Source organism: Flagellimonas marinaquae (assembly GCF_023716465.1).
Classification (GTDB): Bacteria; Bacteroidota; Bacteroidia; order Flavobacteriales; family Flavobacteriaceae; genus Flagellimonas; species Flagellimonas alginolytica.
The window spans coordinates 505,193-735,878 of sequence record NZ_CP092415.1 but is presented as its reverse complement, the minus strand read 5'-3'; the positions used below and the strand labels follow the sequence as shown (position 1 = coordinate 735,878).

211 protein-coding genes, 1 tRNA gene, 1 other RNA gene and 1 pseudogene (2 of these 214 cut by a window edge) are annotated in these 230,686 nt (G+C 40.9%); 135 read left to right on the top strand and 79 right to left on the bottom strand.

Annotated elements, in window-relative coordinates; translation table 11 throughout:
• From MJO53_RS03385 to MJO53_RS03375, 3 genes are all read left to right on the top strand, one after another.
• On the top strand, nt 1-1,080 hold the 3' portion of the coding sequence (locus MJO53_RS03385; RefSeq protein WP_252080494.1) for a DUF885 family protein. Its footprint begins 639 nt before the window's first position; only the last 1,080 of its 1,719 coding nucleotides appear in the window; its start codon lies off the left edge, out of view; it ends in the stop codon at nt 1,078-1,080.
• Between the two features lie 160 nt (nt 1,081-1,240).
• Nucleotides 1,241-2,086, top strand: coding sequence for a universal stress protein (locus MJO53_RS03380; protein WP_252080493.1), 846 nt, complete (start codon nt 1,241-1,243; stop codon nt 2,084-2,086).
• Between the two features lie 5 nt (nt 2,087-2,091).
• Complete coding sequence (locus MJO53_RS03375; RefSeq protein ID WP_252080492.1) at nt 2,092-2,952, top strand: universal stress protein; 861 nt, start codon at nt 2,092-2,094, stop codon at nt 2,950-2,952.
• Between the two features lie 14 nt (nt 2,953-2,966).
• On the opposite strand, the gene trxA is transcribed toward MJO53_RS03375, so the two are convergent.
• Nucleotides 2,967-3,266, bottom strand: coding sequence for a thioredoxin (trxA, locus tag MJO53_RS03370; RefSeq protein ID WP_252080491.1), 300 nt, complete (start codon nt 3,264-3,266; stop codon nt 2,967-2,969).
• Between the two features lie 158 nt (nt 3,267-3,424).
• On the opposite strand from trxA, the gene MJO53_RS03365 reads away from it, so the two are divergent.
• Complete coding sequence (locus MJO53_RS03365) at nt 3,425-4,186, top strand: 3-keto-disaccharide hydrolase (protein WP_252080490.1); 762 nt, start codon at nt 3,425-3,427, stop codon at nt 4,184-4,186.
• A gap of 133 nt (nt 4,187-4,319) precedes the next feature.
• Here MJO53_RS03365 and MJO53_RS03360 read toward each other — a convergent pair whose 3' ends face one another.
• From MJO53_RS03360 to MJO53_RS03345, 4 genes are read right to left on the bottom strand one after another with little or no spacing between them, the layout of a single operon-like run.
• The gene (locus MJO53_RS03360; RefSeq protein ID WP_252080489.1) at nt 4,320-6,716 is read right to left on the bottom strand and encodes a DUF2309 domain-containing protein; all 2,397 of its coding nucleotides are present in this window, start codon (nt 6,714-6,716) and stop codon (nt 4,320-4,322) included.
• Complete coding sequence (locus tag MJO53_RS03355; protein WP_252080488.1) at nt 6,713-8,173, bottom strand: proton-conducting transporter membrane subunit; 1,461 nt, start codon at nt 8,171-8,173, stop codon at nt 6,713-6,715. Before MJO53_RS03355 ends, MJO53_RS03360 begins: the two co-directional genes overlap by 4 nt.
• 22 nt (nt 8,174-8,195) lie before the next feature.
• On the bottom strand, nt 8,196-8,396 hold the full coding sequence (locus tag MJO53_RS03350; protein WP_252080487.1) for a hypothetical protein: 201 nt from the start codon (nt 8,394-8,396) through the stop codon (nt 8,196-8,198).
• Between the two features lie 46 nt (nt 8,397-8,442).
• Nucleotides 8,443-8,751 carry a hypothetical protein gene (locus tag MJO53_RS03345; protein ID WP_252080486.1) on the bottom strand — a complete coding sequence of 103 codons (309 nt, stop codon included), beginning with the start codon at nt 8,749-8,751 and terminating at the stop codon, nt 8,443-8,445.
• A gap of 96 nt (nt 8,752-8,847) precedes the next feature.
• Here MJO53_RS03345 and MJO53_RS03340 point away from each other — a divergent pair, with 96 nt between their 5' ends.
• The gene (locus tag MJO53_RS03340) at nt 8,848-9,771 is read left to right on the top strand and encodes a LysR family transcriptional regulator (protein WP_252080485.1); all 924 of its coding nucleotides are present in this window, start codon (nt 8,848-8,850) and stop codon (nt 9,769-9,771) included.
• Between the two features lie 187 nt (nt 9,772-9,958).
• On the opposite strand, the gene MJO53_RS03335 is transcribed toward MJO53_RS03340, so the two are convergent.
• The 7 genes from MJO53_RS03335 to MJO53_RS03305 all read right to left on the bottom strand — a co-directional run bounded on the left by MJO53_RS03335 (nt 9,959) and on the right by MJO53_RS03305 (nt 17,592).
• A complete protein-coding gene (locus tag MJO53_RS03335; RefSeq protein ID WP_252080484.1) occupies nt 9,959-10,897 on the bottom strand; it encodes a HipA domain-containing protein in 939 nt (312 codons plus the stop codon).
• Complete coding sequence (locus MJO53_RS03330) at nt 10,894-11,208, bottom strand: HipA N-terminal domain-containing protein (protein ID WP_252080483.1); 315 nt, start codon at nt 11,206-11,208, stop codon at nt 10,894-10,896. The genes MJO53_RS03335 and MJO53_RS03330 overlap by 4 nt, the downstream gene beginning before the upstream one ends.
• Nucleotides 11,177-11,422 carry a helix-turn-helix transcriptional regulator gene (locus MJO53_RS03325; RefSeq protein WP_252080482.1) on the bottom strand — a complete coding sequence of 82 codons (246 nt, stop codon included), beginning with the start codon at nt 11,420-11,422 and terminating at the stop codon, nt 11,177-11,179. Before MJO53_RS03325 ends, MJO53_RS03330 begins: the two co-directional genes overlap by 32 nt.
• Before the next feature lie 570 nt (nt 11,423-11,992).
• Nucleotides 11,993-13,468 carry an amidohydrolase family protein gene (locus MJO53_RS03320; protein WP_252080481.1) on the bottom strand — a complete coding sequence of 492 codons (1,476 nt, stop codon included), beginning with the start codon at nt 13,466-13,468 and terminating at the stop codon, nt 11,993-11,995.
• 3 nt (nt 13,469-13,471) lie between these two features.
• Entirely contained in the window at nt 13,472-14,308 is an 837-nt protein-coding gene (locus MJO53_RS03315; protein ID WP_252080480.1) for a PIG-L deacetylase family protein, read from the bottom strand.
• Nucleotides 14,309-14,414: 106 nt separating this feature from the next.
• Nucleotides 14,415-15,770 (bottom strand): hypothetical protein, encoded by a 1,356-nt coding sequence (locus MJO53_RS03310; protein ID WP_252080479.1) that lies wholly within the window; start codon nt 15,768-15,770, stop codon nt 14,415-14,417.
• A gap of 31 nt (nt 15,771-15,801) precedes the next feature.
• Complete coding sequence (locus tag MJO53_RS03305) at nt 15,802-17,592, bottom strand: sodium:solute symporter family protein (protein WP_252080478.1); 1,791 nt, start codon at nt 17,590-17,592, stop codon at nt 15,802-15,804.
• 261 nt (nt 17,593-17,853) lie between these two features.
• Here MJO53_RS03305 and MJO53_RS03300 point away from each other — a divergent pair, with 261 nt between their 5' ends.
• The 5 genes from MJO53_RS03300 (at nt 17,854) to MJO53_RS03280 (ending at nt 27,653) form a co-directional block, all read left to right on the top strand.
• Nucleotides 17,854-18,882, top strand: a complete 1,029-nt coding sequence (locus MJO53_RS03300) for a LacI family DNA-binding transcriptional regulator (protein WP_252080477.1) — start codon at nt 17,854-17,856, stop codon at nt 18,880-18,882.
• Between the two features lie 283 nt (nt 18,883-19,165).
• Nucleotides 19,166-22,084, top strand: a complete 2,919-nt coding sequence (locus MJO53_RS03295; protein WP_252080476.1) for a SusC/RagA family TonB-linked outer membrane protein — start codon at nt 19,166-19,168, stop codon at nt 22,082-22,084.
• A gap of 10 nt (nt 22,085-22,094) precedes the next feature.
• On the top strand, nt 22,095-23,600 hold the full coding sequence (locus tag MJO53_RS03290) for a RagB/SusD family nutrient uptake outer membrane protein (protein ID WP_252080475.1): 1,506 nt from the start codon (nt 22,095-22,097) through the stop codon (nt 23,598-23,600).
• Between the two features lie 95 nt (nt 23,601-23,695).
• Nucleotides 23,696-24,283 carry a hypothetical protein gene (locus MJO53_RS03285; protein WP_252080474.1) on the top strand — a complete coding sequence of 196 codons (588 nt, stop codon included), beginning with the start codon at nt 23,696-23,698 and terminating at the stop codon, nt 24,281-24,283.
• Nucleotides 24,284-24,446: 163 nt separating this feature from the next.
• Complete coding sequence (locus tag MJO53_RS03280) at nt 24,447-27,653, top strand: VCBS repeat-containing protein (protein WP_252080473.1); 3,207 nt, start codon at nt 24,447-24,449, stop codon at nt 27,651-27,653.
• On the opposite strand, the gene MJO53_RS03275 is transcribed toward MJO53_RS03280, so the two are convergent.
• Nucleotides 27,650-28,483 (bottom strand): PIG-L deacetylase family protein, encoded by an 834-nt coding sequence (locus tag MJO53_RS03275; RefSeq protein ID WP_252080472.1) that lies wholly within the window; start codon nt 28,481-28,483, stop codon nt 27,650-27,652. The genes MJO53_RS03280 and MJO53_RS03275 overlap by 4 nt on opposite strands.
• 327 nt (nt 28,484-28,810) lie before the next feature.
• On the opposite strand from MJO53_RS03275, the gene MJO53_RS03270 reads away from it, so the two are divergent.
• From MJO53_RS03270 to MJO53_RS03120, 31 genes are all read left to right on the top strand, one after another.
• Entirely contained in the window at nt 28,811-32,071 is a 3,261-nt protein-coding gene (locus MJO53_RS03270) for a VCBS repeat-containing protein (protein ID WP_252080471.1), read from the top strand.
• A complete protein-coding gene (locus MJO53_RS03265; RefSeq protein WP_252080470.1) occupies nt 32,068-35,403 on the top strand; it encodes a VCBS repeat-containing protein in 3,336 nt (1,111 codons plus the stop codon). The genes MJO53_RS03270 and MJO53_RS03265 overlap by 4 nt, the downstream gene beginning before the upstream one ends.
• Before the next feature lie 161 nt (nt 35,404-35,564).
• Nucleotides 35,565-36,503: a class II fructose-bisphosphate aldolase gene (locus tag MJO53_RS03260; RefSeq protein WP_252080469.1), complete on the top strand. Its 939-nt coding sequence runs from the start codon at nt 35,565-35,567 to the stop codon at nt 36,501-36,503.
• 6 nt (nt 36,504-36,509) lie between these two features.
• A complete protein-coding gene (iolB, locus tag MJO53_RS03255; RefSeq protein WP_252080468.1) occupies nt 36,510-37,400 on the top strand; it encodes a 5-deoxy-glucuronate isomerase in 891 nt (296 codons plus the stop codon).
• Nucleotides 37,400-38,413 (top strand): 5-dehydro-2-deoxygluconokinase, encoded by a 1,014-nt coding sequence (gene iolC, locus MJO53_RS03250; protein WP_252080467.1) that lies wholly within the window; start codon nt 37,400-37,402, stop codon nt 38,411-38,413. Before iolB ends, iolC begins: the two co-directional genes overlap by 1 nt.
• 11 nt (nt 38,414-38,424) lie before the next feature.
• Nucleotides 38,425-40,284, top strand: coding sequence for a 3D-(3,5/4)-trihydroxycyclohexane-1,2-dione acylhydrolase (decyclizing) (gene iolD / locus MJO53_RS03245; RefSeq protein ID WP_252080466.1), 1,860 nt, complete (start codon nt 38,425-38,427; stop codon nt 40,282-40,284).
• Nucleotides 40,285-40,300: 16 nt separating this feature from the next.
• Nucleotides 40,301-41,899 (top strand): solute:sodium symporter family transporter, encoded by a 1,599-nt coding sequence (locus MJO53_RS03240; protein WP_252080465.1) that lies wholly within the window; start codon nt 40,301-40,303, stop codon nt 41,897-41,899.
• 28 nt (nt 41,900-41,927) lie between these two features.
• Nucleotides 41,928-43,403, top strand: coding sequence for a CoA-acylating methylmalonate-semialdehyde dehydrogenase (locus tag MJO53_RS03235; RefSeq protein ID WP_252080464.1), 1,476 nt, complete (start codon nt 41,928-41,930; stop codon nt 43,401-43,403).
• Nucleotides 43,404-43,413: 10 nt separating this feature from the next.
• Complete coding sequence (locus MJO53_RS03230; RefSeq protein ID WP_252080463.1) at nt 43,414-44,319, top strand: sugar phosphate isomerase/epimerase family protein; 906 nt, start codon at nt 43,414-43,416, stop codon at nt 44,317-44,319.
• A gap of 15 nt (nt 44,320-44,334) precedes the next feature.
• Nucleotides 44,335-45,342 carry an inositol 2-dehydrogenase gene (gene iolG / locus MJO53_RS03225; protein ID WP_252080462.1) on the top strand — a complete coding sequence of 336 codons (1,008 nt, stop codon included), beginning with the start codon at nt 44,335-44,337 and terminating at the stop codon, nt 45,340-45,342.
• Between the two features lie 577 nt (nt 45,343-45,919).
• Nucleotides 45,920-46,135, top strand: a complete 216-nt coding sequence (locus MJO53_RS03220) for a helix-turn-helix domain-containing protein (protein WP_252080461.1) — start codon at nt 45,920-45,922, stop codon at nt 46,133-46,135.
• Entirely contained in the window at nt 46,132-46,446 is a 315-nt protein-coding gene (locus MJO53_RS03215; protein WP_247043446.1) for a HipA N-terminal domain-containing protein, read from the top strand. Before MJO53_RS03220 ends, MJO53_RS03215 begins: the two co-directional genes overlap by 4 nt.
• Nucleotides 46,439-47,362, top strand: coding sequence for a HipA domain-containing protein (locus MJO53_RS03210; RefSeq protein ID WP_252080460.1), 924 nt, complete (start codon nt 46,439-46,441; stop codon nt 47,360-47,362). The genes MJO53_RS03215 and MJO53_RS03210 overlap by 8 nt, the downstream gene beginning before the upstream one ends.
• A 721-nt stretch (nt 47,363-48,083) precedes the next feature.
• A complete protein-coding gene (locus MJO53_RS03205) occupies nt 48,084-49,169 on the top strand; it encodes a helix-turn-helix domain-containing protein (protein WP_252080459.1) in 1,086 nt (361 codons plus the stop codon).
• Nucleotides 49,170-49,654: 485 nt separating this feature from the next.
• Nucleotides 49,655-50,194: an RNA polymerase sigma factor gene (locus MJO53_RS03200; protein ID WP_252080458.1), complete on the top strand. Its 540-nt coding sequence runs from the start codon at nt 49,655-49,657 to the stop codon at nt 50,192-50,194.
• Nucleotides 50,191-50,742 (top strand): hypothetical protein, encoded by a 552-nt coding sequence (locus tag MJO53_RS03195; RefSeq protein WP_252080457.1) that lies wholly within the window; start codon nt 50,191-50,193, stop codon nt 50,740-50,742. Before MJO53_RS03200 ends, MJO53_RS03195 begins: the two co-directional genes overlap by 4 nt.
• Nucleotides 50,723-51,808: a hypothetical protein gene (locus MJO53_RS03190; protein WP_252080456.1), complete on the top strand. Its 1,086-nt coding sequence runs from the start codon at nt 50,723-50,725 to the stop codon at nt 51,806-51,808. The genes MJO53_RS03195 and MJO53_RS03190 overlap by 20 nt, the downstream gene beginning before the upstream one ends.
• Before the next feature lie 95 nt (nt 51,809-51,903).
• Nucleotides 51,904-52,560 (top strand): hypothetical protein, encoded by a 657-nt coding sequence (locus MJO53_RS03185; protein ID WP_252080455.1) that lies wholly within the window; start codon nt 51,904-51,906, stop codon nt 52,558-52,560.
• A gap of 10 nt (nt 52,561-52,570) precedes the next feature.
• Nucleotides 52,571-52,783, top strand: a complete 213-nt coding sequence (locus tag MJO53_RS03180) for a hypothetical protein (protein WP_252080454.1) — start codon at nt 52,571-52,573, stop codon at nt 52,781-52,783.
• A gap of 5 nt (nt 52,784-52,788) precedes the next feature.
• Entirely contained in the window at nt 52,789-53,517 is a 729-nt protein-coding gene (locus MJO53_RS03175; RefSeq protein ID WP_252080453.1) for a head GIN domain-containing protein, read from the top strand.
• 180 nt (nt 53,518-53,697) lie between these two features.
• Nucleotides 53,698-55,236, top strand: a complete 1,539-nt coding sequence (locus MJO53_RS03170) for a hypothetical protein (RefSeq protein ID WP_252080452.1) — start codon at nt 53,698-53,700, stop codon at nt 55,234-55,236.
• 311 nt (nt 55,237-55,547) lie between these two features.
• On the top strand, nt 55,548-56,630 hold the full coding sequence (locus tag MJO53_RS03165; protein ID WP_252080451.1) for a helix-turn-helix domain-containing protein: 1,083 nt from the start codon (nt 55,548-55,550) through the stop codon (nt 56,628-56,630).
• Between the two features lie 503 nt (nt 56,631-57,133).
• Nucleotides 57,134-60,256: a SusC/RagA family TonB-linked outer membrane protein gene (locus MJO53_RS03160; protein WP_252080450.1), complete on the top strand. Its 3,123-nt coding sequence runs from the start codon at nt 57,134-57,136 to the stop codon at nt 60,254-60,256.
• 12 nt (nt 60,257-60,268) lie between these two features.
• Nucleotides 60,269-61,933 (top strand): RagB/SusD family nutrient uptake outer membrane protein, encoded by a 1,665-nt coding sequence (locus MJO53_RS03155; protein WP_252081216.1) that lies wholly within the window; start codon nt 60,269-60,271, stop codon nt 61,931-61,933.
• 363 nt (nt 61,934-62,296) lie between these two features.
• Complete coding sequence (locus MJO53_RS03150; RefSeq protein WP_252080449.1) at nt 62,297-62,989, top strand: S1 family peptidase; 693 nt, start codon at nt 62,297-62,299, stop codon at nt 62,987-62,989.
• 150 nt (nt 62,990-63,139) lie between these two features.
• Nucleotides 63,140-63,781, top strand: coding sequence for a DUF2306 domain-containing protein (locus tag MJO53_RS03145; RefSeq protein WP_252080448.1), 642 nt, complete (start codon nt 63,140-63,142; stop codon nt 63,779-63,781).
• Between the two features lie 58 nt (nt 63,782-63,839).
• A complete protein-coding gene (locus tag MJO53_RS03140; protein WP_252080447.1) occupies nt 63,840-64,274 on the top strand; it encodes a hypothetical protein in 435 nt (144 codons plus the stop codon).
• A 45-nt stretch (nt 64,275-64,319) separates the two neighbouring features.
• Nucleotides 64,320-65,450 carry a helix-turn-helix domain-containing protein gene (locus MJO53_RS03135; protein ID WP_252080446.1) on the top strand — a complete coding sequence of 377 codons (1,131 nt, stop codon included), beginning with the start codon at nt 64,320-64,322 and terminating at the stop codon, nt 65,448-65,450.
• A gap of 85 nt (nt 65,451-65,535) precedes the next feature.
• A complete protein-coding gene (locus MJO53_RS03130) occupies nt 65,536-66,789 on the top strand; it encodes a hypothetical protein (RefSeq protein ID WP_252080445.1) in 1,254 nt (417 codons plus the stop codon).
• A 4-nt stretch (nt 66,790-66,793) separates the two neighbouring features.
• Entirely contained in the window at nt 66,794-67,879 is a 1,086-nt protein-coding gene (locus MJO53_RS03125) for a serine hydrolase domain-containing protein (RefSeq protein WP_252080444.1), read from the top strand.
• Nucleotides 67,880-68,741: 862 nt separating this feature from the next.
• Nucleotides 68,742-69,053 carry a hypothetical protein gene (locus MJO53_RS03120; protein ID WP_252080443.1) on the top strand — a complete coding sequence of 104 codons (312 nt, stop codon included), beginning with the start codon at nt 68,742-68,744 and terminating at the stop codon, nt 69,051-69,053.
• Between the two features lie 223 nt (nt 69,054-69,276).
• On the opposite strand, the gene MJO53_RS03115 is transcribed toward MJO53_RS03120, so the two are convergent.
• The 5 genes from MJO53_RS03115 to MJO53_RS03095 form a co-directional block, all read right to left on the bottom strand.
• Nucleotides 69,277-70,974 (bottom strand): hypothetical protein, encoded by a 1,698-nt coding sequence (locus MJO53_RS03115; RefSeq protein WP_252080442.1) that lies wholly within the window; start codon nt 70,972-70,974, stop codon nt 69,277-69,279.
• 226 nt (nt 70,975-71,200) lie between these two features.
• Complete coding sequence (locus MJO53_RS03110; protein ID WP_252080441.1) at nt 71,201-72,703, bottom strand: hypothetical protein; 1,503 nt, start codon at nt 72,701-72,703, stop codon at nt 71,201-71,203.
• A 430-nt stretch (nt 72,704-73,133) separates the two neighbouring features.
• Nucleotides 73,134-74,474 carry a DUF885 domain-containing protein gene (locus MJO53_RS03105; protein ID WP_252080440.1) on the bottom strand — a complete coding sequence of 447 codons (1,341 nt, stop codon included), beginning with the start codon at nt 74,472-74,474 and terminating at the stop codon, nt 73,134-73,136.
• Nucleotides 74,475-74,609: 135 nt separating this feature from the next.
• Nucleotides 74,610-75,707 (bottom strand): DUF2911 domain-containing protein, encoded by a 1,098-nt coding sequence (locus tag MJO53_RS03100; RefSeq protein ID WP_252080439.1) that lies wholly within the window; start codon nt 75,705-75,707, stop codon nt 74,610-74,612.
• A 314-nt stretch (nt 75,708-76,021) separates the two neighbouring features.
• A complete protein-coding gene (locus MJO53_RS03095; protein WP_252080438.1) occupies nt 76,022-77,395 on the bottom strand; it encodes a CocE/NonD family hydrolase in 1,374 nt (457 codons plus the stop codon).
• Between the two features lie 1,133 nt (nt 77,396-78,528).
• On the opposite strand from MJO53_RS03095, the gene MJO53_RS03090 reads away from it, so the two are divergent.
• Nucleotides 78,529-80,754: a DUF5916 domain-containing protein gene (locus MJO53_RS03090; protein ID WP_252080437.1), complete on the top strand. Its 2,226-nt coding sequence runs from the start codon at nt 78,529-78,531 to the stop codon at nt 80,752-80,754.
• Here MJO53_RS03090 and MJO53_RS03085 read toward each other — a convergent pair.
• Nucleotides 80,751-81,770, bottom strand: coding sequence for a helix-turn-helix domain-containing protein (locus tag MJO53_RS03085; RefSeq protein WP_252080436.1), 1,020 nt, complete (start codon nt 81,768-81,770; stop codon nt 80,751-80,753). The genes MJO53_RS03090 and MJO53_RS03085 overlap by 4 nt on opposite strands.
• Before the next feature lie 137 nt (nt 81,771-81,907).
• Here MJO53_RS03085 and MJO53_RS03080 point away from each other — a divergent pair, with 137 nt between their 5' ends.
• The 4 genes from MJO53_RS03080 to MJO53_RS03065 all read left to right on the top strand — a co-directional run bounded on the left by MJO53_RS03080 (nt 81,908) and on the right by MJO53_RS03065 (nt 83,761).
• Nucleotides 81,908-82,432 carry a hypothetical protein gene (locus MJO53_RS03080; RefSeq protein WP_252080435.1) on the top strand — a complete coding sequence of 175 codons (525 nt, stop codon included), beginning with the start codon at nt 81,908-81,910 and terminating at the stop codon, nt 82,430-82,432.
• 24 nt (nt 82,433-82,456) lie between these two features.
• Complete coding sequence (locus tag MJO53_RS03075) at nt 82,457-83,095, top strand: GyrI-like domain-containing protein (RefSeq protein ID WP_252080434.1); 639 nt, start codon at nt 82,457-82,459, stop codon at nt 83,093-83,095.
• A gap of 62 nt (nt 83,096-83,157) precedes the next feature.
• The gene (locus MJO53_RS03070) at nt 83,158-83,616 is read left to right on the top strand and encodes a YybH family protein (RefSeq protein WP_252080433.1); all 459 of its coding nucleotides are present in this window, start codon (nt 83,158-83,160) and stop codon (nt 83,614-83,616) included.
• A complete protein-coding gene (locus tag MJO53_RS03065) occupies nt 83,588-83,761 on the top strand; it encodes a hypothetical protein (protein ID WP_252080432.1) in 174 nt (57 codons plus the stop codon). Before MJO53_RS03070 ends, MJO53_RS03065 begins: the two co-directional genes overlap by 29 nt.
• Here the strand turns inward: MJO53_RS03065 and MJO53_RS03060 are convergent.
• The 14 genes from MJO53_RS03060 to MJO53_RS03000 all read right to left on the bottom strand — a co-directional run bounded on the left by MJO53_RS03060 (nt 83,758) and on the right by MJO53_RS03000 (nt 98,153).
• On the bottom strand, nt 83,758-84,756 hold the full coding sequence (locus MJO53_RS03060; RefSeq protein WP_252080431.1) for a hypothetical protein: 999 nt from the start codon (nt 84,754-84,756) through the stop codon (nt 83,758-83,760). The genes MJO53_RS03065 and MJO53_RS03060 overlap by 4 nt on opposite strands.
• A gap of 14 nt (nt 84,757-84,770) precedes the next feature.
• The gene (locus MJO53_RS03055) at nt 84,771-85,253 is read right to left on the bottom strand and encodes a hypothetical protein (protein WP_252080430.1); all 483 of its coding nucleotides are present in this window, start codon (nt 85,251-85,253) and stop codon (nt 84,771-84,773) included.
• Between the two features lie 645 nt (nt 85,254-85,898).
• The gene (locus MJO53_RS03050; RefSeq protein ID WP_252080429.1) at nt 85,899-87,308 is read right to left on the bottom strand and encodes a DUF3526 domain-containing protein; all 1,410 of its coding nucleotides are present in this window, start codon (nt 87,306-87,308) and stop codon (nt 85,899-85,901) included.
• A 6-nt stretch (nt 87,309-87,314) separates the two neighbouring features.
• A complete protein-coding gene (locus tag MJO53_RS03045; RefSeq protein WP_252080428.1) occupies nt 87,315-88,721 on the bottom strand; it encodes an ABC transporter permease in 1,407 nt (468 codons plus the stop codon).
• Between the two features lie 13 nt (nt 88,722-88,734).
• Nucleotides 88,735-89,433 (bottom strand): ABC transporter ATP-binding protein, encoded by a 699-nt coding sequence (locus tag MJO53_RS03040; RefSeq protein ID WP_252081215.1) that lies wholly within the window; start codon nt 89,431-89,433, stop codon nt 88,735-88,737.
• Nucleotides 89,434-89,480: 47 nt separating this feature from the next.
• On the bottom strand, nt 89,481-90,341 hold the full coding sequence (locus tag MJO53_RS03035; RefSeq protein ID WP_252080427.1) for an alpha/beta fold hydrolase: 861 nt from the start codon (nt 90,339-90,341) through the stop codon (nt 89,481-89,483).
• Nucleotides 90,331-91,560: an alanine racemase gene (gene alr / locus MJO53_RS03030; protein WP_252080426.1), complete on the bottom strand. Its 1,230-nt coding sequence runs from the start codon at nt 91,558-91,560 to the stop codon at nt 90,331-90,333. The genes MJO53_RS03035 and alr overlap by 11 nt, the downstream gene beginning before the upstream one ends.
• 13 nt (nt 91,561-91,573) lie before the next feature.
• Entirely contained in the window at nt 91,574-94,057 is a 2,484-nt protein-coding gene (locus MJO53_RS03025) for a TonB-dependent receptor (RefSeq protein ID WP_252080425.1), read from the bottom strand.
• 278 nt (nt 94,058-94,335) lie between these two features.
• Nucleotides 94,336-94,635, bottom strand: coding sequence for a hypothetical protein (locus MJO53_RS03020; protein ID WP_252080424.1), 300 nt, complete (start codon nt 94,633-94,635; stop codon nt 94,336-94,338).
• A 178-nt stretch (nt 94,636-94,813) separates the two neighbouring features.
• A complete protein-coding gene (locus MJO53_RS03015; RefSeq protein WP_252080423.1) occupies nt 94,814-95,098 on the bottom strand; it encodes a DUF5712 family protein in 285 nt (94 codons plus the stop codon).
• A gap of 86 nt (nt 95,099-95,184) precedes the next feature.
• Nucleotides 95,185-95,439 (bottom strand): hypothetical protein, encoded by a 255-nt coding sequence (locus tag MJO53_RS03010; RefSeq protein WP_252080422.1) that lies wholly within the window; start codon nt 95,437-95,439, stop codon nt 95,185-95,187.
• Between the two features lie 14 nt (nt 95,440-95,453).
• On the bottom strand, nt 95,454-95,582 hold the full coding sequence (locus MJO53_RS16925; RefSeq protein WP_286037771.1) for a hypothetical protein: 129 nt from the start codon (nt 95,580-95,582) through the stop codon (nt 95,454-95,456).
• A gap of 233 nt (nt 95,583-95,815) precedes the next feature.
• The gene (locus MJO53_RS03005; RefSeq protein WP_252080421.1) at nt 95,816-96,385 is read right to left on the bottom strand and encodes a hypothetical protein; all 570 of its coding nucleotides are present in this window, start codon (nt 96,383-96,385) and stop codon (nt 95,816-95,818) included.
• 304 nt (nt 96,386-96,689) lie between these two features.
• Complete coding sequence (locus MJO53_RS03000) at nt 96,690-98,153, bottom strand: S41 family peptidase (protein ID WP_252080420.1); 1,464 nt, start codon at nt 98,151-98,153, stop codon at nt 96,690-96,692.
• Nucleotides 98,154-98,948: 795 nt separating this feature from the next.
• Between MJO53_RS03000 and MJO53_RS02995 the strand changes: the two genes are divergently transcribed.
• The 12 genes from MJO53_RS02995 to MJO53_RS02940 all read left to right on the top strand — a co-directional run bounded on the left by MJO53_RS02995 (nt 98,949) and on the right by MJO53_RS02940 (nt 115,685).
• Nucleotides 98,949-102,218, top strand: coding sequence for a SusC/RagA family TonB-linked outer membrane protein (locus tag MJO53_RS02995; protein ID WP_252080419.1), 3,270 nt, complete (start codon nt 98,949-98,951; stop codon nt 102,216-102,218).
• A gap of 10 nt (nt 102,219-102,228) precedes the next feature.
• Entirely contained in the window at nt 102,229-103,680 is a 1,452-nt protein-coding gene (locus MJO53_RS02990) for a SusD/RagB family nutrient-binding outer membrane lipoprotein (protein WP_252080418.1), read from the top strand.
• 265 nt (nt 103,681-103,945) lie between these two features.
• Nucleotides 103,946-104,959 carry a sensor histidine kinase gene (locus tag MJO53_RS02985; RefSeq protein WP_252080417.1) on the top strand — a complete coding sequence of 338 codons (1,014 nt, stop codon included), beginning with the start codon at nt 103,946-103,948 and terminating at the stop codon, nt 104,957-104,959.
• Nucleotides 104,956-105,702 (top strand): LytR/AlgR family response regulator transcription factor, encoded by a 747-nt coding sequence (locus MJO53_RS02980; protein ID WP_252080416.1) that lies wholly within the window; start codon nt 104,956-104,958, stop codon nt 105,700-105,702. Before MJO53_RS02985 ends, MJO53_RS02980 begins: the two co-directional genes overlap by 4 nt.
• Nucleotides 105,703-105,925: 223 nt before the next feature.
• A complete protein-coding gene (locus MJO53_RS02975) occupies nt 105,926-106,465 on the top strand; it encodes an RNA polymerase sigma factor (RefSeq protein WP_252080415.1) in 540 nt (179 codons plus the stop codon).
• Nucleotides 106,465-107,013, top strand: a complete 549-nt coding sequence (locus MJO53_RS02970; RefSeq protein WP_252080414.1) for a hypothetical protein — start codon at nt 106,465-106,467, stop codon at nt 107,011-107,013. Before MJO53_RS02975 ends, MJO53_RS02970 begins: the two co-directional genes overlap by 1 nt.
• A complete protein-coding gene (locus MJO53_RS02965) occupies nt 106,994-108,088 on the top strand; it encodes a hypothetical protein (RefSeq protein WP_252080413.1) in 1,095 nt (364 codons plus the stop codon). The genes MJO53_RS02970 and MJO53_RS02965 overlap by 20 nt, the downstream gene beginning before the upstream one ends.
• Before the next feature lie 76 nt (nt 108,089-108,164).
• The gene (locus MJO53_RS02960) at nt 108,165-108,830 is read left to right on the top strand and encodes a hypothetical protein (RefSeq protein ID WP_252080412.1); all 666 of its coding nucleotides are present in this window, start codon (nt 108,165-108,167) and stop codon (nt 108,828-108,830) included.
• Between the two features lie 408 nt (nt 108,831-109,238).
• A complete protein-coding gene (locus tag MJO53_RS02955) occupies nt 109,239-109,559 on the top strand; it encodes a hypothetical protein (protein WP_252080411.1) in 321 nt (106 codons plus the stop codon).
• Nucleotides 109,560-109,568: 9 nt separating this feature from the next.
• Nucleotides 109,569-110,630 carry an alpha/beta fold hydrolase gene (locus tag MJO53_RS02950; protein WP_252080410.1) on the top strand — a complete coding sequence of 354 codons (1,062 nt, stop codon included), beginning with the start codon at nt 109,569-109,571 and terminating at the stop codon, nt 110,628-110,630.
• Nucleotides 110,631-110,913: 283 nt separating this feature from the next.
• Complete coding sequence (locus MJO53_RS02945) at nt 110,914-114,030, top strand: SusC/RagA family TonB-linked outer membrane protein (protein WP_252080409.1); 3,117 nt, start codon at nt 110,914-110,916, stop codon at nt 114,028-114,030.
• An 11-nt stretch (nt 114,031-114,041) separates the two neighbouring features.
• The gene (locus MJO53_RS02940) at nt 114,042-115,685 is read left to right on the top strand and encodes a RagB/SusD family nutrient uptake outer membrane protein (protein WP_252080408.1); all 1,644 of its coding nucleotides are present in this window, start codon (nt 114,042-114,044) and stop codon (nt 115,683-115,685) included.
• 126 nt (nt 115,686-115,811) lie between these two features.
• Here the strand turns inward: MJO53_RS02940 and MJO53_RS02935 are convergent, their stop codons facing one another.
• Complete coding sequence (locus MJO53_RS02935; protein WP_252080407.1) at nt 115,812-116,585, bottom strand: LytR/AlgR family response regulator transcription factor; 774 nt, start codon at nt 116,583-116,585, stop codon at nt 115,812-115,814.
• 536 nt (nt 116,586-117,121) lie between these two features.
• On the opposite strand from MJO53_RS02935, the pseudogene MJO53_RS02930 reads away from it, so the two are divergent.
• Nucleotides 117,122-118,462 (top strand): annotated as a pseudogene (locus MJO53_RS02930) (IS3 family transposase).
• 661 nt (nt 118,463-119,123) lie between these two features.
• Here the strand turns inward: MJO53_RS02930 and MJO53_RS02925 are convergent.
• Together MJO53_RS02925 and ssrA are read right to left on the bottom strand one after the other, a co-directional pair.
• Nucleotides 119,124-120,374, bottom strand: coding sequence for a site-specific integrase (locus MJO53_RS02925; RefSeq protein WP_252080406.1), 1,251 nt, complete (start codon nt 120,372-120,374; stop codon nt 119,124-119,126).
• A gap of 235 nt (nt 120,375-120,609) precedes the next feature.
• Nucleotides 120,610-121,009: a transfer-messenger RNA gene (ssrA, locus tag MJO53_RS02920) on the bottom strand.
• A gap of 360 nt (nt 121,010-121,369) precedes the next feature.
• Between ssrA and MJO53_RS02915 the strand changes: the two genes are divergently transcribed.
• From MJO53_RS02915 to MJO53_RS02895, 5 genes are all read left to right on the top strand, one after another.
• On the top strand, nt 121,370-122,575 hold the full coding sequence (locus MJO53_RS02915) for an NAD(P)-dependent oxidoreductase (protein WP_252080405.1): 1,206 nt from the start codon (nt 121,370-121,372) through the stop codon (nt 122,573-122,575).
• 122 nt (nt 122,576-122,697) lie between these two features.
• Entirely contained in the window at nt 122,698-122,925 is a 228-nt protein-coding gene (locus MJO53_RS02910) for a hypothetical protein (protein ID WP_252080404.1), read from the top strand.
• 140 nt (nt 122,926-123,065) lie between these two features.
• Nucleotides 123,066-123,521 carry a COG2426 family protein gene (locus MJO53_RS02905; protein WP_224837513.1) on the top strand — a complete coding sequence of 152 codons (456 nt, stop codon included), beginning with the start codon at nt 123,066-123,068 and terminating at the stop codon, nt 123,519-123,521.
• A gap of 102 nt (nt 123,522-123,623) precedes the next feature.
• Complete coding sequence (locus MJO53_RS02900) at nt 123,624-124,496, top strand: DUF808 domain-containing protein (protein ID WP_252080403.1); 873 nt, start codon at nt 123,624-123,626, stop codon at nt 124,494-124,496.
• A gap of 13 nt (nt 124,497-124,509) precedes the next feature.
• Nucleotides 124,510-124,878 carry a DUF1801 domain-containing protein gene (locus MJO53_RS02895; protein ID WP_224837515.1) on the top strand — a complete coding sequence of 123 codons (369 nt, stop codon included), beginning with the start codon at nt 124,510-124,512 and terminating at the stop codon, nt 124,876-124,878.
• Between the two features lie 2 nt (nt 124,879-124,880).
• Here MJO53_RS02895 and MJO53_RS02890 read toward each other — a convergent pair whose 3' ends face one another.
• Complete coding sequence (locus MJO53_RS02890) at nt 124,881-126,446, bottom strand: PepSY-associated TM helix domain-containing protein (RefSeq protein WP_252080402.1); 1,566 nt, start codon at nt 126,444-126,446, stop codon at nt 124,881-124,883.
• Nucleotides 126,447-126,570: 124 nt separating this feature from the next.
• Between MJO53_RS02890 and MJO53_RS16980 the strand changes: the two genes are divergently transcribed.
• On the top strand, nt 126,571-126,756 hold the full coding sequence (locus tag MJO53_RS16980; protein WP_420485538.1) for a hypothetical protein: 186 nt from the start codon (nt 126,571-126,573) through the stop codon (nt 126,754-126,756).
• Here MJO53_RS16980 and MJO53_RS02880 read toward each other — a convergent pair.
• From MJO53_RS02880 to kdsA, 4 genes are all read right to left on the bottom strand, one after another.
• Nucleotides 126,753-127,085: a hypothetical protein gene (locus MJO53_RS02880; RefSeq protein ID WP_252080400.1), complete on the bottom strand. Its 333-nt coding sequence runs from the start codon at nt 127,083-127,085 to the stop codon at nt 126,753-126,755. The two genes, MJO53_RS16980 and MJO53_RS02880, sit on opposite strands and share 4 nt — an antisense overlap.
• A 2-nt stretch (nt 127,086-127,087) precedes the next feature.
• Nucleotides 127,088-127,804, bottom strand: a complete 717-nt coding sequence (locus MJO53_RS02875) for a DUF4198 domain-containing protein (RefSeq protein WP_252080399.1) — start codon at nt 127,802-127,804, stop codon at nt 127,088-127,090.
• Nucleotides 127,805-127,813: 9 nt separating this feature from the next.
• Nucleotides 127,814-130,276, bottom strand: a complete 2,463-nt coding sequence (locus tag MJO53_RS02870; RefSeq protein ID WP_252080398.1) for a TonB-dependent receptor — start codon at nt 130,274-130,276, stop codon at nt 127,814-127,816.
• Between the two features lie 165 nt (nt 130,277-130,441).
• The gene (gene kdsA / locus MJO53_RS02865) at nt 130,442-131,260 is read right to left on the bottom strand and encodes a 3-deoxy-8-phosphooctulonate synthase (RefSeq protein ID WP_252080397.1); all 819 of its coding nucleotides are present in this window, start codon (nt 131,258-131,260) and stop codon (nt 130,442-130,444) included.
• 73 nt (nt 131,261-131,333) lie between these two features.
• Between kdsA and MJO53_RS02860 the strand changes: the two genes are divergently transcribed.
• The 3 genes from MJO53_RS02860 (at nt 131,334) to typA (ending at nt 134,432) form a co-directional block, all read left to right on the top strand.
• Nucleotides 131,334-131,915, top strand: a complete 582-nt coding sequence (locus MJO53_RS02860) for a hypothetical protein (RefSeq protein WP_224837522.1) — start codon at nt 131,334-131,336, stop codon at nt 131,913-131,915.
• A gap of 65 nt (nt 131,916-131,980) precedes the next feature.
• Nucleotides 131,981-132,538 (top strand): hypothetical protein, encoded by a 558-nt coding sequence (locus MJO53_RS02855; RefSeq protein ID WP_252080396.1) that lies wholly within the window; start codon nt 131,981-131,983, stop codon nt 132,536-132,538.
• 97 nt (nt 132,539-132,635) lie between these two features.
• Nucleotides 132,636-134,432, top strand: a complete 1,797-nt coding sequence (gene typA, locus MJO53_RS02850; protein WP_224837524.1) for a translational GTPase TypA — start codon at nt 132,636-132,638, stop codon at nt 134,430-134,432.
• 54 nt (nt 134,433-134,486) lie between these two features.
• On the opposite strand, the gene MJO53_RS02845 is transcribed toward typA, so the two are convergent.
• Entirely contained in the window at nt 134,487-134,927 is a 441-nt protein-coding gene (locus MJO53_RS02845; RefSeq protein ID WP_224837525.1) for a hypothetical protein, read from the bottom strand.
• 93 nt (nt 134,928-135,020) lie between these two features.
• Here MJO53_RS02845 and rsgA point away from each other — a divergent pair, with 93 nt between their 5' ends.
• The 10 genes from rsgA to MJO53_RS02795 all read left to right on the top strand — a co-directional run bounded on the left by rsgA (nt 135,021) and on the right by MJO53_RS02795 (nt 143,981).
• Nucleotides 135,021-135,959: a ribosome small subunit-dependent GTPase A gene (gene rsgA, locus MJO53_RS02840; protein WP_252080395.1), complete on the top strand. Its 939-nt coding sequence runs from the start codon at nt 135,021-135,023 to the stop codon at nt 135,957-135,959.
• Complete coding sequence (gene dtd / locus MJO53_RS02835; protein WP_252080394.1) at nt 135,960-136,412, top strand: D-aminoacyl-tRNA deacylase; 453 nt, start codon at nt 135,960-135,962, stop codon at nt 136,410-136,412. It abuts the gene before it with no gap.
• On the top strand, nt 136,412-136,738 hold the full coding sequence (locus MJO53_RS02830; RefSeq protein ID WP_090293531.1) for a nucleotide pyrophosphohydrolase: 327 nt from the start codon (nt 136,412-136,414) through the stop codon (nt 136,736-136,738). The genes dtd and MJO53_RS02830 overlap by 1 nt, the downstream gene beginning before the upstream one ends.
• Before the next feature lie 69 nt (nt 136,739-136,807).
• Nucleotides 136,808-138,037: a 3-phosphoshikimate 1-carboxyvinyltransferase gene (locus MJO53_RS02825; protein WP_252080393.1), complete on the top strand. Its 1,230-nt coding sequence runs from the start codon at nt 136,808-136,810 to the stop codon at nt 138,035-138,037.
• An 87-nt stretch (nt 138,038-138,124) separates the two neighbouring features.
• On the top strand, nt 138,125-139,174 hold the full coding sequence (gene queA, locus MJO53_RS02820) for a tRNA preQ1(34) S-adenosylmethionine ribosyltransferase-isomerase QueA (protein ID WP_252080392.1): 1,050 nt from the start codon (nt 138,125-138,127) through the stop codon (nt 139,172-139,174).
• Nucleotides 139,175-139,249: 75 nt separating this feature from the next.
• The gene (rlmN, locus tag MJO53_RS02815) at nt 139,250-140,290 is read left to right on the top strand and encodes a 23S rRNA (adenine(2503)-C(2))-methyltransferase RlmN (RefSeq protein WP_252080391.1); all 1,041 of its coding nucleotides are present in this window, start codon (nt 139,250-139,252) and stop codon (nt 140,288-140,290) included.
• A 144-nt stretch (nt 140,291-140,434) separates the two neighbouring features.
• A complete protein-coding gene (locus MJO53_RS02810) occupies nt 140,435-141,409 on the top strand; it encodes a polyprenyl synthetase family protein (protein ID WP_224837531.1) in 975 nt (324 codons plus the stop codon).
• A 112-nt stretch (nt 141,410-141,521) separates the two neighbouring features.
• Nucleotides 141,522-142,100: an RNA polymerase sigma factor gene (locus MJO53_RS02805; RefSeq protein ID WP_224837532.1), complete on the top strand. Its 579-nt coding sequence runs from the start codon at nt 141,522-141,524 to the stop codon at nt 142,098-142,100.
• A gap of 5 nt (nt 142,101-142,105) precedes the next feature.
• Nucleotides 142,106-142,822 carry a hypothetical protein gene (locus MJO53_RS02800; protein WP_252080390.1) on the top strand — a complete coding sequence of 239 codons (717 nt, stop codon included), beginning with the start codon at nt 142,106-142,108 and terminating at the stop codon, nt 142,820-142,822.
• Between the two features lie 88 nt (nt 142,823-142,910).
• A complete protein-coding gene (locus tag MJO53_RS02795) occupies nt 142,911-143,981 on the top strand; it encodes a coiled-coil domain-containing protein (protein WP_252080389.1) in 1,071 nt (356 codons plus the stop codon).
• Between the two features lie 44 nt (nt 143,982-144,025).
• Here the strand turns inward: MJO53_RS02795 and MJO53_RS02790 are convergent, their stop codons facing one another.
• Nucleotides 144,026-144,268 (bottom strand): zinc-ribbon domain-containing protein, encoded by a 243-nt coding sequence (locus MJO53_RS02790; RefSeq protein WP_224837535.1) that lies wholly within the window; start codon nt 144,266-144,268, stop codon nt 144,026-144,028.
• Between the two features lie 107 nt (nt 144,269-144,375).
• On the opposite strand from MJO53_RS02790, the gene MJO53_RS02785 reads away from it, so the two are divergent.
• Complete coding sequence (locus tag MJO53_RS02785) at nt 144,376-145,005, top strand: 2OG-Fe(II) oxygenase (protein ID WP_252080388.1); 630 nt, start codon at nt 144,376-144,378, stop codon at nt 145,003-145,005.
• Here MJO53_RS02785 and MJO53_RS02780 read toward each other — a convergent pair whose 3' ends face one another.
• The 3 genes from MJO53_RS02780 to MJO53_RS02770 all read right to left on the bottom strand — a co-directional run bounded on the left by MJO53_RS02780 (nt 145,006) and on the right by MJO53_RS02770 (nt 147,765).
• Nucleotides 145,006-145,314 carry a phosphoribosylpyrophosphate synthetase gene (locus MJO53_RS02780; protein ID WP_252080387.1) on the bottom strand — a complete coding sequence of 103 codons (309 nt, stop codon included), beginning with the start codon at nt 145,312-145,314 and terminating at the stop codon, nt 145,006-145,008. It abuts the gene before it with no gap.
• Between the two features lie 8 nt (nt 145,315-145,322).
• Nucleotides 145,323-145,853, bottom strand: a complete 531-nt coding sequence (locus tag MJO53_RS02775; protein WP_252080386.1) for a flavodoxin domain-containing protein — start codon at nt 145,851-145,853, stop codon at nt 145,323-145,325.
• An 88-nt stretch (nt 145,854-145,941) separates the two neighbouring features.
• Entirely contained in the window at nt 145,942-147,765 is a 1,824-nt protein-coding gene (locus MJO53_RS02770) for a Xaa-Pro dipeptidyl-peptidase (protein ID WP_286037770.1), read from the bottom strand.
• Nucleotides 147,766-147,923: 158 nt separating this feature from the next.
• On the opposite strand from MJO53_RS02770, the gene dnaG reads away from it, so the two are divergent.
• Complete coding sequence (gene dnaG / locus MJO53_RS02765) at nt 147,924-149,897, top strand: DNA primase (protein WP_252080385.1); 1,974 nt, start codon at nt 147,924-147,926, stop codon at nt 149,895-149,897.
• Between the two features lie 68 nt (nt 149,898-149,965).
• Here dnaG and MJO53_RS02760 read toward each other — a convergent pair whose 3' ends face one another.
• Both MJO53_RS02760 and nadE read right to left on the bottom strand, forming a co-directional pair.
• Entirely contained in the window at nt 149,966-150,595 is a 630-nt protein-coding gene (locus MJO53_RS02760) for a response regulator transcription factor (protein ID WP_224837541.1), read from the bottom strand.
• Nucleotides 150,596-150,754: 159 nt separating this feature from the next.
• A complete protein-coding gene (nadE, locus tag MJO53_RS02755) occupies nt 150,755-151,543 on the bottom strand; it encodes an NAD(+) synthase (protein WP_252080384.1) in 789 nt (262 codons plus the stop codon).
• A 66-nt stretch (nt 151,544-151,609) separates the two neighbouring features.
• On the opposite strand from nadE, the gene gldB reads away from it, so the two are divergent.
• Complete coding sequence (gene gldB / locus MJO53_RS02750) at nt 151,610-152,599, top strand: gliding motility lipoprotein GldB (protein WP_252080383.1); 990 nt, start codon at nt 151,610-151,612, stop codon at nt 152,597-152,599.
• Nucleotides 152,600-152,941, top strand: coding sequence for a gliding motility protein GldC (gene gldC / locus MJO53_RS02745; protein WP_224837544.1), 342 nt, complete (start codon nt 152,600-152,602; stop codon nt 152,939-152,941).
• Here gldC and MJO53_RS02740 read toward each other — a convergent pair.
• The 3 genes from MJO53_RS02740 to MJO53_RS02730 form a co-directional block, all read right to left on the bottom strand.
• On the bottom strand, nt 152,938-153,435 hold the full coding sequence (locus MJO53_RS02740) for a hypothetical protein (RefSeq protein WP_252080382.1): 498 nt from the start codon (nt 153,433-153,435) through the stop codon (nt 152,938-152,940). The genes gldC and MJO53_RS02740 overlap by 4 nt on opposite strands.
• 187 nt (nt 153,436-153,622) lie before the next feature.
• Complete coding sequence (yihA, locus tag MJO53_RS02735; protein ID WP_252080381.1) at nt 153,623-154,237, bottom strand: ribosome biogenesis GTP-binding protein YihA/YsxC; 615 nt, start codon at nt 154,235-154,237, stop codon at nt 153,623-153,625.
• A 2-nt stretch (nt 154,238-154,239) separates the two neighbouring features.
• On the bottom strand, nt 154,240-155,004 hold the full coding sequence (locus MJO53_RS02730) for an alpha/beta fold hydrolase (protein ID WP_224837547.1): 765 nt from the start codon (nt 155,002-155,004) through the stop codon (nt 154,240-154,242).
• A 266-nt stretch (nt 155,005-155,270) separates the two neighbouring features.
• Between MJO53_RS02730 and MJO53_RS02725 the strand changes: the two genes are divergently transcribed.
• The 15 genes from MJO53_RS02725 to MJO53_RS02655 all read left to right on the top strand — a co-directional run bounded on the left by MJO53_RS02725 (nt 155,271) and on the right by MJO53_RS02655 (nt 171,345).
• Nucleotides 155,271-155,726, top strand: a complete 456-nt coding sequence (locus tag MJO53_RS02725; protein WP_252080380.1) for a division/cell wall cluster transcriptional repressor MraZ — start codon at nt 155,271-155,273, stop codon at nt 155,724-155,726.
• On the top strand, nt 155,719-156,621 hold the full coding sequence (gene rsmH / locus MJO53_RS02720; RefSeq protein WP_252081213.1) for a 16S rRNA (cytosine(1402)-N(4))-methyltransferase RsmH: 903 nt from the start codon (nt 155,719-155,721) through the stop codon (nt 156,619-156,621). Before MJO53_RS02725 ends, rsmH begins: the two co-directional genes overlap by 8 nt.
• A gap of 40 nt (nt 156,622-156,661) precedes the next feature.
• Complete coding sequence (locus tag MJO53_RS02715; RefSeq protein ID WP_224837550.1) at nt 156,662-156,979, top strand: FtsL-like putative cell division protein; 318 nt, start codon at nt 156,662-156,664, stop codon at nt 156,977-156,979.
• Nucleotides 156,979-158,988: a penicillin-binding protein gene (locus tag MJO53_RS02710; protein ID WP_252080379.1), complete on the top strand. Its 2,010-nt coding sequence runs from the start codon at nt 156,979-156,981 to the stop codon at nt 158,986-158,988. The genes MJO53_RS02715 and MJO53_RS02710 overlap by 1 nt, the downstream gene beginning before the upstream one ends.
• Nucleotides 158,985-160,448 carry a UDP-N-acetylmuramoyl-L-alanyl-D-glutamate--2,6-diaminopimelate ligase gene (locus tag MJO53_RS02705; protein ID WP_252080378.1) on the top strand — a complete coding sequence of 488 codons (1,464 nt, stop codon included), beginning with the start codon at nt 158,985-158,987 and terminating at the stop codon, nt 160,446-160,448. Before MJO53_RS02710 ends, MJO53_RS02705 begins: the two co-directional genes overlap by 4 nt.
• A gap of 8 nt (nt 160,449-160,456) precedes the next feature.
• Entirely contained in the window at nt 160,457-161,677 is a 1,221-nt protein-coding gene (mraY, locus tag MJO53_RS02700) for a phospho-N-acetylmuramoyl-pentapeptide-transferase (RefSeq protein WP_224837553.1), read from the top strand.
• The gene (murD, locus tag MJO53_RS02695) at nt 161,677-163,011 is read left to right on the top strand and encodes a UDP-N-acetylmuramoyl-L-alanine--D-glutamate ligase (protein WP_252080377.1); all 1,335 of its coding nucleotides are present in this window, start codon (nt 161,677-161,679) and stop codon (nt 163,009-163,011) included. The genes mraY and murD overlap by 1 nt, the downstream gene beginning before the upstream one ends.
• A 3-nt stretch (nt 163,012-163,014) precedes the next feature.
• On the top strand, nt 163,015-164,220 hold the full coding sequence (locus tag MJO53_RS02690; RefSeq protein WP_252080376.1) for an FtsW/RodA/SpoVE family cell cycle protein: 1,206 nt from the start codon (nt 163,015-163,017) through the stop codon (nt 164,218-164,220).
• Complete coding sequence (gene murG, locus MJO53_RS02685; protein ID WP_252080375.1) at nt 164,207-165,295, top strand: undecaprenyldiphospho-muramoylpentapeptide beta-N-acetylglucosaminyltransferase; 1,089 nt, start codon at nt 164,207-164,209, stop codon at nt 165,293-165,295. Before MJO53_RS02690 ends, murG begins: the two co-directional genes overlap by 14 nt.
• Nucleotides 165,292-166,641 carry a UDP-N-acetylmuramate--L-alanine ligase gene (murC, locus tag MJO53_RS02680; RefSeq protein ID WP_252080374.1) on the top strand — a complete coding sequence of 450 codons (1,350 nt, stop codon included), beginning with the start codon at nt 165,292-165,294 and terminating at the stop codon, nt 166,639-166,641. Before murG ends, murC begins: the two co-directional genes overlap by 4 nt.
• On the top strand, nt 166,631-167,350 hold the full coding sequence (locus tag MJO53_RS02675) for a cell division protein FtsQ/DivIB (protein WP_252080373.1): 720 nt from the start codon (nt 166,631-166,633) through the stop codon (nt 167,348-167,350). The genes murC and MJO53_RS02675 overlap by 11 nt, the downstream gene beginning before the upstream one ends.
• A gap of 3 nt (nt 167,351-167,353) precedes the next feature.
• Complete coding sequence (gene ftsA, locus MJO53_RS02670; protein WP_224837559.1) at nt 167,354-168,691, top strand: cell division protein FtsA; 1,338 nt, start codon at nt 167,354-167,356, stop codon at nt 168,689-168,691.
• Between the two features lie 27 nt (nt 168,692-168,718).
• A complete protein-coding gene (ftsZ, locus tag MJO53_RS02665) occupies nt 168,719-170,710 on the top strand; it encodes a cell division protein FtsZ (protein ID WP_252080372.1) in 1,992 nt (663 codons plus the stop codon).
• A gap of 99 nt (nt 170,711-170,809) precedes the next feature.
• Entirely contained in the window at nt 170,810-171,262 is a 453-nt protein-coding gene (locus tag MJO53_RS02660; RefSeq protein WP_224837561.1) for a GatB/YqeY domain-containing protein, read from the top strand.
• Between the two features lie 9 nt (nt 171,263-171,271).
• Nucleotides 171,272-171,345: transfer RNA gene (locus MJO53_RS02655), tRNA-Arg, on the top strand.
• Between the two features lie 38 nt (nt 171,346-171,383).
• On the opposite strand, the gene MJO53_RS02650 is transcribed toward MJO53_RS02655, so the two are convergent.
• Nucleotides 171,384-171,602 carry a hypothetical protein gene (locus tag MJO53_RS02650; protein WP_252080371.1) on the bottom strand — a complete coding sequence of 73 codons (219 nt, stop codon included), beginning with the start codon at nt 171,600-171,602 and terminating at the stop codon, nt 171,384-171,386.
• An 85-nt stretch (nt 171,603-171,687) separates the two neighbouring features.
• Between MJO53_RS02650 and MJO53_RS02645 the strand changes: the two genes are divergently transcribed.
• The 18 genes from MJO53_RS02645 to MJO53_RS02560 all read left to right on the top strand — a co-directional run bounded on the left by MJO53_RS02645 (nt 171,688) and on the right by MJO53_RS02560 (nt 182,524).
• Nucleotides 171,688-172,395: a site-specific integrase gene (locus MJO53_RS02645; protein ID WP_252080370.1), complete on the top strand. Its 708-nt coding sequence runs from the start codon at nt 171,688-171,690 to the stop codon at nt 172,393-172,395.
• Nucleotides 172,395-172,847 carry a site-specific integrase gene (locus MJO53_RS02640; RefSeq protein WP_313791035.1) on the top strand — a complete coding sequence of 151 codons (453 nt, stop codon included), beginning with the start codon at nt 172,395-172,397 and terminating at the stop codon, nt 172,845-172,847. Before MJO53_RS02645 ends, MJO53_RS02640 begins: the two co-directional genes overlap by 1 nt.
• Nucleotides 172,848-173,620: 773 nt before the next feature.
• Nucleotides 173,621-173,974, top strand: a complete 354-nt coding sequence (locus tag MJO53_RS02635) for a recombinase family protein (protein ID WP_252080369.1) — start codon at nt 173,621-173,623, stop codon at nt 173,972-173,974.
• Nucleotides 173,959-174,285 carry a hypothetical protein gene (locus MJO53_RS02630; protein ID WP_252080368.1) on the top strand — a complete coding sequence of 109 codons (327 nt, stop codon included), beginning with the start codon at nt 173,959-173,961 and terminating at the stop codon, nt 174,283-174,285. Before MJO53_RS02635 ends, MJO53_RS02630 begins: the two co-directional genes overlap by 16 nt.
• A 94-nt stretch (nt 174,286-174,379) precedes the next feature.
• The gene (locus MJO53_RS02625; protein WP_252080367.1) at nt 174,380-175,024 is read left to right on the top strand and encodes a hypothetical protein; all 645 of its coding nucleotides are present in this window, start codon (nt 174,380-174,382) and stop codon (nt 175,022-175,024) included.
• A gap of 76 nt (nt 175,025-175,100) precedes the next feature.
• Nucleotides 175,101-175,412, top strand: a complete 312-nt coding sequence (locus tag MJO53_RS02620) for a hypothetical protein (RefSeq protein ID WP_252080366.1) — start codon at nt 175,101-175,103, stop codon at nt 175,410-175,412.
• 94 nt (nt 175,413-175,506) lie between these two features.
• Nucleotides 175,507-175,725 carry a hypothetical protein gene (locus tag MJO53_RS02615; RefSeq protein WP_252080365.1) on the top strand — a complete coding sequence of 73 codons (219 nt, stop codon included), beginning with the start codon at nt 175,507-175,509 and terminating at the stop codon, nt 175,723-175,725.
• A gap of 69 nt (nt 175,726-175,794) precedes the next feature.
• Entirely contained in the window at nt 175,795-176,211 is a 417-nt protein-coding gene (locus MJO53_RS02610) for a hypothetical protein (protein WP_252080364.1), read from the top strand.
• Nucleotides 176,212-176,366: 155 nt separating this feature from the next.
• Complete coding sequence (locus tag MJO53_RS02605) at nt 176,367-176,660, top strand: hypothetical protein (RefSeq protein WP_252080363.1); 294 nt, start codon at nt 176,367-176,369, stop codon at nt 176,658-176,660.
• 15 nt (nt 176,661-176,675) lie between these two features.
• Nucleotides 176,676-177,071 carry a hypothetical protein gene (locus tag MJO53_RS02600; RefSeq protein WP_252080362.1) on the top strand — a complete coding sequence of 132 codons (396 nt, stop codon included), beginning with the start codon at nt 176,676-176,678 and terminating at the stop codon, nt 177,069-177,071.
• Nucleotides 177,072-177,084: 13 nt separating this feature from the next.
• Complete coding sequence (locus MJO53_RS02595) at nt 177,085-177,375, top strand: hypothetical protein (protein ID WP_252080361.1); 291 nt, start codon at nt 177,085-177,087, stop codon at nt 177,373-177,375.
• Between the two features lie 51 nt (nt 177,376-177,426).
• Complete coding sequence (locus MJO53_RS02590) at nt 177,427-177,645, top strand: hypothetical protein (RefSeq protein WP_252080360.1); 219 nt, start codon at nt 177,427-177,429, stop codon at nt 177,643-177,645.
• Between the two features lie 134 nt (nt 177,646-177,779).
• Nucleotides 177,780-178,370, top strand: coding sequence for an SUKH-4 family immunity protein (locus MJO53_RS02585; RefSeq protein WP_252080359.1), 591 nt, complete (start codon nt 177,780-177,782; stop codon nt 178,368-178,370).
• 120 nt (nt 178,371-178,490) lie between these two features.
• Complete coding sequence (locus MJO53_RS02580) at nt 178,491-179,357, top strand: hypothetical protein (RefSeq protein ID WP_252080358.1); 867 nt, start codon at nt 178,491-178,493, stop codon at nt 179,355-179,357.
• A 373-nt stretch (nt 179,358-179,730) separates the two neighbouring features.
• Nucleotides 179,731-180,174: a YHS domain-containing (seleno)protein gene (locus MJO53_RS02575; protein ID WP_252080357.1), complete on the top strand. Its 444-nt coding sequence runs from the start codon at nt 179,731-179,733 to the stop codon at nt 180,172-180,174.
• A 107-nt stretch (nt 180,175-180,281) separates the two neighbouring features.
• Nucleotides 180,282-180,767, top strand: a complete 486-nt coding sequence (locus MJO53_RS02570; protein WP_252080356.1) for a DinB family protein — start codon at nt 180,282-180,284, stop codon at nt 180,765-180,767.
• Complete coding sequence (locus MJO53_RS02565) at nt 180,755-181,474, top strand: NRDE family protein (protein WP_252080355.1); 720 nt, start codon at nt 180,755-180,757, stop codon at nt 181,472-181,474. The genes MJO53_RS02570 and MJO53_RS02565 overlap by 13 nt, the downstream gene beginning before the upstream one ends.
• Before the next feature lie 6 nt (nt 181,475-181,480).
• Entirely contained in the window at nt 181,481-182,524 is a 1,044-nt protein-coding gene (locus MJO53_RS02560) for an ATP-grasp domain-containing protein (RefSeq protein WP_252080354.1), read from the top strand.
• Between the two features lie 6 nt (nt 182,525-182,530).
• Here MJO53_RS02560 and MJO53_RS02555 read toward each other — a convergent pair whose 3' ends face one another.
• From MJO53_RS02555 to rpsO, 7 genes are all read right to left on the bottom strand, one after another.
• Nucleotides 182,531-183,004, bottom strand: coding sequence for a glutathione peroxidase (locus tag MJO53_RS02555; RefSeq protein ID WP_252080353.1), 474 nt, complete (start codon nt 183,002-183,004; stop codon nt 182,531-182,533).
• Between the two features lie 2 nt (nt 183,005-183,006).
• Nucleotides 183,007-183,426: a hypothetical protein gene (locus MJO53_RS02550; protein ID WP_252080352.1), complete on the bottom strand. Its 420-nt coding sequence runs from the start codon at nt 183,424-183,426 to the stop codon at nt 183,007-183,009.
• Between the two features lie 92 nt (nt 183,427-183,518).
• Complete coding sequence (locus tag MJO53_RS02545) at nt 183,519-184,499, bottom strand: YpdA family putative bacillithiol disulfide reductase (RefSeq protein WP_252080351.1); 981 nt, start codon at nt 184,497-184,499, stop codon at nt 183,519-183,521.
• Nucleotides 184,499-185,158 (bottom strand): ribulose-phosphate 3-epimerase, encoded by a 660-nt coding sequence (gene rpe, locus MJO53_RS02540; RefSeq protein WP_252080350.1) that lies wholly within the window; start codon nt 185,156-185,158, stop codon nt 184,499-184,501. The genes MJO53_RS02545 and rpe overlap by 1 nt, the downstream gene beginning before the upstream one ends.
• Nucleotides 185,159-185,346: 188 nt before the next feature.
• Nucleotides 185,347-186,210, bottom strand: coding sequence for a sigma-70 family RNA polymerase sigma factor (locus tag MJO53_RS02535; protein ID WP_100817395.1), 864 nt, complete (start codon nt 186,208-186,210; stop codon nt 185,347-185,349).
• Between the two features lie 237 nt (nt 186,211-186,447).
• Nucleotides 186,448-188,679: a polyribonucleotide nucleotidyltransferase gene (locus MJO53_RS02530; RefSeq protein ID WP_252080349.1), complete on the bottom strand. Its 2,232-nt coding sequence runs from the start codon at nt 188,677-188,679 to the stop codon at nt 186,448-186,450.
• 218 nt (nt 188,680-188,897) lie between these two features.
• Nucleotides 188,898-189,167, bottom strand: a complete 270-nt coding sequence (gene rpsO / locus MJO53_RS02525; protein WP_224837571.1) for a 30S ribosomal protein S15 — start codon at nt 189,165-189,167, stop codon at nt 188,898-188,900.
• A 152-nt stretch (nt 189,168-189,319) separates the two neighbouring features.
• Here rpsO and MJO53_RS02520 point away from each other — a divergent pair, with 152 nt between their 5' ends.
• The gene (locus MJO53_RS02520; RefSeq protein ID WP_252080348.1) at nt 189,320-190,195 is read left to right on the top strand and encodes a hypothetical protein; all 876 of its coding nucleotides are present in this window, start codon (nt 189,320-189,322) and stop codon (nt 190,193-190,195) included.
• Nucleotides 190,196-190,242: 47 nt separating this feature from the next.
• On the opposite strand, the gene accD is transcribed toward MJO53_RS02520, so the two are convergent.
• The 3 genes from accD to MJO53_RS02505 are packed head-to-tail and all read right to left on the bottom strand — an operon-like array spanning nt 190,243 to nt 194,836.
• Entirely contained in the window at nt 190,243-191,103 is an 861-nt protein-coding gene (gene accD / locus MJO53_RS02515) for an acetyl-CoA carboxylase, carboxyltransferase subunit beta (RefSeq protein WP_224837573.1), read from the bottom strand.
• A gap of 27 nt (nt 191,104-191,130) precedes the next feature.
• Nucleotides 191,131-192,198: a class II fructose-bisphosphate aldolase gene (fbaA, locus tag MJO53_RS02510; RefSeq protein ID WP_252080347.1), complete on the bottom strand. Its 1,068-nt coding sequence runs from the start codon at nt 192,196-192,198 to the stop codon at nt 191,131-191,133.
• Nucleotides 192,199-192,250: 52 nt separating this feature from the next.
• Complete coding sequence (locus MJO53_RS02505) at nt 192,251-194,836, bottom strand: BamA/TamA family outer membrane protein (protein WP_252081211.1); 2,586 nt, start codon at nt 194,834-194,836, stop codon at nt 192,251-192,253.
• A gap of 24 nt (nt 194,837-194,860) precedes the next feature.
• On the opposite strand from MJO53_RS02505, the gene MJO53_RS02500 reads away from it, so the two are divergent.
• Complete coding sequence (locus tag MJO53_RS02500; RefSeq protein WP_224837575.1) at nt 194,861-195,580, top strand: TrmH family RNA methyltransferase; 720 nt, start codon at nt 194,861-194,863, stop codon at nt 195,578-195,580.
• 5 nt (nt 195,581-195,585) lie between these two features.
• Here the strand turns inward: MJO53_RS02500 and MJO53_RS02495 are convergent, their stop codons facing one another.
• Nucleotides 195,586-196,284: a porin family protein gene (locus MJO53_RS02495; protein WP_224837576.1), complete on the bottom strand. Its 699-nt coding sequence runs from the start codon at nt 196,282-196,284 to the stop codon at nt 195,586-195,588.
• Between the two features lie 4 nt (nt 196,285-196,288).
• Entirely contained in the window at nt 196,289-197,017 is a 729-nt protein-coding gene (gene ubiE / locus MJO53_RS02490; RefSeq protein ID WP_252080346.1) for a bifunctional demethylmenaquinone methyltransferase/2-methoxy-6-polyprenyl-1,4-benzoquinol methylase UbiE, read from the bottom strand.
• Between the two features lie 194 nt (nt 197,018-197,211).
• Here ubiE and trkA point away from each other — a divergent pair, with 194 nt between their 5' ends.
• The gene (gene trkA, locus MJO53_RS02485; RefSeq protein WP_224837578.1) at nt 197,212-198,561 is read left to right on the top strand and encodes a Trk system potassium transporter TrkA; all 1,350 of its coding nucleotides are present in this window, start codon (nt 197,212-197,214) and stop codon (nt 198,559-198,561) included.
• On the top strand, nt 198,561-200,051 hold the full coding sequence (locus MJO53_RS02480) for a TrkH family potassium uptake protein (protein ID WP_252080345.1): 1,491 nt from the start codon (nt 198,561-198,563) through the stop codon (nt 200,049-200,051). Before trkA ends, MJO53_RS02480 begins: the two co-directional genes overlap by 1 nt.
• Nucleotides 200,052-200,141: 90 nt before the next feature.
• On the opposite strand, the gene MJO53_RS02475 is transcribed toward MJO53_RS02480, so the two are convergent.
• Entirely contained in the window at nt 200,142-201,326 is a 1,185-nt protein-coding gene (locus tag MJO53_RS02475; RefSeq protein WP_224837580.1) for a pyridoxal phosphate-dependent aminotransferase, read from the bottom strand.
• A 13-nt stretch (nt 201,327-201,339) separates the two neighbouring features.
• Nucleotides 201,340-202,443, bottom strand: a complete 1,104-nt coding sequence (locus MJO53_RS02470; RefSeq protein WP_224837581.1) for a fatty acid desaturase family protein — start codon at nt 202,441-202,443, stop codon at nt 201,340-201,342.
• A gap of 114 nt (nt 202,444-202,557) precedes the next feature.
• On the opposite strand from MJO53_RS02470, the gene rsmG reads away from it, so the two are divergent.
• Nucleotides 202,558-203,193 (top strand): 16S rRNA (guanine(527)-N(7))-methyltransferase RsmG, encoded by a 636-nt coding sequence (gene rsmG, locus MJO53_RS02465; RefSeq protein WP_252080344.1) that lies wholly within the window; start codon nt 202,558-202,560, stop codon nt 203,191-203,193.
• Nucleotide 203,194: 1 nt separating this feature from the next.
• Here the strand turns inward: rsmG and MJO53_RS16920 are convergent, their stop codons facing one another.
• The 5 genes from MJO53_RS16920 to MJO53_RS02445 form a co-directional block, all read right to left on the bottom strand.
• Nucleotides 203,195-203,317 carry a hypothetical protein gene (locus MJO53_RS16920; RefSeq protein ID WP_262902867.1) on the bottom strand — a complete coding sequence of 41 codons (123 nt, stop codon included), beginning with the start codon at nt 203,315-203,317 and terminating at the stop codon, nt 203,195-203,197.
• Nucleotides 203,318-203,614: 297 nt separating this feature from the next.
• On the bottom strand, nt 203,615-205,243 hold the full coding sequence (gene pruA / locus MJO53_RS02460; RefSeq protein WP_252080343.1) for an L-glutamate gamma-semialdehyde dehydrogenase: 1,629 nt from the start codon (nt 205,241-205,243) through the stop codon (nt 203,615-203,617).
• A gap of 70 nt (nt 205,244-205,313) precedes the next feature.
• Nucleotides 205,314-205,700, bottom strand: a complete 387-nt coding sequence (gene apaG, locus MJO53_RS02455; protein WP_252080342.1) for a Co2+/Mg2+ efflux protein ApaG — start codon at nt 205,698-205,700, stop codon at nt 205,314-205,316.
• A gap of 1 nt (nt 205,701) precedes the next feature.
• Complete coding sequence (locus MJO53_RS02450) at nt 205,702-206,955, bottom strand: DUF3667 domain-containing protein (protein WP_252080341.1); 1,254 nt, start codon at nt 206,953-206,955, stop codon at nt 205,702-205,704.
• A 29-nt stretch (nt 206,956-206,984) separates the two neighbouring features.
• Nucleotides 206,985-208,229 (bottom strand): type IX secretion system plug protein domain-containing protein, encoded by a 1,245-nt coding sequence (locus MJO53_RS02445; RefSeq protein ID WP_252080340.1) that lies wholly within the window; start codon nt 208,227-208,229, stop codon nt 206,985-206,987.
• A gap of 151 nt (nt 208,230-208,380) precedes the next feature.
• On the opposite strand from MJO53_RS02445, the gene MJO53_RS02440 reads away from it, so the two are divergent.
• The 8 genes from MJO53_RS02440 (at nt 208,381) to MJO53_RS02405 (ending at nt 215,907) form a co-directional block, all read left to right on the top strand.
• On the top strand, nt 208,381-209,733 hold the full coding sequence (locus MJO53_RS02440) for a Na(+)-translocating NADH-quinone reductase subunit A (protein WP_252080339.1): 1,353 nt from the start codon (nt 208,381-208,383) through the stop codon (nt 209,731-209,733).
• Between the two features lies 1 nt (nt 209,734).
• Nucleotides 209,735-210,985 carry an NADH:ubiquinone reductase (Na(+)-transporting) subunit B gene (locus MJO53_RS02435; RefSeq protein ID WP_252080338.1) on the top strand — a complete coding sequence of 417 codons (1,251 nt, stop codon included), beginning with the start codon at nt 209,735-209,737 and terminating at the stop codon, nt 210,983-210,985.
• A gap of 5 nt (nt 210,986-210,990) precedes the next feature.
• The gene (locus MJO53_RS02430) at nt 210,991-211,740 is read left to right on the top strand and encodes a Na(+)-translocating NADH-quinone reductase subunit C (protein ID WP_252080337.1); all 750 of its coding nucleotides are present in this window, start codon (nt 210,991-210,993) and stop codon (nt 211,738-211,740) included.
• Nucleotide 211,741: 1 nt separating this feature from the next.
• Nucleotides 211,742-212,389, top strand: a complete 648-nt coding sequence (locus tag MJO53_RS02425; RefSeq protein WP_224837593.1) for an NADH:ubiquinone reductase (Na(+)-transporting) subunit D — start codon at nt 211,742-211,744, stop codon at nt 212,387-212,389.
• Between the two features lie 11 nt (nt 212,390-212,400).
• Nucleotides 212,401-213,144, top strand: coding sequence for an NADH:ubiquinone reductase (Na(+)-transporting) subunit E (gene nqrE, locus MJO53_RS02420; RefSeq protein WP_224837594.1), 744 nt, complete (start codon nt 212,401-212,403; stop codon nt 213,142-213,144).
• A 2-nt stretch (nt 213,145-213,146) separates the two neighbouring features.
• Nucleotides 213,147-214,457, top strand: a complete 1,311-nt coding sequence (gene nqrF, locus MJO53_RS02415; RefSeq protein WP_224837595.1) for an NADH:ubiquinone reductase (Na(+)-transporting) subunit F — start codon at nt 213,147-213,149, stop codon at nt 214,455-214,457.
• An 84-nt stretch (nt 214,458-214,541) separates the two neighbouring features.
• Nucleotides 214,542-214,901, top strand: coding sequence for a Na(+)-translocating NADH-quinone reductase subunit F (locus MJO53_RS02410; RefSeq protein ID WP_252080336.1), 360 nt, complete (start codon nt 214,542-214,544; stop codon nt 214,899-214,901).
• Between the two features lies 1 nt (nt 214,902).
• Nucleotides 214,903-215,907 carry an FAD:protein FMN transferase gene (locus tag MJO53_RS02405; RefSeq protein WP_252080335.1) on the top strand — a complete coding sequence of 335 codons (1,005 nt, stop codon included), beginning with the start codon at nt 214,903-214,905 and terminating at the stop codon, nt 215,905-215,907.
• Between the two features lie 43 nt (nt 215,908-215,950).
• Here MJO53_RS02405 and MJO53_RS02400 read toward each other — a convergent pair whose 3' ends face one another.
• The 3 genes from MJO53_RS02400 to gpmI all read right to left on the bottom strand — a co-directional run bounded on the left by MJO53_RS02400 (nt 215,951) and on the right by gpmI (nt 219,275).
• A complete protein-coding gene (locus tag MJO53_RS02400; RefSeq protein ID WP_252080334.1) occupies nt 215,951-216,715 on the bottom strand; it encodes a class I SAM-dependent methyltransferase in 765 nt (254 codons plus the stop codon).
• Between the two features lie 179 nt (nt 216,716-216,894).
• On the bottom strand, nt 216,895-217,713 hold the full coding sequence (gene map, locus MJO53_RS02395; RefSeq protein WP_252080333.1) for a type I methionyl aminopeptidase: 819 nt from the start codon (nt 217,711-217,713) through the stop codon (nt 216,895-216,897).
• Nucleotides 217,714-217,757: 44 nt separating this feature from the next.
• On the bottom strand, nt 217,758-219,275 hold the full coding sequence (gpmI, locus tag MJO53_RS02390; RefSeq protein WP_252080332.1) for a 2,3-bisphosphoglycerate-independent phosphoglycerate mutase: 1,518 nt from the start codon (nt 219,273-219,275) through the stop codon (nt 217,758-217,760).
• 208 nt (nt 219,276-219,483) lie between these two features.
• Between gpmI and MJO53_RS02385 the strand changes: the two genes are divergently transcribed.
• Nucleotides 219,484-219,879: an ankyrin repeat domain-containing protein gene (locus MJO53_RS02385; protein WP_224837601.1), complete on the top strand. Its 396-nt coding sequence runs from the start codon at nt 219,484-219,486 to the stop codon at nt 219,877-219,879.
• 102 nt (nt 219,880-219,981) lie between these two features.
• Here the strand turns inward: MJO53_RS02385 and MJO53_RS02380 are convergent, their stop codons facing one another.
• The 5 genes from MJO53_RS02380 to MJO53_RS02360 form a co-directional block, all read right to left on the bottom strand.
• A complete protein-coding gene (locus MJO53_RS02380; protein ID WP_224837602.1) occupies nt 219,982-220,149 on the bottom strand; it encodes a DUF6747 family protein in 168 nt (55 codons plus the stop codon).
• Between the two features lie 116 nt (nt 220,150-220,265).
• Complete coding sequence (locus MJO53_RS02375) at nt 220,266-221,030, bottom strand: M48 family metalloprotease (RefSeq protein ID WP_252080331.1); 765 nt, start codon at nt 221,028-221,030, stop codon at nt 220,266-220,268.
• Nucleotides 221,031-221,069: 39 nt separating this feature from the next.
• A complete protein-coding gene (locus tag MJO53_RS02370; protein WP_252080330.1) occupies nt 221,070-221,804 on the bottom strand; it encodes a M15 family metallopeptidase in 735 nt (244 codons plus the stop codon).
• Between the two features lie 77 nt (nt 221,805-221,881).
• Nucleotides 221,882-223,048, bottom strand: coding sequence for a gliding motility-associated C-terminal domain-containing protein (locus tag MJO53_RS02365; RefSeq protein WP_252080329.1), 1,167 nt, complete (start codon nt 223,046-223,048; stop codon nt 221,882-221,884).
• 1 nt (nt 223,049) lies between these two features.
• Nucleotides 223,050-225,152, bottom strand: a complete 2,103-nt coding sequence (locus MJO53_RS02360; protein WP_252080328.1) for a beta strand repeat-containing protein — start codon at nt 225,150-225,152, stop codon at nt 223,050-223,052.
• Between the two features lie 211 nt (nt 225,153-225,363).
• Here MJO53_RS02360 and MJO53_RS02355 point away from each other — a divergent pair, with 211 nt between their 5' ends.
• From MJO53_RS02355 to MJO53_RS02330, 6 genes are all read left to right on the top strand, one after another.
• A complete protein-coding gene (locus tag MJO53_RS02355) occupies nt 225,364-226,104 on the top strand; it encodes a carboxypeptidase-like regulatory domain-containing protein (RefSeq protein WP_252080327.1) in 741 nt (246 codons plus the stop codon).
• Nucleotides 226,101-226,913 carry a carboxypeptidase-like regulatory domain-containing protein gene (locus MJO53_RS02350; RefSeq protein ID WP_252080326.1) on the top strand — a complete coding sequence of 271 codons (813 nt, stop codon included), beginning with the start codon at nt 226,101-226,103 and terminating at the stop codon, nt 226,911-226,913. The genes MJO53_RS02355 and MJO53_RS02350 overlap by 4 nt, the downstream gene beginning before the upstream one ends.
• A 131-nt stretch (nt 226,914-227,044) precedes the next feature.
• Nucleotides 227,045-227,563 carry a DUF6702 family protein gene (locus MJO53_RS02345; RefSeq protein ID WP_252080325.1) on the top strand — a complete coding sequence of 173 codons (519 nt, stop codon included), beginning with the start codon at nt 227,045-227,047 and terminating at the stop codon, nt 227,561-227,563.
• A gap of 61 nt (nt 227,564-227,624) precedes the next feature.
• Nucleotides 227,625-229,943, top strand: coding sequence for a M1 family metallopeptidase (locus MJO53_RS02340; protein WP_252080324.1), 2,319 nt, complete (start codon nt 227,625-227,627; stop codon nt 229,941-229,943).
• Nucleotides 229,944-230,023: 80 nt separating this feature from the next.
• Entirely contained in the window at nt 230,024-230,296 is a 273-nt protein-coding gene (locus MJO53_RS02335; RefSeq protein WP_224837610.1) for a Sec-independent protein translocase subunit TatA/TatB, read from the top strand.
• A gap of 5 nt (nt 230,297-230,301) precedes the next feature.
• Nucleotides 230,302-230,686 carry the 5' portion of a phosphatase PAP2 family protein gene (locus MJO53_RS02330; RefSeq protein ID WP_252080323.1) on the top strand. The gene runs 188 nt beyond the window's last position, so the window shows 385 of its 573 coding nt (coding positions 1-385); it begins with the start codon at nt 230,302-230,304; its stop codon lies beyond the right edge, outside the window.

Sequence of the window (230,686 nt, the reverse complement as noted above, 5' to 3'; positions counted from 1 at the left end):
ACGGTCTATGCGGAATTCCTAAAAGAAAATTATTCTCAGAACAGTGTTAAGGACGATGGTAGTGGAATTGTTGGTAAACCTATTGGTAAGGAAGCATTGCAAGAAAGCTTGGAGATGGAGTTTATTCCTTACACGCCGGAGGAACTCATTAAAGTGGCCCAAACCCAATATGAATGGTGCAAGCAAGAAATGATCAAAGCCTCTCGAGAGTTGGGTTATGGAGATGATTGGAAGGCGGCGCTAGAGCATGTAAAAAACACCTATGTTCCAGAAGGAGAGCAGCCAGAGGCCATTATGGAACTTTATAAGGAATCGGTCGATTTTATTGAGGAGCGCGATTTAATTACATTGCCCGAACTGGCCAAAGAAACATGGGGAATGGAAATGATGAGCCCGGAAAGGCAAAAGGTAAGCCCTTTCTTTTTGGGGGGAAGGGATATCATCATATCATACCCAACGCAGGAAATGGACCATGATTACAAAATGATGAGCATGCGTGGCAATAATCCAAATTTCTCGAGAGCCGTTGTCCATCACGAGTTGTTACCAGGGCATAACCTCCAGTATTTTATGACCAGTCGCCATAAACCATATCGAAATGCATTTTACACTCCATTTTGGACCGAAGGATGGGCCTTGTATTGGGAAATAATTCTTTGGAACAAAGGGTTTCCTCAGACACCTGAACAAAAAATGGGGATGTTGCTCTGGAGGATTCACCGCTGTGCACGGATCATATTTTCGCTCAAGTTCCATATGGGAGAAATGACACCACAGGAATGTATCGATATGTTGGTGGATGAGGTTGGTCACGAATACGCCAATGCCGAAGGCGAAGTCCGACGTTCCTTTACCACCAGTTATCCACCCTTGTATCAATTGGCCTATATGATGGGAGGCCTGCAATTTTATGCCCTTCGAAATGAACTTTTGGCAGAAGGTTGGTCAGAGAAGGAATTCCACGACCGGGTGATGCACGAAGGCAGAATGCCCATCGAAATGTTAAGAAGCCTGTTATTGGATTTGCCATTAAATAAAAACCACAAAACCAGTTGGAAGTTTTCTACGGCATTCAATTAATGTGGAAATTGGTTTTCGGGTTGTATTTTTCAATTTGCACTTTTTATAGGTAAATGACTTTAGGATAAAACGCTGCGGGTTGTTGCATAGGCTTCGGGATTGACCAATATCATTTTATTGCACTTTATTGGGGGCTATCTTTGGGAAAAGCGAGGAACCCATGAAAACCATACTGATCCCTACCGATTTTTCCAAAAATGCACTGCATGTACTACAGTATGCCCAAGAGCTGTACAAATGTGAGCGCAGTTGTTTTTTTGTGCTGCATGCCTTTGCCGAAGAGGTATATGGAGAGTACAATACGGCAAACAAAGACGGAATTGATAAAATTAAAGAAGAGAAAAAGCAGGTGGTTGAGCGAAAATTGGATGAATTGATCGATTCTGTTATAGGGGAACCGCCCAACCCACTACATAATTTTGAAACCGTAGCCTGTTTTGATAACCTGGTCGATGGTGTCAATGATTTTGTGGATGAAATGAATATCGATTTGGTGATCATGGGAACCAAAGGGGAAACCAGTGATCATAAAACAACGTTCGGTAGTTATACCATAGAAATATTCAAGTATGTAAAATGTCCTGTTTTGGCCGTGCCAGAGGGTTTTGAATACAAACAACCAAAAGCGATTCTTTTCCCGACCGATTATTTACTGCCTTATAAACGTAGGGAACTTAAATTATTGGGAGACCTGGCCGGCAAGTTTAAATCCAAAGTGCATTGTTTGTACATCACCGATTTTGATGAGCTCAGTCCCCGACAAGCGGACAACAAGCTGTTCGTGGAAGAGACCCTTACTAAGCCCTATCTGTATTTTGAAACAGCCCCCATTAAAAACAAGGCAGAAGTTATACTCGAAAAAATAGCGGAAAAAGAGGCGGGCATGTTGGTTATGATGAATTCAAGACATTCTTTTTTTGAAGACATGCTGTATAGGTCAACGGTGGACCTACTCGGCTTAAAGATCAAGATACCGTTTATGGTAATGCAGAATTTAAAAAGATGAACAAGATGAAAAAGAAGCGGATTGTACTGCCAACGGATTTTTCCAAAAACTCTTGGAACGCCATAGCTTATGCTTTAAAAACCTTTAAGGGCGTTCCTTGCGATTTCTTTCTCCTTAACTCCTACCAAGTAGGTGCATCAGGACTGTCCACTAAAATGGCAGGGGCCAACGATACCCGACTTTATAACTTGATGAAAGAACAATCCGAACGTGAGCTCAACCAAGAGTTAAAAAAAATTCAGGAAATCGATACCGATCCAGAACATCGGTTTATTCTACGGTCAGTTGCTGGTGCCTTGGTAAATGCCGTGGGAAAAATAGTTTACAAGGAAGAAATAGATTATGTGGTGATGGGAACCAAGGGGTCTTCAGGATTAAAGGAAGTATTTATGGGAAGTAACACCTACAAAGTAATCAAGGATATCGATTTTTGTCCCATAATTGCGGTTCCGGACGATTATCGACCTGATGGTAAAATGGATGCCATTCTCTTGGCCACCGGGTACGAGCACTTGTTCGAAAGCTATGAACTGAAACCAGTTTTGAGCTTGGCAGAGCATTTCAATGCCAAATTATGGATTGCCCACGTAGGACGTATGGATAACCTAACGCCAGAACAAAAAGCCTCCAAATTGGCACTGGAAAAACGGTTGACAAATGTTGAATATGAATTTTTTGAGGTTGAAAAAGAGGACTCCGTAAACCGAACCATACAAAAGGTCGTTGACATGGATAGGGCTCTGGACATGGTAGTAATGATCAATCAGGACCATACTTTTTTTGAGCGACTGACCCGTGAGCCTGTGATTAAAAAAGTAACCTTTAATACCACAGTGCCATTTTTGGTGATTCATTTATTTGAATAATGGATACGGTTTATTTATAAGAAGGACTTGGCAAGCTGAACCAGTTCTGCTTTTTGGAGTACTCCGGATTTCCTCCAGAGTTGTTTACCGTTTTTAAAGAAAATCAGGGTTGGAACCCCTCTTACCTGATACGTATTGGCCAGACTTTGATTTTTGTCCACATCGATCTTTACAATTTTTAGATCATCGCCCATTTCATCTTTTACCTGTTTTAAAATAGGAGCCAACATTTTACAGGGACCGCACCATTCGGCAGAAAAATCGATCAGTGTTAACTGCTCACTGTTGATCAATGTTGCAAAATTTCCTTTCATTGTTTTTAGAATTGATATCGCAAGTTATAAAAACCCCATTTTTTTCTAAGTGACCTAGGTCACCTTTGCTTTACCCATTATAGTGAAGGTCGGCAAAAGTGAGTAGATTACTTTTTCTATCTTTAAGCACAGCACATTTGAAAATTCTTTGAACCTTTATGAACAAGAAAATATTTGGAAGTATTCTGGTAGTGGTGATTCTATCCTGTAAGACAGAGAAAAAAGAGAAAGAAACCAACATATGGCGCACTAAAAAGGAAGCAATGGAAAATGCGGTGCACAATCAATTACTGGAAGTCGAAAAGGAGCAAGGGTGGGAATTGCTGTTCGATGGAGAGACCTTGGATGGATGGCATTTGTACAATGATCCAACGGCTGATTCGGTTTGGGAAGTAGAAGATGGGACATTGCATAGCAACACAAAGAACGAATCTTTATCCGCAGGCGATCTGGTTACCGATACATCATATTCGAACTATGAGCTTTTGTTGGAATGGAAGGTCGTCGGAAATGGAAACAGCGGTATTTTTATAAACGTACAGGAACTGCCAGATGTCCCCACGGCATGGCAGAGTGGTCCAGAATATCAAATTTTGGGTGCCGATCACATGGATTACGATGTTCCAGTTAAACGCCCCGGATGTCTGTATGCATTTTTACCACAACAAAATAATGTAGAAGTAAAACAAGGAGACTGGAACAGGACAAGAATAAAACAAGTCGATGGCAAAATTGAGTTTTATTTGAACGGTATTCTTACAGCAGAGGAAGACTTGGGTTCGGACGAGTGGAGAGAAAAGATAAAAGGCACCCATTTATCCAAATATCCGGAATTCGGAAAAACTACCGAAGGCAAGATTTCTCTGCAATATTGGTATTTTGAGACTTGGTTCAGGAATATTAAAATTAGGGAGCTGTAGTTCGAAAGATTCCCCATTAAATTTATTTAACCTGGTTTTTCCAGCTAAGATAGGGCAAGAAAAAACCTGTAAACTTTCATTTACAGGTTTCACGTTCAAATCAAACTTGCTCCTACTTATTAAGAACAATCGGTTATGCCAGAACTTTTTCGGGCATGTTTTTTTCAAGCTCGGTTTTGCTTTTAGATGGTATAACTTTCTTTTTTGAGTTTGAGGACCACCCCAAGTTTTTTTGATAACTGTAGAAGGCTCCATTTTTTAAAGGGTCCATAACAATGATATAGATCCACTCGTTATCGATCAATGATTTTAGGTTGTTGTTTTGGTTAATAATCGCTCTTACCGTATCCAAAGGTGCCTGTATTACAACGGATAGTCGAAGGGGAGCGTGGAATGGGGTTTCCTTGGAAGTGTATAGCGATTCCCACGGAAGACCTGTTTTAAGATCGCCCCCATTCCCCTGGACCACTCCAAATTTACCTGTAATGTTGTGCGTTACCTTGGTTCCGCCACCAAATGTGTTGTTGTCCACTGTAGAAAAGTAGTAGTGGTTATTGATCCATTGGGTAACTACCATAGGACCTTGCATTATGGTTTCCAGTATTTTACCTTCTTTGTCCGTTTTCCAATCATAGGAATGCAAAAAAGAACGCCCATCCAAGGACAAGTTTTGCGTAGTGGTCCTTGGTGCTATTATAAAGCTTGCATTTTTTGCCAATCCCCATTCTGGTCTGGTTTCGCCCCAGTTGCTCGCATTGATCTGGGCGCGATAAATACTTCCGGTGTTAATGCCCAGTCTTTCTTGGGTTGCTGTTTCTTGAATCTTGCGCAAGTCTTTCCGTAGTATACTTATTTGTTGTTTATGAGAATTCGGTATTGTGGAATCAAAAAGTACGATTTGATCCGTAGTGGTATTGTGTTCGCCCCCTACAAAGTAGGTTCTTTCAGGTATTTTAATCAGAAACTTGTCTTTCAAGACTTGCCGAACTTCGGGTTCATTGGCCAGTTTGGCAAGCAAACGGGCATTATGCCTTCCCGGACTAGCGGCACATGCACCACAATCCAGACTGGAACCATATGGGTTATTTGCTGAATGACTCCCATGTCCTATAAAAAGGATAAGCGGCGCAAATTGTTTCCATCCCATTAGTTCAAAGGCCGATTTAACCAGCATTGCCTTTTCCTCCGCTGAGATATTCAACTCTGATGATGAATTACAATCTTTGTTTTCCAAATGTGGCTCACAAGCGGATTCGTAGGATGTCTCGTTGGTTTTGGACATGTTGTACATTGCTCCGGGCACCATAGTTTTTAAAAACATCTGCAGTCCATAGAAAAACCCGGAGCCTTCGACAAAGCCAAAGCTCGAGGGCAACATGTTTTTCATTCTTTTTAGAAAATAGTTCCAAAACCTTTGCTTTTCAATTTGTAGATCCAGGGTTCTTTTCTGCTCATTCTTATTTTTTTGTGCCGATTCGGACACGGCATAGCTGGAATCTAAAATCGGTGGGCATGATTTATGGGATAGACCGTCTTTCGGATTCTCATAATCCATGGCAATGCCAAAGAACCCTGCGTATCCATAGGTTTCGTAGTTTCCTGTGGACTCTACATGTCTTCGGATCATTTCCGAGCGAGTATCGATACAGAAAACAAATTGGGCGTCAGGGACACTTTTTCGGTTTGCTTCTTTTGCTGTCCAAGTGGAGGCTTTTTCTAGCTTCTGCATTAATCGTTTTTGCCAACTTTTTTCCCATGCTTTCAGCCAAATATATTTAAGTTGTTGTACCTCGGAATTGTCTTTGTCCTTTGTTGTTTTTGGGAGGATATCTACCTGTAGTAATTTTGCCGTCCATAGTCGCACGGCCAAGTAATCTTGAAGATGTATAGGGAAGGCATCTTGCCAGGCATGCGGCTGGAGGTTTCTGTGTTTAATGTAACCTGCCCAACCTGGTAATGCCGCTAAATGATGTGTAAAGATAGATTGTATTTCTTCATCTGTGCATCCCTCGGTAAGTTGTGATAGTGCCTGCTCGCTTAAAGATGGAATGCTGGATAAAGATGGTTTGCCCGATTCGGCATCAAAAGGAACCAACTGTCTCCATGCCATATAAAATCCACGATCCTTACCTGGCATTTCCCATTCGGCCAAACCTTCATCCAAAAAAGTTGATAGCCACTTAACCATAATTCTATCCAGCTGGTGGTTCTGATTTTTGATTTCCAATATTGATTCGCAACCCATTATTTCCAGGCAACCTGCCGGTGTAGTATTGAAACCATGTTCTTTTAAAAGTGGAACCAATTCGTTTTTTTTAATTTCTCCATTATCCCATGCTTTGCGAAACATTGTTGCACTCGGATACACTTTGGCATCTAAAAGTGATTTTATTTTGTACACCGCCTCGGAAAAGTGTAGATCTTGTAGGTCGTTCAAAGGATTCGATGTTACGAAAGAATAGAGGGGCCAGGTATTACCAATAACCTTGGAAGCTTCCTCTATTTGATATATAAGGTTTGTGGATTTCATTGGATTTTGGATTTGTACATTAAAATGGTTCGGTTTTTCGGTTGTGAAAGGTTGAGCAATTTGACATATAACCACGGAATCTTGCGATAGAACCCCAACTTCATTAAGAAAAACCCAATGAGGAAAACTATGCCAAAAACAACTTGTGCGGGGGATAGGGGAGTGGGGGCGGCCACCAATGGCAAGTCCGACATTAGAGTGGTAGCACCATTGTAAAATAGGGAGTACGCCCCAATGCCCGAGATGAAAAGTAGGGGAGGCAATAAAATTCTCTGAATTCCGGATAGTGGACTCTGTTTTACGATATTGTAGGTCACCTGGCCTACCGTTATGGAAACTATCAGTATGAGGAAAATACTACTATCCAGTTGTACTACATCTTTCCCCGTAAACAGAACAAAGGTATATGCTCCAAGTACACTGGACAGCAGAACAACAGGAGCTTGGAACCATTTTATTCTGATTTTCGGACGGGTACTTGGTCTTGTTTTCTCAATCTCCTCTCCCGAAGCAAGAAAAAGGTATGCCTTATAAAACCCGTGCAGAATAAGGTGGGCTATTGCCGCATTAAAAAACCCGAGCCCGCATTGCATGATCATAAAACCCATTTGGGCAATGGTAGAACATGCCAAACGTTGTTTAACATTAACCTGGATCAGCTTTGTAAATTGGGCTAGGATTGCCGTGAGGCCGCCTATGACCAGTAGAATCTCCAGTGTGTTGGAAGCATATAATAATGGTGCGAACAAGGTTAACAATATTCCGGAGCCGTTAACAAATCCTGCGTGCATCAATGCAGATGCAGGCGTAGGGGCCGTCATAGCGGATAATAACCATTTATGGAATGGAAATAATGCGGATTGGATCAGTGCAGCAGTTATTATGCACAATGCTGAGATGATTTTTATAAAACCTGGTGTGGTACTAACTTGGGCAACCCATTCAGTTATCGTGATGGTATTGTTGTACGATGCAGGTAGAAGAAGGCCTATACTTAAAAAACCGGTCCCAATAACAAAATTACGTCGACTAAACCTTTTAGCTTCCCTTGCATCACCCCATTGGGATTGCATTCCGATTAACCTGGACATTATTGTTCCCATAAGTAGCCAAAACACAATAAATAGAATGAGATGGTCGGAGATTACGAAGAGCATCACCGTTATGGTAAAAGCAAGACCTAACCCCATGAATGTGTTTTTTTGGTCTTCATCCTTAAAGTAGGATAGCGCATACTTGCCAATAATGGCACTAAAAAATGTGAACGTAGTCCACAGTAGGGCTGTAAACCCGTTTATTCTAAAAATGCCGTACCATTTCCACTCTGGAATATCCGGATATAAAATTAAAATAGGGATGAGGTTGGCCAAAAAGGCCAACCAAAATAATATATGTATAGCTCCAGAAAAGTGCTTTTTTATGGAAGATGTTTTAGATGTACTGGTCAATGTAGTCATAGTCTCTGTGGCTCTTGATATATTATCCGTTATCTTGTTTTTTACCGGTAATGTTGCGGCGCACCCCACTTTGCAGATTGGCAAACAACACTACGGCAAGAATAAAGCTGCATAGGAGTATTTTATCCAGGAATAGAGATCCTTCCAAATAAGAAAGCGCTATAAACCCTAATAGTAGAAGGAGGCCCAATAGTGTTGTTGTGTTTTTTTTTGATAGTTCCATTGAAAATGAATTTTTATTGAACTTTTTGAATGTTGAAAAGAATGAGTCAATCTTTGAGCGATATTTGTAATATGCCATTTATGCTCAGGTTTTTACCTTGGCTCCTGGCTTCGGCTACAATTTTTTTAGCTATTTTCTTTTCTTCTACCAGCTCGTCTATCCGACTGTCCAACAAATTGGTTTTGCGATGATGGTCACCTTCCCAAATTTTTAATCTTTGGATTTTGTGAAAATTGATTTTTTCATTGATCAAAGAAGTAATCAAGTCCGATGCTTCGGTCGGGGTGAATTTTCCATCCACCAGTTGGATGTTTTTTGTTTCGGTCAAGATCTTGGCGACTTGCTTTGTTTCCATGTGTATGTTGTTTTACTGTGATTTTGATTGCAAAGATTATTCATATTAATCATTAATTTTTATTTATCTTTATAATAACAAGCATTAAAAATATTTATGAACTATACATTGCATCAACTTCAGATATTTCTTAAAATAACTGAATTACAGAGTATTACAAAGGCTTCTGAAGAGTTGCACTTAACCCAGCCAGCAGTGTCAATTCAGCTAAAAAATTTTCAGGATCAGTTTCCAATTCCATTGACTGAAGTGGTCGGACGACGACTTTTTATCACGGATTTTGGAAAGGAAATTGCCGTTGCTGCAGAAAAGATCGTTAATCAGGTCCAGGAGATTAATTACCGTACCATGGCCTATCAAGGTAAGTTATCGGGGCGGTTAAAAATATCCGTCGTATCCACTGGAAAGTACGTAATGCCATATTTTATGTCAGAGTTTATGAGCGAACATAACGGTATCGATCTAATTATGGATGTAACCAACAAGACCAAAGTAATCCGAAGTTTGGAACTGAACGAAGTGGATTTTGCGTTGGTGTCCGTTTTGCCCGAAAAACTGAATGTTGAGCGCGTTGAATTAATGCCGAACAAGTTATTTTATGTGAGCCATTATAAAAGGGAATTGCCCAAAAACCCTAGTAAAACAAAATTGTTCGAGAAAATCCCATTAATTTATCGAGAACCAGGTTCGGCTACCCGAAATGCCATGGAAAGCTTTGTGGCGAAAAACAGCTTTCGAGTAAACAAGAAATTAGAATTAACCTCTAACGAAGCTGTTAAACAGGTAGTTATATCTGGGTTGGGTTGTTCCATTATGCCATTGATCGGTATAAAAAATGAATTGTTGAACAAAGATTTAAAAATTGTTCATTTAAAAGGGCTTCCGATTACGACCACGTGGAATTTGATATGGTTAAAGTCCAAAAACCTTTCTCCGGCAGCCGTTGCCTTTTTGGATTATTTAGAAGTAAAAAAGAAAGAAATAATTAAGGAAAAGTTTAATTGGATCGATAATTTTTGAATGGTTCAAAACAAAAAAAGCCGCCTAAACGGCAGCTTTTATCAGTGGAGCCGGAGGGACTAGAACCTATCTCTGGAAACCCTTATAAATAAAGGGTTTTAGGCCTTTCTGAAATACATGCTCACCGAATAGGTGACTTTTTGCAAATGAAGGGACTGTTTACCTAGAGATGTACTTAATTTTAAACCTATTTGATTCGATTTACCCTTTCTTCAATTAAAGTATTGAATTTCTTTTTTTGTTCTTCTAATAAAAAGCTTTCATCAATTAAAGAAGGCCATTTTTTTGCTCCAGCTAATATTCTGCCCCAAAGATTTTCGATGGCCTTTTGGGGAATGTGAGCTTTGGCCATTGCCATATCCAAATCTTCTTTTGAGATTTTTCTTTTTTTACCGTTCAAGGTCAAGGCCAACTCCTCAGGATCATCAGGTATCAACAATTGGGCTGAAATCATATCATATGCAGGGGCAAGGGAGTAAGATTTTCCATTCTTTGCAATAAGGGAGAAGTTTTTAAGATGCATATCATTATTTCCAATCAAGAATGATACAATGACCTGCTCATAAAATCGGACCACATCTAATAATGGGTTTTGGGAGTAGGCCATCATGGCTTTAGCAATCTGTTCGTAAGAGCCTCTGTATTTGTGTTCAGTGAGGTGTTCCGTAAACTGACATGCATCTTCCATGGCAAATTTGGTACCCTTTGCATCCCGATCTATTCTTCTGGTCAGATAGGACAAATGCCCATCTTTAAGTGGAATCAACAAAAAAGGTACCGTGTCAATGCCGCATGCCTGTGCCAACAACATCGATAATGCCTCTGTCTCCGGCATTTGAGGATATTCGTAAAAGGGTGGTTTTAAGATGTACCTTCCGTTCAAGGCACCGACAATGGTCAGTCTGGAATTGTTTTCTTGAGTGAAGCCCAAAGAAAGTTTAGGTTGAACTCCGGTTACAATGACGCGTTGGGCCACATTTTCTTTGGCCAGTTCCTCAATTTGTGAAAGTTCATAACCCAATTTAAATACGGGTATGTCTTCTTGCCAAAAAGCCTTTAGGCAATCTGGATGATATAGTTCCTCTACGGAGGAAAGCGGTTTTTGACAGGCTAGACAGTTGCTCATTTTTCCAATACACTTATGTTGCCGATACAATCTTTGCAGGTGGCCAATAAAAGCCCCATCCGATCACGGGGGTTTAGTTTCCAATTCTTATGTGCAATGTCCAATAGCCAACCTTCGGGTATCAATCCATCAAAAAAAGGGAACAAAAAATCTGAATGGAATGGTTTCTCCTGTAGGGGCAATGTCAGGGATACAGCAACAGGATTTTCTGATTTCAGATAGTTTTTGGAATAGGTAAAGTGATACCCTTCCTCATCTTCCATCAGGATTCCGGCCAAATTATTGTTCACCCAAATTTCTCCTTGTCGCATCACTTATAGGTGTAGGGGTTAATTCATGTCCAAAGAATAAAAGTACCTGATTGATCTTATCCGTCATCAAGTTGGGTTTTCCTTGCTCCAATTCACGGACAAATCGAAGGCCAACTCCAGTGGTGTCAGAAAGTTCCACTTGGGTCAAGTTAAGTTCTTTACGTCTTTTCCGGATAAATTGAGCTATGGGGTTATTTCTGTTCCAACCTTTCATTATTATACCTTATAGGGTGCAAAATAGGTAAAATAATTCAAATTATACCTTAAAGGGTATAAAAAATGTTTTTCTATAATAATTATACCCTAAAGGGTGTAAAAAAATACTTTTCAAGTGATTTCTACTTTGCCCATTCAGAGAAGTAGCTGATATGGGGGGATTTAATGAATAAATTTGGAATGTTTCTGGTGCAACTTGTTCAACTTGGATAAGCGGGATGGTCGGGGCCACCAAGAACGGATAATTTAAGCCATCCAACATTAGGGTGCAGTGATTTGAATGTCAATTTTTCCATGCTATATCGGAAGATACCTAACTTTGTTCGGCGAGGGTGGTATACCACCTCTGGTGTTTCCGGTGAGACCTCAGTAAAGTCAAACCCCGTTGGTTCCAACGTTCACACTTATTGGGACAGTGTCCCCGTTTTTTCCAATCCAGAGGTGGTTGTTGAGCGTAGATCTCCCATTATCAAAACAATCGCTGGGCCAATGTGAATATTTTTTTTGAGCTCGGTTTGCTTTTTTCAATAGTTCACCAAGTGGACTGTTGTGCTTTTTATTTCCGGGGTTAATTCCCATTAAGTAAACCGTCAAGTGCCTTTCGATCATAATATGTGCCATTGCGCACCACTGCCCTGATCAAACGCGTATTGGTAATATCGCTCAAGGGGTTGGCATCAAGTAAAACAAGATCTGCGATCATATTTTTCTCGATGGTTCCAATACTGTCCTGCAGTTTAAAATACTGGGATGGCAAAAGTGTTGCGGATGCTATGGCCTCCAGGGGCTCCATCCCGCCCTTTACCAACATTTCCAGCTCTTTATGCAGGCTGAAGCCCGGGGTGAGAAAGCCGATCGGGGTGTCGGTCCCGGCCATGACCTTGACATCGGCCTTTTTCAGTCTTTTGACCATCTTCAACACCCATTCCCCATGTGCGACACTTAGTTCATTGCTCATTTTTTCCGTAGCCTTATTGGCGGCTTCCTTCCAATTGGATTTGATCGTTTCCGGCAAATACTCAAAAGTTTTTCGCCAATCCCCATTTTCATACAATCTGTTTATCCCCCCAGTGGAAAGAGTTACGGTGGGTATCTGCCAGGTGCCGTTTTTTTTCAGTGCGGCCAAAACCTGGGCCGCCCTTTGTTGATCAAAGGTGTTGAACGCGTGCAAACGCTGGGACGTATGGATCGCCGACCTCAAAACTCCGCCTAATTCACCTTTTCCTTTGGCCAGCATTTGTTTTCTTGCCCGTAATAGTGAATCATGATCGGACGAGCAGGACATTTCCAGGTTGCGCATATGCTCCATGCTTCGCAGACCGTGTTCGCTCGCTTCAATGGCATCAACGCTCAAAGGTACGTGGCCGGTCACGGGCAGGTTGTGTTTTTTGGCCGCTGCAACGATGGTCTTGAACATTTCAGGATTCAACATTTCGTAGGCCTTTATCAAATCCACGCCAGCGGCGGCAAGTGAATCCACCATGGCGATAGCCTCCTCTTCGGAACCCAGGCCGACAGAGATTTCAGGCCTGCCCGGGTTCCCGTCATAGACGTTGGGAAGACCATCCAATAAAGGACCGGCGATGAACAATCGGGGAGAGCTGTCAGGTTCCTGTATTGATTTTTCTTTCCAAGGTAATACCTTGTGCATCAGACCACCTGTATCGCGTATGCTGGTAATGCCATTGCCCAAAAAGAGTGGAAACATGGCTTGTTCCAAACCAGGTGTAAAGGTCAGGTGCACGTGGGCATCCCATAGACCGGGGATCAAATACTTTCCTTTCCCGTCGATCACCGTACTGTTTGAAGGGGGGGCAATAGGTTTTTTGGAAACTTCCATAATCTTATTTCCAGTGAGCAGTACATTGAGATTTGCCCTTTCACCGGACTTGGCGTCGATGACCGTGACCGATTCGATCAAGATGGAAGCTTCGTCGTTTTTATTTTCGGAAACACCCCCATTGCAACCACCCAGAATCAAAATTAAGGAGCAGAGGGCGTAACGGGTTGTTTTCCAAACTGTTGATTTCGTGTTTCCCATCATATATTATTGGTTGAAAACGGTGTCGGAACTTTCCGTTGGTCCCACAAATTTCCGAAGATAGACCACTTTTTCCTCATCCTTGCTTCTTCTTTCCATCATTCTTTCCAAGGCATCCTCCCCGAATTGGCTTTTGTGGCACGCGAGCGCATGGATAAAGGTATCCCTGTTCTTTTCGGAATAGGGGACTTTGGTGGTCAGATAACCGATGTCCTGTCCCGCGAGAATCTTTCGCTCCGGATCTTCCATACCATTTGAGGGCCTGCCAACAAAGAAAAGGTTTATGGGTTTCCCCCATTTTTTGCTTAAAAATGCCTGGGTGACACTGGCCCCGACCAATCGGTGGTCCATGTGGTTTGACCAGCCGTCGGGACCAAAGGTTATGATGGCATCGGGTTGGGTTCTTTCTATGATGTCGTAAATGTCCTTCATCAACGCCCGTATATGGGGGATATGGCCGTCGTAGCCCCCAGCTGATCTGAGCTGATCTTCGTATTCCAGATGGATCAATTCGATCCCCAACTTATCTGCCGAACATTGCATTTCTTCCCTTCGCAAGGCAGCCAGCCCATCTCCCGCAACATGTGCGGTGCGGTCGTTTGTGCCGAAGCGCCCATCGGTGGCCACGACCAGATAGACCTTGACCCCTTCTTCCGCATATTTGTTGAGAATGGCACCTGCCGTAATTTCGTCGTCAGGATGGGCAAATACCGCCATCAGGGTTTTTTCGGTGTTCGAAGCCTGTGCAATTATTGGATTATGGCAAAAAAGCACGATAATGTACATTAGGGGTAGGAGCACCGCGAAAGGTGGGGTGTATTTTAGATCTGTTTGATGTTTCATAGTTTCTGGGTTTCGATTAAATTTAGGTGTATCGTGGAATCTTTTCCCAGCTTCCCAAAATCCGAAGACTTGGAATGCCCCAACAATACTTAATAGGAGTGTGCCATTATTTCAATTCTGGCAAATACTCTTTTTGTAACGCTATCATTTCGTTCATACAACTAACCGCATTATTATAAGAATCAACGGTGGGTTCCAAAAGGATCGCTTGAAGGAGTTTGTTTTTTGAATTTTCTTCAAAGGCCTCTATCAGTAGTTTATTGATGCTGACCTGGGTTCGCAATATGCCAAGGACCCCTTCAGGTAACGGTTCGGCCTGCTGGGGTTGTAGACCGTTTTCGTTTACGATGGCAGGGACTTCAATGATTGCCCCTTGTTCAATTCCTGGCACAAAATTGTCATTGGCCACATTTACGGCATCGATGGAATTATTTGCCCCGCATGAAAGGCCCTCAATAATGGGAATTGCATATTCCCTTGAAAAACGGATTTCCCTGTTATCGGCCTTACCAAGTTCAAAGACCAGATTAATGTCCTTTTCGGGATATAATGGAACCTGTGTTGGATTGCCTTGTAGACTGTATATCCAGGTTGGGATTTTTCCGGTTTCCCAGGGATGTCCCTCATTCGGGTCGTAGAAAAATTGAACTTTGTCGCTTGCCAAAAAGTCTCCGGCCCACCTTATATATTCCACAATGTGGTTTGCCCCTGGTGATGGGTACAGGCCGTATGTCCGCATTAACATCCTGCTCAGGGCGATTTCATCCCATTCTGCCAACCAATGTGCCTCCCGTTCACGTTTTTTTAGTTTAGGATATAAATCCTCGCCGGTCTCCTTATGTTTGATCGACTGGAACCAGGTAATGTGATTCAGACCAGATGCCTTTACCTCGAGGTCTTCCTCCTTCATTTCCAGGAATTGGGAAAGTTGGTGTTTCCCGGCCAAAATTCCATGACAGAGACCAACGAACTTTATGGAGGTCAACCGGTTTACGGCCTCACAAACTTTGGTAAGGGGGTTGGTATAATTGAGTAACCAAGCGTCAGGACATAACTTCTCCATCCTTTTGGCTATCTCCAGGGTGGCCTTTATGTTCCTGAGTGCATGAAATAGACCGCCTACTCCGCCATTTTCACCATAAACCTGGTTAAAACCATATTTTCTGGGGATATGGAAATCTTGGGCCCAGTAGTGATATCGCTTTATTTCTATTGCAGTAATCACATAGTTTGCTCCATCCAAGGCTTCATCCAGGTTGGCCGTACTTGATATTTTTTGGTCCCGTCCCAGTTTTTTTGCCACGTCTTCCGCATATTTATGTATGCCGGGTAAACTCTGTTTGTTTATATCCATTAAACAAACCTCTAGATTGTGCTTGTTCAAAAGGTCACTTAAAAAAATATCATGTACCGAGGCAGGTCCGAACTCTTCACTGCCCGCGCCTATAACTGCAATTTTCATAGTATTTATATAAATAGGGTTAATTATAACTTTATACTTCTTTAAAACTCTTTTTTGCTAATATAATGGTCAAAATGGCACCGATGACCGCCACTATCAGTAGGCCTAGGCCCAATATGTTTTGATCGATGATCAAATACCCAAACCCTAAAAGGCTGGAGTAAATGAACAATACACCGATGAACCATCCAATCCATTTGCTGGTGGCAGTATTTTCGATTACGACATCGGGACAACTTTTGGCAATATCCCCCCACCAACCACCGGGCCTTACCTTTCTATAGAAATTTTGTAAATGCTTTTTGTCATCGGGTCTGGTCAGCAAGGTTACTGTTATCCAAATAACCGTGCTTGCCACTAAAATGAATGTGGCCCTCAACATATCGTATTCGCTTGAAAAGACTACATTGATTTCATCTTGGACCTCTTGGGAGAACACCCCGATTTTTTCCAATATAGCCGCCCAAAACGGCCCGTTGGCCAAAATGAACGAGGCGATCATCGCACTTATTTCGGCCCAAGGATTGACTCTCCACCAGTACCAACGCAACAGCATGACCAATGCAATTCCAGCGGTCAATTGTATGATGAACAGCCAACCTCTTTCGATAGAGTCCATCTGCCATGCCGCGATCGCTGCAAATACGGCCAAAATCAATATTGCCCATCTCGATGCCTTTACGTAATGTTTTTCGGAAGCGGTCTTGTTGATGAAGCGCTTGTAGATGTCGTTCACCATGTAGGATGCCCCCCAGCATAAATGCGTGTCCATGGTGCTCATAAAAGCGGATAAAAAGGAGGCAATGATCAGACCTTTGACCCCTATGGGCACTACTTCCGTTATCATCATTGGGTAGGCCAGTTCCGGATCGGCCAATAGCTCTGGAGAAGCTGTGGCCAAAGGAAATATGATCAACGACCCTAATCCAACAATAATCCATGGCCAAGTCATTAAAACATTTGTGGCAAAATTGAACCAAAGTGCGGCAAGGACAGAATGCTTCTCATTTTTAGCGGCAAATAACCTCTGAACCAGGTAACCATCACCTTGGGCGCTTCTGGTCCATAAGATAAAAATAAGAACCACATAGGATATGAATTGTAGTGAACTCATGTGTTCCGATTGTGGAATTATATCCAGGGTTCCTGGCCCTACATCTTCCAAGGATTTGATTTGCTCTACCATCGCAGCTGGACCGCCCACTTCATATAGAACAAGCCCCGCAAAAATTATAGTGCCTACCGTACCGGTAATGAATTGGAATAAATCGGTGTAAACCACGCCGAACAAACCGGAGGTCATGGTGTACAGTAGAGCAACGGTAACGCATATGCCCAATGTATAAAGTGGGTCAAACCCCAATATTACCTGTGAGAATTTCATCATCGCCAATAGTACGAACCCCATGACGATCAAGTTTTTTAACAAACCATGATAGGTAGCGGTAAAAGCTCTTAAGATAGATGCCGCTTTACCCGAGTATCGAAGTTCTATGAACTCTGCATCCGTTATTATATTTGCCCTACGCCATAATTTGGCATAGAAGAAAACGATCATCATTACCCCGGAGGCCTCATACCACCACAACCAATTACCAAATATCCCATATTGTCTTACGAGGGATGCCGCTGCAAGAGGGGCGTCTGTTGCAAAATAGGTGGCCGCTATGGATGTTCCTGCGATCCACCATGGTAGACTTCTTCCAGCAACAAAATATTCCTCCAGCCCTTCACCTGCTTTCTTGCTGTACCAAAGTCCGATACCGATAATAATTACTCCATAAATGCCAATGACAATCCAGTCTATATAGTGTAAGTCCATGAATCAAATATAGAGTAATCGAAAGGAAAATAACTTGATTATAAGGTTTTGGCTATGCAAACGTTTGCAACTAAACCATGGTCCAAACCACTCATTTCTCCAAAAAAAATTGAACTTTTAAAGTTTATACTTATCTTCACTATAATGGCAGTTATGTTATAGTAGAATGTTACATACTTTGTATAGGTTTCATCCAAATAATAGTATGTATAATACATATTCAGTACTTAGCCACCTTCTTTAGTCTTCCAAAATAAGACAATGAAAAACAAAAGAATAACGATAAAAGATATTGCTAAAGAGCTAAAAATTTCTGCCTCGACCGTTTCTCGTGCTTTAAACAATCATCCATCATTAAAGCAAGAAACCATAACATCGGTTAAAAAATTAGCTCGAAAACTCAATTACCAGCCAAATTTATTAGCTCTTAATTTATTGCAGAAAAGGTCAAATACCATTGCAATAATTGTTCCTGAAATTACAAGTCATTTTTTTTCAACAGCAATTACAGCCATTCAGGATGTGCTGGTTTCTACCGATTACAATAGCGTTATATGTCTGTCCAATGAATCATTTAAAGAGGAAAAGGAAATAGTGAATAAATTGTCCAGGATACATATTGATGGTGTGTTGGTATCCCCGTCATCTAAAACTAAAAACTATAGTCATTTCGAGAATCTTCAGAACTTAGGAATTCCAGTAGTTATATTCGATAGGGATTGTAAAGGACTGGAAGCCGACAAAGTACTTGTTGATGATTATTACGGAGCATACAAAGCAGTGGAATATTTAATAAAATCTGGGTGTAAGAACGTTGCGCACATCGGTGGTCCAAAGAACTTATCAACCACCTTGCATCGACTGAATGGTTATCTGGATGCCTTGAAGGACAATGGAATTCCTGTCTGTGATGACTACATTGTTCACGCTTCTGGATATAATATTTTGGATGGAATAAAACCTTCAAACAAGTTATTGCAATTGAAGAACAGACCAGATGCTATTTTTGCGATTAATGATAGTATTGCCATAGCAGCTATGAGAACTGCGGAAAAATTAAATTATAGTATACCTGATGATATCTCAATAATCGGGTTCGATGATGAGCCCCATGCCGCCCATTTCGCGCCATCACTTTCGACAATTTTTCAACCCGTTTATAGTATGGGAATGCTTTCGGCAAGAATCTTACTAAGCCATTTGACAGATGATGATAAAGCATCCTCAGGATTTCGCTATGAGGTTTTTCAGCCCGAGTTGGTTTTAAGAGATTCTTCCAGAAAAATTTAATGTATTGCACTTCATTTTCTATGCAAACCTTTGCATGTGGTTTTTTATAAAAAATTTAATAAAACCATAACTTTTTTGTTGTTTTGATGGTGTGTCAACTATGATTGCTATTAAAAAATAATCTTATTGTAATTTTTTTAAAAATACTGCATAGGTGTGGTATTTGTCTTTTACAGTTATGAATAGCTGTCCCTATCAAGAAACTAGACCTGCGAGTTTCTTAACAAACAGGCATGTTGATTTATAGAAAATTATAATGTAACCATCAAAACCAAAGCATAATATGAAAAAACTAAGCTTAATTTTTATGATAATGGTTCTATCGGGCTATCTTGTTTCGGCCCAAGAAAGGACTATTACAGGAACTGTTACAGCCGCAGATGGTTCGGAACCACTACCTGGAGTTAGTATTCTTGTAAAGGGTACGCAAAATGGTACCCAAACAGATTTTGACGGTAATTATTCTATTTCTGTGAATGATTCCGATATCTTGTTGTTCAGCTATATCGGTTTTAAGACAATCGAGATGTCAGTTGGAGGACAAACCACCATAAATATTAGTATGGAGGAAGATTTGGCTCGTTTGGACGAAGTGGTTCTTGTAGGATACGGGAGTCTGGCCAAAAAAGCGGTTACCAGCTCTGTGGCCAGCGTTGCCGTCGAGGATTTTAATAAAGGGAACATAAACTCACCACAACAATTGCTGCAAGGTAAGGTCTCAGGATTGAATATAGCAAGGCCTGGCGGTGATCCAAATGGTGAATTTTCCATACGATTAAGGGGTATATCAACTCTTGGGGCCAACACCTCGCCTTTGGTGGTAATAGATGGTTTGGTAGGTGGTTCACTACAGAGTGTCGACCCAAATGATATTGCAAGTATAGACGTACTGAAAGATGGGGGTGCGGCAGCTATTTATGGAACAAGGGGATCTTCGGGTGTTATCTTAATTACTACAAAAAAGGGTAGTGCCAATAGATCTGAATTAAGTTATAGCACCTATGCAAGTATTGAAACTAGGGCCAGGAGCCTTGAGGTGGCCGATGCGGCGATGTTTTCCGCATTACCAAACGTAACATCGAGCAATATTTATGGTTCCGATACGGACTGGTTGAAAGAAATAAGCAGGGTCGCTTTTGGAAATGTCCATAATCTTTCTGCAAGTGGAGGCAATGCAACTTCCAGTTACCGGGCATCCTTGAATTATAGAAATATCCAAGGGATTCAAAAAAGCACAGGTTTTGAACAATTGAATGGGCGTATCTCTTTACAGCAACGTGCCTTAAATGATAAACTTAGTTTGAACGCAGTGGTAGCAGCTACTTCGAGAGAGGAAGACCGGGGCTTCAATGATGCTTTTAGGTATGCGACCATTTATAATCCTACCGCCCCGATCCGTAATGAAGATGGTACTTATTTCCAAACGGGAGGTTTTGACACGTTTAACCCTGTTGCCATAATAGAACAAAATAGTAATGATCGGACCAGGGAGAATATCGTTGGCGGTTTAAAACTGGATTATGATCTATTTAAAGGATTGAAGCTAGGGGCGTATTATGGATTACAAATTGAAAACTCCTTAACTACGGAAAAGTACGGGAAAACCTCACTCTGGAGAGGTCTGGCTAGAAACGGATTGGTGCGTAAGACCAACACAAAGGATAAGACACAGCAAACAGATTTCACGATTAATTATCAAACCGATATTAAGGATTTGGGAATAAATGTCCTTTTAGGTAGTTCTTACCAACAGTTCGATTCAGAGGGTAGTTTTATATCGGCGGGAAACTTTGTGTCAGATAATATACTTGATAATTTTGAACTATCTGGAGACGTGACCAACGGGCTTGCCAGTATTACATCCTATAAAAGAAAATCCAAACTTTTATCCTTTTTTACACGGATAGATTTGGATTATGACGATACTTACTTTTTGTCAGCCGCTTTGCGACCGGAGGGACATGATAGATTTGGTGAGAATAATAAGTGGGGAACCTTTGGATCGGTAAGTGCCGGTCTTAACCTAACAAACATATTTGATAATTTAGGCCCTTTCGATTACTTAAAATTCAGAGCTAGTTGGGGGCTTACAGGAAATATACCGGATTTAAGTTTAATTGCACCTTCACAGGCAACAGTGGGAGCTAGTGGAAACGCATTCAACGATGGTAGTTTTGTCACTGCTTTTGCTCCTGCGAGTAATCCCAACCCTGACCTCAAATGGGAGGAGAAAACAGAATGGAACTTTGGATTTGATTTTACTTTGTTTGAGGGAAAGCTTTCGGGTAATGTGGACTATTATACACGGACAACGAGTGATTTATTAAGATATCAGTCGGTGCCGGTGCCTCCAAACCTTTTTCCAACGACTCTTAAAAATGTTGGGGAGATTTCTAACTCGGGTCTTGAATTGGCATTGGAGTATAGGGCTAAATTTAACGAAGAGTTTACCTGGACACCAGGGATTAACCTTGCCACATTTAAAAATGAGCTAAAAGCATTGGATAGAGAGGACAGACAGAGAATAGGCTCATTAGGTTCACCAGGGCTAGGTGCAGCTACTCCTATTCTTGTTGAACCTGGTAGGTCACTTGGCGATATCTATGTTCCTTTGTTCAACGGGATAAATCCTGATGGTACCTGGAACGTTAGTACCGATGAAGATGAATTTGTTGTTGTTGGTAATGGTTTGCCAGATTTTACACTGAACTTTGTAAATACCTTTAACTACAAAAACTGGGATCTGAATTTTCTATTGCGGGGCGTATTCGGACATAGTTTAGTGAACGCCAATAGAGCTTTTTATGAGCAACCGAATGTTGCACCGACGTATAATGTTCTGGCTTCCAGTAATAGGGCAGAATTACAAGGTCTTACTGTAAACGAATCTAGATTGAGTAGTCTGCAGGTTGAAAAGGCCGATTTTGTTAATCTGGACAATATTACCCTGGGGTACAATTTTCCCGGTCTATCGGAAGAAACCACAATTAAGTCATTGAGACTCTATTTAACAGGACAAAATTTATTCATCATCACAGGGTATGAAGGTGTGGATCCAGAAGTCCGTTATACGGATACGGGCCAAGTAGATAACGGTGGATTTTTGACTCAAACGCCCGACCCCCTTGCACCAGGTATTGATCGCAGAGCTACATGGTTTACTACCCGTACATTCACCTTTGGTTTAAATATTGATTTCTAAAACAAAAGATATGTTATTAAAAGAAAAATATTATACACATTTGTTGGTCTTTATAGCATTTACGCTATTTGTCAGTTGTGATTTGGATGAAGAAGTTTATACAGAGGTTTTAAGCTCTGAATTTGGTCAAACAGAAGAAGAGGTGACTGCTTTGGTAGGTGCTGCTTATTCGAGTTATGGTGGTTGGATCGGAGGTCCATGGGTAACAAGTCTAGTATCATCCGATGAAGGAGTGGTTCCAACGCGAGGTACGGACTGGGCAGAAAATGGACAATGGGCTAGAATGCATGAACATGATTTTCAACCGGATGATTTTTATGCGAACTTTAGCTGGGGTCCGTTGTATACAGGAATCAATAATGTCAATCGAATTATTTATCAGTTGGAGCAGACAGGAACAGATGCTGCCTTGCAAACCGTCAAGGAATTAAAAGTTTTGCGAGCTTTCAATTACTATCATCTTATGGATATTTATGGGAACGTGCCATTGGTCATATCATTTGTTGATGCCGAGGAAAACCCAGCGAACAATACCAGAGCAGAGATCTTTAGTTTTATTACTACCGAAGTAGAGTCTGTAATTGACGATTTACCTACCGATGTAACTTCAACGTATGGAAAGATCAACAAATGGGTAGCTCATGCATTGTTGGCAAAAGTTTATCTGAATGCTGAAGTATATGTGGGCAGCCCTGAATGGGAAAAGGTGATAGAACATACGGATGCTATCATTGAATCTGGAAACTATAATCTTGCATCCAGCTATTTTGATAACTTTAGCATAGACAATGAAAGTTCTTCAGAAAATATTTTTGTTTTTGTTTATGACAGGGTGTTTTCCGGAGGTATGAGCATTGCTGTAAGGACATTGCACTATGAAAGTCAAAAAACATATAACTTTACCCAACAACCATGGAATGGATACTCTTCGTTAGAAGATTTTTACAATAAATTTGATGATGACGATGTCCGAAAACAAAGTTTTGTAGTTGGTCCACAATTTGATTCAAGTGGCAATCCATTGGAAGATGCAAGTGCGGAACCTACCGATCCCAATGGACCTCCAATAGAGTTTACTCCCGAAATTACTGGTTTACGTACAGCATTGCGACAGGAAGGTACGCGTATAGGGAAATTTGAATTTGAGTCGGGAGGCGATCCCGCCGCTATGAACAACGATTTTCCGGTATTTCGATATGGGGATATATTATTGACTAAAGCAGAGGCGGAATTTAGATTAGGAAATGAAGCGGATGCATTGGTTTTGGTAAATATGATTAGGGAAAGGGCAGGAGTTCCGACTTTTGCTTCATTGACCCTTGATGTGCTATTGGACGAAAGGGGTAGGGAAACCGCCTTTGAAGGATACAGAAGACAAGATCAGATTAGATTTGGCACCTTCAATGACGCATGGGAATTTAAGCCCGCAGACCCAAGTGATCATGTGAATCTTTTCCCAATATCCAGAAGTCAATTGGAAGCCAATCCTAATCTGCAGCAAAATCCAGGATATTAAGTTTTAAGTTAGTTTGTTTAATTTAGTTAAATTAAGACCAGGTTAATATAACAATTAGCTTGGTTTTTTTGTCTTCTTAAATTTTAGTAACAGCAATGAATTGGAGATTTTATTCTTTTTTATCGGTAGTTGTATATATAATGGTTTGCTGTTTTGGCTGTGATAGGGTTGGTGAATATAAAGCCTTGGTTAATAAGGAGTTGGACACTGGGGTAAAAAACGATACATTGATCCACGGGATTAGGTTTGGTATGAACAAACGGGAGTTTTTTGCGCATTGTTGGGAGTTGAACAAACAAGGGGTTTTTAAGGAAGGTGCATTTAATACCTCGGTATTTTATGAGATCGTAAAGAACGAGAAACGGTACAACATAAATTTTTATCCAAAGTTTGAACAGGGAATAATAACCGAACTGCCATTGGAATATACCTATGCAGCTTTTGCACCGTGGAATTCAGAATATACAATGGACAAGCTTCAATCTGAGGTCGTTGATATGTACGTGGAAAAACACGGAGAATATGATTTGCAGATTTCATCGGAGAAAAGTGAAAATAAAATCGCTTATGTCTGGGTTCAAGGTAATCAAAGAATATCCATTTACAAGGATGATTTTCGTAATAAGGTAATCGTTCTTTATTTTGATTTATCATCGCAATCACGTGATGAGAATCAATTGTGATGAAATTAGCCTATCACATATATAATCACTTCAATTGGCTGTAATTTAGAATGGTACTTCTGAAGAATATTAAAAGTAATCTATTGTTATGTATAAAGTTCTACTAGGATTTCTATTCCCGTTGATATGTTTGGCTGTTGGCTGCACAAAAACGGAAGAAACGATGTTTACTCCAGTTGATGCGAGCAAGAGTGGTATTGACTTTTTAAACGAAGTCATATTTACGGATAATCTAAACATTGTCGAATACCTTTATGCTTATAATGGAGGGGGTGTTGCCATTGGGGATATCAACAACGATGGGCTACCGGATATATATTTTACCGCAAATCAACTTCAAAACCATCTTTACCTTAACAAAGGGGATATGGTTTTTGAAGATATTACCTTATCCTCAAATGCGGAAGGTCTTCATGGTGAAGATACATGGACAACAGGTGTTACCATGGTCGATGTGAATGCAGATGGTTATTTGGATATCTATATCAGTATGGTCAGTAATTACAAGCATTTAAAAGGACATAACTTACTTTATATAAACAACAAGGACCTTACATTTACTGAATCTTCCAAAAATTATGGTTTGGATATCAAGGGATTTGGCCAACAAGCCTATTTTTTTGATTATGACATGGACGGCGATTTGGATGTGTATCTGCTCCGCCATGCGGTACATAAACCTGAGGTTTATCAAGGACCATCGACACGTAGATTACGAGATGAACTTTCAGGGGATTTATTATTGGAAAATATGGGCAGTACTTTTGTTGATGTAAGTGAACAAGCGGGGGTCTATAGCGGTGCTTCCGGTTATGGTCTTTCCGCTGCCATATCTGATCTGGATGGAAACGGTTGTCCTGATATCTATGTGTCCAATGATTTTCATGAAAATGATTTTGTGTACTACAATCAATGCAATGGCACATTTCTGGAGAAAGGTAATGTGTCGACTGGTCATACCAGTAGGTTTTCAATGGGGATGGATATTGCCGATATCAACAATGATGGGCTTTTCGATATTTTTACTGTTGACATGAAACCTTTTGATGAGACGGTCAGAAAGAGGTCCGCCAACGATTTGTCACCTGAAATATATGAATATAGTCTTGGTTTTGGTTATCAGCACCAGTATTCTCGAAACATGATGCAATTGAACAGAGGCAATATCTTGGGATCTATTCCTCAATTTAGTGAGATTGCCCAATTTCAAGGTTTGGATGCAACAGATTGGAGCTGGGGACCACTTCTTGCTGATTTTGATAATGATGGTATGAAGGATCTATTGATTACCAATGGTATTTTAAGAAGACCTAATGATCTGGATTATATAAATTTTGCATACAATGAGTATTCAAAGAGTTTATCTGACTTAGAGCTATCCAAAAAAATGCCCGACGGTGCCGTCACTAATTTTGCATTCCGGAACACAACAGGTCTGGATTTTGAAGATGTCTCAACTGAATGGGGGTTGGATTACACAGGTTATTCTATGGGTGCTTCGTATGCCGACCTCGACAATGATGGAGATCTTGATATCATTGTCAACAATCTTAACGCCCCGGCAAGCCTGTACGAGAACCGTGCACGGGAACTCAATGCCAACAACCATTTAAAAATCAATCTTATTGGTCCTAAAGACAATAAGGACGCTATTGGGGCCAAGGTTACTTTGACTATGAAAGATGGCAGCGTACAAACAATCGAACAATATACCAGTAGGGGATGGTTGTCCTCCGTAAGCACGGACATACATTTTGGGTGGGAGCAGAGAAATTCGGTAGATGATCTTGAGGTCTTATGGCCCGATGGAAAAGTTCAAACGTTCTATGATCTGGGAGTCGATGCCATTATGGACATCGATTATAAGGATGCACACCATACTGAAATAAAGTCAGAGGTAATCCAGAAAACTTTTGAAGTTAAAGAGTTTGGTGATATGGCATACAGTCATAAAAGCACATATCAAAGTGATTTTACCACCGAACGTCTGTTGTTGCAGAAACTATCCTCGGAAGGCCCCAAAGTGGCTGTGGGTGATGTTGATGGCGATGGTTTGACCGACTTATACATTTGTGGCCCCGCAATGCAGGAAGGCCATCTTTATATACAAGAGCCCAATTCTGAAAGTCATTTTTTCAAGAAGGATTCTCCATCCTTTACTAAGGATAAGGATTATGAGGATGCGGATGCCGTTTTTTTTGATTTCGATGCCGATGGTGATCTTGACCTGTTTGTATTGAGTGGTTTTGGCACTGACCAGGATTCAAAATCGTTGAACCGTATCTACCTTAACGACGGCAAAGGAAATTTTGAATTTTTTAGCGGCGATTACCATGCTGATATAAATGGAGCAATGGTGTTGGCCGATGATTTTGATTTTGATGGAAATGTAGACCTCTTTGTAGGGGTCAGATTTCTACCGGGCAAATACGGTATTACATCAAAGAGTAGTATACTTTGGAATGATGGCAATGGTAAGTTGGTTGCGGATGTAGATGTAAACAATGCATTGAATCTGGGGATGGTCACCGATGCCGTATTCTTAAGGGATAAAAAACAACTGGCAGTTGTGGGGGAGTGGATGCCGATAACGTTTGTTTCCTTTGAAGATAGAGAATTTTCAGTACACAATTTGGACAATACCTCTGGATGGTGGAATACCGTTCATGTGGAAGATATGGATAAGGACAATGATCTGGATTTGATTGTGGGTAACCAAGGAACCAATTCAGGTTTCCAACCAACATTGGACCACCCTTTGGGGCTATATGTCAATGATTTTGACGGTAATGGAAGTACCGATTTGATTTTTACTTATTGGAAAGAAGGCAAGGAGTGGCCGTACGAGGGGTTGGATGAATTAAAAGGGCAAATGGTCTCACTGCGCAAACAATTTAATACTTATAGTGATTTTGCTTCAAAAACCTTATCAGAACTCCTTACAGTCTCCATGAGGGAGGGTATGGAATACAAATCGGCCCAAATGCTCGAATCGGTATGGCTCGAGAACATAAGGAACAAAGAGTTTGTGGTTAAATTCCTTCCGGAACAGGTACAATGGGCACCAGTTTATGGATTTGAAACTGGGGATTTTGATGGAGATAACAATATTGATATTGTGACCATTGGTAACAATTACAGTTTTAGGTCCAGTATCGGAAGGGCAGATGCGTCTTATGGAAATTTCCTAAAAGGTGATGGTAAAGGCAGTTTTTTACCTGTGTCACCAAAACTATCCGGTTGGGTGGTTCCAGGGGAATCACGTGATGTAAAATTGTTGAATCAAAAAAAGGAGCACCCGATTCTTCTGGTGACCAGAAAGAACGATGCCCCTTTACTTGTGGAAGTTAAAAATCCTAGGTTTGATTAATCGAAGATAGAATTTGAATCCTTTGTCGGACCTTCAAATTTTCGTAAATATACATACATACCATTTGATGCCCTTCTTTTTTCATAATCTTCTTTTTTCATATTTGGAGGCATCTGACTATAATGACATTTGATTGAATTAAATGATTTGTCCAGATCTTCTTGGGTGTAAGATATTTTTGTGCGCAAGAATTTTTTAGCTTGACCCCTTAATATTCTACTTGCGGGGTCCGTGATTAATCCAGAGGGAGTGCCATAATAGTAGAGAGATCCTGGTTTTTCGCCCCAGTCCTTGGCTAAGAATACTTGCGTTACGGTAGCTCCCACTAACCTGTGGTCCATATGGGTTGATGCTCCATCAGGTCCCCAAGTGATCAAAACATCCGGTTTGACACTTTCGACTAGGTTATAGAGTTGCAGGATCATTTTTCTTGCATGGGGTACATGTCCGTCATACCCTTCCCCAGCTCTTAGTTGGTCATGATAATCCCAATGATGCAAAATCACCCCCAATTTTTCTGCGGCGCATTTCATCTCTTCTTTTCTAGTCGCGACTAGGGTTTCCCCAGCTACGTGGTCATGATGGTCATTGGTCCCGTACCTTCCATCAGTTACGATTACCAAATGGGCTGTGGCTCCTTCTCTTATATATTTTGCTAAAATAGGAGCCACTGATCCTTCATCATCGGGATGGGCAAATACGGCCATAATAACCTTTCCTTCGTAAAGTTGTTGACCATGGATGTTCGATTGAAATAGGATAATTGCCAATAAAGTCAAAGCACCCTTGGTGAGATGCTTCATAGTCAAATTGAGTTTTAGTTTTTTCATAATGGATTCCTTTTGTGAAATTAAGTATTTGTACACTCATTCAAGATACTAAAAGTGCATGTTTAAACTTAAAATGATAGTGCAAACCTTTGCATTGAAAATCCTGACATTCACAAACATATATTTATCTTTATACTAATGCGGTTTGTCAATTTTTTATTGGTAACATAAAAATTATCACTGTTGGTTCTGAAATTTCTTATTCAATTACTTCATAGAAAAGATGGGGGTTATGTTCATATGGTAATAGCATACTTTTTTTTCTTGTTTTTATTTCAATCATGTAGTAGAGTTGATTCCACTAGTGGGGAACCTCTCTTTCAACTATTGGATAACAAGGCACTTGGTGTAGATTTCGAAAACAACCTTATACATGACAATGAATCCAACGTTTACCTGTATAAAGGGTTTTATAACGGAGCTGGTGTTGGGTTAGGTGACCTAAATGGAGATGGTTTGTTGGATATTTTTTTTAGTGGGAATCAGGTCAACAATAAGTTTTACCTCAATAGAGGAGATTTTAAGTTTGAGGAAGTGACTCATATTTCTGGTTTAATCAGCGCTGATGTATGGTCTACCGGAGTTAGCATAATTGATGTAAACGGAGATGGGAAATTGGATATATATGTTTGTAAAGCTGGAAAACCAGAAGGTGAAAATAGGCATAATGAACTTTTTATCAATAAAGGAAATAATAGGGAAGGAATACCATTGTTTGTAGAAAGTGCTGCCGAGTATGGTATTGATGATATAGGACTATCTGTCCATGCCGCATTTTTTGATATGGACAAGGATGGAGACTTGGATATGTATTTATTGAACAATTCCATTTACCCCAGTGAAATCATACTTGATTCGGGTAATGAGCTGCGAAGGAAGAGGGACAGAAGCGGCAGTAACAAACTATACAGAAACGACGGGACTGGATTTACGGATGTAAGTGAGCAAGCGGGAATTTATGGAAGTGTGATAGGGTACGGGCTAGGTGTGTCCATTGGTGATGTAAATAGGGATGCATGGCCCGATATATATATCGCCAATGATTTTTTTGAACGTGACTACTTATATATAAATAACGGAGACGGAACTTTTGATGAGCAGTTGGTCCAAGCCATTCCCGAAATTAGCCAGGGAGCAATGGGTGTTGATATTTCCGATATGAACCATGATGGTTTCCCTGATATCTATGTTACGGAAATGCTCCCTAAAGATGAAGGAAGATTAAAGACCAAAGTGGTTTTTGATAGCTGGGACACGTATAGATTGAAAGTGGGGAACGGGTATCACAGACAGTTTCCTAGAAATACCTTTCAAATAAACAACCTTTCCACCTCCGCGGCCATGGACCAGATTACATTTAGTGAAGTTTCAAGGGCGGCAGGTGTGGATGCCACCGATTGGAGTTGGGGCGTTTTACTGGCGGATTTTGATAATAGCGGGAACAAGGAAATATTTGTGACCAATGGCATCTACAAAGATTTGACGGACGGGGATTATGTTAATTTCTACTCCAATAGTGAACATATAAAAAAAACCTTTCGCGAAAAAGGGGACGTAATTACCGAACTTGTTGATTTAATGCCTTCGGTGCCCATTCCAAATGGTATGTATAGAAAACAGGATGGATATGGTTATCAGGACGTGGCCCAAGGTTGGGGGGTCGGTCAATCAGGGTTCTCCAACGGTTCTGCCTATGGAGACTTGGACAACGACGGAGATCTTGACCTAGTGGTAAGCAACATCAATATGCCCCCTTTTATCTATAGAAATAATAGTAATGATAAGCAAAATCATTTTTTGCAAATCGATTTAAGAATGGACGCTAGAAATCCCTTTGCTGTTGGGTCTCAGGTTACTTTATGGTCAGGGGGGAGGCAATTTTTCCAAGAGCTGTACCCTCAGAGGGGTTCGATGTCCACTGTAGATAACAGGTTACATTTTGGGCTTGGCAAAAATGTTAAAGTAGATTCATTGGAATTGTTATGGCCCGATGGGGAAAAACAAATGATGAGCAATATTAAGGTTGACACCACAATCTCCTTTTTGAAAACAGATGCGTATAAAGTAAATTCAATACAGCCGGTGCCCCGAGAAACATTCGACACCAATTTGATTGATGTTACACCCCAAATGAAGCTCGCCCATACCCACAGGGAAAATAATTATTCTGACTTCAACAATGACAACTTGATCTACCAAATGATATCCAACGAAGGCCCCAAACTTGCAATTGGAGATGTCAATAAAGATGGAAATCAGGATTTTTATGTCGGTGGGGCCAAAGGATTTGAAGGAAAATTATTCTTAGGTACCACTGAAGGTGATTTTAAAGAGCTTCAAACTGATGTGTTCATTGCCGACAAACAATCCGAAGACACGGATGCAACTTTTCTGGATTTTGACAATGATGGTGACCTAGATCTTATTGTAGCAAGTGGAGGTTATGAATTTTCAAGTGCATCTTTTGCCTTGGCGGACAGGGCTTATCTCAATGATGGTAAGGGGAACTTTAAAAAATCATCGGCACTGCCAAAAATATTGGGTAGTACTTCTTGTTTAGCGGTAGGTGATTACGATAATGATGGGGATGCGGATATTTTTGTCGGTGGAAGGGTGGTGCCCTCTACCTACGGTCTACCTGCTGATAGTTATATACTGGAAAATGATGGCAAGGGTAATTTTGAACAGGTAGCTACCGACCGGACAACCGGACTGCACCAACTGGGGATGGTCACCGATGCCCTTTGGTCGGATTATGACAGGGATGGTGACTTGGATCTGTTCCTCTGTGGCGAGTGGATGCCCGTTACATGTTTTGAGAACGACGGGGGAAGCCTAAAGAACGTGACCCAAGAGCTGGGTTTGGAAACCGCGCATGGGTTTTGGAACACCCTTGAGACGGAAGACTTGGACCAGGATGGGTATCCGGACCTAGTGGTGGGAAACCTGGGCCTGAACTCGCAGTTCAGGGCATCACCCAAAGAACCGGTCTCCCTGCGGATAAATGATTTTGATGCCAATGGGAAAATAGATCATATTGTATCAGTCTTTAAAAACAATGAAGAGTATCCTATAGCAACCAAACCGGAACTCACAGCACAGATGCCATATTTGCTAAAAAGATATTTGAAATACAATAGCTACAAGGAGAAAACGGTTGCAGATATTTTTACCGAAGAACAACTTACTAAGGCTTTAAGATTAAAAGTCAATACTACAGCTTCAAAAGTGTTGTTTAACCAAAAAGGGAATGGTTTTGATATGATTGACCTTCCTGTGGAAGCCCAATTATCTCCTATATACAGTATCTTTTTTCACGATATAGACAATGATGGAAAGAAGGAAATAATTACGGGAGGAAATCAATTTAGGGTCAAACCCCAGTTTGGCATTTACGCTAGCTCGTATGGAAATGTAATTGAAGTTAATAATGATAGGTCCATGTCAATAAGTCCAACATCACAAACGGGTTTCTTTGTTAAGGGGGAAATAAGGGATATGGAGGCCATTGATATATCGGGCAAAAAGTATTTGATCATTGCACGTAACAACAATACGTTGAAATTTTTCAAACAAACAGAAAAATGAAGACAACAGAACTTTTTCTTTTTATAATGTTGACATTACTGGTGAATAGCTGTAAAAACACCGATGGTAATGTCAATCAAACGCTGTTTGAATTAATGGAAAGCAATCATACCAAGATTGATTTTCAAAATACAATAACATACACCAAAGAGTTCAATATATATAAATATAGGAATTACTATAACGGTGGCGGGGTTGGTCTGGGTGATATAAATAATGACGGCCTCCTCGATATTTATTTTACGGGAAACCTAGTTTCCAATAAACTTTATTTGAACAAAGGGAATTTCGAGTTTGAGGATATAACCGAGGCGGCCCAAGTTGGTGGTGAAAAAGCATGGTCCACAGGGGTTTCCATGGTGGATATAAATGCCGATGGTTGGTTGGACATATATGTGTGCAATTCGGGAGATGTACAAGGGGACAACAAACAAAACGAGTTCTTCATAAACAACCAAGACGGAACATTTTCGGAACGGGCGGAAGAACTGGGGTTGGCGGACAAAGGATACTCCACCCATGCCGCATTTTTTGATTATGACCAAGACGGGGACTTGGACCTTTATCTACTGAACAATTCGTACCGGTCAATAGCCAGCTTTAACCTCCAAGTAAATGAAAGGCCGATCAGGGACGTCCTGGGCGGGGACAAACTCTATAGGAACAATGATGGTCTTTTTGAGGACGTGAGTGAGTCGGCAGGAATTTATGGGAGTGAGATCGGGTTTGGTCTAGGGGTTTCGGTGAGTGACCTGAACAGGGATGGCTGGCCCGATCTGTATATATCCAATGATTTTTTTGAACGGGACTACATCTATATGAACAATGGGGACGGGACGTTCAGGGAGGAACTGGAAAAACAAATGCGTAGTATAAGTGCCGCCTCCATGGGGTTGGACATATCGGACATGACCGGCGACGGCTACCCCGAGGTCTTTGTCTCGGAAATGCTCCCGGAAGGTGATGCCCGATTTAAAACCACCATGACCTTTGAGGATTGGGACAAGTACCAGCACAACTTAAAAAACGGTTATTATCATCAGTTTACGCGCAATATGCTGCATCGCAACAATGGTGTTGATTCCAACCAAAGGACCACATTTAGCGAGGTCGGCAGGTACTCTGGTGTTGAAGCTACCGATTGGAGCTGGAGTTCCTTGATTCAGGACTATGATAATGATGGCAATAAGGATCTTTATATAACCAATGGTCTTGCCCAGGATATACTAAACCAAGATTACATCAACTATGTTGCGAACGAAGAAGTTGCCAGGATGATAGTCAAGGAGGATGGTGTTGACTATAAGCAGTTGATCGATATGATCCCGATCAACCGTATTCCCAATTACGCCTATGCTGGGAGTAAGGGTCTGGATTTTATAAACAAGACCGGGGAATGGGGCCTTGATAAACCCAGCCATTCCAATGGTGCGGCATACGGTGATCTTGATAATGATGGTGATTTGGACTTGGTCGTCAACAATGTTAGCATGTCACCGTTTATCTACAAAAACCGTACGGATAGGTTGGAAAGCGGCAATAGCTATTTAAAACTGGTCTTAAGGAGTGATTCAAAGAATAGGCTCGCCGTTGGGGCAAAGGCGACATTGAAGGCCAAGAACCAAATGTTTTACCTTGAACAGTTCCTCAACAGAGGTTTTCAGTCCTCTGTGGACCCCAACCTTAATTTCGGACTTGGAAGTTTGTCCGTGATAGATACTGTCTCAATCGAGTGGCCAAATGGTGGGATAACAAAATTGACCAATGTAAAAACCAATCAAACCTTGATTGTTGAAGAACCCATGGCCACATCCAAGAAAATAGATTCACGGAAATTGAATGGGAGCAAGCCAATATTCAGTAATGTCACTGGTCGGATGGACATTGATTTTTCCCATAAAGAGAATAACTACTCGGATTTCGATAGAGATCGATTGGTATACCATATGCGATCTACGGAAGGGCCAAAAATGGCGGTTGCGGATGTGGATGGCAATGGTTTAATGGATTTTTATATCTGTGGAGCGAAGGACTCACCTGGTCAACTCTTCCTACAAGATGTTACTGGAGAGTTCAGTCCCACAAGTCGGTCGGTCTTTGAAATGGACGCCGAGAGTGAGGATACAGACTGTGTTTTTTTCGATGCTGATGGGGATGGGGACAAAGACCTATATGTTACCAGTGGAGGAAGCGAGTTTTCGGCAAATTCATTGGCTTTGTTGGATCGGTTTTATGTAAACAACGGCAAGGGTGTTTTTAGCAAGTCCAGCCAATACCTACCAAATGGAAAGCCGGAAAGTACGTCCGTGGTCACGGTGAATGACTATGATAATGATGGCGATCAAGATCTGTTTGTTGGCGTTAGATTGCGTCCGGGAGAATTGGGAGTGCCCCAGAACGGGTATATCCTTGAAAACGATGGCGACGGCAATTTCTCGAATGTGACCATGGACAAATGTCCCGAATTATCCGGCCTTGGAATGATCACCGACGCATGTTGGGCCGATTATGACAGGGATGGCGACGCTGACCTGATGGTGGTCGGTGAATGGATGCCGGTAAAATTGTTCGAGAATGACAAAGGGACTTTCAAGGATGTCTCTGAAAGCATTGGACTTGAAAACACCTCTGGTTGGTGGAACACCGTACATGCTGAAGACATGGACGGGGATGGTTTTACCGACTTCGTCCTTGGCAACCATGGTCTGAATTCAAGGTTCAAAGCATCAGTTGAGGAACCTATTACATGTTATGTCAATGATTTTGACAACAATGGGGCCATAGAGCAGATTATTTGTACCTATAACGATGGGGTCTCGTACCCTACGGTATTGCGCCATGATTTGGTGATGCAGTTGCCCAACCTTAAGAAAAAGTATCTTAAGTATGAGTCCTATAAGGAACAGCGGATAGAGGATATTTTTACCGCAGAGGAACTTGGGAGGTCCATTGTACATAGTGCAGTGATCTTGGAAAGTGTTATACTGTGGAACAACAAAAATGACGGGTTTGTATTGGAACCATTGCCCATAGAGGCCCAACTCTCCCCGGTATATGCAGTAACTGTTGATGATTTCGACCATGATGGAAAAAAGGACTTGATACTGGGAGGCAATTTACATGGTGTCAAACCGGAGGTAGGGAGATATGATGCAAGTTATGGAGTAGTCCTAAAAGGGTCAGGTAATCGTAATTTTGAGAAAATACCCTATCAAGCGAGCGGCCTATTTCTGGAAGGTCAAATCCGGGATTTCAATACGTTTCGGGTGCGGGGCGAACCCATTATTGCGGTTGCCCGGAACAACGATTCGATCCAATTTTTTACTTATTGAATTATTTGTGGGTTTCCATAATCGACAATCGACTTGTCGAAGAATTTTAACCACTTTCTTCTGCAAACCTTTGCATTGACTTTGGCCGAATTCGACCTTTTATTAGCGCTATTGTCCTTATCTTGACCTGAGTAAAAAGTAACGACAAACCCTAAAAAAAAATGTTGGTTTCACCCAAGCTCATGTTTGAAAATTGTTACGGCAAGTATGGAATTGCCGCGGTAAATGTATTTACCATGGAACAGGTGCTTGCTTTGTTTCGTGCTGGTGAAAAGGCTTCGGCACCCTTTATAGTACAACTGACCCCCAAAGCTAGAAATTATGCATCTCCCGGGATGGTCTTGGCCATGGTGAACGCTGCTGCTGATTTATATAAAGATGCGGTTTTTGCCATACACCTAGATCACGGTGATGAGTCGCATATAAAGGACGCCCTGGACTCCGGTGGCTATCAGTCTGTTATGATTGATGCGTCTCATGATGATTTTGCAAACAACGTTAAAAGAACTAAAAGGATTGTCCAGAATGCACACGAGTTGAATGTTTGTGTAGAGGCAGAGCTTGGCGTGCTCGGAGGGGTAGAGGACGATATTTCAATCGAAGAAAAATATGCTAAGTATACGAACCCGGACGAGGTGGAAAGGTTCGTCAGTGAGACACAATGCGATAGTTTGGCCGTAGCGGTCGGAACCAGTCACGGGGCATATAAGTTTTCCGGAAATCAGGGCCTGCAATTTGACATTTTAAGCGAAATCCAAGACCGTTTGCCTGGATTTCCAATCGTACTACATGGTGGGTCAGCGGTAAACCTGCAAGAAATAAAACGTATTAACAACAGTGGAGGAATCCTAGGAGAGGACGCTTCCGGTGTTGATCCGGATGAGGTGGTCAAATCCATCGGTTATGGGGTTGTTAAAATAAATATAGCAACAGACACTAGACTTCTATGGACACGGGTGCATCGGGAGTTTTTTAGGGATTCCCCGGATTTATTCGACCCCGTCATACCGGGCAGTGAATATATGGATGCCTATGAGGAATTCATGGTTAATAAGTTTAAGATGTTTAAGGCAAATGGAAAGGCAAAAAACTTTAATTGAAATAGGATGACAGGAGAATCTCAACTATTGGTAAAACCTAAAACCGACGCTGAAATATATCATCGGATTACCCCTGAATCGGCTAATTGGAAATATTTGGGTTTTGAAGCCAGGCTAATGAAAAAGGATGATGAATGGGTTCACGATACCCTTGATACCGAAATGGTAATTGTATTGCTCGGTGGAAATTTTGAAGTTGAGAGCAATAAGGGGCATTGGAAGACTTTGAACGGGCGTAAAAATGTATTTAAAGGTGTGGCACATACCCTATATTTGCCCAGGCACACTAAATTCAGTTTGAAAGCGGTTAGTGAAACTTTGGATATTGCCTATGGCTGGTGCAACGCAGAGCAGGATTACCCGCCAAAATTTGTTACCCCGGAAAACACACCGATTGTGATTTTTGGAGGGGACAATGCCACTCGACAGTTCAATGATCTAGTTCCACCGGGATTTGGTTGTGACAGAATAGTTGTCCGCGAGGTGTACACCCCATCTGGAAATTGGAGCTCTTTCCCCGCGCACAAACACGATGAACGGATTGTTGGTGATGACGGGACGGTTTTGGAACCCATACAAGAGGAAACATATTTTTATAAATTTCAAAAACCCGAGGCCTATGCCATACAACAGGTATATACAAAGGATAGGTCTTTGGATGAAATTGTTCGACCAAGGCATAATGAAGTTGTATTGATTCCAAAAGGGTTCCATCCGGTTGTGGCGGAACACGGATTCCATTGTTACTATCTCAACTTTTTGGCAGGGACCGATCAGTGTCTGGCAAATACAACGGACCCTGATCACGAATGGATATATGGCTCATGGTCGAATAAAGACCAACGATTGCCCTTGGTAACTGCAGAAATGAATTTTAATCAAGAAAATACCGATTGATGAAAACCGAAAAAAGAGATGTGATTACATTCGGACGATCTTCTATAGACCTATATTCACAAAATGTTGGTTCGTCATTTGTCGATATCAAAGGTTTCGATGCTTTTGTTGGGGGATCTCCTTTGAACATAGCAGTGGGCTGTTCTCGTTTGGGTACAAGTACCAGTTTGCTAACTGCGGTGGGCAATGACAAGGTCGGTGAGTTTATTGTCAATTTTTTGCAAAAAGAAGGAGTTGGCACAAAGTGCATCCCAATAAAGGAAGGTTCAAGGAGCAGTGCTGTGGTACTGGGTATTGAACCACCAGATAGGTTCCCCTTGGTTTTTTACAGGGAGAATGCCGCGGACAGCCAAATCGATATAGACGATGTTGATAATGCTAACATTCAAAATTATCGCATATTAATGTTAAGCGGAACGGCTTTGAATGTTGAACCCACGCGAAGCGCAGGATTCCATGCTTCGGAAATTGCTGTCAAAAATAATGTGGATGTAATCCTTGACCTTGACTTTAGGGCCGACCAATGGCATGATTATCGGGCATATGGACTTACGATTCGCGCCATCCTGCCAAGGGTAAAAATTGCAATTGGTACCGAAGAAGAAATAATTGCGGCAACTATCCATAATGTTGATCAAGTATCTATAAAGGACCAACAAATTTCATCACCGGAGATAACAGGTGATATAGACAAATCCATAGAACAAATCTTAGCATTAGGAATAGAGACCTTGATTGTAAAAAGAGGAAAAGATGGAGCTACCATTTGTGAGAGGAACAAGTCCAGACAGGATGTGCCGGGGTTTCCCGTTGAAGTACTCAATGTTCTTGGGGCCGGGGACGCTTTTGCCAGTGGTTTTGTTTATGGTCTACTACAAAATTGGAATTTGTACAAGGCCTGCCGTATGGGAAATGCGAGCGGAGCGCAGGTCGTAACTCAAAAAGGATGCGCAAATTTTATGCCGACCTTGGAAGAGTCCATGGCATTTATAGATAAAAATGGCGGTTTTTAATCTTTATTTAAATGAAAACAAAGAGACTAACAGTAGCGCAGGCCACTATAGAATACCTTAAAAACCAACACGTTGAACGTGATGGGGAGACCAATGAATTCTTTGCAGGATGTTTTGGTATCCTTGGGCATGGTAATGTTGCCGGAATAGGACAGGCATTGCATCAAACACCCGATTTTCCTTTTTACGTTGCCCGGAACGAACAGGCAATGGTACATGCGGCCGCGGCCTATGCGAAGGTTAAAAATCGCCTGCAGACCATGGTGTGCACCTCTTCCATCGGTCCCGGTGCAACAAATATGGTCACGGGGGCCGCTGGAGCTACCATCAACAGAATTCCTGTATTACTGATTCCCGGCGATATATTTTCTACCAGACATGTTGCCCCTGTGCTACAACAGCTGGAATCTTCAACAACACAAGATATTTCAGTGAACGATTGTTTTAAGCCCGTTTCCGCATATTGGGATCGGATCAATCGTCCAGAGCAATTGATAACCGCTTTGCCAGAGGTTATGAGGGTATTGACATCACAGTCTCAAACGGGAGCTGTAACCTTGAGTATTCCTCAGGATGTCCAAGCCGAAGCTTTTGATTTCCCTTGTCAGATGTTCCAAAAAAAAGTTTGGCATATTGGTCGGCCCAGGGCCGATATATTGCTGTTGGAGAGGGCGATACAATTGATTAAAGCATGCAAAAGACCCCTTATTGTTGCAGGGGGAGGTACCATTTACAGTGGGGCGACGGAAATACTTAAAAAAATAGTCAACAGAACAGGGATGCCTGTGGTTGAGACCTATGCGGGTAAGGGGGCTTTAAATTACAACGAGCCCCAAAACCTTGGTGCTGCCGGAGTTACTGGTACCCCGGGTGCAATAGCGATAGCGAAGGATTCCGATTTGGTAATTGGAATCGGAACACGATACAGTGATTTTACAACTATTTCCAAATCTGCGTTCCAGAACCGCAATGTCAAGTTTATAAATATCAACATTGCCGAGTTCGATTCGTTCAAACATGGTGCTCTGCCCTTAATCGGCGACGCTAAAGCAATCTTGGAAGAGTTGGATAGCTTATTACTGGACTATAAGGTAAATGAAGATTACCAACAACTGATCGAGGAATTCAATTCAAGTTGGGATACCTATGTTTCTGATATCTATACGGAGCAAAATAAGACACCTGCCTTTCAAGGAGAAGTAATCGGTGCGGTCAATTCATTTTCAGACGCAGAGGATATTATGATTTGTGCGGCCGGAAGTCTACCTGGAGATCTTCATAAATTGTGGCGTACCAGAAATAGTAAAGGATTTCATTTGGAATATGGATATTCTTGCATGGGTTATGAAATTGCGGGGGGGCTAGGGGCAAAAATGGCAAAGCCCGAAAGTGAAGTATACGTATTAGTAGGAGATGGCAGTTATCTCATGATGTCCCAAGAGATTGTAACCTCCATACAAGAAAAGCAAAAGTTAACGATTGTATTGCTCAATAATGATGGTTATTCCAGTATTGGGAGTTTATCAGAATCACTGGGAGATGAGGGTTTTGGTACATATTATCGGTACAGAAACGAAGAAACGGGTCAACTCGATGGTGGGATGCTACCTATTGACTATGTGAAAAATGCAGAAAGCATGGGAGCTCATGTCATAAGAACCGAAAATATCCAAGAGTTCAAGGCAGCTTTGAAAGTAGCAAAGCTCGTTGATCGTACAACTTTGATTTATATAGAAGTAGATCGAAAAAAGAGTGTTCCAGGTTTTGCATGGTGGGATGTGGCAGTAGCTCAAGTGTCAGAAAAGAAAGCTGTTGAGGAATCCTTTAGGTTGTATAAAGAAAATAAAAAGAAACAAAATTACTATATGTAATCCCAGACCCACTACAATGAATACCGATTTGATTTTTACTTTGGTCTCTTTTATCCTTTTTACAGGAGCAGTTGCCCTGTTTACATGGTATAGCCTTAGGAAGACCAATCTAAAATCTTCAGACGGTTATTTTTTGGGAGGTAGGAGTTTAACAGGTTCGGTTGTTGCCGGTTCAATGTTGTTGACAAATATTTCTACAGAGCATTTGATCGGCATGAACGGGAATTCGTATGTAAACGGATTTATTGTCATTGCTTGGGAAGTTACTTCCTCGATTGCTTTGGTAATTGCAGCTATATACTTTATCCCCAAATACCTAAAAATGGGCTTGACAACTATTCCGCAATTTTTGGAAAATCGTTTTGATGCACTAACACGCACAATGGTGGCCATTATCTTGATTTTTTCATTCGTTGTTACCCTTTTACCCATAGTGTTGTATTCTGGGGCCGTAGGTATTGAAAGTTTATTCGGTATTTCCAACGTATTGGGAGTGGAAAGAGCTCAAGGACTTTGGATCACAATCGTATGTATTGGAACCATTGGTGCAGTTTATGCTGTTTTTGGAGGACTTAAAGCAGTCGTTTATTCGGATACCATAAATGGTATCGGACTATTGATAGGCGGCTTACTCATACCGATTCTAGCCCTTATGGAAATTGGGGACAACAATATATTGGATGGCTTGTCCAAGGTATATGACAACGCCCCTGAAAAATTTAATGTAATAGGAGCTCCCGACTCCGTATTGCCATTTGAAGTGCTTTTTACAGGTCTAATTATTAACCAGCTTTATTTCTGGGGTATGAATCAAACTATTATCCAAAGAGCATTGGGGGCAAAGAACCTAAAAGAAGCTCAAAAAGGTCTACTGTTGACAGGACTTTTCAAGATATTGGTACCATTGATTATAGTTTTACCGGGGGTTATATGTTACTACTATTTCCAAGATGATTTTTATGATGTGCAAGATGCGGTTTACCCACAATTGGTAAAAAAAGTACTTCCGTTCTGGATGCTGGGTTTTTTCGCTGCAGTGATTATGGGAGCAGTGTTAAGCACTTTTAATTCCGTATTGAACTCAGTAGCAACACTAATTAGTGTTGATATAGTTAAAAAACATTTAAACCAAGAAATTACGGATTCAAAATTGGTTAGAATTGGTAAGTGGACTTCGGCGGTATTGGCTTTAGTGGCCATTTATACAGCTCCCATGGTGGCAAATGCATCGGAGGGATTGTATCAGTTGTTACAGGAGTTGAACGGAATCTTCTTTATTCCTATTGCTTCAATTTTGTTGGCAGGACTTTTTACAAAAAAAATCTCAGCAATTGCGGCAAAAGCAACCCTGATCTTTGGACTTGTTTTTTACGTTTTTATGACTTGGGGATATACGGAGCATGGTATTCACTTTGTACACCTATGGGGTATAGAGTTTGTACTAAACATTTCCTTGATGTATATAGTCTCCTTTTATTATCCAAGAAAGAACACATACGCGATAGAAAATATTGGAGTCGTGAATTTGGCAACATGGAAATATACCAAGCCTATGTCCATAGCTTTATGCACAGCCACAGTTATGATTTATGTATTGTTGGGGTACATAGTATAGAATAAATAAAACTTAAATAGTAAGGAATATGGACATTTTAAAAAATTATATAAATGGTAATTGGCAGGATAGTTTGTGTAAACAAACAATTGATGTCGTGAATCCTGCAAATCAGGTCGTTTTGGCAAAGGTACCCTTTGGAGCAGATACTAAAACCGATGTTGAAGAATGCGTTTTGTATGCAAATAAAGCCTTCCACGAATGGAGTCAGGTTCCTGTAATCAAAAGAGTTCAAGTACTATATAAGCTTAAAACACTTCTCGAGGAAAATAAAGATGTTTTAGCAGAGATCATTACTAATGAGTCGGGTAAGACCAAAGCAGAGTCCTTAGGGGAAATCCAAAGGGCCATTGAAAATGTTGAGGTTGCTTGTGGCACCCCAATGCTCATGACCGGAGATGTTATAGAGGATATTGCGACAGGGATTGATGAAATGATGATTAGACAGCCATTGGGGGTTACCGCTTGTATTACTCCCTTCAACTTTCCTAGTATGATCGTATTTTGGTTTTTGCCCTATGCAATTGCAACCGGAAATGCCTTCATAGTAAAACCATCGGAGAAAGTACCGTTGACCATGGTCAAGATATTTGAATTTATCGATAAGCTTGATCTCCCAAAAGGGTTGGTCAGTCTAGTCCATGGAGGGAAGGAGTCGGTTGATGCAATATTGGAACATCCCAACATAAAGGCAATTAGTTTTGTCGGCAGTACCCCCGTGGCAAGATATATTTACTCCAAGGGAACAGCGAACGGCAAAAGAGTTCAAGCCCAAGGTGGGGCGAAAAACCCAGTAGTAGTTTTACCTGATGCAGACATAGAGATGTCAACAAAAATCATTGCAGATTCTGTATATGGTTGTGCCGGACAACGCTGTCTTGCTGCATCCACCATCATTACCGTAGGTGATTCTAAAAAAGAGATCAAAGATGCAATTTATGAGCACGTAAAAACCAGGACTACCGGATACGGTGGAAATGAAGATGTTAGTATGGGGCCCGTGATTACTCCCGAAAGTAAAAATAGGATAGAGGGCCTGATTCAGAAAGGGATCGATGAGGGTGCAGAGATTTTACTTGACGGAAGGAATGCTACTATTCCGGGATATGAAAACGGAAACTTTATAAAACCTACCATTTTGGAGAATGTGGCCCTTGATAAGGAATTGATCCGTACGGAAATCTTTGGTCCCGTTATGAGCTTAATAGCTATGAGCAGTATTGAAGAAGCTGTTGAATTCGTTAATAAAGGAAACTATGGTAATATGGCTTGTCTCTTCACTAGTAGTGGTGCTAGTGCAAGAAAATTCAGAAGCGAGGCCAATGCAGGAAATATTGGGATCAACATCGGGGTAGCAGCCCCCATGGCCCAGTTTCCGTTCAGTGGTTGGAAAGATAGTTTTTTTGGGGACCTACATGGACAGGGAAAACATGCCATTGAATTTTTTACACAGACCAAAGTAATAATAGAAAGATGGCCCAACATATGGTCGCGTAAATTTTAAAAAAGAAATAATGATTAAGATCGCAAACGCACCATGCTCATGGGGGGCATTGGAATTTGATTTAGAAGAGAAATCCGAAGAGATTGGCTTTGAACAGGTTTTGGACGAAATTAAGCAAACTGGGTATATAGGTACCGAGTTGGGTGATTGGGGATATATGCCAACAGATCCATCAATCTTAAGAAAAGAACTCCAAAGTAGAGGGTTGGAGCTATTGGGAGCCTTTGTGCCTATCGCATTTGCTGATCAATCTAAGCATGAAGAAGGAGTCAATTCGGCTCTTAAAGTTGCAGAGCTAATGAGCGAAGCAGGCTATAAGAATGCATTTATAATATTGGCCGATGATAACGGGTCTGTCCAACAACGAACTAATAATGCGGGAAGAATAACTACTAAAATGGGCCTATCAGAATCTCAATGGCAAGTTTATGCACAGGGCACTGAAAGGGTTGCAAAAGTAGTCAAGAAAAAATATGGGCTTCGAACGGTTTTTCACCATCATTGTGCCGGTTATATAGAAACCCCCCATGAAGTAGAAAAACTTATGTCCTTGACAGATCCTGATTTATTGGGGCTCTGTTTTGATATGGGGCACTATGCTTTTGGCGGAGGAAATCCGATTGATGGATTGCAAAAGCATATGCAACGAATATGGCATGTTCACTTTAAAGATTTTGACCCAGTTGTGGCCGAAGATTCCAAGTCTGTACATGGGGATTATTTTGATGCCATAAAAAAAGGAGTCTTTTGTGAGCTTGGTAAAGGTGTTGTTGACTTTAAGAATGTAATCAAATTGTTAAAAGATAATAATTACGACGAATGGATAGTTGTGGAGCAAGACATATTGCCTGGAATGGGAAACCCTAAGGAATGTGCCCTAGCCAATCGTAACTTCATTAAATCGTTGGGACTTTAATTAATCTACCAATACATGAAAAAGATAAAAATAGCCATTGCCGGGTTGGGAAGAATAGGCAAAATTCATCTAAATAACCTTCTATTGATACCTTATGTTGAAGTGGTTGCCGCTACTGACCCCAATAAAGATTCCTTGAAGTATGCCAAGGAAAAGGGGGTGATATCCACCTTTGACATATTTGAAGATATGCTATCTAGTAGTTCAATTGATGCTATATTGATATGTTCCCCAACAGATACCCATGCTAAGTATGTTGAAATGTCCGCAAAGAAAGGAATCCACATTTTTTGCGAGAAACCTCTTGACCTTTCACTTTCTAAAGTATCTGAGGTAATGGATGTAATAGATCGAACCGAGGTTAAACTAATGTTAGGTTTCAATAGAAGATTTGATAAGGAATTTCGTAAGGTAAGGGAACTTGTAAAAAATGAAGCAGTGGGTAAGCCACATTTGGTTAAAATTACCAGTAGAGATCCTGAAGCTCCGCCCCTAAGTTATATTAAGAAGTCTGGTGGACTATTCTTGGACATGACCATTCATGATTTTGATATGGCAAGATTCATTGTAGGGAAAGAAATAGCCGAAGTGTATGCCAAAGGTGCAGTTCTTATCGATCAAAATATAGGAGCTGCCGGAGATATTGATACAGCAATAATTACGTTAACCTATACTGATGGCACTCTTGCCATAATTGACAATAGTAGGGAAGCGGCCTATGGATATGATCAACGAGTTGAAGTCTTTGGGTCTAAGGGCATGGTACAATCCAACAATAATTTTCATGATTCACATAAACTCTACAATAAACAAGGAATTCATGCAGCACTTCCGTTACACTTTTTTTTAGATCGCTATCAAGATGCCTACAAGGCAGAAATATTGGAATTCATTAATGCTCTTTTAGATGATAAAGCAATGCCGGTTACAGGAGCGGATGGAATGCAATCCTTAAAAATTGGACTTGCTGCATATAAATCATTACAAGAGGGTAGACCGGTAAAAATTTCAGAAATAGGCTAATCTTTACAACAGGTACAGATAAATTTTAACGGGATATAATAAGCGATTAAATGAACAATTAACTCAATGGATTCCATTTAAGGGGAACGGGGAGGACCTGTATTTTTTGGATAGGGGTAGAGGCACCAGAACCTATTCTTGGAAACCCTTTATTTAATATGATTTTGAGCCTTTCAAAATTTTATGCTCACCGAATAGGTTACTTTATAATTAAACGTCTGACTATCAATTAAATATGGTGTAAGATGATCGAATTCATATGGTCTAAATGTTGGTTCTTTTAAATGCTGTCTATTTAAACAGTATAAATAATCTGTTCAATACTAAGCTTTGGCTGGAAGTACGATTATACAGTGTTTCCCCTCTAGTCAATTTTTTCAAATAAGGATTTGGAAAGATGAGTATCTCGAAAAATTACTGTTTTAGCGGTAATATTTAGCCATTGCACTAGTTTAACTAGAGAACTTGATATTAATAGGTGATATTACTGCTATAACGGTAATTACAATCAAATTAATTGGTTTCAACAACTATTTAATTGATGAAATACGTATATTTACTGTTTAAACGGTAAAAAATGTCGGATTTTGATTTAGGTTTGATGGTTAAAAACCATCGCAAGAAAGCAGGGCTGACACAGCTTGAACTGGCCAATTTGGCCGGTATAGGTAAGACAACCGTCTTTGATATCGAAAAAAATAAGGAGACTGTTCGTTGGAGCAACATCCTTGCCGTGCTCCAGGTATTGAACATAGAAGTGGAATTTAAAAGCCCATTGACTGAAAACGTATGAGAAAGGCAGTGGTATATACCCATGGAAAAAGGGCTGGTGTTTTAACGGAAATCTCTCCTCAGGAGTATATGTTTACATATGATGATGATTACAGTGGTCAGGCGATTTCATTGACCATGCCCGTTGATCAAAAGGAATTCAGTTTTAATGGGTTCCCTCCCTTTTTTGAAGGATTGTTGCCTGAAGGTATAATGTTGGAAGGACTACTTAAGATTTCCAAAATTGACCACAATGATTATTTCTCCCAATTAATGGCCACTGGTGCTGATTTGGTAGGTGCGGTAACTGTAAAACCTATGGAAGATGAATAGGTGTCCTATCACATATGAACCTTGCGGTACGGCAAAATATAGTGAGAAAAGTCTCAAAATGATTGCTGCCAAGTTGACCGGTTTAAATGATTTGCCCTATACAGCCTCGGAATTGAGGAGAGAGGCGGCAAACAGGGCAAAGAAATTATCCATACAGGGAGTACAGCCTAAATTAAGTGCGAATATTTCCGTGGTCGAACAAGAGTTTAAAGTAGTGGATCAATTCGGAACCTACATCATAAAACCCCAAAATGATATTTTTCCGGAATTACCGGAGAATGAGGACCTGACCATGCGGATGGCCAAGGTCCTTGGTATCAATGTGCCCTTTCATGGAATGGTTTATGGCAAGGATGGAAGTCTGTCCTATTTTATCAAACGTTTTGACAGATATGGTAAAGGGAAAAAATATGCAACGGAAGATTTTGCTCAATTGACTGGAAATACCAGAGATACCAAGTATCGTTTTAGTATGGAGAAATTGGTACCCGTTATTGAGGAATTTTGTACGTTTCCTGTGGTTGAGAAAGTGGAATTCTTCAAGAGAATAGTTTTTTGTTTTGTGACTGGAAATGAGGATATGCACCTTAAAAACTTTTCCTTAATTACAAAGAATGGTAAAACGACGCTGGCACCTGCATACGATTTGTTGAACTCCTCCATTGCGATCAAAAACCCTGAAGAAGAGATTGCATTGAACCTGAAAGGAAAAAAAAGTAATTTAAAAGCATCAGACTTTACGGATTATTATGCGAAGGAGCGATTGCAATTGAACGAAAAAACTATAGAAACTATACTTCAGGACATGTTTAAGGCAAAACAGAAATGGAAGGATTTAATATCGATTTCTTTTCTTTCCGATGACATGAAAGAAAAGTATTCCAAAATACTTGAGCATCGGTTGAAGATGTTTTAACGATTCATTTATTGGTGTCTTAAGATCAAATCGATGTACTTTCCAATGAAGTGTTTGTTCCATATATACAATTTTATATTATCATTTCATGATTGGATAATCGGATTTTTTCCGATTATGTATACTTTTTGTAACAACTGTATGCAGGGTGATAACAAGTGTACATCAGCAAGGATGTATTTAATGTAATGGACAATGAAGGTCGGATTCCTTTTATCCCAAATTGCTGCTTTGTATCAATAACATCCACATGGCTTTTTTTGCGGTTTTTATTGCCATTGGGTTGATTTCAGTTCCAAAGATTTTTGTTCGAAGGACGTTTTCGGAGCTTTCCAAAGAATATCTTGGGGAAAGCCATAACAATCACATAGGTTACAGGTAAACCGATTTTATAGATTGTAACCTAATCACAGTTCTAATGTCCTATTTTGACAATCGTTCTATACTAAGTCCTATCATGCTTCATTTATCTATTTGTTTAAGAAGAACACCTGTCATTGACAGGCTGGCAGCTTTGGGCTCAACCCTATGGCTATTTTTCCCGATCGAAAATGTATTGTCTGGAACTTAAGTAGAGAACCGATAAGTCAATGTTTTAATGGTTACATCTGTTTTTAGAAGTATTGTTTTTGAAGAAGAGTCATAAAGTTTTAGGAAAAAATTATTAATCAAATTATCTTAACGTCCCTATAATAGCGGATGGAAAAGTACTTTTGTTAACATGGATATCATACAGCTCATTGCGGCTTTTAATTTTTTGATGGCTACCGGCTTTATCTGGTACAACAAGCGTAAGCTAGACCCGGCAATTTATGTTTTCTCATTTTTTTTATTGGGAAAAGGACTCACATTGCTAAGTAATGATTTGATTATAGGAGAATCCTTTCCTGATAGCATTTGGATTTATGGACTGGGAGTCTTGATGAATTCCTTTCTTTTTTTTTATGCCCCATTCCTGTATTTCTTTTCGGAACACATAACCAAAGGTGAAGTTTCCATTAAACGACATAGAATTCATTTTATCCCATTCATCATATTTTCATTGCTCAGCATCGCTGTTGTTTTTTATTTGTTTATAGATCGTTCAGGTGCTGGCTTTAAGTTGATGGCGAACCTTAGGAACACCTTTGAGAGTCTGTATTTTATTCAGGTAATCGGGTACACATTGGCTAGCCTGTGGATTTTTGGCAAGTACCAGGCTACTTCCAAAAAAAGCAGGGAGGTCTCCAAATGGATAAAGTTGATATTGATTATTTTTTTGATGGTATGGCTATTGTTCCTGGTCAATTCGACCATGCTTGCTTCCCCTGTGCTTTCTCAGCTCAGCCTTATTTTGGGGATGTTGCTATTGATTGTATTGGCAAATATTACCCTATTCATGCTTTTTTCAAATCCTGAATATTTTTATAACACACTGGTGCCAAAAGTTGTAAAAACTTATTCCAGTGATGTAGTAACAAGAAAGAAATACGAGGATTTGTGCCGTATCGTCCAAGAAAAGGAGCTCTATAAAATTCCTGATTTAAAAATCGGGGATTTGTCCGATGCCATAGGGGAGTCTACACGGAACACTTCGGCAATTATCAATACCTATTATGAAGGAAATTATTACGATTTTATAAATGCTTACCGTATCGAAGAGGCCAAAAACCTTTTGGAGAATACTGATCAGGACGTTACCATATTATCGATTTTGTACGAAGCTGGGTTCAACAGTAAGTCCGTTTTCAATACAGTGTTTAAAAATATGGTGGGGGAAACACCGTCTTCGTATAGAAAAACCCATTTAGCGGCGAAGTATGGATAGTAGGGATTTTGGTACAACTCTTATGGTGTTTTGACCATCTAATTCCAATCACTCCAATGGCCGTCCATCTCGGTCCATTCCATATGTATTCTTTATAATCGAACTATACTGATTTTCAAACCCCAGGTTTAATTATAGCTTCAATGATGGAGCTGTATGCTAGATTTATGCTGTTCTATTTTGCTTCCTAACCCCTTGCCTAACTTTACATTTTTGGTATATCCAATCCTTGGGATGTTAAGTTTAGTTAAAGTGCAGTACTGATTTTTGATCGTACTTGTATTCGGTCTCTATTGCCCCATTTACCTATTTATTTCACATTCAGTTCTGGTAGGACCCAACATTCAGATTGACGCAGTTAAGGCTGCGGTCATTGATTTTTCTTTTCTGGGAAAAAAAAGATTCCAGATGCAACCCTTTTGATTTTTGGTTGTCACTGAGTGTGATTTTGCCTGATATGGGAATATGAATTAATAGTAATTGCATTGGAAACCGAAATCCGTTTTATACACAAAGAACTTGTTGAGGGCAGTAAATCAGGCAATCGTGAAGCTCAATACAAATTATATAACCTTTATGTGGGAGCCATGTTCAATATAGGGATGCGAATGTTATACTCGAAGGAGGATGCCGAAGATGTGGTACAGGAAAGCTTTGTGGATGCATTTACGAACCTTGGGAAATTTAAATATGAAAGCAGTTTCGGCTATTGGTTAAAACGGATCGTCATCAATAATTGCATCAATCATTTAAAAAGACAAAAAGTGGAAACAACCCCTTTCAAGAATCATGAATTCTACCTGCATAAGGTTGAAGACCCTGAGGAAGTGAACATGGATGTCAATCAGATAAAGGTGGGAATCGGTTTGCTACCGAAAGGATACAAACAGATCATTGTGCTATATCTGATAGAGGGATATACCCATGACGAAATTGCCGGGTTTTTATCGATATCCCCATCGACATCAAAATCACAATATCACAGAGCCAAAAAAAAGCTTCTCCACATTTTAAAAGACTTATGATGGAACACTTTGAAAATTTTATAAGAAAGCATCGCCGATCGTTCGATGACCATCATCTCGATACAGAACGGCTTTGGTCCAAAATTGAACAATCGTTGCATGAAAAAGAGGTTAAGAAGATTTCGTATTGGAGAAATCCAAGTTGTCAAATTGCAGCGAGCTTTTTGTTGTTGATCGGAATCTTGATTAGTGGGTTTTTGATCTATGATATCAAGCGAGAAGGACCATTCATTGCTGCTCCCATGGAGCAGGAACTGACAAAGATAAACTTACACTACACCGCAACAATTAATCATTATAGGAAACGGCTTGAACAGCACCCAGGCCTGTCGAGGAACGACAAGGAGGACTTTTTGAGATTTCTCAATAGGCTGGATCTGGAATATAATGAATTGGAGGCAGAGCTGCAGAACAACGTCAATAATGAAAGGGTGCTGGAGGCACTTGTACAAAACCAGAAAATACGGATCGAACTCATTGAAAATTTCTTAAGTCAGATAAAGAGGTCCACTAAAGAAAAAGAAAATTATGAAGGCTATAGTCTATAACCTATGGGTATTGTCCATATTGCTTTTTTGTCATTTGGTATATGGACAGAAAGCGAGTACCAAACAATGGGAGAAATCGTTCACCGTACCCAAATCACAACGACTCTTTCTGGAAAACCAGCATGGGGATATCCTTGTACGGGGATGGGAGAGAGATGAAGCTTTAATCAAGGTGAGCATCTCCATCGATAGTAAGAATGGGAGTAGGCCTGGAACCCTACTTGATCAGGTGGAAATAAAGGAAGAGCAGATACCTGAAGGGGTAAAGGTTATTTCATCGGTCCAAGAAGTTAAAAAGGGATTTTGGGATAAATACATTAGCTCCGGAAATAGAAACGCTATGGATATTATCCATTTGAAGATAGATTATAAGGTCTATGTTCCCAAAGACTTGGCATTGGATATCCAGAATAGGTTTGGAGACCTGATTGTTGATGGATGGAACGGAGAGTTGGCCGCAGTGATAGGGCATGGTGATATTTGGGTCAACAATCATCTGGAACAAGCTTGGTTCACCCTTGAGTATGGGACCTTAAAGACCAAGTCCTTGGGACAATCAATTGTGAAAGTAGCCAACGGTGAAGTCGATATGGACAATGTGGAAGCTCTGGAATTGCACAGTGAAGGCTCGGAAATCAGACTCAGGCAAATATCAAGATTGATCATGACCTCTGACAAGGATGAGGTCAAGATGGACAAGGTAGGTACCCTTAAAATAAAGTCTAAATTTTCAAGAATGACGGTGGATACCCTCTCCCATACAATGGACGTGTCCATGAAATTGTCTGAGTTAAAGGTAAAGCGGATCAGCGATCCGGAATTACAAATATCGATTGATCAAGAGTCATCGGACATTCACCTCAATGTTTCTGGAGTTTCATTTGGGTTCAAAGCAATATTGACCGAAGGTCTTTTGCGGATTCCAAAATCCTTCAAGAATATTCAGAGCGAGGTTTTGGATGAAAAGAAGAGAATACGTGAAGTCCATGCGGTTTATGGCACTCCCCATACTGGAAGGATGTCCATTAAGGGAGACAAGGGTATTGTCATTCTTTCAGAAAACTGATTTCACTTAAAGCATATGAGATATCAAGAACAATCAAACAATATTTGGATTAATAAATCCAAAGTGTTGCTACCTATCCATTAAAATCGAACAGTATGATACATCAAAAAGCAATTTATTTAAGCATTCTTGTAGTGATGTGCCAAGGGCTCATCGCACAAAATGAAGAAGATTACATCGAATTCAATGACCGTTACAATGTGGTACATGGTGTCTATATGGGCCTTACGACCCACTACGGTGAAATTGATAATGAAAACTCCTATATGATGGGGTTGAAGGCAGCATATGTTGCGGATAAAAAACTTGAAATGGGATTGATAGCAGTCGTCTTTTATTCGGAACAGGATGAATTTGGTTTGGATGCCAATGAATTTGATGTCTATGGGGGATATGGAGGGCTGCATTTCGAGCCCATTCTTTTCAGACATTCCAAGTTCAGCCTATCGTTTCCACTATTGATAGGGGGCGGTACCGTGGGGTACGGCAAGGATGATTTTGCTGGACGGGATGCCACCTATGCTGGAGATGACAAAAATTGGCCTACTTTTTTTATAGCGGAACCAGGGGTCAATGTACTTTTTAATTTTTCCAGATACCTCCAATTGGAAATAGGGGGGAGATATCGCCTCTCAAGTAAGTTTGATATGCTTCCTGGCAGTCCAGTTGACCTCAATGGCTACTCTTTTGGTATTGGAGTTAAAGTTGGAGTGTTCAATCTGGGGAGGAACCGGTATAAAAACAATTTATAATTCAAAGTCAATGATCAAGAATCAATCAAATAAAACAGGCGGTCCATTTCAACAACCTATAAGAACGGAACATGTCTATCAACAAGACAACATAGTATATGTAAAAGAGGAACTGGTTCTACCGGATGTTCAAGTAGTGCAGGAACAATGGTCCCCGATCAATTTTTATTGGAAGTCCGATTTCGAATTAAAAGAGAATTTAATTAACCATTTTAAAATTTAATACAAATGAGAAAAAGAATAATTTATGTATGGAGTGTTGTAGTACTTGCCTTTGGGATAAGTTCCTGTGATGAAGAAACCTTGGAGGCTTCCGAGCAAGTATCGGAAAAAGCATATTCATTTACTGGTTTCAACGGTATAAATGTAACAAGCGCATTTAAGGTCTTTATCACTTTTACAGATGCGGAGGAAGAAAGAATAGTGGTCGAAGCAAGCGATAATTTACAAGATAAGATCATCGTGGAACAGGACGGAGGTATTTTGAATTTTGACCTGGAGAAAAATACGGGTATCAGGGGTGATATCGTGTTGAATGTGCACATTACTACACCAAACCTTGATCTTTTGAATGTTTCAGGGGTGTCAGAAGTGATGTTTGAGAACACGCTCCTGACCGAATCGTTTGAAATGAATGTATCCGATTCCGGTAATGTTCAGGGACCGATTGATGTCGAATCCATGAGGCTGGATCTTCAAGGGACGTCGGACGTGAATTTATATGGACAAGTCAATACCCTACAGGCAAAGCTAAATACCAGTAGCGATCTTAAGGATTATGATCTTCAGGTGGAGAACCTAGAGATAGAACTGGAAGGTTTAAGTGAAACGTATGTAACGGTCAATGGTTCATTACGTGTCAAAGCATCAGGAACAAGTAGAATGAATTATAAGGGCGATCCGGACATCGTACAAAAAAGTGTATCAGGCTTGGCCAAGGTAATTAAGAACGATTAATCGCGGGAATGTATGGATGGCATTGGTAAAACTTATCGTTTTCAAGATTGTTAAACATCGTTAAAATAGGGTTCTGATTTGTGCACATACGTACAATAGGACGATTGGAAACACTTGTAACCCTAGTTTTACATTCATATCATAAATACACCAAGTAAAATATCACTAGACTTAATTGTCATGAATAAAAGAATATTACGTTTTGTAACGATATGGTTTATGGTCCCGATCGGTTTATGTTGGGGTCAAAAGACCGTTTCAGTAGATAGGAAAGCTTGGTTGGAGGATCTGGAATTTTTGGAACAAAGTGTTGCCAAGATATTTCCGGATTTTGAATCCGCCCCAGAATCTGAGCTTTTTTTACAGGAACTTGGTAGATTAAGAGGTTATTTGGATTCCCTTTCTCGAAAGGAGATTGTATATGGCATTCAAAAGGCCTTAGCTTTCCTAAAGGATGAAGGATGTAATATCCTGCCTTTTCAAGAGGTTTTGGAAACAAAGATTTTGCCTGTTTCCTTATATCCCTTCCAAGATGGCTGGTATATCTGTGATGCAAAGAACAAAGCACTGGTTGGACAACGTGTATTGGGTATGGACGGAAGATCCATCGATGATGTTTATGAAATGATGATGCCGTATTTGAGCGCAGACAATGAACATTATCAAGAGCGATTGTTTGCAGTTTATGGCATCCTCCCGGATTTGTTGAGAAGCGCTGGTGTGGCAGGCCCTGATTCAGGTGTGGAACTGCAGTTGTCGGGAAATCGGAATGTTTTCATGGAAGCTGGCCCATTGTCTCAATATACCAGTCTGAATAGAGGATTGCCCAATGATGGCTATTTTCAGTTGAAACAAAAGAATCATGAAAATGAGAATTACTGGTTGGAGTATGTCCCGAACAGTGAAGCCATGTATATCCAATTTCAGCAAATCTCCAATAATGGGGAAGGGCCTTCATTCAAAAAGTTTGTTGGCTTCATAGCGGAAGGGATAAAAACGGGAAAGGCAAAAAAAATCATATTGGATTTGAGATATGGCGGTGGAGGCAATGGGTTCAAGCTAAAGCCATTTACTGATATGCTTCGTGATTCGGAGCAAATTAATCAGGATGGGAACCTGATCGTACTTACGAGCAGGGCCACTAGAGGAACCTTGTTGGAACTTGCCTCCATTTTAACCTTGAACACCCAAGCGGTCATAATTGGTGAGCCTACGGGTGAGGGGCCCAATACCGTTGGGGATATTAAAATCGCTCAAATGCCCAATTCAAAGATCAATGTGTCAGTGACAAAGGTTTTTTGGCTCACTAGCTGGGATTTCGATAAACGCACTACTTTGGAGCCCCATGTTGAAGTGGAATTTACTTCTCAAAATTTTTATAAAAATGAAGACCCATGGTTGGAAGCTGCAATGTCATATGTAGGGGGGCGGCAATTATCAATCAAGGATGTGGGTCTTAAGGAAAAGTTATCAGGAACCTATAATGTTCAGGGAAGGAAGATCACCATAGGTGTGGATGAAGGTCGGTTCAAAATGCAAATGGATAGAAAAATGAAGAGCTTTTTTGAATTGGAAGCTGGCCTACTCGATGGCGGTGAAGGTATTTTGGAAACCACTATACACGGGGTCAACCTATATTATCAAAAGGACGATTCGGATAATGTTGAGCTGCAATACCTTGATTGGATGGGTACAAAGCTTGATATCGGAACTAAATAGAATAACATCAACATCAAAAAACTATCGGTCATGTATTATTTCTTTCCCAAGAACCTGGTCCATTAACTAAGAGCAGGGTCATCCTTTGAATTAGGATAACGTAAACACACTAATGAAGAACTTCAATCTACGGGTTTTATCCAGATACTTTAGTAGGTGCTATCTATCGCTATAGCATCATGTGATCATGGGATAGACATTGGTTTATGTGAAAGGCAGATGGATTAGAGAGTTTAGTAATCGTCCTTACCGCTGCATTTATTGTTTTGTTGATTATATGATCAAGCAGGTGTTATAATAATGTACTGAAAATGAACATTTGGCAAATTTTTATTCTTTTACTTTCTTTTCAACTGGGATTATTGGCTCTGGGCCTTTTCTTTCTAAAAAAACATGGTTTCCCATATAGCAATAGGATTCTTTCACTTTTTCTTGTATTATCTGGTTATGGCATTGTGTCCATATCGCTTCCCGCGAACTACAGCTCTTATACATCACTTATCAGGTATGATATGATGGCGATTACTTTTTATGGCCCACTATTTTTCTTTTACATCAGGAATATAACGACCATGGAGAGGGTAACCATTGATGATGTGAGACACTTTTTTCCCGTATTTTTTGTGTTGGTATTCTACAGCATCCAAACCGTACTTAAAACGAGTCCATGGACAGAAATGATCGATGACAAATTTCTTGGAACAGGAATAAAGGTGCTGCTATCCTTATTGATGTTGGGCTATGCTTATGGCGTCCAATTGAAGTTGGTCAAACAAGTTTGTTTTGATGCACCCACCCTCAAATGGCTTTATACGTTGAATGGTTTATTTGTTCTTTTTGCAACTACCTTATTGGTTACAGAATGGTTACTCGTGCTCAATACGAAACCATTCATCGTTCATATATTCTTGTTCTTGGGCATGTTGCCATTACTGGTTTTATGGACGTATTTCAGTATTGCCATATCTGGTTCGATGTCGAAAAGGATTTTATGTTCATCCCAAGGTGGAATGGAGCCCAAAAATTCCAGCTTGCCCGCAAGTTTTGCCCACGAATTACAGGTTGAGCTCAAGGCTATGATGGAAACAAAAAAGCCTTACTTGGATGCTGACCTGCAATTGGATGACATTGCTCAGATGATGAACATATCTCGACATCATGCCTCTCAATTGATCAACGACTATTGCCATCAAAATTTTCATCAATTTGTAAACCGATATCGGGTAGAAGATGCTAAATCTTTATTGTTAGATCCAAACAGGGATTTCGGCATCGAGGAAGTAGCTTTCCAAAGTGGGTTTAATAATAGGGTTTCATTTTATCGGACGTTTAAAAAATTTGAGGGAGTGTCCCCAACAGAATTCCGAAATGAGTTGCTGATCGCAAAGAAATAACCCGGAATGCCCAGAATGGATATTATCCCGTCCCGATTTTTTGTCCCTGTATGGAATTCAAATGCAATAAGTCGTTCACAGTTTGTGAAATTTTAATTTCCACATACCATGGTTTTACCTTCCTTTTATTGAATTATAGCCAGCAAGATCCGCTTTCCCAATAGTTGTTTTGTGTAGGGCTTATAGGCGTTATTTTTACTGCTAATTATCCTGCTGTTTCCTTAAATGCTTGGGTTTTTTCATCCATGTTACAATGTGTAAAATGTTGTGTTACAGTTTATAAGGATTTACCAAAATCCCTTCCCAATCCCTTTTTTTTGATTCCACAATTGCAAAAGGGCTGGACTGGGAATACATCACATTTTATAAAGGAACAAATTACATCCATAAAGCACTGTTCTCATTTATTGAATGATTTTTTGATTAGTCACCATAGATGATTTCCCTGGTCCTCCCTTCTCAATTAAACTAATTCAAAATTAATGTTAACAAAAACGAGATTTATGAAATTTAGAATTCGATGCTATGTGGCCATCGCAGCATTCTTCTTATGTCTAGGGCTGCAAGCACAGGAAAAAACGGTGTCAGGTCTAGTGACCGATACCTCAAATCAGCCCCTGCCAGGGGTTTCCGTGGTCGTTGTAGGGACCACCACGGGTACACAGACCGATTTTGACGGTAACTATTCCATTGCGGTAAGTACGGGTGATGTACTGCGCTTTAGTTATCTAGGGCAGCGGACCGTCGAAAGAACGGTAGGGGCTTCCATCACAATTAATGTACAAATGGAAGAGGATGCCCAGGCCCTAGAAGAGGTAATCGTAACGGCCTATGGCACCAGTACCAAGGAAGCCTTTACGGGTTCCGCCAGTGTTGTTGGGGCCGAGGAACTGTCCATTAGGAACGTGACTTCCCCGGTAGCGGCCATCGAAGGTCGTGCGACAGGGGTACAGTTCACTTCGGCACAAGGTCCAGGGACTTCCCCTGGCATTGTTATCCGTGGTGTAGGGACCCTGAACGGAGACACCGATCCCTTATACATCGTGGACGGGGTACAGTACGAAGGGGAACTTAATACGATCAATCAAGAAGATATTGAATCCTTTACCATTCTCAAGGATGCAGCTTCAACGTCCCTATACGGTTCAAGGGCTGCCAATGGGGTTGTAATCATTACCACAAAGAGTGGTAGAAGAGGGGGTATTCAAGTTAATGCCTCCATGCAATATGGGTTGGTGGATACTTCCGTTCCGTTCTACCCTGAACTTTCCCCTGGAGGTTATTACGAGACCATGTGGGAAGCCTTGAAAAATTCAAGTGCCGGTGGTGGTGATCCTGCTTTTGCCTCGGCGAACATTTACAATGCCTTGGGATATAATCCGTTCAATGTACCCAATGATCAAATTGTCGGTACGGATGGTCAATTGAATCCCAATGCCAATGTGATTTACAACAGCCTTGATTGGTACGATGTATTGTCGAGGACAGGCGTACGTCAAAATTACAACGTGAACGTTTCAGGTGGTGGGGACGACCACAAAGTGTTCTTCTCCGCTTCTTATCTGGATGAGGAAAGTTATGTAGTGACTTCAGGTTTTGACCGTTTGACCACACGTTTGAACGCAGAGTTCGACGTAAACGATAAATTGACCATTGGAGGTAGCGCCAATTTAGCAATCACCGAAGCTGTGGCACCACGATCTGCAGGAGCAAATAGTATTGCCAACCCATTTGGTTTTGCCAAGAATATCGGTTCCATATATCCCGTTTATGTGAACGACTTACAAGGGAATATTGTACGGGACGCCAATGGGAATCGTGTATTTGACAGTGGTGAGGGCTTCCCAGAGTATAATATCGGTTCCAGACCCATCAGTCAGGGACGTCATGCGCTTCAGGAACTATTACTGAACGATATGCGAAATAGAGACAACACCTATGGTTTTCGATTCTTTGCCGAACAAGAGATTATCGATGGCTTAAGCCTTCGATTGAACTACGGTAGAGATATCAATGAGGGCCTGACAAAGCAGTACGAAAATGCATTGATAGGGGATGCCCAACCTGATGGTCGATATAGGGAAGTACGAAGTAGGAGACAGGTGGAGAACTTCAACCAAATCCTTACCTATAACAAGAGCTTTGGAGATCACAACCTCGACATAACAGCAGGTCACGAAAGCTTTGACAGGACCTTCTCTTCAAACAACGGCATGTCTATTTTACAGGCAGCCAGTGGCATCTATGAATTCGATAATTTTTCCAGTATTGTAGCACTTGGAGGGTCCACCACGCGTAAAAGTATTGAAGGCTATTTCTCTAGGGTCAACTATAACTATAAGAACAAGTACTATATCAGTGGATCCGTTCGACGTGATGGTTCCTCGGTATTCGATGCCGATACCCGTTGGGGTACCTTCTATTCCGTTGGTGGTTCTTGGAGAATTGATCAAGAAAGTTTCTTGCAGGATTCCAGTGTGATCAACCAATTGAAATTAAGGGCTTCTTACGGTGAAGTAGGCAACGATGATCTTTTGGACTTCTTTTTGTCACAGGCCAGATTTTCCCTCACCTCCAACGCAGGTGACCCTGCCATCATATACACGGACATAGGTAACCCCAATCTACAGTGGGAGACCATCGAGAACTTTGATGTTGCCTTAGAGTTCACCTTGTTCAACAACTTCTTGGACGGTTCCGTGGAATACTATAAGAGAAATTCCTCCGATCTATTGTACAATCTGCCCATAGCACCAAGTAATGGTCTGAACGAGGTTCCCGTGAACGTTGGGGATATGTTCAACTCCGGTTGGGAGATGGCATTGACGGCCAACTTGTTCGACAAGTCTGATTTTCGATGGAACGTAACCTTGCAGGCCTCGACCTTCAAGAACGAAATCACCAGCTTGCCTTCTCCATTTGTGGAAGACGAACAACGATGGGATGTGGGACGTTCAAGGTTTGATTTCTACTTATTGCGAACCGCGGGTGTTGATCCAGAAACCGGGGACCAATTGTTCCTTCAGTATGAATTGGACGACAACGGAAACAGTGTTCCCGTGTTGGATGCCAATGGTGACATCGCCACGACCAGCGACTGGCAGGATACCGAGCGTGCCTATACAGGTGAGAGCTCCATCCCTGACCTATTGGGATCTATTGCCAACAGCATCAGCTACAAAGGATTCTCATTTGATTTCTTGATAAACTACGGTATCGGCGGTAGCGTGTTGGACAATGGATACGCTGCCATGATGCACAGCGGTAATTATGGTAGCTCCTTGCACCCTGACATTTTGAGGGCATGGAGACAACCTGGTGACATCACCGATGTTCCAAGAATGGAAAACGGTAACCCTAACTTGGTGAGAAGACAATCCGAACGTTTCCTGACGGATGCCTCATTCTGGGCACTGCGCAATGTGAACTTCGGCTACACCTTTGACAGCAAGATCGCCAACCAACTTGGCCTTGACCAGTTAAGGATTTCCCTTACCGGTGAAAACCTATACACCCAGAGCGAGCGAAAAGGACTCAACCCACAGTTCAACCTAGCAGGTACAGGGGAAGGGAATGATTTTAATCCTGCAAGAATTATTTCATTGGGATTGAACGTAACTTTTTAAAAAAATCAAATGATGTTAAGAAAAATTAATATACTGTTACTGGCCTTCCTAGGGATCGCCATAACTTCATGCGACGACGACTTTTTGGAAACAACGCCAACGGATGCCATTTCTGCCTCCGATGCGTTAGCCAATGAAGACAACATGCAGCTGATATTGAACGGGCTGCACCGTGGACTGTTCTCACAATCACAGGCCATATTCCCTGGGGGTGATGATTCAAGGGCGAACAATCACTATTGGGTGCCACTGGGTGATAATCTTACAGGTGGGTTGATACATTCTGCCAATGCCAATAATCTGGGGTGGAGAACGGAGATGCAGTGGAACTCCCATACCGATCAAACGTCATTGACCTGCGAGTTGTTGTGGTACCACAGGTACAACATCATCTTGGGGGCCAACCTCCTCATCAACAGGGGAACCGACGGTACTTTAGTGGAATCTCCACAGTTGAACGAGATTTTGGGACAGGCCTACACCTATAGGGCTTATGCCTATCTTTCTTTGGTGCAACATTATGCCAAGGGGTACTTGATCGGAAATCCGGCTAGCGATCCAGGTGTGCCATTGTTGTTCTCTTCGGAGTCTCCCTTTACCAGTCAGCCAAGATCTACCGTTCAGGAAATCTACGACCAGATCGAGGCAGATCTAGCTACTGCCATAGAGCGCTTTGAAGAAGGTTCGGGAAGACCAAGCGGTGGACCTGAAACCAAGTCCCAGTTGAACATCGATGTGGCCTACGGTCTATTGGCACGTACGGCACTTTCAAAAGGTGACTGGCAAACAGCTGCCGACGCCGCCGTTATGGCCCGCCAGAACTATCCATTGATGGGCGAGGACGATTGGAAGTCAGGTTTCAACTCCAATAATCTTTCCGAGGTCATCTGGGGTAGCAATGTGATTACAGCGGAGACCACTTATTTTAGATCATATTTTTACTTGACCACAAATACCTTCAACGGTAGCCAGATCAGGAACAACCCAAAGATTGCCGATAGAAGATTGGTGGATGCCATCCCTGAAACGGATTACAGAAAGGATGTATTCCTTTCAGATGCGCCGAACACCAATAGTTCCGCAGCTAACAACCAAGGAGGGCTTGATCCCAATACCGGTCTGCCAAGGGACCCCAATTATGCGAATGACCTAGAGGGCTATTTTGCAAAAAGAGCTGAGATCAATGCAACTTACGGTATCAATAATGCCTTTAACCAGCATCCGTATATGCACTTTAAGTTGAAAAATGCCAATCCCGGTTCGACCGATCCTGATGATATAATCTACATGCGTGCTTCCGAGATGTACTTGATCGAGGCAGAGGCCAAGGTGATGATGAACGACATCCCTGGTGCACAGGAAGCTTTAAGACCACTGGGCGAAGAACGTGACAGTGCTTACGACGTAACCATCTACAACACCCAAGAGTCCATGATGGAGCACATCAAGTTCCAGAGAAGATTGGAACTTTGGGGCGAAGGTTTTGGTTACACCGACCACATCAGATGGGATGAGGGCATCGACCATGCTGCCAATGGTGGTTCAGGGGCCTCTCCCGTGCTCTATCAAGAGGCGTACCAAGTGGAACGTCCATCGGTGAACGACGATTGGATATTCAAAATTCCACAGGCGGAGTTGGATGCCAATCCGAATTTGTCGCCGTCCGATCAAAATTGATAACAATTCATTTTATACCCTATTGGTTTCTACATTAGTGTTGGAAGAAACTAATTCAAGTGTTTAGTTTGTTAGCGAACCCTCCATCCCTGTATGGAGGGTTTTTTTATTGGTTGCTACACTTTGCAGGCATTCGGTTTAACAAGACATCAGCTCTCATGAATTGTCTTTTCTTGGCGGGCAGCTTGTTAAATAACATTAAACTAGGTCCGGATTTCGGTAATTGCAGAAATCAGGTCGATTCCGTGCGGATTTCATAATAGGTTTGTTCAAAACAATGAGGTCAACAGTTTCCTCCTAACAAATTGGTCGTTCATTCTAAAATTGACCTACCGTTTCGTGGTCTGACAAATCCCAATTTATATGAAGAGAACCATCGTATTGCTTTTACTGTTCCTACTGGTGTTCGAGTGGTCTGCGGCCCAAAGGGATTCCGTACTGGTATGTGATGTGAAATTTAAAACGTTAAAGTATGACAATGGCCATGCTGGAAGTGGATTTTTGGTAAAATACCATAACAAGGTGTTTGTCTGTACTGCAAAACATGTGCTGTTTTTCGCAAAAACCGATCTCATGAAAACCATAAGCCTTGGAGATGATTTGGTGTCATGGTCCTTTGTGTCAAAGAAGAATCCTAATGTGAAGGTCTCTGCAGGGGAATTAATCAATGAGGATAAGACGGAGCTTTTGGTCATGCCGCCCAAAGGAGATTGGTTGGTCTTTGCGACCAATGCTGAAATCCCGCGAGGTATCCATCTTTTTGATGTGAGAGCTGATACATTGGAAATTGGGGAGCGTCTTTACTTTATGGGCTATCCGTATGGAAGCAAGTCCCCAATAAAAGTGGAGGGAAGATTCCAAGGGTATACGCAAACAGGAAATTTAAGTCTGGATGTACCGACAGGTACCTATGGTGGCTGCAGTGGAGGTCCTGTTTTTGATCAGCATGGGCTACTGGTTGGGTTGGTCTCCATGGGATATGTAGACCAAGAAACTAATGCCATGGTGTTTGAGCCTGCATCCACAGATTACTTCAAGAGTATAGTCCGGATGTAAGACGAAACTCTTGGTTACGATTTTATGATACGGAGGGTAATCTTACAATTCATCCCCATGCCAGGTTCGCCCAAATGAAATTTGGGTATGGCGAGGACGGCAGTATGTCAGGAAGGAAGTGTTTTAATCAAAACGATAAAGAGATTAAAAATGAATCTTAAGACTATAATAATAAAGGGATTATGGGGCATTTTTGCATTTTTATGTATCGGGGTGAGCTTATATCCGATCAAGTATTTCATTGGGGCCAAAAATGTTGGTTTGCTGGCGACGAAATCGCCGGAATTGTTGTTGGACAGCCTTTGGAACACTGGATTTTATGGCCATATCGTTTTTGGTGGAATCGCATTACTTGTGGGATGGGCACAGTTTAGCAAACGGTTTCGGACAAAAAGAATCAAGCTCCACAGAATATTGGGAAAGGTGTATAGTGTTTCATCCGTGATCAGTGCGTTGTGTGGTATTGGTATTGCCTTTTCGGCTACCGGCGGGGGTGTAGCACAAATGGGATTCATCTCACTGGGGATTATTTGGTTCGCGACAACTATTGTTGCTTATCGATACATCAAGAAGGGTGCTGTGATAAAGCACCAGACCTTCATGTTCTACAGTTATGCAGCTTGCTTTGCAGCGGTTACTTTGCGCGTATGGTTGCCCATATTATTGGTGTTCATGGATGACTTTATGGTCGCTTATCGGATAGTTGCTTGGTTGTGTTGGGTACCCAATCTTTTGTTTGCATGGTATATGATTCATTCGATGGCCAGAAAAAGAACAATTCATGGCATTTGAATTAAAATGAAAATGACACGATGGGGGATTGGAACATAGGGAAATCCAAAAAGAAGTCATGGGAATTGGAAAAAAATCAGCACTTTATTTTTCTCAACCTATGCCGGAGAATGAATTTTACCCTAATATGACGGGTCAAGGTAATTTATACTTTACCATGACGCCACATGGTTCAGAGAATGGGGATGTTTATGTTTCCAGATTGGTAAATGGAGCATATACTGCACCAAAACCAATGAGGTCATCCATAAATTCAGAGGCCAATGAAGGGGGTGTCCATGTAGCGCTGGATGAAACCTATATAATTTTCGCTAGTTTCGACAGGAGAGAATATTTAGGTAAATCTGATTTGTATATTAGTCTTAAAATGGAAGATGATACTTGGTCCCAGCCTATCTGGACGGGACGGGAAATGAAAGCGGAAGGTTTTGACGGCAGTCCGTCCATGACCCGGGATGGAAGGTTCCTTATAGAATTTGCAGTGTATGTATGATCAGGGCTTCTATTCCATTGAGCTGAGACGCTATCAATAGTACTTATGATGGATTTAATTACAATCGTTGGTTCTGGTTTTGGGTTGGTGGCCATTTTTTTGGCCCTGTTCTTCCTTTTTCAAAAGAAGTTCCAAAATGATGGTTATTTATATTTATATGGATGCCTTATCGTTTTGGGGCTTGAATTGTTGTACAAAGTGTTGATTCTAAGTAGAGCCATATTTGATATACCTTGGGTATATATTCCTGGGCGCCTCCACAACCTATTGGTGTACCCCTTGTTATTGCTGTTCTTTAGTTCTATTACGAATCTCAATCCACGTTTCAGGCGTTGGTATCGATTTGTTTTATATGGGTTTGGTTTGTATGCCCTTTATGTATTCCTTCATGTCTTGACCATTCCATCCCAAAGTAAAATGGAAATGCTTCAGTTGTTCTATCAGGATAAAAGGCCAGGACCGTATAATTATTGGAGAAACCCCATAAGTTTACTCAAATCCACTTTGATTCCTTTGGCCTTTTTGAGTGTTATAGGGATTCAATTTTATAGGTTCCGTAAAGGCACTTCGGATAGGCCATCCGTACGCTTGTTAAACCTTTTGTCCCTAATTATTATCGTCTATTTCCTGTTCAATCAGTTTTCCAACCCCATCTATAGGATGGTTCATGACGTATCGGGTTATTCCATGGTCGAATGGCCGGTCGATATTGGCTTTTTATCTTTCTTGATACTGCTTTTCTCCATTTTGGCCCTTATGGTCAATACGGGAAGTGTATTGTTTCCAACGGCCAAATATTCCCGAAGCTCATTGTCAAGCGCTTCCTATAGGGTAATTGTCGATAAGGCTAAACGGATAATTGAGGATGATTTATTATATAAAAAGGAAAGTCTCAGCTTATCCGAACTTTCCGCATTGATCGGTACCAATCCAAAATACCTTTCGCAGTCCATAAATGCCAAACTCGATTGTAATTTTGTGGATTTTGTAAATGGCTACAGGGTGGAGGAGGCAAAGCGATTGATGTTAAATCCGGCCAACAGATCATTTACCCTGGAAGCTATTGGTAGCTTGGCAGGCTTCACATCCAAATCCGGTTTTTTTAGAGCTTTTAAAAAGGCGACCGGGATGACCCCGAACCAATTTTTGACCTCAAGAACTGGTATCAATTCTTGAATTGGGTCTTGATAGGGGGGCTTAAAGTAAAATAGCTGTTGTTTTGTTCCGAATTTCGTGTACTCAACTATAAAATTGAAGTTACATGAAAAGATTTTTTTTAACAACCATAATGGGTCTCCTATTGTTTTCTACTGCTAAGGGAATGACAAAAGAGGCTGTGTTTGTACCGACCGTTTATTATTATTCTACGGTTGCATTTGTAGAAACTCCTTTGAACTATCTAAACGGGAGCATTCCATTGACGGAAGAAGAGGCACTCCAACGCAATCATTATCGCTTTTCGTACGATGCATTGCACCGATTGGTTTCGGTAGCTTTTTATAATGGCCAAAACCCAAGAAGCCCAAATCATACGGCCAATCTTTTTACCTTGGCACACCGTATGGAATTCACCTATGAGCCGGACGAAGAGAAAATAACCTTTTACGGTACCAATGGGGAACAAATCAATGTGTTGGGCGACTGTAGGGAATTTGTCTATTCCTTGGATGATAAGGGGTATAGGAAATCCTTGATATTCATAGATGGAGCTGGCCAACAAGTTGAAAACGATTGGGGGATTGTTAGGTATGAGTGGAACTATTTGGCGGATGGAAGTGTCATCGAAAACCGTTTCAATAGGAAAGGGGAGTCGGTTGCAATTCGGCCGGGCTTTGAATTTTACAGGTTAAGGCTGTACTTCAATCCTTTAGGTCATATAGCTCTGATGCAAAATATTGATAGCGATGGGAATCTTGTAGAAAACAGTTCAGGAGCATCCCAAGACCGGATTACGACCAATGCGGATGGGAATTTTGTAAAATGGGAGGTGTTGGATAACGACTCTGCCTTGGAAAAGGGGAACGGACCTGATGTGGCCATTGGTATCCAAGAGTTTAATGAATATGGTTATGAAGTCGCCTTGGAACTTCGGGATGAGCATAACAAACTCATTTATAACAACTATGGAATCTGTAAAAGTAAAACGAGTTTTGACCGATTTGGGAACATCATCGAAAGAAGATTTTATGACGAGGAAAACAACCCTTCCCGACATACCAAGGCTGGTTACCATATGTTGAAGATCCAATGGGATACTTCGGGCAATCAAAGGGATTCCTTATCCTATTATGATATGGATGGTACTCCAATCGAACACCGGACACGGGGTTATCATAAAGTAAGGTATAGCTATAATGGGGATGATTTTCTTGAGCAGATCAGTTATCTGGACAGAAATGGGCATCTGGTCAATAGAAAGGACAATGGTGCTGCCTATATCAAATATGCGTACGATGCAAAGGGGCAGCGGTCAGGAGTTGCTTTTTATGATGTGGATGGGAATGTAATTCGCTAGTAAGATGAAGAAAGTGCAAGGATTTTTTGTATGGACCGTTGTTCTCTTAATCTATAATCCGGTCATGGGACAGGATACCCTTAAAAGGCAACTGGATGATATATTGGAAGGATATAGTGCGAAGAGCCAGTTTAGTGGAGCTGTATTGGTGGCGAAGAAAGGAACGGTATTGTATGAGAATGCTTTCGGAATGGCTGACTGGGAAAACCAGGTGTCGAATAAAGTAGATACCAAGTTTTTAATTGGATCAGCAACAAAGTCATTCACGGCCATTGCCATAATGCAGGCCAGCGAGGATGGATTGTTGGAAGTGCATGAGCCGCTCTCTACTTACATTCCTGAACTGAACCAGGAGCTTGGACTATTGACGTTACATTTTTTAATGAAAAACTCTTCGGGATTGCCTGTTCACCTCAATCGGATCACGGAGCTGGAACATCGGGATATTTCAAGCCAAGAACTTATTTCGTTGTACAATTCCGTTCCGCTTTCCTTTGTTCCTGGAACACGATACGAATACTCCAACCTCAATTATCAATTGGCGGCCTTGGTCTTGGAGCGGGTTACCCAAACTCCCTATAAGGACTATTTGGAAAATCATATTTTCAAACCTCTAAAAATGAAACATACGGGAGTTGAGCGAACCCATTCAAAATCAACGGACAAGGCGTTGGGTCACGATTTGGTATCAGGAAAGTTTATCAGGGCCGATGAAAATTATATGGCCTATGCCAAAGGGGGAGGTGATATGTATTCCAATGTCAGTGATATATTCAAATGGGATAGAGCCCTATATGCTACTGTCTTGGTGGACGCAAACAGTAAACAACAACTGTTTGATGGTACTCCCGGCACCTTTGGTGGCTATGGCTATGGTTTTAAGGTAAAGTCATATGATCGAAATGAAGGCAGGGATGGCCCAGGTAAACTTGTCCGGCATGGAGGTTCCATGTACGGATATATCTGTAACATCCATCGGTATTTGAATGACGAGGTCTTGATTGTTGTTTTGGGGAACATAAGACCCTATCCTACTATGGAAATCACGGTTGCCATTGAAGAAGTACTTCGATCAAAGGGATTTTTTTAGATGGTACATTTAACCGTTTGGGCTTATGGTTGCCCCAAAAGAAAACAATTAGAACCATGTGACTTGGACGGGGATACTTTTCCTGGCTGATAAGGATCTTTTCGAAAATAGAAGATTTTGACCAAGGACCCACAGATTTTTTAGTGTGTTTATACTATGCACTCTACCTATCCTGTGTTGTAATCATGGGTATTGTAGCCTTTTTTCAAGGGGGGAACCGTTTATTACAATAGGAGTTTGATCCCCCTAATGGGTTTGTTATCCCGTTTTCGTCTCGCATTGATTGATATCTTTTGTACCTATAATTATGGAATTTGTAGACTATGGGAAATGGAATTGATCCATGTTTTCTTGGAGTAATGTTACAAACAATAAAATAGGATGTTACGTATTATAATTGTTTACCAAAGCGGTGGAAGAATGTGCTTCTTTTGTACAAGATATTGTTAAGGGATGGGCAGAGATTTACATCCTCTTTCATTAAGAGACATTTATTTTATCCATTAATTTTGTTCTCATTGATTGATTTTTTGAATTAGCCCTTGGATGGTACGCTCTAGCCCACCCTTTTTATTGACCTCATATTATATGGCCCAAAATTGTCATTTGCAGAGATGAGGCCATATACATTGTGTTGCGTTCCAAAATGGATTTACTTGAAGCTATTTTTGGCATTGAGACCAGCGTATGGAAAGAGCTATTGTTTTACTATTATTTCTGTTGCTCAACACCGTAGGTGCAATGGCACAGGTTGTAAGCTTGAATTGGGTAAAGGTTAGACTGAATATTAACCGATTTAATCACCATTACCTCCAATGATACCAATTCTAAAATATGTGCGGAATTACTTTCTTATGGTATAATGACACTGGATTACAGAAAGGAAAGATTTTATTTTCAGAGGGATTCCCATATAAAGGATACTTCCAATTCCGAATTTGGTTTTACCGCTACGGTCGAGGGTGAAAAAGCAGTCATCCGATTTGTTTCGGACGAGTCACTGAAAGATAAAATCCATCATGGTGATGAAATCTTGGAAGTAAATGGAATACCTGTGGGGTTATGTGGATTTCTTGCCAGTAAAAAGGATAGGGAACGTTCGGATACCCTTGAATTAAAGCTCAAAGCCCGTAACGGGACCGACACTTTTAAAATCACCTTGAAAAGCTTATGAGGATTGATTAATATCGTTTTTCGGCAAAATAACAAGGCACCATTAGCGTATAACCTAATACGGATTTTCTTCCATATTCTTGGATTTCAATGATAATTGAACCTTGCTATCAATATTGTAATTGTTTCAAAGTCCTATTTGTTATTATAAACTAGGCTTACTGAAGTCATTTACCCTTTACTTTTCATGTAACAAATGTTGGACTTCAACCGCGGTTAAAGGATTAATGTCTAAACGAATTGCCCCTAGTGATGATTTTAACGACGTACTCGAGGCAGGGGTCAAAACCTTGCTTCCATTCCTTTGAACTGGGTTGTATATAAATTTCAGGTGCAATCCAATTACGTTCATCGTAGGGAACCGGGCTTTGCCAAAATGATTTCGAGGCATACGCTTTCAATCCTGAATGCGGTAAACTAATTTCATTGTCATCACCAACATGGCTTGGTTTACCTCCGCTAGGTTCTCCAATAAAGGTGGTCTCCGTATATTGGTCCAGTTGGGTTGACAATAACATTGCCGCAGAAAAGGTCATATTGCCAATTATGGTAAATAATTTACCGGGTTCATTGATCTTATCTGATTTTATGATACTTCTCAAAAAATCTTTGTTCAATTTTCCGCTTCCTCCCAGATTGAACCTTAAATCCAGAACAAGGGCTTTGACCCCATTATAGTCGATAAATCTTAACAGATCTTCTCCAAATTCGTGGAATGACTTTTCTTTTTCGTTACCAATTTCATTTATTTGGCAATACACGATTTGTGAATCGGATAAATATGTGAACCAATATTTGTTATCAAGCCTGGATAAAAACAAGGGTGGATTGATGGACTCATCCATGGATACCCATCCCTCATTTGTTTTTCTGGTCAAGAAACTATCTGGTGAAAAAGCTTGATGTACAACCGACATCCTGGTTTCATTGCCGTATTGATCAAGGTAACCGATAACGGATTTGTTATGATCGGTAGCCAATCCAAATGCCATCAAAATTTCAGGCAATGTGGCATAAAATAAACTGGACCTTCTTTTCATTATTTTATTCTCCGCTATGGCCACAGTGGATGCCATTTCCAGTATTTTTTCAATGGGAATGCCATTAATGGATGTAATTTTCTTACCGAGTAAACTCTTATATGAAGGTAATGTCTGTTTGATAAAGATTCCATCACTGAACTCATAAAGTTCAATTGGTATTTGATGAAATTGATTTTTACCAGAAAATGGAGGCATAATATACGAATGGCCAATGCCAATTTCGTTCATCATCTTCATTAACCTTACAATGACCTCATAATCCTTCAATTGCGCTACTCGATCGATCAATGTTTCAAAATCGGTATCCCATTTTGATTCTGGATAATAATCATACAACCTATAGTGGGTCAGCTCAACTTGACTTTTTAAGAATTGTATGTCTTCATTCCATTGGTCCAATCTTGCAATGGTACCCGTGGTGTCAGGTATGACGAGTTTCTTAAAGGATGCCAAACTCCGCAGTGGGTCTAACTCCTTATCCAATAACAGTCGATTCTCTCTATTGTTCAATCCATGGCCAATCGCTAATTTTAAATGGATGAGTGCCTTGTCCATGTCTCCTAGGAAAGCATAATTTACTCCAATAGTGTAATTGGATTCTGCTAGATCGCTACCACACTCAATGGCCCTCTTCAAGGATTCAATTGATTCCTTGTAATTATCCCGATGCTTTTCAATTAAGCCCAATCTATACCAATAGATGCCATTATAAGGATTTTCACTGGTGATCTTGGTATAAAGATCAAAGGCCTTTTCCCATTTATGGTCATGAAAAAAATAATTTGCGTGGGATATGGTATCAGGTGATTGGGCGTTGAGGTCAACACTTGACCATACCATTATGATCATAACTTTGATCCAATTGTGATAACTTTTCATTTTTTGAATAGTGTATTTTGATGCTCTTGGGGAGATTGGAGGTTTTCCAACCATGTTGAGTACTTAGAAGCCCTAGTCCATTGAAGTGAAAATCTGTTTTAAACGGATGATACATTCAATGGGAATCGATAAATCAGAGGATGGCTTTAGTGAAAAACAAATAGGTTTTATTTGTAGTCTTCAACCATCCTCACAGAGTTATCGAGCAGGAAAATTGTAACGCAAATTACTTTCCTAGAAATCCATAGAAAATATCCTGTTCCAATGTTTTTAAGTGGTTCTTCTTTTTAATGAGAAGTTTTCCGTCGTTCACAGAAGCGTCTAGACCAGCTGGATACAAATAGGTTTCTATGGGGAACTTTGCAGTTCCATGGATATATGTATCAAAAAAGGAAGATTGATCTTCCCCACTCAGATCTGACAATAGTTGACACACTTCATCAATATCATATTGTTCTTCTGAACCCCCATATTTTTGGTAAAATGCCCTCATCAACATATCCAAACTTTTGGTATTGTTCGTTGCATTCCGAATAAGGATGTCTTGTGCCATCCCTACAAACATTCCACCTCCATATACCAAGCCCCAATGATCGTGTTTGGCCTCACCGTCCGACATCGCCAATGTGCCAACCCCATCATCATCAATATATCGCTTGTAAAAGAAATCCGAGAGCACGTTCAGATAACTTTCATCATTTAAAATACCAATATGATATAAGGACTTCACCGTGTAATAATTTGTAACCCCCTCTTTGAACCATTCCAAATTATCTGAGTTTGGAGAGAAAGACTTGCCATTCCAAAGATGGAAGAATTCGTGTGCAAAAATGAATCTGGAAATCAATTTTGAAAATTCATCCCCATCTTTCTCCACCAAGACACTGATGTTGTTTCCCAATGCCTCCCCATCAGTGGCATCCCAGGCATTGACAACTACCACAGATCGTAATGTTCCTTTTAAGTTGGGAGGGTTTGGGTTGCCGCCCATAAGATTGACGTAGTAATTTAAAACTCCGTTGGCAATTTCCTTATATTCTTCCTCTTGCTCCATGGTTTCTTTGGTGCCCAACGCAAAGATCAATTCAAAGTCCTTTCTTTTGATTTTGATTTCCTTGTGTGTGCCCAAGAACATCACGGATTGTAAAAGATCGTCTATGCCTTTCATTGCATACCTATTCGATTCTTTGCCATCGACTTCCCATGGAGTTGTTGCTTTCCAGTGTTTGGGCAAATCAAATTTTACCGAGATATCGTTCCGTTGGGTCCCATTGAGCATGAATAACGACCGGCCTGTATAAAAGACGCCATGTTCCGTTGGATATGCGGCACCATCAATACCTCCACTCCATGTGTAATCTGGATGGGTAAGATGAACATTGTAGGTAACCGTTATTGGTGAGGTATCATCTCCTTCAAGTTTCCACTTTGGACCTTGTAATTGTACAATGTTTACTTTATTCTTATGGTGGTCATATGCACTTATATCATGTAAAAAATGACCCCAACTGTTTTCAAAGGCACGGGCACTGCCATCCATATATAGAATACTATCTTGTGGTATGAATTTCATGGTGATCTGTGCCACGTCGGGTTCGTTCTCTTTGATGGTGACCTTGTAAGAGATTTGTTTTTGATTTTTATCCAGCTCATTTGCATTCGAACTGATACTGGAAAAGGCCACAGGGATTAGCCATAGGCTTGGCTTTTTTAATAAATTGAATAACATACTTCGTTTTTTGATGATGATGAATAATTTTTGTACAAGCCCCACAGTTCAACTTGTATAGGTCACATAGAGGGGATGCACTGATTTTTGATACATAGTCGTAACTTTAAAATTAAGCTATTAGTTTAAGCCTTTGGTAAAACCTGGTAAACTGTAACATTGTAAACAATGGATTGTAACATGGTCTATGGAATTTTAGGGTTTCATATTAAACAGCTTAAGTACGTATGGCATCAAAGTCACTGAATAATAAAAGACTAAATTCTAGGTGTTTGAAGGCATTCCAAATGCTATGAAGATGACAATTATCCTTTTCATGTGCCAATTTTTGAATGTTCAGTTTCACGTCAAATGGTTTCTAACTTATTTGTATAATCATAAAAACGGACAAAACGTTGCCTTTGCAACAACCAGTTTTCTAATAAGGGTCTTATTTTTTCTTCATCATTTTTTTGACAGTGCTGATGGGTATGTCCCCATGCTCCAATACCTTATGATGAAAGGTTTTAAAATCAAAGTCAGCGTTTGATTTTGCATCTTGGAGAAGTCCCAAAAATACTTTTGCGCCGTACTTATAGGTAATTACTTGTGCCGGCCAACGTTTCATTCTGTTGATTTCCCGAACACCAATATCATCTTGGTCTTTAATGTGTTCTTTCCAAAATGCAAGGGCTTTGTCATCGGACCAACCATAGTAGTTTAACGCAACATCAAGACAAACCCTAACGGACCTGATCAGGTCCCATTCCCATTTGCCGTACTCGTCATATATGGTATTAAAAATGCCCAATTCATTACCCAAATATTCCACATACGCACCCCAGCCTTCGACATATCCGGGATACCAAAAAAGTCCTTGTATTCGGGTTCTTTCAATTATGTTGTTGACATTAGATTGATAATGGTGACCCGGTATGGCCTCATGGACATAAAACCATCCCAGTTGCCTTTTATTGAATGGTTTATTGAAAATATTGTAGAAAAAAGTGTTGTTGCTGTAATAAGCAGGAACTTGAGCCATATCTTGGTTACTGCTTCTAGCGATATCAACTTCTGGTATTTCTGGGACATACGGAAAAAGGTTCTTTGAACATATACCAACCTTTTCCTTGATTTTTTCAAATGCTTTTTGAATGTCTTCGGGGTTTTCAAAATAAAAAGCCTTGTCTACTAAATATTCTTGAAATTCCTCCTTGGACAATCCTGAAGCTTCCTGTAACCGTGTCATGTTGGACTTCACCATTGCTATCTCTTCCAATCCAAAACTGAACAGTTCTTTCGGTTTCACCTCGGCATCCACCCAACGTTTTAAGAGATAGCTATACCAATTTTTCCCGTTGGGGATGGTGTAAATACTTTTGGTATCGTCCAAATCAACTTCTTTCCAACCTTGCTCCAGGCGAATTCTTTCGAGATTTAGACGGGCTTCATAATTAATAATCTCATAATTGATCCATTGATGATCTGTTAGTTTGGAACTATCAATATTTTTTATTTTTTCAAGCATCTCTTGAAAAAAGGCCTCTTGTTTTGTTAGCTCCTTTCCATTGGAAATATCTTGGAGCAAATTCACATAATTGATCTGCAAATCAGGTATGTCCATGGCTTCAAAAGCATTCAAGAATTCTTTCTCTATGGTTTCAAAATCCTGCTTTTGGGAAAAAGTCAGTGTAGGTAACATAAAAAGAATCCATAAAAAACCTGTCCTCATTGTATTCATTTTAAAACTTTGATATTCAAAACCACCTGCATCCAATATCTTGGATTCCAAAGGCAATCAGTAAGTTTCCCATTAGCATTATAAGTTTCTCTATATACTTCTCATGGTTTTTGAGCCACAGTAATCACCGGGGTACAAGGGATGAACAATTCAGTGATGCGCTTCAAATAGTACATAAATTTGATTTTAAGATTGTTGAGGCAGTTTATAGGTGCCGTTTTCAATTTCGGCCATTATTTCTTTCAATCTTGAATGGAATTGTTCTGGGGCACCTTTAATTGCTTTGCCAATATCCTTTAAGGAAGCCTTTTTATTCCCTAAAAAGTATAGACTGATGCCCCTATTAAGTTGAAGGAACCATGTGTCAGGGTTTTTATTTAAGGCTATATTACAGTAATCCAAGGCATCTTGATAGAATCCGTTTTGAAGCAAGAACTGACTAAATCCGTTAGCTTCATAAGCCGTGACATCTAGATTTTTGGCCTCAGAAATTATGTTTTCCATTTCTTGGGCCTTGTTCAATTTTTTTAACAACTGTATCTTGGTTGAAAGATTGGTCAAGTTCTTATCGGCGGCAAAACCGTTATAGCCACCATTGATCGATCTGCTTACCCACTGCAAAGCCTCATCCAGATTGGTGTTATGGTTCAGGCACCACAAGGCAGCATCGTTCCATGCCTGCCAGTGATAGGTATTTATGCCACGTAATTCGCTTCGTAAACTTTCAACAACAGTTTTGTTCAAATCTACTTCAACCTTAAATGGAATACGTTTTTTGCCCCACTCCAACCCAATGATCAACGAATTTTCAGTCCTGTCCAAAAATTCATAATCCAACTGCTCGGAAATTGCACATGTTTTGGGATTTACGGTTACCTGTAGGCTTATATCGTTCTCCATATCCAAATAATAGCTTCCCCATTGATCATGATTGTGAGCAAAAAGCAGTGTATAGGTATCATTTTTTGGAATGATATGAAATCCATATTTACCTGCTTTTAAAGATTGTCCCTCGATCATTACGTCCGTGGAAAATGTAATGGTGGTGGCCATATTGGCGCCGGCCCGCCATGCAATGGGGTTTCCTTCTTGTGGAACCACATCATTCCAAACATCCCTGTTTCGCAATGCAGGACTTCCATAATCCAATGTAATTTCCGTTACACCCAATCTTTGGATTTCTTGTACCCTAGGGCTTGCTTGTGGCATAGTTAAGGTATGGAATTGAGCAGTTATGTTTTGGATTAAAAAAACTGCTGTCAGAGCTATGAATAGTTTTCTCATTTTCGTTTTGATTAAAGTGTTTTTCTAAGTTGTTTAATTTTATATGTCTTGTGAAGAAAGGTTCAAAAACCATTTTGTTCTTCTCTTGGTTTGTATCTCATTTAAACCAATCCAACCACTTTGCCTTTTGTGTCTAAAACGGTATTCCACTGCATTTATACTTATGGAATTGATCATTGTGATGTAACCTTTGTACTATCCAAATTTTATTTGCCAGTTTTTATGAAAATTTCATTTTGGTCTATTCATAATGACTTACTGGACATGAAAAGAAGAGTGCGCATGTAGCCATCAAATACTTAAGTCTCATTGGTCTATTGTTTAAGGTTATTTCGCATCCAGTCAATGCTTTCCCTAGCTATTTCGGTATTGTAGTTTTCACTTGCATACGATAGCATATTTCCGCTGGAAAGGGTCTGGACATTATGTTGCATGGAATCAAATTTCACAAAGCCATGATCTGCGTTTTCTATCAAGACAAAGGTACCCTTACCAACATTCTTATTGACCAAATCAACAATTCGCTGCGCACCTTTTTCATCGATTGCCTGAATATCAAATTCGCCGTGCATGGCCAGGACATTGGTTTTGACCATAGACCAGCTTTTTGTGATGTCAACATCGACAAGTCCTTGCCAAAATTTGAAATCACGGCCAATGTATTGGTTCCTTTTAAAGTCTTCGAGGTTGAATTGTGATGCGTATTCTTTTTTCTCCGACATTTCCTTTCCTGATAATTTGTGGACCAGCAAATCGTCATTGAACTTTAGATTGACCTTATTGTTCTCTTTGATTTGTGCTTCGGAAACCCCAAAATGCTTGGGCTGAATGGTATAGAGGTCAACCATATAATCGTACCAATTTTTTCCAACGGTTCCATAGGTAATTATCCCTCGTGGTGATTTTACGTCGGTTAGCAGTGGAGCTATCACCCCTCCCATGGAGTGTCCGAACATGAAAATATTATCAGTGTCTACTGATTGTTTTTTCAATAAATCGGCATATCCCTGCTTAAATGCCAACAATTCTGCTTCAAAACCAATTTCTGAACATGGTCGCTCGCCTTTACTGTCACCGACCCCTGGTTTTTCGACCCTGTACACAGCAAAACCTGCATTTACCCAATCGAGCAATAACTTTTTCATTGGGCCATCGTCAGATACTGTTTCTACTGAACCGCAGGTATAGCCCTGAAGAAAATAGATCACAGGTGGCTTCTCTTTGTGTTTGGGTGTCACTAAAATGCTTCTTAAGGTATTTCCTTCGTAAACTACCTCACCATAGGAAACAATGCCGTTTTCAAAACTCTCCTTTGGCCTTCCAAGTAGACGGGTAGAATTGTTCCGCTTTTTACCGCCAGACCAATATTCCACTTCTACAAGATCTCCTTCGTATAACTCCCCAGCAACATCCAAAACGTCTTGTACACCATTTATCGACCTGCCGTTTAGTTGGGTAAGCACATTGCCCTGTTCCACGCCCAAATTTGAAAAAGTAGAATTGGGCATTACAGCTGTGATATAGATTCCCGAACTGACTTTAAGCTTGTGTTGGGCGGCAATACTATCGTTCAAAGTTTGCATCATTACCCCTAAAAGTCCCTTTCTTTGTAGTGTTTGGGCATGGATGGAGTGCAATCCCAAAATGGAAACAAAAAGAAAGGTCCAAACGAAAGATAAACGACACATATGGTTTGCTTTTATTGATTTATTTGGAACTAAATTTACTCGTTTATGGGTGCCGGGTCGTCCGAATAGCTGCAAATACATAAATTAGTACCAACTTTTAAGAGACTTTAACAGGAGGCTCCGAGAAAAGAGGGTTGTAAAGGATGTAACAGCACTAAAATTTTGTGATATGATTTTACGAAAAAGAAGGAGATGCCTCTACGCCCACTTTTTTGAATACAGCATTAAAATGGATTTATTGTTAAATCCCGATTTATAGGGTATCGTTTATTTGAACTTTGATAAAGCTTGCTATGTACTTTACGAGTTTTCCTTAGGGCCATATTTTTCTGCCATGTTAATCAATGGCAGCTAAGTAATATGTAGCCTAAAATCATCGTCTTAGAAGTCAGTAAACAACATCAATCCATCCAATAGATTCTTATCATCAAAATGCTTATGTGCAAATTGATTGAACCAATATCATTATATGTATGTGGAATTAAATTTTATGTCTTCAAAACGAGAATCATTACTTTATAAGCTCTCCTTAAAACCGAACTGTTTAAAAGTAGAATAATCATCTTAACTAAACGACAATATGAGAAAGAGCAAATTTCACCTCACTTATCATTATGGACGATTACAATAGGGAAGTACTGCACGTCGAAGTGGAATTTCCCCTTCACAAGCAACCGGTGGTGCGGTCGCGAACTACTGGATAAAACGAAGGGGTAAGTCCAAACACATACGTTTGGACATCGGTCCTGAATTTATTGCAAAGCTCATCTCACAATAGAGCGACATACATAGAATACAGTTCAAATATATACAACCGAAAAACGAATCCAGAATGCAGTCGTGGAATGGATAAATGGCACTTTTGGGAGAGATACCCTTCACAGGTTCAACATTGATGATGTATTAGTGTAATATGCAATTCTATGCTATGGGAAATCTACAATTAAGTATTGAGGATACTATGATTATACCTTTTCTTTTCTTAATGGAATAAATACTTTCCATACCTGTACGGTGACATGATGGCTGTGAGTAAATGACTTAGGCATAGTGCGCATCTATAAAAATGGGATTTAAATTTCATCTCCTCAATTCCTAATTCCGTAGCAGGATATGTAAATAATAAGGGAATATTGAAGTTTAAAAAATATCAAGTGGTTAATAGGTTGGTTGTATTTGTCCTGCTGTTTCTGTACTGTCAATTGTTGATTGGTCAGGAGCTTACCTCCAGTAGGAACCGATTTCGTTATGAAATTCAATCACATTCCAAGCGCATTAAAGTGGATGGATTGCATGATAGTGATGAATGGGAAGAATTCGATATGATACATGAACTCTACAATCACAATCCCATAGATAAAGGATTGTCAACGAAAGAGACTAGGATAAAAATGACCTATAATCACCAAATGTTGTTTATTGGCGCTTGGATTTATGATAATGGTGATCGCGTCGTTCAGTCACTGCAAAGGGACTCCGATAATGCACATTGGAACAGTGATTCCTTTTCAGTAGTAATAGACCCAATCAATAGCAAGCAGCATGGTGTATTGTTCGGTGTCAATGCCGGTGGCGCCGAAATAGATGGCACTCTTTCTGTAGAATCATCCCAAACCTTGTATTCAGAAACATGGGATGAAAAATGGTATTCCGCAGTGGGTCATTATAAAGATCATTGGTTTGTTGAGATAGCCATCCCCTTCAATAGTCTAAGGTACACTAAGGATAATGATCAATGGGGCATTAACTTTATTCGAACGGATAAGACGGCGAATTTTTATTATACATGGACCGAATTTCCAGTAAACTTCAATGCCATAGATCTTAATTATATGGGTACCTTGTCATGGTCAAAACCTCCAGAAGTAAAAGCAAAGCGATTTTTTGTGAAACCTTATGTTACTGGGATTTACAACGAAGGTAGAGTGGAGGGGGCAAGTGTGGACACCGACCTGGAAATAGGTGGGGATGTTAAAGTTCCCATCACCCGTTCGTTATATGCTGACCTTTCGATCAATCCGGACTTTTCCAATGCAGATGTGGATCAGGAAATTGTCAATATCTCTAGGTTTGATATTTCCCTTCCGGAGCGTAGGGACTTTTTTCTGGAAAACAATGATGTCTTTTCCAATTTTGGAAACGAGAATATCAGACCTTTTTTTTCCCGTAGAATCGGTTTGGCCAACGGGGAAAGGGTACCTATTGTTTATGGGGGAAAATTGACAGGTAATCTCGGTAGGAACCTGAGGGTGGGGCTGATGGACATACGGACAGCCTCTACAGAAACTATGGACCCTGTACAAAATACAATTGGGTCCTTTCACTATAGGGTGTTTAAACGTTCTTCAATCAAGGGTTTATATATAAACCGTAATATCTTGGATGAAAACGGGTACGAACAAGATAGCCGCAACTTGGGAGGCGAGTTCTCTTATATTTCCGATGATGGGAAGCTTAACAATATAGTTATGTTCCATACAAGTCAAACAAAAGGACTGCCTTCGGGGCATTTCCTTGGCATGGAAGGTAGCTACAGTTCTAGAGGTTTCGGGGCAGGTTGGGTATTTGACCAAGTAAATGATTCCTTTAGGGCTGATTTGGGCTTTGTCCCAAGGACCTTTGTCTATAACGCCGAAGAAGGGCGATTGATCAGACAGGGATACACCCAGATAAACCCTTGGATGAAGTTTACTTTTTTTCCGAAATCGGGTGTACTCAACACCCATAGTATTCGGACATGGCACCATATCTATTATTTTAACCGCAATCCTAATGAGCGACAATATAACCTTGCCTATGATGCATTTTTTAAAAATACAGGTTCATTTACGATCTCATTGAATCATTCGGATATAGACCTGATGTATCCCACAAATTTTTTGGGCGACAACTACGATAACCTACCCGCGGACAATTATACCCATTGGAGAACTAATCTTTCTTATAATTCAGATATTAGACGTCGTTTGAGTTATGCTCTAGGGATAAACATGGGTACATTCTATAATGGAAACAGATTGACCGTTACCTCTTCGACCAATCTTCGTTTTGGATATTGGGGAAATTTTGGAATTTCGTATGATATGAACAACATTGATTTGCCTGAGAACTATGGCAAGACCTTGCTCCATTTGATAAGATTCAATGGGTCTATCAGTTTTTCCAATAAGCTATTTCTCAATAGCGCGGTACAGTATAATTCGTTCAATAGGAATTTTAGTATATTTTCCAAGTTGCAATGGCGTTTTTCACCATTGTCCGATATTTTTCTCATCTACAACCAGAACAATGAAACCGATGATTTTACCCTGAGCCATAGGGCCCTGATGATAAAGGTTACATACCGGTTTGGGATTTAAGCATGGGAAACCAGGTTGTCCATGCCCAATAACTGTTCCTCATATTCGGTAGGGCTCATACCGGTAACTTTTTTAAATGCGGCATAAAAAGTTGAAGGAGTATTAAAGCCAACGGAATAAGCAAGGCCTTCAATTTTATGATGTCCCTCTTCGCGCTCCGGTAGCTTGTCTATAACCTCTTGTATGCGCAAATGATTGATGAATTCTGAAAAGGATTTTTCATATTCCGCCTTTATAGATCGGGAAACCAAATAAGAGGGGAATCCCAATTCCTTGGAAAATTTGTCTAATGTGAGCGAAGGCACGCGGTATATTTTATCTCTATTAATGGCTAATCTTACTTTTTCCAATACCTTGGGATCTCCTTTTTTGCGAACCTGTTTTTTGGGAAATAGCATGGGGTTTTTCAAGGACACAATAAATAAGGTATAAAATAAAAGAGAGGATAAACCGGAAGCAATGGTATAGTTCAAAAGCTCATTAGTATAATATTGGAAAAGGTAAATCGAACAAAAAAGAGTTACCGTTGTCAACAATACCATGTTCCATCTCACCAAGACATTTTCCATACCCTGTCCGCCCTTGAGTAGAAGAGCCCAAGAAACCAATAGGTATATGGACATAAGATAGGTCGTATACATATAAAGTTCCACAGCAAAGTCCTTTCCCAGTACCGTAATTGCCATAAAGCCAAATACTGCGGGAAGAAAATGAAGGTATTCGCGCACATGTAAACTGTTAAGGTCCATTTTTTGGGCATTCTTGACATAAAGCCAGGTTAATGGGCCAATACAAGCCAGTCCTAGATAACTGATAGCCATCCCCAATTCTGGAAGGTTCAGTGAAAAACAGAAAAATGACTTGGAACAACGTACCGCCAATGACACAAATAGGAGGGCCAACAAGGTTTGTTTCAATTTATTTTCTTTTCTGACATAGTAAAAATAAATGGCTAACAGCAATCCCCCTGGAATAGCAATTCCGGACAAAAATGAGAGTATCAACAAAAGATCCATGATAAAAAAGTCTCTTGATTTAAGAATTCAACATAAAACTGGATTTCATTCAACCTAGTTTTGCTTTATGTAATGAGTATGGTAAAAAGGAATTCGTTACAGAAATAATTGTTAAAAAATTAAAGTTACTAATTGAAATGAAAACTTACCTGTTTTACGCCGTTTGTCTTTTGGTTTTTTGTAAGGGTATGGCCCAAGAAAAAGATTATGCTGATGTCACCTCTACAATAGATGGTACCATTGATGCTTTGTACAATGTAATATCCGGAGAGAAGGGCGAAGAGCGCGATTGGGACCTGATGCGATATATTTATCATCCTAACGGTCGACTAGTTGCCACTAGGCAAAATCCGGATGGTACAGTGGGTGCTGTTTTTTTGACGCCGGAAGGTTATATTGAAAGTTCAGGGCGATGGCTGTTCGAAAATGGTTTTTATGAAGAAGAGATACATCGTGAAGTTGCGGTATTCGGGAATATTGCTCAAGTATTCAGCACGTATCAGTGTTTTAAAAGCAAAAGCGATACCGAACCTTTTATGAGGGGTATCAATAGTATACAACTGATTAATCAAGGCAACAGATGGAGGGTGGTCAATATATTCTGGCTGCAAGAAACAGAGGATAACCCGATACCCCAGGTCTATCTGCCAAAACAACAATAAACATAACAGACAATATAAGTTTAGATGAAGAAACATGAATGGCGGAAACAGGAGCGATCGCTCTACCTACCGAAAAAAGGACCGGAACTGATTGATGTTCCATCACAAGTCTTCCTGACGATAAGCGATAAAGGAAGTCCAAAAGATCCAAAATTCGCCCATGCGGTAAAAGCACTTTATTCCATTTCATATGCTATTAAAATGACCCTTAAGAAATCCGATGACCGACCAGCAGATTATTATGATTACACGGTTTATCCCCTCGAGGGTATTTGGAGCCATATGAATATGACCAATACGTGTTCGGCAGGTGGCCGGTATAAGGATAATTTAGTTTATGAGCTTATGATTCGACAACCTGGATTTATAACACAACAGCGTTTTATGTCCTTGTTGACCGATTTGGTTCAGCGTAATGACAATGAATATCTGAGTAAGGTCGGATACCAGGTCATACGTGACGGCAAGTCGGTACAGATGATGCATGTAGGGCCTTTTGAAAGGGAAACAGAAACGTTGGAACAAATGGAAATCTACGCCTCGAACCATCAATTGAAAAGGGTTACGGATAGCCATCGGGAAATTTATCTGACGGATTTTAATAAAACAGCACCTGAAAACTTGAAGACTGTGCTACGGTTTTCCGTTGAGGAAGACTTGTGAGCGAGAGGAAAGAATAAGTAGAAACTGACAACTGACCCTTCACGATATAAAATAGTGGTTATATGAAGTTGATTCAAATAATTGTCTTAGCATGCTTCTCCAATGCATATATCTTTACCGGAATTGGTCAGGAAAGTGGGATGCCAGTAAATTTCAAAGGGAAGCAAAGGTCTATTTATGAAACTGAAATGGCCTTTCAACAAATGATACGGGAGTCAGGTGTCCAGACAGCTTTTTTATCTTATGCAGATGATCAGGCAGTATTGAATAGAAATGGGGTACTTGTGGAAGGAAAGGAAGCCATAGCAAAATTTTATGGCACCTCACTTTATGAAGAAGCAAAAGTGAAATGGGTTCCCAAGCAAATAGTAATGGCTAAATCTGGTGATTTGGCATATAGTTATGGTGCCTATATCTGGTGGCTTCCCGATTCTTCGGGAAAATTGATCGAGTATCCTGGGATTTATATGACCATTTGGAAACTTCAACCAAATGGAAATTGGAAATATGTTTGGGATTGAAGTAATTTATATTTCTATAAATGATTGGCTCGATCAATATGAATTGCCGTTGCCTAAAAAGCGTATGGTTGATGATTTGATAATAATGGGCGTTCCAAAATTTTGGAAATGCCCATTATTTTTTGATATATGTGAGCATAGCTAAAGAACCATGTCTTTATAGTAATCCAAATCCAAACCGACAATATAAAAATTCAGTGATCCATTATTACTGGAGGATTGGATGGATTTAAATTTGGCATAACTGGACATTGCCGTCTCTTGAATCCCGGCTAAACGACGTCCCGTTGTAAATATCAAATAGTTATTGTCAGGAGTTACATAGGGACTCCCATCAATTTGGTCACTATTGATATTTTTCCCCATATTGATGGGGTCTGTCCATACATTGTTTCCTTTGTTGAAGCTTATGTACAGATCACTGTTGCCAAATCCATCGGGCTCGTCCACACGAACGAAAATGATAAACGATTTATCCTGTGCCACAAAGGCATCTGCCTCTCGACGTTCTGAATTGATGTTTTTTGGAAGGGCAATCGGCTCTTGATATTTTCCATGCTGGAATCGTGAGAAATACAAATCGGAGTTACCTGTTTTGTCGGAATTGAAAAAGAGCGTTCCATCTTTTGTCATGACAGGATAGAATTCGTTGCCCTTTGATGCTATTGGCGCGCCTATTGGCTGTGGATCATGCCATTGGCCGTCTTTTCGTTGAGAGGTCCAAATATTAAAATTGAATCCTTCAGGTTTTCCTTCGTAGTGTTGGAAGGTGGAGAAAAACATGGTCTCGCCATCAGGGGAAATCTGTACATCAGCGATGGGGGTATCGCTCATTACAAAAGGTACGAACTCCGGCTCTGAAAAAGTGTTGCCATTAAATACTTGGAATGCGATTCCGGTAACTCCTAATTTTTGGGAGGTAGCGGAATAATAAATGGTCCTAACATCAGGACTGAAAGAGGTGTTGAACTTGTCCAATGATGTGGATACGGTTTCAGGGAAAAACTTGATAGGGGAGCGTAGGTTTGTATCCAATGTATACGCGGGCATTTTCGTCCAGTTCTCATAGTCTTTGAATGTTGATTTTACCGTACAACCCATAATTGCAAGGGCCAGAAGGTAGAAAGGTGTTTTTCTCATTTTAATATGTGAATTTAAGGTTTGTTTAATCTTGATGCAATCAGCTCATTTCGTAATACCATATTCCATCGAAATATGCTATGGCTGATTTGGTCATATGCCGATACTGTTTTCCAGCGGTCCTGGTCCAACAACAATATATTGGCCCTTTTTCCTCCTTCTATGGTCATGATGAGGTCAAGTAAACGAAAGATTTTGGCATTTTCGGAGGTTACTGATTTTAAAATTTGTTTAGGACTGAGTCTTAATTTATACCAGTGCTTTTCGGTATGGTCAAAGAATAGTGCCATGGAGTTGGTGATCCGCAGACCATTGGACACCCTAAAACTTTGATTATTGTCAGTGCGACAAAATATCAGTGATAGTATAATAACGGGCATTAAAAAGGGTGTAGACTGTGATGAAGCCATTACAGGATACCAGCGGTGCAACAGGTTTTTGGTGTTTGCGCTGGCGGCAACTTTCTGGTACCTAGCAAGATTGCGATATGGTTTCATGGCCATGTATACTCAAGTTGAATTCGTCTTTGTGCACATTAATTCGCCACACATACACCAATTATACGATGTATCGTTATAAGTAATATCCTGAATTTTGAAAATAACATATTGTTACAGGATTTCTGTCTGGTTTTCAGTCCCATTTTATCCGGTTGATAAGTAAGTAGTCGATTTTGTAAGCAAGTTTATCTTGTACTTGATGTATTCGGAAATGGAAGTATAGGAACTATTGAATCGTTTTAGTTAGTACTCTTGTTCAAGAAAAAGGGTTTCTAATGCCGTGAATTAGCCTAAGATTCCCTTGATTATTTTGCTATTTCCTTGTGACAGGGTGTCAACATGAAAAATAAAAAACCAAAATTCTGGGTAGGATAACTTCAATATAGGTAAGGGACAAGTTAAAATCTATGACTTAATCATTGAGGAAATTTTACATGATTGAAAATCATTGTTTTAAATTTAAAATCTTGGAGGTATTCCCATTAAGCACACTGAAAGCAAAAAACAATTTTTGAACACATATTTTATATGCCTAACTATCAATAAAAATAATTGAGGTGCTTAAAAAATAGGACAGTAACTATTGGCAACAAAATTGTTTATGTCCTTTTCATTGGTTCTTACTATAGAGAGCTAATTAAATTATTCAGTCTTGATTCCAATGGTAAAACTTAGAAGTAATAGACTTGTTATTATTGTTACCATTATTGTTGAATTCAATAAAATTGGAGATTGAACTTTTGAACTATCAAAATGAAATTTAGGTAATTTCGCTACCATTTCCTTGGTAAAAGCCTCTTCCTGGAAAACCAAAGGAAGAAAAAAATCCCTCCATTGGTCAGTGAAATGTAAAACACTTTCCCGATATGAATTATAATGGGCCGTGGAAGTATTGGAGATGTGATTCAAATTGTTTTGCAACAATATGGATGGGGATAAAAAGCTAAGTTTATGTACCCATTCCTGTTGCTTTTTGAGTGATTGGTCGTACTCGGTTAGGAGAGGCCCCATCTTTTCTAACATTAAATTTTTTGAAGCAAAATATCTTTGCCACCATCCATAAGCCGTACTTTCATCAGCTTCACGGGTTACCAGTTCTGGGTGACTTCTTAAGTAATCATCTAAAATCTTATCTTGTTCTTTATCTACTGTGGCTTGTAGGCTACGCATCTCATTGATAAGCATAGTTCTTGATGGCGTAGGATACAATACATTGGCCGATTGACCGACAAGTGATGGTATGGCCAATACAACAATCACCCAGCAGCCCAATAAAACAATAGCGTTAGTAGAGCTTGAAGCGCCTCTGAGATTAAGTAAATAAGCCAATACAAACCAAAAGGCCAAATACAAGCACACTTGCAACATAAAAATTAAAACAAGTTTATTGATGGACACTTTAAATAGTATAAACATAATGAATAGGCTTGTCAATAATAGAATTACGATGATGGCAAACCTGACCAATACTTTTTGAAGCAACCATAAACGAAGACTCAGTGGGCTGGTAGCAATAAGCTTGAACGAACCTTGTTCTTTCTCACTACTAAGGATATTGTAGCTAAAACTAATTATTACCAAGGGCAACAAATAAACCAAAACAAATGAGAGGTCAAAATTTCCCAAAAGTAAACTCACAGGACTTGCTAACTCTGTAAAGGCAATACTAAAATTATCATCAGTTAATGTAGGTTTGACATAATGGTTGAACATATCGCTCTGACCCGTAGCAACAAAACTTAAATGACTCGGGTTAAATGGAGTGACCCGTGGGTTCAAATCACCAGCGGCCGTTGGAAGGCTTGGATATTGCCAACTGGCCAAGTTTATTTCATGTCCGGCAGAAAGAGAGTCTAAATGTGCCATCATCAACGCATCGGAAGCTTTCATTTGGTTGATGGCCGCCGCAATACTGTTTTGTCTTTGAACAACTCTATTTTGACCATTCCAGCCTGCATACAAACACAATGACAACAATAAAACCGTGATAAATGAAAGCCAATAATTTCTTTTAATGGTGCGAAATTCTGTAAGTATATTAAGCCGTAACATAAGGATTCAAATAGGTTTAGTGAAAAAGAAAAGTGCACAAAAAGAGACCATTAACCAAGTAAATAGGGCAACCATACTCATTTTATTTTGATATAAAATTTCGGATAAAGCAGGAGGACTATACACAAACTCCGGCATTTCCTTCCATAACGATCGGTCGGCCTTGTATGCCCAATCACCATATTTGGAATTCGCTGCAAAATTACTGTTTAGCTTGTCTTGTAGCAGCATTCTATACTTCTCGGCCGCATCCGAAAAATCCCAGTGTGAGTTGTAATCGGTCCGGGCCAATGACATGGACAAAAAACGAGTCGGGAGAAAAGGGGAAAAAAAGGTGAACGAGTTGTAAACCTCATTATGTGTGCCGTATACTTTCTTTAATTCGTTATAATGCCTATAGTAGATTTGAGCTTCATGTTCCTCTCCCTTCTGCATCCGAAATCCATCATAATTAAAAGGTAATTCTTCAAGACTTTTTACATTGTATTTCCGTAAAGTTTCTTGTTCTAATATTTTAGCAGCTTCACTCCAAGGGTTATGACCATCCAGACCTTTTGATTTATCCAGTACGATTGCTTCGTCAAAAGATTGTTTGGTTGGATAAGGATACTTTAACTCTGCCAAGTTAGTGGCTGCCTTTGGGATGGCCAAACTGCTCAAAATCCAAAAAACTAAAAGGCTTACCAATGAAATCCCCGAGTTTTTGGAGAGCGAGGAAGCGATAAGGGAAATACTCGTGAAAACAGCGTAGTAGATTAAATATATGAGTAGCATACACAATAGGTGCAATATGCTAAAGCTACCAAAATCACTAAGTGAGCCAAGTAAAATTCCAGCAATCGTAAAGACCACCAATGTAAGTGAAGCAATAGGGGTAAAAACACCGAGCCATTTTCCTATGACAAGTAAACGAGGGTTAATTCCTTGACTTTTAATAAGCCTTAATGTACCGCGTTCTTTTTCTTTTGTAAAAATATCATGCCCTAGAAGTATGAGCAGTAATGGCATAATGAAAAGCAGTATAAAATCCGGTGTTAGTTCACCAAACCTGGCTAACCCGGTTTTATCCGTCGCCGCAGCATATTGGGCCTCATTTCTTTTGTGGGCCTCCAAAAAAATGGAGATTCCTACATACTTGTCAACGCCTTGATCTATCAACGAAAGGGGATACTTGGGTTTAAATGCATAGGTTCCGTAATGAGCTGCACTGTGAGGGTTTTTATCGGCTTGATGCTCCCAAACATGACGTTCGTTACTTTTCGCGATATTGTGCTGTTCCTGAACGGTTTTGTAATAACCAGTACTGACCAAGAAGGCCATTATTGTTAAAATGAGCACAATAAAGCCAGCTACCCTATACTGCCCGGTTCTAAGGAGTTGCTTTATTTCTTTTTTTACAAGTATTAAAATCATAATTGTGGTAGCTTTAATTCATGTGGGCCAGATAGAGCTTTTCAAGATTGGTGTGGTTAATATCTGTTGAAGAGAGTTCGTCAACCAGACTACCGGATTTCATGATACCTATTTTGGTACCTGTTTCTTTGGCCCTAAACAAATCGTGTGTGGCCATAAGGGTTGCTGTACCCTGTTTTTTTAACTTTAGTAGCAATTCTGAAAATTCATTGCTAGCCTTCGGGTCTAAACCCGATGTAGGCTCGTCAAGCAAAAGTACCTTCGCTTTTTTGGCCAGTGCTATGGCTATTCCTACTTTTTGACGCATTCCTTTTGAGTAACCTTTGATTCTTTGCATGTGGGCACTCTCCTGAAGGCCAACTTCATTCAGAAACATAATGAGTTCGTCTTTTTCGTATTTTTTTCCTGATATGCCAACAAAATACTGTAGGTTTTCCAGTCCCGACAATTCGGCGTAAAGGTTCAGGTTTTCAGGAATGTAAGCAATCTTCTCTTTTGTTTTTACGGGATGCTTTGCGACTTCTACACCTTCAATTAATGCATAACCCGAAGTGGGCTTTACAAAATCCAGAAAGAGGTTGATTGTAGTGGACTTCCCAGCTCCGTTCGCTCCTAAAAGACAATAAATGTCCCCAGTATTTACGGTAAGGTTAAGTTGATCAAGAGCTGTATGCTCCCCATATTTTTTGGTTAGGTTTTTTGCTTGTAGCATCATAGTGGTTTAATTATTGTTACTAAGTTACGATGGACGAGCTATCTCTAATCCTTTAAGTAACCCATTAATAGGTCGTTGAATTCTTTTGGTTTCTCCCAAAACATTGCATGGCTCGTTATAGCAACAGTATTAAAAAACGGTGCTTCCTTGTTTAACCATAAACTTGCTTTTCCATACCATGAATCCCTTAAAAAGAAAGCTGATCTAGATGGAGTTTCAGTGTTTTTGACCACATCTATATAATCCGCCGCTAAACCATCAATATATAAGCTCAATGCAACATGGTTTGGTGTTTTCAACATATCGTTTACCATCCATTTTTTATCATTATCACTCACGGGGTTTTGTAACATCCAGTTCACTGTGCCAGCGGCATCCCTGGTTCTTGAGCGGGTTAATCCCAATAGACTTGAACGGTAGTCATCAAAGTTTCCGTATACCCATTCGAAATCCATGTCGCCTACCCATTTAGGGGTTTCATCTATAAAAAAGACTTGTTTAATATTCCCTGTTCCAAATTGCTTTAGATACTCGAACATGGTAATACAGCCACTGGACCATCCGACCAATACCACATTTTTTAGCTTTAATAGTTTTATAAATTCCGCAAGGTCTTGTGCATGTACATCATAGGAATTCCCAACTGATGTTTTTTGAGATTCCCCTTGACCCCTTGGGTCAAAAGTTATAAATCGGTACTGTTTGGAGAAATATTCCTTTTGTTTGGAAAAAAAACGCGTGGTCATCGTCCAGCCAGGAATAAAAATGATTGGATTTCCTGAGCCTTCATCCTCGTAATAAAGCGTTACTTTTTGGTCGGGAAGCTTAAGGTAATTTTCACGCTGAGCATTAGCGCCCAAAGAAAAAAATAATAATATGTAAAACCGTAAATTTCTAAAAGACATCGAAAATTAATTTTGGGATAGACTCTTTATAATTGATTTGAAGGTAATTATGCCTTTTGACCAATTTACCAAACCCTTCAGGTGTGATCTCCGGTTTTTCCGGACCTATCAATGTTGCTATATCGCCAACCTTTACCATAGTATTGGCACCCAATGAGATATTTGTATGATTGGCATTTACATTGATAACAGGATATAAGGCTCCATTTAGAAGTACTTTAGCGCCGTTTTCAGCGCCACTATCGTAGCCGTCTCCCCAGCCAATGGGCAGTGTGGCAATCCATTCGTCTTTAGTTACTTTATAAAACCTTGAAAAACCAATGGTATCTCCAGCAGATAGTTTTTCAAGACGCATTACACGTGACTTTAAACGATACGTAGGCATTAGTGGCCATTTTTTTGACGCATCCATATTGGCCAATGGGTATGAACCATGAATTAAAATACCTGGTCGTACCATATCTTGATGTGAACTAGGTAAGTCTATCAGCGAAAAAGAAGGTGCCAAATGTGTTTTTCCCACATTGACACCTTCTCTTGACAACTCTTGAATTAAGTCATTAAAAATTCTGATCTGCTCTTTGGCAAAGTCCTTTGGTGTGGTCAAAGTAGAAAAAGTATACTTAATATTTAAGCCTAAACTACCAGACGCAGCGGTTGCCAACTCAAAGGCTTGGTTGAAAGGAATTCCCATTCTCCCTAAGCCAGTATCAATATAAAGGGCTGTACTTATTTGCTTTTTTGAGTTATTGGATAAGCTTTTGATTTTTTGTAAGGCATGTGCGGAAAAAATACTCAGAACAATGTCATTTTCAACTAGGTCTTGACCTAAGCTTTCATCAAAATCACCCATAAGCAGTATGTTTTTTTTGATTCCAGCTTTTCTTAAAGCCAAAGCTCTATCGGCTTTAACCAATGCAAAGCCTTCTATATGGACACTAGTGTCCAATATTTTGGCCACTTCAACATCCCCAAGACCATAAGCATTGTTTTTGATGACAGCCAAAACAGGTTTTTGGTTGGCCATTGTGCTAATTATTTCAGCGTTTTTATGGTAGGCCTTTCTTGATAGCTCCAACCAGAAATCAGCACTATTCTCTTTGGGTAAATCAAATTTACTCCTAGCGGTCGATCCCCACAATGAGGAAGGTAACGCGACTACACTAGCTGTTATAGCTGCATATTCCATGAATTTTCTTCTACTTGTATCTATAAGCATTACTTTGTTATTTCTAAAAATTATACCCTACCGTAAACAAGACTCTTCTTGGAGGTTGTGGTAACCAGTAGTATCCAAATGAATTAAAATAGGTGCGCTCATCGGTTAAATTTTCAATATTCATACGTAGTTGAATTTTTTTGGTTTCGTACCCTAGAGCCAAAGACATTTTTGTGTTTGCGGGATGTAGCTGTGCATCGGAGTTTGCTTTATCCCCAAAATATTGCGCTTGATGAAAAATACCATATCCTAAGGACAATCCTTTAAGTTTATTGGTAAAAGCATAGTTTGACCATAAACCGATACTATGGTTGGGTGCATTTTCCAGTTCGTTACCCTCTTCAAAAACGATGTCATCCAAAATCTCGGTTTGTAAATACGTGTAGTTTCCTTGAACGCTTAATTCATCAGTAATCCTACCACTAAAATCCAATTCTATTCCTCGGCTTCTTTGTGCTTTGGATATGTATAAGATATGGCCATCTATAGACACCTCGGAAGGATCATATGAGAGTCCACTTTCATCGGCCAGTTCAGTAAGAATAAAGCTGGGTTGATTTTCTTTTCTTAATTCAAAGGCAGCCAAAGTAACCCCTAACCTTTCATTAAAGAAATTGGCTTTAACACCTCCTTCAAATTGTTTTCCTAGGGTTGGATCCAAAAACTCTTCCGGTTTGTATCGATGCCTCCCATTTACCTCAAAACTTTCTGCATAAGAAGCATATAAAGAAACGTTTGGCTTTAATTTGTATAACAGTCCAAGTCTTGGGATGACTGGTTTATCGACCTCGTTTTTATAATCTGCCGGTCTTTCCGATTCACTGTCGTAATTCCTATCTCTTTTGTACCAGTTGAATCGTAATCCCATCAGTACATGTAATCTATCGTCCATGAGCATTATTTGATTTTGAAGGTTAAACCCTGTACGTGATAGCGTATCTTTATAAGGGTTTGGGTCTGTGTTCAACTCAAATAGATTATTAATGATTGTCGGGTCCGGATTATCAAAAGACCCTATAGCATTTGGAAATCTTTGGTAGGTAATTCTATCGGTAGAGAAAGTGTAATCAAAACCTGCAAACGCGTTATGTTTTACCAATCCTGTATTAAACTCATAATTAACTTCCAACAAGTTGGCAAAGTTTACCAAATCATTAAAAGTTGCCGAATTTCCAAATTCGATAACGTGCTCATTTAGCAAAAGATCCTGCCCTCCATTCACTACTTCTACATCCAATCTGGCTAAAGAAGGATGATTTTCAGGGTCGGTCGAATCTATTCCAAAAGAGCTAAGGGGAACGACATCTCCAGGGCTATAAACCCAATTCTGCCAAAGACCTCTATTCAATCTAGGTACAGATTGGTACTGATTGGTAAGCCGTAACTGTAAATTAGGGGTCAACTTATATTGAAGCGTTGATACCAAGCTTGTTTCCGTGAATTCATTTCTACTAGCTGGATTGCCATAGAACCTATTGTACGGCACGCTTCTAGCTTCTTCCAGCGTAACACTTGGCACAAAAATACCTGAATCTTCCACGCTACTATCGTCCCTAAGCAAGCCTTCGACAGTCCACGAGAAATTATTGTTTGGCTTATAAGAAAATGAAGGTGCCAACATAATATACTCATTACTGACATGGTCACGATAACTATCGGCCTTTTCATAGGTTGCATTCACACGCATAGCCAAAGAACCACTTGCATTGAGCACTTTGTTAAAGTCCAAAGAAGGCCTTACCAAGCCCCATGAGCCAGTTGTGTACTTTACTTGAACAAAATCAAAATCCTTTGGTTTTTTGGTCACAAAATTTACTACGCCCCCTGGGGAAACATCGCCATACAATACCGAGGCTGGACCTTTTAATATCTGTACTTCTTCTATATGATCGGAAAAATGATTTCCTTCATTGGAAATAAGTAATCCATTTCTACGGTAGTTGGCATCATTGAGTAAAAATCCTCTGGCTGAAATTTCCAGCCTACGAGAACCGTTTCCCCAAGCTGCGGTATTTTGTATGCCGCTTACGTTTCTAAAAACTTCTCTTAAATTAATTATTTGCTGTTGTTTAAGCACGTGCCGATCAACCACCTGGACTGCCATTGGTATATCAATCAATTCCATATTGGAACGGGTTGCTGACACTATTTTTTTACGCTGGCCCAAAACCACAATGTCATCCAGTAGGTTAAGTGATTCTTCAAAGACAAAATTGGCCGTACTTGTTTCTCCAGCTGAAACCGTTATCTTTTGACGTAAGGTTTTATATCCCAACATACTAACAGTAATTACGTACTCCCCGGGCTCTAATGAGTTAAGGCTATAGGTTCCGTCTTCATCGGTAACAGTACCTGTTTGATTATCAATCGACAAGTTTGCCAGATATATAGGGTGAGAGTTTTGATCGGTAACTTTTCCAGTGATTTTTCCTGTGTCCTGGGCAAATAAGTAATTATTACTAAAAAGTATTAATAGGAGTATTATAGATTTTTTCATTTATAGTTTGGTTGTTTATTGGTAGATATATCTCTATTTTTTGATGTTATCCTCAAAAGACTTTGAACATATATGCCATACCCGTTGTTCTCTGGGTACAACCGTAAGACCAATGAGATTTCAAAAGCGCTATCTACTATGCTGCTCCTTATAAGAGGAGAGAATATTTTTTTATGATTTGAAAGTATTTACATGAATGGGTGTACCTGCCGCCTTATATCATAAGACATGTAAACACTAATGATTGATTTATTTCTTCGAAAATGTAGAAGTGTAAACTATAAAAAATGAGGAGGAGGTCTAGAGAACAGTTTCTCTTTTTTCAGTGATTTTTTTGAAACAAAATCATAATTCTTCTCTACTACAAAAGTTGAATGTGTAAAGTATGTTTGTACATTGTATTCTGAAGTACCATTAATTTGCGGCGCCGAGTTAGCAACCGCTATAAATTCACAAACTTGACACTCCAAAACGTTATCATCTTCATGAACAAAAACATGAAAACTTACCACTTTTAAAGAGAGGTAAGCAGCTATGAATAAATATGCTATATAAGTATTGAACTTATTTTTGGTCATGGGCAGCTAAGTTAAGTAATAGTGAACATATTTGATATGAAATCTCAAAAATTAAGTTTTGTTCTTTCTATGCAGGTTTCCCGTAAAAACATTTTATTGAAAATAGATCAATAAGGCCCTAGTTCTTGCCCTCCACCCTTGCGCATGGGTCTTGATTGTAGTGGCCGTCCCCTGAACTTTATTGGCAGGTAAAAGGCACTTGGACACCCATAATCATAAGGGGTTTAAGGGCCTCCTTTCTCTTGATGTGCAACCTCATTGCCTTGACAAAGGACTTCCCTGGTTCCTTGGCATGGACCTTTCTCCCAATGTAGGATTCCACATAGTTCCTTTTGAACCCCATTGTCCTGTCAAAGGTCTTTTCGTCTGCTTGGTAAAAACTGTCCCGATTAAACCCTCCCTTGACCGTTTTTTTGTTCAGTTCCACTTCCGATGCCCTGTGCTTCGCCATTGGTGAAATCATAGAGGTTGTTGGTTGGGCCCCTTCTGCTGACGATGATGGGCAACTCCTCCTTATGTATCCCGGCGAGCACCAATTGCACGTTATGTTTATGTGGGACCAATCTTGTTTACTCTACTATCCTTTTTTGAGCTCCTTGGCATTCCCGATGGATTTGCCCCGTTCACTTTAAGTATCTCGTTCCTGAGTCTTGCTACTTCCCCTCGGTAGGGAGCATTCTCCTGAACCTGTCTATCAAAGCCCGTAGTGGTATGTTCGTGCTCGGTCTTGACATGATATTTCAGGTTCTCTGCCTTAAATTGGTCGTGTTGGCATCTATTTCCTCGATGATTGTTTGAGGACATATGCCGACGCTCTCTCAGTCAAAGAAATCCTCTCTTTGGTCGGGCAATCTGTTCTCTTTTTCCTTTACAAGATGGTCTACATAGTTTCCTGCTCTCGAGTTGTAGGTACTGCCCATTTTCTGTGCTGTGATGTTGCGGTACATGGTTGCTGGTTTAATCGATGTTTTAAACTATCAAAATCCCCGATACCCATATTGGTTTTTAAATAGGGCCTTCCATCATAGGCTCCACATTCTTCACCTTAAGGAGGATTTCATTACAGTACTTTTTGTATTCTTTGAATTCATGAAGCATTCTATCATACCCCAATTTTGTAACAGTATTTTTAGTTTCAAAAAAGTCCTTTCGCTCTTCCAGTATCTTTAGTATTTCTCTTTCAATTATCCAAATTGGTCACGCTAATGTCTCTAAAATAACCCCGGGTGCCGTTATCCACAAATAACCCTATGGCCCCCTTCTTATGAAATGTATTTTTTAAATCGTTCACTATCAATGATGGTTGTTCATTTCCATGAAGATAGAGTCTAGCCGTTCGATTATGGACTTCAATCCTGATAGGAATCCAGGTGTGCAGCTCCATGTCCGTATAGGATTCATATTTTCCGGGATTTTCTTTACGCAATTTGGAGAAGGGATAATTGGGATAAGCAAAATATTGTGTAGAATGATTACGCCTCAATTGATTTAGATCCCGTCCGTTCCGGGGTCTAATATAAATGCATTCAAAATGTGTATTGTCCTCATTGATATGAAAAGCGATACCTATGAATCCCCTGGCCTCTACTGGAGCGCCCTCTACAATGGAGCTATAGGCTTCGAGCTCAATCCTACCGTTGGTAAATGAAACATCGCCTATTTTCGCAAACGTTGGCTGGCTAGGTTGATCCATGTCCTGGTCCTTGATCACTTCAATACATGTTGTGCCGTCCTTGACCAAGGTTCTCATTTGTACATTGATAGCTTGGATATTTCTAAATTCACCCAATCCTAAAGACTGGGCTGATATCGACTGAAATGATGCGCAGAGAATAAAAAGAAAATAATACTTATACATGACTAAAGAATAAAAGCCCCCCTGCTGGGGGGCTTTGGTAGCTAATTCAAAAAATCAATCAATGAGAACAAAGCTCAACGGATTTTTTTACAGGTTAAAAGTACATTTGTTTTGGTCTTGATATTTGGAATTGATATGAAACCCAATTAATTTGATATAACCCTGATGTGCTGATGCAAGAAACCTGCAGTCCCACTTAATTCCTTACATAATCCCAGATACTTTCAATGACCATATTTCCTTTTTGAAAACTACTGTTGTCTTTAGACCAATGAATAGGAATATCTGGATTGATTCCCATAAACTCGTTTTTACCATCATTGCGCAATCTTACGCAGTCAGGCATCTTTACGGCCAAGCCTATATTTTCTAGTACTACTTCAAATCCACCATTGGTGTATCCGCAACCGGCACCAAAACTTGTCTCGCCAACTATGATGGCTGCACCATTGGATTGAAGGATGGAGCTAAACCCTTCAGTTGCAGATCCTGACCTATGGTCCTGGACAATAAAAAGACGGTCAGACGTATCATACACACCTCTTGTATAAGGCATGAAGCGATGTGTTTGAAGGATATATTTCGATCGAAGTTCCATAAATTGTGGATGATCCATAATATCTCTGGGCAATTGGTAGGCATAGGGATGGTGTGCCAACTTCAGGCAATTAAGATCATTGTTCAACCATACTTGATTGGTTTCGCAGTGATCTATGGAATTTTTGAGTAGTCCTTCGATAAATTTTCGGTGGCCCCGAAGTGATGTTCTTAGCTCCACTTGTATTGCTGTGTTGTTGAGGTCATCGTCAATGAGCTTGAGTTGATTGGTTAATACGTTTTGCCATATGGTATGATTGGTAAAATAGAAGGGTGGGTCAACAAGTTTATCGGCTGAGAACAATCTGGCGACAGCCTCATACCATTCAGTTCCTCCGCCATTTCCAGAGACATCCACTACTAGGGCATCAATATTTCTTGATTTTAATTCCAAAATATTTTGTATCAATAGCTGAGTCAGTTTATTTTCCACCTTTTGGGTGAAGGACCATTCACATTCCCTGTCACAATCGCCATCAAAGCTCTTTCGAAACTCCTCCCAAAGGTTAGAGGCTGTGTCCCAGTACCTCCAATAACCAAAAAATCCAATCCGCAAAACCCCGATCCTATGATTTTGTTCCTCTATGATAGCCGAGGGAAATGGGTTTTCGTCCGTGCTTAGCATTTCATATCCCGGTACCGAATCATAGTGTATCGTAAATTTAGGCTCCCTTTTTTCATAAGCCATCTTAATCAATGCAGTAGCTGCCATGTCCTTGTTCGTGAGCGCCGAGGACCCTGACATTGTCTTTATGTTTGTATTGCCGGGAACATTATATATTCTCGCCCGTAAATGACCGTCATTAAAGGATTTGAGAAATTCCCTGATGACACTTTGGGCTTCTCCCCTACTTTTGGCGCTTTCCAACCCTAGCAGGGTTTTCTCGTTCAGTTTTTTGAGGTTCAATCTTTCTTTTTCCCTTGCAAATTTTAAATTGGAATAACCATTGACCATTTCAGTCTTAAGTTTTTCGAAATCGGCAATCCACTTCTTGTTATCCTTCGGAGGATTGTTGAAGGATACAAATCCTAATAGACAAAATATACCTATCAATTTTTTCATAAATGTTGTTTTTGGTCAATAATAATTTTAAAAGTTGATTTAATCCGACAATGTCACAGCATTGAGTATGGGAACCACTATGATTGGGTGTCTGAAAAGGCCCAGTTTAGTCCTATCCCGGTTATAAAGGGCAACACCTATTTTGGCGGTTGAAACTATATAATGGTCCATGCCATCCATTGGATAGAACTACTTTATGCTTGAACTATTTGCCAAAATTTTGGGTCTTCTGCCATTTTCGGCAGTATGTATGTCTTTTTCCGACTCCTTTCGACCTACTATTTTGTATGTACGACTTCGTATGGTCAATGAGAAAATGTAAAACTGGGATGATTTCATCCTTTACACTTTTTAATGGGATATGACCTGGTGCAAAATGTATTTTTTAATTGCCAAATGGTTCCTGATTTCAGGAATACGGAGATGATGGTTCCTGTATTTACTTAGCTATAGTTGCCCAGATCACATTTTTTACGGTCTTGGTTATTTGGACGATAATCCTGTATTAAGATACTCCCTATGAGCATAAGCTTGTTCTAATTGGTATTAAAAGCAGGTAATTTGATATAAACTTTTGATCTTCTGGTAAAGGCTTCTAAAAACAAACTTCACAAAAAAAGAGTCTGATATCAAATTAAAGCCCTTACGTATCAAGAAATCAATACGTGTATGGGAATTTAGTTTTTTAGGTGCTTATCTAAGGGAAAGTTTAGATCTCTGTTTTCAAAAAGACAACCTGATGGTCCCTTGCCCTTAGGTAATAAAAAATACTAACGAATAATAAACTCAAACTACATGAAATTCAAAAATTTCAGAAATGCCTTGTTGCTTTTCATGTCGGCCATAGGTTTGGCCCATGCACAACAAAGAACGGTGTCAGGTAATGTTACAGATCAAGCAGGGGCACCGCTGCCCGGGGTTTCGATTGTTTTGGTCGGTACCACAGTGGGAACCCAGACGGATTTTGATGGAAACTATGCCATTGAGGCCAACACCGGGCAGCAATTACAATTCAGTTATATCGGTTTTGCCACCAAGAACCTATCGGTCGGTACTTCCGATGTCATTGATGTGGTGCTCTTGCAATCCAATGAACAACTGGATGAAGTGGTGGTCACGGCACTTGGCATATCAAGGGAAAAGAAATCACTCGGTTATGCTACTACCGAATTGGAGGGCGATCAGGTCAATGTTCCCGGTGAAAACAATGTCATCAATTCGCTTTCAGGGAAGGCCGCTGGGGTGAACATTACTAGGAACAACAACCTTGGAGGATCCACCAATGTTATCATAAGGGGAGTGACCTCCATTAATGGGGATAATCAAGCCCTGTTTGTTGTGGATGGGGTTCCCATCAACAATGAACCTGGTAACCTGGATGTCACCTATGGTAACGGAAACAATGATGTTGGAGGCGGGAGAGGAGGATATGATTATGGCAACCCTGTTTCAGACTTGGATCCATCCATAATTGAATCGGTGAATATTCTTAAAGGAGCCGCTGCGACCGCACTATATGGGTCAAGGGCGGCAAACGGTGCCATAATCATTACCACCAAACGTGGGAAAAGCGGTGATAATCTAGGGATAACGATTAACTCTGGTTTTACGGTAAGCCGAATGGACAAAAGTACTTTTGTAAAATACCAAAAGGAATACGGTCAAGGTTATTTTGGTGATATCACCACAGGGTCGGGTTCGTTCACCGATGGCTTTCGTACGACATTGGATCTGGATGGGGATGGGACCATCGATCCTTTGCCCAGGTACAATGATGATGCGTCTTTCGGTCCAAGATTCGATCCCAACTTGAACGTGTTCCAATGGAACGCTCTGGTAGAGGAACTACCTACCTATTTGCAAAAGACCCCATGGGTGGCCGCCGAAAACGATCCTTCATCATTCTTTAGAACGGCATACAGTTATAACAATTCCATTTCCCTTTCGGGAAGTAATGAACGAAGTGATTTTAGGGCAACCTATTCCAATAGTATCCAACAGGGTATCGTTCCAAACAGTGAAGTGGTCAGGAATAACCTTAGCACTACAATGGGATACAGACTGTCCGACAATATCAAGGTCACAGCCAATGCAAACTATACCAATACTAGGGGTAAAGGTAGGAATGGAACAGGGTATGATGGTTCAAATGCAAGAAATCTAATGACGAATTTTCGCCAATGGTGGGCGGTCAATACCGACATAGAGGATTTGAGGCGCGCCTATGAACAAACTGGGCGAAACATTACATGGAACTGGAAAACACCGGATGCAGAACGGCCTGAATACTGGGACAATCCCTATTGGACCATCAATAAGAACCAGCAAGAAGATCAACGTAACCGAATATTTGGGAATATAGGTATTGAATATGGAATCAATGATTGGTTGTCAGCCAATTTTAGGGTGTCCGTAGATCATTTTAGCGAGTTGCGCGAACAGCGTATTGCTATCGGAAGTGTGGGAACACCTAGCTTTTCAAGTTTTAACAGGAGGTTCAGTGAGTTGAACTATGATGCCACACTGCATTATAATAAGACATTCAATGAAAGCTTCAGTGTCACTGCATTGTTGGGGATGAACATCAGAAGGACAAGTACGGAAATATTATATGCAGAGACCAATGGTGGTTTGATATTGCCCGGTGTTTTTGCTATCTCTAACTCGTTGAATCCTCCCAATCCACCCTTGGAGGATTTTAGTAAGATTGGTGTCGATGGTGTATTTGGGTCGTTGTCCTTGGGATATAAGAACTTCCTTTATATGGACGTTACGGCTAGACAGGATAAGGCATCAACCTTGCCGGTGGATAACAATAGCTTTTTCTACCCTTCTGTTTCCACTTCCTTTGTCTTTTCCAATGTGATGGATTCCAATTGGTTGAATTTTGGTAAACTACGCTTGAACTATGCGGAAGTAGGAAACTTTGGTACTCCCCAAAGTTTGGTAAGTCCCGTGTTGTTGAACAATGATGGTTCGTTCGCAGGTGCCAACCTGGCTTCGGTAAGCTCAACATTGAGAAACCCGAATTTGAAACCTGAAAAGACCCAGAGCATTGAGGCTGGACTGGAGGCCACATTCTTAAATAACCGATTGGGATTCGATGTAGCGGCCTATAAAACCAATTCTATAGACCAAATTATAGACGTGGCCGTTTCAACAGCAACTGGGTATAGTCGAAAGTTTGTCAACTCCGGTGAAATTGAAAACAAGGGGCTGGAGGTTTCCATACATGGAACACCCGTAAGAACTGCTAATTTTGAATGGAACATGAGGGCTAACTGGTCCAAGAACCAAAGCAAGGTCCTGTCCCTATTTGATGGCGTTGACAATTTTGAAGTTCAGTCATTTCAATCAGGTATAACCTTCAATGCAACGGTTGGACGTCCTTATGGGACTTTGAGGGGTTCCAACTTTGTTTATCTGGATGGTCAGCCAGTGGTCGATCAGGATACTGGGGCCTATTTGCAATCAGATACCAATGAAGAGATTGGGGATACCAATCCAGACTGGATTGGAGGCCTGTACAATGGATTTAGATACAAGAACTTATCCCTTAGTTTCTTGATTGATGTCAGAAGTGGAGGGGATGTATATTCCTTGGATACCTATTATGGATTTGGAAGTGGCATCTACCCGGAAACTGTGGGTACGAATGCCCTTGGCAACCCCATCCGTAACCATTTGGAAGACGGTGGTGGATATGTTTTTCCAGGTGTTGCTCCCGATGGCAGTCCCAATGCGAAATTGGCGGATGTTAGCGATGCGGTCTCTTCAGGAGGTCTATTTGGTGATCTGCCCCAAGCGTATCATGTTGAAGATGGTTCTTATGTGAAACTTAGGGAAGTGGCGTTGACCTATAACCTTCCTAATCGCTTGTTGGGAAAACTTGGTGTACAGGGCGCTTCGATTTCATTAACGGGATCTAACCTTTGGATCATACACAAGAATATGAAATACAGTGACCCAGAAGCCGGGTTCAGTGCGGGTAATGCCCAAGGAGTACAAATTGGAGCCTATCCAACAGCAAAGAATTATGGTTTGAATGTAAAATTGGAATTTTAAGATAACAAGAATGAAAAAATATATCATAACAGGATTGATGTGCTTCATACTTTTTGCATCATGCTCGAACGACGAGAAGCTATCAGAATTGAATAGTGACCCTAAGAACCCAACGGCAAATGTGCCCGATCAGCTCTTCTTTTCAAATGCGCAGCGGAATTTGGTCGATATGAATTCTTCCATAAGCATCAACTCTAATATATTTCGGTTTTTGACCCAGTATGTATCATCACCAATATATACGCAACAGAGTCAATATAATTTTCAGAGTCGTACTATTCCCAGTACCTATTGGAGAACATTGTACCGGGATGTCTTGATAGACCTTAAGTATGCGAAACAAGAACTTGAGACTCCAGGGGCATATGTTTCGACAACTGAGTTAAAGATTAAAGATAATCGATTTGCCATCATCGAGCTATTGGAGTCCTATACCATGGGCCAATTGGTGGATACCTTTGGGGACGTACCCTATAGTGAGGCCCTTGATGGAGAAAACCTTACACCAAAGTATGATGATGCTTCTGGAATATATCAAGATCTGCTGATACGGATAGATAATGCGTTGTTATTGTTGGACGCTGATTTTGGAAGTTATGGAAATGCTGATTTAATCTATGGAGGGGACACCGAAAAATGGATTAGGTTCGGTAATTCCTTAAAGATAAAACTGGCCATGACATTGTCGGATGTAAATCCTTCCCTGTCAAAATCATTGGTAGAGGAAGCTGCAAGTTTTGTTTTTCAAAGCAATGAAGATAATGCCGTATTGGCGTATGATGCTTCGCCTCCGGCAAACAATCCACTATGGAACGACTTGGTATTAAGCGGTAGGAGCGATTACTTCATGGCCAATACGATAGTGGATGCGCTTAATGAGCTGGAAGATCCACGAAGGGACATATTTTTCTCCAATCCGATTAACGGTGAATATGTTGGTGGCGAATATGGTGCTGGGGGCGATTTCGATACTACTTCCCAATTTGGGGATATGTTCACTGAGCCTGATCTTCCAGGAAATATCTTGGACTATTCGGAGATAATGTTTTTGATGGCAGATGCTTCGGCGAGAGGTTTCGACGTGGGAGGTACCCCAGAGGATTTCTACAATGAAGCGATTAAGGCCTCGTTTACCTTTTGGGGCCTGACGGAGAGCGAAGCAAATGATTATCTGGCCAAACCAGAAGTGGCCTATGCCACTGCAGAGGGTGATTTTAAACAAAAGATAGGAACACAAATGTGGATTGCACTCTTTAATAGGGGGCAAGAAAGTTGGTTACAATGGAGACGGTTCGATTATCCGGTATTAAATGAAGCTCCACAGCTCACATTGGAAGATATTCCAGTACGATTGACATATCCCATAGATGAACAAAACAGAAACAATGCAAATAGAGAGTCTGCCGCCAATGCCATTGGGGGAGATCAACTTACCACCAAATTGTTTTGGGATTTGAACTAGTTGGTTTAATTCATTGAGTTAGTAAGGGGACGGTTCGATTGCATGGGACTGTCCCTTTTTTGAGATTTGGTCAATTATCTTTTTGTCCATTCATAATGAAATTATTAAATGAATGTTCAGTAAATGTTGGAGGTACCGGTCAATTCTTAATCCCTGGTAAAACAAATTCCCTTAATCGGATAAACATCTTTTGAATTCTTAAATCAGGAGATTTTGCTAAAATTCTTCTCCTATCCTTGCTTAAACAAAATTGCCTATGAACCGAATGAAATGGATTATTATCGTTTGGCTCTTTTTAGGAGTATTGACACTCTCACAGCTAGTATTGACCAATCTGATGTACCCTGGAAACTTGACCAATGCCCAGGTATATTTCTATCCGCTGGGTAGTTTTATTACCGGAGTTCTGTTGTTATATGTATTCTTGGTCCCCATATTCGATTACTCGGTAAAGTATCGTCCGGTATTTAGGTTTTTTTTGTTGGCCCTCCATGCGGTTCTATATGTAGTATTATATCTATTGTTGATATTTCTATTTGATTCACTGGTTGTCGAAAAGACCTTTGAGAATTATGGAGGTCGATTGAAGAGTTATGCCTTGGTGAATTTCAATAATATCCTAAAGAACTATTTGTTCCAAGTGACCATACTCTATGTATACGAATTCATCCACAACCTGAGGCATGAAATGCGAAGAAAACAGGATCTCGAGACCAAACTTGAAGTTTCCAAGCTTCAAGTCCTCAAATATCAGTTGCAGCCCCATTTTCTTTTCAATTCGCTCAATAGTGTGGTATCCATACTCGAGGAAGACATAAAGAAGGCCCAGGATATGCTTATCAACCTAAGTGATTTCCTCAGGATGACGCTAAATTCGGACTTTAACAAGCTGGTCCCACTGTCATTGGAGCTTGATAATCTCCAAAAGTATATGGGGATAGAAAAAATCAGATTTGAAGATCAATTGGAATTTATTTTGAAAATTGATGAGGGTACCGAAAATGTAAAGGTTCCCATATTGATTCTTCAACCTATTGTCGAGAATGCCATAAAGCACGGTTTTAAGGGGGGCACCGAAAAACTTACGATTGCCGTTGAAGTGGAAACGGGGGGCAAAAAAATCACCATACGTAATAATGGAGCAAGATTGACTGCGATTCGGGAGAATTTTGGACTCACCAATGTAAAAAAGCGTTTGAAACATTATAGTCCCAACCGAAACTCTTTTAGGATTTATCAAGAAGGGGGATGGGTTGTGAATGAATTGATATTGCCATGAACAGATATTCAGTTGTTGTTGTTGATGATGAGGGGCCCTCTTTGAGAAGAGTGGTCAATATGATAAACGAACACCCTTTGTTAAAGCTATTGGGCACCTCTATGAGTAAGAAAGAGGCAATTAATACCATTGTCGAAGTCAAACCGGATATACTATTGATCGATATCCAGCTAAAGGATGGGGATGCCTTTGATGTGATAAGGGCCATCCAAGGGCATTTTTTTGGCAGCATCATTTTTATAACTGCATACGATCATTTTGCTCTCAAGGCATATGAGGTCGGTGCGATGGATTATCTTTTGAAGCCCTTTGATTCAGAACGCTTCAACAAGGCACTTTCCAAGGCTACCAACATGGATGAGAAAAGATATGGTCAAGTGTTGGATTCCTTGCAAAGTAGCAAGTATGATAAATCAGAGATCTTGGTCATTCCAGAAGGAGTAAAACAATATTTTATCAAACGTGAAACGATTCATTATATCTATTCCGAGGGATATTATGCCAACTTCATTATGGATGGGGAAAAAAAAGTACTGCGCATTTCCTTAAAAAAATTAGAGAAGGTGTTGCCTAAAAATTTCATACGAATCAATAAATCTACTATCCTCAACTATGGGCGGATAAGGGAAATTGTCAATAATATCAGTGTGACCAAGGTCATTATGAACGATGGGAACGAGTTTCATGTCTCGGAAAGTTATAAATCCGCCTTTGATGAAACCTTTCGCCAGTTCATAAAATAGCGTGCCCATGGTTTTTTCTTCCTTAGGTCGACGCCATCTTACTATGGGGGCTAAGAGCTGCTTCATTGTCCTCAACGTGAACCTTACGACAACCATTGGTTATAACAGGACCATGATCAATATAAACAAACCTAAAATAGGAACCATTTGATGCAACCCTTACAATTTTCAAATGTCCTTATTCTTAGATGGGTGGATTGTCAATTTATCAAACATTGGATAGATGGACGCTAGTATCCAATTTACTCATAAAGATCTTGTTGAAGGTTCTAAACAAGGTGATGGGAACTCACAAAAACAATTGTTCAATCTTTATGTGGATGCCATGTACAACACTGCATATAGAATGATGGGAAACAAAGAGGACGCAGAAGATATTGTACAAGAAGGTTTTATGGATGCCTTTAGATATCTATCCTCGTTTAAATATGAGAGCAGTTTTGGTGCATGGTTGAAACGTATAGTTATCAATAAGTGTATCAATCGGCTAAAGGTCAATAAAATTGAATGGGAGCCATTTACTGCAAACACTTATCAATATGCCCAAGAGGAACCATATGTCGATGATGTGCCCGATGTTAACAAGGTAATGATAGGAATTGGGATGTTGCCCATTGGATACAAACAGATTATCTCACTTTACCTTATCGAAGGCTATGATCATCAAGAGATTAGTGAAATTCTAGGTGTCGCCATATCAACGTCTAAATCCCAATACCACCGCGCAAAGAAAAAGCTGATTAAAATCTTAAAGGAACTCTAATGGACAATTTTGAGCGTCATATTCGAAATAATGCTTCCCTGTTCGATCAACACAGACCCGATCGGGATAAAATATGGAGCGCTATCACCGAAAATTTTGATCATAGGGATATGGTGGTCCACGTCCCTTTATGGAGGTTATCTATTGTGCGCTTTGCTGCATGTTTTATTTTTCTTGTGGGGCTCACAATATATTTTTTCTTGGGTCAAGGATTCCTGGGCACATCCCATGAGAATACAATCACTTCTTTTGAATTGATGGAAATCAATGATTACTATCAGCGAATGGTTGAAGAACAAATTGATTTGATACAGGAGTACACTGGACTTAATGTGGAAGATAAATCAAGGTTTTTGAAATTCCTGGATGAATTAGATCGGGAACATAGGGAACTGAAGAAGGAGCTGGAGAGGAATTTGGATAATGAACGCATCATCAATGCCATTATCGAGAATTACAAAATGCGTATTGAACTCATGGAGAATTTTTTGAAACAGGTGGAACATAAGAAACTAAAACTAACAGAGAATGAGGTATATGTGCTTTAGATTGGTGTGGGTTGCAATCATTATAGGAACCGGTTGGGTGAATGCACAAGATAAACAGCACCGTAAGATGCATGCCGTTCATGGAATGTCACGAAACGGCACCTTGAACCTAACGAACAGTTATGGGAATATCAAATTGTCTGGATGGCAGAAAAATCAAGTTTCCATAACCATGGATGTGTCCGTATCCGGAAGGGATAAAAAGAACGATGGTTCCTTAATGGAACGGATACAGTTGAAAGTCGAAGAGAACAGTGGTGGAACCATAAATGTTTCGTCCATTATAGAAAAGCAGAGAGAGGGCTTTCTTGCTAAGTATTTTGGGTTGGGAAGGGAAATGGAAAAAGCTTCGGGACAGATTAAAATCGATTTGACAGTAATGCTGCCAAGTGATGCAAACTTACTGGTACAGAATAAGTTTGGTAACCTTTTGATCGAAGACTGGAGGGGTAGGTTGACGGTGGAAATGGCACATGGGGATATATGGCTGAATACAGATTTGGAACAAGCTGACATCAATTTGAAATATGGAAAATTAAAGGCGAATTCGTTGGGTAGGGCCAATATCGAAATTGAAAATGGTTCGATACAGTTGAACAGAACGGACTACATGTTACTTCAATCAACAGGGTCAATAGTGAATATAGGCGAAATCGAGGAGTTGCGCATTACTTCTAGTAAGGACGAACTCTATTTTGATTATTTGAATGAGATCAATGGCAGCTTGGAGTTCAGTGATTTGAACCTTCGGCATTTGGGACTATGGATGGACCTTGAATTGGATATTAGTGAACTGGAACTGTTTGAAATACTTGACGAAAGCGCCAACCTAAGAATAAGGGAAGAGTCTTCACAAGTCATCATTCATACAACAGGGTTTGGCTGTAGTTTGGATGCCTTGTTGGAGGAAGGGGTGATCAGGATACCGAAAACTTACCTCAATGTGAAGTCCACAGGTCTGGCTAGCCCGGGTTCTGGCCGTATACGTAGGGTGACCGCCAATTCAGGTGGCATGGGAAATGGTAGTATAAGCTTGGAAGGAAAAAAAGGAATTATAGTACTTAAACAGAATTAAAAAGACTCTTTTTGGTGCAACCTTGATTTATTGCACTTGTCCTTAGTAATACATAATCAATATAAATCATTTATCAATGAAAAAACGAACAATGATAGCCGCTCTGGCTATAATGGTTTGCTGCTTGCCATTACATGCCCAAGATCAATCTTCTGAAGCGTATTTGGAATTCAATGACCGAAATAATAGGGTTCATGGTGTTTATTTGGGAATCAATGCAGGATTCGGCAGGTTGGAAGGGGAAGAAGCTTATCTGGGCAGTTTGAAATTTGCCTATGTGGCCAATAAAAGATTTGAGGTCGGGCTAACGGCCACATTCCTGTTTTCGGAACAAAAGGTAATCGACAATAATCCAGCGGTCAATGATGATCTGATCGGTGTCTACGGTGGACTTCATTTGGAACCTATTTTCTTTGGTTCTTCCAGGGTCAACTTGTCTTTTCCCATCACCATTGGAGGCGGGACTTTTGGCTTTATAGAAAATTACTACTCGGAGAATGAAAGTAAAACACATCGTCGTCCGGATGATTTTGATGAGGTGTTCATAGTTGAGCCAGGTGCCAGCCTGTTATTCAACATATCCCGTTACCTACAGTTGGAAACAGTTGTGAGGTACAGGTTATCAAGTAATTGTGATCTAAGAGGAGCAACATTGAAAAATCTAAATGGATTTACGGTGGGACTCGGGATGAAAATAGGAGTGTTCAACCTTGGTCGTAATCGTTATAAACAAAATATTTAAGCAATGGAGATGAAATATAGGAAAGAATCAATATCCTTGAATAGCTTGTTTCTATATCACGAGGGGAACCAAGTATTCATAAAGAATTGTGATAGGGTGAAAACAGGAAAGATGACTTGGCTTCCTGTAAAATTCAGATGGATAGGATTGGCGATTGCTAAATATTGTTACATCCCCATATGTATGCTTATGTCATCTTATGGCTTTTGTCAAAGTCTGGTTCCCAAGTCCATATCAGTATCATACATTGGGGAAATGGTAACACATCCCGGATTGAAATTGTCATTTGATTATACATTGACCGAATGGGAAAAAACACGAAAGGGAAGTGAAAAACAAATCAATAAATCATTGGTACTTTCACCAACTGTGGGCTTTTATTACCATAGGAGGTATCAAACAGGTCTGATGGCCATTCCAGAGATAAAGATTAGAAGGCAGAATCAAAAAGGAGGTTACTTCGAATTGGGCGCTGGTTTAGGTTACCTAAGGACGTTTGTGCCAAATACTTTTGAAGTCGGCCCAACTGGTGAAGTTTCCAAAGTTCATGCGGGACACCATTATTGGGCAAAAAACATCTTCTTTACTATTGGAAGAGAATTGAAGTCCAAAAATAGGTCGCCGATAGGGATGTTTATCAAGCCACAATTTTTATACGCTACACCTAATTTTCCAAAGGGAGTAGGATACTTTATGCTTGAAATTGGATTGAATTTAAAATTAAAATAGGTTAACATAATGTACATAAAAGGATATTTGAACATTTTAATACTTGCCATATTGATTTGTTCATGTGAAAAGTTTGAACTGGAGCAGGCATCCGAGACCTTCTTTCATGTAAGAATTGCTGGTACTGAACTGCCTGTACTGGTAAGAGGCAATACTAGTGCCAAGAAATTTATTATTTATATCAATGGTGGCCCTGGTGCAACAAGTTTGGATGTTGCCAATGCGGATCTGTTCGATTGGTCCAATGGCTTAGAAGAAAATTTCGCTATGGTATATTATGATCAGCGCGGTTGTGGAAACGCCCAAGGTGATTTTGATGAGGGTACCTTGACCATTGCACAGTATGTTAAAGATCTTGATGCCATCATTACGGTATTGCAGGAGAAGTATGACCGACCGGATATCTATTTGATGGGCGCAAGTTTTGGTGGGTATATTGGGGCAAAATATTTGATGACACAGGATTTTGAGTCAAAAATTTCTGGATGGATTTCTGTCGATGGCGCCTATAATTTTGACTTCGACCTAAGCTGGCAATACCGGAGAACATTTATGTTGAACATTGCACTTGAAGAGCTGGAAAAGGGCAATATGGTCAATCATTGGTCCGATGCATTGGAGTGGGCTGAAAGCAATCAAGTGATCAGTACAAGGGAACAGAAGAATCGTTTAAGGGATTTTATTGGCTGGCCGGGCCAGATCATTATCCCCGAGGAAATAGCCAGTATTTCGGTCAGGCAGTACTTGCGCATCGGTTTTGCATCGTCTTACAATGCTTTCCCTGCATTTTTATCTGCCAACCTTGAAATTGTAAATGATAGATTGAATGCCGATGCAGAAGGAGACAATCTGATTGAATCGGTTGAAAGTATCACATTGCCCTCTCTATTCATATGGGGTAGATATGATGATCTGATCGTTCCAGAGGAAGGCAAGGCGGTGTTTGATAATTTTGGCACTCCTGATGAATATAAGTTTTTTGAGTTGCTTCCGAATTCAAGTCATGAACCATTTATCAGTGATCCCGAAAACTTCAAGGCGCTTGTTGTGGATTTTGTTAACTCACATTGATATGCCTTCTGCTATACTATCCTAGTGCAGAATAAACACTTACTTCTTATATGGGACGTTTAATGTTAAAGGCTCTCCATACTATGTCCTACAAGGTCCCACAGATATGTGGGGCCTTTTTGCTCTTATCCGGTTGTGGTGTGCAAAATATGCGCTAAATCAGTCATTCAGTTCAATAATAGGTTAGTTCAGATCATTAAATCAATAGTTGGTGAAAGCACGTAAAAAGTTTGTTCGGTGAACGGATATTTTTATGGTTTCATTAACTCAAAACTAACTCTTTATGTTAAAAAACACGATTATTTGTATGGTGGTGATGCTTTTTGCATTGCAGACCCATGCGCAGCAAAAAACGATAACGGGACAAGTGACCGATAGTTCAGGTCAACCCTTACCAGGTGTTTCGGTTCTAGTGGTCGGTACCTCTACTGGTACACAAACAGACTTCGATGGAAATTATACCATTGGAGTCGAACAAGGAAGCGTACTTCGTTTCAGTTACATCGGACAGAAAACAATTGAAAGGACGGTTGGGGGTTCAAGTACTATTGATGTGCAGATGGAGGAGGATGCCCAGGCCCTTGAGGAAGTAATCGTTACGGCCTATGGTAAGAGTACGAAGGAAGCTTTTACAGGTTCGGCCAGTATAGTAGGAGCGGAAGACTTGGCGATCAGAAATGTTACATCTCCCGTTGCGGCTTTGGAAGGAAAGGCCACAGGCGTTCAATTTACCTCCGCTCAAGGTCCAGGCTCATCTCCTGGTATCGTTATCCGTGGTGTGGGAACACTCAATGGTGATACCGATCCATTGTTCATCGTAGACGGAGTGCAGTATGAAGGTGCCCTGAATACGATAAATCAAGAAGATATAGAATCCTTTACTATTTTAAAGGACGCCGCTTCAACATCCCTATATGGTTCCCGTGCAGCCAATGGGGTGGTGATTATTACCACGAAGAGTGGTAGAAAAGGTGGGATTCAGGTAAATGCCTCGATGCAATATGGATTGGTTTCCACAGCAATTCCATTCTATCAGGAACTGGGCCCAGGGCAGTACTACGAATCCATGTGGCAGGCCTTAAAAAACTCAAGTGCTGGAGGGGGAGATCCGTCATTTGCCTCGGCAAACATATATAATGCTTTGGGGTATAACCCGTTTGATGTGCCTAATGATCAAATTGTTGGTACGGACGGTCAATTGAACCCCAATGCCAATGTCATTTACAACAGTCTTGACTGGTACGATGTATTGTCTAGAACTGGTGTAAGGCAGAATTACAATGTCAATGTCTCTGGAGGAGGGGATGATCATAAAGTGTTTTTTTCAGCTTCTTATTTGGATGAGGAAAGTTTTGTGGTTACATCAAAATTTGATCGCTTGACTACACGATTGAATGCTGAGTTTGATGTAAATGACAACCTTACCTTAGGGGGGAGCGCAAATATTGCGATTACTGAAGCTACTGCTCCCAGCTCAGCAGGTACCAACAGTATTGTAAACCCATTTGGATTTGCCAAGAATATCGGTTCAATATATCCAGTTTATGTAAATGACTTACAAGGAAACCTTGTAACTGACGCCTCTGGAAATCTAGTTTTTGATAGTGGAGAGGGTTATCCCGAGTACAATATTGGATCTAGACCCGTTAATCAGGGACGTCATGCCTTACAGGAGCTATTATTGAACGATGAACGCACTAGGAACAACACCTATGGGTTCCGGTTCTTTGCCGATCTGGAGATTTTGGATGGATTGAGCGCTAGGGTAAATTATGGCAGGGATATTAATGAAGGCCTGAATAAAGAATATGAGAACGCGGTAATAGGCGATGCCCAGCCCACAGGACGTTATGGTGAGACTAGATCCAGGAGACAGGTGGAAAACTTCAACCAAATTTTGACCTATGTCAAAAGTTTTGGTAATCATAATTTTGATATCACCGCTGGACACGAAAGCTTTGATCGCACATTTACAAGTAATGATGGATTGTCGACGGTACAAGCTGCCAATGGAATTTATGAATTTGACAACTTTTCCAATATTGTGAATTTGGGAGGTTCTTCTACAAGGAAAAGTATAGAAGGATACTTTTCCAGATTGAATTATAATTATGACAATAAATATTATATCAGTGGTTCGGTCAGACGTGACGGGTCTTCTGTATTTGACCGAGATGCTCGATGGGGAACCTTTTATTCCATAGGTGCCAGTTGGAGAATCGATCAGGAGAAATTCTTGGAAAACTCATCCTGGATCAATCGATTGAAATTAAGGGCTTCATATGGTGAAGTGGGTAATGATGACCTTGGTGATTTCTTCCTTTCTCAGCCAAGATTCTCCATTACTTCGAATGCAGCCAATCCTGCTATCATTTACACGGATATAGGTAACTCGGATTTGCAATGGGAAACCATTGAAAATTTCGACGTGGCATTTGAATTTGCTTTATTCGATAATTTTTTAGAAGGTTCCGTGGAATACTATAGGAAAAACTCCTCGGACCTGCTTTACTTACTTCCTATTGCTCCTAGTAACGGTATTAATGAAGTCCCTACCAATATTGGTGATATGTTTAATTCAGGATGGGAAATGGCTTTGACTGCCCATGTGCTCAATAAGAACGATTTTAGATGGGATATATCCTTACAGGCTTCAACATTTAAAAATGAGATCACCAGTTTGCCCGATCCGTTCATTGAAGGTCAGCAGCGATGGGAAGAGGGCCGATCATTATTTGATTTTTATATTTTAAGGACGGCAGGAGTCGATCCAGAGAACGGTGATCAATTGTTTTTACAATACGAGTTGGACGAAGACGGAAATAGCGTTCCAGTGTTGGATGAAAATGGCGAAATAGCCACAACCAATGACTGGCAAGCAACCGAACGGGCCTATACTGATGATAGTTCGATACCAGATTTGTTAGGGTCCATTTCCAATACCTTGAGCTACAAGGGTTTTTCATTGGATGTCTTGGTTAATTATGGTGTTGGCGGCAAGTTTCTTGACTTGGGATATGCAGCGATGATGCATAGTGGAACGTACGGAAGATCCCTACATCCGGATATTTTGAAGGCCTGGAGGCAGCCAGGGGATATTACCGATATACCCAGAATGGAAAACGGTAATCCAAATATTGTTAGGGCCGCGTCCGACCGTTTCTTGACAGACGCTTCTTTTTGGGCACTTAAGAACGTTAATCTTGGGTACACCTTTGATGACAAGATAGCAGACCAATTGGGGCTCGACCAATTAAGGGTTTCCGTATCAGGTGAAAACCTTTACTTAAAAAGCGAAAGAAAGGGATTGAATCCACAGTTCAATCTCGAAGGAACACCAAGTGGTAATGACTTTAATCCTGCTAAAATTATTTCAGTCGGATTGAATGTAACATTTTAAAAAAAAAGAATATGTATAGAAAATTAAACTTATTGTTATTGGCGGTTTTAGCAATCGCCATAACTTCATGCGACGACGACTTTTTGGAAACAAAACCAACGGATGCCATTTCCGCATCTGACGCGTTGGCCAATGAGGAAAATATGCAACTTATACTTAATGGATTGCATAGAGGACTATATTCCCAATCGCAAACCATATTTCCAGGGGGGGACTCAGAGAGGGCAAACAATCATTTTTGGGTGCCCATGGGTGACAACCTTAGTGGTGATCTTATCCATTCAGCCAATGCGAATAATCTAGGATGGAGGGATGTAATGCAATGGAACGAGCATACCATACCTACGTCACTTACTAGTGAACTGTTGTGGTATCACCGCTATAATATCATATCCGGAGCCAACCTGTTGATCAACAGAGGCACGGACGGATCGTTTGTTGATTCTGCGATGCTAAATGAAATTCTGGGTCAAGCTTATTCCTATAGGGCATACGCCTATCTTTCTTTAGTGCAACATTATGCGAAAGGTTATTTAATCGGAAACCCTTCTTCGGATCCAGGTGTCCCCCTTTTGTTCTCTTCTGAAACACCATTTACCAGTGAGCCAAGGTCAACAGTTCAAGAGGTTTATAATCAGATAGAGTCAGATCTAAATGCTGCGATTGCAGCTTTTGAAAATGGTACCGGAAGACCCAACGGAGGCCCTGAAGTCAAATCACAGTTGAACATTGATGTGGCCTATGGATTATTGGCCCGTATGGCTTTGTCGAAAGGAGATTGGCAAACCGCAGCAGATGCAGCGGTAATGGCCCGACAAAATTATCCAATCATGGGAGAAGAAGAATGGTTGTCAGGGTTTAATACAAATAATCTGTCAGAGGTGATTTGGGGAAGCAATGTGATAGCAGCGGAAACCACATTTTTTAGGTCATATTTTTATTTGGCCAGTAATACATTTAACGGAAGCCAAATTAGAAACAATCCAAAGATTGCCGATAGAAGATTGGTCGATGCTATTCCGGATACGGACTATAGAAAGAAAGTATTCATTATTGATGCACCGAATACCAATAGTTCAGCGGCCAATGGTCAAGGAGGATTTGGAAATGATCCAAATTACATTGATGAGGCAGAGTTCAATGCGAGAAGAGCAGAGATTAACGCTACATATGGTATCAATACGAGGTTTAATCTCCATCCTTATATGCACTTTAAGTTGAAGAATGCTGTTCCCGCTGATATTGCACCGGATGATGTGATTTACATGAGATCCTCAGAAATGTATCTGATCGAGGCTGAGGCGAAGGCCATGATGGATGATATATCAGGAGCACAAGAAGCATTAAGGCCTTTGGGTGAAGAACGTGATAGTTCTTATGATGTTACCGTGTACAATACCAAGGAATCCTTAATGGAACACATCAAGTTTCAAAGACGTTTGGAACTTTGGGGCGAAGGCTTTGGATATACGGATAAAATAAGATGGGATGAAGGAATAGACCACGCTGCCGATGGTGGTTCTGGAGCTTCTGCCGTGCTTTACCAAGGGGCTTTCCAAGTGGAAAGGCCTTCGGTGAACGATGACTGGATATTTAAGATTCCTCAGTCTGAAATAGATGCAAATCCAAATTTGACCCAGGCAGATCAGAATTAGTTTTTTTTGAGATTAGTTAGTGCATAAAGAACCCTCCTAAATAGGAGGGTTTTTTTCTTGGAAAAGTATCACTTCAAGAAATCTGGATAATCGCGCTGATTATGATGATGTCAAAGCTTGGAAGTCTTAAATTTCCATTTTATCCATAAATTCTTTTCTATAACTTTTACTTACCCTGAAGATTTTGGAATCTGACATTTTTACATTCAGGTCCCCATAGGTGGTGGAGGTTATTTCATTAATGAAATCAGAATTGATAATAAACGAACGGTGAATTCTTATGAAAGCCGGATTTTTCAGTTTAACGATTATATTGGCCAATGACTCCCGTAATAGCTGTTTTTTTTCGATGGTATGAATTTCTGAATAATAACCGGATGCAATGATGTATTTTATATTTCTGCCGTAAACAAATGTAATCTTGGTTCCTGTCTTAATTGGTATTCTATCCACATTAGCGGAGGTTGCTGTTTGTAGATCAGGGAAATGGGATAACAACTTGTGGATGTTCTCCTTGATCAATTCCTTGTTATAGGAGCTTATCTGATAAATCGCCTTTTTTATGGCTTCGAAAAAGCGTTCGTCCTTAAATGGTTTTTGTAAATAGTCGATGGCATTGAATTCAAATGCCTTTAAAGCATATTGATCGTAGGCAGTGGCAAAAATAATGTGGGGAGGTTTTTTTAGATTTACTTTTTCCAAAACCTGAAAGCTGTTCATGTCACGTAATTGTATGTCAAGAATAACAATATCAGGGGAGCTTTCGGAAAGTTTTTCTATAGTACTGGTGCCATTTGCACTATCTGAGATTTTAGTGACCTCTGGAATTTCCCGTAAGAGTTTTCGAACTCGATTCCTAGCAATTTTTTCGTCGTCAACAATCAGGACGTGTATACTCATAATGATAAATTTCCTATTGTAGCCACTTGGTTACAAAATAATCTATTAAAACCATTTTAAAGGAAAGAACGGCTATTTTAGTTTTTTGGCTATTTACCGAAAATCAACTATAAATATCGGTTTGGACTCCTGATTTTCAAATTTCGGACCCTTTTTAAGAATCTTTATGGGTTGTAAGGGTGGTGAATTGGATTTCTAATCTCATTTCTGCATTGGTAACAGTACCGTAGATTGTTTTTGCTTCATTGTATTCTGTTGGTAGGGTTTGGCCAAGTTTACGATACGATGTACTTAGTATATAATAAACACGATTGCAATACCTTCAATGCATTGAAGACCCAGATCGAAATAATTACTGAAATGGAGTTTTTTGTAGTTTTTTGGCGTGTAATGCATTAAACATAAAAAAGTACATGATACAAGGTGTAAATCTTCAACTAAAAGTGGACTGAACTTGGTCTAAAGTTAAGTGATGGTTTTGTTATCTTCAAGGCTAGCCTTGAAGATGGATTCATTAACCATTTAAATCACTTAAAATGACAAAGAAGAAGAACACGGAATCAATCGTAAAGGACATCAAGAGAAAGACAAGGCGGAAGTTCTCCGCCGAGGAAAAGATCCGAATCGTACTGGAAGGGCTCAAGGGCGAGGAATCCGTATCGGGCATCTGCAGGCGAGAGGGCATTGCCCCGGCACTGTATTACCGTTGGAGCAAGGATTTTCTTGAACCTGGAAAAAAACGTCTTATGGGCGATACCATGCGCGAGGCCAATACCAGTGAGGTAAAGGAACTCCGTGGGGAGAACTCCGAGCTCAAGGAAACGGTGGCCGAGCTATTGCTCCAAAACCGGGTGCTCAAAAAAAGTACCAATGGCTTAGGGTAAAATGGAGGAAGTATATGCGATTTACCCAACAGGAGAAGTACGAGATCATACAGCTTGTGGAGACATCTGAGATAGGCGTGAACAGGACATTGAAGGAAATAGGGGTCAACAAGAGCACCTTCTACAATTGGTATGGCAAGTACCTCGAAGGTGGCTTTGATGGGCTTGCCCCGAGCCAAAGGGCCAGGAACACCTATTGGAACAGGATACCCGACAAGATCAGGTCGCAGGTCGTGGAGATGGCCCTGGACTTCCCGGAGGAATCCTGCCGTGGACTTGCCTGTAAGATGACCGATGAGCGGGAATACTATATCTCCGAGAGCAGTGTCTACCGCATATTGAAGTCCCGTGGACTGGTGACATCCCCTGCCTTTGATACCATGGCCGCTTCAAAGGAGTACAGGGACAAGACCACAAGGGTTCACCAGATGTGGCAGACGGACTTCACCTATCTGAAGATCGTGGGATGGGGATGGTACTATCTCTCGACCATTCTGGACGATTACAGCCGTTATATCGTCCATTGGGAACTCTGCCCCTCGATGAACGCAGGGGATGTGAAGAAAACAGTGGGAAGGGCACTGGAAAAAGTGTCGCTGCCCAAGGGGCAAATGCCAAGGCTCCTGTCGGACAACGGGCCCTGTTACATCAGTGGCGAACTGAAGGAGTTCATAAAGAAAAAAGAGATGGAGCATATCCGGGGTAAACCGAACCATCCCCAGACGCAGGGCAAGATAGAGCGTTACCACCGTTCGATGAAGAACATCATCAAACTGGACAACTACTATCTACCGGGGGAACTCAAGGAAAGGTTGGAAGAGTTCGTGGACTATTACAACAATAGGAGATACCACGAATCATTGGACAACCTGACGCCGGCGACCGTATATTTTTGGATTGGACAAAAAGATATTGGAAAACCGTAAATTGATAAAGAAAAGAACGATGCTCAAAAGAAGGAAAGAGCACCAAATTCAAAAGTTGAAACTATGACTTAACTTTGGACTGGGCCAGTTCAGATTCGTTTGAAGACGTACAGTTGACATACCTTAAGAACATTCAATCTACAAAACAAAAATTCGCCTTTGTTTCCAGCTTAATTCTGGGCGAAGAAGGTGCGGAAGCAGTTTTAAGTGTTCAAAGACAATTTATTCAGAGATGGTTGAATGGTGAAAATGAAGACTTAGTACAAATCAGAAATTATATAAGCGAAATATTAATTCAGAACTAATTTTTAATGAAACCCTTTTCAATAGCTGTTAGGGAAGCAAAATAGTTTTCATCAAAAAAAAGGTAGTCTATTTTTTTAATTGTCCAGTATGGCTTTCTGTCAATTCCAGATTGGAAAAATCCAAATTCTCGAAATTCTCTAATGAGAACCCTCCCCCCACTACATTTATTTGTACATTTTCCTGTCTAGTGCTCAAAGCAAAATATAAAAGTCATGGTCATCAATGAAGATTACAGTCTTTTAAGTTAAGAAATGTTAAAGTTTATTTAGAAAATAGAGACTATGCACTTTTTAGAAACAAAAAAGCCCCCACATCTGTGAGGGCTTGATTTTACTAGCGGTCTGGACGGGACTCGAACCTGCGACCCCCTGCGTGACAGGCATAAATAATTCGTTAAAAAACTTGTCTTGGAAAATAACATGCTAAGTATTTGTCTTTTTTCCAAGTCTTTGTACTTGTTCATTTGCCAAGATACCTTTAAGGGTGGCCATATCTTCACTAACCTTTCTATCAATGATCTTGGCATAATGCTGGGTGGTCCTTAGATTTTTGTGACCTAACATTTGCCCTACTGTTTCTATCGGAACTCCATTGGAAAGAGTTACAGTGGTAGCGAAAGTATGTCTGGCTAAATGAGTGGTGAGATTCTTTTTGATGCCACAGAGGTCAGCAATTTCCTTAAGATAGGCGTTTGATTTCTGATTGCTCAAAACAGGTAATACACAATCCCCATTGATAACCTTAGGATGGTCTTGGTACTTTTCTATAATGGCCAACGCTGTTGGGAGTAGGGGAATGCCCAATCTGGATTTTGTTTTGGTGCGTTGTGATTTTATCCAAAGGCTCCCGTCAATATGTTTCACAATATTGTCAGGATGTAGCTTTTGGACATCAATATAAGATAGGCCGGTATAGCAACAGAACACGAACATATCCCGTACAACATTAAGACGTTCGCCCCTAATTTTCTTGTCCACCAAGACTTGCAGTTCTTCCTTGGACAAGAATTCCCTTTCCACAGTTTTGAATTGCACTTTGTAGTTGTAAAAAGGATCTTTACTGATCCATTCATGTGCAACTGCCATTCGAATGATCTTCTTGAAATTGTTGATGTATTTCAAAGCAGAGTTGTGATTACATTCTTTGGCTGTTTTTAGAAAGTATTCAAATCCTTTAATGAATTTTAAATTCACATCTCGGACCGGGATGTCTAATTTTTGGAATTCAGACTTAACAAACTCAGCTATGTGGTTTCTTGTGGTATGATATCTTTTGTAGGTGCCCAGGGCGAATTCAATGTCAATCAGTTTCTTCATTTGCTGGTTATGTTCATCGAAAAGTTCCAACAACATCTTGACTCTTTTGTCATTGCCTAAAAATTTATCCTTTACATCATGTACTGTGAAAAATTCTCCTTCCTCTACTAATTCATGGTGAATTTTATTCACCTTATGACGAACAGTGGCCATAAATCGATTTAATACTTCTGCTTCAATTCCTTTTCCTTTCAATTTGTTCATTCTTGAGTCCCATTTTTCAGGGTCGATCTTTCTATGGAGGCTTATTACGGAACGTTGGCCATTTACCGTTAATCTAAGGTATAGTCCAGCTTTTCCGTTCTTGTCGAGGCGTTTGTCTTTAAGGTAAAATAAGACAGCAAAGGAATTTGACATATTTTGGGTATCGATTTATGTCAATAAAGGCATGAAAAATAATTCATTGTAGTTTTGTAAATCATTAAAAAAGAATAAATTACAGAGAAATCGATACCTTTTTGCAATTTTTAAAATGGGTATCGATTTAGTGCCTTTTAAATTGAATTTAATTGAGTTCAAGTGAAACCAAATAAAATAAAAAAACCTGTAAATCAGTTATTTACAGGTTTAATGTGTTGTTTTGATGGTGTTTTAGTGGAGCCGGAGGGATTCGAACCCTCGTCCAAACAAGCAATAACCATGCTTTCTACATGCTTAGTATCTGCTTAATTTTCGATGCATACCTGACCAGATACGGCCTAATACACACTTAGCTTCTTAAGATTTTAGAGGCACCGCCAAAGCGAGCGGACACCCTTGTGTTGACTTTTTTGGTGCTCCTAAACGAATCGCCGTCAACAAGGGCTATTCAGGAACATCTCGCTTCCCTACCTTGTAGGGACGAGGCACATCTTACTATAATTCAGATTATGCGGCAAGAGCGTAATTATTTTCGCCAATTAAAAGTGTGAAACATGAGATTTACGAGCTGTATCCCAGCGCTCGGCATGCTTACATCGCCATTGGTCTTGCTGTCAAAACCGGTCGGCCCCATAATGAGTTAGGTAAGCTTTGCTTACCGTAAACGAATTATGCCCAGAGCGCAGTCGAAGGGCCTAAACGTAAACTCACTTTTTTATCAAAGAACTATATCCTCACTTGGTATTTCGACCGCCATCTGTGAAGGCTCTGTCGAAAAATGGGCGTTACCCAAACATTGCTTCGCAATATTTTGGTCGGGCTATCGGCTTTATCTTTTTCTGCCACTTGGCTACGCTCAAAATTGCAGAAAAAGGATGCCGCCTCTATCCCTAACGCGGTCGGCAAAGGTAAATCATATCCATCAAACAATAAAAAGTTTGCTTACCCTGCCATTTACCCTTATTTTGGTCAACAATTATACCAAATTTTATATGAAGTTCGGAATCATCAGGGAGCGCAAAAATCCGCCCGATCTTAGGGTGGTCCTATCGCCAGGGGAATGTCAAAATGTCCTCTCCAAATTTCCAAAAGCCGAAATTTTAGTGGAATCGTCCCCAATTCGGGTGTTTTCCGATCAAGAATATATCAATAAAGGACTCCAAGTAGTTCAAAACCTAGAAGAATGCGAGGTCCTGCTCGGCGTAAAAGAGGTTCCCATTAACGCTTTGATACCCAACAAAAAGTATTTCTTCTTTTCCCATACCATAAAAAAGCAGCCCTATAACAGAGATTTGCTGAAAGCCATATTGGATAAGAACATAGAGCTCTACGATCACGAGGTGATCACCAATACAAAGGGAGCAAGATTGGTAGCTTTTGGCAGATACGCCGGGATTGTGGGTGCCTACAATGGGTTTAGGGCTTTTGGGCTTAAACACGATCTTTACCAATTGCCAAAGGCCGAGACACTTGTGGACCAACAGGCTTTGATCAACGAACTCAAAAAAATACAACTTCCCCAAATTAAAATATTGCTCACAGGCAAGGGAAGAGTCGGCAATGGTGCCAAGGAAATGCTCCATGCCATGGGATTGCGTCAGGTTGGGGTGACGGAGTATTTAAAAGATGATTTTGAATACCCGGTCTATTGTCAGATAGATGCTTCGGAATACAATAAACGTAAAGATGGGGTACGGGGGAACAAAGCTGACTTTTTTGAGAACCCAGAGGCCTATGAGTCCAACTTTTTCCGTTTTGCCAAGGTGACCGATTTTTATATTGCCGGACATTTTTATGGAGATGGAGCGCCTTATCTGTACACTCGGGAAGATGCCAAACACCCCGATTTCAAAATAAAGGTAGTAGCCGATATCAGTTGCGATATAGATGGTCCTGTGGCCTCCACCATCCGTCCATCCACCATAGCGGACCCTGTATATGGCTATGATCCTATTGGTGAGAATGAAACCGATTATAAAAATAAGGATGCCATAGCAGTTATGGCGGTTGACAATTTACCGTGCGAACTGCCCCGGGATGCCAGCGTAGGATTCGGGGAGGCATTTTCAAATTACGTTATCCCGGCCTTTTTTAACAAAGATGCACAAGGCATACTCGATAGGGCGCGTATGACCCAAAATGGCAAGTTGACCGAAAGGTTTGCCTACCTACAAGATTACGTGGACGGTAAAGAATAACCATTGCCCGAAAATATGATCTGTTTTGAGTGATAATGTATTGTTTTTTAGTATCTTGTATGTTCTTATTCTTGAAGATAATGAAATTTAGTTGGGTGTTTTCTGGAGATGACAATCCAGTAATGAAAAGAACCTGTATCGAACTGGAGTACAGTCTAAGACCTAAAATCATGAGGTTTCTGTTGTCCAGATTGGATGTGGATACCGATTTTGCCCAATTTTGTTTCGATGTGGATGTGGACAAAAACTGGGTTTCCATATCAGACAAGACTCCAAAAGAATATTTTTTGATCATATCGCCCGGTTTTAACCAGGAAATAAATGGGTCGTCATTTTCTTCAGTAGCCTAGTAATTGCTTCATTTGGGGCAAATCGCCAAATTCGTTGTGCTGTTCAGCGCTATAAATCACAATTAATAAATTTTTAAGGGTTAAAAAAGGGGGTAAACGTAAATTCCTTATTAGGTTTGTAGGCTTAAAAAAACGGTATTTTGCACATAGACCTTATTATAGCGGCGCTCTGGAGCCTTTCGCCATTCGGTGAGGCTAAGGTGGGCATTCCTTATGGAATGTACCAGGGGGTCAACGAATATCTTGTGTTCGTAGTGTGCTTTGGGGCCAATGTTTTGGTTTTCCCGTTAATGATGTTTTTCTTGGAGTACATCAACCGTCATTTGATCAAATGGCGTTTTTATAAAAAATCGGCTGTATATGTGGGGCAAAGAGCTAAAAAAGGATCTGGGAATAAGATTCAACGATTTGGCTTTTTGGGCATCGTTCTTTTTGTAATGATTCCTCTGCCCGGAACCGGAGTTTATGCGGGCAGTATTGCCGCTTACTTGTTCAAAATGAAAAAAAGAGAAGCATTTGCAGCCAACACGATTGGTATTTTCTTTTCATCGGTAATTATTTGGGTAGCTACCTTAATGTCTTTAAAAGGCGTATAAAAGGAAGCTCCGGTATTTTTAGACTTTTGCCCCCGGATTATTTTTCTATTTATTTACTTTGCGATCAAACTCTAACATTATTTATAACCTAATGATACTATTATGGCTTCCGGTTTTTTTGCAGTTTTAGACGATATTTCCGCACTTATGGACGATGTAGCTTCTATGAGCAAGATCGCCACTAAGAAAACTGCGGGTATTTTGGGCGATGATTTGGCCGTCAACGCAGAAAAAGCCACAGGATTTTTATCCAGCAGGGAAATTCCCGTTTTATGGGCCATCACCAAAGGGTCCTTTGTGAATAAACTGATTATTTTGCCCATAGCCTTTTTATTAAGTGCTTATCTACCCACGGCAATAACGGTTATTCTTGTGTTGGGAGGTGTTTATTTGGCGTACGAAGGGGCAGAAAAAGTGTACGAATACATCTTTCATAGAAAGGATAATGCCGATGGGGATGATCCGATCGAAATTCCGGAAGAAGATTTGCCCGAATTGGAGAAGAAGAAAATCAAGCAGGCCATAGTAACGGATTTTATTCTTTCCATAGAGATAGTGATCATAGCATTGAGTACTGTGGTGAACGAAACCTTAACAATTCAAATTGCCACGGTATCTGTAGTTGCATTATTGGCTACCGTAGGGGTTTATGGCATTGTGGCATTGATTGTTCGTATGGACGATTACGGTTACCGACTTATCAATTTAAACGAAGAAACCGATAGTTTTTCTGATAAAGTCGGAATGGTTTTGGTCAATGCACTGCCTAAAATAATCAAAGCGCTTTCTGTGGTGGGAACACTGGCCTTATTATTGGTTTCAGGTGGTATTTTTAGCCATAATGTAGAATTCTTTCATCACTTGTTCCCGGGATTGCCTTCTTTGGTAAAAGATTTTATACTAGGGTTGGGTATCGGTTTTGTGGCGGTACTGTTGCTGCAGTTGATCAACAAATTGTTCAAACGTAAGTCGTAAACAAGTCGTTTATATGAACCCGGCCGAAGATTATATCATTAATCAAAAAGAACCTTTCAGAAGCATTTTATTGCACTTAAAAGCTGTAATCGAGTCTGTTGTTCCTGATGTAGATATGAGATACAAATGGAGCATTCCTTGTTTTTATTCTGGTAAAAGGCCCATTTGCTATTTAAATGTGTCCCAAAAAAAGAAGTACGTGGACATTGCGTTCTGGAATTCGGCCCATCTCACATTGCATTTGGATAAAATGGTCGTCGAAAACCGAAAGGTGGTCAAGTCCCTTCGCTATTTTACTTTGGAAGAAATTGATCAAGAGGTATTGGTAGAAGTTTTACAGGAATGTTATTCCCTCAAAAGCAAAGGGTTTTACAAAAAATAGATTTAGGAAGGTGCAAGATCTTCTCTAGAAGTGTTCAGTTTAAATAAAGCGATCCAGAGAGCCACTAGCCCCAAAATCAACCAAAGCAAATCCACCAAGAAGATATGTTGATATCCGTTTTGATAGGCCGCCCACATCCAATTGCCCGTTGTAATTCCATTTGCAATCGGTACCAATAAGCCTAAAACCCCACCAGATATCAAAGTCCATTTGTTGGTGAAGGCAATATCCTTTTTAAGGATGAAGAACACTGTTACCACCAACCAAATTGTAAAATACGTTTGGTATAGAAAACCCATGTCCACTGTGGGCGCAAACTTTACAATAATAAATTCCAAAGCGGTAACGGGCAACATTGTAAGGCAAATGGCCATAAACCAATTGGCTACTTGTTGGTTGAACTTTCTACGTTTTTCGGGAATGTTCTTTTTGTCGCGGGCCACCAACCAGATCATAATCCCGGAGAGGATCACAAAGCAAGACACCAACCCCAAAATAAAGGAAACCACTCGTAGCCCGTAGCCTGCGTAATCACCAAAGTGGAGACGGAACATCATATTTTTTACACCATCCAAGTATGAGGTTGGGGCAATCGGTACTTTTTCCTGAGCAATGGAACCATCGGCAATTTTGTAAATACGATATCCTAAACCATTCAGTTTGGTGTCGTAACCCAGGTATCCGCTAATGGCAGCGTGCATGTTTTGGTCACCGTAGTTAAAAATGTGTGTTTCTGTAACTCGAAAATCGCCCCATTCTTCTTTCATTTCTCGAACATATTGGTCCAAGTTAATGGCATTTTTCAATTTTTGATTTTGGAATTCGTAAACGGGATGGTTGTACTCAAGATCTTCAAACAATTGGTTTTGATCACCATTATACAACCCCATTACAATGGGGAGCATTAAAATACCTTTTAATAAAAAGAAGGCTCCGGTTACGGCATATACAAATTGAAATGGAAATCCAATCACACCAAGGGCAGTGTGGGCATCCGTCCACATGGTTTTGAGTTTGGCCCATGGCCTGAAGGTGTAAAAGTTGGAAACTATCTTGTTCCATTGTACCAAGATACCGGTAATGATGGCAAAAAGGAAAAAGAAGGCCACAAGCCCCGCCAATGTTCTGCCATAAGGGTAGGGAATTTGATCTAAAAAGTGAAGGCGGTACAAAAATTCTCCCAAATGGTAATTGCTTGCATAATCCGCCGTTTTGGTTTTGGTTTCAGGATCTAAATAGAAAAATACCGGTGCTTTGGCATCTTCCGAAGCCAAGGAATCCTTGGAAGCTCCCAAGTTGACGGAAATACTTCTTTCGTTGTAATAATGCCTCAGTTCCACATCACGACCGAATAAATTGTAATCCTTGGAAAGATCTTTAAGGTGCGCGTCCACACTTCCGGGCAATGCATCTTCCTGACTAACGGAATGTCCGTGCTGCCAATTGGCAATTTCATCCCTGAAAAAGGAGAATGAACCCGTGAAAAAAATAACATAGAGCGCTACACTGATCACAATACCGCTTACGGTATGTGTGTGGAACAAAATATTGTAAATGCGGTTTCCCATGGTTTAAACAAGTGGGTTGGTTTGGTTTCCAAAATAAAATATGACAAAGAACACAAGGCTAATCAACAGGTAAATACCCCATATCTTCCAGCCATTTTTGCCCAAAAAGGCAATAACCATCAAAATGGCCCAAAGGATAAAAGCGGTAAAAGTGCTGGTAATAATAACTGCCACATGGTTGAACCAACTGGCCAGGGCCAAATGGAACAATACGGCCACAACAAGACCGCCCAAAATAGCAGCGGATATTTTGGCTAATCGTTGCCATGGCGAAGGGGTTAAATATTTTTTATTGGCAGGCATAGGTTAAAACAATAAGGTTTCAAAAAGGATGGAGCAAAGTGAAAAAATGCCTAAAAGGCGGCAGTTCAATAAACGTAAGGGAGCCAAAAGAACAACCAAACTGGCCACGGTCATCAACAAAATAAAAAAAGTGAACGTTCCCGAACCAAGTCCCCAATAAAAGCAGCTAAGCCCTAATGATAAAATCATTAGGGCCAAACTGAAATATTGTGATGCCTTTTTATGCTTTCGGATCCATTTCTCAAAGCCCAGATCGCCTACGGAGGCCATCTTTTTGGAAGTGCCGTAAAACAGGTAAAACGCTATAAAAGTAAGAAGGGAAATTCCTGTGGCCATACTTAGGGTTTTATGCAATAAGTGGCACAATGCCAAATAAATTCATAATCGTCTCCATTGTAGGTACCAGGAATTTCTTCCTTGGTCGTGGTCTCCACAATGTACTTGGTGTTCCAGGGCAATGCAAAGGAAACCTCTCCATTATCGTCCGTGAACAAGGTTTTGGACCATAGGTCGGAAACATAGACTTTAAGTTCGTTTTTGGCAATGGGCTCACCTTTGTACAATACTTGAAGCTTGATTACCTCTCCATCGTTCTCCAACTGCTTTATCACAATTCCATCGGGATTGGCGGTTTTGGTATCGCCATCGGTTCCTACCAAAATCTTTGCTGTTGAATGATAGTGGGTCTTAAAAATCCCAAAATCGTATTGGGTATAATCGATCACATTAATCTCATTATTGTTCAAAGCGATGGTGTACACACCTTTCTGAGATGGTGTAAAGCTCGCTAAATAATGGTCCTCATTTGCTACTGTGCTCAATGGGGTCTTTGTGCCATCGGGAGCTATTGCCCAAAGGGTAAACTTGGAAACCAGTGGAAAGGCTTCGCCCTCTACTTCTTCAAACACACCATAGGTGTATTCTCCATAATGTACACGGATTTCCTGTGTCTGGCCCAAGGCCCCTTTGCCGTTGGTCTCAATCCACAGGTAGTGAGCTGAGGCCGATAGTACGGGCAGGGTAATGAGCAATAATGTTGCTATGAGTTTTTTCATTTGGTTCTCTTAGAATTTATAAGTGAAATTGGCAGAAAGACTTCTTAAGTTTTGGGGGCTGATGGTTGACCAACCTTTGTAGTAGTCTTTGTTGGCAATGTTGTCCAGTTTCAAAGTAATTCTGAAATCCCTGGCATCGTAAAAGGCGGATGCATTAAAAATGGTGTACTCGTCAATTGCAAACGTACCATTGGATCTATTAAAGATTTTGTTCTCGCTGGCGTAGTTACCTCCAAATCCAAGTCCAAAGTTTTCCAAAGTACCTTGGGTAAATCTGTAACTTGCCCATAAGTTGGCCAAGTTCATTGGCCCGGCGCTCTCGGGTCTAAATCCTATAAAGCTGGCATCACCCTCTACCAGTTCACTATCATTGTAACTATAGCCGGCAACAATGTTCAATCCTTCTATGGGAGATGCTATAATACTTGCCTCAAAACCTTTACTGGTCTGTTCGCCATCTTGGGTGTAAAAGTAGTTGTTGGCATCGGTATCGATTCGTTGCGCCACATCGGTCACGGTAATATCGTAATAGCTCAAAGTGGCAGAAAGCTTATCGTGGAACAAATTTAATTTTGTTCCTACCTCAAACTGATCTGCCTGTTCTGGATTTAATGCCCGTACCGCTTGGTTTCCGTTCGATAATTCGGTAACAGGGGCCACATTACTAAAGCCGTTCATGTAGTTGGCAAATAGGGAAACCTTGTTTAAAATAGGTTGATATACCAAACCAAATTTTGGGGAAAACGCGGTTTGATTGTATCCATCGTTAGAAAAACGGTCCACACGTAAACTGGCCATTGCGGACAATTCCGGCAGTAGGTTAATTACGTTTGAGGCATAGGCACTGAAAACCTCTTGCTCCGCCTCACTGAATTGCGCTCCTGGATTGGCCAAGGTGGCGATACCGGCATCCGCTCCTGCTTGTGTCAGAACACCAGAGTCGTACAAGCCGGTGCCCATAGGTGTTCCAAAGTAATTGTGCAGGGCAGGGGCAGCAGTTTGGAACTCATCGGTGTTTCTTCCAACATAGGCAAAACCTTGATTTCCATAGCCTGTACTGTTGTTTATAGTTCTTGTTTTGAGGTAATCCAAGCCCACTACCAAGCGGTTTCGCATGGTTCCAATATTAAAATCCCCAATAAAGTTCTGTTGAATATCGGTCCCCAATGTCTCAGAGTTTTGTTTACTGGTGTAGCGCGCCAAGATAATGCCGTCCTCAAGGGGTGTTCCGGAAACCGCTTCAGCGGTCGAGGTAACTTCATATAAATATGAGTAATAGCCATCTGACTTTGAGTTGGATCGCGATATAACGGTCTGGGAAGTCCATGAATCATTTAAAATGTAGTTCATCTGACCTTGTAGACTGTATGTTGGGGTATCGATATATAAATCGTTGCTAGTGTACGAACGTTTAAAGTCGTAACCCAATTCATCCAAATTGGTCACGCGTAGAGGTGAACCGCGATCTAGGAAAAGCATGGTTTGGTTAGTGCTTCTACCGTTATAAAATTCGGTATTGATGTTGAAAGAGAGTCTATCACTTGCCTGAAATGCCAACGAAGGGGCAAAAAAGAAGGATTTTCTAAACCCAGCGTCCTGGTAGCTGTTCTGTGTGTGGTAAGCCGTGTTCACACGAAGAGCAATATTGTTTTGGGAGCCCAAGGTCGTATTTACATCGGCGCTTACCCTATTAAGGCCATAACTGCCAGAAGTGTAGGAGATGTTTCCTCCAAATCCATAATAAGGTTTTTTAGTGTTGATGTTGATCAAACCTCCATAGGAAATTAAACTGCTCCCGTACAGAGTTCCCGATGGACCCTTGATTACTTCGATGGATTCTATATTGGCCGGATCCGGACTTCCGTTGGTCAAGCTGGGCAATCCGTTGATCATAGTAGGTTGAACGGCAAAACCACGAAGGGAGAAATAACCTGCACCATCGTTGCCCCTACCTGTAGACTCCCAAAGTTTGTCGATTCCGGGTGCGTTTTTAAGGGCGTCATCAAAATTGGTGACCACTTGGTCTTGCAACAATTCGGTTGAAATGGAATAGTACACCTGTGGATTTTCAATATCCTTTAATGGCATTTTGGAAACATAAACACTTGCCTTCCGAGAAAATTTGTTCACTTGACTCCCTTCGACAACAACTTCATTCAGTTGTTCTTGGCGTTCTACTAGAGTAATGGTCTGCACGTTTGTGGTTTGATCGGCGTAAACACGAACAGTTTTGTTCTGTGTACCAAAACCTACCATAGAAAACGTTAAAGTATAAGCGCCAGGGGCTAGGTCGGGTATTTCATAGTTGCCAGAATAATTGGTGTTTGTCCCTAAGCTCGTGTTGGAAACGGCAATATTGACATTGGCCAAAGGATTGTTTCTTTGGTCTGTTACTTTTCCTGAGATGTTACCTGATTGAGCTTGTGCCAAGGAATAAAAAGCCAAGCTTAGTATGAGGAGTAGATGTTTCATTTTTTATTTATAATTGGTCTAAATAAATTTGCAGTGCAAATGTATATTCCGTTGCTAAATCAAACAAAGAATATTTAGACTAATTACAAATAGTAAACATAGGATTTATATAGCTATCTGATAAACAAATGCTTACAGTTAAAATTTTAACATTTAAACATGGAGCTATAATGAATTGATTGTATTTCGGATAGCAGTCAAATCCGTCAACAACTTTTCCAACAAACTTAAATCCAGCATATTGGCGCCATCACTTTTGGCATTCGCGGGATCAAAATGGGTCTCCATAAAAAGACCATCCACACCTGCCGCGATTCCAGCACGTGCCATTGTTCCGATCAAAGCGGGCCTTCCTCCCGTAACTCCCGATGATTGATTGGGCTGTTGTAGGGAATGGGTAACATCCAGCACCACAGGAGCGTATTGTCTCATGGTGGGAACTCCGCGAAAATCCACGATCATGTCCTGATACCCGAACATAGTTCCCCGATCGGTGATCCAAACTTGTTCGTTACCAGAATCGGTCACCTTTTTTACAGCATGCTGCATGCTTTCAGGACTCATAAATTGCCCTTTTTTTAAGTTAACGACCTTGCCGGTTTCCGCGGCTGCCACAACTAAGTCCGTCTGCCTAACCAGAAATGCCGGAATTTGCAGAACATCAACATATTCTGCCGCCATGTGGGCATCGGAAATTTCATGGATGTCGGTAATGGTAGGTACTTTAAAAGTTTCTGAAACTTTTTTTAAAATTTTCAAGGCTTTTTCATCACCAATTCCAGTAAAAGAATCAATACGGCTACGGTTCGCTTTTTTAAAACTCCCTTTAAACACGTATGGAATGCTCAACTTGTCCGTTATGGCTACAACTTTTTCTGCAATTCGCATGGCCATATCTTCGCTTTCTATGGCACAGGGGCCCGCCAACAAGAAAAAATTATCGCTTTCGGTATGTTTTATCTGTGGAATTTTGGTGATGTCCATTTCTTAAAGTTTGCACAAATATAGTATTAAACCACGGTATCCTTTTTAGATTTATGAGGATAAAACATAAGCCATGAATTATAAATATCTGTTGCTCGCCCTCTGTTTATTCCCAGTACTATCCACTGCGCAGTGGCAGGAGCGCGGCGGTACTTTTGATTTGGCCCATTTGGAACGTCATCAGTTTAAATTTAATCTATTGAGTCCCGGCTTTACCTATGAGTTTGGGTTGTTTAAAAATCAGAGTGTCTCCACCAATTTAGGTTTGGCCCTGGCGACTTATGAGGAAGGTTACGTGTTTGGTTTGGCCTCCAATAACCGCTATCGCTACTATCATAATTTTAATAGGAGGGATAGGATGGGAAAAAATACATCAGGAAACTCAGGAAATTACATTGCCGCGGCCCAGGCCATTTTTTTTTCGCAATTGCGGATTGCAACGGATGTGGAGGGACCGGACGATTTTAACCTTGGATTTTATGGCATGGTCTACGGTATCCAGCGTACTTACGAAAAAGGGTTCAATTTTAATCTGGAACTGGGAGCGGGATATTATAAAGGTGATGGTGTGCTAAATGGTTATGGCCCACTGTTCAATTTTACTTTTGGATGGGTGGCGACCAAAAGAAAGAAAAAAGACCCTTATTTTGATTAAATAACAGCATTACAACATACTATTTTTATAAAGTTGGGGTTATAGTACTACCAAATTAACCTACAATGCGTTGCTTCTTTATTTTGGCATTCCTGTTCTCAGGTGTTTTTATGCATGCCCAATATGGTAAAAATTGCGAAATCCGTCAATTTAAACTCAATGCTTTCAACCCTGGTATTGAGTACGAAATGGCATTGGGTGTCAACAGTACTTTGGATATTAGGGTAGCATACCAAGCCGCTCTGGAACCTGCGAGTTCCAAACCCATAGAAGATTTTGATTTTTTCCCGGCCATAACGGTCCAAAACAGATATTATCACAATTTTAATGGAAGAGAGCGCCGCAGAAGATCTATTTATGGAAACTCTGGGAATTATATTGCACCGAGTGTTGCCGTTTTTTCTCCCGGGGATCGAGCGGTAGAAGGTCGGTTAGTAGATGGGATACATGGCTATGGCGGTGTGGTCTACGGGGTTCAGCGTAGTTACGATTCGGGATTTAGTTTCTCTGTAGATGCCGGTGCAGGTTATTATGTAGGGCCGTTCAAGGGTGCTATACAGCCGGTTATCAACTTAAGTATTGGTTGGATTATTAGTGAAAAACGTTGGTGTGTTGGTTTGTAGGTTCGGAACTCTCACTAAATCAATAAGATAAAAATAACATTAAGGTGTGCTGACAAGAAAAAAATAGCAGTATCTTTGCGGGCTTAAAATTTAGGTTATGTCCAAAATCAAGAACATTGCAATCATTGCACACGTAGACCACGGCAAGACAACCTTGGTCGATAAAATAATGTACCACTGCCAGTTGTTCCGAGAAAACGAGAACAAAGGCGATCTTATATTGGACAACAATGACCTCGAACGGGAACGTGGCATCACCATTGTATCCAAAAACGTTTCCGTTGTTTATAAAGACACAAAAATCAATATTATAGATACCCCTGGTCACGCCGATTTCGGTGGAGAAGTAGAGCGTGTATTGAACATGGCCGATGGTGTTTTGTTGTTGGTCGATGCTTTTGAAGGACCAATGCCACAAACGCGTTTTGTGCTTCAAAAGGCTATCGATCTTGGATTAAAGCCTTGTGTGGTTATCAATAAAGTGGATAAAGAAAACTGTACCCCGGACGAAGTACACGAGAAAGTGTTCGATTTGATGTTTGAACTGGGCGCAGAGGAGTGGCAGCTGGATTTTCCCACGGTTTACGGTTCTGCCAAAAACAACTGGATGGGTGAGGATTGGCAAAAGCCAACCGAAAATATCGAGCCACTTTTGGATATGGTAATCGAGCACGTGCCAGAATTTAAACCAGAGGAAGGTACCACTCAAATGTTGATCACATCGTTGGATTTCTCCTCATTTACAGGACGAATTGCTATTGGTAGATTACAAAGGGGAACACTTCGTGAAGGGCAACAAGTTTCTTTGGTTAAAAGAGATGGTTCCATCGTTAAAACAAGAATAAAGGAACTTTACACTTTTGAAGGTCTTGGGAGGTTGAGAGTTGAAGAGGTCGTGGCAGGCGATATTTGTGCCATTGTAGGTATGGAAGGTTTTGAGATCGGTGATACCGTTGCCGATATCGAAAGCCCCGAAAAACTAAAGACCATTGCGATCGATGAGCCAACAATGAGCATGCTTTTTACAATTAACGATAGCCCGTTTTTTGGTAAAGATGGAAAGTTTGTTACTTCAAGGCACATTAAAGAGCGTTTGGAAAAAGAATTGGAAAAAAACTTGGCGCTTCGTGTTCAAGAAACCGACAGTGCCGATAAATTCCTGGTTTTCGGACGTGGAGTATTGCATCTTTCGGTATTGATAGAAACCATGCGTAGGGAAGGTTATGAGCTTCAAATTGGACAGCCACAGGTAATCATCAAAGAAATTGATGGTGTAAAATGCGAGCCAGTAGAGCACTTGACCATCGATTTGCCAGAAGAAGTATCCGGAAAGGCTGTAGAAATGGTGTCCATCCGAAAAGGAGAGATGACCAGTATGGAAGCAAGAGGTTCCCGAATGGTCTGTGAATTTATAATTCCATCAAGGGGAATCATTGGACTAAGAAACCAATTGTTGACCGCAACGGCCGGAGAGGCTATTATGGCGCACCGGTTCTTTGAATATCAACCACTAAAAGGCGATATCGCACAACGATTGAACGGATCTTTGGTTTCCATGGAAAATGGAACGGCGATTCCTTATTCCATCGATAAACTTCAAGAAAGGGGTAAATTCTTTATTGATCCAGGAGAGGATATCTACGAAGGACAGGTCATTGGGGAAAACTCCCGTCAAGATGATATGACAGTAAATGTGACCAAGACCAAAAAGCTTTCGAACGTCCGTTCTGCCGGAGCAGATGAAAAAGCCAAAATTGTACCGGCCATTAAGTTTTCTTTGGAAGAAGCGCTCGAATATATTCAAAAGGACGAATACGTGGAGGTTACTCCCAACCATTTAAGAATTCGAAAAATCTATCTTAAGGAAGTAGATAGAAAAAGAAATAAATTATAAAATGGAAAAGCCCCTTTAAAAAAGGGGCTTTTTTAATTGGTTTAATAAAGGCAGTTATTTTTTAAAGATATATCGGGTAATAAAAATACCTTGTCCATCACCTTTTCCTCCTTCACTTTCAACACCGCTAACAACAAAGGCCAATTCCCATCCGTTGGCGATCATATCGTTGATCATGGAAGTGATCATAGCGTCGTTGGCCGCAATATTCTGAAAACGGATACCGCCAACATTGTAAAAGTTCAACAATTTGGTCTCTTCGAAATTTTTAACACGGATTTCGTTTCTTTTGGACTTGTTTCTCGTGTTATCGTCCTCTGTTTGTACACTGGTAAATTCTTTATAATCCTTGTCCTCCAGAGCGTTGATTATTCTTGATCTACCAAGCCCGTTGGGCACTATGGATTCAACGCTGGTAATTACTTTGTACTGTTGTGCGTTTACACTAAATGCAGTGGTCAAAGCGATTACTGCGGCAAATAAGATTTTTTTCATGTTTAAATTTTGATGATTAATATGTTATAAATAAAGATATACGACGAAACGAAAGGAATATTGTTTCTTTGTATTTAAAAAAACTAACAAATTTTGAACGGAACAGTTTATAAATCGACCGGAAGTTGGTACACCGTAAAGTCCAATGAAGGCAACTTTTACGAATGCCGTATAAAGGGCAAGTTCCGTACACAAGGGATTAAGAGCACTAATCCAGTGGCCGTTGGCGATCATGTCAGTCTTGAACTGGAAACTATTGGTGACGAGACGATCGGTATAATTTCCAAAATTGGCGATCGTAAAAACTACATAGTCCGCAAGTCCGTTAAGCTTTCCAAACAAACACATATTATTGCATCCAATTTAGATCAGGTATTCCTATTGGTTACTTTGAACAACCCTCCCACCTTTACCAGTTTTATAGATCGATTTTTGGTGACCGCAGAAGCTTATGAAATTCCGGTAGTGCTACTTTTTAATAAAATGGATGTTTACCAAGAAGAAGAAAGGTTTGAGGTGGATTATTTAATGGATCTATATACGAAAATCGGGTATAAGTGCATTAAAATTGAAGCAAAACAAGGTAAGAACGTTGATTTGGTAAAAGAAATAATGAAAGGGAAAACCAGTATGTTCGCCGGTCATTCCGGGGTAGGAAAGTCTACATTGGTAAATGCCTTGGAACCTGGAATGCAACTAAAAACTGCCGAAATTTCTGAGCAGCACATGCAAGGCCAACATACCACCACTTTTGCCGAAATGTACGACCTGTCTTTCGATGCACGGATAATCGACACCCCCGGGATTAAAGGTTTTGGTATCGTGGATATGGACAAGCACGAGATCGGAGACTATTTTCCCGAGTTTTTTGCGTTAAAATCGGAGTGTAAATTTAATAACTGTTTACATTTGGACGAACCCAAATGTGCCGTAAAAAAAGCTCTGGAGAACAATGAAATTGCAGCAAGTCGCTATCGGAGCTATGTGCAAATGCTCACTGGGGAAGAAGATAATCCATACAGGGAAAGATAAATGAGAACAGTACTACAGAGAGTATCAAAGGCAAGTGTTGCCGTCGATGGCAAAATGATATCATCCATCGGAAACGGGCTTTTGATCTTACTGGGCATCGAGGATGCCGATACAAAAGAAGATATAGACTGGTTGACCAATAAAGTTTTAAACCTTCGCATTTTTAACGACGAGAACGGGGTGATGAACCGCTCCGTATTGGATACTGATGGCGATATTATAGTAGTTAGTCAGTTTACATTGCATGCGTCTACCAAAAAAGGAAATCGACCATCGTACATAAAAGCCGCAAAACCCGATGTTGCCATTCCTGTGTACGAGAGTTTTGTTCAGGTATTGGAGCAAAAATTCGGAAAGAAGGTTGGAATCGGAATTTTTGGCGCCGATATGAAAGTGGAGTTGCTCAATGATGGTCCGGTTACCATTATTGTGGACACAAAAAATAGAGAATAATGAACATAGAAAACGCACAAAAGGCCGTTGATGAGTGGATTAAAAATCATGGGGTCCGTTACTTTAACGAACTGACCAACATGGCCCAGCTTACCGAAGAGGTTGGCGAAGTGGCCCGTATTATTGCCAGAAGATATGGTGAACAGAGCGAAAAAGAATCCGACAAAGCAAAAGATCTGGGCGAAGAACTTGCCGATGTTGTTTTTGTGGTACTCTGCTTGGCCAACCAAACCGGAATCGATTTACAAGAGGCATTCGATAAAAAATTGGATTTAAAGACCAAAAGGGATCACGACCGTCATCAAAATAACAAAAAGCTTAAATAAAGTTTCGGTTATAAAGGGACTTTAGGGCTGTTTTTTCTAGTTTTGACAATTCATACAAACCCTAACGAATTGAAACTCCAACTTTCTTATCCCAACAATACAAAAATTGAAAAAGACATAGCAATCACTGGTTCTAAGAGTGAAACAAACCGTTCGTTATTGTTGCAGGCGCTTTTTCCGAATATTAAAATAGCCAATCTTTCCAACTCGGACGATGGGGAAGTTATGCAAAAGGGTTTGGCCAAGTCCAATGGAGTGGTGGATATTCACCATGCAGGTACCGCTATGCGTTTTTTAACCGCCTATTTTGCATCGCAACAAGGCAAACAAGTGGTGCTCACGGGTTCGCATCGAATGCAGGAGCGGCCTATTAAAGTGCTGGTGGAAGCATTGCAAGCACTCGGGGCAGATATTCAATACGAAAAGGAAACGGGTTATCCCCCGCTGAAGATTTCTGGTAAAAAGCTCGGAAAAAACCGTGTATCCCTGCCTGCAAATATTAGCAGCCAATATATTTCCGCATTACTTTTAATTGCACCTAGCTTGGAGAATGGTTTGGAACTGGAACTGATCGGCAAGATTACATCTGTTCCTTATATAAAAATGACATTGGCCCTGTTGGAACAGATAGGCGTCCAAACTTCCTTTGTGGCGAACACCATAAAAGTCGACCCAAAAACAGAGGTAGTGGATACTACTTTGGTGGTAGAATCCGATTGGAGTTCGGCCAGCTATTTTTACAGTATTGTGGCCATGTGCGATGTAGGTTCGGCAATAACACTATCGTCGTACAAACAAAACTCTTTACAGGGCGATAGCATTTTGGCAAAAATCTATAAGGATTTTGGTGTGGAGACCATATTTACGGACAATACCATTGTACTCAAGAAAACATCAAAAGATATTGCCGACCATTTAACTTACGATCTTTCCAACGCCCCGGATATTGCTCAGACGATTGCCGTTAGCTGCTTGGGATTGGGTATTGGCTGCCACTTGACCGGCTTGCACACCTTGCCCATTAAGGAGACCGACCGGTTGGCTGCTCTGCAGAAAGAGTTGGGCAAGTTTGGTGCCAAGGTGGATATCGATTCCGAAAGCCTGACCTTACAAGCACAAAATCAGCTTGCAGAAGGAGTTTTCGTGGATACCTACAACGATCATCGAATGGCGATGGCCTTTGGCCCACTAGCACTGAAAGTTGACTTTGTGGTCAACGATGCCGAAGTGGTTTCCAAATCCTATCCCGATTTTTGGAACGACCTAAAAACCCTTGGGTTCGCAGTCCAAGAATTGTAAATCACATTTAATCATCAAATTACTTGACATCCCCTATCACGAGGTTGTATATTTGCACCTCTTAAAAAAAATCGAAAAAAAGTCCACATGAAATTATCGAACTTCAATTTTGAATTGCCAAAAGAATTGTTGGCAGAATATCCCGCGGAACATCGTGACGAATCCAAACTAATGGTAGTTCATAGGGATACAGGAAAAATTGAGCATAAAATGTTCAAAGACATTGTAGATTATTTTGATGAAGACGATGTAATGGTCTTGAACAATACCAAGGTGTTTCCTGCGAGACTTTTTGGAAACAAGGAAAAAACCGGTGCTAGGATAGAAGTGTTCTTGCTTAGGGAACTTAACCAAGAGCAACGACTTTGGGATGTTTTGGTAGATCCGGCAAGAAAGATTAGGATCGGTAACAAGCTTTATTTTGGCGATGATGAAAGTTTGGTGGCAGAAGTGATCGATAATACAACATCGAGAGGAAGAACATTGCGTTTTCTTTACGATGGTTCTTATACCGATTTTAGAAGAAAGCTTAGGGAGCTTGGAGAAACTCCGTTGCCCAAATACATTAAAAGAGAGGTAACACCAGAAGACGAGGAACGTTACCAGACCATTTACGCCAAGCACGAGGGAGCTGTAGCAGCACCGACCGCAGGGCTTCACTTTTCCAAACACTTATTAAAGCGTTTGGAGATCAAAGGCATTCAGTTTGCAGAGGTCACTTTGCACGTAGGACTGGGAACATTTAACCCAGTAGAGGTAGAGGACTTGTCCAAACACAAAATGGATAGCGAAGAATTGGTGATCGATGAAAAAGCAACAGAAGTAGTAAATAACGCAAAAGCCAACAAGCGAAAAGTATGTGCCGTAGGTACAACCGTTATGCGCGGCTTGGAAAGTGCTGTTTCTTCAGAGCATACATTGAATACGTTTGAAGGATGGACCAACAAGTTCATATTTCCTCCGTACGATTTTAGCATAGCCAATTGTATGATCACCAATTTCCACTTGCCAAAATCCACTTTAATGATGATGGTTTCCGCATTTGCCGGTCACGATCTTATCAAGAAAGCGTACAAGCAGGCAATTTTGGAAGGATATCGTTTCTACTCCTATGGAGATGCGATGTTGATTCTATAAAAACGGAAAATCATAGAAGAAAAATCCCGTTGACCTTAAAGTGAACGGGATTTTTTTCTTCCTTATCTTTAGATAGTGGAAAACAAAAAGAAGGATATACGCGCATTGACCAAAGAGCAGCTCCGAAACTTTTTTGTGGAGCAGGGAGACAAGGCATTTCGTGGAAACCAAGTGTACGAATGGTTGTGGCAAAAGTCGGCCCACGATTTTGATGCCATGACCAATATTTCCAAGGAAACCCGACAAATGTTGGAAGATAACTTTGTTATCAATCATATTCGGGTAGATCAAATGCAGCGAAGTTCCGACGGAACCATTAAAAATGCCGTTCGTTTGCATGATGGCTTAATAGTGGAATCCGTTTTGATTCCCACGGAAACCCGGACCACAGCCTGTGTGTCCAGTCAGGTTGGATGCAGTTTGGATTGTAAATTCTGTGCAACGGCCCGTCTAAAACGCATGAGGAATTTAAATCCGGATGAGATATATGATCAGGTAGTGGCCATAGACAACGAGAGCAGATTGTATTTTGATCGTCCGTTGAGCAATATAGTTTTTATGGGTATGGGAGAACCGTTGATGAACTATAACAATGTGCTCAAGGCCATAGAAAAAATTACTTCCCCGGAAGGATTGGGCATGTCCCCCAAGCGTATTGTGGTCTCTACCTCCGGAGTGCCTAAGATGATCAGGAAAATGGCAGACGAAGAAGTCAAATTTGGTCTGGCAGTTTCATTGCACTCCGCTATCGACGAGGTCCGAACTTCCATTATGCCCTTTAATGCCACATTTCCACTTAAAGAACTCAGGGAGGCATTGGAGTATTGGTACAGCAAGACCAAGAATAGAATTACCTACGAATATGTGATCTGGAAAGGAATCAACGATACCCAGAAGGCAGCAGATGCACTGGTCAAGTTTTGCAAGTTTGCACCATCCAAGGTCAACATAATCGAGTACAACCCCATTGATGATGGTGACTTTCAACAAGCACCCAATAGTGCCATTGACATGTACAAGAATACCTTGGAGCAAAACGGCATCACGGTTACCATACGTAGGTCGCGAGGCAAGGATATCGATGCCGCTTGCGGTCAATTGGCCAACAAAAGCTAGAGTTTAATTTTTGATTGGCCATCCACATTGGTAGGTAAAACAACGATACTTTTAGAACTCTATCTTAAAACTTCGATTTAGTTCTAACAACTCTCGCATTTTCCCTACTTTTAGGGTTTTAAAACCAAACACCACACCGCTACGTTGAAAATCGTTTCGCAGATACGGGAACCCATAGAAAATGAGATGCAGCTTTTTGAGGAAAAGTTCCTCAAATCCATGTCTTCCAAGGTTGCACTGTTTAATAGGATCACCTACTATATTGTTAACCGCAAGGGCAAGCAAATGCGCCCAATGTTCGTGTTCCTTACCGCCAAATTATTGAACGGGGAAGTCAACGAACGTACATACACAGGAGCTTCCATAATTGAGTTGATACACACTGCAAGCCTGGTCCACGACGATGTGGTGGACGACAGTAACAAACGCCGGGGCTTTTTTTCCATTAATGCCCTGTGGAAAAACAAGATTGCTGTTCTGGTCGGGGATTTTCTTTTCTCTAAGGGTTTGTTGGTATCTCTGGAAAACAAGGATTACGATTTACTACACATTATTTCCAATGCCGTTCGCGATATGAGCGAAGGGGAACTGCTCCAGATAGAAAAAGCGAGACTTTTGGATATTACCGAAGAGGTTTACTACGACATTATCCGCCAAAAAACAGCCACTCTTATTGCCGCTTGTTGCAGTATGGGGGCATGTTCGGTGAGACCGGATTCGGATGAGGTGGAAGCCTTCCGGAAGTTCGGGGAGCTTTGTGGAATGGCCTTCCAAATTAAGGACGACCTTTTTGACTACGGTGCCGAGAAAATTGGAAAGCCTACTGGTATCGATATAAAGGAACAAAAAATGACACTGCCATTGATCTATGCATTGAACCATAGTGATAAGGAAAGTAAAAAATGGTTGATCAATTCCATCAAAAAACACAACAAGAACAAAAAACGTGTAAAAGAGGTTATAGAGTACGTTAAGGAAAAAGGCGGCCTGGAATATGCAGTTACCAAAATGTTGGAGTTTAAGGATGAAGCGTTGGCCATTTTGGACAATTACCCCGATTCCGAATACAAAAGTGCCCTCACCCTAATGGTAAATTACGTGGTAGACCGTAAAAAATAGGTGTTTATAAGGTTGGTTATCAATTAAATGTCGAAAATTTTTATTTTTCGGGCAACCATTTACGTTTATATCCCGTCTATTTAAATAGAAGCACTTTTGTAAACCATTTTTTTTGAAAATCATCTCGCTACATAACAACGAAAAGCAACTGATTAAAAAATCGATCAAGGGAGATCAGCAGGCTCAAAAATTGTTGTACGAGAAGTTCTCGCCCAAAATGCTCGGGGTATGCAGACAGTATATCAAGGACCTTCATTTTGCGGAAGATGTTATGGTAAATGGTTTTGTCAAGATGTTCAACCATCTCGGCTCTTACCAATATAAAGGTAGTTTTGAAGGCTGGGTCAGGAGCATTATGGTAAGGGAAAGTATTTCCTTTCTACGTAAAAAACAGTTTGTTGTTTACGATGATGATGCGGTCGAAGTGAGGGAAGAGGTGTTAGGACCCATATCCGATGGACTGTTGGATATGGAGTATGTGCAACACTTGATAGATGGTCTTCCAGAAGGATACAAAGCCGTTTTCTTGCTGTATGCCATTGAAGGATACGGACATAAGGAAATAGCGGAGATGTTGGCAATTAGCGAAGGAACTTCAAAATCGCAACTTTTCAAGGCCAGAAAAATGCTTCAAGAAAATTTAAGTTTAAAAGGAATGTCGCCCAATTCAAAAACGGCGAACAAAAAATAAGGGATATGGCTAAACTTGAAAAACATATCAAACAAAAGCTCGAGGAGCGAACCATTGTCCCATCGGATGGGGCTTGGAACAAGATTGCATCGCAATTGGAACAACCCGTGCCAAAGAAAAGGAATACATGGTTTATGTACGCGGTGGCCGCCAGTGTTGTAGGGGTCGTTTTGGTGTCTGCGTTCTTTTTTACCAAGGACAATGGCCCAACAGAGCAAATGAAAATGGTAGGAAACGAAATCAAAAATGAGAAGGTCATTGAGGCGGAAGAAATAAAGGCAAAAGAAAATAACCAAATAGACGTTGCGGAGACTAAGTCGAAAGTGACTAAAATGCAAAAACTGGTAGAAACACCATTGCCCAATGTAAATCCAAATACTGCAATCGCCACAAAGGACAATAGACAACCTTTAAAGGACGACATGATCCTAAACCCAGATAAGTTGATCGCACAAAAAGTGGAAGAAGTAGTGGCACAAGTGGAGCTCATGGAAAGTGTACGGCAAGATGTTTCCGATGCCGAAGTCGATTCCTTGCTGCGTGCCGCACAGCGACAGATTTTAACCGACAAACTATTTTCAGAGAGCGGGACTGTGGATGCCATGTCCTTGTTGGCCGAAGTGGAGGATGAGTTGGACGAATCTTTCCGTGACCAGATCTTTGATGCACTAAAATCCGGTTACCTAAAATTGCGTACTGCTGTGGCGGACCGAAACCAATAAAGTTATTCATCAATCAAAATAAACCTTTCAATACTTCCTGTCCTTAACAATGGACAGGAGGGAAGGAGGGTTGCAAATCAAAACAATCATGAAAACAATTACATTTTATTCAGCAATCTTGCTCCTGTTCCTAGTTTCTCAATCTCTTTTTGCACAAGAAGATTATCAAAAGAAAATCGAAACGCTCAAGCTGGAAAAACAACGCATAATCGATCAGGAAAAAGAAGCCCTAAAGATTGAGGTACGGGACATAAACCAAAGATTGGAAGATGGTGATATTACCGAAAATGAAGCCAAAATACTTAAGGAGGAAGTGGCAAAGCAAAGAGCTCTGAACATTGAGAACAGGGTCGCGATTATAGAGAACAAGATCGCTTTGCTGGAGCGCAACAAAGGAGATGTACTTACCTTGTCCGAATCCGATACCATTTATGGTGATAGAATGCGCATTGGATTGCTCATTGATGGAAAACCGGCGGTAACTTTTAATTCCCGACAAAGAAAAAGAGACTTAAAATACGATAGGCGAACTTACTCGGATTTTGTTATGGCCATCGGTTTTAACAATGCTTTGATAGAGGGGCAGTCCCTGTCCGATTCTCCTTATAAAATTGGAGGAAGCCGTTTTTTTGAGATGGGCTGGCAATGGCGGACACGTGTGTTCCGGAATACCAACTGGCTGCGTGTTAACTACGGTTTTTCGTTTCAGTTCAATGGTTTAAAGCCGGACGACAATCAGGTTTTTGTGCAAGACGGAGATCAGACCGTATTGCAAGAGTTCGAGTATGATCTGGATAAATCCAAGTTAAGAATGGACAACCTTGTTTTTCCTGTTCATTTTGAGGTGGGCCCCTCTCGATTTCATAAAAAAGAACGTACCATACGATATTCCATTCGCGATCAATTTAGAGTGGGATTCGGTGGCTATGGCGGATTTAATCTGGGAACACGCCAAAAATTAAAATACAATAGGGACGGGGAAAATGTAAAGGATAAACTAAAAAGGGACTACAACACAAGCGACCTAATTTATGGTGTGAGCGGATATTTGGGCGTAGACGGTGTACTGCTTTATATAAAATACGACCTAAATCCCATTTTTAAGGATGCAGAAATAAAACAGAACAATATCTCACTGGGCCTTCGGTTCGATATCTAATCGTTTTGGTTTTACACAACGGTCGGGTTTACCCGGCCGTTTTTTTATAAGGACAACGCTTGTTCCATCTCTGGGGTAAACTCCTCCTTGTAATATACTTTTTTACAGTGCGAACACTCTGCGAACCTAATTGTATTAAGGGTAAAAAGTGGAATCCAGAACAAATGGGCATAGTTCGGTTGGGCAACAGCGGTCAATGTCCCGGTTTGATGGCAATAGGGACACGTAACATTTCTAAGGACTTTAGTTGCTTTTTTACCAGTTCTAGTACCAAAAAAAAGAATCATTATATTTTAATGTTACAGTTGTTCAAAGGTAGAGTTTTCCTATTTGAATAAAGAAAAATCATTTTTGTTTTTAAATATGAATTACCTTCGCCCACATTTTTAAAACATTGAGCACTTACCACAGTTTGGATGATTGGTTGTCCTGGATGGACGACATCTCCAGTAAGGATTATGTGATAATCGATAATTTTTTTCGGGAGGAACTCTATTCCGGGATAAAATCTTTTTTTCTGGGAAAGCTCCCTAATTTTAAGGAGGCTGGAATAGGTGCCCATTCCGATTTTCAGGTAGATGCCAAGGTACGCAGTGACTTTACCTACTGGCTGGATAGAAAGCGTGATGTCCAATTGCAGAACTATTGGGATGTTCTGGATGAAACCATTTTAATATTTAACCGCTATTGCTACCTGAGTTTATCAGGGTACGAATTTCATTTGGCACATTACCCATCGGGAGGGCATTACGATAAGCATTTAGATCAGTTCGAAAACCGGAACAACCGCATGATCTCTATGATCGTTTATTTAAATGATGATTGGAAAGATGGTGATGGCGGTGAATTGGAAATTTTTGAAAAGAACGGTACTAGTTTTCTGGTACAGCCAATTGGCGCACGTTGCGTAATGTTTAAAAGCGCTGTGGTGCCCCACGCTGTGTTAAAAGCCCACAAAAGTAGGTTCAGTTTAACGGGTTGGCTATTGTACCAACCTTCTTCGGTGGGAACATTGTTCGTTTGATCAGTTCTTCACACATGGAATCTGCTGAATGAGTTCCTCGTTTTGCGCTGTAGAAGCACCGTAGGACATAACCATGGTGCCTTTGGTGCCATCGTTGGCCTCAATCGTAAAAACTACGGATTCATCGCTAGGATTCGTCATACCTTCAAATCGGTAAGAATCAATGATCTTTAGCTCGTTGGGCTGATATTCTTTTTTGGAATATAATGCTTTAATGCACGATTCATCTGCTTCAAAATCCTCTTTGAAACCTTCCTCCGTTAATGTGTTCACGGCTTGTGAAAGGGTGTCGAAACTGTGTTTGTTCATTTGGGTTGTTATTTTAAACGGTTTATAAAATTCAATGTCATTTCTTTTACCTGGTTCCAATCAGTGTACTCATGATCTTTTGTGGTGTCCACGGAGCCGCCCTCTTTTTTTGCAATGGAGCGCATGATCAATTTTTTAAAATAATTGTACTGGGTATATCTCAACGCTCCTGCAATATGCCATATGGTCTTTGCGTTCCAGTGGGTCTCTTCCAAGAATTCTTGCGCCACCTTTGCAACTTCTTCATGCTCCTCTTTAATGTTGGAGGCGATGGCCATTGAAACGGAGAAAAACACTGAAGGTTTTTTGTTCAAGATGTCAATATGTTGTTCCACATAATTTTTGATGAGCGTATTATAATTATTGATATGGATGGAACTTCCGATCAATACCACATCAAAACTATCGGGAGATGGAGGCTCTTCCACTGCATTGGCAATGGTTACCTGCATACCGTTCTCCTGAAGGACCTCCTCCATAAAACGGGCTATTTTCCGAGTTTGGCCTTCTACAGTGCCATAGATAATTAAAACTTTCATGTAAAATAAGGTGTTGGTTAAACAACCTTAAATACAAAGAATAATTTCAATATTTCCAATGATCTTAGTCAGTTTACCCTATTGACGATCATAGATTTCCACCTACTACCGGAAGCGTTAGCTCTGTGCCGTCCAGATCTATGGTCAATTTGGTTCCGGGCTCCGGCCATAGGGTGAACTCCTTGTCACTTGAGAAAATCATCAGGGCGATCTGTTGTCCTTTTGGAATTATTTGGTCGTCCGGCATCAAATCAAATTCCACTTCATAAAATTTGTTGGGGACCAAAGGTTCACTTTTCGTCAACGAGCTATGGTTTTGTGGGTCTGCCCATCCTCTTGTAATTATATTGTCCGTTATTTTGGTGTTCAAAGCATCGGTCCAAGGTAGAGCAACCAACCAAACGGATAAATTGGCAGCAGGCTTACTGCTGGCCATTTTAATCTTGACTTTGGGGACACCGGAAATATGGGTGTCCTCTGATAAAGGTGGGGTAATATAGAGCAACCGGTGTTCTGTGGTCTCAGCTTTGGCCAAACTGGAACCTGAAAAAGAATAATTGTCCACCAAGGTTTCCGTTCCTTGTTTTTTGGGTTTGGTGGTGGTCAATTTACCTTTTGCCGGAGCTCCTGCTGTCAAATAAAATTTGATGTTTTCGGCCTTGGGATTGGGATAGTCCTCATAAGGTGTAGGGTTATCTTTTTTATCGTTTTCTCGAACGATCCATGCTTTAGGATCGTTTTCCACCCCATTTTCCACCCCATAAAGATATCTCGTAAACCAGCGGTTCATCATGGAGATAGGTGGTGGTCCACCGTGTCCGTTCTGATGATAATAGATTTGGACGGGCAGTCCCATTTCTTTGGCTTTTTTGTAAATGCGATAACTGTGTTCGGGCATTACGTTCCAATCGTTGAAACCGTGGGACATTAATAGGGCAGCTTTCATGGAGCCCATTTGGTTTAAATAATCCCTTCCTGCCCAAAAATCGTTGTAATCTCCGGTAATTCGGTCAAATCCATTCTTCATTTCTGTATCCCGAACCACCCTGTTGTTCCGCTCCCTTTTTGATTCGTCACCGCTATGTATAAAATCATAAAGGACATCAATATCTTCACCCAAATACCCTCCCGGCGATCGGACCAGGCCATTGGATCGGTAATAATGGTAGTACGAAGTGTTGGGCGCTATGGGAATTATGGCTTCCAACCCATCAACCCCCGTTGTAGCAGCAGCTAGAGGAATGGTTCCGTTGTACGAGGTGCCCGTCATACCTACTTTTCCAGTGGACCAATAGGCTTTAACCTCTTGGTTGCCCTCGCGCTCGGTATAGCCTTTGGCCTTGCCGCACAACCATTCGATAACCGCTTTTGGAGCCAAGGATTCGTTTTGGCCACCAACGGTTGGTGCACCATCGGAAAGACCTGTTCCTGGAGAGGATGAGTGTACCACGATAAAACCTCTGGGTACCCATGTTTGGATTTGTGAGTTGGAGATGATTGGACGTTCGCCCAAACGTGTAACATTGGGATGTTTTCTTGGTTTACCAGGTTTGCCCAGCTCGTGTTTTACGTCCCAAAAAATACCTTTGTCCAATCCTGCTGTTCCAGCGTAATACGGGCTCGATTCGTAGATTACGGGCAGTTGTAGACCTTCTGTCTCGGTCTGTTCGGGCCGTGTAACGCCCACATGCATGCGGTCTAATTTACCATCTCCGTCCGAATCAAAGCTGGTTTCGACCCAAAGATCATGACGGATCCATTTACTAGGGTCCGAAAAAGCTTGGACTACCTGTGCTTCACCATTTTCGATGATAGGTCTGGCTTTTTCTTCCATTTGTCCTGTTGCAAATTGGATGGAGAGAAATAGCAAGGCGGTGAGTATCCAAAAGTTTTGTGTTTTGTTCAGCATCATAATCCTCTATAATTTTATTTCTGTACTATCGTGTACCGATAATATCGGTATTGTAAGAATTTGCTTCTAATATACTAAATCTTACATAGGCAGTCGAATTTCGAAATATGGAAAATATTGTTTTTATTACCTTTAACAGCTATTTTTAAGAGAATACCTTGATTTCTAAAACGACCATAGACCAAGTATATGAAACCGCCCGACTGGAGGAGGTAATCGGTGATTTTATGCAATTGAAAAAATCAGGTTCCAATTTTAAGGGATTGAGCCCTTTTACGGATGAACGCACTCCAAGTTTTATGGTTTCCCCGGTTAAGCAGATATGGAAGGATTTTAGTAGTGGAAAAGGGGGGAATGTGGTAGCCTTTTTAATGGAGCATGAGCATTTTACCTACCCCGAAGCCATTAAATATTTGGCAAAAAAGTACAATATTGAAGTAGAGGAAACTGAACAGACCGATGAGCAGAAAGAGCAGGCCAATGAACGCGAGAGTATGTATTTGGTCTCCGAGTATGCCCAGAAGTATTTTACAAGGACCCTATGGGATTCCGAGCCTGGAAAGGCGATTGGCCTAACCTATTTCAAAGAACGGGGGTTTACCGATGATACTATTAAAAAGTTTGGTCTTGGTTATAGTTTGGACGAATGGGAGGCTTTTACCAGAACAGCATTGGGGAAGGGGTACAAGTTGGAATTTCTGGAGAAAACAGGCCTTACCATTGTAAAGGAACAGGCTGGGGGCGAAAATAAAACATTCGATAGGTTCAAGGGCAGGGTAATGTTTCCTATCCATTCTATGAGTGGTCGGGTTTTGGGCTTTGGTGGGAGGATACTTTCCAATGATAAAAAAGCCGCCAAATACCTGAATTCCCCTGAAAGCGAAATCTACCACAAGAGCAAGGTGCTTTATGGGATTTATTATGCCAAACAGGCCATTGCCAAAGAGGACAACTGTTTTTTGGTGGAAGGGTACACGGATGTCATCCAGATGTATCAAAGTGGTGTGGAGAATGTGGTCTCCTCTAGCGGAACCGCCCTTACTCCCGAACAGATTCGTCTTATAAACCGGTTGACCAAGAATATCACTGTACTATTTGATGGTGATGCCGCGGGTCTACGTGCATCGCTGCGTGGAATCGACCTGATTTTGGAACAGGGAATGAACGTGAAAATCTGTACGTTTCCGGAAGGCGAGGATCCCGATAGCTTTGCCAAGAACAATACTTACGAGGATTTAGTACAATACTTGAGTGAGAATGCCAAGGATTTTATTCAGTTCAAAACTTCATTGCTCGCAGAAGAAGCCGCAAGCGACCCTATAAAACGTGCAGATACGGTTAGGGATATTGTTAATAGTATTAGTAAAATCCCGGACCGAATTCGGCAAGAAATTTATGTGCAGGAATGCGCAAAAATTATGCAGGTTTCGGAAGATGTGCTTTATAATACTTTGGCCCAGATCGATAAAAAACTGCAAACCGATACAGCCAAAAAAGTAAAGCAGGAACAAAAGGCCTTTGAAGTTGTGAAGACTGATCGGGTGGTGGAAAAGGTGGATGTGCAGTACGAACTGGAGCGAAAAATAATTGAAGTACTGCTGTTATATGGAAATCAAAAACAAGAATTTGAGGATTTAGTACTCAAGGAGAACGAAGAAGGTGAACTCGTGCTCGAACCTGAGGTCATACAGGCGAAAGTATATGAAAAAGTATTTTTAGATCTTCAGGATGATGAAATTGAGCTTTCCAACGAACAGTTCAAGACCATTTATTATAAATTGATTGAAAAATTGAACGAGGATACCAACTTTTCTGTAAGTACATTTTTGTCCGAACTAGATCAAGAAACAGTATCGCAAGTGTCTTCCATTTTAATGGAAGAAGAGCAATATGTACTTCACGACTGGGAGCGAAGGGATATTTATCCGAAAGGGAAAAATATTGGGGTGGCCCAGTTGGTTGGAGAAACTATTTTGACCTTACGTTGTAATTTGATCAAAAATCGGATACAAAAGCTACAGGAAAAGACCCAGGACCAGCAAGGGGACAATACCGAGGTTTTGGAAGAAATAGTAAACTATCTCCAACTAAATAAGTTGTTGAACGCTAAGTTGAACCGAGTTCTTTCCTAAAATATTAAATCCCTTCCAATACAAGATTGAAAGGGATTTACCACAATAGTTGGTTTGGTTGGGTATTCCTAATATAATTCCAGGGCTTTAGCCTGTTGCAGCAAGTCCACCAAATTGTCCACATTCAGTTTCTTCATCAATCTTGCTTTGTAAGTACTTACTGTTTTTTCGTTCAAGTTGAGGCCTTCTGCAACCTCCTTGTTTCTTTTTCCGCTGGCCAATAGTTTTAGAACTTCTACTTCTCTGGACGATAGTTTTCTAAAGAACCTACGCGGTTTTTGGGTACTTTCATCAAAAGCAAGACGTTGTGCCAGTTCATTTGTGATGAACATGTTCCCCTCGCTCACTTTTTTTACTGCAGATACAATGTAATCCAAGTCGGCAGTTTTGGAAAGGTAACCAAAAGCACCTGCCCTGATCGTGCTCAGAGCGTAAACATCTTCGGATTGTCCGCTGTACATCAAAGTTTTAATGTCGGGGAACTCCATTTTCATTTTTCTAAGGGTAGCAATTCCATTGATTTCGGGAATGTCCATTTCCAAAATCACTACATCGGGGGTTAAGTTTTTCAATGTATTAAAAAGCTCCTCGGTAGTTGAAACATCAGCAATAATCTCTATGTCTGTGCTGGATTCAAGTACCTTTTTGATACCAAGCCTTACAACAGGATGGTTATCAGCTATCAATACTTTTATCATTTTGTTAGGTTTAATTTAATGAATGGTTAGTGGCTAAATACCTACAATAACTAGCAGGCAAGATAACAATTAATTCATGTAAAACTGTAATTTTTTTCTTAAAACCACAGAAAAACTATGGTTTTTTTCGTCTTAAACTGGGGTTTTTGGGTTAAAGTGTTATTTTAAGTTAGTTGGAATATCACAGATGGGAATGGGAATCATCTTGTGTTTGTTGGCAGTATTGAATTTTTTATAGATTAGAAAAACTTCTTTTTTCCTGCCAGAAAAATCATCGGCTTTTTTTCCTTTATCATCCATTTCCATAGCCCATTCCAGTTCGGGGTAAGATGCTCCGATCTGATCCTCATCTGTTCTGCTGTCGCCCCAGAGCCCGTCAGTTGGCGCTGCGTCCATAATATCTTGGTTTACCCCGAGAACCCTTCCAATTTCATAAACCTCTGTTTTTAAAAGATCGGCAATTGGGCTTAGGTCCACACCTCCATCACCATATTTTGTGTAAAACCCTATACCAAAGTCTTCGACCTTATTTCCGGTACCAGCAACCAGATAGCCCTCAAGAGCTGCAAAATAGTAAAGGGAGGTCATCCGCAGGCGTGCGCGCGTGTTGGCTAGTGACATAAATCGCTCTTCTTCGTTTTCCACTTTTGGAAAGGAATCCACGAGGCTATCGAACACGGGGGTAAGGTCGACCGCTTGACGGGAAACATTGGAAAAATTTTCCATCAGCCAATCTATATGCCTGTCTGCACGGGTCACTTGGTTTTTGCCTTGGTGAATGGGCATTTCCAAACACAAAAGGTCGAGACCTGTTTTTGCGCAAAGGGTCGAAGTTACAGCGGAGTCTATTCCTCCGGAAACACCGATTACAAAACCTTTGCATTTTGCATTTAAAGCATACTCCTTTAGCCACTTGACTATATGGTCGATTACCTTTTCTGTTTGCATGTTCTACTATTTAGATTCAATAAATTACCTTTGTGCCCTGTAAATTTAAACCCTGTGCCCTTAAAAATGAAGTGCTTGTTGAAATACTTTGGAAATACCTTTTATAAAAGCTTTTCTGTATTGGTGGTTTTTCTGTTTGCAGCATGTGCCGAAACGGATAAAACCGAAGAGGAAATCGAGAAAATTACGATAGATTTAAAGGTTTCCAGGTTTGACCAAGAATTTGCAAGGGCGTCCGAGACCGATATCCCTAAATTAAAAACAAAGTATCCATATTTGTTCCCCGAACAGTTTACGGACAGTGTTTGGGTGGCCAAACTAACGGATACCCTTCAGGTGGAATTATCGAACGAAGTTGAAAAGGCATTTCCCGATTTCGATAAGGAATCGGAAGAACTTGAATCTCTTTTTAAACATATAAAATATTATTTTCCGGGAATTCGAGTGCCCCACGTGGTAACCTTAACTTCGGATGTGAGATATGAAAATAGGATCATCTTAACAGATTCCCTGTTGTTGATAGGACTGGACAATTATCTCGGGGAAGACCATCATTTTTATGAAGGGATACAGCGGTATATTGCATCAAATCTGGATAAAAAGTATTTAGTATCGGATGTATCCAGTGCATTTTCCAAAAAAGTACTTACGTATCCACGTAACAGAACATTACTTTCCCGAATGGTATACTACGGTAAAGAACTATACTTAAAGGATAAACTAATCCCGTTTGCAACTGATGCCCAAAAGATTGGATATTCCGATGAGGAAATGGAGTGGGCCGGCGCAAACGAAGAGCAAATGTGGAAATATTTTGTTGAGCGAGAATTATTGTACAGTACAGATGCAGGTCTGGATAGAAAGTTTTTAGATCCCGCTCCATTTTCCAAATTTGGATTGGAACTGGACAATGAGTCACCACCAAGATTGGGGCGATATATGGGCTGGCAGATCGTTAGGGCATATATGGAAAAAAACGGTGAAGGTCTAAAACAGTTATTGGATACGCCGGCAGATGAAATTCTAAAACAATCAAATTACAAACCAAAAAGATAAATGGCAGTAAAACATACTTCGGAGATTACATTGAAGGTTGGGCTGGACGAGAACAGAGTGCCCGAGGAGTTAAAATGGTCGGCACAAGATGGTGGAATTAACGAGGAAGAGGCCAAAGCCATGTTGTTGTCCGTTTGGGACAGTAAAAATCAAGAATCCCTAAAAATCGACCTGTGGACCAAGGATATGCCCGTAGATGAGATGAAGGTATTTTTTCATCAAACTTTGGAAACAATGGCCGATACTTTTTATAAGGCTACCCAAGATGAAAAAATGACGGCCACCATGAAGGATTTCTGCGACTATTTTGCGGAAAAATTGGAATTGAAAAAGGACCGTTAGTCCAAGGGAGCGTTTACACGGTCAAATTTTGCTTTGTCCTCGCCGGTTAGGGAAAGTGAATTTTCAATTTTTTGCTTGGTAGGATGGAGCAATGCTAGGTAAAAAACCACCAGGGCCCCAATGATCAAATAGATCAGGTTTTGTGTGTGGATAAAGACTACAATTCCGAGGATAGCAGCCCCTTCCAATAAGGCATATTTTATGATCGAGGCGGTTTGGAACCTTGCCAGCTTGGTGCGTAGATCTATGCTGTCCGGTAAATTGCGTGTCATTTTCTTGAAAACCAAGTCACCAAAAAAGATACTGCCAATAGCGCCCAAGGGTACTAACGCCAAAAAAAAGTCATCTGTACTGGAAATATCGAATATCGCATTATCAGTGTTGAAGTAAAAAAGTGTTCCTAAAACAATGGGCGTTGCTGAAATGCCCAAGTGCAATAATGACATTATCTTAATAAATCCTGCAGGGGAGAATCGTGTATCGTTGGATAGCATTTTTGTGGTTTAGGTGGTCTAAAGTACGGAATTGTGTGTTTGCTTTGCTAACTATTTTTATTAATCCAGTACTTTGTAAAACATATTTGCACTGAGATATATCAAGATAGAGACGGTCAGATTAACAAGTTGTGTATTGGGGATATAGAATAGGTGTTGTGTAATGGCCGAGTTGGTGCAGAAGAAGTCAGCTCTTGTTTTGAAAAAAATCTTGATTGATCCCGTCAATAAAATCCAAAAGCTCTTCTCGTCCCATTCGGTTGGAGGATGAAGTGGTAAAATGTGGGGGTGCTTCTTCCCATACGCCATCCAATAACTTTTGAAGATAGGCTGCGGTCTGTTTTTTTATTGCATTGGGCTTAAGTTTGTCCGCTTTGGTAAAAATTATGGCGAATGGAATCTGATTAATGCCGAGCCACTCCATAAACTCCAAATCCACCGGTTGTGGATCATGGCGAACATCTACTAAAACAAAGGCACAAACCAACTGCTTTCTTTTTTGAAAATACTCGGTAATGTATTTCTGAAAGGTTTTTTTGTCTTTTTTCGAGACTCTTGCATATCCATAACCCGGCAAATCTACAAGAAACCAATTGTTGTTGATCTTAAAATGATTGATGAGTTGGGTTTTTCCTGGCCTTCCGGATGTTTTTGCCAAAGCCTTTCGCTCTACCAACATATTGATCAGCGATGATTTGCCAACATTGGACCGTCCTATAAACGCATATTCTGGTATGGGTTCATTGGGGCATTTGGCAACATTGGAGTTGCTCATTACAAATTCTGCCGATGTAATTTTCATGTTTAGAAGTTACGCTTTTTGAGCCAAGCCTCAAGAATACGGTTAAACTCATTGGGGTGCTCCATCATGGGGGCATGGCCACACTTTTCTATCCAATATAGGTCCGAGTCTGGCAACAATTCGTGGAACTCTGTGGCTACGTTGGGAGGGGTTACGGTATCGTTTTCTCCCCAAATAATACAGGTTGGGGTGTTCATGTGCGGTAAATCTTTTGACATATTGTGTCGAATGGCACTTTTGGCAATGGCCAATGTTTTTACCAGTTTCATTCTATCGTTTACCGTGGCAAAAACCTCGTCCACGATTTCTTTGGTGGCTACTTTTGGGTCATAGAAAACATCTTCTGCCTTCTTTTTTATGAATTCGTAGTCGCCACGCTTTGGGTATCCGTCCCCCATGGCACTTTCGTAAAGTCCCGAACTACCTGTAATTACAAGTGCCTTTACCATTTCGGGGTACATTTTGGTGTGTAGGAGTCCAATATGTCCGCCCAAGGAATTCCCAAGTAATATTACATCCTTTAAGCCTTTGTGTTCAATAAAGCCTTCTAAAAAGGTAGCAAAGTTCTTTACCGTAGTCTTTAATAGGGGCATATCGTAAATGGGCAGTTCCGGGATAAGGACCTTGTATCCCATGGAGGGGAAATATTCGGAAACCCCTTGGAAATTGCTCAGGCCTCCCATTAAACCATGTAATATAATCATAGGAGTACCTTCTCCTTTTTCTATATACCGGTATTTGCCATCATCGATTAAATGCTCCTCCATCAATAGTTAGTTGGTAGTAAGAGCGGCAAATATAGGAATTTCATATCACAAAGATTTTAGGATTTTGTCATATCTAAAATAACTTTTCTTAATCCAGTGGTTCTTCTTCTAAAAAGAGGACCATGTTGCTCTTCTGATTTTTTCTCCTAGTTTTGCTGCTTTTTTCTTAAAAGTGGAGAATTTATTAACAAAAGTGGTGTTAAGTGGAGAAATGTGGAAATAAAATCTATATATTTGAGTTGTATTAACTAACCAATTGATTTCTAGTGACCCATATCATAGGACAACATGATTGCAAAGCAGACTCCAAGGGAAGGGTTTTATTGCCCATTTCTTTGAAGAATCAGCTTTTGCCTGTTCTACAAGATGGGTTTGTGATAAAAAGATCGGTTTTTCAGCAATGTCTGGAATTGTATCCCAAAGCGGAGTTTGATGTTTTGATGCAGAAAGTGATGAAGAAAAGCAAGATCAATCGCAAATACGATGCGTTTGTCCGAAATTTTGTTGCCGGAATGAAAGAGGTGAGCATAGATGGTGATTCGGGAAGGCTGCAAATCCCAAAAAATTTGGTGGAGTTTGCTGCAATCGAAAAAGAAGTGGTTCTAAATGCGGTTTTTGATAAAATCGAGATCTGGAACAAGGATATGTACGAAAAAGTCTTGGCAGAAGGGGAGAAGGATTATGCCGATCTGGCCGAGGAGATTTTTGATGATGATGAGTAGTGCATATCACAATCCGGTTTTGTTGAAAGAATCGGTGGACGGATTGAATATTAAAGAAGATGGAGTGTATGTGGATGTTACTTTCGGGGGCGGCGGACACTCCAAAGAAATTTTGAAAAGATTGGGGGAAAGTGGAAAGTTGTTCGCTTTTGATCAGGATGAAGATGCGCTCCAAAATGCGCTGGAAGATGGTAGGTTCCAGTTGATCAATCAAAACTTTCGCTATCTCAAACAATTTTTAAAGTTCTATGGCATTCGGAAAGTTGATGGAATCTTGGCGGATTTTGGGGTTTCCTCCCATCAGTTCGATGAGGCCGAACGTGGTTTTTCCATTCGGTTCAACGCAGATTTGGATATGCGAATGGACAAAAGCAACCAATTATCGGCCTATCAGGTGGTCAATGCCTATTCCCAAGAAGATTTAGCATCGGTTCTTTTTCAGTATGGTGAATTGCGAAATGCAAATACCTTGGCCAAAACTATTGTTGCGTCCCGGTCGGAAGAGCCTATCAAAACAACGGATGACCTTAAAGGGGTGCTCAAACGATTTTTGCCCAAGATGAAAGAGAACAAGATTTTGGCACAGATCTATCAAGCTATCAGGATAGAGGTGAACCAAGAAATTGAGGTGCTCAAGGAATTTTTGGAGCAAGTTCCCGAAGTGCTTGTCCAGGGTGGTCGGTTGAGCTTGATCAGTTATCACTCTTTGGAAGACCGGTTGGCAAAACGATTTATACGGGCAGGCAAATTCGATGGAGAGCCAGAGAAGGATTTTTACGGGAACATAAATGTCCCGTTAAAAAAAGTAGGGGGATTGATAAAGCCATCAGCAGAAGAAGTAAAGGTCAATAATAGGGCAAGAAGTGCAAAACTCCGCATTGCGGAACGCATATAGTAGATTCCCGCGAAGATGGGAATAACAAAACGAACACAAAATGAGAAAAGGATTGCTGGACATATTAAAAGGAAAATTTTTGGTGAGCGGAGATGCTCCCAAGAATTGGATGTTCCTGTTGTTTGCCTCGTTTTTGGCAGCAATGATGATTTCCAGTAGTCATAATGCCGATAAAAAAGTATTGGAGATCGCTCAATTGAACGAGGAGGTCCGTAAACTTAAAAGTGAGTTTTTTGAAGCTCGTTCCAGTGTGCAACAGTTAAAATTGGAATCAACGTTGCGCGAGGTTGTAGCGGAAAAAGGTTTGGTGCCTTCTAAAAATCCACCAAAAAAAATTAAAGTTAAATCATCGGAATAGTGGCCATCACCGAAAAAAATATAATGAACAGATTGTACCTCGTAGCAACGGGGCTTGTTGTTTTGGCCATAGCAGTGGTGGTGAAATTGGTGGATATCCAAATGGTGCAGGGCGAAAAATACAAGGAATTGGCGCTCAGCAAAACCGAGAAGATGTTCACTATTGAACCAAATCGGGGCAATCTTTATTCAGAAGATGGTAGTCTGTTGGCGGCATCGGTTCCAAAATATGAAATCAGGTTCGATGCCAAGACCGTATCACAAGAAAATTTTGAGAACCACGTAGGTGCCTTGTCCGATTCTTTGGGCAAATTGTTCGATCGTCCATCTTCGTATTACAGACAATTGTTCCGTAAGGCCAGGGCCAATGGCAATAGGTATAAACTGGTCGCTCGTAATGTTGGTTATTTGGATTATGTTAGGATCAAACAATTCCCGCTCTTTAACCTGGGACCCTATAAAGGAGGTTTTGTGGAAACGCATCGTGTTGTGCGCGAATATCCTTTGGGTAAAATGGCCGCCCGTAGCATTGGTTACGAACGTGTTGACGAAAACGGTTACTATACCCGCGTAGGCCTCGATGGGGCATTTGGCGAAACCTATTTAAGAGGTAAAGAAGGCAAACGCTTAAAACAGAAAATAGCCAAAGGGCAGTGGAAACCCGTTGGTTTGGACAATATTGTGGAGCCACAGGATGGATTGGATGTGGTTTCCACAATCGATGTCAATATTCAAGATATAGCGCATCACGAACTATTAAAGCAACTGGAAAAATACAAGGCCGATCATGGCTGCGTAGTGGTGATGGAGACCCAAACAGGGGAAATCAAGGCGATTTCCAACTTGGGTAGAACTTCTGAAGGAAAATATTACGAGAAATTGAATTATGCCGTTGGCGAGTCACATGAACCAGGCTCTACATTCAAATTGATGTCCCTTGTCGCTGCTATGGAAGATAAGGTGGTGGATACCAGTTCTGTCATCGATACGGAAAAAGGAAGGTATCGAATTTATGATGGTGTGGTTAAAGATTCCAGATGGGGCGGGTATGGAAAAATTACCGTATCCAGGGCATTCGCCGTATCCTCCAACACGGCATTCGCAAAAATCATTAATGAAAATTATAAAGAAGAGCCCGAAAAGTTTGTAAACCGCCTAATGAACATGGGGCTTCACAAAAAGTTGGATCTACCCATTATAGGGGAGGGCGACCCGGTTATCCGTTATCCTGGTGACAAAGGATGGTCGGGGATATCTTTGGGATGGATGTCCCATGGCTACGAAGTATCGTTGACACCCATTCAAACATTGGCTTTTTACAATGCCATTGCCAATGATGGAGAATATGTGAAACCTCGTTTGATCCAAGAAGTAAAGGACGGCAACAAAGTGGTTAAGCGTTTTGATAAACAAGTGCTCAACTCCTCCATCTGTTCCAAAGAAACTGTGAAAAAAGCGCAACAATTATTAAAGGATGTGGTGGAGAAAGATTACGGGACAGGCCATAAATTATACTCCAAGAATTTTTCTATGGCCGGTAAAACAGGTACCACGCAGAAAAATTACGTAGCTAAAAACCCGGACAAGTTGGCTTATATCTCATCGTTTGCGGGTTATTTTCCGGCAGACAACCCCAAATATTCCTGCATTGTCGTGATTCACGAACCAGATAAGGAAGAAGGGTATTATGGAGCCGATGTATCCGGTCCGGTATTTAAGTCCATGGCCCAGAAGATCCATGCCATTTCACCCATGGTAGACGAAGTGGACGGTGGGAGTTTTAAAGATTCCGATTTGGACAAGGACTACCAACAATATTTTGCACAAGTGCAAAAAAAACACAGCACCTTGCCCAATGTAAGGGGTATGAGTGGAATGGATGCCGTTTCCCTTTTGGAGAACCTTGGTATTCAGGTTGAGGTGCATGGAAATGGAAAGGTGAAGAAACAATCTGTTGATCAAGGCACCCGTCTTGATCTAGTAAAGAAAATAATATTGGAGCTTTCATGAAGTTATTGAAGGACATATTATATGGTGTAAGTCTTTCCGCAGTGAGCGGGGATACCGGTGTAATGGTGAACCAAATCCACTTCGATTCCAGAAAAGTGGAAATGGACGATGTGTTCGTGGCCATTCGAGGTACGGTGACAGATGGGCATGAATACATCCAAAAGGCTATAGATTTAGGTGCTAGGGCCATTGTCTGTGAAGAACTGCCGGAACTTGTTGTGAACGGTGTCACTTATCTTCAGGTGAACGATTGCAATAGTGCATTGGCGGTAATAGCATCCAATTTTTACGAAAACCCCTCCAAAAACCTAAAACTTATTGGGGTAACCGGCACCAACGGAAAAACAACGGTAACGACCCTGCTGTACAATCTGTTTAAAAAAGCAGGATTCAAGGTCGGGCTTATTTCAACGATTAAAGTGCTGGTGGATGATATCGAGCATAAGGCTACACACACCACTCCCGATGTAATAACGATCAACGATTATTTGTCCAAAATGAACGATGTTGGTGTGGAGTATTGTTTTATGGAGGTGAGTTCTCACGGTATTCATCAAAAAAGGGCAGAGGGACTTTTTTTTGAAGGTGCCATCTTTACCAACCTTTCCCATGATCATCTGGATTACCATAAAACATTTGCCGAATATCGGGATACCAAGAAAAAATTGTTCGATGGGTTGCCAAAAACGGCCTTCGCGCTGGTAAATATCGACGATAAAAACGGGCCTGTTATGTTGCAGAACACCAAGGCAAAAAAATACACCTACGCATTAAAATCCTTCGCCGATTACAGGGCACAAATTTTGGAGAAACAGTTCAATGGTCAATTGTTGAAAGTTGATGAGAACGAACTATGGTCCAAACTTATTGGAGATTTTAACGCATACAATCTGTTGGCCATCTATGCCACCGCGGATATACTAGGTCTAGAAAAAATGGAGACCCTTAGGTTGATGAGCGAGCTGGAAAATGTGGATGGAAGGTTTCAATATTATATATCAAAAGAGCGAATAACGGCAATTGTTGATTATGCCCATACGCCGGATGCACTCAAAAATGTGTTGGTTACTATCAACGCCTTGAGGACTGGAAATGAAAACGTCATCACCGTAGTGGGGTGTGGTGGTGACCGTGACAAGTCAAAGCGTCCGGTTATGGGTCATATCGCTTCAGAAATGAGCGACCAAGCCATATTTACCTCCGATAATCCACGAACGGAATCCCCTAAAACCATTATAGAAGAAATGGAAACGGGTGTGGAACCTCAAAATACCAGAAAGGTGTTGTCCATTGAAAACAGGAGGCAGGCCATAAATACAGCTTGTAAATTGGCAATGGCCAACGATATAATCCTTGTGGCCGGAAAAGGCCACGAGACCTATCAGGAAACCAATGGTGTCCGGGTAGATTTTGATGATTTTAAAGAAGTGAAAGAAGCTCTTAAGAGCCTAAAAAAATAATGTAGTCCATGTTATACTACTTGTTCGAATTTTTAGAGAAACAATATCAATTGCCGGGAGCAGGACTTTTTCAGTTCCTCACCTTTAGGGCTGCCATGTCCGTATTGTTATCGCTATTGATCGCCATGGTCTACGGAAAGCGAATCATTCTTTTGCTTCAAAAAAAACAGATAGGGGAAAGCATTCGGGATTTGGGTCTGGAAGGACAAAAACAGAAAGCTGGAACACCCACAATGGGAGGGTTGATCATTATTATGTCCACCTTGTTGCCGGTAATTCTTTTTGCTGATATCAAGAATATTTATGTGATTCTACTGATTGTGACCACCATTTGGATGGGGATAATCGGTTTTATAGATGACTATATAAAAACCTTTAAAAAGGACAAACAGGGATTAAAGGGGCGCTTTAAAGTAATGGGTCAAGTTGTTTTAGGGTTGATTGTTGGCTTGACACTGTATTTCCATCCCGAGGTTACCATTAAGGAGAAAGATACCACAACCATAACCGAGAATTTTCGGGTAGAAAATGTTTTTGGTGAAGAGACCAAGTCTGTACGGACCAATGTGCCCTTTTTTAAGAACAACGAGTTGGATTACGCAGATTTTATTTCTTGGATGGGAGAGGGAGCGGAAGATTATGCCTGGCTCATATTTATCCCGGTAGTGATCTTGATCGTAACAGCCGTGTCCAACGGGGCCAATCTAACCGATGGGATTGATGGTCTGGCCGCTGGTTCGTCCGCTATTATTGTGTTGACCCTGGGAATTTTTGCTTGGGTATCGGGGAACATTGAATTTTCCGATTATCTAGACATCTTTTACTTGCCCAGAGTGGGGGAATTGGTAGTTTTTATCGCGGCTTTTGTTGGCGCCCTGGTAGGTTTTCTATGGTACAATGCTTATCCGGCCCAGGTTTTTATGGGGGATACAGGGAGTTTAACCATAGGGGGAGTCATTGCAGTAATCGCCATTATAGTTAGAAAGGAATTATTGATACCGATTTTGTGCGGAATCTTCTTCGCGGAATCACTGTCGGTAATGTTACAGGTTGGGTACTTTAAGCATACCAAGAAAAAGTATGGCGAAGGTAGGCGAATATTCTTAATGGCGCCATTGCACCATCATTATCAGAAAAAATCCTACCACGAGAGTAAAATAGTGACCCGTTTTTGGATTGTTGGAATTTTGTTGGCCATAATTACCATAGTTACGCTAAAAATAAGATAATGGGTCGTTTGGTGATACTCGGTGGAGGAGAAAGTGGCGTAGGTACGGCCATATTGGGAAAAAAAGAAGGATTTGAGGTCTTTGTATCCGACAAAGGCGAAATAAAGGATAAGTACAAGAAAGTTCTTGAACATTTTGAGATTGAATGGGAATCGGGAAAGCATACCGAATCCAAAATATTGAATGCCGATGTAGTTATGAAAAGCCCGGGGATACCGGACAAGGTGCCGTTGGTAAAGTTGCTCCTTGAAAAAGGTGTACCAGTTATTTCGGAAATAGAATTTGCATCAAAATACACCAAGACAAGTTTGATCGGCATCACAGGTAGTAACGGTAAAACCACCACCACTATGCTAACCTATCATTTATTGAAAAATGAAGGGATGCATGTAGGTATGGCCGGAAATATTGGAGATAGTTATGCTAAAATGGTGTCCGAAGAGGACTATGATCATTATGTATTGGAGATAAGCAGCTTCCAGTTGGATGGTATTGTGGATTTTAAGCCCCATATAGCCATTATTACCAATATAACACCTGATCATTTGGATCGATATGAGTATAAATTCGAAAACTATATCGCTTCCAAGTTCAGAATAGCCATGAATCAAGATGAAAATGATTACCTGATCTACGATGCCGATGATCAAGTAATCCTTGATTGGTTAAAAAAACACCCAGTTAGATCCAAATTGTTGCCCTTTTCTGTAAAAAGAAAACTGGACGAGGGAGCTTGGTTAGAAAACAAAAAGATAAAAATGAAATTAGAACATAAAACCTTGGAGATGAACGAAGATATTTTGGCCTTGGAAGGTCAGCACAACGTAAAAAATACCATGGCGGCCAGTATGGCGGCTATGTTGGTAAAAGTTAGAAAAGAAACTATTCGCCAAAGTATCCAGTCGTTTCAGGGAGTACCCCACAGATTGGAGAAGGTACTTAAGATAAACCATGTGGAATACATTAACGATTCCAAAGCGACCAATGTAAATGCTACATTTTACGCTTTGGACGGTATAAAACGACCTATTGTTTGGATTGCAGGCGGTGTGGACAAAGGCAATGACTATTCCGAGCTTATGCCATTGGTTAGGGAAAAAGTAAAGGCCGTTGTTTGTTTGGGAGTGGACAACTCCAAGTTAAAAGATGCTTTTGGGAATGTAATCGATTTGGTGGTCGAGACCTTTTCCATGGAAGAAGCCGTAAAAGTGGCCTATAAGATTGCAGAACGTGGAGATGCCGTTTTGTTGTCCCCAGCTTGCGCAAGTTTTGACCTGTTTTCCAATTATGAGGATAGGGGAGATCAATTTAAAAACGCAGTAAAAAAGTTGTAAAAAGTGTTGAGAGTATTCAAAAATCTGAAAGGTGATAAAGCCATTTGGGGTGTTGTGGCCCTATTGGCGCTTTTCTCATTTTTGCCAGTGTACAGCGCCAGTACCAATTTGGTTTATGTTAATGGAGACGGAACAACCTTGGGTCACCTGGTAAAGCATGCTGTATTACTGTTTTTGGGTTTTGGGATAATCTATGCCGTACACAGAATTCCTACCCATTACTTTAAAGGGCTGTCCATAATAGCTATGCCTATTGTTATTCTGCTTCTGATCTATACTTTGACCGTGGAAACCCGCATAGGTGGGGTAACGGCCAACCGTTGGATAAAAATTCCGTTGGTGGGGGTCAATTTTCAAACATCCACCTTGGCGGCAGTAGTCTTAATGATTTGGATTGCTAGATACCTGACCAAGATCAAAGACGTAAAGATAACTTTTAAGGAAAGTATTCTGCCACTCTGGTTGCCGGTAGCTTTGGTAGTGCTATTGATTTTGCCAGAAAATTTCTCAACCGCAGCCATTATAAGTTTTATGGCTCTGGTTCTGTGTTTTTTGGGCGGATATCCCCTAAAGTATTTGTTTGCCATGGTAGCCACAGGGATTGTATTGGCAGGAATGTTCCTGTTTGTACTGTTCAAGGCGCCCGAAGTATTGCCGCAACGTGCCGGAACCTGGAAATCGAGGATAGAGACCTTTATCCATCCGGAACAAGCGGACAAGGACAATCTGCACCAGTTGACATTGGCTCAGATTGCCGTGGCGGAAGGGGGCATTGTAGGAAAGGGAGCGGGCAAAAGTGTGATGAAAAACTTATTGTCGCAGAGTACTTCCGATTTCATTTTTGCCATTATTATCGAAGAATATGGTTTGCTCGGCGGCGGAGCGTTGCTGTTTTTTTATCTACTGCTGCTTTTTCGCATTCTGGTAGTCGCACATTCGTCCAAAACAGTTTTTTCGAAATTACTGGTGATTGGGGTGGGTCTGCCTATTGTGTTCCAGGCATTCATCAATATGGCGGTGGTGGTCCAGTTGTTCCCTGTTACCGGTCAGCCGTTACCGTTGATCAGTATGGGAGGAACATCTATTTGGATGACTTGTATGGCGATAGGAATAGTTTTGAGCGCAAGCAATAAAAAGGAAAATTTGGAGGAGCAATCCCAAGGCATAGAAGATACAAACCCTTTAGAAGTATTAAGTGGGCAATTATAGATTTATACTATCTGGAGGAGGAACAGGGGGACATATATATCCCGCAGTGGCCATTGCCAACGAGCTAAAGAGGAGGTACCCGGATGCCAAGTTTTTGTTCGTGGGGGCAAAGGATAAAATGGAAATGGAAAAAGTGCCACAGGCCGGATATGAAATAAAAGGATTGTGGATTAGTGGAATACAACGGAAACTGACATTTAAAAATCTCATGTTTCCATTTAAACTGATGAGTAGTTTGTTAGGAGCGCGCAAAATAATAAAAGAGTTCAAGCCCCATGTTGCTATAGGAACAGGTGGGTTTGCTAGTGGCCCTTTGTTGCGAATGGCCGAAAGTTCTGGCGTTCCATGTGTGTTGCAGGAACAGAATTCTTTTGCAGGTATCACCAACAAACTATTGGCGGGCAAAGCGGAGAAAATTTGTGTAGCCTATGATGGGATGGAACGTTTTTTTCCGAAAGAGAAAATAGTGAAGACCGGAAACCCCATCAGAACAGATTTGATAGAACTGAAGGAAAATAAACAAGAAGCAGCTAATTTTTTTGGATTAGATGACAATAGAAAAACTGTTCTGGTTTTGGGTGGTAGCCTAGGGGCAAGAAGAATTAACCAGTTGATCGAAAAAGAGTTGGGATTTTTTCAAAAAAACCAGTTACAGGTACTTTGGCAATGTGGAAAACTGTATTTCGATGATTACGAAAAACATAACTCCGAAGCCGTCAAAGTATCGGCTTTTGTCAACCGGATGGATTTAGCCTATTCAATAGCCGATGTAATTATATCTAGGGCAGGAGCGAGCTCTGTGTCAGAGCTTTGTCTGGTAGGTAAACCGGTGATATTTATACCGTCTCCAAACGTGGCAGAGGACCATCAGACCCAGAATGCCAAAGCACTGGTCGCAAAGGAAGCTGCCATTTTGATCAAGGAAAATCAGTTGGATGCTGTATTTGAAGGCAAGTTTTCCGAATTGCTGAAGTCCGAAAGCATACGAGAACGGTTGGGAACAAACATTAAAAAAATGGCAATGCCAAAGGCTACGGAACATATTGTGGACGAAATTGAAAAGTTGTTGAAGTGAATTTGAAGGATATACATAGTGTTTATTTTATCGGTATCGGTGGAATCGGAATGTCCGCTCTTGCCCGTTATTTCAATTTTATAGGGAAAGAAGTGGCCGGCTATGATAAAACCCCAACCCCAATAACTGAAGGTTTGGAATCCTTAGGTATCTCGGTTCATTTTGAGGACAATGTGGATTTGATTGCGGATACGTTCAAGCACCCACAAACTTTGGTGGTGTATACTCCTGCAGTTCCAACATCACATTCTGAATATCAGTTTTATAAAAACAACGGCTTTGATATAAAAAAGCGTTCTGAAGTGCTTGGGATTATAACCAAGGACTCATTCTGTTTAGCAGTGGCCGGGACACATGGTAAAACAACCACGACTTGTATTTTGGCGCATTTGCTCAAGGAGTGTAACTTGCCGATGACTGCATTTTTAGGGGGGATTTCGGAAGACTTCGATAGCAATTTTGTGCTGGATGGCACTGAATACTCTGTTGTTGAAGCCGATGAGTTTGATCGTTCATTTTTACGTTTGACACCGACGGTCGCATGCATCACATCTATGGATGCTGACCATTTGGATATTTATGGTAGCAAAGAGGAGTTGGAACGATCGTTTCATGAGTTCATTGGAAAAATCAAACCAGAAGGAAAGTTATTTTTGAGAAAGGGGTTGCCTTTGGCGGGAACCACTTTTGGGATAGAAGATGGAGCCGATTATTGCATTACAAATATCGAAATTGAACAAGGAGCCTACATATTTGACATTGTGACGCCCTCGGAAGTAATCAAGAGAGTAACGTTCAACAAGCCGGGAAGACATAATCTGCTCAATGGATTGGCCGCTTTTGCAATGGCGGAACAAACCGGTTGCTCCTCGCATGCCCTTGCAAAGGCTTTAGGAACATTTAAAGGGGTTCAGCGTAGATTCTCGTATCAGATAAATACCAAGGATTTTGTTTTTATAGATGACTATGCACATCATCCGACCGAAATCAATGCAGTGCATCAAGCCGTCCGAGAAATGCATGCAGGAGAACAGGTCACTGTAATTTTCCAACCACATTTATTTTCAAGAACACAGGATTTTGCCGATGATTTCGCAGATAGTCTTTCGAATTTTGACCATGTCATTTTACTGGACATCTATCCGGCCAGGGAAGAACCCATTGAGGGAGTAACATCGGAATGGCTGTTGGAAAAAATAAAGAACCCCAATAAAAAGCTGATTTCCAAATCGGAATTGGTAGGGGAGGCAAGTAGCTGCAAATCAGGAGTACTGGTAACTCTTGGAGCAGGGGATATTGGACTTGAGGTTCCAAAAATTAAAAAAGCATTGGGCTATGCGCATTAATTGGGATTACATAAAACTTACATTTTTGTCCGTGGCCGTAGTTGCACTCTATGGCTTTGCCGGACAAAGAAATCAACAGAAAAAAGTCGAAAATGTGACTGTAAAATTTGTTGGTGAAAGCAATTTGTATTTAACTGAGGATGCGGTTAATAAATTGTTAATACAAAATTACGGGCCACTAAAAAATACGCCCAAAGAACAGTTAGTTTTGAATACCATAGAGGAGATTCTTTTATCCAGCGATATGGTCAAAAATGCCCAGGTGTATCTTACTGTAAATGGGGAGCTTGTATCCAAGATTGTTCAGCGTAAGCCAATTGGTAGAATAGAGGGTGTCTCCAAGTTTTATTTGGATGATCAGGGCAAACGCATGCCGCTGTCAAAGTATCATTCGGCCAGGGTACCAATAATTACAGGAAAAATTACAGGAAAAACCCTCGAGGATGCCTACGTGATATTGGATTATATCAATCAAGATGATTTTCTGAGAAAGAACGTCATCGGGATACATATTGAGGAAGAAGGAAATTATCAGCTCAGATTTCGCATGGAAAATTTTGTTGTGAATTTGGGAGGAGTGGACAATTTGAACAAGAAGTTCAAAAATTTTATGGCCTTTTATGCAAAGGCGGCCAAGGACAATTCCTTGGAGGATTATGCAACAGTTAGTTTGGAATTCAACAATCAAGTGGTTTGCACCAAAATTTAAATTATGGAACAGGGTAATTATTCAGTTGGGTTGGATATTGGAACTACCAAGATCGTAGCTATCATTGGTAGGGAAAATGAGTATGGAAAGATTGAAATATTGGGTATAGGGCGCTCTAAAAGTTTGGGCGTTCACCGCGGTGTGGTCAATAATATAACACAGACCATATCGTCTATTCAGCAAGCTGTTGAACAAGCGGAGCTCAATTCCGGTTTAAAGATCGGTTCCGTTGTGGTTGGTATTGCAGGTCAACATATCCGGAGTTTGCACCACAGCGATTATATCACAAGACCAAATTCTGAAGAAGTTATAGATCACGTGGATTTGGATAAACTGTGCAACCAAGTGTATAAGTTGGTCATGCTGCCGGGTGAGGAAATCATTCACGTGTTGCCACAAGAATATAAAGTGGATGGTCAATCCGAAATCAAAGAGCCTGTGGGAATGTACGGTGGGCGCTTGGAAGCCAATTTTCATGTAGTGGTGGGTCAAGTATCATCCATTAAAAACATTGGACGGTGCATTAAAAGTGCAGGTTTGGACCTAGGCAACATCACTTTGGAGCCTTTGGCATCTGCAGATGCCGTTCTTAGTCAAGAAGAGAAAGAAGCCGGTGTTGCTTTGATCGATATAGGAGGCGGAACAACCGACCTTGCCATTTTTAAGGATGGCATTATCCGTCATACTTCTGTTATCCCATTTGGAGGGAACGTAATTACGGATGACATTAAAGAGGGTTGCTCGATTATCGAAAAGCAGGCCGAACTATTGAAGATAAAATTCGGTTCCGCATGGCCTGGCGAGAACAAGGATAACGAAATAGTTTCCATTCCAGGATTAAGAGGTCGGGAACCCAAGGAAATTACTTTAAAGAATCTTTCCAAGATCATTCATGCCCGCGTGGTGGAAATCGTGGAACAGGTGTATGTGGAGATCAAAAACTATGGCCACGAAGAACAAAAGAAAAAATTGATAGCAGGTATTGTTTTGACCGGTGGAGGAAGCCAATTAAAGCACCTTAAGCAATTGGTCGAATACATTACCGGAATGGATACCAGAATAGGATACCCCAATGAGCACCTTGCAGGGGACTCGGACGAAGAAGTAGCCAGTCCACTATATGCCACGGCGGTAGGATTACTGATGAATTCTTTGGAAGCAAAAAAGAAGAATCAGGAGGTGCACCAAGAAGAAGTACACCAAGAAGAAGAAATTTTGGTAGGCCAAGAAAACGATTTGGGAGCACAGGCGAACAAAGCTACGGTGACCCAAACGGAGAGAAAATCCATTTTTGACAAATGGTCTGAAAAGTTGAAGGACTTTTTGGATAATGCAGAATAATAACCCCAGTAGAGAAACACGACTGTCATGAGTAAGAACACTGAGTTTGACAACATCGCTTTTGATTTGCCCAAGAACAAAAGCAACGTAATTAAAGTTATTGGCGTGGGCGGTGGCGGAAGCAATGCCATCAACCACATGTTCCAGGCCGGAATCAACGGTGTGGACTTCGTAATCTGTAACACCGATGCACAAGCATTGCAAAACAGTTCCGTACCCAACAAAATCCAGTTAGGGGTATCCCTTACGGAAGGGCTGGGAGCTGGTGCCAATCCAGAAATAGGCGAGCAAGCCGCATTGGAAAGTATGGAGGACCTTAAGGCCATGTTGGACAATAACACAAAAATGGCCTTTATCACCGCAGGAATGGGTGGAGGTACAGGTACCGGAGCTGCTCCTGTTATTGCCAAGTTGGCCAAAGAAATGGATGTTCTTACGGTAGGTATAGTTACCATGCCGTTCCAGTTCGAAGGGGCCATGCGTAATAAGCAAGCGCAAATGGGGATAGAGAAATTGCGCGCAAATGTAGATTCTTTAATAGTCATCAATAACAATAAGCTAAGAGAAGTATACGGAAATCTTGGGTTTAAGGCCGGTTTCTCTAAAGCAGACGAAGTTTTGGCCACGGCGGCAAGGGGTATCGCAGAGGTAATTACGCACCACTATACACAAAACATCGACCTTAGGGATGCCAAGACCGTTCTTTCCAACAGTGGTACGGCCATAATGGGGTCGGCTGCAGCCTCCGGTTCTGCAAGGGCCACCGAAGCCATTATGAAAGCTTTGGATTCGCCATTGCTGAACGATAACAAGATCAATGGTGCAAAAAATGTACTGCTGTTAATAGTTTCCGGCACGCAGGAAATTACAATAGACGAAATCGGGGAGATCAATGATCACATCCAGATTGAAGCCGGACATGGAGCCAACATAATTATGGGGGTAGGAGAAGATGAGAACTTGGGAGAGGCAATTGCTGTTACCGTGATCGCTACAGGCTTTAATGTAGATCAACAAGATAATATTGTGAACACCGAGTCCAAAAAAGTATTCTATACCTTGGAGGATGAGCAAACCGCAGAACAGGATTTAACTCCCGAATCCACTTCGGTGCAAGAAGTGAATGTGGAGAATACGGTAACTCCAGAACCAACTACCGAACCAGGGCCAAAAGTGGTGAAGCATACATTGGAAATGGAAGAGGAGCCCAAAATAGTCCCTCAAAAAATACAATTAAGAGACCCGGACTTGATACCGACCACTAGCTATATCAGAAACTTTAATGTTTTTTACGAAGAAGTGGTCCCAGAGAATGTGGAGGACGACTTTGTAATTATCGAGGCCAAAAATGTAATCAACAATATAAACGTTGTTGATGCGGAAGAGGTGTCCACAAAAAGCAATGAAGACCAATTTACCTTGAGTTTTGATATGCCATTGAACAATGAGGTAGAAGAAGAAGAAAAAGAGCATACCATAACGTTTAACCTAGATGATGATGGCTTAGGTGATGTGGAAGTAAACGACTACGTAGAAGTTAAGCCCGTTTTGGAATACAAGAAAGAAGGGGAGACACGTTATGACTTGCAAGAGTATATGGAGTTGGAGGAAAAACTGACCGGAGCCAAGTCAAAAGCAGAGACCCACGAACCAAAAATGGTCGAAAACGAAATTGTATTCGAGAAAAAGACCATTAGGGTAGAAGAAAAAGATCAAGGAGCCGGTAAAAACGAAGAAACTACGGCCAATTTAGATCCGATGAACAGTTCCATCAGCGATATCCTAAAAGATAGGGCAGATGAGCGTAGGCGAAAGTTGAAAAACTTTAATTACAAGTTTCAAAACAATAGGAATAGCATAGACGATATTGAAAAGGAGCCCGCTTATAAGCGCCAGGGTGTCGATTTGAACGATGTTCCCAGAGAACAGAAAGTATCAAGGACTACCTTGGGGGAAGATAGCAACGATGATCTACAGTTGCGTTCCAATAATTCTTTTTTGCACGATAATGTTGATTAGTAGTGTTTAAATTAACTTCCATTTTTGTGGAAGGCATAAACCCGAAAGTAGACGTACTTTCGGGTTTATTTTTTATCTTCGCGATCTAAATCGGAATAGATGGGTTTGCAAGAAAAGGTAATGACAGAAATGAAAGCCGCAATGAAGGCCAAGGATACCGTTGCCCTAGAATCTTTGCGTGCTGTTAAATCGGCAATCTTGTTGGCCAAGACCGATAAAGGTGCGGGAGCAGAGTTATCGGAAGAGGACGAAATCAAATTGGTTCAAAAGTTGGTTAAGCAACGTAAGGATAGTGCGGCCATTTACAAGGAACAGGGCCGCGATGATTTAGCAGAGCCCGAATTGGCGCAAGTGGCCGTAATTGAAAAGTTTTTGCCCGAGCAGCTTACAGAAGAAGAAATTGAAAAAGTAGTGGTGCAAACCATCGATGCCGTTGGAGCTTCCGGTATGCAAGATATGGGAAAAGTAATGGGAATTGTTTCCAAAGAATTGGCCGGACAGGCGGATGGAAAGACCATTTCTGCAATTGTCAAGGCTAAATTGAGTTCATAGATTATAAATGGCCCAGTAGTTCAACTGGATAGAATATCAGATTTCGGCTCTGAGGGTTGGGGGTTCGAATCCTCCCTGGGTCACTTTTTAAGTTTTAAACAAAAACAAAACCTTGCATATCTTATTGATTTGCAAGGTTTTGACTTTTTTGAGCTATCATATGATATGGTTTGATTTGACCTTTTTTGGTTTGTAATTCGGTTAGTAAGATTTTTATTGATAATGTTAACTGAATTAATTTGTAATTAACAGTATTACAAATGTTTGGCATTTGATTTTCGTAGTTTAAAATCGTTGGATTTAACACAAATCCTATGAGAACATGATCAATATTTTCCATTAGTTTTTGGATAAGTATAGCAAGGAGCGTTGGCGGAATGGTAAATATTTATGCCCGTATCACGGTCGATTCACAAAGGATTAACATGAGTTTGAAGTATACTATCCCGATAGTAATTTGGGATAGAAAAGGGTCGAGGGATTCGGGACATACCAAAGAGGCAAGGGAAATCAACACCTATCTGATGGAGGTTGAAACAGAACTTTTTCAATGCTATCGAGAATTAAGATCTAAATCCCACTATGTTACACCACAGATGGTCAAGGCTCACTATTTTGGTGAAGACGGGAGTAATATAAAAATAAAGACACTCTTCGAGCACCACAATGTGCATTGCGCCCACAATTTGTGCAAGGCTACCCTGAGGCATTACAGGACGACACAGAACTACCTATTGAAGTATATCAATGAACAATATAAAAGCGACGATTATCCAATTTCACAGCTAGACCATAAGTTTATTGTCGGATTTGAGACGTTCCTTCGCAAACTCTATCCCAGGCATAAACATGAAAAGCTCTCAAATAATGGAGCGATGAAGCATATCCAACGCCTGCGCAAGATGACAAGAATGGCTTTGGACAATGAATGGATAGACAGAGATCCCTTCCGCAGGTTCAAAGTAAAGATGGAAAGAAAAGAAAAGGAGTTCCTGACCTTGCAGGAACTACAGGACATTCAAGAATACTATACGGGTATTGAGCGGCTACGCATTGTCAGGGACCTATTTGTTTTCAGTTGTTACACTGGCATTTCCTATTGTGATCTGATGGAACTGGAGAGGATAACCTAATTCTGGGAATAGATGGAAAACATTGGATAAGTACCAAAAGGCTAAAGACCAAGAACGCCTTCAAGCTTCCCCTAATAGGTCCTGCCCTAGCCATTATCAAGAGATACCATTACCACCCGAAAAAGAGCCCGGAAAAATTATTCCCAAGCATCTCGAACCAAAAACTGAACAGTTATCTCAAAGAGTTGGCAGATGCTTGTAAAATAAAGAAGAATATCACTTTTCACATGGCAAGGCACACATTTGCAACTACGATTACCTTGAGTAACGGGGTGCCAATAGAGACGGTCTCGAAGATATTGGGGCATACTAAATTGGCCACCACCCAGATCTATGCACGGGTGCTGGACAGAAAGATAAGTGAGGACATGGACGGACTGGATACCATACTGGACAAAAAAATGTCAGAAACAAATATTGCAAAGGAAAGGTTTGGAAATTTTGACCATTGAAAAGGAACTCTGATCTCCTTCTTTTTAAACCAAGACGTATCAAAAGTCCCATTTCTTACCCAAACTTTTGCACTTGGTCCCTGTTGCAATTTTATAATGTTCGGAAAGATAAGTTCAATTAATAGCTCCAAGGAAACAACCACCACTTAGTTAATTGATAATCTATACACTATTGAAAGGTATTTGGGTTTTCACGCTTGCGTGAAAAAATGAATAGCAAGAGGGTGATGCGCAAATTGCGCCATCACGGTTGTTTTTGGGTGTTCAAAAAGTTGAAAACCAGTTAATTGAATAGTATTTGAAATACTGTGCAAAAATTGGGGCTACAGTAGACTTTTCCGAAATCTACATTAAACCCTTTGGCAGGCCCTGTAAACACTGGAAATTTTTGACGAAAAAATTGGCGCAATTTCACTAAAAAACAAAATCGCACCTATGGAAAAGCAATCTAAAGCTTAAAATAACAGAATGGAGATTGGAACGATATAAAATTGAGGCCAACAAACCATTGGATCACTTCGAATGATGAGAAGAGTATACCGTATTAATAGATAAAATTGCCTCGCTCAGTAAGGTTAGTTTGGCAAGATTTGGGGCTTGCAGCACTCCACTGCGTTGCGTTCGCCTTTGATTGGAATTTCATTTTAAATCAGTAGATTTTAAGGCACCGTTTTTTTGAACTTTCACTCTTAAACAAGTTCACTGATTCCAAAGAGTTTACTTTTTCGGTACACTTAAATAGTTTACCTTATATACCCTTTTTTACACCTAAGATGAAGTTCGGTTATGCAAGAGTGAGTACAAAATCACAGAAACACGATTTACAGGTGGATGCCTTTTTAAAGGAAGGAATCAAACCCAAGAACATCTATGCCGATATTTCATCTGGAGCAAAAGCGGAAAGAAAGGGACTTGATGAACTTTTGTCCATTTTGCGTGAAGGTGACACTCTCGTAGTCTGGAAACTGGACCGAATCGCCAGAAGCCTTTCACATCTCACTAAACTCATTGAGGACTTTGAAAAAAAAGGAATCCACTTCAAGAGTATTCAGGAAAGCTTCATTGATACCACATCCCCTCATGGAAGGTTTATCTTCAATTTGTTCGCTAATTGGAACGAGATATAATTATTGAACGTACACGGGCAGGAATGGAAAGCTCAAGAAGACGTGGATTGAAAATTGGTCGGAAGCCTGGTCTCAGTAAACAGGCATTGAACAAAGCAATGTTGGCAGAACGATACTACAGGGACAACAAGTTAAGCATTGAAGAAATCATGAAACTCATTGATGTTGGTTCTAAAAAGACCCTCTATAAATATTTGGCGTACCAAGGCAGAAGAAAGTGTATTGAATGTGGAATTTTGTTTTGGGACAAGAAACAGGATATTGACAAAGCCAATTGTAATAGGCACAAAAGGAAAATCAAATCTGATTGACTGTTTAACTCTCCTTTCACCGAAAACTGAATTCTTGGTTTTTGGAAATTTCCTACATTTAAACAATGATGATAACTAAGAAACTAATAATAGGATGATTAAAAAGGCTATACTACTCATTTTGTTTCTTCTATCTAATCAAATATTTTCACAAGAATTTGAGGGTAGAATAACATACATGAATTCCTGTGAAAAAATCGATGAGAGAAATTCATTTGATATACAAAGCTTTTTGGTTTTTATGGGAGACACAACCAATATCATCACCAAAGAAGGGTCCTACAAAAAAATCACAAACGGTAATTTTAAGCCATACGAGTTATATAATTCATCAAATCCAATTTGTTATTACAAGGAGAAAATTAAATCTGACACTCTCTATTTTATAGATTATCGAAAATTTAGTGACTTTGATTTTGAATATAGTATTGAAAGGAATTCAGATAATATTTTGGGTTATGCATGTGATAAATTGATTGTTACTGATAAAAATAACGGTTCTGTACTACTTTGTTATTTTGCACCAGATCTGAAACAAAACCCAAATCATTATAAAAACTACAGACAAGACAATTTGAATAAGATTATGGAACTTACAAAATCTGTTATTCTAAGATACGAGTCATTAAGTGGAGGAATGAAAATAACTCAAGAAGCTATTAAAATTGAAACACTTAAAATAGATAACAGTGAATTTGAAATACCTAAAGATGCAGTCCTAATTGAAAAATCACAATGATTTACAAACAAAGGAGTCAAAACAATGTTTAAATAAACGATTAAATCAGTTTAGAGGGTTGTATTAATTTTAATTAATGTCTGATAAAGGAAGAAAATGGAAAGGGCTTACATTTAAAGAAAAGCGTAAATTTTACTTAGGAGGGACTATAGTTTTTTTCCTTTTAATATGTTTCACCTTTTTGATGACCCCTTCTCCACTAGTGAGCGATTTGACAAATATTAGTTTAACCCTAACAAGGGAGCCAAGCTTTAAAAAGCAATCGTTACCTGCTTCAAGTTATTGGGTTGAACTTTATACAGATAAAGGAAAATATGTAATCAATGGTATTGATTACAAATACATAAGGCACAAAAATTTTAAAAGGTTAGTAAAAAAAAGGAACTAAAATAAACGTAGGCTCAAAAGACGAGTATATTTATACGTTAGAACAAAACAATATTCAATTCTTAAGATTTGAAGAAGCTCGATATCATAAATCTATGAACAGAACCTTCGCAAGAATTGTTTTTGGAACTGGATTTATCGCTTTATTTATTTCCTTTTTGTTTAAACGAGAAATAAAATACAACAATGATGGAACTGAAAATGTTTTAGATTTTGGTCCAATCATAATAATAGCATTGACCATTTCAATTATCATCGGATTGGTGATAATCGGTGGTGGCAATTTCATATCAGGAAAGGAATTCATTTATTAATAATTGTTGTGCCTAAAACTAAAATCAACAAATTTCAAATAAACGATTCGGACAATCAAGTATTATAATTTGGAGGAAACTGTAAGCATAGAATATGGAACAGATAATTGGCTATCAAAAATTGGTCTTATTTGGATATTGGTAGCCATGGTGATATTTGTGATTACACTGTATATTCTTGGAACTGGAAAAAACCTTCCAATTGATGCGTCCATTTTCTACTATGGTACAATTATCCCTCAACATGGTTATTTCTTTTTCGCAGGTTCTTTGGTCTTAGGATGGATTGGCTCAAAAGTATCGGATATTAAAAAATGGACAGAAACGGATTTTCATTTATTTGAAAATGGGATTGAATTTGATTGGGAAGGTCAAGTTGTAAAGTTGAAAAAGAAAAAATACTTAAAATCTCTTATAAGAAACTGTTTCTTAGCAAAAAGCTTCGTGTTCAAATCAAAACTATTGGAATTAAAAGCTATTTACTGAGAATGAATAGAAATGACAGTGAAATACTTTTTCTAACCTTTAAAGATTCGTTATTTAAAGAAACTCCTTTTGGGTTGCAAAAAATAAATATTGAGTAAAAATTGATGTGCAAGAAGTATAACAGAATTTAAAGTTCAAATAAACGATTCAAAAGGTTGAAGAGAGATGTAATAAAGAAAGTAGAGATTGATACCCTAGGCCGTCTTAATATTAGTCCAGCTGAGCAAAAGTTCACTCTGATATATAGAACAGCAACACAAGTTCATTGGGACTCTCAAAACCAAACTCTTTATTCACCCAAACCATCGGATTGGACATATTTTGATTGGTATAATCATATAATTGAAGTTGTCCACCAAGAATGCTTCTGCGAGCTTAGTTTAACCAAAGAAACTGTTTGGATAAATGTTCCAGAAAATATTAAAAATGAAATAATACAAGTTCAATAAAACGATTGTATCAAAATGAGTTGGGATTTATTCGTGCAAGACTGGGGAGATTTTGATTCTTTGGATGAGATTGCCGATGACTTTGAACCAAAATCAATTGGTTTTAGGTCAGAAATCATTGATAAGATCAAGACAGTTGAACCTACGGTAGATTTTTCAAATCCATCATGGGGGATATTGGAGAACGGACAATTCTCTATTGAATTTAACATGGGTGAATCTGAGGATTTCAATGGTTTCGTAATGCATATAAGAGGAAATGAACTTGCGATGCCATGTATCGGAAATATTTTGAGCAGCCTTGAATTAAAAGCTTCAGATGGTTCTAGTCCTTTCTTCTTTGATGTTGAAAAGTCGAAAGGAGATTTACAAAAATGGATTGATTACAGAGATTCAATTCTTAATAGATAAGTTCAAATAAACGATGGAGCTTCAAGCCATACATACAGAAATAGTCGAGAGCTTACAAGTTAAAGGAATTCATATTGTTCGTGAAAATTATATTGACTATCCTGAGGGGGAAAGTAACATCTATGCAAAAGATCAGGAGGGACAGTTAATTTGGTTTGCTGAATTGCCAAATGAAAAGGATTGTTATTCAAATGATATGATTATACGGAAAGATGGATTAATCCAATCATCAACATGGAACGGGTTTACTGTTTTAGTTGATATTGCAAATGGAAAAATCATTGAATCAAAATTCACCAAGTAACCTAAGTTCAAATAAACGATTGTGATAACCTTGAAATAAAATAGAAAAGAATTGCAACTCAAGTATGGTATTTTAGGCAAAATTAAAGAAGGAAACAACCTCGGATGGTTTGTGAAATTTATTGATGATCGTGAGCATACAGGAGGATTTTATATAAATGAATTTGAAGATCCTGAGGGTGATGAGGGTTTTGATACTTGGCTTGAAACTGAAAATGATGTCAAAGGTTACATCTTTGAAAATGATTGGAAGATTGAATGGATAGATTGATTACACCTTTTTATTTTAAATTAAAGTTCAAATAAACGATTCCAATAGAAGATAATCAAATACATCTGTTATATGCCATATCGGGTGTGCATAGATGTATTTTTCATCCATATCAATAAGTTAGATACAAGCTGATGACACCAGAAGATTTTAAGCAAAAATGGACTTCTATTGAAGACAATTTAAACCCTATAAGTGCCGAAAGATTAAGGGGGCTCGGGTTATGTTGTGAAACAATTGAATTTTTGGTTAACTCTGGTTTGCCTGACAGTGCCTCTCCATTCCTTTCATTTTCTGAAAACTCTGAGGACTTATTTGATGGAGTTCATAAGCTTAACAAAGTCTATGACATTTTAGAACCTGAATTCGAAAAGTATGTTGTAATTGGCTCGTGTAGTGATGGCGACCCAATTGTTGTAAATACCAAACAGGGTGACCGAATTGAGTTTTTGGATCACGAAGATTATTTTTCCTCTAGGATTTTCAATTCTGATATTTCTAGACTTGCTAAATGTTTACTAGCCTATAGAAACTTCGTAGACACGATTCTCGAAGAAAATGGAGAAGATGCTTACCTAGATTCTGACTTTACTGATGATCAATTTGAAAAACTAAAAGATGAAATTCAACTTGCGGACTCTAAGGCTATGGAAAATGGGGCATTTTGGGCAATACAATTACAAATGGATTTAGATTTACGTGAGGAGACTCAAAACAATAAATAGAAAAGCTTGTTCTTGACATTATGTATAGCTTATTACTATCCTTTTTGCCCGAACTAAATTTCCTACATTTATAAAAGTTCAATAAAACGATAAAATTCCTTGTATGATTAAAGCAAGCTCATGAAAAAAATAACATTTATTTTATTCTTATTCATCGCCAATATATTGGCAAGTCAAATCAGAGCACCAAAAATGACCGAGGAGTTCAAGCTTGAATATGGTCAAAAGATTCTTGAAAATACTACTAGGCTATTGTCCAGGTCAAAGGATACCACATATGCCGATTATTGGAACTTGGCACTTGCCCATTGTTTATTATCGGAAGACATAGACAAAGTAGAAGTTCTGTTATTGAAAAGTAAAGCCAAGAACAATGTTAAGTTTCAAGGTTTGATTGATGATAGTTCAAGATATTATGGAAGTATCGAAAAACTTCCATTTCATGAAATGTTGGGTAAGAAATTCATTGATCTAATGGAAACCAAGGTAACACCTGATAAGGCAGAAATGGGACAAAATGTATCCGATAGCCATGTCCCTGCAAAACAGTTGAACTTTGGTCTAATAGACACTATAAAAACTTTGTCTGCCAAAGATCAAGAATATCGGAGTTTGCCGAATTTTCTTCAGGACCAAACCCTGATTGAAAAGCAAAGGATCTTGGATGATGCCAATAGTGAGGCATTGTATAAGATATGTAGGAAACATGGTTATCCTGGAATTTCTTTAGTTGGTTCAAAATTTGCGTCCAATGCAGCTGTTATAATGACACATACAAACAAGTTGGAAGTTTTTAGCACATTATTTCCATATGCTTTGAAAGCATACCAAAATGAGGATTTGAGTGAAAACATATTCATACTTCTGGTGGACCGATATCATTGGAGAATGGATGGAAAGCAAATATTTGGCACTCAACCAGGGGTTCCTTTTTATGAGGAAAATCAAATCAAAGAGTTTAAAAACAGGTATTTAATAGATTATTAGGTAAAATGAAAATGGTAAAGTTCAAATAAACGATTAACAGTTTACATAGTTCTTACTTGGATAGATATTTATCCCTATTTGATAATTATTGATTAATTTTGGCTTATACGAAAGGAGATTGCTCAAAGTGGTCTGTAATTCGGTTTGTTACAAAACATAAGCAAGGCACAAGTCAATAAACTTAAGGGCTAACGGATGGGGTTCGAATCCTCCCTGGGTCACAAGTTTAGTAAAAAAGCACGCTAGTAGAGCGTGCTTTTTTTGTTCGTAATAGCTTATATATCAAATCTTTTTTTCTAATCTTGAAAGGAACACCTTTATTTTTAGACAAAATCTTCAATACCAATAAGGAACCATAAAAATTCCAGAATTTATGAAGTATCGAATAATGGTTTTTCTGTTTTTAACAGGTGTTTTAGTTCAAGGGCAATCCATAGATTATAATACCAAAAAAGGGTATGCAGCTCATGGATATGATGTGGTCGCCTATTTTGATGGTATCGCGACCATGGGCAAAGACCAATTTACCGCCATGTTTGATGGGGTAAATTATAAGTTTGTCAGCGAGGCAAATCTGGAAAAGTTTGTTGTACAACCCAATAGTTACGTACCACAGTATGGGGGTTATTGTGCCTATGCTGTCGCAGTAAATTCAAAAAAGGTTAATGTAGATCCCGAAACTTTTGAGATAAGAGGTGGAAAACTTTATCTATTCTACAACAAAGGAAAGAACAATACCCTCCAATTTTGGTTGAACCAATCACCGAATTCCCTTATATCGAAAGCGGATATAAACTGGGAGAATATCAAGAATTGAATATCTTTAAGGGCATGAGATTTCTGAGAGTGGACAACCTTTTGTATCCTATCGCTGGATGAGTTGCTTTGTTCGCATATAAATACGTAAATAATTAAACAATAACTATGTTCAAATCAACCTTGGATACATTGGAACAGTTTAAACAGGTTCTTTTGGAACTGCCTAAAGATTGTTACTCCCGATCATGTAATATATTGTCCAATGCCAGTATAGGTCAGCATACAAGACATGTGATCGAGCTTTACCTATGTTTGATCAAGGGGTATGATCAAGCAGATGTGTCCTACGATAGAAGAAAAAGAGACCGTAAAATTGAAAAAGACCTATCGTTTGCCATTGAGAAATTGGCTTTTATACAAATGCATTTAAAAAAGCCCAACAAGGCCATTCAGATCAGTTATGAACTTAATGGTGAAATACTTACATTGGATACCAATTACCACCGGGAAGTTATGTACAACTTGGAACACACCATTCATCATCAAGCGTTGATCAAAATTGGGATATGTCATTTTTCGGACCAGAAAGTGCCCGAAACTTTTGGAGTTGCTCCTTCCACCTTACAAATTAGAAAAGAATGTGCACAGTAAGTTTTATATCGTCCGGTGGACAACGTTTTATTACATCGAACAGGGACGAGCATATTGATCGTCCTATGGCATTACGGCCACAAGAAGAAACCATAGGTTCGGTGAAGGTACTTTTTCCAAAAGATCCCAAGGCGGGGGGTACCTGGTTCGCCATAAATGAAAACGGTTCGGTAGCTGTGCTGCTGAACGGTGGTTTTGTGGGTCACCCGCCCAATGGAAAATATGAAAGGAGCAGGGGACTGGTGCTTTTGGATATTGTTGTTTCTGACAATCCCTTAGCTTTGTTGCAAGAAATTGACCTATTGAGAATAGAACCCTTTACATTGGTGTTGTACACAGCCGAATTGCTGGAGTTTCGCTGGGACGGCCATCAAAAATACTTTAGGCCGTTGAACAAGGATAAAAATTACATATGGTCATCATCAACACTTTACCAAGATAAGGTAATCGAACACAGGCAAACGTTGTTTAAAAAGTTTGTTAAAGGCAACTCCTTCATAACTTCTCAAGATGTGGTCGATTTTCACTCGAACAATCATGACGATTTTGAGAACGGATTTATAATCAATAGGGCATCGGGCTTAAAAACCTTTAGTGTAACACAGGCCATATTGAACAAAGAGAGCGATGTTGTAATGCATCATTTCGACCTGCTCAACAAAGTTGATTATGAAGTGCCCTTTTCCACCGGTCAACTGATCAATTAAAACTATATGGGTCCATTAAAGCTCGCTTGGCATAAAATCACACATTGGGAATATTGGCCTTTCTGGTTGATTTATTATCCGATGTTTCCAGTTTGGCTTTATTATTCGATAAGAGCACGTTCTTTATTCTTTTTTAATGCCGCCAATCCAGGCATGAAGAATGGGGGAATGGCCATGATATCCAAAATGGATATTTACAATATGATTCCTGCCCAATACATACCAAGAACAATATTTGTAAAAAAGGACGAGATGGCCGACCAGGCATTGGAACGGGTTTTAAAATCCGGGATCGCATTTCCATTTATAGCCAAGCCCGATATTGGAATGAAGGCGTTTGGCGTGGAAAAAATCCATAATAAGGTTGAATTTCAAAAATATGTAAAATGGAGTCCCTCCCATTTTTTGGTTCAGGAATTTGTTCCGTTCCAGAAGGAAGTTGGTGTTTTTTATGTTCGAAAACCCGGAGAGGCCAAAGGCAAGATTACTGGGGTCGTGTCCAAAGAATTTTTGTCGGTTACGGGTGATGGTAAAAGTACCTTATTGCAGTTGATAAAGAGTAATCCGAGGAGCCATTTTCAATTAAAGGTGCTAAAACAAAAGTTTGGTGATCAGTTAAACAATGTTCTCCCCTTGGGAAAAGAATTTGTTCTGGTGCCCTACGGCAGTCACACCCGAGGAGCCAAATTTGTGGACATCTGTCATTTGATCAATGCGGATTTGAACAATACTATAAATGAGGTATGCACACAAATGAGCGGCTTTTATTATGGTCGACTGGATGTTCTTTGCAATACCTTTGAGGAATTTTGTATAGGAGAAAAATTCAGTATTATCGAAATAAATGGGGCAGGCGGGGAGGCGACCCATATTTACGACCCCAAACATTCGCTGTTCTGGGCTTGGCGCGAAGTGGCCCGCCATTGGAACCATTTATGCGAAATAAGCATTTTAAATTATAAGCAAGGCCATTCATATCTGAGCTTCAGGGATGGTAGAACCATGCTCAAAGAGTCCGGAGCTCTTCAATCTCGGTTAAAAGTAGTTTAGCAGGGTTTATAAAATGCCACTGATAAAACTTTCCATGGCCTTTGGTTTTGATATGGGCGCGAATCGTTTTACAGGTTTTCCGTTTTTGTCTATTACAAACTTGGTAAAGTTCCATTTGACCTTACCTCCCAACAATCCTCTTAATTCCGATTTTAAATATTTAAAGATCGGGTGTGTGTCGTTGCCGTTCACATCGATTTTGGCAAACATTGGAAAACTGACCCCGTAGTTTATTTGGCAAAACTCCTTGATGTCATTGGCGTCTCCCGGTTCTTGGTTTCCAAACTGATTGCATGGAAACCCCAAAACCACCAATCCTTGGTCCTTATATTTTGTATAGAGGTCTTCCAGGCCCTCGTATTGCGGAGTCAATCCACACTTACTTGCAGTATTCACCACAATAATGGTTTTGCCTTTATAGGTTTTCATGGATTCTGTAGTACCGTCCAATCGTTCTGCTTCAAAATTGTAAAACTCCATGGTTATTTGTTTTTGTCTTTAAGGTGTTCAAATACTTTCGTGGACCAAAGGGCCCATAGAATTAAAACGGGCTGAAAAAACAACCGAACAAATCTCTTTAGATCGGTGTCCAGTCCAAATGCGTCAATGGCATTGGTGTATTGAGAAATGTTTCCGGGAAAAATCAAAACATAGAAAAAGGCAAGCGCAATGCCCACTTTTGCTTTGTATTTGGTCAATAAAACCATGGATAACCCCAATAAAATTTCTATCACACCAGAAGCTACCACTATAAAATCCATAAAAGCTTCGCTTGTGGGCAACCATCGGGGCACTTGGGCCTGAAACTCTTCCCTTTGAAAAGTGAGATGAGCTATTCCGGCCATCATCATTAAAAGGCCAAGGATGACCCTAAATACATTTTGCATCGTACTTAAATTCATTTAAAAACTTTTTATGTGTTGGTTTAAAGGTACTTATGTTAGGGTAAAAGCACTTTTGCAAAAGCTTTAAATGTTGACGCAAATCAACTTCTTTATGGTGTTGTGGACTTTAATTTTTGTCCAATACTTTTCATGATAATGGGCGCATGGATCCTAGAGTTTTCTATAAACCATTTATGGGTTTCCATTCCTCCGCAGATCACACCCGCTAAAAAAAGACCTTCAACATTGGTTTCCATCGTTTCAGGATCGTAGGTCGGCAATCGTTTGGGGTCACTGGAGAGTGTTATGCCAAGTTTCTCCAAAAAGGCGAAGTTGGGCATGTATCCGGTTAACGCAAGAACAAAATCATTTTCCAACGTTAAATCGCCTTCTGGGGTATTTAGTACAATTTCCGTTGGTTTTATCTCCTTGACCGTGGAGTTGTAATATGCTTTTATGCTGCCTTCTTCGATTCGGTTGATAATATCCGGACGTACCCAATATTTAACTCTTGAACCTACTTCTGGGCCACGGATAATCAAGGATACATCGGCGCCTTTTCGCCAACATTCCAATGCAGCATCTATTGCGGAGTTACTTGCGCCTACCACCGCCAGTTTTTGACTGGCATAATAATGGGGGTCGTTGTAATAATGTGAGACTTTGGATAAATCTTCTCCAGGAACATTCATTTTGTTGGGTAAGTCGTAAAATCCGGTCGCTACGACCACATTTTTTGCCCGATAGTCATTTTTGTCAGTCTTCACCACAAAAAAATCACCGTGCTTTATGGTATCCGTTACTTTTTCAAATAGATGGATGTCGAGTTGGTTGGAGGTCACAATTCTTCGATAGTACTCCAATGCTTCGTTGCGTTTGGGTTTGGCCTCTTTGCTGATAAAGGGAATGTCGTCTATTTCCAATTTTTCCGAAGAAGAAAAAAACTGCATGTTCACAGGATAATTGAAAAGTGAGTTTACAATAGTCCCTTTTTCTATTATGATATAGGATAAACCCTGTTTTTTGGCCTCGAGGCCGCATGCAATTCCAATAGGGCCACCTCCGATGATGATGACATCAAATTCCTGCATTACGCTGTTTCTGCTTTTAGTTTTTTAATGGTTTCGGTAGGGTTATCGCTTTTAAATACAAAACTTCCGGCAACCAACACATCGGCACCGGCATCTACCAGTTTTTTGGCATTGTTGGCATTGACACCGCCGTCGATTTCAATTAAAGTGGCGGCATTTTTCTTAAGGATCAATTCCTTTAGGTCCGCTACTTTCTGATAGGTGTTTTCTATAAAGGATTGGCCTCCAAAACCGGGATTGACACTCATTACAATGACCAAATCGATATCCTGAATGGTATCTTCCAATAATTTTACGGAAGTATGTGGGTTAATCGCCACACCGGCTTTCATACCTTCCGCTTTTATGGCTTGCAGTGTTCTGTGCAGATGGGGACAGGCCTCGTAGTGGACGGATAAATTATGAACCCCAAGATCCGCAAAAGTCTTGATATATCTGTCTGGATCTACAATCATTAAATGTGTGTCCAACGGCTTTTTTGCATATTTGGCAATCGCTTGCACCACTGGCATACCAAAGGAGATGTTGGGCACAAAAACACCGTCCATAACGTCCAAATGGAACCAGTCGGCTTCGCTTTGGTTGACCATTTCGATTTCTTGCTGAAGATTGGCAAAGTCGGATGCCAATAACGAGGGGGCGATCATTGATTTGTTCATGTTACAAAGTTAGCCAATTACGGCCATCCATGAACGAAAAAAACTCCGGTAATCAGCCGGAGTTTATTCATCAATCAAAAAACGAACAGTCATGATAAACTGTTATATCTTACTAAAATACAACTTTCCTGCCAAAAATCAAATTTAAGGATAGTTTAACTGTACTTTAGTTGGTGATTTTGGGTGTTTTACCCCAAATATGTCTTTAAAATCTTACTTCTTGACGTGTGCTTCAACCTTCTAATCGCCTTTTCTTTAATTTGACGAACTCGCTCGCGGGTCAAATCAAAAGTTTCTCCGATTTCTTCCAACGTCATGGAATGTTGGCCGGCCAATCCAAAGTAAAGTCTTATTACATCAGCTTCTCGAGGAGTAAGGGTTTCCAGGGCACGTTCAATTTCGGTACGTAACGAATCGTGCAAAAGCTCCTTGTCAGGGTTTGGAGATTCGCCACTACGCAACACATCGTAAAGGTTGGAATCCTCGCCATCGATCAAAGGCGCATCCATTGATACGTGACGGCCTGAGTTCTTTAAGGATTGTTTCACATCTTCCACGGTCATGTCCAATTCTTTGGCAATTTCCTCAGCAGATGGTGGACGCTCGTGCGCTTGCTCCAAGAAAGCAAAAGTTTTATTTATCTTATTGATGGAGCCGATCTTATTCAATGGCAAACGAACAATACGTGATTGTTCTGCCAAAGCTTGCAAAATGGATTGGCGGATCCACCAAACAGCGTATGAAATAAATTTAAATCCACGGGTTTCATCAAAACGTTGCGCTGCTTTGATAAGTCCCAAATTGCCTTCATTGATCAAATCGGGCAGTGTTAACCCTTGGTTTTGGTATTGCTTTGCAACCGATACCACGAACCTTAGGTTGGCTTTAGTTAATTTTTCCAAGGCTACCTGATCGCCGGCTTTAATGCGTTGTGCCAACTCTACTTCTTCATCGGCGGTAATCAAATCAACCTTACCGATTTCTTGTAGATACTTGTCCAACGATGCGGTTTCCCTATTGGTAACCTGTTTTGTAATCTTTAACTGTCTCATCTAAAATTTCCCTTCATATTAAGTTTGTGAGCCGGAGCTCATTAGGTTATACGTTCAAAAAGTAAAAAAGTTACATTTTGGTAGCACTTTTTTAAAAAAACCTCATTTTTACGTATTGGGACCGCAAGTTTTCCACTGTGCTCGAAGGGACATTGTTGGACGCTGACAATTCCTCAAAAAACAAAACCCCAAGGCGAGTGCCTTAGGGTTAGTTTATCGGATAAAGATAGGATTTACCTAATCTCTTCTTGGCTTTCTATCTCTGTTGCCGCCTCTACGATCACCGCCTCTACGATCACCACCCTTACGGTCGCCGTCGGTTCTTGGTGGACGCTCTTTGTAACCTTCCGGTTTTGGCAACAAGGCCTTTCTTGATACTTTTTCCTTCTTGGTCCTTGGATCTAGACCGAAGTATTTTACATCAAAAACATCGCCCATGTTCACTACATCGGATACGTTTTCAGTGCGTTCCCATGCCAATTCGGATACGTGAAGCAGTACTTCGTTGCCCGGTGCTTCTGTATATTCCACCACTGCTCCGAAGTCAAGCATTTTTATCACTTTAACCTCATAAACACTTCCTACTTCAGGTTTGAACATCAAGGCATCGATTTTTGCCAATACGGCATCGATACCATTTTGATCGGTTCCCAAGATTTCCACAATACCTTCTTCGGTATCTGGGTCTTCGTTGATAACAATTGTAGTGTTGGTTGTTTTCTGAAGCTCTTGGATAACTTCTCCACCTTTGCCGATCAATGCTCCAATATATTCTCCAGGAATAATTCTGGTAACAATTTTTGGAGCGTAGGATTTAACTTCGGGTCTTGGCTCGGCAATTGTTTCGGTTAGTTTGCCCAAGATATGCATTCTTCCGTCTTTGGCCTGCATCAAAGCTTTTACCAAGATTTCGTAAGAAAGTCCTTTTACTTTAATATCCATTTGGCAAGCAGTGATACCATCCGCAGTACCAGTTACTTTAAAGTCCATGTCTCCCAAGTGGTCTTCATCTCCCAAGATATCGGATAGTACGGCATATTTACCAGTTTCTGTATCGGTGATCAATCCCATGGCGATACCGGAAACAGGTTTTTTCAACTGAACACCGGCGTCCATCAACGCCATGGTACCCGAACATACGGTTGCCATTGAGGATGAACCATTGGATTCCAATACTTCGGATACTACACGAACAGTATAAGGACAATCTTCTGGAATCATTCCTTTAAGTGCACGTTGTGCCAAGTTACCGTGTCCAACCTCTCTACGGGAAGTACCACGGATTGGTCGTGCTTCGCCAGTTGAGAAAGGAGGGAAGTTGTAGTGCAAATAGAATGTTTCTTCACCTTCGTAAGATGGCATATCTATTTGGTTGGCCTCTCTGGAAGTACCTAAGGTAACCGTTGCCAATGCCTGTGTTTCTCCTCTTGTAAAGATGGCTGAACCATGTACGGATGGCAGATAGTCTGTTTCGCACCAGATCGGTCTAACATCTGTTGTTTTACGTCCGTCCAATCGAAGCCCTTCGTTCAAAGTAAGGTTTCTTACGGCTTCTTTTTCGGTCTTATGGTAGTATTTGGAAACCAAGTCGCCAATTTCTTCCAACTCTTCTTCGGAGAAAGATGCTTTTATTTCTTCTTTAATGGCGGCAAAGGCTTCACCACGCTCATGCTTGGAAGAACCTGCTTTGGCCACTTCATACACCTTATCGTAGGCCATGTCGTGGATTTTCTTCTGAAGCGCTTCGTCCTCGGCTTCTGGCTCGTACTCGCGAACTTCTTTTTTACCGAAAGCTTCGGCCAATTTTTCCTGAGCTACACATTGTACTTTAATGGCTTCGTGTGCAAATTTGATGGCTTCTACCATTTCCTCTTCGGAAATCTCGTCCATTTCACCTTCTACCATCATAACAGAATCTGCAGAAGCACCGATCATCATATCAATGTCGGATTCTTTCAATTGCTCCCTTGTTGGGTTGATGATGAACTCACCGTTTACCCTACCTACTCGAACCTCCGAAATAGCACATTCGAATGGGAAATCCGAAAGTTGAATGGCGGCTGATGCTGCCAAACCGGCCATTGCATCGGGCATAACGTCTTCGTCGTGAGACATCAATTGGATCATTACCTGTGTTTCGGAATGGTAGTCTTTTGGGAACAATGGCCTCAATACCCTGTCCACTAAGCGCATCGTCAATACCTCACCGTCACTTGGTCTTGCTTCTCTTTTAAAGAAACCGCCAGGGTAGCGCCCTGCGGCAGCAAATTTTTCGCGGTAATCCACGGTTAGGGGCAAAAAGTCGACATCTGCGGCTTTATAGTTGGAAACAACTGTACACAATAGCATACATTTGCCGGATTGTACAACTACAGAACCGTGGGCCTGTTTTGCCAATTTTCCGGTTTCGATAGAAATCTCTCTACCGTCACCAAGGTCTATGACCTCTTTGAATGTTTTTGGAATCATAAAATTAATCTTACCCGAATATTATTCCGGGTCGTTAAACATTTGGTCTACCGCCTTCCGGGCGGTCGGGTTGTGTTGTTGTTGTGTGTGCCTTTGGCACTTGACCAATGAAAAACTATTTGTAGCTTTTTGTGTTTGCCCGATTTCCCGGGACTTTTTGGTTGTTGAGAATCGATTCAACAAAAACAAAGGGGAAGCCAATGCCTCCCCTTGTATTTTTATTTTCTAATACCTAGTTCTTTGATCAAGGTACGGTATTTTGCAATATCTTTTTTCTTTAGGTAATCCAAAAGACTACGTCTTTTACCTACCAATGCCACCAACGAACGTTCGGTGTTGAAATCCTTATGGTTCCTTTTTAGGTGACCTGTCAAATGGTTGATTCGGTGCGTGAACAATGCAATTTGTCCTTCCGTTGAACCTGTGTTGCTCTCTGAGCCGCCGTATTTTTTAAAAATCTCGGCTTTAACTTCTTTCGTTAAATACATTCCAATATTATTTAAATGATTTTTATGTATTGATTGACCTTCAATCAGCATGCAAAGATAGGCTCTTTTTTTTAATCTACGAATTTTAACATAAAATTAAACCTTTTGCTGTCATTCAAGTCAAAGAGGCAAACCTATTAAATTCAAGTATTATGAGAAAGGAACTAAAAATGAAGTTTAAAGGAATTGCTCCGATCCTTCTGGGAAGTTTAATGTTGACCTATGTTTCGTGCAGTACAGAATCCTCGGTTGAAGAAGATCTAACCAGTGCGGAAGTAATTTCCTCGACAGAGCTAAAATACAGTGATGAAACTGAAATGGTTTCAGAGGAGCTTATGGCCATTGCCGAAGATGTCTATACTGCAGATGAAATCGGAAGTACGTCAAAAATGAATTATGCTTCTGGTTATATGCCAGATTGTGTTGTAGTATCCGTTGTTCTAACGCAGAATACAAAAGAAGTCGTCCTGGATTTTGGCGAAGGATGCGAACTATCTACCGGAAATACTGTTAGTGGAACGGTTAATTTAAGTTACTCTTTGGACTTGGAGGCCGCGTCCAATACCATTGAGATGACTTTGGACGGTTTTACTTTCAATGAAGTGGCAATCGATGGGGAGGCGCAAATTCTTAGGGTAAGAAGTAATGAAAATGGAAATCCACAAGGCACCTCGAACGGATTTTTTGAAGCAACTTGGCCTAGCGGGGAAACAGCTTTGTTTACCGGGACCAGAACTCGGGAGTGGATAGAGGGGTATGGATCCGGTTTTTGGGGTGACAATGTTTTTTTGATTACTGGAAAGCGAACTTATATCGGTAGAGAAGGAAACGAGTTTGTGAAGGAAGTTACCACGCCATTGAGAAGAGAGTTGTCGTGTCGATTTATTGTGAGCGGAGTATTGGAAATATCCCGACTTGGCAATTCGGTAAGTTTGGATTTTGGGGATGGCAGTTGTGATGCCAAGGGAACTCTAACATATTCTGATGGTGCGGAAGAGGAAGTGGTCTTGCGCCGATTTAGAAATTGATGGAGTGATATATTATAAAGAAAAAGCCCCGATAATCGGGGCTTTTTTTAATTTCTTATGGGTTGATTGGTGATCAAATCAATGTATAAGTTGATTTTTTTCTTTAAATCCCTTCGATGGGTAATGAAATCCAAGAAACCATGTTCTTTCAGGAATTCGGAGGTTTGGAACCCTTCGGGAAGGTCTTTCCCCGTAGTATCCTTGACCACTCGAGGTCCTGCAAACCCGATCAGTGCTCCTGGCTCTGCAATATTTATATCGCCCAACATGGCATAGGAAGCTGTTGTACCACCCGTTGTAGGGTCTGTACATAACGATATGTAAGGTATTTTAGCTTCGGCCAATTGGGCCAATTTTGCCGATGTCTTTGCTAACTGCATCAAGGATAGAGCTGCTTCCATCATACGTGCCCCTCCAGATTTGGAAATCATCACAAATGGGATTTTTTTCCTTTTGGCGACATCGATGGCACGCGATATTTTTTCACCAACAACACTGCCCATGGAGCCTCCAATAAAACTAAAATCCATACAGGCCACAACGATGTCCTTTCCTTGCGATTTTCCAACCGCAGTTCTAACGGCATCTTTTAAGCCTGTTTTGCTTTGGGCTGCTTTAAGCCTGTCGGAGTATTTTTTGGTATCCACAAACTTTAAGGGGTCTTTGGAGGTCATTTTTGTGTCGAGCTCACTGAACTTGTTGTCATCAAAAAGTATTTCAAAGTACTCCTTGCTACCTATCCTCACGTGATAGTCATCTTCCGGACTTACGTAAAAGTTCTTGGCAAGATCTTCTGCTTCTACGATCTTTCCGGTAGGGGATTTGTACCAAAGCCCTTTGGGAGTGTCTTTTTTCTCCTCGGTGGCTGTTTGTATTCCTTTTTCCTTTCTTTTAAACCAAGACGACATGGAATCAATATTTAGTTAAACTAAGGTTTATAAGGTGTTAATGTTGTTTAGGTCTTCGAAGGCCTTTTTTAAGCGTTCGCTAAAGGTTTTTTCTCCTTCTCTGAGCCAAACTCGAGGGTCGTAGTACTTTTTGTTGGGTTGGTCGTCACCGTCTGGATTTCCGATCTGGGCCTGAAGGTATGCCGATTTACCTTGGATGTAATCCCTAACGCCTTCCAAGAAAGCATATTGTAAATCGGTGTCGATGTTCATTTTAATAACACCGTAACCAATAGCTTCCCTGATTTCTTCAACTGTTGAACCGGAACCTCCGTGGAATACAAAATCGATATGGTTGTGTTCCACGCCATATTTTTCTGTGATGAATTCTTGGGAGTTCTTAAGGATTTTAGGTGTCAATTTTACGTTTCCGGGCTTGTATACACCGTGTACGTTCCCAAAAGCAGCTGCAATGGTAAATCTTAGACTTACTTTGGAAAGTTCTTCATAGGCATAGGCTACTTCCTCTGGCTGTGTGTACAATTTAGAGTCGTCCACATCGGTATTGTCTACACCATCTTCTTCACCCCCGGTAATGCCCAATTCTATCTCCAAGGTCATGTCCATTTTGCTCATTCGCTCCAAATATCCTTTACAGATTTCGATGTTTTCCTCGATGGGTTCTTCGGAAAGGTCGATCATGTGCGAACTGAACAAAGATTTTCCTGTTTCTTTATAATGTGCTTCGCTGGCATCCAAAAGGCCATCTATCCAAGGCAACAATTTTTTGGCACAGTGGTCTGTATGCAGAATCACGGTTGCACCGTAGGCCTCTGCCAATTGATGAACGTGTTTTGCTCCGGCCACTGCTCCAAGAATGGCTGCTTTTTGACCTTCGTTGGAAAGTCCTTTGCCTGCGTTGAACTGGGCGCCTCCGTTTGAGAATTGAATGATTACGGGTGAGTTCAACGCTGCTGCAGTTTCCATTACGGCATTGATGCTATCCGATCCGATTACATTGACCGCTGGTAGGGCATATCCATTTTCTTTGGCGTGATCGAATATTGCTTGAACTTCGTCACCGGTAGCAACACCGGGCTTAATATTGTGGGACATATTATTAGTGGTTTCGAGTTAAATAGGAAACAAAAGTAATAAATTATTTGCTCTAGAAAGGATAATTGATTCCGATGTTGAAGACGGCTCTTTTAAAGTTATAACCATCGAACCAGCGATCGGATCCAACTTTGGCGGGATTGTAGGTCTTAAAACCTACATCCAGCCTAAATACGAAGTAGGTGAAATCGTAACGAAGCCCGAGACCAGTTCCCAGGGCCAAGTCGCCCAATGATGAAAAACCATTGAATGTGGCATCGGGGTTGGTTTCGTTATCGAAAACGTTCCATATGTTCCCTGCATCTGCAAAAAGAGCGCCTTTTACGTCGCCGGCGATCGGGAATCTATATTCCAGGTTAAATGCCAGCTTGAGATTGGCCTCGTTGAAGTCGTTGATGTTGTCGGTTTTTCCAGGGCCCAGTTCGTAAGCGTTCCAAGCCCTATTGTCGTTGGAACCTCCTGCAAAATAACTGCGAACAAAGGGCACGTTGTCCGAATTACCGTAGGGAATGGCCAGTCCTGTAAAACTTCTGAACGCGATTACCTGGGATTCTCCAATTTTCCAGTGTCGTATATAATCGAACTCGGTTTTGGCATATTGTGAAAAGGGTACCCCGAAAACTAGGTTCTGGCCCTCTTCGTTTTTATTAAAAGGGATTACATTGGTGAGCATGGACAGCATACCACCGGCACTCTCCAATTTGATTCGGTATTGATAAAAGTCAAGGTCGTTTATTCCGGATTTACTGTTTTTGGTATGTGTAAAATTGGAAGCGAAAATGAGGTTGTTCTCTGTTAATCTCCTTCTTCTTTCCTCTATACTGTTTACGGTTTGAAAATCATCTTCGGTTACGGTAAGTGTCCCATTCAATACATCTTGGGCAAAATTATTGGCACCCGTGGGGATATCAAGTCGTGGTTCATCTCCTTCATTTTCCACCGCACTAAAATATTCGGAATATTGGGGGTCGTCCTGAAAATCATCCGCGATATCGTCCAAATTGGAAAAAGTGTTTCGGTACACATTATAGAAGTTGTCTGTGTTAACGTTGCGTACAAATTCGACATTCAGCAGTTCGATGTTGTTTTTAAGACGATCGGACGGGGACCAATTATAGGATAAAATGGAATTTAGGGATTGTTTGTCCAGGCCAATGTTCCGCTGGAAGTTGGTACCTACCGATAAACGACTTTGCGGCAGCATATAATAGGGTATGATCTTTTCGGTGTTCAACGGGAACCAGATACGGGGAAATGTTATGTTGATGTCCCCGCCAAGTTCAGAAGTAAAGGTTTCGTTGGATAGGGAGGCATCACTTAGCAGGCCTATGGATCCTCTTGCAGAAACGTTCAATGTTTCGGCACCCCCAAAAACATTTCGGGTAATTACCGAAGCACTAAAAGCGGTTCCTACTTGTTGGATGTTGGAGTGGGTTACATCAAAATTTAGGTTGAGCGAATATTTTGGTTTGGCAGCAAGGTATATGTTGGATTCCAGTTGTGTTTGAGTGGAATCTGGTATAAACTCAATATTGGGATATTTAAAGGTATTGAGGTTGGTGATCTGGCGATAGGTCCTTATCCTGTCGAGATCACGATACAAACTGTCTTTTTTAAAGAATATGGCATCGGTAAGCGCTTTTGGCTTGTACCTGAGCTTTCCGCTATAGTAAATATTATAGTTTTCGTAGGCCAGGCTTTTAAGGGTGTCGGTGGTGCCGTTTATGTCATAGTCTGCATAAATGTTTATTTTTTTATGTCGCGCCACTTTGTAGGGAGTGCCCGCATCAGTGCTGTCCGAGGAGCTTCTAAATTTATTGATGTTGAGCAGCACGTCCATTAGTTGGTCATCTGCAGTAACGGTGGTGTCCCTTAAAACATCGTAATTAATGGAACTTTCCTGAAAATTATATACCCCCGAATTACGAAAAAGAGTGGTAAGCCGTTCCCGTTCCAATGTAAATTTGTCCAGATCAAATTGTTCTCCTGGTTTGATCAAACTTTTGTTGGCGGTCTTTAGGTAGATGGAATCCAGTTCCGGTGAAGTAATATTTTTTTGAACGGTATCTACGATGTAGGGTTTGTTCAATGTTATGTGGTACGATATCGAAGCTTTCTTGTTTTTTACATCGACTATTTCGTAATTCCCCTCGTTGTTAAAATACCCTTTACTGTTGTAAAATGCTTTAAGTCTCCTAATGGACTTGTTGGTTTCCGCTGTATCGATAATTACCGGAGGTTCGCCAATTCTTTTTAGGAATTCACTGGCTCCAGAGACCATAAAAGATTCGCGTAATCGATTTACCTGTTTCTCGGAAAGTAGTTTGTTTAGGCGTTTCTCCCTTTTTTCTTTTCGGTTAAGCCAATCCTGGAAAGAAGAGTCTGGATTTTCCTTTGCCAGATTATAGAGATTCAATTTTAAAGGGTAGCCCAGTACGCTGCTGTTGGGTTTCTGGGAAATTAGGCCCTTTATTTCACTGTTGTTTACTTTTTCATCATCAACAAAAATGGAGTTTTTGGTGAGCAATAATTCATCCTCCCCAACCTTTTTTAAGGTATTGCAACCCGAAATGCATAGCAAAAGAAACAATAATCCTATTTTTGCCCAGTTACAGATTAGACCTAAAGAACCCCTCATAGACGCCAAAAATACACGATTTAGATGGTTACAAAAAACCAAATTAAACTAGTTGTTAGCTTAAAGCAAAAAAAGTACCGATCTCAACATGGACTCTTTGTTGTTGAAGGGGAAAAAGTTGTAAATGAGTTGCTGGGAGCGGGAATACGGCCGTTCAAAATTTTTGTGGACAAAGCCGATCAGATCCAAAAATTCGGGGATGCGGAATTGGTCTCCAAAAGGGATTTAAAGCAAATGAGCAGTTTGGTACATCCCAATGGTGTACTCGGTGTTTTTTATATGATTGAATTTGGGACTGATGACCTGCAAGATTGGGTAGTGGTTTTGGATGCTGTTCGTGACCCGGGCAATTTGGGTACCATTATCCGGTTGTGCGATTGGTTTGGAATACAGCAATTGGTTTGTTCCAAGGATACGGTGGATTGCTATAATCCCAAGGTTCTACAAGCGACTATGGGATCGGTTGCCAGGGTAAATGTTGTCTACACAGATTTGATCGGTTATTTTAAAAATACATCACTCCCTGTTTATGGGGCTTTTATGGACGGCGCCTCTGTTTATGGGCTTGATCTTCCACAAAAAGGAATATTGGTAATGGGTAACGAAGCCAATGGCATTTCCGATGAAGTGGATGAGTATATTACTTCTAAAATAGCCATTCCTCAATTTGGATCTGCCAGTACCGAAAGCTTAAATGTTGCCACGGCAACAGGTATCTTGCTAAACGAAATTAGAAGGCGATAAATGGTTTACTCGAAAGTAAAATTGATGAAAATCCCTCGGGTGCGCATGGCATTTATATTTCCTGTCCATGGGCTGTTCGGGTCATTGTCCGGTACCAATTCGTCGGTCAGGGCAAAAACCCCTCTGATGGATGGAGTGAACTTAAAATATTCTGTATAAAAATCGATGCCGAAGCCAACTTCGTACCCGTAAACATTTTGTTTCATCCGAAACTGACCGGTGCTGTTGTCGTCCAAACTATCTTCGTTGCTCCCCAGGTTGATGGATGTGTACACGCCACCAACAATAAAAGGCCTCCAATTGCCAATTCTACGTGTGCTGGCTTTTAACAGAAAAGGAAAGCGAATATAGGTCGAGCGCACTTCGCGAATTGCTTCTGCTTGCGTGGAAAATCCGGGAAATCCTAGTGTTCTTGAAGTGTAGAGCAAACCTGGCTCAAAACGGGCATCAAGAAACTCGTTTATCCTCAGCTCGCCGATCAAACCTACATTAAACCCTAAAGTTTTATCCACCAATATGTCCCGGCCAACATCCTCTTTGTACTCAAATTGAAAATCGTACTGATTAAAACCAAGGTAGTAGCCCCAGTTCAAAAATTTCTTATCCTCGTTCTGAAGGTTCAAGATAGGGTCGCCACCAAATTGGGCAACAACATTGGTACCGGACAAAACTATCAGTCCAAAAAGGATAAGGAGATTTTTCATTAATCTATTTTGATGCGACATAAATGGATGCTACACCCATGGTCTGTGGTTTGTTCTCTACTCCTATAAACCCGATTTTTCTCAAAATATTGTTGAAAGCCTCGCCATGTGGAAAAACTGATGCCGATTCACTCAAATATTTATAGGCGGACCTGTCTTTGGAGAACAGTTTTCCTATGGTGGGCAATATGTATTTTGTATACGCCCTGTATCCCTGTTTGAAAGGGGTTTTGGTGGGTACGGAGGTCTCCAGGACCAAAAAATGTCCTTGTGGTTTCAATACACGATAAATTTCTTGTAGACCCTTCTCCAGATTTTCAAAATTCCGAACCCCGAATGCAACCGTGATGGCATCAAAGGAGTTATCCTCAAAAGGAAGGTTCTCGCTGTCGCCCACCACCATTTCAATGGTGGATTGTAGATTTTTGTTGACCACTTTATGCTTTCCTACTTCCAACATGCCCGGAGAAAGATCAAGTCCCACGATTTTTTCTGCTCCGGTTTGCGTCATGGCAATGGCGAGATCGCCTGTTCCCGTAGCAATGTCCAGAATGGAATTTGGGGATTTGTCTTTAAGGTAGGCCACGATTCGTTTCCGCCACTTTATGTCCGTTCCAAAAGAAATTACTCGGTTAAGGCCGTCGTAATTTTTGGAAATGGTATCGAACATTTGCTTTACCTGTTCTTTTTTTCCAAGTTCGGATTCTTTGTATGGGGTAACCTTTTTAGACATTGCGTTAATTTGCTCGCAAATATACAACTTAGCATAAGGGATGCGGACAAAAATATTTGTGTAATTTTGCCCACAAAAAGGAATCATATACCGTATTTGGTTGTAAATATGTAATTTACGTATCGCATGCCATTCCTTGTGTTGTTTGTTACGGTCAAATAGAGTTTATTTAAGAACACATCCTATTTTAATTAATGAGAATCATTATTGCAGGTGCTGGTGAAGTGGGGTTTCATTTGGCAAAATTACTGTCCTATGAAGCGCAGGAGATTACCTTGATCGATACCGATAAAGAAAGATTGTCCTATGCAGATAATCATTTGGACATTAGAGTGCTCAGAGGAGATGCAACTTCCATCCAAGTGTTACAAGATGCACAAGTGGATGGGTCGGATCTGGTGATCGGGGTAACAGCTTCCGAAACTACCAATTTAACCCTTTGTGTTTTGGCAAAACAGTTGGGGTGCAAACGCACCATTGCCAGAATTTCGAATACGGAATTTATGGATAACCGCGAGCTGGTCAAGTTTGAGGAGTTGGGTATCGATGAATTGATCTCTCCGGAACGCTTGGCGGCTACGGAAATACAGTTAATGTTAAATCAATCCGCATTCAACGATACGTATCAATTTGAAGAAGGCCTATTGACCATGTTCGGCGTTATTTTGCCCAAGAACGCACCATTTGTGGGTAAAATGGTCAAAGAAGCGGCGCGAATCTTTCCCGAACTCAACTTTATGCCCATAGCTTTACAGCGTACGGGAACTCAATTTACTTTGATTCCCAGAGGGGATACGGTTTTTAAAGAAGGCGATCAGGTATATTTTATTACCTCGGACAAAGGAGTGGAGGAGTTGTACAAGTTGTCCGGAATGCAAAAGCAGGATATTAAGAACGTAATGATACTCGGCGGGAGCAAGGTAGGATACAAAACGGCAAGGGACCTTTGTTCAAATAAGTTCAACGTAAAACTTATAGAAAAGAATAAGGAAAAAGCCTTCGATATTGCGGATGATCTGCCCCACGCACTTGTAATAAATGGAGATGGTAGAAATGTAGAGCTGTTGGAAGAAGAGAATTTGGAATCCATGGATGCCTTTATAGCCGTAACCGGAAATTCCGAAACCAATATAATGTCCTGTTTAGTGGCGAAGAATAAAAAAATAAAGAAGACCATCGCACTGGTGGAAAACATGGATTATTTCCAATTGTCCCAATCCATTGGAGTGGATACGCTCATTAATAAAAAACTGTTGGCCGCCAATAGCATTTTTAGGTACATCCGTAAGGGAGAGGTGCTGGCCTTGACCCGATTGAACAACTTGAACGCAGAAATTTTGGAGTTCGAAGTAAAGGCCACCTCCCTGGTAAACGGAGAAATAATACGGGAACTTAATTTTCCGAGGGAAGCAAGTATTGGTGGTGTGATCCGTAACGGGGAAGGGATTATTGCTCTTGGTGATTTTAGGATAGCCGAAGGCGATAAGGTAGTGGTGTGCTGTTTGCCCAAGGCCATACCGCGCATAGAAAAGTTGTTTCTATAATGAAGCTCAATACAAGAATCATAATCCATATAATGGGGCTATTGTTGCTGTGCAATGGCTCTTTTATGCTTGTGGCCGCTTTGGCCAGTGGCATTTATAAAGATGGTGTGACCATGGATATTATGCTGGCCGCAATTGTGACCATGCTTTTTGGAATGATGGCCATGTTCTACACCCGGGGACATAAAAAGGAGGTGAAACGCAAAGAAGGCTACATCGTAGTAACTTTTGGATGGGTCGTAATGTCCCTATCGGGCATGTTGCCCTATCTTTTTTCCGGCTCCATACCATCCATAACCGATGCATTTTTCGAAACCATGTCCGGTTACACGACTACCGGCGCTTCAATTTTGGACGATATCGAGGCGCTTCCCGAAGGAATTCTCCTTTGGAGAAGCCTTACCCATTGGATCGGGGGAATGGGAATTATTGTATTGGCCATAGCCATATTGCCGCTGTTGGGAATTGGGGGCATGCAGTTGTTTGCGGCAGAGGCACCGGGACCGGGAGGGGATAAACTTCACCCAAGGATCACGGATACCGCTAAGAGGTTATGGTTGATCTATGTAGGGTACACTGTACTGGAAACATTCTTGCTGAAATTTGCGGGCATGTCATTTTTCGATGCCATAAACCACTCATTGGCCACTATGTCCACAGGTGGGTTCTCCACCAAAAATGCCAGCGTTGCCTTTTGGAACGATCAACCACTCATTCAATACATTATCGCATTGTTCATGTTTTTGGCAGGTAGTAATTTTGTACTCAGTTACTTTGCCTTGACCGGTAAGGTGCAACGTATCCTCAAGGACGAAGAGTTTAAATATTATCTCGGATTCATTGTTGTGTTCACTATAATTGCCGCATTGGGCGTGTATTTTAGGGCGGATGTTCCTATTTCCGATTTTCATCCCATGGTTTTGGGCAAGGTGGAAAGTACCGTTCGCCACACCTTATTTCAAGTAATCGCGGTGATTACCACAACAGGGTTTGTTACGGCGGATTTTACATCATGGACTCCATTTTTAACTGTTTTCTTTTTTGGATTGATGTTTCTTGGAGGCTCCGCAGGTTCCACTGCTGGTGGAATCAAGGTAATGCGTCACCTTTTGATTATAAAGAACGGTATTCTGGAATTTAAGCGAACCTTGCATCCCAACGCGTTGATACCGGTACGATACAACCAGAAGACCGTAACAGAACACATTGTCTATAATGTAATCGCCTTTTTTGTGCTGTATATGCTCCTATTCATAATCGGTTCTTTAGTGCTGGGTTTCTTGGGGTTGGATTTTATTTCTGCAGTTGGCGGTTCAGCCTCTTCTTTGGGAAATGTAGGCCCAGCTTTGGGCAGTTTAAACCCCGTGAGCAATTATAATGGCCTTCCTGCAGCAGGAAAATGGTGGTGCGCTTTTTTGATGCTTTTGGGACGATTGGAACTGTTTACCGTACTCATTGTACTTACCCCATATTTTTGGAGAAAGACTTAATTAAAAAACCTCCCGGAGTTTATTTTCGGGAGGTTTTTTTAAATGGACGGCGAAATACGGAATCAAAGTTCAGCAAAGCTACCCCATATTTTACAGCACAGCCTTTATACGGGCAATCGCTTCTTTTAGTTCTTTTTCGGATGCCGCGTAAGAAATTCGGATACAATTCGGGTTTCCGAAAGCCTCACCTGTTACCGTGGCCACATTGGCATGCTCCAATAAATACAAAGAGAAATCGGAAGCATTGTTAATGGCAACACCGTTCAAGGTTTTGCCGAAGAAAGCGGATATGTCCGGAAACACATAAAATGCGCCTTCGGGCACGTTGAGGTTAAAACCTTCTATTTCCCCTAATAATTCTAAAACAAGATCCCTTCTTTCGTGGAACTTGTCGATCATATATTGGATTTTGCTCACTGGAGCTTCCAATGCGGTGATCACAGCTCGTTGAGCAATGGCGTTGGCACCACTTGTCACTTGCCCTTGTAATTTGGTACATCCTTTGGCAATCCATTCCGGTGCGCCGATGTAACCAATTCGCCAGCCCGTCATGGCAAACGCCTTGGATACCCCGTTCACGGTAATGGTTCTGTCGTACATTCCATCGATACTGGCAATGCTCACATGGCCACCCGCAAAATTGATATGTTCGTAAATTTCATCTGATACAACATAAATATCTGGGTGCTTTTTCAGCACTTCTGCCAGACCTTCCAATTCGCTTTTACTGTATACCGAACCACTTGGGTTGCAGGGTGAACTAAACCAGATCATTTTGGTTTTAGGTGTAATTGCAGCTTCCAATTGAGCGGGGGTCATCTTAAAATCGGTATCGATTTGTGTGAGAACTTCCACAGGTACTCCTTCGGCCAACTTTACAATATCACTGTAGCTTACCCAGTATGGAGCGGGCAGGATTACTTCGTCACCCGGATTTAAAACCACCATCGCCACATTGAACAAGGATTGTTTTGCGCCTGTGGAGACCACAATTTGATTCAATCCATAGTCAAGGTCATTATCTCTTTTAAATTTGTTGGAGATAGCGGTCTTTAGTTCGGCGTATCCATCAACAGGGGTGTAACTGCTATAGTTTTCGTCGATGGCGTTTTTTGCGGCATCTTTTATAAAATCGGGAATATTAAAGTCCGGCTCGCCCAAACTCAATCCGATAATATCCTTTCCTTCACTTCTTAATTCTCTGGCTTTGGCTGCCATGGCCAAGGTTGCTGACGTGGACATATTCTTGATCCTGTCAGATAGATGGTTGCTCATTTGTACTTCTTTTTTACTGATATTGAAGGGTAGGTTTTTTGCCTAGCTCCTTAAGGTGTTTGAAGTGTGAAATTATAGCTTTTCTGGTAGTTTTGTACTCGTGATACGGTAAATTGAACTCCTGAGCGGTCTGTTTCACAATTTTGGAAATATTTGTGTAATGTATATGGCTGATGTTGGGAAAGATGTGGTGTTCCACTTGGTGGTTCAATCCTCCTGTAAACCAGTTGACTATTCTATTTTTGGTGCCGAAGTTCACGGTTGTGAACAATTGATGGATGGCCCAGGTGTTTTTCATGTTTCCTTCATTGTCCGGTAACGGTGTATCGGCATGGTCCACAATATGGGCCAATTGGAATACCACGCTAAGTATTACTCCAGCTACGTAGTGCATAATAAAAAAGCCTAGCAATACCTGCCACCAAGCAATATCAACAAAAATCAATGGAAGTATGATCCAGATGGTCAAGTAGATTATTTTGGTGATTACCAAAGTGCTCCAATTGATTACCGGATTGGGTAATTTACCATAGCTCAATTTTCTCTTCATGTAACGGTACATTTGTTGAAAATCCGTGGTTATTGCCCAATTGAATGTCAATAATCCGTAAAGAAAAATAGAGTAATAGTGTTGGAATTTGTGGTGCTTTCTCCACTCTGCATGCTTGGAGAACCTTAAGATCCTGCCTGCTTCCATATCTTCGTCGTGCTCATGGATGTTGGTGTATGTGTGGTGCAGAACATTGTGTTGTACTTGCCAGTTGTACACATTTCCGGCCAAAATGTAAATGCTGCTTCCCATGAGTTTGTTTACCCATTTTTTATTGGAATAGGCACCGTGGTTTCCATCGTGCATCACATTCATCCCAACGCCGGCCATCCCAACTCCCATGGTTATGGAGAGCAATAGGTAGCCCCAAAAAGGCAAGTCTAAGGTTAACATTAAGAAATAAGGGGTCAAAAAGATGGCGAACATCACTATGGTTTTCAAGTGAAGTTTCCAGTTCCCGGTTTTCTTGAGGTTGTTTTCTTTAAAGTATTCGTTCACTCTCTTGTTCAGTGTCCTGAAAAATTGTGCGGAATCCTTTCGTGAAAACCGGATGGTATTCTTATCCATAAAAAAAGTTTTTTACAAATGTAATTAAAATGCTTCTTTCGAGCTTACACTGTTGTGTTAGAACGGTGTTAAGCACGTTAAAAGTATTAAATTTGTAAAATTAACGTTTGGAGAATGAATTCGGGACTTATATTCAAATATTTTACGACGCTCAACGATGAGCAAAAAGAGCAATTTGCCAAGTTGGAAGAGCTCTACCATGATTGGAACCAAAAAATAAATGTGGTTTCCAGAAAGGATATCGATGAGCTGTACCTGAGGCATGTGCTTCATTCTCTTGGAATCGCAAAGATCCAGGTATTTAATGAGGGGTCCAGTGTTTTGGATGTAGGTACAGGCGGTGGATTTCCGGGAATTCCTTTGGCGATATTATTTCCGAACGTGAAATTTACCCTTGTTGATGCCATAGGCAAAAAAATAAAAGTGGTAAACGAGGTGGTGGAAGGACTCGGGCTTCAGAATGTACAAACCCACCATTCCCGTGTGGAGGATATCCCTGGGCAGTTCGATTTTATTGTGAGTCGTGCAGTGGCCGCAATGCCCACCTTTGTTCATTGGACCAAGGGGAAAATCAAAAAAGATTCCGCCCATCAACGTAAAAATGGTATTCTTTACCTTAAGGGCGGAGATCTCTCTGATGAACTGAAAGGTTATGAGACCGTTCAGGTCTTTGATTTAAACGAGTATTTTGAAGAGCAGTTTTTTGAGACCAAAAAGGTAGTGTACCTGCCTCAAAAATTTAAAGGCTAGTTTAGATACTGTACATTCTCTTATATACCAATCTGCATTTTCTGGCGTAATTCTTGGCGTAGAGCCACAATTGCTGATATTTTCTTGCCATCAATCTCGTCCATGCATTAATTCTATCTATCATAACTAATTGATTTATGTCATACAAATATAGTTGTATTACGTTTAATTTACAATTAGTTAACGTAAAATTTACATTGAAATTGTGTTTTGATGCTCTGTGCTATTTTGTTTATGTGTGTAAATCACATTAAATGAATCTGTTGAGGTGTTGAAAATGTCTTTGTGATCAATGCTTGGGTTTGTTAAAAGAGGTTAACGGAATTTCGGTTAACAATCAATGGAATGGTAATTTCAGTGCATAAAAAAGGCCGTCATTTTTTAAGAGTGACGGCCTTTGTGCAGTTTTTTCGTCTGTTGCTTAACCCAGGAAAGGATATCGATAATCCTCCGGGGTAACAAAAGTTTCCTTGATCAACCTTGGCGATACCCATCGCAAGAGGTTTTGCATGGACCCGGCCTTATCGTTGGTCCCTGAGGCCCTTGCGCCGCCGAAAGGCTGTTGTCCCACAACGGCACCGGTTGGCTTGTCGTTGATGTAAAAGTTGCCCGCGCAGTTCTGTAAGGCCTTGGTGGCCTCATCTATGGCATAGCGGTCCGCGGAAAGCACGGCGCCGGTAAGTCCATATTCGGAAGTTCCGTCCACCAGTTTTAGGGTCTCGCCCCAATCCTTGTCCTCGTAGACATAAACGGTAACAATGGGCCCGAACAGTTCGGTGTACATGGTCTCGTACTGCGGGTCGGTGGTCAGGATCACGGTGGGTTCTATAAAGTAGCCCACGGATTTATCGTAATTGCCCCCTGCGATTACCTCTGCATCCTTGTCGGCCTTGGCCTTGTCTATATAGCTGGCCAATTTGTCAAATGCACCTTCGTGTATCACAGCGGTGATAAAGTTGCCCATATCTTCCGGTGAGCCAGGTTTGTTGAAGGAGGCTATATCAGCTTTCACCAATTCCAAGATTTCATTGGCCGTGGATTTGGGAAGATATACCCTGGATGCCGCACTACATTTTTGTCCCTGGAACTCGAAGGCCCCACGGGTAATGGCGGTGGCCACTTGCTTGGGTTTTGCCGTCGGGTGTGCAATAATGAAATCCTTGCCCCCGGTCTCCCCAACGATTCTGGGGTAGGTCTTGTACCTGTGTATGTTGTTCCCGATCTGTTTCCAAAGGGATTTGAACACATCCGTGGAGCCGGTAAAGTGGATTCCGGAGAAGTCTGGGCTTGACAATACGGTATCGGAAACCATTACCGGGTCACCGTAGACCACATTGATCACGCCATCGGGCAATCCTGCCTCTTTGAACACATCGACGATTACCTTGGCGGAGAATATCTGGCTGTCGCTCGGCTTCCATACCACTACGTTCCCCATCATGGCGGCGCTGGCGGGCAGGTTGCCTGCAATGGCGGTAAAGTTGAACGGGGTTATGGCGTACACAAAGCCCTCGAGGGGGCGGTATTCCACACGGTTCCAGATTCCCTCGGAGGATTCCGGTTGCTCGCTGTATATCTGTGACATGTACTCCACGTTGAAACGCAGAAAGTCGACAATTTCGCAGGCGGAATCTATCTCAGCCTGATAAATGTTCTTGGATTGCGCGATCATTGTGGCGGCGTTCATTTTGGCGCGGTAGGGCCCTGCGATCAGTTCTGCGGCCTTTAAGAAAATGGCGGCACGCTGTTCCCAGGTCAGGTCGGCCCAGGCCTTTCTGGATTCAAGGCAATTGGCGATGGCCTTTTCCACATGTTTTTTTTCCGCCAAATGGTAGTGTCCCACAATGTGCCTGTGGTCGTGCGGCGGGGACATGGGTCTTGTGTTGCCTGTTTTTATCTCTTCGTTCCCAATGTAAAGTGGTACTTCCACCTTGCCATTGTAGTACGCCTTATATTGTTCGAGTACTTCTTCTCGTTCTGGAGAACCTGGAGCATAGCTTAATACCGGCTCGTTGACAGCGGTCGGAACTTGAAAAAATCCTTTTCCCATAGTTATATTTTTATGTTTTACAATGCGACCAAAGGTAATGAAACCTGTTGCGATTATAAAATGATGTGGATTAGTTTATAGCGAAGGGAGCTGCAAACTTAAAAGTGGGGATTTCTACCTCAAATTCTTCAGCGGTAGAAAAGTTTACCATGTGGTAGTGTCCGCGCATGGCGCCCACAGGTGAGGCCAAGAGGCATCCTGAACTATAGGTGTGGGATTTTCCGGGTTTTATAACCGGCTTTCTTCCTATAACGCCTTCACCATCGACGGTTTCCATTTCTTTGAGGGCATCGAATACATCCCAATGTCTGGCTGTAAGCTGAACGGTGTCCTTGCCAAGATTTTCAATGGTTACGGTGTAGCCAAATGCATAGTGTACTTTGTAGTTTTTAAAGAAAGTGCCTTCAAAAGTAGTGCTGACCGAGACTTTAATTCCTTTGGTAACTTGTGTGAACATATCAGTTATAGGTAAAAACACTTCCTGTAAACGTAACTATGATGGTCAGAAAGGCCAAGATCATAAATATAGTGTTCAGAAAGATGTACTTAATAATAGTTTTAAATCGGCCTTGGTCATAAAAATTTCGCATTGCCTTATATAGGTAGATACCGAATATGATCAAGAAGATCCCTGCACTGTCTATATTGAAAATTGAATCCAATATAAGACTAAGGATGAGCAAGATAAACAAGAGTGATTGATTGTGAAAGCTAAATATGAGATGATCGGTGTACGTATATTTATTTCTGATGTAAACCAAAGATATAAAGAGGGTGAACACGGGCATAAAGAAAAATATAACAAATGGGAGCTTGGAAATGGTGTCGTTTATCCAGGTTCCAGGTCTGCTCATTACCTTCCATATGCTGTTGGAAAAATTAAAGGCCATTTTATTGGTGGTGCTCTCCTTAATATTATACCGCGTTTGGGCCTGCTCAAAGTTATAAAGGGTATCTTTTTTAATGTACAATCCAAAAAACTCTGCTTTTTTCGAGAAAGCCTCTATTCCCGACTTTTCCTCGAGTGTGTTAAAATAGGCTTTTGGATTGGCATGCATAAAAGAATCCTTTCGTTTTTTTATCTGGTTCATGGTGTTCACAAATGTGCCCAAAGTGTCCATGAATTGTTGCTGTTCGACCGGGTTTTGTCCATGTATTTGTGAGGAGTCCAATATTGAGAGTCCAGAAAGGAATTCGGGGTTTGCTTTTTGTATGGAGTCCAATCGTGTTATGGCTTGATCGGACTGTTTTTTCAATGCCACACTATCAATTTTTAAATCTCCTGAGTTTAGGTCAACGCCAAAAGCGCCATTATATATAGTGCCATCAAAATCTTTTGCGGCTTCATCCAAATTGGCGAACTGGTTGTTGTAGGTCACCATCAAAAAGTAAACAAAGGCCACACTCAATAAAAAACGGAATGGATTGGTATAGGTAACTCGTTTGCCATTTACATAATCCCTGGTCATTCGGCCTGGCTTTAGTAACAGTGCCGATAATGTTTTGAATAATCTTGAGTCGTAATTGATGAGGTTGGAAAAAAACTCGTCAAAAAAATCTTTGAGCGTGAGTTTTTTGGTGCTATTTGCTTGGGAGCAGTTGGGGCAATATCTATCGCTTACATCCAGGGGGTGTCCGCAATTAAGGCATTCTACACCTCTAAACTGAAGCTCGTATCGACCTTTTGTGATCAAACCGCCTTTTTTGCCCATGTTGCCCTATAATTTAATCTTAAATATAATTAATTGCTAATATTTCTGGAGTTTACAGAGCCAATTCCGATGATGCTATCGTACATTTCGCCAAAATCGCGGTAATATACCAGAATTAAGTAGTTGTTCTCGGTAAAATGGAAATTGCCGCTTACCAAATGGGGGTCCAGGGAGCCGTCTTCACGTTGAACGACATACTTATAATTGTAAAAGCCCTGTTTGATCATTAAAGAAGTCTCAAATTTTCCAGTAGCCTCGTTAAAGGTCATTTTGTTCTCCTCTTCCAAGGCGTAATTATTGAATTTTCCGATTACAAACACTTGGTCCAGTCCAATCTTATCCGAGTAAGGTAGGCTAAAATGGACTTTTGAATATTCTGCCTCCCTTGAAACGTCGTCACCTTGGAGCGTGCGAACGGCAAAGTCACCGTTAATGTCGGGAAAGTAAGTGTATTCGCGATCATATCGATATTGATTGGTAAATAAATAATGGTGGTATACCTCCCTCATTTCAATTTTGGAGATAGCGAAAGTAGGGGAGCGAAGGTCTTTGGTGTCAAAATTCAAAAATTCATTGCCTCCGAAAAAACTGGTTTCTTGATCGTATTTGTACACTAATTCGCTACCAATGGTGAATTGGGGTGCAATATGGTACAATGTAGTGGGCCAATGATGGTTTTGTAAAATTGCAACTTTTACTTCTTTTTTGGGGTTCACTACCCGAAAGCCGGCAGTATTAATGTTGAATTGCACTACCTGCTTCGTGTTGATGTAATTGAAATCTCTAGATCTTTTTACTGTGCCGGCAACAGTGACCGCATCCCGAAAGACCACGAATCTTCTAGAAAATTGAAGTTCCCCGTAACTGTTGTAGATTTCCAATAAATAATTTCCAGAAACCCGGAGATTTACATTCTCGTTCGGTATTGTGAGCCTATAATTGGAATAAGGCTGCAGAGTGGTATAGCTGTTTTCGTAATCTATAATGCGTTGGTTGTCCGCTCCGGAAAGATATTGCGATTTTAAAAGTTGCGAAGGGGTCCAGTCGTAATCGCAATGGATTATCTTATAATAGTAGTCCTGTTCGTTGGCCAATAGATCATCAAATTCCAAGGTAATGGGTTCCCCTAGTTTCACCACCGGGAATTGATCGTCCGTAGGTCCTTTAAATACAATGGTTTTTATGTTTTCAGGAGGGTTGACTTCCTTCATTACTTGGGCAAAAGCATAGTGGCCCATCCATATAAACAACAGCACAAAGTAGGTAAAACGCATCAAACGTAACAATTTTTGGTAAAGTTAAACAAAAAGTATGCCCAGCGAACTAAGCTCGGTATAATCCCAATTTTATAGTTAATAATTATGAAAACAATCCTTTTAGTACTATTTTTGCGTCCGATTTTGATAACAAAAGGTCTACAACAATATGTCTAAAGACATCCGGATTAGAAAGGGGTTGAATATCAACCTCGTTGGGGCAGCAGAGCAGACTATTTCCAAAGCCGTTACTAGTAACGTTTATGCCCTGAACCTAGATGATTTCCATGGTATCACTCCAAAAATGTTGATAAAACAAGGGGAGGATATAAAGGCGGGGGAGCCCCTCTTTTATAACAAGAACAACGAAGAAATGCACTTTGTTTCCCCAGTGAGCGGTGAACTTGTGGAAATTGTCAGGGGAGCAAGGAGAAGAATCTTAACCTTAAAGATCCTTGCCGACAAAGAACAGGATTATGTAATAAACAAGGTGCCGGATTTGGACACTGCAAATGGGGAGACGATCAAGTCTTATCTATTGCAATGTGGTGGTTGGCCTTTTATAAAGCAAAGGCCCTACGATGTGATCGCCGACCCGGGCGTTACCCCGAAGGCTATTTTTATTTCGGCTTACGGTACAGCGCCATTGGCGGCCAATCCAGACTTTATCCTCAAGGATAAGGAGCAAGAAATTCAGGCGGCCATATTGGGGCTTGGCAAACTTACTCCCGGAAAAATCCATGTAACCGTTGGGAAATCCAACAGATCACCATTTAATGATATCGAAGGGGTTGAGCTTCATAAGATTTCCGGGCCACATCCTGCCGGATTGGTTGGAACGCAGATCAACAAAATAGATCCGATCAATAAAGGTGAGACCGTTTGGACCATTTCTCCGCAAGATTTGGTAATGTTGGGCGAGTTGTTGTTAACGGGCAAGTTCAATGCGGAAAGAATTGTAGCGCTGGCTGGCTCTGTGATTAAAGAGCCTAAGTATTACAAAACCAAGATCGGTGCGGAAATATCTACCTTTTTGTATGCCAGTGGTGTAAAACAGGATAGATTTCGATTGATCAACGGGGATGTGCTTACAGGTACAAAAACCAGTACGGAAGGTTATCTTGGATTTTATAATAATACCGTAACGGCAATTCCGGAAGGGGACGATTATGAGTTCTTTGGATGGAACAAGCCTATTTTCAATAAAATATCGTCTACTAGGGCTTTGACTTTTTCTTGGTTGCAGCCCAAAAAGAAATACGATTTGGATACCAATACCAACGGGGAGCACAGAGCTTTTGTTGTAACAGGAAAATATGAAGAGGTCTTTCCATTGGATATTTACCCTCTTCAACTCTTAAAGGCCTGTATGATTAAAGATTTGGACGAGATGGAGCAGTTGGGTCTATACGAAGTCGCTCCAGAGGATTTTTCTTTGACAGAATTCATATGCATATCAAAACAACCGCACCAGCAAATAATCAGGGAAGGATTGGATTTATTGCAAAAAGAACTTGGATAATATGGGAATGAAAGAAAAACTACATCAGTTAAAACTTAAGTACCAGGGCAAAAAAATGGCTCCTGCCTTTAATGCTCTGCATACATTTCTTTATATGCCGAACGAAACTACCCATTCGGGAGGGCACGTTCGAGCTGCGGACGATCTAAAGCGTACCATGAACACGGTAATTTTATCGTTGGTGCCATGCTTGCTATTTGGTATGTTCAATGCAGGATATCAGCACTATTCAGCGATCAATGGATTTCCGGAAAGTTTCTCCCTTATGGAACATTTCTTGACCTGGGACAACTTTTTGGTCGGAATCACCACCGTATTGCCGTTGGTGATCGTATCCTACGGTGTGGGTCTGGCCATCGAATTTTTGTTCGCTGTAATAAAAGGACACGAAGTAGAGGAAGGTTATTTGGTAACCGGTATGCTTGTACCGTTGATCATTCCTGTGGATACCCCACTTTGGATGCTTACGATTGCAGTTGCCTTTGGGGTTGTGATCGGTAAGGAAGTGTTCGGAGGCACCGGGATGAACATCCTTAACCCGGCATTAACGATTCGTGCATTTCTGTTCTTCGCTTATCCAACATGGATGAGTGGGGATAAGGTATGGGTGCACGAGGCAGTTGAAAGAGCCGGAACTGCAGATGCCATTTCTGGAGAAACCGTTCTTGGTTCATTGGCACAAGGTGCCGATTACAGTTACTCCTTGTCCGATATGTTCTACGGCTTTATTCCTGGTTCGGTCGGTGAAACGTCCACCTTGTTGATTTTGTTGGGAGGTCTTTTTTTGATATTCACCAAGATTGCCTCTTGGAGAATTATGGTGAGTGCCGTTATCGGTTCATTGGCAATGGGCTTGATTTTCAATGGAGTTGTTGAGGCTGGTTGGCTTCCAGAATATAGTAAGTTCTATACGTTGATGAGTTTCCCATACTGGCAGCACTTATTGGTGGGTGGATTGGCTTTCGGTATCGTATTTATGGCTACCGATCCGGTAACAGGTTCCCAGACCAACAAGGGCAAATGGTATTATGGCTTCTTTATAGGATTCCTGTCGGTAATGATAAGGGTTTTCAATCCTGGCTACCCAGAGGGCGTATTCTTGGCCATCTTACTGATGAACGTATTTGCTCCGACAATTGACCATTATGTGGTTAAGGGCAATGTTAAAAAGAGATTGAAGCGATTGAAGTCGGCTACCATATACCCTAAAGCTTCGGATGAGGTAGATTCATTAAAAACGGAAACAGCTTAAGTGAAATGGCAATGAATACGGAAAAGAATAGCTATACAGTAATTTTTGCAGCGATCATGGTGGTTGTTGTAGGTTCTATACTGGCCTTTTTGGCAACCGGCCTCAAGCCTAGGATTGATGAGAACGAGCGCTTTGAAAAGCAACAGAATATCCTTTATGCCATGGGTGTCAATCAAAATGAAGGCGATGGCGATGTTGCCTTTGTTCCCACAACCGATGTGGAGGGAGCATTTTCAAAGTACATCACCCAGCAATTGGTTTGGGATGGCACAGAGGTGGTTCAAAAAGAAAATGCATATCTGATCGATGTTCAAAAGGCATTGGCGGACGCCAAATCCGGTAAAGATGCGGAACTTCCTTTGTTGATCGGTGAGAAAGACGGAGAGAAATACTATATCATACCCATGTACGGCAAAGGACTTTGGGATGCAATATGGGGATACATTTCTTTGGATGAAAATATGGAAGTTAAAGGTGTCTTTTTTGATCACAAAGGAGAAACACCAGGTCTTGGATCCAACATTAACCAGCGCTTTTTTATGGATGATTTTAAAGGAGAATCTGTCCTGAACAACGGAGCTTACGAAGGTATTGCCGTGGCAAAAGGAAACAATGATCCATTGAACAACGATAAAGAAGATAATGCCGTGGATGCCTTGGCAGGAGCAACCATTACCGGTAATGGGATAGCGGCAATGATAAAAGAAAGCCTTAAGCTTTACAAACCTTATTTAGAAACCATAAGAACCAATTAATATGGCGCTATTATCAAAAAAAGATGCAAATCTTATAAAAGATCCGTTAACGGATAACAATCCTATTACCATTCAGGTTTTGGGTATTTGTTCTGCGTTGGCGATTACGGCAGAACTTAAAGCTTCGGTTGTAATGGCAATATCCGTATTGTTTGTAATGGGAGTAGGTAACGTGGTCATTTCGTTGATACGAAATATTATTCCTTCGAAAATTAGGATCATTGTGCAATTGGTGGTCGTAGCGACCTTGGTAATTGTGGTGGATCAGGTGTTGAAAGCTTTCGCTTACGATTTGAGCAAAACCCTATCGGTATTTATTGGACTTATTATTACCAACTGTATTATTATGGGACGTTTTGAGGCATTTGCTCTTGGAAACGGCCCTCGTAGAGCTTTCCTTGATGGTATAGGAAACGCGTTGGGATATGGTGTGATTTTGGTAATTGTTGGGTTCTTTAGGGAGCTTTTGGGTTCTGGGACACTTTTTGGAATCAAGGTACTGGGAGATCCCATTGCAAAAACAGGACTGTACGCCATCGGTTACGAGAACAATGGATTTATGATCATTCCACCGGCAGCACTGATTGTTGTGGGGATCATAATATGGGTGCAACGTTCTAGAAACAGGGCATTAATTGAAGAAGCATAAACTTAGGGAGCATGTTAGAGCATTTAGAACTATTTTTTAAGTCGATTTTTATAGACAACATGGTGTTTGCGGTCTTTTTGGGAATGTGTTCCTATTTGGCCGTATCCAAGAAAGTTTCTACCGCTGTAGGATTGGGAGCTGCTGTAATATTCGTTTTGGGTGTTACAGTACCTTTAAACTGGTTGTTGGATAAGTATTTGCTTCAAGATGGAGCATTGGTATGGTTAGGGCCTGAGTATGCAGATTACGACCTTAGTTTCCTATCATTTATTCTATTTATTGCCACCATTGCAACAATGGTACAGTTGGTAGAGATCGTGGTGGAAAAATTTTCTCCCTCTTTGTACAACTCACTAGGTATTTTCTTGCCGTTGATCGCGGTAAACTGTGCTATTTTGGGTGGGTCACTTTTTATGCAGACAAGAGATATTCCAAATATAGGGTTAGCTCTTAATTATGGAATCAGTTCTGGTATAGGATGGTTTTTGGCTATTTTGGCCATTGCCGCCATTCGAGAGAAAATCCGATATTCCAATGTACCGGCACCATTGCGTGGTTTGGGAATCACATTCATCATTACAGGATTAATGGGGATAGGGTTCCAGAGTTTTGGAGGTATGCTTACCGGTGACAATGAGCCGCCAGAGGAAACCCAGAGCACAACAGTGGAAACCACTAAGGAAGAAAAAGAAATTAAAGAAGAGATTGAGGATAACGAAAAAGCAATCTCATATAACGAAGCCATAAACAAATAAAGATGATATTAGCCGCCAGTACCGGAGGTACTATACTTATTACCGTAGTAGCATTTCTTGTTTTGTTGTTATTGTTAGTGGCACTTTTGTTGTTCACTAAGGAAAAACTGTCACCATCAGGGCCAGTGACCATTAAGATCAATGGTGAAAAGGAACTGGAAGTAGGGTCTGGAGGATCTTTGTTGACTACCTTGGGTAATCAAAAAATATTTTTGCCATCAGCATGTGGTGGTGGTGGAACTTGTATCCAATGCGAATGCCATGTGCTTTCTGGAGGAGGCGAGGCATTACCAACAGAAACTCCCCATTTTTCTAAAAAAGAGTTGCAACATGGAGCTCGTTTGGCCTGTCAGGTCAAGGTGAAGCAGGACATGGAAATTACCATTCCAGAAGAAGTGTTCGGTATCAAAAAATGGGACGCCAAAGTGGTTCGTAATTATAACGTGGCCTCATTTATCAAGGAATTTGTAGTTGAGATTCCAGAAGAAATGAACTATAAGGCAGGAGGATATATCCAAATTGAAATACCGCCTTGCGAAGTGAAATATTCAGATATTGATATTACTGCCCACCCAGAAGAGCATGAAACTCCGGATAAGTTCCAAGCTGAGTGGGATAAGTTCAACCTATGGCCGTTGGTCATGAAGAACCCAGAAACGGTGGAAAGGGCCTACTCGATGGCTTCCTACCCGGCCGAAGGAAGGGAAATTATGTTAAATGTTCGTATTGCCACTCCGCCATGGGACCGTGGGAAGAATGGATGGATGGATGTAAACCCCGGTATTGCCTCTTCTTATATTTTTAGTTTGAAAGAGGGAGACCCAGTTACCATTTCCGGGCCATTCGGTGAATTCTTCATCAACGAATCCGATGCTGAAATGCTATATGTTGGTGGTGGTGCTGGTATGGCACCGATGCGTTCGCACTTGTACCACTTGTTCAAAACCTTAAAGACGAACAGAAAAGTGACCTATTGGTACGGAGGACGTTCCAAGAGAGAGCTATTCTATATCGACCATTTTAAACAATTGGAAAAGGAGTTCCCTAATTTCAAGTTTTATATGGCACTTTCCGAACCTTTGGAAGAAGATAACTGGAAAGTAAAAAAAGATATTAATGATGAAGAGGGAGATGGTTTTGTAGGTTTCATTCACAACTGTGTAATCGATAACTATTTAAACCATCACGAAACTCCTGAAGATATTGAACTGTATTTCTGTGGACCTCCTTTAATGAACAAGGCCGTTCAAAAAATGGGAGAAGATTTTGGTATCCCAGATGAGAATATCAGATTTGATGACTTTGGAGGATAGTACCAATGTTTATTAATCACCTCGAGCATTGTCGAGAGGTATAAATAAAACCAAACCGATGCTCCAAGCATCGGTTTTTTTGTTATGGGAAGAGAATTAACGGAACAGGAGTTGCACAATCTGGCCATGAATATAGTGGGTCGGGAACTGGAAGCAGATGGTTTTGAATTTATGGCCATTAATAGCAAGCTCAAAAAGAATCCACAGTATGTGTGCCTAAAGGAAAAGGTTTTGCATTTTATTGTGGTAAGAAATGTGGAGTTTCCCTTAAATCCACGAGAATATGACCCCGAGTTGATGCTAACAGTAAAAGATCATGCCGAAAAATTTGAGGCCAAGACCTATTTTGCCGGGGTTGGGCTATGGAATGCATCGGATAGAACAGAGCCACTTTATTTGGATCAAGAATACGTAGTGGATTACCAAGGATTAATTGAAATATAGCATGAAGAATACAGTCTATCTTTTTGGGTTAATGGTCTTCCTTTTTAATTGTAGGACCAACGAAACCGTAAAAAACCAAACACGGGGCAACGCACTGGGAACAACCTACTCCATAATTTTTATTGCGGATAAAGAGTTGGATTATCAACAAGAAATCGATTCTGTGTTCCGGGTTTTGAACCAATCCATGTCCACATATATTCCTGATTCTGATATTTCAAAGATCAATCAAGGGGATTCCACTATACAGGTGGATAAAATGTTTAAAGAGGTATTCGAGATATCCAGTAAGGTTCACAATGCTTCAAACGGTTATTTTGACCCTACTGTAGGTGTTTTGGCCAATGCATGGGGTTTTGGTCCAGGAGATCAGATGGAACTCGATAGTTTGCGCGTGGATAGTTTATTGAGTTATGTTGGATGGGGCAAGGTGCAGTTGAACGGGGATAATACCATAACCAAATCACACCCATCCATCCGGTTCGATTTTAATGCAGTGGCGAAAGGATACGCCATAGACCGACTGGGAGCTATGCTCGATGAAAAAGGTATTAAAAATTATTTGGTCGAAGTAGGAGGGGAAGTCCTTGCCAGAGGAAAAAATCTTGATTCGGGGAAGCAATGGTCGGTTGGCATCGATGATCCCCAAGTGGAAAATGGCCGTCAGTTAAAACAAATAGTTGCTTTAAAAGACGTTGCGATGGCGTCGTCCGGAAATTATAGAAAGTTTAGGGTGGATCCCGAAACAGGTGAGAAATATGTGCATACCATAAACCCGAAAACAGGATTTACCAAAAACTCGAATGTTTTGGCCACAAGTGTCGTGGCAAAGACCTGTGCAGTTGCCGACGCTTTTGCCACATCTTTTATGGCAATGGATTTGGAGGATTCCAAGGCTGTACTTGAGAATCATGATGAACTTGAGGCCTATATCATCTATTTGGATAGGAATGGTGAGACCCAAGAGTTTTTTACACCAGGTTTTGAAGCTTTGGTCAAGAGATGATCACTTTTTTACACCAGGTTTTGAAGCTTTGGTCAAGAAATGATCACTTTTTTACGAGCGGGATGATTTCCCCTTTGGCCAAACGATATTTTTTTACATCTTCCTTTGAAAGTGTGTTGGTGTAATCCACTTCTTCAACCCTGAATCCCACACTGCGAAGCTTGTCAAAGTAGTCCCTTCCGTAAATGCGGACATGATCGTATTGGCCAAAAACATGGGCGCGTTCTTTTTTGTCGGTAATGGTGTTGTCCTCAAATGTTTTTGCGCGATTTATATCTTGTGGAATCTGGAATATGCCCCATCCGCCAAGTTTCATTACCCTAAATAGTTCTTGCATGGCTTTAGTGTCGTTGGGTATGTGTTCCAGGACATGGTTGCAAAGGATTACATCAAAAGTGTCATCTTTAAAAGGGAGGTCGCATATATCCGCTTTCACATCTGCTAAAGGGGAATTAAGGTCAGTGGTCGTGTATTCCAAATTTTCCAACTCTTTAAAGCGCTTGTAAAAGGCCTGTTCCGGTGCAAAATGCAAGAGTTTTAACGGTTGGTTGAAGAATTTGGTCTCGTTTTTTAAATATAGCCACAACAAACGGTGCCGTTCCAGGGAGAGGGTGGAGGGGGAAAGTACATTTTCGCGAGGATTCTCGTATCCGTAAGGCAAAAACTTCCTGAAACTTTTTCCATCGATAGGGTCGGTGTATGTTTTTCCCTTTAGGGAAAATGCAATCAACGGTCGCACCCAATAGCTCAATCGGATGAGTAAAGGACGAGGAATTAGATTAAGGAAATATTTAAATATGCTTGACACTGATAAAATGATTATTACCGATGGTAAAGTTTGAATGTAAAATGTCAGTTCGAGTTTTTCCGCTCAGGAAAAAGTATCGAGAACTGGAGTTTTGTTCTTATACTTTAATTCTCGATAAAAATTTCTCCGTTACACTCCCAAAAATTACTCGAATGGACAAATTATTATCAGAAACTCACTTAAAGCACCAACTTCTTGCTACGGAATTCATCCTCTTCATCGCTGGCAATTCCTAGAGCCTCGTAAATATATTGGTAAGTGGACAATAGTTCCGGTTTGCCGTCAACTAATGCCACATCGTGTTCAAAGTGTGCGCTCGGTTTGCCATCGGCGGTCAGTATGGTCCAGCCATCCTTGAGTTGTTTTATGCGCTTGGTACCCATATTGATCATGGGCTCAATGGCAACCACCATTCCATTTACAAACTTTTTGCCACGTCCTCTTTTGCCATAATTGGGCATTTGGGGATCTTCATGTAGTTCCCTTCCCAAGCCATGGCCGACCAATTCGCGGACAACTCCATAGCCGTGGTCCTCGGTATATTTTTGAATGGCATATCCTACATCCCCCACTCGGTTGCCTAACTTAAATTCGCGAATTCCAATGTAGAGTGATTCTTTGGTCACCTTGAGCAACTTTTTGGTTTCTTTGGCCACTTCACCTACTTCAAAAGTATACGCATGATCTCCATAAAAGCCATTTTTTACAGCGCCGCAATCTACAGAGATAATATCCCCGTCCTTCAACGGCTCGTTGTTGGGAATACCGTGGACTACTTGTGCATTGGGGCTCCAATTAAGGGTGTTCGGGAAGTCGTACATTCCTAAAAATCCCGGAATCGCACCTTGTTCACGAATATACTCATCGGCCATTTTATCCAGTTTTAATGGATTGGCCCCGGGTTTAATTTCTTTGGCCAACATGCCCAATGTTCTGGAAACCACTAAAGCACTTTCGCGCATTAATTCAATTTCCTCTGCTGTCTTTACTTTGATCATAGCTGCAAAGATAAATTGATTCTATGGATTTAAAGCCATTTGTATTAAACCAAAGGTTTTTGGGTCATGAGTTCGGGTTGTGGTACTTCCAACATTTTTAGAATCGTCGGAGCTATATCACCCAGAACACCATTTTTAACCACTTTTATCTCGTTGTCCACAAGAATAAGGGGCACCGGGTTTGTTGTGTGTGCCGTGTTTGGGCTCCCATCCGGGTTTACCATGGTGTCGCAGTTTCCGTGGTCTGCTATCACAATTGTGGAGTAACCGTTTTCCAAACCTGCATTGATAACGTCTTTTGCACATTCGTCCACAGTTTCGCAGGCTTTAATGGCAGCTTCCATTACACCAGTATGACCAACCATATCGGGATTTGCAAAATTGAGGCAAACAAAATCGGCTTCACCTTTTTGTAGTTCCGGAACAATAGCGTCCCGAATTTCGTATGCACTCATTTCTGGCTGGAGGTCGTAGGTGGCAACTTTGGGCGATGGACAAAGAATGCGCTTTTCTCCATCAAAAGGTTCCTCGCGTCCACCATTAAAGAAAAAAGTAACGTGGGGATATTTTTCGGTCTCAGCTATCCGAATTTGTTTTTTACCATTTTTGGCCAAGGTTTCACCAAGGGTGTCCTTTATGTTTTCCTTGTTGAAAATAATCTTGATTCCTTTAAAGGATTCATCATAATTTGTCATGGTCACATAGTACAAGTCCAGCTTATGCATGTTTTGCTCGTGGAAATCTTGCTGGCTCAGGACTTGGGTCAACTCACGACCGCGGTCCGTCCTAAAATTGAAGAAAATGATCACGTCACCATCTTTGATTTTTGCAATGGGCTCATTGTTGGAATCGGTAAGGACCAAGGGCTTTATAAATTCGTCCGTAATACCATTGTCATAACTTTTTTGCATGGCCTCGCCAATATCCTGAACTTTTTCCCCATTGGCATTTACAACAACATCATAAGCTTGTTTTACCCGTTCCCAACGCTTATCGCGGTCCATGGCATAATAACGACCGATAACGGTGGCCAATCGGGTATTTTTGTCGGAGCAGTATTGGTTAAGGTCGACCAAAAATCCTTTTCCGCTTTTTGGGTCCACATCCCTGCCATCTGTAAAGGCATGTACAAACGATTGTTTTACGCCGTTTTCGTCCGCGGCCTTAATCAATGCTTTTACATGGTCGATGTGGCTGTGTACACCACCATTGCTGACCAATCCTAAAAAATGGACAGGTTTATGGTTTGCTTTTGCATATTCAAATGCTTCTTTGAGCACTTTCTCGTTTTTTAAGGTATCTTCTTTTACGGCCTTATTGATCTTGGCCAGATCTTGATACACAATCCTGCCCGCGCCAAGGTTCATATGTCCTACCTCGCTGTTTCCCATTTGCCCTTCGGGAAGTCCTACGTTCATTCCATCGGTGTGGAGGTCGGCATTGGGATATTTGGTGTACAGTGAATCTATAAATGGTGTATTGGCCTTTGCAATGGCCGAAACTTCTGGATTCGGGGATTTTCCCCATCCATCCAAAATCATAAGAATTACCTTTTTGCTCATAATTAAAAATTGTTCTGCAAAAATAAAATGATCTGCTTGGACCCCCTAGCTTTTCGTTAAATTTCTGATTGCTAATTTGTTAATAGTTTTATGATTTTTTTGAGGCATTGTTAAAGTTTAGTTATATAACTGTTAATCCTGTAACATCTTGCCTTTAAGGCAGTCTACTTTTATAACTAGTAAATTCATTAATCAAAAACAATTCATCATGAAAAAAACAATCTTTACAGTGGCTGCATTTTGCATGTTGGCCCTAAGCGGTATTTCTGCCAACGAGCTGAAAACCATCAAAACAGATGTGGAAATCGAAATGGAATCGCCGGATGATCTTAGTGCTTTTTGCAAAGCGGTTATGCAAGGCGATGTAGAAACTGTAAAAAAGTTTATTGAACTTGGAGAGGATGTCAACCAAAAATCATTGGGCAAGGCACCTATCCATTATGCCGCACGCTACAATAAGGCCGATGTACTGCAAGTTCTTATTGATAACGGTGCGGATGTTAAAAAACGCTGCGACGGGGGAATGACAGCAATCAAATATGCCAAACTATCCAATGCTACAGAAGCCCAAGCCGTACTGGAAGCTGCTATGAAGAAAAAATAGAATGGAGTTTATTCGTCTAACGAAAAAAGCCCGTCCAATTTGGATGGGCTTTTTTGCTCATTTACATATTTAGTGTCCTTGCAAAAGAGTGTTTCTCGCGGCTTAGAATTCAAAGCCAGTAAAAGCTCTGTACAAAAATGCATATACGGCCAATACGAACATGGCTGCGCAAAATATAGAATATCCTTTTAAAAAGAATACTACAAAGCTTGGTCTGCAATCGTCGAATGCCTCTAAATAGAGATCTTTAAAATGTAATAGTGTTCCCATGTGTTCTCTCTTTTTACAGCATGGTAGATCAAGAGAACATTATAGTAGGATTCGGGGTTCGTTCAAAGGTACAGAATTATTGTCAACCGCCTTGTTTTATCGATAAAACGCCAATTCTATCGACCTGAATATTTTTGGATGGCCTCTTGTATTTTTTCTATTCTGTTTTCGGGGTCCGGATGGGTGCTTTGGAATTCTGGGACCCTATTGGGCCCTGCCGCCGCTTTTAGAATTTTCATTACTTCGATCATTTGATAAGGGTCGTACCCAGCTTCGATCATGAACAACACGCCAAGTTCATCGCTTTCCAATTCATCGTTCCTTCCATTGGTTAGCAGGGTGTTTTGCCCGATACCGGCAACCAGATTGCCCATATCGCCACCGACCGATGCTCCCGTGGCCAAGGTTTGCCAAAATGTGCTTTCGGCAATACGCTCTGCGGAATGCCGTCCGAGTACATGTCCAATTTCGTGACCTAGTACACCGGCCAATTGCGCTTCGTTAAGTTGTGAAAAGAGAGCATAGGTAATAAATATTTGTCCGCCAGGAAGGGCAAAGGCGTTTACGGTGCGATCATCTGCCAATAAATGAAAATCGTACTCATAAGGGGTTTGGTTGGCAATACTGCTCTTGACCAACTTTTGTCCCACGGCATCTACCAGATTCTGCAGACGTTCGTCGGGATACAGGCCTCCGTGCTGTTGTGCCATTTCTGGTGCACTTTGTAGGCCAATGGCAATTTCTTGCTCCGCCGTCATGTCTATGTTCTGGGTTCTACCGGTGTATGGGTTTTCCTCTTGGTTGCTGCACCTTCGTACAAAGGCAAAGGCAACAATGGCCAGACCAATTAGGATGCGAATGCGCCAACTTCCTCTTCTCATGGGTTAGTGTTCTTGATGTTTCAAGATACGAAAAAAGCCTTATAGGAGTACAGGGTTGATGTCCAATATATTATCCTGGACGTAGGTTTTTATAAAGCCCGTGGTAAAATGTTCGCTACCAATAAACTCTTCCTTTTGCAAAAGTTTTAAAATGTTCAGTTTTCTATAAGCCGTGAGCATGGAAATCGATATCGGGGCGTAGCTATAATGCCATGGCTCGTACTTAAAGCCACGCCTGCGCGGATTGTTGGTGTAGGTTAGATAAAAACCATATTTTTCCGAATGTTCGTCCATCCATAATTTTAGGCCTTCATATGGGCCGTCCGCTCCAAACTTTTCGGGGACCAAGACATCTCCGTTGACTTTGGGATGCCCATCAATAATATCGATATCGGTGCCCCAATGGTGTCTGCTGGTTCCGGGAATGGTGGAATATTCTATGATCTTGTCAATGGCATCCAATGGAGCCATGCCCTGCTCTTCGGTAAATCGAAGATATTTACGTTCCCAGATACTGCGCTGTCGGTAATAGTCCCTGTAGCTGGAAACAATTTTAATGTCGAAGCCGTCCGAATAGGCTGCTTTTTTCATTTCCAAAAAAGACTCGTACGCCTCTTCGCGCAAGTTGATTCCCTCTCCAAAAAGCTCAATATTCGCCTTGCCCATAAGTTCCTCGGTGGAATAATCCAAGTGGTTAAAAGTTGGGAAAATGGGAGGAATGGCACAGGCCAAGCCCGATGCTGAAGCGGTTTTAATAAAAGTCCTTCTTTTCATGAAATGAATTTTGCCCCCAAGTTAAGAAGTATTTTTAATTCCTTATTTTGAAAATTGAGCAAAAGCCAGCTAGGTTCTTAACGGTCCAAAAAAAGGAAACCTGTGTATTCCAGCTCTACATCTTCCAGGGTTACCAAATAAAAATATACCCCTTCCGGCAATCCTATTCCTTGGTTGGAAATCATCGTGCCGGTATTGGCAATGCCATGGAACTCGTTGGTATAGTTGATTTGTTCGAATACTTTTTGTCCGTAGCGGTTAAAGATGCGAACGCTGTTGTTGGGAGATTCTTCCAGATTATCGATAATCCAGGAATCGTTGATGCCATCGCCATTGGGGCTTAAAAAATAATTGCCCAAAGTGGGATTGTTCACGGCAAAGGTATCGGTGGGCAAGGGTATGGTGCCAAAAGTGATGGCGGCATACTCGCTGGGAACAAAGGTTTCCGATGTAATAAAACCTCGATTAATATCTCCACTTGTGGCGGAATTCCCGATAATGACCCATTCTTGTTCAGCTTTGCTCCAACCTACAATAATTATGGACTCCATGGTGGCATTTGGAATCGTGCCCAAACCGCTCCTAACGTTCCAAGCAATCGAAACCTGCGCAGGAACATCGCTTTGTAAGATCCAAAATTCACGCTCGCTTACTTTTCCGATTTCCTGAACCTTTTGGTCCGTGTCAAAACTTTCCAGTATGGAAGAGGGGTTGGAGGGATTTTCAAAAAAATAGGCGCAAATGGCCAAAGGGGTCGTGGTTTCGGAGAGCAATGTTAGTGGTCGTAATTGTGCTTGATCGCCAACAGGAAATGAAAAGATATCGCGGTTGTTCACAGCCGCGAAACCGGTTACTTTGGATTCGTTGCTTTCCCCGGTAAAGAAACCTTGGTCCATAAAATTGAGGTACACGGCCTGGTTGTTGGCCGGGCTCAAAAAGTTACCGTCTATAAAATTAACGTTGTTCCGCACCGAAACAGGGATTTGAAAAAAAACGTTGCTGCGGCTCATGATCTCGGTATCCCACAGAGTGGGAGAAACATTTCCGGATACTTGGATCACTTCATTACCGTAAAACCCAACCAATCCGGTAGCAGGATTAAAATTGGCATTATTGATAAAATCGGTGTGCAGACCTATATTGGCATTATTGTGCACCTGCATATTTCCATTATGGTACAACCCGCTCTGGGCCACAACAGAACAGACCGATAACAAAAACGCTATGTGGAGGAGGGTTTTCATTTTATGGATTTATAACAATGTATTGCCAATTCGCATTGTTTGCAGTTGGAGCGAAGCCTGGAGAAACAAATTCATAAATTTGTACTGAAAAATTACCTAGGGTTTGATTCACAAGTTGAATCATTATAGGGTTTCCAGAGGTATTTTCTTGTACAGTTAGTTGAATTATAGAATTTGAATCTACTGTTCCATCTGTTATATTGTAGAGACCAGCTGCTCCGTCCGTAGCATTCACTTGTACTGCATTTGCTATTTCCTCTGTAATATTGTCGACATAAGTTTTCACCGCCTGTTCGGTTGGATAATCTGTAGCTGAGTTGTCTGCGAGAGTGCCATCGTTGGATTTATTCGCAACGTCTTCTTTCGTTCCTATTGCTGTTGTGTTATTTGCAATGTCGTTCTGGTTCTGCAGGATGTCAGCATCGTTGGCTGCTATTGCCGTGGTATTAGTAGTGATTCCGTTCTGAATGGTTGTATCGTCGTAGAATGCACCACCATCTGTTCCGCTTTCTGAGATGGAGTTACCCGCATCTGCACTTACGATAGTTTGGTTGGAAGCCGTGATTTCATTGTCGACATAAGTTTTCACCGCCTGTTCGGTTGGATAATCTGTAGCTGAGTTGTCTGCGAGAGTGCCATCGTTGGATTTATTCGCAACGTCTTCTTTCGTTCCTATTGCTGTTGTGTTGTTTGCAATGTCGTTCTGGTTCTGCAGGATGTCAGCATCGTTGGCTGCTATTGCCGTAGTATTAGTAGTGATTCCGTTCTGAATGGTTGTATCGTCGTAGAATGCACCACCATCTGTTCCGCTTTCTGAGATGGAGTTACCCGCATCTGCACTTACGATAGTTTGGTTGGAAGCCGTGATTTCATTGTCGACATAAGTTTTCACCGCCTGTTCGGTTGGATAATCTGTAGCTGAGTTGTCTGCGAGAGTGCCATCGTTGGATTTATTCGCAACGTCTTCTTTTGTTCCTATTGCTGTTGTGTTGTTTGCAATGTCGTTCTGGTTCTGCAGGATATCAGCATCGTTGGCTGCTATTGCCGTGGTATTAGTAGTGATTCCGTTCTGAATGGTTGTATCGTCGTAGAATGCACCACCATCTGTTCCGCTTTCTGAGATGGAGTTACCCGCATCTGCACTTACGATAGTTTGGTTGGAGGCCAAAATAGCTGCATTCAACGTTTGTAAGTTTACGGCATCCAATGGATTTGTAGGGTCTCCTAAATTGAATATAATTTGGTTGCCTAAGTTTATAGCTGCTCCCGCAGCTCCAAACCCACTAAGTGGAATATTTGTTTTGTCGAGTTTGGCATCGGTAACATTTCCATCGGCTATTTTGGTGGTCGTCACCGCATCATCCGCCAATTCAGCAGTGTCGATGCCCAATGCGGCAACATCTAGAGTTAGTGGATCGGTTTGACTTCCAGTACCACTTAATAGAAGGGTGGCATCGGTTGGTCCTACCACTTCATTCCCTACAATACTATCTTTTTCGGTAATTCCCAATGCTGATTCGTTGATCAAGGTCCAGTTGATGCCGTTCCACTGAAACAGATCTCCGGGTTGGCCTGTTGTGGCATCCGCCAATTTTTCGAGGGTTACCGAACCGTCTGCCAATTTAGCACTGGTCACGGAATCGTCCTGCAATTTGGAAGCTCCATTTATGGAGGTGTTCACAATATTGGCCCCGGTAATCTGTGCCACTTCAAAATTGTAGTTAACGCTGTCGTCCGGATTTACCGTTGTTGTAATGATCACCGTACTGTCCCTTGCCTGCGGATTTAATTGGCTCAAATAGTCTGCACGTGTACTCACTGTAAAGGAATTGTCCAACTCCTCGCAAATATTGACCCATTGTGTACCATCGTAATAATGCAGGCAATCCTGGTCTGTATTGTACGCCAACGCCCCCGGTAATGGGTTGATCACGCTCATTTGCGCATCGGTTACACGGGTAATCACCAAAACCCTGGTGTTGCTCTCCAGTTCCAAAACAGAAGCGGGATCTAAACTTTCCGGGTTATTGCCGATTTTTACCTGACCGCTTAGGGTGTTGATCATAAGTAGGGCTATGATCGTGTAGACAATTGAAGTTTTCACAGTGTTTGTTATTTGAGGATTTTCCAAACGTAAAAAACAAAGCTAACTTTATGTGGCAATTATTTTAATAATTACCGTCGAAACACGTAATTCGGGGGTGAATGGAATTCCCTTTGGTATATTTGTAGGAATAGAATTAACAAAAGTTTAGAACCGCTTAATTTTTTATATCCTTGTCAAGGGTTTTCTTTAACACATTAAACGCCCAGAAATGAAAAATACATTCTTGATTTTGTTCGCTTTGCTCGTGAGTGGCTGGTCCTTTGCGCAGGATTCCCGTCAAATGTTAAGGGGCAAGGTCTTGTACCGAAGTTCCAATGTTCCCAACGAGAACGTGATCAATTCAACCAGCGGCCAGGCAACCATAACCGATGAGAACGGGGAGTTTGTTATTGCAGTAAAAGATGGGGATCAGTTGGTGTTTACCGCGGTGAACTATCAGTTGGAGGTGATAACCGTTACCCCGGAGATATTGCAGAACAATCGTTTGGTCGTAGAGGTTACCGAAAAAGTGCGGGAGTTGGACGAGGTGGTGGTTACGCCAGATCAGCAAGAACGTTTTCTGCAGGTAAAAAATGAAGATTTTAAGCAATTCGATTATGAGATAGACCGGGGTACCGAGGTCGAAAATATCGCCAATTCGAGAACCACACGCGGAATGAAGGACGGAATCAATTTTGTGAACATCTTCAAGGCCCTTTTTAAATCCCAAGAAGTAAACGGACAACAACGAGCACCTTTAAAGGTAAGTGAGGTGCTGCGCCATGTTTATGATGATGAGTTCTTTGTTGCGGATCTAAGGTTGCCCCAAGATAAAATAGATGCCTTTTTGTTGTACTGTGACGATAGGATTCCTTCGCAGACCCTGCTCAGAAAAGAAAATGAGTTTCAATTGATCGATTTTCTGGTTACTCAGAGCAAAGAATACTTGGCAACCTTGAACGAGGAATGAAAAAATGCCTTCTCGCATTACTGCTTTTTTTGATTGCTCTAACAGGTTTCACCCAAGAGCAGGATAGCAAATTACTGCAAGGAAAGGTGACCAGTACGGATAAGGATGTCGTAGGTGTGGTTGTACAGAACATCACCACTAAAGATGCCGTAATTACCGATTTGGAAGGTAGGTTCGCCATAATGGTCCATGAGAAGGATACCTTGGTGTTCTCAGCTGTACATTTTCTAAGAAAAACCTTGCCAATTACCCCAGATTTGTTTCGGTCCAACTTTATCGAGGTGCCATTACAAGAGTTTGTGAACCAATTAAAGGAAGTGGTGGTGAGCCCTTATGATCTAACAGGTGATTTGAGCCGCGATGTAGACCGGGTTGTTTTGGAAAAAGATGTAACTGCCGAAGCATTGCAATTGCCCAATGCGCACAGGTCCATACCCACACAAAGTGAAAGAAGGCTCCAAGAGGCTTCCGCAATGCGGGTAATGGGCGGCGGCGGGTTCGGAGGAGCAGGAGGGGCAGTTAGCCTAAACCCGATCATAAATGCCATTACGGGCAGAACAAAAATGCTCAAGAACAGGGTAAAGCTGGAAAAAAACTACGCCCAGACCCAAGAAGTTCAAGGTTTTTATGCGGACTCACTTTTTGTGGCCACCTTAAAAATCCCAATGGAAAAAATTGATGATTTTATGTACTTCTGCGAAGTGGACGAGAATTTTCAAGAAGCGGTAAAATCTCAGGATAAATTAAGGATTTGGGATGTGATCATGAACAAGAGCAGGGCCTATCGTAAAAACAATGATTTGGATTGATTTTTTGGATTTGTTGTTTGAACTTGTCAATTTGGGAATGGTCGGGATGTTTTTAGATTAGTTTGGCAGGTAAATTGCAGATAGTCGTTTAAAACAGTAACATTGTTGTACCATATAAAGTCTAGCACTACATGAAACATTTGAAAAACACAAAAATCCTGATATTGCCCTTCGCCATACTGTTGTTTTTGTCTTTCTCTACGGCACATAAATTTTACGTTAGCGTTACCAATATCGAATATTCGGAAGACGATAAGGCCTTTCAGATTACCAGCCGTATTTTTATCGATGACCTGGATAAGCTTCTTTCTGAGCGCTACGGCATCCAAGCCAAATTGGCAACCCCTAATGAATCCAACTTGGCCGATGGGTATATTGAGAAATACTTTAGGTCTAAATTCGTGGTAACCCTCAATGGGAAACCGGTAAAATATTCTTTTTTGGGTAAAAGATACGATACCGATGTGGCCATCTGTTATTTGGAGATTCCTAATGTAAATTTAACAGAAGTAAAGACCATGTCCATCCAAAACGAAGTCCTCACCGATTTGTTCGAAGAGCAGAAAAACGTGGTGCACATTAAGTGGAACGGGAAAAAGAAAAGTTTTGTATTGATCAAAGAGAACAATAAAGGAATGTTAAACTTATGACATATTCTTAACGTTCGGTTAAAATATGTTATTTTTCGCTGTTATAAAATCAAATTAGAAGATGAACAAAATTAAGTATTGCTTTGCTTCCGTATTGTTCCTGTTCGGGGCCGTGGTCATGGCCCAGGAAGAAGGGAACGTTAAAGAAGAAAGGGAACCAGGTCACTACAACCAAAGTAGGTTTAAACAATTGTACGAGGAGTTTTCCTCTCCGAACACGTACCGCTCGGCTTCAGGTGCCCCGGGTCCCGATTATTACCAACAACAGGCAGATTATGTAATGGATATCTACCTGGACGATAAAAACGCCAAGATCAATGGCGAGGAAACTATCACGTACCACAACAACTCACCAGATGATTTGGAGTTTCTTTGGGTACAGTTAGATCAAAACGTACGTGCCAAGGATTCCAAGTCGCCCTTGCGCAATGGAAATGGTGTTAACATTGCCTATACAGCAGGTAATTTTGCCCAAACTTACATAAGTGAGCCTTTTGACGGTGGTTTTAACATTGAATCGGTAAAGGATGCCAATGGCAAGCCATTGTCCTATACCATTAACCAAACCATGATGCGCATTAACATTCCGCAAGCGCTAAAGAGTGGTGAAAAGATTTCGTTCTCCATCAAATGGTGGTACAATATTCCCGATCATACCGTAAATAGGGCACGTTCAGGTTATGAGTATTTCGAAAAAGATGGAAACCGTGCATACGTAATTGCACAGTTCTTTCCTCGTATGGCTGTGTACAGCGATGTGGAAGGCTGGCAAAACCATCAGTTCTGGGGCAGCGGAGAGTTTGCTCTGCCATTCGGAAACTATGATGTAAGTATTACTGTTCCCGCAGACCATATTCTGGATGCGACAGGTGAGCTTCAAAACCGCGAAGAGGTTTTCTCCAAAGAAATGATGAAGCGTTACAAGCAGGCCAAAAAATCTTACGATAAGCCTGTAATCATTGTAACCCAAGAAGAAGCAGAAGCTGCGGAAAAAAGCTTTTCCAACGATACCAAGACTTGGAAGTTCAAGGCGACCAACGTTAGGGATTACGGTTTTGCAACTTCCAGAAAGTTTATTTGGGACATGCAAGCCGTGAAAATCGGGAACAAAGATGTAATGGCAGTATCACTTTACCCAAAAGAGGGAAATCCACTTTGGGAAGAATACTCCACAAAAGCAGTGGTTCAAACCCTGCAGACCTATTCCAAGCACACTTTTGATTACCCGTACCACAAGGCTATTTCCGTACACGCGAAAAACCAAGGTATGGAGTACCCCATGATCTGCTGGAACTATGGTCGTCCTAACGAAGATGGAACCTATTCCGATAGAACCAAATACGGAATGATCAGTGTGATCATCCACGAGGTGGGCCACAACTTCTTTCCAATGATCGTTAATTCCGATGAGCGTCAGTGGGGATGGATGGACGAAGGTTTGGATACCTTTATGCAATACTTGGCAGAACAGGAATTTGGACAAACTTTCCCAGAAGCCATTGCCCCCAACGAAAAATATCCATCAAGAAGAGGAGAGGCGGCCAAAATAGTGCCTTATATGGCCGGCGATCAAAGTTTTATATCGCCGATCATGTCCAATCCAGAGAATGTATATCAGCTTGGTCCTAACGCTTATGCAAAGCCAGCTACTGCACTTAATATTTTAAGGGAAACCGTAATGGGCAAGGAATTGTTCGATCACGCCTTTAAAACCTACGCACAGCGTTGGATGTTCAAGCACCCGACCCCAGAGGATTTCTTCCGTACCATGGAAGATGCTTCCGCTGTGGATTTGGATTGGTTCTGGAGATCTTGGTTCTACACTACCGATTATGTGGATATAGGGGTGAAAGGAGTAAAAAAATACTACGTTACCAACAAACCGACCAAAGAAATGGAAAAGTATATGGCGGACAGAAACCTTACCGAAGCCGATCTTCCTCCATTGGTCTATTTGGCAGAAGAGGATAGCGAGGACTTTGCGCCAGAACTTAAAGGAAAATCACCAACAGAGACTTCTCAGAACCTTAAGGAGTTTATGATGGATAACATGACGGCAGCCGAAAGAGCTCAGGTAAAAGAACCTAAGTTCTTCTACGAAATCACTTTTGATAAACCAGGGGGAATCCCTATGCCGTTGATCGTTGAGTACACGTACGCCGACGGCACCACTGAAAGCGTTACTTATCCTCCTGAAATTTGGAGAAAGAACGACGCAGAGGTGAAAAGAGTAATGGCAACAGAAAAGGAATTGGTAGGAATTGTAGTAGATCCAAAATTGGAAACTGCAGATATCGATACCACAAACAACTCTTGGCCCAAGAAAGATGAAAAGTCCGATTTTGATAAATTCAAGGAAAATATCAAAGGAGACAAATAAGATTTAAGCCATACCAAAAAGCCCTGTGATTTCACAGGGCTTTTTTTATTTTGAAATGAAGTTCTGATTATATTTGTGCCATGCAATTTCTATTCATTAGTGGAGCCGAGATATTTTTCATCCTATTTATAGTGGTGATGGTGTTTGGTGCGGATAAAATACCTGGAATAGCCAGGGGGCTCGGCAAAGGAATGCGCCAACTTAAGGATGCCACGGATGATATTAAACGTGAAATCCAAAAAAGTGCCGATGTGGATACAGACTTTACCAAGAATATCCGAAAGGAGATCGATGATGTAAAGAAAAATGTGGAGGAAGTTTCCGGTTCTATTAAACGCGACATAAATAAGTAAGTCCCATGCTGGAAAAACTGCTCAAATGGGATAGGGACACTTTTGTTTATCTCAATGGTCTGGGCATAGAAAAGTACGACTTGTTTTGGTCCACGGCTACCCAATTTACCACCTGGATACCCCTATTTATACTATTTGTGATATTGTTTTACCTCAATTTTCCAAAAAAAGAGGCACTACATAAATTTTTGACCGTGTTGGGATTGGCACTGTTTATTGCCCTTGTTACACATTTTACCAAAATATCTGTAGCGAGATTAAGGCCGAACAATACAGAAGAAATCAATTCCCTGATCCGAATATTAAAAACACCGACAGATTTTAGTTTCTTTTCGGGCCATGCATCCAGCTCGTTCGCGATAACGACCTTGGTATTTTTGTTCTTGAGAA

Coding starts and splice junctions, on each gene's coding strand:
- MJO53_RS02355 (WP_252080327.1), top strand. CDS start 225,364: ATGAAAAATACATTCTTGATTTTGTTCGCTTTGCTCGTGAGTGGCTGG.
- MJO53_RS03060 (WP_252080431.1), bottom strand. CDS start 84,756: ATGAGAAAAACACCTTTCTACCTTCTGGCCCTTGCAATTATGGGTTGT.
- MJO53_RS02495 (WP_224837576.1), bottom strand. CDS start 196,284: ATGAAAAATCTCCTTATCCTTTTTGGACTGATAGTTTTGTCCGGTACC.
- iolB (WP_252080468.1), top strand. CDS start 36,510: ATGACAGGAGAATCTCAACTATTGGTAAAACCTAAAACCGACGCTGAA.
- MJO53_RS02675 (WP_252080373.1), top strand. CDS start 166,631: ATGCGCATTAATTGGGATTACATAAAACTTACATTTTTGTCCGTGGCC.
- MJO53_RS02875 (WP_252080399.1), bottom strand. CDS start 127,804: ATGAAAAAACTCATAGCAACATTATTGCTCATTACCCTGCCCGTACTA.
- MJO53_RS02410 (WP_252080336.1), top strand. CDS start 214,542: ATGGGAAGAGAATTAACGGAACAGGAGTTGCACAATCTGGCCATGAAT.
- MJO53_RS03380 (WP_252080493.1), top strand. CDS start 1,241: ATGAAAACCATACTGATCCCTACCGATTTTTCCAAAAATGCACTGCAT.
- MJO53_RS02345 (WP_252080325.1), top strand. CDS start 227,045: ATGAAACATTTGAAAAACACAAAAATCCTGATATTGCCCTTCGCCATA.
- kdsA (WP_252080397.1), bottom strand. CDS start 131,260: ATGGACATCACCAAAATTCCACAGATAAAACATACCGAAAGCGATAAT.
- MJO53_RS03375 (WP_252080492.1), top strand. CDS start 2,092: ATGAAAAAGAAGCGGATTGTACTGCCAACGGATTTTTCCAAAAACTCT.
- map (WP_252080333.1), bottom strand. CDS start 217,713: ATGATCAAAGTAAAGACAGCAGAGGAAATTGAATTAATGCGCGAAAGT.
- MJO53_RS03020 (WP_252080424.1), bottom strand. CDS start 94,635: ATGACCAAAAATAAGTTCAATACTTATATAGCATATTTATTCATAGCT.
- MJO53_RS02370 (WP_252080330.1), bottom strand. CDS start 221,804: ATGAAAAGAAGGACTTTTATTAAAACCGCTTCAGCATCGGGCTTGGCC.
- MJO53_RS02890 (WP_252080402.1), bottom strand. CDS start 126,446: ATGGGAAACCGCATTTACAATATTTTGTTCCACACACATACCGTAAGC.
- trxA (WP_252080491.1), bottom strand. CDS start 3,266: ATGAAAGGAAATTTTGCAACATTGATCAACAGTGAGCAGTTAACACTG.
- MJO53_RS02705 (WP_252080378.1), top strand. CDS start 158,985: ATGAAGTTATTGAAGGACATATTATATGGTGTAAGTCTTTCCGCAGTG.
- MJO53_RS02855 (WP_252080396.1), top strand. CDS start 131,981: ATGCGTTGCTTCTTTATTTTGGCATTCCTGTTCTCAGGTGTTTTTATG.
- MJO53_RS02910 (WP_252080404.1), top strand. CDS start 122,698: ATGAAAAGAACCTGTATCGAACTGGAGTACAGTCTAAGACCTAAAATC.
- MJO53_RS02950 (WP_252080410.1), top strand. CDS start 109,569: ATGTACATAAAAGGATATTTGAACATTTTAATACTTGCCATATTGATT.
- MJO53_RS03185 (WP_252080455.1), top strand. CDS start 51,904: ATGATACATCAAAAAGCAATTTATTTAAGCATTCTTGTAGTGATGTGC.
- MJO53_RS03120 (WP_252080443.1), top strand. CDS start 68,742: ATGACACTGGATTACAGAAAGGAAAGATTTTATTTTCAGAGGGATTCC.
- MJO53_RS03045 (WP_252080428.1), bottom strand. CDS start 88,721: ATGATTTTAATACTTGTAAAAAAAGAAATAAAGCAACTCCTTAGAACC.
- rsmH (WP_252081213.1), top strand. CDS start 155,719: ATGAGTAGTGCATATCACAATCCGGTTTTGTTGAAAGAATCGGTGGAC.
- nqrF (WP_224837595.1), top strand. CDS start 213,147: ATGATATTAGCCGCCAGTACCGGAGGTACTATACTTATTACCGTAGTA.
- MJO53_RS03345 (WP_252080486.1), bottom strand. CDS start 8,751: ATGGAAACAAAGCAAGTCGCCAAGATCTTGACCGAAACAAAAAACATC.
- MJO53_RS03035 (WP_252080427.1), bottom strand. CDS start 90,341: ATGTCTTTTAGAAATTTACGGTTTTACATATTATTATTTTTTTCTTTG.
- MJO53_RS03310 (WP_252080479.1), bottom strand. CDS start 15,770: ATGAAAATTGCAGTTATAGGCGCGGGCAGTGAAGAGTTCGGACCTGCC.
- MJO53_RS02340 (WP_252080324.1), top strand. CDS start 227,625: ATGAACAAAATTAAGTATTGCTTTGCTTCCGTATTGTTCCTGTTCGGG.
- MJO53_RS02520 (WP_252080348.1), top strand. CDS start 189,320: ATGAGAAAGGAACTAAAAATGAAGTTTAAAGGAATTGCTCCGATCCTT.
- MJO53_RS03180 (WP_252080454.1), top strand. CDS start 52,571: ATGATCAAGAATCAATCAAATAAAACAGGCGGTCCATTTCAACAACCT.
- MJO53_RS03190 (WP_252080456.1), top strand. CDS start 50,723: ATGAAGGCTATAGTCTATAACCTATGGGTATTGTCCATATTGCTTTTT.
- dtd (WP_252080394.1), top strand. CDS start 135,960: ATGAGAACAGTACTACAGAGAGTATCAAAGGCAAGTGTTGCCGTCGAT.
- MJO53_RS02555 (WP_252080353.1), bottom strand. CDS start 183,004: ATGGAGTTTTACAATTTTGAAGCAGAACGATTGGACGGTACTACAGAA.
- MJO53_RS02870 (WP_252080398.1), bottom strand. CDS start 130,276: ATGAAACATCTACTCCTCATACTAAGCTTGGCTTTTTATTCCTTGGCA.
- murD (WP_252080377.1), top strand. CDS start 161,677: ATGGGTCGTTTGGTGATACTCGGTGGAGGAGAAAGTGGCGTAGGTACG.
- MJO53_RS03080 (WP_252080435.1), top strand. CDS start 81,908: ATGAAAACTTACCTGTTTTACGCCGTTTGTCTTTTGGTTTTTTGTAAG.
- MJO53_RS03155 (WP_252081216.1), top strand. CDS start 60,269: ATGTTAAGAAAAATTAATATACTGTTACTGGCCTTCCTAGGGATCGCC.
- MJO53_RS03025 (WP_252080425.1), bottom strand. CDS start 94,057: ATGAAAAAATCTATAATACTCCTATTAATACTTTTTAGTAATAATTAC.
- MJO53_RS03040 (WP_252081215.1), bottom strand. CDS start 89,433: ATGCTACAAGCAAAAAACCTAACCAAAAAATATGGGGAGCATACAGCT.
- MJO53_RS03115 (WP_252080442.1), bottom strand. CDS start 70,974: ATGAAAAGTTATCACAATTGGATCAAAGTTATGATCATAATGGTATGG.
- alr (WP_252080426.1), bottom strand. CDS start 91,560: ATGCTTATAGATACAAGTAGAAGAAAATTCATGGAATATGCAGCTATA.
- MJO53_RS03215 (WP_247043446.1), top strand. CDS start 46,132: ATGAGAAAGGCAGTGGTATATACCCATGGAAAAAGGGCTGGTGTTTTA.
- MJO53_RS03330 (WP_252080483.1), bottom strand. CDS start 11,208: ATGCGACAAGGAGAAATTTGGGTGAACAATAATTTGGCCGGAATCCTG.
- MJO53_RS02425 (WP_224837593.1), top strand. CDS start 211,742: ATGGCGCTATTATCAAAAAAAGATGCAAATCTTATAAAAGATCCGTTA.
- MJO53_RS02830 (WP_090293531.1), top strand. CDS start 136,412: ATGAACATAGAAAACGCACAAAAGGCCGTTGATGAGTGGATTAAAAAT.
- MJO53_RS02800 (WP_252080390.1), top strand. CDS start 142,106: ATGGCTAAACTTGAAAAACATATCAAACAAAAGCTCGAGGAGCGAACC.
- MJO53_RS02570 (WP_252080356.1), top strand. CDS start 180,282: ATGTTCAAATCAACCTTGGATACATTGGAACAGTTTAAACAGGTTCTT.
- MJO53_RS03355 (WP_252080488.1), bottom strand. CDS start 8,173: ATGACTACATTGACCAGTACATCTAAAACATCTTCCATAAAAAAGCAC.
- MJO53_RS02450 (WP_252080341.1), bottom strand. CDS start 206,955: ATGGGCAAAAAAGGCGGTTTGATCACAAAAGGTCGATACGAGCTTCAG.
- MJO53_RS02500 (WP_224837575.1), top strand. CDS start 194,861: ATGGTTACAAAAAACCAAATTAAACTAGTTGTTAGCTTAAAGCAAAAA.
- pruA (WP_252080343.1), bottom strand. CDS start 205,243: ATGGGAAAAGGATTTTTTCAAGTTCCGACCGCTGTCAACGAGCCGGTA.
- MJO53_RS03005 (WP_252080421.1), bottom strand. CDS start 96,385: ATGAGAACCTTGGTCAAGGACGGCACAACATGTATTGAAGTGATCAAG.
- MJO53_RS02505 (WP_252081211.1), bottom strand. CDS start 194,836: ATGAGGGGTTCTTTAGGTCTAATCTGTAACTGGGCAAAAATAGGATTA.
- MJO53_RS02600 (WP_252080362.1), top strand. CDS start 176,676: ATGAGTTGGGATTTATTCGTGCAAGACTGGGGAGATTTTGATTCTTTG.
- MJO53_RS02435 (WP_252080338.1), top strand. CDS start 209,735: ATGGGAATGAAAGAAAAACTACATCAGTTAAAACTTAAGTACCAGGGC.
- MJO53_RS02925 (WP_252080406.1), bottom strand. CDS start 120,374: ATGTCAAATTCCTTTGCTGTCTTATTTTACCTTAAAGACAAACGCCTC.
- MJO53_RS03365 (WP_252080490.1), top strand. CDS start 3,425: ATGAACAAGAAAATATTTGGAAGTATTCTGGTAGTGGTGATTCTATCC.
- MJO53_RS03065 (WP_252080432.1), top strand. CDS start 83,588: ATGGAAATTGGAAATATGTTTGGGATTGAAGTAATTTATATTTCTATA.
- MJO53_RS16925 (WP_286037771.1), bottom strand. CDS start 95,582: ATGTACCGCAACATCACAGCACAGAAAATGGGCAGTACCTACAACTCG.
- yihA (WP_252080381.1), bottom strand. CDS start 154,237: ATGAAAATTACATCGGCAGAATTTGTAATGAGCAACTCCAATGTTGCC.
- MJO53_RS02845 (WP_224837525.1), bottom strand. CDS start 134,927: ATGAAAAAAATCTTATTTGCCGCAGTAATCGCTTTGACCACTGCATTT.
- MJO53_RS02775 (WP_252080386.1), bottom strand. CDS start 145,853: ATGAAAGTTTTAATTATCTATGGCACTGTAGAAGGCCAAACTCGGAAA.
- MJO53_RS03220 (WP_252080461.1), top strand. CDS start 45,920: ATGTCGGATTTTGATTTAGGTTTGATGGTTAAAAACCATCGCAAGAAA.
- MJO53_RS03000 (WP_252080420.1), bottom strand. CDS start 98,153: ATGAAAAAATTGATAGGTATATTTTGTCTATTAGGATTTGTATCCTTC.
- MJO53_RS02940 (WP_252080408.1), top strand. CDS start 114,042: ATGTATAGAAAATTAAACTTATTGTTATTGGCGGTTTTAGCAATCGCC.
- MJO53_RS03290 (WP_252080475.1), top strand. CDS start 22,095: ATGTTATTAAAAGAAAAATATTATACACATTTGTTGGTCTTTATAGCA.
- MJO53_RS03340 (WP_252080485.1), top strand. CDS start 8,848: ATGAACTATACATTGCATCAACTTCAGATATTTCTTAAAATAACTGAA.
- MJO53_RS03150 (WP_252080449.1), top strand. CDS start 62,297: ATGAAGAGAACCATCGTATTGCTTTTACTGTTCCTACTGGTGTTCGAG.
- MJO53_RS02575 (WP_252080357.1), top strand. CDS start 179,731: ATGAAGTATCGAATAATGGTTTTTCTGTTTTTAACAGGTGTTTTAGTT.
- MJO53_RS03010 (WP_252080422.1), bottom strand. CDS start 95,439: ATGTCCTCAAACAATCATCGAGGAAATAGATGCCAACACGACCAATTT.
- ftsA (WP_224837559.1), top strand. CDS start 167,354: ATGGAACAGGGTAATTATTCAGTTGGGTTGGATATTGGAACTACCAAG.
- MJO53_RS03145 (WP_252080448.1), top strand. CDS start 63,140: ATGAATCTTAAGACTATAATAATAAAGGGATTATGGGGCATTTTTGCA.
- MJO53_RS02365 (WP_252080329.1), bottom strand. CDS start 223,048: ATGAAAACCCTCCTCCACATAGCGTTTTTGTTATCGGTCTGTTCTGTT.
- MJO53_RS02560 (WP_252080354.1), top strand. CDS start 181,481: ATGGGTCCATTAAAGCTCGCTTGGCATAAAATCACACATTGGGAATAT.
- MJO53_RS03235 (WP_252080464.1), top strand. CDS start 41,928: ATGGACATTTTAAAAAATTATATAAATGGTAATTGGCAGGATAGTTTG.
- MJO53_RS02585 (WP_252080359.1), top strand. CDS start 177,780: ATGACACCAGAAGATTTTAAGCAAAAATGGACTTCTATTGAAGACAAT.
- MJO53_RS02470 (WP_224837581.1), bottom strand. CDS start 202,443: ATGGATAAGAATACCATCCGGTTTTCACGAAAGGATTCCGCACAATTT.
- MJO53_RS02960 (WP_252080412.1), top strand. CDS start 108,165: ATGAAAAAACGAACAATGATAGCCGCTCTGGCTATAATGGTTTGCTGC.
- MJO53_RS02915 (WP_252080405.1), top strand. CDS start 121,370: ATGAAGTTCGGAATCATCAGGGAGCGCAAAAATCCGCCCGATCTTAGG.
- gldC (WP_224837544.1), top strand. CDS start 152,600: ATGGCAGTAAAACATACTTCGGAGATTACATTGAAGGTTGGGCTGGAC.
- MJO53_RS02780 (WP_252080387.1), bottom strand. CDS start 145,314: ATGAACAAACACAGTTTCGACACCCTTTCACAAGCCGTGAACACATTA.
- MJO53_RS03100 (WP_252080439.1), bottom strand. CDS start 75,707: ATGAGAAAACTATTCATAGCTCTGACAGCAGTTTTTTTAATCCAAAAC.
- MJO53_RS02535 (WP_100817395.1), bottom strand. CDS start 186,210: ATGAGACAGTTAAAGATTACAAAACAGGTTACCAATAGGGAAACCGCA.
- MJO53_RS02860 (WP_224837522.1), top strand. CDS start 131,334: ATGAATTATAAATATCTGTTGCTCGCCCTCTGTTTATTCCCAGTACTA.
- MJO53_RS02595 (WP_252080361.1), top strand. CDS start 177,085: ATGGAGCTTCAAGCCATACATACAGAAATAGTCGAGAGCTTACAAGTT.
- MJO53_RS03125 (WP_252080444.1), top strand. CDS start 66,794: ATGAAGAAAGTGCAAGGATTTTTTGTATGGACCGTTGTTCTCTTAATC.
- MJO53_RS02530 (WP_252080349.1), bottom strand. CDS start 188,679: ATGATTCCAAAAACATTCAAAGAGGTCATAGACCTTGGTGACGGTAGA.
- MJO53_RS03230 (WP_252080463.1), top strand. CDS start 43,414: ATGATTAAGATCGCAAACGCACCATGCTCATGGGGGGCATTGGAATTT.
- iolC (WP_252080467.1), top strand. CDS start 37,400: ATGAAAACCGAAAAAAGAGATGTGATTACATTCGGACGATCTTCTATA.
- MJO53_RS02550 (WP_252080352.1), bottom strand. CDS start 183,426: ATGAATTTAAGTACGATGCAAAATGTATTTAGGGTCATCCTTGGCCTT.
- nqrE (WP_224837594.1), top strand. CDS start 212,401: ATGTTAGAGCATTTAGAACTATTTTTTAAGTCGATTTTTATAGACAAC.
- MJO53_RS03325 (WP_252080482.1), bottom strand. CDS start 11,422: ATGAAAGGTTGGAACAGAAATAACCCCATAGCTCAATTTATCCGGAAA.
- rsmG (WP_252080344.1), top strand. CDS start 202,558: ATGAATTCGGGACTTATATTCAAATATTTTACGACGCTCAACGATGAG.
- MJO53_RS02945 (WP_252080409.1), top strand. CDS start 110,914: ATGTTAAAAAACACGATTATTTGTATGGTGGTGATGCTTTTTGCATTG.
- MJO53_RS03335 (WP_252080484.1), bottom strand. CDS start 10,897: ATGAGCAACTGTCTAGCCTGTCAAAAACCGCTTTCCTCCGTAGAGGAA.
- MJO53_RS02970 (WP_252080414.1), top strand. CDS start 106,465: ATGGACAATTTTGAGCGTCATATTCGAAATAATGCTTCCCTGTTCGAT.
- MJO53_RS02795 (WP_252080389.1), top strand. CDS start 142,911: ATGAAAACAATTACATTTTATTCAGCAATCTTGCTCCTGTTCCTAGTT.
- MJO53_RS03315 (WP_252080480.1), bottom strand. CDS start 14,308: ATGAAACATCAAACAGATCTAAAATACACCCCACCTTTCGCGGTGCTC.
- MJO53_RS03075 (WP_252080434.1), top strand. CDS start 82,457: ATGAAGAAACATGAATGGCGGAAACAGGAGCGATCGCTCTACCTACCG.
- MJO53_RS03205 (WP_252080459.1), top strand. CDS start 48,084: ATGGATATCATACAGCTCATTGCGGCTTTTAATTTTTTGATGGCTACC.
- trkA (WP_224837578.1), top strand. CDS start 197,212: ATGAGAATCATTATTGCAGGTGCTGGTGAAGTGGGGTTTCATTTGGCA.
- MJO53_RS02880 (WP_252080400.1), bottom strand. CDS start 127,085: ATGGCCACAGGAATTTCCCTTCTTACTTTTATAGCGTTTTACCTGTTT.
- iolG (WP_252080462.1), top strand. CDS start 44,335: ATGAAAAAGATAAAAATAGCCATTGCCGGGTTGGGAAGAATAGGCAAA.
- MJO53_RS03360 (WP_252080489.1), bottom strand. CDS start 6,716: ATGAAATCCACAAACCTTATATATCAAATAGAGGAAGCTTCCAAGGTT.
- MJO53_RS03320 (WP_252080481.1), bottom strand. CDS start 13,468: ATGATGGGAAACACGAAATCAACAGTTTGGAAAACAACCCGTTACGCC.
- MJO53_RS03265 (WP_252080470.1), top strand. CDS start 32,068: ATGAAGACAACAGAACTTTTTCTTTTTATAATGTTGACATTACTGGTG.
- MJO53_RS03130 (WP_252080445.1), top strand. CDS start 65,536: ATGAAAAGATTTTTTTTAACAACCATAATGGGTCTCCTATTGTTTTCT.
- accD (WP_224837573.1), bottom strand. CDS start 191,103: ATGTCGTCTTGGTTTAAAAGAAAGGAAAAAGGAATACAAACAGCCACC.
- MJO53_RS02990 (WP_252080418.1), top strand. CDS start 102,229: ATGAAAAAATATATCATAACAGGATTGATGTGCTTCATACTTTTTGCA.
- MJO53_RS03095 (WP_252080438.1), bottom strand. CDS start 77,395: ATGTGTCGTTTATCTTTCGTTTGGACCTTTCTTTTTGTTTCCATTTTG.
- MJO53_RS03300 (WP_252080477.1), top strand. CDS start 17,854: ATGAAAAACAAAAGAATAACGATAAAAGATATTGCTAAAGAGCTAAAA.
- MJO53_RS02635 (WP_252080369.1), top strand. CDS start 173,621: ATGAAGTTCGGTTATGCAAGAGTGAGTACAAAATCACAGAAACACGAT.
- MJO53_RS02335 (WP_224837610.1), top strand. CDS start 230,024: ATGCAATTTCTATTCATTAGTGGAGCCGAGATATTTTTCATCCTATTT.
- MJO53_RS02760 (WP_224837541.1), bottom strand. CDS start 150,595: ATGATAAAAGTATTGATAGCTGATAACCATCCTGTTGTAAGGCTTGGT.
- MJO53_RS02975 (WP_252080415.1), top strand. CDS start 105,926: ATGGACGCTAGTATCCAATTTACTCATAAAGATCTTGTTGAAGGTTCT.
- gpmI (WP_252080332.1), bottom strand. CDS start 219,275: ATGAGCAAAAAGGTAATTCTTATGATTTTGGATGGATGGGGAAAATCC.
- MJO53_RS02545 (WP_252080351.1), bottom strand. CDS start 184,499: ATGCAGGAATTTGATGTCATCATCATCGGAGGTGGCCCTATTGGAATT.
- MJO53_RS16980 (WP_420485538.1), top strand. CDS start 126,571: ATGGCCCAAAGGATAAAAGCGGTAAAAGTGCTGGTAATAATAACTGCC.
- MJO53_RS02955 (WP_252080411.1), top strand. CDS start 109,239: ATGGCCATTCCAGAGATAAAGATTAGAAGGCAGAATCAAAAAGGAGGT.
- MJO53_RS02790 (WP_224837535.1), bottom strand. CDS start 144,268: ATGATTCTTTTTTTTGGTACTAGAACTGGTAAAAAAGCAACTAAAGTC.
- nadE (WP_252080384.1), bottom strand. CDS start 151,543: ATGCAAACAGAAAAGGTAATCGACCATATAGTCAAGTGGCTAAAGGAG.
- MJO53_RS02385 (WP_224837601.1), top strand. CDS start 219,484: ATGAAAAAAACAATCTTTACAGTGGCTGCATTTTGCATGTTGGCCCTA.
- rpsO (WP_224837571.1), bottom strand. CDS start 189,167: ATGTATTTAACGAAAGAAGTTAAAGCCGAGATTTTTAAAAAATACGGC.
- MJO53_RS02730 (WP_224837547.1), bottom strand. CDS start 155,004: ATGGAGGAGCATTTAATCGATGATGGCAAATACCGGTATATAGAAAAA.
- MJO53_RS02965 (WP_252080413.1), top strand. CDS start 106,994: ATGAGGTATATGTGCTTTAGATTGGTGTGGGTTGCAATCATTATAGGA.
- MJO53_RS03280 (WP_252080473.1), top strand. CDS start 24,447: ATGTTTACTCCAGTTGATGCGAGCAAGAGTGGTATTGACTTTTTAAAC.
- MJO53_RS02935 (WP_252080407.1), bottom strand. CDS start 116,585: ATGAGTATACACGTCCTGATTGTTGACGACGAAAAAATTGCTAGGAAT.
- MJO53_RS03175 (WP_252080453.1), top strand. CDS start 52,789: ATGAGAAAAAGAATAATTTATGTATGGAGTGTTGTAGTACTTGCCTTT.
- MJO53_RS02650 (WP_252080371.1), bottom strand. CDS start 171,602: ATGGAAAATATTGATCATGTTCTCATAGGATTTGTGTTAAATCCAACG.
- ftsZ (WP_252080372.1), top strand. CDS start 168,719: ATGAGTAAGAACACTGAGTTTGACAACATCGCTTTTGATTTGCCCAAG.
- MJO53_RS03015 (WP_252080423.1), bottom strand. CDS start 95,098: ATGATTTCACCAATGGCGAAGCACAGGGCATCGGAAGTGGAACTGAAC.
- MJO53_RS03070 (WP_252080433.1), top strand. CDS start 83,158: ATGAAGTTGATTCAAATAATTGTCTTAGCATGCTTCTCCAATGCATAT.
- MJO53_RS02430 (WP_252080337.1), top strand. CDS start 210,991: ATGGCAATGAATACGGAAAAGAATAGCTATACAGTAATTTTTGCAGCG.
- typA (WP_224837524.1), top strand. CDS start 132,636: ATGTCCAAAATCAAGAACATTGCAATCATTGCACACGTAGACCACGGC.
- MJO53_RS03165 (WP_252080451.1), top strand. CDS start 55,548: ATGAACATTTGGCAAATTTTTATTCTTTTACTTTCTTTTCAACTGGGA.
- MJO53_RS03050 (WP_252080429.1), bottom strand. CDS start 87,308: ATGTTACGGCTTAATATACTTACAGAATTTCGCACCATTAAAAGAAAT.
- MJO53_RS16920 (WP_262902867.1), bottom strand. CDS start 203,317: ATGATAGATAGAATTAATGCATGGACGAGATTGATGGCAAGAAAATAT.
- MJO53_RS02615 (WP_252080365.1), top strand. CDS start 175,507: ATGAACAGAACCTTCGCAAGAATTGTTTTTGGAACTGGATTTATCGCT.
- mraY (WP_224837553.1), top strand. CDS start 160,457: ATGTTATACTACTTGTTCGAATTTTTAGAGAAACAATATCAATTGCCG.
- MJO53_RS02770 (WP_286037770.1), bottom strand. CDS start 147,765: ATGATGCTGAACAAAACACAAAACTTTTGGATACTCACCGCCTTGCTA.
- MJO53_RS03260 (WP_252080469.1), top strand. CDS start 35,565: ATGTTGGTTTCACCCAAGCTCATGTTTGAAAATTGTTACGGCAAGTAT.
- MJO53_RS03110 (WP_252080441.1), bottom strand. CDS start 72,703: ATGTTATTCAATTTATTAAAAAAGCCAAGCCTATGGCTAATCCCTGTG.
- MJO53_RS03160 (WP_252080450.1), top strand. CDS start 57,134: ATGAAATTTAGAATTCGATGCTATGTGGCCATCGCAGCATTCTTCTTA.
- apaG (WP_252080342.1), bottom strand. CDS start 205,700: ATGTTCACACAAGTTACCAAAGGAATTAAAGTCTCGGTCAGCACTACT.
- MJO53_RS03350 (WP_252080487.1), bottom strand. CDS start 8,396: ATGGAACTATCAAAAAAAAACACAACAACACTATTGGGCCTCCTTCTA.
- MJO53_RS03085 (WP_252080436.1), bottom strand. CDS start 81,770: ATGGATCTTTTGTTGATACTCTCATTTTTGTCCGGAATTGCTATTCCA.
- MJO53_RS03140 (WP_252080447.1), top strand. CDS start 63,840: ATGGGAATTGGAAAAAAATCAGCACTTTATTTTTCTCAACCTATGCCG.
- MJO53_RS02350 (WP_252080326.1), top strand. CDS start 226,101: ATGAAAAAATGCCTTCTCGCATTACTGCTTTTTTTGATTGCTCTAACA.
- MJO53_RS02895 (WP_224837515.1), top strand. CDS start 124,510: ATGAACCCGGCCGAAGATTATATCATTAATCAAAAAGAACCTTTCAGA.
- MJO53_RS02740 (WP_252080382.1), bottom strand. CDS start 153,435: ATGCTATCCAACGATACACGATTCTCCCCTGCAGGATTTATTAAGATA.
- queA (WP_252080392.1), top strand. CDS start 138,125: ATGAAATTATCGAACTTCAATTTTGAATTGCCAAAAGAATTGTTGGCA.
- MJO53_RS02440 (WP_252080339.1), top strand. CDS start 208,381: ATGTCTAAAGACATCCGGATTAGAAAGGGGTTGAATATCAACCTCGTT.
- rpe (WP_252080350.1), bottom strand. CDS start 185,158: ATGAACAAATCAATGATCGCCCCCTCGTTATTGGCATCCGACTTTGCC.
- MJO53_RS02620 (WP_252080366.1), top strand. CDS start 175,101: ATGTCTGATAAAGGAAGAAAATGGAAAGGGCTTACATTTAAAGAAAAG.
- MJO53_RS03240 (WP_252080465.1), top strand. CDS start 40,301: ATGAATACCGATTTGATTTTTACTTTGGTCTCTTTTATCCTTTTTACA.
- ubiE (WP_252080346.1), bottom strand. CDS start 197,017: ATGTCTAAAAAGGTTACCCCATACAAAGAATCCGAACTTGGAAAAAAA.
- MJO53_RS03275 (WP_252080472.1), bottom strand. CDS start 28,483: ATGAAAAAACTAAAACTCAATTTGACTATGAAGCATCTCACCAAGGGT.
- MJO53_RS03285 (WP_252080474.1), top strand. CDS start 23,696: ATGAATTGGAGATTTTATTCTTTTTTATCGGTAGTTGTATATATAATG.
- MJO53_RS03055 (WP_252080430.1), bottom strand. CDS start 85,253: ATGAAACCATATCGCAATCTTGCTAGGTACCAGAAAGTTGCCGCCAGC.
- MJO53_RS02445 (WP_252080340.1), bottom strand. CDS start 208,229: ATGCGTTTTACCTACTTTGTGCTGTTGTTTATATGGATGGGCCACTAT.
- MJO53_RS02375 (WP_252080331.1), bottom strand. CDS start 221,030: ATGAGAAGAGGAAGTTGGCGCATTCGCATCCTAATTGGTCTGGCCATT.
- MJO53_RS02985 (WP_252080417.1), top strand. CDS start 103,946: ATGAAATGGATTATTATCGTTTGGCTCTTTTTAGGAGTATTGACACTC.
- fbaA (WP_252080347.1), bottom strand. CDS start 192,198: ATGTCCCACAATATTAAGCCCGGTGTTGCTACCGGTGACGAAGTTCAA.
- MJO53_RS02660 (WP_224837561.1), top strand. CDS start 170,810: ATGGGTTTGCAAGAAAAGGTAATGACAGAAATGAAAGCCGCAATGAAG.
- MJO53_RS03305 (WP_252080478.1), bottom strand. CDS start 17,592: ATGGACTTACACTATATAGACTGGATTGTCATTGGCATTTATGGAGTA.
- MJO53_RS03135 (WP_252080446.1), top strand. CDS start 64,320: ATGATGGATTTAATTACAATCGTTGGTTCTGGTTTTGGGTTGGTGGCC.
- MJO53_RS02980 (WP_252080416.1), top strand. CDS start 104,956: ATGAACAGATATTCAGTTGTTGTTGTTGATGATGAGGGGCCCTCTTTG.
- MJO53_RS03295 (WP_252080476.1), top strand. CDS start 19,166: ATGAAAAAACTAAGCTTAATTTTTATGATAATGGTTCTATCGGGCTAT.
- MJO53_RS03170 (WP_252080452.1), top strand. CDS start 53,698: ATGAATAAAAGAATATTACGTTTTGTAACGATATGGTTTATGGTCCCG.
- MJO53_RS02380 (WP_224837602.1), bottom strand. CDS start 220,149: ATGGGAACACTATTACATTTTAAAGATCTCTATTTAGAGGCATTCGAC.
- MJO53_RS02565 (WP_252080355.1), top strand. CDS start 180,755: ATGTGCACAGTAAGTTTTATATCGTCCGGTGGACAACGTTTTATTACA.
- MJO53_RS02480 (WP_252080345.1), top strand. CDS start 198,561: ATGAAGCTCAATACAAGAATCATAATCCATATAATGGGGCTATTGTTG.
- gldB (WP_252080383.1), top strand. CDS start 151,610: ATGAAGTGCTTGTTGAAATACTTTGGAAATACCTTTTATAAAAGCTTT.
- MJO53_RS02900 (WP_252080403.1), top strand. CDS start 123,624: ATGGCTTCCGGTTTTTTTGCAGTTTTAGACGATATTTCCGCACTTATG.
- MJO53_RS02580 (WP_252080358.1), top strand. CDS start 178,491: ATGAAAAAAATAACATTTATTTTATTCTTATTCATCGCCAATATATTG.
- MJO53_RS02405 (WP_252080335.1), top strand. CDS start 214,903: ATGAAGAATACAGTCTATCTTTTTGGGTTAATGGTCTTCCTTTTTAAT.
- iolD (WP_252080466.1), top strand. CDS start 38,425: ATGAAAACAAAGAGACTAACAGTAGCGCAGGCCACTATAGAATACCTT.
- MJO53_RS03210 (WP_252080460.1), top strand. CDS start 46,439: ATGAATAGGTGTCCTATCACATATGAACCTTGCGGTACGGCAAAATAT.
- MJO53_RS02995 (WP_252080419.1), top strand. CDS start 98,949: ATGAAATTCAAAAATTTCAGAAATGCCTTGTTGCTTTTCATGTCGGCC.
- MJO53_RS02645 (WP_252080370.1), top strand. CDS start 171,688: ATGAGTTTGAAGTATACTATCCCGATAGTAATTTGGGATAGAAAAGGG.
- MJO53_RS02475 (WP_224837580.1), bottom strand. CDS start 201,326: ATGAGCAACCATCTATCTGACAGGATCAAGAATATGTCCACGTCAGCA.
- MJO53_RS02625 (WP_252080367.1), top strand. CDS start 174,380: ATGATTAAAAAGGCTATACTACTCATTTTGTTTCTTCTATCTAATCAA.
- MJO53_RS02715 (WP_224837550.1), top strand. CDS start 156,662: ATGAGAAAAGGATTGCTGGACATATTAAAAGGAAAATTTTTGGTGAGC.
- MJO53_RS03195 (WP_252080457.1), top strand. CDS start 50,191: ATGATGGAACACTTTGAAAATTTTATAAGAAAGCATCGCCGATCGTTC.